The sequence below is a fragment of the Aureimonas sp. SA4125 genome, from assembly GCF_019973775.1.
Classification (GTDB): domain Bacteria; phylum Pseudomonadota; class Alphaproteobacteria; order Rhizobiales; family Rhizobiaceae; genus Plantimonas.
Map to the genome: position 1 here is coordinate 507,283 of NZ_AP025032.1, position 229,474 is coordinate 736,756.

A 229,474-nucleotide genomic window follows, 5' to 3' on the forward strand; every position below is an offset into this window, starting at 1 on the left:
GCCGAAGAGATCGGCCAGAGCTTTCTGAAGCCGTTCATAGGACAGGGCCTGGAAGGTCTTAAGATAGGTCGCCACCGCATGCAGCCGCGGCCCGAACGGCGTCCCCCTTGCCGCATCGGGCAATCCCGCTGAGACAAGCGTGCCGCAGGAAGGACAACAAACCGAAAGCCGGCGATGACGCGTCACGAACGGCTTGATCTCCGGCAGATCGACCGTCTCGTACGTGCCGCCGATCTCCGCGGGAAGGCTATCGGCCAGGGCTGCCTGGCAGCAGGAGCATTGCTCGGGACGGTGATCGACGAGCCGATCGAAATCCTCACCCATCGCTCGGCTGTGGCCTTCGTGACCGGGCTTGGCGCCGCCAGGTCTTGCCTGCTCACGGCGCTCCTTGCGGTCACTAGACGGAGGCTTCGAGGATGTGCGTGACGTCTTCTCCGGACGCTGAATCTTCAGCACCAGATCGATCAACTCTTCCTTCGTCAGACGCTGCAAATCACCGCGATCCATCCGTCCATGGATTCAGGGAATTCGGCCCGTGACAAGGGGGTGGGTAATTACAGCTCGGAGGTCGTGAGACCGCGAAGCGACTTGCTGCGGGAGTCAGATCCAGTTCCGGCTACCATTTTTCAAAAATCCGGAATTTTGATTTCGGCGCAAGACCTCAAAGGTAGTAGTCAAACCAGCGGCAATTGGCGAAGTCGTCGAGAGTAGCCCGTCGTGATTTTGTATCCATCGCCCCGGGGCTATGTCGCGCGCCCATGTGGGGGGTTACCCCATGCGACCCGCGTCGGGGATAAAGCTCTACAGCGCATGGGTATTCGGGGCGGCAGTCAATGAAATCATGGCATCCTACGTTCGGCCGCCCGTGCAAGAACGGCTTTGCCAGCGAGAGTGGGGATGCAGCGCCACGTTCCGTCCGGGGCGAGGACGAATTCAGCTAACTTGCGAACCAGTAGAACTTTGAAATACGCGCGCTGTGGTCTTTCCAGCCCGCTTAACGTTGCACCACCGGAGCTGCTCATTTGGAACGAATGAAGAAGCGCAAGTGTTCTCAGCTCGGAGGTCGTGAGGCCTCGGAGCGTCCTATGGTGAGTGTCGATCTCTGCGTCCATGCCACGATATTGAGGGCGCCCTCAATTCTCTACAATGCACACATAAGTAGTACGACACAATTCAACGATCAGCGACTTTACAGATCGACAGTGCCCTGGTGTCATGCCGCTGCGGCATCCACAAGCAATGCCGCGCCCACGACGCCGTGTCGCCCCACGAGACACGGCGTCGTGGTTTAGTTCTCCACTCGTATCTGCGAACAGGCGCACCAGCAGCTCAACGAGGAGTTTGACCTAAGAGCCCGTTTGGAAATTCACGGATGAGCGTTTCGCCGGAGAAGATTGCTGCCCATTCCGACGAGGATCATGGCCTTTGAGACGTCGATGCGGGCTTCGTAGTCACGGATCAGTCGCCGCCATCGGATCATCCAGCCGATACTGCGCTCGACGACCCAGCGGCGCGGCAGGACTTCGAAACCCTTCTGGCCATCGGATCTGCGGATGATCTCGAGCGTGAAGTCGAGCCTAGGTGCCCGTCGAACCGAGGAGGCCGATGGAGTCATCGCTCGCTTTACACAGCCGATCCAGCAGCCTCGCGAGCATCTCGACATCGACGCGACCGTGCTCGTCGGCAGGCGTAATCGGGAAAGCGGACAGACCGTGGAAGGGCGAGGTAGAGGTCATGGTCGGCTCCTGGGGGACGTGGAGTGGACCCCATTTCGCCGGACAGGCGGCGGTTGGGTTTAGGCGCAGGACCTGTTAAATCCGAATGAGATGTGATTCAGGATCTCCGAGGGAGGAGCTTCTGATGGGTGATCTGTTCTTGCTGAGCGAGCGCCAGATGGCGCGGATATCGCCGCACTTTCCTTTGGCGCACGGGGTGCCGCGGGTGGATGACCAGCGGGTGGTGAGCGGGATCGTCTACGTCATCGGCAACGGCCTTCAGTGGAAGGATGCACCGAAGGCCTATGGTCCGCACAAGACGCTGTACAACCGCTTCATCCGCTGGAGCCGGCTTGGTGTGTTCACGGATTTTCGCCGCCCTTGCCGGTGAAGGCCCGAGACCTGAACGCATCATGATCGATGCGACACACCTGAAGGCCCACCGCACGGCGGCGAGCCTTCTAAAAAAGGGGATGTTCCCCGACGCATCGGACGCACCAAAGGCGGCTTGAACTCCAAGCTGCACGCCGTCTGCGACGGTGAGGGAAGACCGCTCGTCCTGTGTCTGTCGGAAGGCCAGATGAGCGACTACAACGGCGCCGCCATGATGCTGGACTGCCTGCCGAAGGCCAAGGTCATGCTGGCCGACAAGGGATACGATGCCGACTGGTTCCGCCAGGCGCTCGCCCTGCGCGGCATCGCCGCCTGCATTCCCGCCCGTGCCAAGCGCAAGGCCCCGGTGGCCCATGATGCGCTGCTCTATCGTCAGCGCCACAAGATCGAGATCATGTTCGGCAGGCTGAAGGACTGGCGCCGCATCCACACCAGCTACGACCGTTGCGCCCACACCTTCTTCTCCGCCATCTGCATCGCCGCAGCCGTCATCTTCTGGCTTTGATCAATGAGTCCTGAGCCTAGCACTACTTTGGCAGGTTGATTGTCGAAGGCGAAGCGAGCGGTTCATTGCAATGAGGGCAACGTGCCGGCGGCGGTCTTGCGAAGACGTTGAGGATCGCCTGTCGGACAGCGGGCATGCTCGGTTGCGGCGGCGGACCCGAGACTCTTTTTTTTCCGTCCCGCTGCGGTGAGGCGGCGGGACTGGAGGAAGGCGTAGGCGATCATCGTCATCAGCGCGTGTCGGTGCAGTCCGGTCCATGATCGCCCTTCGAAGTGGTCGAGGCCGAGCTCCTCTTTGAGCTGCTGATGTGCCTGCTCACAGATCCACCGCGCCTTGATAGCTCCCGCAAGCGTTTTGATCGTCGCGTCGGCTGGCAAGTTCGAGAGGTAGTATTTGCGTTCGCCGGTCGAGCGATGCTCACCGACCAGCCAAACTTCTTCGCCCGGCAGATGCTGGTTGCCCATGTCGCGGATCCGCTGGGTCGGACCGTCGGCCACGCGCACTCGCAAAGCTGCGAAACGCGCGGTAGTGTCCGCGCTCGTGGTGGAAATTCCGACATTGAAAGGTGTGGCTGAGGCGGTCACCGGATAGGGCGGCTAAGGTGGAGTTGCGAGACTTCAACCTGACCGGAGAACCCGATGACCGAGGACAGACTACCGCTTGCCGAGCTTTTTGCGAAAGCCGGGGACGGCGATTTCCTGAGAACGATAGCCGAGAGCGTGATGCAGCTCCTTATGGAGGTCGACGTTGAAGGCATGATCGGCGCCGGGCGCCACGAACGGACGCAGGAACGGGCGACTTATCGCAATGGCTACCGCGACCGCTCGCTCGACACGCGGCTCGGCTCGTTGCAGCTTCGGATACCCAAGCTTCGGCAGGGCAGCTACTTCCCGCCGTTCCTGGAGCCGAGAAAGCTCTCGGAGAAGGCCTTGGTTGCCGTCATTCAGGAAGCTTGGATCAGCGGCGTTTCCACCCGGCGGGTCGACGATCTGGTACAGGCCATGGGGCTGTCGGGGATCGGCAAGAGCACCGTATCGAAGCTGTGCAAAGACATCGACGAACGCGTCGGCGGCTTCCTCGACCGTCCTCTCACTGGCGACTGGCCCTACCTCTGGCTGGATGCGACCTACCTGAAGCAGCGCGAGGGTGGACGCATCGTTTCGGTCGCCGCCATAATCGCCGTGGCCGTGAACACGGACGGCAAGCGCGAGATCGTCGGCCTTCACATCGGCCCCTCGGAAGCGGAGACGTTTTGGTCGAGCTTCCTCAAGAGCCTCGTGCGCCGCGGCCTGTCCGGCGTGAAGCTCGTGATCTCGGATGCTCACGAAGGGCTGAAAGCCGCCATTCGCCGGGTGTTCAGCGCCTCCTGGCAGCGCTGCCGGGTGCATTGGATGCGCAACGCCCTGTCGTATGTCCCGAAGGCGCAGCAGAGCATGGCGGCGGCCGCGCTGCGCCAAGCCTTCGCCCAGCCCGATCGTGCTAGCGCCAGCCAGGCGCTGCGCCACGTCGCCGACCAGCTTCGGGGAAAGTGTCCAAAGCTCGGGGCCTTCATCGACAACAGCGAGACCGACGTGCTGGCGCACATGGATTTTCCCAGTCAGCACCGGACCCGGATCCATTCGACGAATTCCCTGGAGCGCCTGAACAAGGAGGTGAAGCGGCGTGCCGACGTCAGAGGTGGTCCCGGAAAACCGGACCAGCATTTAGGGTGGATCGCCTGATGAGAAGGACGATCCGAGCATGTCGAAGAGGGCGCGGTATTCCGCGGAATTCAAAGCCAAGGTCGCGCTGGATGCGATCCGAGGCGAGCTGACGCTGGCCGAATTGGCGAAGAAGCACGGGGTGCATCCGAATGTAGTCGGCCAGTGGAAGCGCCTGGCCATCGAGAACATGGCGACAGCGTTCGGGGGCGGCGTTGCCGAGACGGCCCAAGATCGCGATGCGGAATTCGAGAAGCTCCACGCCAAGATCGGGCAACTCGTTGTGGAACGGGATTTTTTGCAGAAGGCCTTCGGTCGATGAGCCGGGATCGAAGGCAGGCAGGCATCGAGAAGGACCATCCTCGTCTCAGCGTCCGGCGCCAATGCCGTCTTTTGTCGTTGACGCGCTCGACGCTGTACGCCACGCCCGCGGGCGAGAGCGCCGAGAACCTCGCTTTGATGCGACGGATCGACGAGCAGTTCCTGGAGACGCCATGGTATGGCTCTCGGCAGATGGCGCGCTGGCTGCGTCGGCAGGGTTATCTCGTCGGGCGTCATCGCGTTCGGCGGCTGATGCGCAAGATGGGCCTGTCGCCGATCTACCAGGCGCCGCGAACCAGCCAGCCGCACCCGCAGCACCGGATCTATCCCTATCTCCTGCGGGAACTGACGATCGAGCGGCCGAACCACGTCTGGTGCACAGACATCACCTACATCCCGATGCGGCGAGGCTTTCTGTATCTCGTGGCGATTATGGACTGGGCGACAAGGAAGGTGCTGGCCTGGCGGCTGTCGAATACGATGGACGTCGGCTTCTGCATCGAGGCGCTGGAGGAGGCCATGGCCCGCTTCGGCAGACCGGAGATCTTCAACTCCGACCAAGGCTCGCAGTTTACCAGCGCCGACTTCACCGACAAGCTGAAGGCGGCCGGGATCAGGATCTCGATGGATGGCAGAGGTCGCTGGATCGACAATCGGTTCATCGAGAGGCTCTGGCGGTCGTTGAAATACGAATGCGTCTACCTGAATGCGTTCGAGACGGGCTCCGAAGCCCGGCATGGGATCGGCTCGTGGATCAGCTACTATAATGCCGAGAGGCCGCATTCGAGCCTACATGACGCGACACCGAACGAAGCCTATGCGATGAGCTGGGCCGATGAGAAACTGGCGGCATAACCACAACCGCGTTCCACTCTAAATCCGCCGCTGGATGGTCTGAAAACCGGGACCACCTCTGTCGTCGGAATCTTCCCGAACGAGGGATCCATCATCCGGCTCATCGGCGCCGTCCTTCTCGAGGCCAACGACGAATGGCAGATCCAGAACCGCTACATGCAGACCGAACCCATGGCCGACCTCATGGCCATGGGCAACACTGCAAAACCCGAACAGATTTCCACCGAAGTCGCCTGAAACGGAGCCGCTTCAGCTACACTCAATTTCCACCACGTTGACGGACACGACCAAACGCGCCGCCAGCCGCCCTTTCGTGCCGCGCCGCCAACTGACCCTTTTCCATTGCTGCCCGGCCAGCAGCTTCTCGGCGGCGACGGATGCGCTGTCGGGGATGTGGTGCTGCCGAGGCCGGCCATGTCCCGAGATTGGGAAGATCATCGCGACGTCAGCTGGATACACCTTCTGACGGCCGGGTATGCCGACCGCCCAGGATAGGCCGCGCTCGCTCAGCGCCTGGCGGAACGGCGCGCTCATGCCGTAGCCGGCATCAGCCAACACGCAGCCGAAGCGCACACCGGCGGCCCTTACCCTGTCGATTTCCTCGATAGCGATCTCCGGCTTGGTCAGGACGACCTGCCTCTCGACGGGCACCTTCGCCCGCGTCATGCGCTCCGGATCGCCGGTCCAGCTCTCAGGCAGGAATAGGCGCAGGCCAACCATCACCGGCACTTCACGCGACGCCAGCGTCACCGACACCAACGTCTGACAGTTCGCATTCTTACCCAGTGACGAGGCATATTGGGGCGCGACGCCGACCGAATGATAGCCCTTCTTCGGCATCGCCGTGTCGTCAATGACGAGGAAGGCACAGGCACCACCCACCAGCCGGTCGGCCTCGTTCAGCAGCGCCGACTCGAGCGGTGCGCTGTCCCATATCCCTGCCGCAACGAAATGGTGAAGCTGGTCATAGCCGGCTTCACCCGCACGAGCAGCCATCGGCTGCACGCTCTTGCGGTCACCGGGGCCGATCAAGCCAGCGATGTATTGCGGACACATCCTGTGTCAAACGGCGTTCAAATCTGACCCCGGATCGGCGTCCAATTTTGACCCCCTTGGCGTAAGGGCTGCGGTCGACCTGAGCGATTAAACCCGGTTCTTGAAGCGCCAGCTCTCGTTGCCGGTCTCCACGATATCGCAGTGATGCGTCAGGCGGTCGAGGAGCGCGGTGGTCATCTTGGCGTCGCCAAAGACCGAGGGCCACTCGCCGAAGGCCAGGTTGGTGGTAACGATCACCGAGGTTTGCTCGTAGAGCCGGCTCACCAGATGGAAGAGAAGTTGCCCTCCCGACTGGGCGAAGGGCAGATAGCCGAGTTCGTCGAGCACGATGAAGTCCATGCGGGTGAGGTAATCGGCCATTCGGCCCTGGCGGCCGGACCGCCCCTCCGCCTCGAGCTTGTTCACGAGATCGACGACGTTGAAGAACCGGCCGCGGGCGCCACCCCGGATGCAGGCCCTTGCGATCGCGATCGCCAAATGGGTCTTGCCCGTTCCGGTTCCGCCGATCAGCACGGCGTTGCGCTGATGGGCGATGAAGTTGCCGGAGGCGAGATCGCGCACCAGCGTCTCGTTGATCGGCGTCTCGTCGAAGACGAAGTCGTCGATGTCCCGGGCGAGAGGCAGCTTGGCAATGGTGATCTGGTACTTGATCGAGCGTGCCTGCTTCTCGGAGATCTCCGCCGACAGGAGATCGCCAACGACCCGCTGCGGTTCGTGCTGGCGCTTCACGGCGGTGGCGATGATCTCGTCGAAGGCGGCCTTCATGCCGTAGAGCTTGAGCTCGCCCATGGTGGCGAGGATCTCGGACCTTTCCATCACACTGCCCTCCTGAGGTTGTCGTAACGGGCGCAGTCGGCCGCTGGCTCATGGCGAAGGCGCAGCGCATCCGGCGTCATAATGGTGATCGTGCGCGTCGGCTCCCGGGCCCGCGCCAGGATGTTGAGAATGACATCGGCGGAGTGAACGCCTTCGCCGAGCGCTTCGGCACAGGCGGCCTCGACGGCGGGCAGTCCGTCACTCAATACCGCAGCGAGGATGCTGACCATTTGGCGGCCGCCGTCGGGCGTGGTGCCAAGCTTGCGACGCACACGCTCGAGATGGGCTGGCAGGATCCAGTCCTTGAACGGGGCACCGTTGCGAAGCGCGCCGGGCTTCCTCGCCAGCACCGGGACATAATGCCAGGGATCGTAGACCGTCTGATCACGGCCGAAGCAGCGGGGATGCTCTCCGACAATGCGCCCGTCCTGGCGCAGCTCGATCCGATCGGCATAGGCCCGGACCTCGGCAGGGCGTCCGACGGCGCTGGCGGCAACGGAGTAGCGGTTGTTGTCGAAGCGCACGAGGCAGGTCTTCGACACCGAGGCCGGCACGGCATGGAAGCCATCGAAGCGGCCGCGATAGGGCACAAGGCTTGGACGCTCTTGCTCGAACATCTCCCAGACCGTCCGGTCGCGGAACTCGGGATGGCGGTGTGCCTTGGCGAAGGCGATGGTGCGATCGAGCAGCCAGGCGTTCAGCTCCTCGTAGCTCTTGACCCGCAGCCGTGGCGTGAAGAAGCGCTCGCGTACCAGACCGACCTGGTTCTCAACCTGTCCCTTCTCCCAGCCCGACGCCGGCGTGCAGGCTACCGGGTCGACGAGGTAGTGGCCGCACATCTGGAGGAAACGCCTGTTATAGGCGCGCTCACGGCCAACGAAGATCGTCTCCACCGCCGTCTTCATGTTGTCGTAGATGCCCCGCGTGCAGGCGCCCTTGAAGAAAGCGAACGCCCGGTCGTGGGAGTCGAACACCATCTCCTGGCTCTCTCGCGGATAGGCTCGGACGAACAGCATGCGGGAATGGCAGAGCCGCACGTGGGCGACCTTCACCGTCACCGTCGTGCCATTGATCAGCACGACCTCGTGGCTCCAGTCGAACTGGTAGGCTTCGCCCGGATCGAAGCTCAGCGGCACGAAGGCCGATGCCGACAGCGAGGACTGATCGCGTTGCCAGCCCCGAGCATAGCGGCGTACGGCATCATAGCCGCCCTCGTAGCCCAGCCTACGCAACTCCTCGAACACCCGGATCAGTGTCAGGCGTTCCCGGGCCGGTCGGGCATTGTTCGTTGCCAGCATCCGGTCAAGCTCAGGCTTCCAGGCACCGAGCTTGGGTCTTGGCTGAACGGAGCGCTCATAGTCGAAGGCCGTCTCGTTCGAGCGGAGAACCTTCCGGACCGTGTTGCGAGAGACATGGAGCTCGCGGACAATCTCCTTGATCGTCCGGCCACGCACGAAAAACTCGCGCCGGATGCGCGCAACTGTATCCACGCCCTTCATCCCCCGCCCGCCCGTCTTCCAGAGGAAAACGCGGACTCTTCAGATCCATCGGATGGGGGTCAATTTTGGACGCCTATGACCCCGCCTAGGGGGTCAAAATTGCACGCCGAATGACATCAAGGGCCGCAAGCGCTACATAATCACCGAGACTCTCGGCTTAATGGTCGGGCTCGTCGTGCACGGTGCCGACATCCAGGATCGGGACGGTGCCGTCCCTGTCCTCGCCTTGATCCGCCATCGCTATCCCTGGCTGCGCCATGTCTTTGCCGACGGCGGATATGCCGGCGAGAAACTGAAGAGGCAGTTGCGCAAGATTGGTCAGTGGACGATCCAGATCATCAAGCGCTCCGATCGCGCCAAGGGCTTCGAGATCCTGCCGCGCTGATGGGTGGTGGAGCGGACCTTCGCTTGGCTCGGCCGCTGCCACAGGCTGGCCAAGGACTTCGAGAAAACCATCGCCAGTGCAGAGGCCTGGATCCTCGTCGCCAACCTTCGCCTCCTCACCCGACGCATCGCAAGGTATTGCTATTCCTCATAGAGTTTTGAGTCGGTCTCTAAGCCCGATCGCGGCGCGTCATGCGAGCGCTCACTCGGCCGCGACGGAGAGTGTCCGTTCATCGCCACAGACGCCGTCTCCGAGATTGGCATAGGTGAAGCCGTGCTTAACTACCTCGTCGCGGCGATAGACGTTACGCAGGTCGACCATCACGGGCGTCGCCATCTGCCGGGCAATCTGTGCGAGATCAAGCGCCCTGAACACGTCCCATTCGGTAATGATTACTACGGCGTGCGCGCCCTCCACGCAGTTGTAGGGATCCCTGGCCAGCACGACCGTTTCGTTCAATACCGCGACCGCCTGCTCGTGACCTGCAGGGTCAAAGGCCCGAACCCGGGCGCCGAGATCGACAAGGGCTTGAATGATCGAGATTGAGGGTGCCTCGCGCATATCGTCGGTGTTCGGCTTGAAGGTCAGGCCGAGCACCGCGACGGTTTTGCCCCTTAAACTGCCGCCACAGGCGGACACGACCTTTCTCGCCATGGCACGCTTTCGCTGGTCGTTGACGGCGACGGTCGTCTCGATCAGGCGCAGCGGCGCGCCGTTGTCCTGGGCCGTCTTCATCAAGGCAACGGTGTCCTTAGGAAAACAGGATCCGCCGTAGCCTGGGCCGGCATTTAGGAACTTCGCACCGATCCGGTTGTCCAGCCCGATGCCGCGAGCGACTTCCTGGACATGGGCGCCGACCTGCTCGCAGAGATCGGCGATCTCGTTGATGAAGGTGATCTTCATCGCCAGGAAAGCATTGGCCGAATACTTGATCAGTTCCGACGTCCGACGGTCCGTGAACAGGATCGGCGACTGGTTGAGAAACAGCGGGCGGTAGACCTGCGCCATCACATCGCGCGCTCGTTGGTCGTCGAGGGTGCCGACGACGATGCGGTCGGGACGTTTGAAGTCCTCGATCGCCGCTCCCTCGCGTAGGAATTCGGGATTGGACACAACCGCGACGTGGGCCTGCGGATTGGCTTTGCGAATGACGCGCTCCACCTCGTCGCACGTTCCGACGGGAACGGTGGACTTCGTGGCGACGACGGTAAAGCCTCGGACTGCCCGTGCCACGTCGCGCGCTGCAGCGTAGACAAAGGTAAGGTCGGCGTGCCCGTCGCCGCGCCGAGATGGCGTTCCGACGGCAATGAAGACGACGTCGGCTTCGCCGACCGGCCCGGCCAAACCGGTGGTGAAGGAGAGGCGCTCGGATTGGCTGTTGGTCCGCACCAGGGATGCCAGTCCCGGTTCGAAGATCGGGATTTCGCCCGACTGCAGAAGCGCGATCTTCTTCGGATTGCTGTCGATGCAGGTCACGTGATGCCCGAAATCGGCAAGGCATGCTCCTGTGACGAGGCCGACATAGCCTGAACCGATGATGGCGATGCGCATGGTGCTTCCGCTTTTCCAATTGAGATGAGCACCACATACGTTGAGATGAAGTCGACACGTAGCTCGCTTTTTTCGGCAGCGCCGGAATCGAAAGTTCGACTTGTGCCATAGGTATTTTAATCATCCGGTTTTTGGTCTAAGCCTTTTTCGCGTCACCGGCTGTGCGACGTTGTCGATTAGGCAGATCGCATGACCGAATAGCCGGCCTTTCCAGGGCATGTGGCATCCTATGTTTTGTTGATCAGAGCGTTCTTTCGAGGGGCAAGCATGGGGCCCCAACTGCGTCGTTTCGTCGTTAAGGCCCTCGTGGGGGCATCTGGAGGCGGGTCATGGTAGAGAAGGACAACCGCTATTTGACTGAGCTGCAGGCTGAGGCTTGGGAGCTCAACCGGACGCACGGCCGGAGCGACACGCCAGGTGAAAAGGAGGTCCTGTTCGGACTGACCGGCATTTCGTCGCTGCTGATTATCCTGCTGTTCGGCTGGATCGTCTTCAAGCTGATATGGTTCAACTGGATGGGGATGCCCGGCTGGTGGTAAGCGGTCTGTGGGAAGGATTTAATTTTCGACAGAGTCATCTTGGGGTGGGCGATGAGGGGGCGGACCGTCGTTCTGGTCGTGGCGGCGGCAACGAGACGGCAAGGAACCGAGGCATTGTATGCCCATCCGCGCACGCGGATTGTCGCGCTCATCGTCTACAATTCCGCCAATTCCCGGTTGATCGCCGACGCTCACAACATCCCGCTTAAAGATGCCTTGGTCGTTCAGGCGGAACTCGAGCACGTACTCCAGCCACGGCGTGTGGTAGCCGAAATCTGGCGGGTCCTGCGTCCGGGCGGCATCGTCTACGTCGAGACGCCCTTTATGCACCATGTGCACGAGGGGCCGTTCGATTTTACCCGATTCACCGAAAGCGGTCACCGATATCTGTTTTCGCCGGTTCTCCCTGATGCGTTCGGGGACGAGCGGAGGGCCCGGGACGCAGCTCGCTTGGTCGATCGACTATTTGCCCGCGGCCTCTTCCGCTCGCGGCGCGTGGCTTCACCTATTCGATCATGTGATCCCACCGCAATACGTATCTGATGCAGCGAGTGGCACTTTCTTCCTAGGAAGAAAGGCGAACGAAGCAATCAGTCCACGTGATATTGTGGCCTTATATCCTGGAGCACAGACCTGATCGAACGATATTATAAATTTTGTTTCGAAATGACGTGATCCCGCTTATCGCCCATAGGGAGGAAACCGACATGGCGAATTTCTATAATCAATTCGGGATTCAAACCTGGGCGGGTGGTGTCGGTGCCGACCTTTTCTACTTGTTTAACAAGAGTACCAATCCGAACGACCTGCGCGTCGACGCTCAAATTGCGAATTTCGCGTGGACCACTTCGCTGCACAATGCCGACGGCACCAGCTACGTTCTCACCGCGGCGCTGATCAATACATCGACGGATCTCGTCATCGGCGACAAGAACGACGCTATCTACGGATCGAGTTCCGCCGATGTCGTCGTCTACAACAATGGCGGCTTCGGCGATGGACTCGGCGGCTTTCGCGACATCCAACTGATGTACCTGGGCGCTGGCGACGACATCGTGGACTTGACGGCGCATGGACCGGGCGGGGTGGCCTATGCGAAGGACATGAAAATCTATGCAGGCGACGGCAACGACACGTTGATCGGCGGAGCCGGCGGCGACGTGCTCTACGGCGAAGCTGGAAACGACCTGATCGTCGGCTTTGCCGGCGCGGACGTGATCTACGGCGGCGATGGCGACGATCGCCTGTATGGCGAGGATTTCGGCGCCGACGGCAGCTCGAGCTTCGATACCCTTTTCGGCCAGCGCGGCAACGACATTCTCTATGGCGGCGGGCGCGCCGACAAACTAGACGGCGGCGACGACGACGACCTGCTCTACGGCGGGGCCGACGACGACGCCTTGAAGGGCGGCTCCGGCAACGACATTTTGTGGGGCGACGACGCGGGCAACACCGGCAACGACAAGCTCTACGGCGACGCCGGAAACGACACCGTGTATGGCATGGCGGGTAACGACGAGATCGGCGGCGGCGGCGGCAACGATCTGATGATTGGTGGCGCCGGGCAGGATTACATCGACGGTGGCGCGGACATCGATACCGCGGCGTTCTCGGGCAATCGCGCGGACTATCTGCTGACGAGCAGCGCCAATGGCAGCGTCACTCTCCAGGATCTGCGCGTCGGTTCTCCCGACGGTATCGACACGGTCCTCAACGTGGAATTTTATACCTTCGCCGACGGGACGATCGACGCGACGGCGCTCAGTACGCCGCCGACGATCACCTCCAATGGCGGCGGCGCGACCGCCTCCATTGCGTTTAACGAGAACGGCCTCGGCCCCGTCACCACCGTGGTCGCCGTCGATCCCGATGTCGGTCAGACGATCCGCTATCGTATCGTCGGCGGGGTCGACGCAGCTCTCTTCGCGATCGATTCGGCGACAGGTGTCCTGACATTCGCCGCGAAGCCGGATTTCGAGGATCCGATCGATGCAGACGGCGACAACGTCTACCAGATGATCGTCGCCGCCGACGATGGTGCGGGGGGAGTCGGTCGTCAGACGCTCGCCGTCACGGTCAGCAACCTCGCTGATGGCGCGGCGCCCGTCATCTCGTCGAATGGCGGAGGGCGGTCGGCGAACATCACGCTGTCCGAGAACGTCCAGTCCGTTACAACGGTCGCGGCGAGCGATCCCGACGGTGGAGTATTGAGGTACTCGATCCTCGGGGGTGCGGACGCGGCACAGTTCTCGATCGACACGGCGACCGGCGCGTTGTCGTTCATCACCGCGCCTGACTACGAGAATCCCACGGACGCAGACCGGAACGGCATCTATCAGGTCACGGTCGGCGCAAGCGACGGCACGAACGGCGTGCGGCAGACCCTCTCCGTCACGATCGGCAACGTCAACGACAACGTTCCGGTCTTCACGTCCTTCGGCGGGGCAGCGAGCGTGTCGGCAACGACCGACGAGAACGCCGCGGCAGGGCCGACATTCGTCGCCGTGGATGCGGACGGGAGCCCGCTCGTCTACCGGATCGTCGGTGGCGCGGATGGTGCCCGCTTCGCCATTGACGCGACGACGGGCGCGTTGAACTTCCTCGTGGCGCCTGATTTCGAGGCGCCGACGGACGTCGGCGCCGACAACGTCTACGATGTCATCGTCGAAGCCCAGGACGGCGTGTTCGCCGTCCGGCAGACATTGGCCCTGCACGTCAACAACCTCAACGACAACGCACCCGTGATCGTCTCGAACGGCGGCGCTGCGACGGCGTCCTTGTCCCTGTCGGAAAACAACCGCGCGATCACGACGGTCGTTGCCACCGATGCCGACAACTCCGCGATCGAGTATCGCATCACCGGCGGCGCCGACGCGGCGTTGTTTGCGCTGAACTCCGCCACCGGAGCGCTGTCGCTGATCCCCAACCCAAATTTCGAAAATCCGATCGATCAGAACGGGGACAATGTCTATGAAGTGATCGTCAGTGCCTTGGACGGCGGATTTGCGGCGTCGCAGGCGATCGCCGTCCGCATTCTCAATGTCAACGAGATTGGGCGCACGCTCACCGGAAACGGCGCGGCGAATGTTTTCTCGCCGACCGCGGCCCTTGCGCTTCAGACCACCGCGCTCGAGGACACGATTTACGGCCTGGGCGGCAACGATTCCATCGACGGCGGCGGTGGCGCCGACAGAATGGAAGGCGGCATCGGCAACGACACCTACTACGTCGAGACCTGGTCGGACAACGGATTTGCTGCCGACGACGATCGCGCGATCGAAGCTGTCAGCGCCGGGGTCGATCAAGTCTTCGCGTCAGTCAGTTATCGTCTCGACGAGAATGTTGAGAACCTCACGCTTACCGGAGCCGCCCGCGAGGGATGGGGCAACACGCTCAGTAACATTCTAACCGGCAACGCGCTCGCCAACAGTCTCGATGGGGGCGATGGCAACGATCAGCTCTTCGGCGGGGACGGCGCGGACACACTGTTCGGGGGGGCGGGCACCGACCTTCTCTACGGCCAGGCCGGGACCGACCTCCTGTTCGGCGGCTTCGGAGGAGACGTACTCGACGGAGGTGCGGATGCCGACCGAATGACGGGCGGTGATGGCAACGATAGCTATTACGTCGAAACTTGGTCCAACGACGGCATTTCGACGAACGACGACGAGGTCGTCGAGGCCCCGAACGGGGGTATCGATCTTGTGTCGACGTCCGTCACCTATGTCTTGGCGAGTGAGGTCGAGCGGTTGCTTTTAACCGGCACCGCGGCCATCGACGGATCCGGGAACGAACTGGCCAATACCATCACTGGCAACGGGGGCGCCAACCGACTCTTCGGTCTGGACGGCAATGACACCATCGACGGAGCGGCAGGGAACGACATCATCGATGGCGGCAACGGCAACGATGTCCTCGGCGGCGGCGATGGCGACGACGAGATTTTCGGCGGCGCCGCTCCGGACACGCTGAATGGCGGCGCAGGAGCTGATCGTCTCTACGGCGGCGATTCTAACGACACGATCCTCGGCGCAGCGGGCGACGATCTCGTCGTCGGCGGGAAGGGCAAGGATATTCTGACGGGCGGACTCGATGCGGATACTTTCGTGTTTGCTTTCGGGGATACCTCCACCAATCCCGGTTTCTCAGACATTATCACCGATTTCTCGGGTGGCTTCGATATGATCGATATCGACACGTTCGCAGGCCCGCTGATGTCGTCGCAATACGCCGAGACGGCGTTGCAGACGACAGACCAAGGCTTGGCGCTGTCTACCGCATCGACTCTCGCCACCGGCGGCGTCAGCGCCGTTTTCGTGGCGGGGACGGGAACTGGGTGGCTATTTTGGGACGGGACAGGCGACGGGACGCTCGATCAGGCCATTGTTCTGTCAGGTCTGTCCAGCACGAGCAGCTTCTCCGAAGAGTATTTCGTCTAGGAGCCTCGGCCTGAACCCGGCCCATGATGTGGCGGACCGAAGTCCGCCCCGTCTCCAGGTCAAACTGCCGCGTCCTTTGGTCACCCACCTCTGCCTCGCCGGACGTCACTCCTCGATGGGTGAAGGTGGCGCAAACGTCGTCCTCGTGGCCGGCCAGAGTTCATGACGCGAGTCGCTGTGGCGCCGAGCGTATCCGGCCGCAAGCGGGTTATGCCTGGCAGGCCCAGCGCATGCGTTGGAGAAGGCGCGGTCGCTGGCCAGAGCCACGGGGAAAATTGCTGAGCTGAATGGGATATCGAAAATTGTCGATGGCGCGACGGATCATCGTATCAGCATATCGGGACGGGTTGAAACCATCTGCGACGCAAACAGTTTTCCGCCGTCTCGCTATGGCGCCCTGCTTCCGTCCGGATGTACAAGGGTCGCTCTCGCGCTTCGGCTCCTGGCATCAAAACTCACGTGGATCGATCCCGATCGTAGGGCCGATGCGATTGGCTCGCTTACCACCAGCCGGCATCCTCATCCAGCCGAAATATACCGTCCTGGAGATTTCCCATCCGACGAGAAGATGGGTCAGGGACAATCCCGCGCCGATCATAGCGAAGGCGACCTCCTTATTATACCGCCTATTTCCCTTGCCGTCGCTAAACTCGTATTCGAGAAACTCCGCCTCCTCCTCCGTCAATTCCGTGATCGTCCTCGGAGGCGCTCGCTTCTTCGACGAGCCGCTCTGCGTTCGTTTGGCAAGCAATCTCTGCGACCTCCCTTTGCGTTCCGCGTCCAGCCCTTCTCATGCATCGAACATCGACCATGGCTCGCCGCGTTGCAGGGTCCAGAAGGCGTAGAGCTGCTTGTACATTCGGGTAAGGCGTACGATCGGAGGGGCAGCGCAGGATTATCGTCCGGAAACGAGGGTTCACGGCAGGGCACGGTGAGTTTTCGATGCCGTGGCGAGCGCCGCGGCGTGTATTGGACCAACTACTCCATCCCGCCGTTGGAACGTCCATGCTTTCGTCGGACCTGCGTGCCGCGGCGCTCTCGGCAAAAAGACTTATCCGGTCGGTCCCTCGATGGCAGTGGGAATGCGGTCGTGCCCCAAACGATGGGACCTACTGCCCGATTGATCCTTTGGCATCTCATGTCCGACGGTGAGAGGATGGAGCCTCTTCACTTCTTGAGGATGAGCACGTCATGCAAATCGCGATGATGGGTTCGGGCTGCGTCGGCCCGGTGATGAAGACATGCCAGGCGAATTGCGGGCATGCTGTACCCTGCCGCGAGGAAAACGAAGATGTCGCTGCGATGCGCGCCGGCCGGATGCCTGTCCTCCCGGCCTCCCCGGGGGCGGCCGAGTGACGGCTCGCCTGGCCAGTGCGCCGTTGGCGGTGCGAAGACAGCGCTCGCGCCGCGTTAGAACGGAGCCTGCGGTCAGAATGGAAGCCAAGGACAGCCCGAAACCGATGAGATTCTTCGTCACCGGAACCGCCGGCTTCATCGGATTCCACTTGGCTCAGCGCTTGCTGGCGGACGGTCACACCGTCGTCGGCTTTGATGCCATGACGTCCTACTACGACGTGCGCCTGAAACAGGCGCGGCACGCCCTGCTTGAGCGGTCCAGCCGCTTCCATGCCCATATCGGATGGCTCGAGGACCTCGAGGAACTGCGCAATGCGGCCGAGGCCGCCGAGCCCGACGTGATCGTGCATCTGGCGGCGCAAGCGGGAGTGCGCTACTCGATCGACTCTCCCCGAACCTACGTCGACAGCAATCTCGTCGGCTCCTTCAACGTTCTCGAACTCGCGCGGACCATGAAGCCGCAGCACCTCCTGCTCGCGTCGACGAGTTCGGTCTACGGCGGCAACGTGTCGACGCCCTTCCGCGAGGTCGACGAGGCGGACCGTCCGCTCAGCTTCTACGCGGCCACCAAGAAGGCGATGGAGGCGATGTCGCACTCCTACGCGCATCTCTTCAACGTGCCGACGACATGCTTTCGTTTCTTCACCGTCTATGGCCCGTGGGGCAGGCCCGACATGGCGCTGTTCCGCTTCGTCGATGCGATCGAGAACGGTCGCCCGATCGACGTCTACGGGGAGGGGATGATGCTTCGCGACTTCACCTATGTCGGTGATCTCGTGGAGGCAGTCGTGCGTCTAGTCGACCGGGCGCCGACCGAGGTTCAGGCCGCGATGGGCGATGGCGTCGCCGATACGCTTTCGCCCGTTGCGCCCTGGCGCGTGATCAATATCGGCGGCGGCGTGCCGGTCGATCTCCTGTCCTTCATCGAGACGATCGAGCGCTGCCTCGGCAAGGCGGCCGTTCGCAATATGCTGCCGATGCAGCCCGGCGATGTCCCGGTCACGTGCTGCGATCCTCGTCTGCTCGAAGCGTTGACCGGTTATCGCCCGGCGACAAGCGTGGCGGAGGGGGTGGAGCACTTTGTACGCTGGTATACCGAGGAGCGCCTCATGCTGTCCTCGCCCGAGGAGGCGCAGTTGAGCCGGGCGTGAATGCGCGGCCGTCGGCCGTCGCTAGGTTGCCACCGTGTGATCTCGACCGTTTCGCCGTCGCCGCACAGAACGGTGAACCCCGTCGACGTGTAGGTCTGGACCTGCCCGGCGAAGCCGATGTGACGGCCTTTCGGCCTGTGGCTCCGGGCCGCCTCGACGACGATCCTGGTGTCTCCCGCGAATGTGAAGGCGCCGGGATAGGGATCGCCCACAGCTCGCACCAGGCGCAGAATCGCGTCTGCGGGCTCGCCCCAGTCGATCACCCCGTCTTCCATGGTTCGTTTGGCGCAGTAGCTCGCGCGCGCCTCGTCCTGCGGGGTGCCGCCCGCGTTGCCGGCGGCGATGCGGGCCACCACGCGCGGCGTCATCTCGGCGAGCGCCATCACGTGCCGGTCGTAAAGCGAGCGCGCCGTTTCATCTGGATCGATCGGGAAGAGCTGCTGCATCACGATGGGGCCGCTGTCGACGCCGTCGTCCAGCCAGAAGAAGGTCGAGCCGGTGGTCGCCTCCCCGCTGAGGATCGTCCAGGGAATCACCGCTCGGCCGCGGTAGCGCGGAAGCGGGGCGGGGTGGAAGCCGAGTGTGCCGAGCGGGGCGACGGACCGGAACGCGCGGCGGCAGATCTGGGACCAGCCGACGACCAGGGTGAGGTCGGGCGCAGCCTCGGCGAGCGCCGCGATCGTCGCCGGTGCATTGATGTCCGTGGTCAGGTGAACCGCCGTGCCGGCGGCGCGCGCCGGTAGGCCGAGATCGGCGAAATCGGAGTGGCGATGCGACACCTCCGGCGGAAGCGTCACGAGGAGCACGGGAGCCATGCCCGCGGCCACGAGGGCATTGAACGCGGTGAGCGACCCTTCGACGGCGCCGACGAAGGCGATTCGCGGACATCCGGCCGAATTCGGCTTCAGCAGTGTCGTCGGCACGTCCCCTCCGATCCTCGTCTTCAAGAGCCCTGTATGTTCGCCAGGGAGGGGTCTTCTCCAACCTATCCATTAGCAGTAGGCCCACCGCGGCCCTTCCTCCAATGACCATCTACCGTGCGCGCGTGGATCGGCGATCCTCGACGCGACGGCGCCGCGTGACCGCTCGAATCCACAAGGATCGCTCGAGCAGGTGGGGGCCGCAGATGCGGGCTCGGCCTTCGCCATCGCTCCTGTCGGAAGAGGCTTGATGAAGCGGATCTGCGTCCTCGTGACCTCGGCCGGCCGGCGAGTCGGCCTTCTCCAGTGCTTCCGGCAATCGGCGCATGACCTCGGCATCGATCTCAGGATCGTGGCGTGCGACGTCGAGCCCGAGGCAAGCGCGGCCTGCCGCATGGCCGACGAGGCCGTCAAGGTGCCGGCCTGCGACGACCCGCACTACATCGACGCGCTGCTCGCGATCGTTCGCCGGGAGGGCGTCTGTCTCGTCGTTCCGACCATCGATCCGGAACTCGGTCCGCTGTCCGAGTCGCTGGACCGCTTCGCCGCGCTGGGTGCGCGGGTTCATGTCAGCGCGTCGGATGTCGTCGCGGTCTGCCGCGACAAGCTGCAGACCGCGCGCGTCCTCGAGCGGGCCGGCGTGCCCGTGCCTTTGACGGTCGCCCTCGCCGAGGCGGACGACACCCTTCCATGGCCGATGATGATGAAGCCAGTCGGCGGCAGCGCCAGCCGAGGGATCCGCGTCGTCGCCGGTAGAAGCGAGGTGCCGGAAAGCACGAGCGAGCCGATGGTGCTCCAGCAACTTCTGGCCGGACCCGAATTCACGATCAACATCTTCGTCGATCGGACCGGTCGCCTGCGCGCCGTCGTCCCGCACCGGCGCCTGAGGGTGAGGGCCGGGGAAGTCGAGAAGGGACGGACGGAGCGTGATGCAGCGTTCGGCGTCCTCGCCGAGGGGCTGCTTCGCGCGTTTCCGTCGGCCCGCGGCGCCCTCTGCTTCCAAGCCATACTCGACGAGACCGTCGGCCTTCGGGTCTTCGAGATCAACGCCCGTTTCGGCGGCGGCTATCCGCTCGCCCACCATGCCGGAGCGGAATTCACGCGCTGGCTGATCGAGGAAGTCGCCGACCTTGCCGACTCCGCGAATGACGGCTGGCGGGAGGGCGTGACCATGTTGCGCTACGACGCCGCCGTTTTCCATGGCTGAAGGGGAGTGGCAGGGATGGCAAGGCCGCTGGTCGTCTTCGATCTCGACGACACGCTGTATCTCGAGCGCGACTTCGCCAGGAGCGGCTACAAGGCCGTCGAGCGCGTGCTGGGTGACCGCTGCCTGTCGGAGGGCTTCGCCGAACTCTGCCTCGACCTCTTCGACGCCGGCGAGCGCGGCCGCATCTTCGACAGGGCGCTGGAGCGGATCAGGCTCGATCCCGAACCTCTCCTCGTCGCGGAACTCGTGAAGGCCTATCGCGGCCATCGGCCGGACATCGCGCTCGCGCCCGACGCCGAACGCTATCTCGCCGCCCGGTCGGGCGGCATCAAGGGCGCGCTGATCACCGACGGTCCGGCGGCGACGCAGGAGGCGAAGATCAGCGCGCTCGGTCTCGGCAATCACTTCGGGTGCATCGTCTGCACGGGTCGTCTCGGCACGCGTTTCGGCAAGCCGCATCCGCGCGCCTTCGAGATCGTCGAACGCTGGGCAGGTCCGATCGGACTGCCGCTCGTCTACGTGGCGGACAATCCGCGGAAGGACTTCGTCACGCCGAACATCCGCGGCTGGGCGACGATTCAGATCGAAAGGCCGCAGCGCGTGCATCGTCACCGCGCGGCGGAGCCCAGCTACCAGGCGCACGCGTCTATCGAGAGTCTCGATGAACTCGACGCCTGTCTCGACGCGATGCGAGATGATTTCCGAGCGTCCCCAGGACGCCTGTGGCGGGAGACGACCGCGTGAAAGAGATCGACGCAGACCGGTGGACCGCGAGGCGAATGGGCCGACACAGGTCCAGGAAGCAGGGCGGCCGGCCGACGCGCGCGGTATTCGTGCTCGCGGGCCTCGATGCCGGCGGGACGGAAAAGATCGTCAATATGCTGGCCCATCACCGCGTTGCCCGTGGCGATACGGTCGACGTCGTCGCGCTGAACGCAGAGAGCGCCGGCTCCTTCTTCCCCTATCAGGAAGGAATCGCCATTCATGCCCTCGGCGACCGGACCGGTCCAAGGTTCCTGCGCAGTCTCGTTCGCTTCTGGCGCCTGCGGCGGCTCCTCCATCGGCTCCAGCCGGACGTCGCCCTTTCCTTTCTCACCAAGGTCAACGTCATAACGGCGATCGCCGCAACCGGCCTCGGCATTTCCCTCATCCTGTCGGAGCGCAACAACTTCCTGATCCAGAAGATGCATCCGCTCTGGCCCGCGCTCTTCGCACGGGTGGCGCAGGGGCGGCGTCTCGTCATGCAGACTGCACAGGCACGGTCCGCCTTGCCGGCAGCGCTCCAGTCCGATGCCGTGGTGATCCCGAACCCCATCTCGCCGCCGCCTCCGATATGGGAGCTGCCGGACTATCGGCCGGCCTTCGTCGCGGTCGGCCGCCTCGACCGGCAGAAGGGCTTCGATCTCCTCATCGACGCGTTCGCAAGCGCGCTGCCGCGACTGCCTTCGGCATCTCTCGCGATTTTTGGAGAAGGACCGGAACGCCGATCGCTCGAAGAGCAGATGCGGGCGCTGGGGCTCGGAGAACGCGCCGTCCTGCCGGGGGTGGCGAAGTCGCCGGACGACTGGATGGCGGCGGGCAGCGTCTTCGTTCTGAGTTCCCGGTTCGAGGGCTTCCCGAACGTGCTGTTGGAAGCTCTCGCGAGGGGTGCGCCGGTCGTCGCCTTCGACTGCCCCTGGGGCCCGTCCGAGATCCTTCGCGCGTCGGGTGGCTACCCTCTCGTGCCGCCCGGCGACACCGATGCGCTCGCCGAAGCGCTCGTCCGGGTCGACCGGGACCCGGAACTGCGTCGGCGCATGGCGGATGCGGGCCCCGCCATCGCGGCCGGATACACTCCTGCCGTTGTCTTCGCGAAATGGGACGCTCTGATCGACGACGCGATGCGGGAACGGACCGTTCGCGTGGCCGATCCTGCTGCCGAGAGGACAGGACCCGTATGCGGCGGGGCCTGACTGTCGTCGGTTCCCTGCGCCCGGAGGGATCACCCGGAAATCGTATGACGACCCGGCCCCGTCATGCCCCCGGTTTCAGATAGAGAAGCCCCGTCCCGTAACGGTCCCGAAGATCGAAGTCCGGAACCGGGCGGTAGCCGTGCGACAGGGCGTAGTCCAGGAACGGCTTCTCGAGCGTCTGCTCGAAGCCGAGCAGGAAGGCGGCCGGGGGTTCGGCGTCCAAGATCGCGGGAATGCCGGCGGGAGAAACCATCCGGTAGTATTTCGCCAGTGTCGGCGGTGTGATCGCGGCGGTGCGGTAGGCGAAGATGCCGGTGGCGAGCTCGGGATAGACCGGTAGGCCGCCTTCCAGCGGATAAAGCGGCGCGAGCGTCGCAACCCGGCCCTGCAATCCGGCGTCCCGCAGCCGCTGGGCGATGTCGTCTCCGGCAGCGTGCACCTTCGCCACCGCCCATCGATCCGGCCGCACCAGCGTGCCGACATGCTGGACGAGACGGGGCGCCTGCGCGAGGAACGCGACCGCGCTGGCCGCGAGCAGGACCGCCGCCGCCCGGTCCCGGCCCTCCGGCGAAAGCTCGGCGGCCAAGAGGGCGAGCGCCAGCGGCAGACAGACGAAGAGCGGCGCGAAATATTGCGGAAAGCTCGGGGTTGGCATCAGGCTGAGGACCGCGCTCACGCAGAAGGCGCAGGCGACGAGCATCAAGCCGGCGCCCGACCCGCTGCGGCGCCCGCGAGGGTCGTGCCACCGCACGATCGCGAGCAGCATCAGCGCGACGAGCGCGACGCCGTTCACGCCGCCGATCCAGATGTCGTGTGCGAACAGCAGCTTGTCGAGGGTCGACGTCACCGCGCCCTCGTCCGGCGCCCCCGCCGACAGCCAATATTGCGCATGCGGGCCGAGATGATAGCCGAGGACGTGGGCGATGAACCGGACGGGATCGGACGCAAGATAGTAGAGGACGGGAACGGCTCCCACGATGCCGCCGGCCGCGAGGGGCAGCGTGACGCGCTTCAGGCGCTCGGGCAGCGCGATCGCGCGCGGCAGCAGGAGCGAGGCGATCGCGACAGGCAGGATGAACGCGACGCCGCTGATCTTGAAGACGGTGGCGAGGGAGAGACAGACGCCGGCAAAGGCCGCCATCCCGCTTCGGGCCGGCGTCGAGGAGACGGCCAGAACGAACAGGCCGAGCCCGAGAAGGGAGAAGGGGAGAGGGAGGAGATTGTTGGTTGCCGTCATCCCGGTCTGCGAGAGAAGCAGTTCGTTGCAGAGCGACACGACGACGATGCTCCAACTGATCCAGAGCGAACGGGTCAGGGCGTAGCTGAGGACGGCGATCCCGGCGATCAGAAGCAGCCACCCCGCGAAGACGCCGAGGCGGGCATCGAACAGCAGGTGGTCGGAACCGAGCAAGCGGCGCACCGCGTGGAACAGCCAGGCGGAACCCGGCGTGTGATTGTAGAAGAAGTCGCCGTACAGCGTCTGGTCGTCCAGCAGGCGCGTCGGCGGCACATAGAGTTGCTCGTCGCGCCGCGGCTCGAAATTCATGAGACGAAGGAAGAGGCAGAGCACCAGCGCGCCGGAGAGGAGCGGCATCACGGCGGTCGTCGTCAGCGGGCGAAAACCCACGCGTCGCTCGGCTTCGATGAACATGTTCCCGCTCCCTGCCGGCGCAACGGACGCGGCGTTCGGCGCCCTGACTTTTCCTAATGGAAGCGCATGCGCGGCGCGCCTTGTCGCGGCTAGGCCTTTCAGCCTCTGCGCCGTGCGGCCGATCCGCCGAAGTGACAGCTTTTGCGCCCGTACCTCGTTCCGACCCTTCGTCCGGACGGTCGAACCTGTCGCCGGCCCACCCTTGCCTAAGCCTTTCGGTCACAGAGGCTGCGCCACGATCCCTCGAAGAGACAAACATCCGACGGCACGATTACCTGTAACACTGCCGTATCAATTCTCACGGCAGACGAGGCAGTCATGAAGGTGGTTCTTTTGGCCGGCGGTCTCGGATCCAGGCTCGCTGAAGAAACGAAACGCGTGCCGAAGCCGATGGTCGAGATCGGCGGCCGGCCGATCATCATGCATGTCATGGATATCTACAGCCATTGGGGCTTCCACGACTTCATCGTCGCGGGCGGATACAAATGCATGTCGATCAAGGCCTTCTTCCACAACTTCCATCTATCGACGGCGGACTTCACCGTTTCTCTCGGAAGCGGCGCGATGACGCTGCTCCAGACGCGCCCGCTCGACTGGAACGTGTCCGTGGTCGACACCGGACTTGCCACCATGACCGGCGGCCGGCTCCTCCTCCTCCGGGACTGGATCGGCCGCGACACGTTCATGGTCACGTATTCGGACGGTGTCGGCAACATCGATCTCAATGCCCTTCTGGCCTTCCATCGCTCCCACGGTCGCCTTGCGACGGTCACCGCCGTGCGCCCGCCCGCCCGCTTCGGCGCCTTGGACATCGAGAACGGTCGGGTCGTCGACTTCAGCGAGAAGGTGCGCCAGCGCGAAGCCTGGATCAACGGCGGCTTCTTCGTGTTCGAGCCGGGGGTCCTCGACTACATCCCGGCGCTGTCGGAACCGCTCGAGCTGTCGCCCCTTGCGCGCCTCGCCAGCGACGGCGAGCTCTACGCGTTCCAGCACGATGGCTTCTGGCACCCGATGGACACGATCCGCGACCGTGACCATCTCGACGGTCTTTGTTGCGACGGCACGCCGCCTTGGCTGAATTTCATGCCGGACTACCCGGTCTCGCTGTCGCAGTCTGCAGCCGGGCTGCCTGCGCGCGAGCACGTCCATGGGTGAGGCCGCTCTTCGCAAGGCTCTCTCCGGGCGCCGCGTGCTCGTCACCGGCCATACCGGCTTCAAGGGCGGATGGCTCGCCCTCTGGCTGCGTCGGCTGGGTGCCGACGTCACGGGGGTCTCGCTGGCGCCCGAGACGCGGTCCTTCTGCAACGCGGTTCGCCTCGAAGAACTGGTCGACGGACGCAGAGGCGACATCCGGTCCGCCGAGAGCTTCGAGGCCGCGATCGACGGACGCAATTTCGACCTCGTGTTCCACATGGCCGCGCAGGCCATCGTGCGCGACTGCTATCGCGATCCCGTCGGCACCTACATGACCAACGTCCTCGGCACTGCCGTGGTCCTGCAGACGGCGCGCCGGATGTCCGGCCTCAAGGCCGTGGTCGTCGTCACCAGCGACAAGTGCTACGAGAATCTCGAGTGGACCTGGGGCTACCGCGAGGGCGACGCGCTCGGCGGACACGATCCCTACAGTTCCTCCAAGGCCTGCGCCGAACTCGTCGCGGCCGCCTATCGCGCCTCCTTCTTCAACGATCCGCAGGGACCGCAACTGGCGACCGTGAGGGCCGGCAACGTGATCGGCGGCGGCGACTGGAGCACCGACCGGCTCCTGCCCGATCTCATTCGAGCCATGGAAGAGGGGCGGCCGGCGCGCCTGCGCAATCCGCGGAGCGTCCGCCCCTGGCAGCATGTGCTGGAACCCCTGCGCGGCTATCTCATGCTGGCGGCCGGTCTCGTCGAGGAGGGCCCGCGCTTCACCGGGGCCTGGAATTTCGGCTGCGACCGCGACGCAGCGGTCGATGTCGTGACGCTCGCTCGCCTTGCCGCCCGCGAGATGAAGGGCAAAGGGCCGGGCTTCGTCATCGAGAACGACGGCGGCCCGCCGGAATCGACGCTCCTGCGGCTCGACAGCACGAAGGCCTACGTCGAGCTCGGATGGAAATCCGTGCTGTCGGTCAAGGAAGCGGTGACGGACACGGTGGCCTGGCATCGGACCTTCGCCCGCGAACCCGCTTCCATCGCGGAATTCAGCCTTCGGCAGATCGCCGCCTACGTCCAGCGGTGGGAGAAAGTATCCGCCCTGGATTTCGCCTCGCCGCGAACAGGGACCTCCCCGAGATCCGGGACGGTGCCGAGAACTCGAGCTCCTTCAAAAACAAGGGTTGCAGCATGCGTGTAAACTATGGGCAGGCGGTGTTCGGCGAAGACGAGATCGCTGCCGTGATCGAAGCGTTGCGCAGCTCGACGCAGATGGGGCCGCGGGTGCGCGCCATGCAGGAACGGGTCGCCGCGCTCTTCGCCAAGCGCCACGGCATCATGGTCAATTCCGGGTCCTCCGCGAACTACCTCGCGATCGAGCTTCTGAACCTGCCGGAGGGTTCGGAAGTCGTCACCCCCGCCTTGACCTTCGCCACCACCGTGGCGCCGATCGTGCGCGCCGGCCTCGTGCCCGTCTTCGTCGATGCGGTCGAGGGAACCTACAACATCGACGTCGACGCCATCGAGGCCAGCCTGTCGGCGAAGACCCGGGCCCTCATGATCCCCTCGCTCATCGGCAACCTGCCGGACTGGGACAAGATCCGCGCCATCGCCGACCGCCACGGGCTGATCGTCATCGAGGACAGCGCCGACACGCTCGGCGCGACGCTGCGCGGCGTCAGCACGGGCTCGCGCTCCGACATCAGCACGACGAGCTTCTACGGCTCGCACGTCGTGACGGCGGGCGGCAACGGCGGCATGCTCTGCCTCAACGACGAGGCGCTGGCGCGGCGTGCCTTGCTCCTGCGCTCCTGGGGACGGACGTCGTCTCTGTTCGCGAATTCCGAGACTATCGAGAACCGATTCAACGTCGAGCTCGACGGTTTCGAATACGACGCCAAGTTCGTCTTCGAAGAACTCGGCTTCAACATCGAGCCATCGGAAATCGGCGCCGCCTTCGGTCTCGTTCAGCTCGACAAGCTCCAGCGGAATATCGAAGCGCGCGAAGCCAACTTCGCCGCGCAGCTCGCCTTCTTCCGCGCCTACGAGGACTGGTTCGTGCTGCCGAAGCAACTTCCCGCGGCGCGTACGGGCTGGCTTGCGTTTCCCCTCACGCTACGCGCTTCGGCGCCCTTCACCCGGCGCGAGATGCAGGTCTTTCTGGAAGAACGCGACATCCAGACCCGGCCCGTCTTCACCGGAAACATCCTGCGCCAGCCGGCCATGGCCAAGGTGCGCTGCCGCACCGATCCCGCCGGCTATCGCGTCGCCGACGACGTCATGCGCGGCGGCATCCTGCTCGCCTGCCACCACGGACTTTCCGACGTGCACCTCACCTATCTCCGCGAGTGCTTTGCGGAATTTGCGGAAGGGGTCGGTTTTGCCCGCCACCGCACCGCAGCAGCCTCGGCTCGCCCTTTCATCCCTCACGCCCGCCTTGGAGCCTGACATGGCCCTTCTCACGCGTTGCCGCGCCTGCCTCGCACCCGATCCTCACCTGTTCCTGCCGATGGGCGACCACCCGCCCGCCAACAGCTTCGTGCTGCCCGAGGACGTCGGCAAGAGCCAGCCGGTCTATCCACTGGAGACGCAGGTCTGCCTCGAATGCGGGTTGATCGAGGTGGACGACCAGGTGCCGGAGGGATTCTTTGAGCACTATGTCTACGTTCCCTCCGGCGCGACGCAGATGCACGAGCATTTCGCCGGGCTGGCCGAAGTCCTCCGAAAAGCCGCGGGCGAGGGGCTCGTCGTCGATATCGGCTGCAACGACGGACTTCTCCTCTCAGCTTGCAACGGGCTCGGTTGCCGCACCATCGGCGTCGATCCCGCTGCGAACCTTGCCGAAATCGCGCGGGAACGGGGCGTCGCGGTCGACGTCGGCTACTTCACCGCGCGCTCGTCCGAAGCTCTGGTCGAACGCCACGGGGCGGCGTCTGCCATCGTCACCACCAACACCTTCAATCACATCGGCGACCTTCACGACTTCATGGCGGGCGTCGCGCGATGGCTGGCGCCGGACGGGGTCTTCGTGATCGAGGTTCCCTGGGCGAAGGATCTCCTCGAGCGCAACGAGTTCGACACGATCTACCACGAGCATGTCTCGGAGTTCAGCCTGCTCTCGCTCGCCCGGCTGGCGGCGTTCTTCAAGCTCGCCCTCGTCGACGTCCATCGCCTGAGCGTCCACGGCGGCTCCATGCGCGTCTTCATGAAGCACGCCGACGCCGGGACGCGATCGAGCGCCGCCGTCGCAGAGATGCTGGCGGAGGAGCGCGACGCCGGAATGCTCCGGCCCGAGACCTACGACGACTTCGCCGCGCGCATCGAGACGGTGCGGCTGGAGTTGAAGGCGATGCTGAAGAGCCTCAAGGCACAGGGCTTGCGGATCGCGGGCTACGGCGCGCCTGCCAAGGGCAACACGCTCCTCAACTACTTCGACATCGGACCCGAGACGCTCGACTACCTCGTCGATCGCAACCCGTTGAAGCACGGCCTCTATTCGCCCGGCATGAAAATTCCGGTCCGTTCCACCGAGGCGTTGAAGGAGGACAGGCCAGACGTGCTGCTCGTGCTCGCCTGGAACTTCTTCGACGAGATCCGGCTGCAGCAGAAGGATTTCTCGGCGGCGGGAGGGCGTTTCCTCGTTCCGCTCGCGACGCCGGTGCTCATGAACTGAACGGCCGTGTGAGGTCTGCGGCGGATCGCAGCCGCAGCGCGGCGGGGCGTCGAAGGGGGAAGCTGGCAATGGGACCGAAGTCGCGGATCATGATCACGGGTGCGGCAGGATTCATCGGTGCGCATCTTGCCCGAACCTGCGTCGCCCGCGGCCATGCGGTGCATGGCATCGTGCGTCCCTCGTCCGACACGAGCGGGCTCGACGACGCCGTCACGCTGCATCGGTTCGACATCCGCGACGAGACCGCCTTCCGGGCCTGCCTGGAGGACGTTCGTCCGGACGTCGTGTTCCACCTCGCCGGTTCGCCGCGGCGTCCATATCGGGCCGATCTCGAGGACATGCGCGCGTTCCTTCGTGAGGATCTCGATGGCCTCGTCACCCTCTTGAAACTCTGCGTGGAAGCGCGTCGACCACCGCGTGCGATCGTGCGCGCCGGCTCGTTGGCGGAATACGGCGCGGCGCCGGTTCCCTATCGCGAGACCGTGCGCGAGGTGCCGCTGACGGCCTACGGCGCGCATCTCGTCGCCGCCACTCACCTCGTCGCGACGCTCCAGCCGCGACTCTCCTTTCCCGTGTCCACGGCGCGCCTCGCTCTGGTCTTCGGTCCCGGCCAGTCGGAGGACTATCTGGTTCCGCTTCTCGTTTCTCGGTGTCTCGCCGGCGAGGAGTTGTTCGTGCATCGGCCCGACGACCGGCGCGATCTCATCTACGTGGACGAGGCGGTCGCCGGTCTCCTGCGCATCGGCGAAGTGCCGGCCTCGGCGGGACGGATCGTCAATCTGTGCAGCGGATCGGCCCCGTCCATGCGCGACGTCGCAAGGATGGTGGCGGCAACGACCGGAGCCGATCCGCGCCTCGTCGTCTTCAACGAGAACAAGACGCGGACGAGATCCAGCGATCTCAGGGGCTCTCCGGTGCTCGCCTACGAGCTTCTCGGCTGGCGGACACGCATTTCGGCGGCCGAGGGGCTGCGGCGGATGGTCTCCTTCCAGCGGGACCATGCAAGCGCCGACTTCGCCACCGCCGTCATGACGCCGCCCGGCCGCGGCGTGCAGCACGCAGGAGTCTAGGCCATGCTCGGCGCCAAACCGTTCAAGGTGTCCGTGCTTGTCCCGGTCTTCAACGAAGAGGGCAACGTCAACCGCGCCTATCAGGCGATCACCGAGGTGTTCGACCGCCTGCCGGGATACGAGCTTCAGATCCTCTTCACCGACAATCATTCCACCGACCTCACCTTCGAGCTCCTCAAGGAGATCGCGCGAGACGACGAGCGGGTTTGCGTCATCCGCTTCAGCCGCAACGTCGGCTACGAGCGCTCTCTCCTTGCTGCTTACAAGGCGGCTAGTGGCGACTGCTCGGTGCAGATCGATTGCGATCTGCAGGACCCTCCAAGCCACATCCCGGAGATGCTTCGCCTCTGGCGAAACGGCTATCACGTGGTCTACGGCGTCCGCCGCTCGCTTCAGGACCCCTGGCATGTCGCCTTGATGCGGCGCCTCTTCTATCGGCTCCTCGACGCCCTCAGCCAAGACGACCTGCCGCCCAACGCGGGCGAGTTCAGGCTCGTGGACCGTCGCATTCTCGACGAGCTGCGACATGTCGAGGATACGACGCCCTATCTGCGCGGCCTCATCAGCACGATGGGCTTCCGTCAGATCGGCTTCGAGTACGACCGGCAGCAGCGAGTGGCAGGGGAGAGCAAGTTTCGGTATGGCGCGATGGTGGGACTTGGGGTCGATGCGCTGCTGAACCATTCGCTGGTGCCGCTGCGTTTGGCCTCCTGGATCAGCCTCGTAGCGGGAAGCGTCACCTCGTGCTTCATCCTGTTCTATCTCGCCGGCTTCCTGCTGTTCGGCCAGGCCTGGCCTCGGGGCTTTGCCACGACCACCATGCTCCTCCTCCTGTCGATGACGCTGAACGCCCTGTTCCTCGGTGTCCTCGGCGAATATATCGGGCGGCTGTTCATGCAATCGAAGCGCCGGCCGATCGTCCTCTTCGAGGAGGTGCTGAACGAAGGACATCTCGGCGACAAGCCGGCAGACCGTCAAAAGCGGGTGGCCGCCTGATGGGACGTCGTGACAGCGAGGCGGCGTGAGCGCGGCTGCCGCCATGAACACGATGCTTCGCTTCGCAGGCGTCGGGCTCGTCACCACCCTTCTCGACCTTGCCCTGTTCGGCGGTCTCGTGGCAGCCGGAACGATGCCCGGTCTTGCAAATCTGATATCCTATTCCTGCGGCATCGCTCTCAGCTACTCGCTAAATTCGCGCTGGACGTTCGAGTCTCCCAGCTCGCGACGGAAGGCTGCGAAATTTGTCGTGTCCACCCTTGCAGGGCTCGCGATCAGCATGGCGCTTCTTGCCGCCTTTTCCACGGTCTTGGCCCCGGTGGCCGCAAAGATCGCGACCGTGCCGTTGGTCTTCCTCTGGAACTTCGGAGCGGCGCGGCTTTGGGTCTTCCCTCGCGGATCCGACACGCTTCCCCCGCCGGGATAAGCGCCGTATTTCGCGAGACAGACCCCTCTGCTTTCCAACGACTTCCGGCGCAGCGGACACACCGAACGGTGGTCCCTTGCGCTTCCGGGCACGCGGCGCTGCCGTTCCGCCCGAACGCCCCCCCCAGGCCGCCAGGGTTGGCCGCAACGGCCTTTCGTCCACGCCCATGTTGGTAGGCCGGAACGGCGCCATACCCCGAATGTACAGCTTGCCTGCGCCGACACACCATCGAAGGCTCCTGAAGGTTCCGTGAGCACTTGGAACCCAAGGGGAGGTCGATCTGAAATCGGAGTCGTTCGAAGCGGCCGCGCACGTCGTCGCGGCTCGCGTGTCCCGGCGCATCTGCATCGTGCTGACAGGCCTTCAGGCCGGCGGTACGGAGCGTGTCGTCAATGTTCTGGCCAACGAGTGGGTCCCGCGCGGCTGGGCGGTGACGGTGGTGACGTTCGAGCCGGCTTCGGCCGCGCCCTACTACCGTTTCCATCCGAGCGTCGAGATCCGCAACCTCGCCCTGCCGCCGAGTCGGCAATCGGCGCTTTGGGCGGTTCTGGCGACGGCTCGGCGCGTCCGCCACCTGCGTCGAGCGTTTCAGGACATCCGGCCCGACATCGTCTTCAGCTTCCTGACCCGAACCAACGTGACGTCGCTCATCGCCGCGAGCGGCCTCGGCATGAAGGTCGTCGTCTCCGAGCGCAACAATTCCGCCCTCCAGGACGTCGGCTATATCTGGAACTGGATGCGCGCCAGGCTTTATCCCCGCGCCTTCGGCCTCGTCACCATGACACGGGAATCGCTCGCTCTTTTCCCCGCCGGGACGTTCCGACGCAGTTGGGTTATCGCCAATGCGGTCGAGCTGCCGACGGACGGCGAGAGGCGGCGTGGCGCCAACATCCTGACGGCGGTCGGACGGCTCGTACCGCAAAAGGGCTTCGACATGCTGCTCCGGGCTTTCGCCGAGATCAGCGCCGATTTTCCGGAATGGCGACTGGTGATCTGGGGGGAGGGCGAGGAGCGCGCCGCGCTTGAGGCCGAGCGGAGCCGCCTCGGGCTCGACTGCCGGGTGGAATTTCCGGGCGTCACGCCGAGGCCCGGGGCCTGGGTCGAGACGGCCGACGTCTTCGTCCTGTCCTCGCGCTTCGAGGGCTGGGGCATCGTCCTCCTCGAGGCCATGGCGGCCGATCTCCCAGTCGTCTCCTTCGACTGCGACTTCGGCCCGCGCGAGATGATCGAGGACCAGAAAAACGGCCTCCTCGTCGCGCCGAACGACGTCAGCGCCCTGGCCAAAGCGCTGGCACGCGTGCTGGGCGACGAGCACTTGCGTGCCCGGCTCGGGCAAGCCGCCGGCACGACCGCCCGCCAGTTCACCCCGCGCCGCATGGTAGACCAGTGGGACGCCGTCGCCTACGAGGCGCTCGATCACAGTCCACATTCGCGGTGACTATACCGGTGCCTGCCGCACCGCTGCCCGCCGGAACGTGTCGCCTCCGCCCGAGCTTGTCGCAGCTCGGAATCGGCACGAGGCCGCACCACTGCAGGCGAGCGAACGCCGCAGACGGCGCAACCATTCCGACCATCGTTCTCAGAAACTCCGGCGTCGTGAGGCGTAAACGGTTCCCCGAATGTCGGTCCTCTACCGCCAACGGGGTAGGGTCACTCCCCCTCCAGGGTGCGAATGGCCCCACCGGATGCAATTTTGGCGCAGCGAGCGCCGAACGGGCGTCTGGCGGCTCCCTCGCCGTCACGGGACAGTGATCTTCCAATCTGCTGGTTCCGTGAGAAGCGACCACCTTGCCCGATAAAAACCTTGCCATGACGCTGCTGCGCCGTGCGTTCCGCCCCTTGCGCCACATCGGGGGTCATCGGGCGCGCCTTGGCAGCGTCGCCCATCTGCTCACCGGCAATCTCCTCGGCTCGCTTCTCGGGCTCGCCGGCTTCGCGCTCACGGCCCGTTCCCTCGGCCCCGACCAATTCGGCCGTCTCGTCCTCGTCTACACCTTCGTCGCCGCCGTGGAACGGATCGTCAGCTTCCAGTCCTGGCAGCCCATTATCCGCTACGGGGCGGAGCTGCAGGGCCCGGAGCATCGCGACGACCTGCGCATGCTCCTGAAGTTCGGACTGCTGCTCGATCTCGGCGCCGCGGTCTGCGCCTTCGCGGTGGCGGTCGTATGCGGTCTTCTCGCCTCCAGCCTCTTCGGATGGTCCGCCGATACGACGTCGCTGCTGGTGCTCTATTCCGGCGTTCTCCTGTTCCAGCTCTCCGGCACCCCGACCGCGGTGCAGCGCATGGCCGGGAAATTCCGGCTGCTCGCCTATGGGCAGCTCGTCAATCTCGCCCTGCGCGTGACGCTCTGCCTCGTCGGCTTCTTCTATTCGGCCGGCCTCGGCTACTTCGCTGCGGTTTGGGCGGGCACGCAGATCCTGGGAGCCTTGACGACGCAGGTCCTGGCGTTCCGCACCCTCCGGGGAATGGGCATCGAGGGGCTCCTGTCCGCCCCTGTCCGTGGCGTGACGACGCGGTTTCCCGGGATCTGGGGCTTCGCGTGGTCTGCCAATCTCTCCCTCACGCTCTGGTCGAGTTCCCAGCACTTCGACACGCTCTTGGTGGGTGCGCTCACCGACCCCGCTTCGGCCGGTCTCTACCACCTCGCCAAGCGCATCGGTTCGCTCGGCCACAAAGCGGGATCGCAGGTCCAGGCGGTGCTCTATCCGGACGTCACGCGGCTCTGGGCAAAGGGGGACGTCGGCGAATTCCGGCGGGTCGTCGTCCAGGTCGAGGCCTTCCTCATGGTGTTCGGGCTCTTCGCCCTCGGCGCCGTCGCGATGCTCGTCCAGCCCCTGCTGCTCTGGACGGCGGGACCCGACTTCCTGGCCGCCGGCCCGCTGATCCTCGTGCAGATGGTGGCGGTGGTCTTCGTGCTTTCGGGTTCGGCGGCGCGCGTCGCGCTCCTGGCGATGGGTCGCCAGCGCGAGGTGCTGGTTTCGGTCGTGGTCGCCACCGCGACCTTCCATGCCTTCCTCGTCCTGTCCGTTCCGGTCCTCGGACCGATCGGGGGCAACATCGCCCATGTCCTTTTCGGTCTGCTGTGGACCGCCGGTCTCGCCGTCTCGCTCCGACGGGCGTTGCGCAGCCACCGGCCTCCTTCCAATCCGCCCTTCGCCTCCCTTCGCCGGGTCGACGATGACCTCCTTCCGTCCAAGAGCTTCTAGCCGCGAGGTGCCCCGATGCAACACGCCAATCTGACGGCCGTCTCCGAACGCGATCGGCTGCAGACCCGCGTCGCGACCCTGTCTCCGCACCTGCGGAGGCTCGAGGCCGAAGCGATCCACGTGATGCGAGAGGTCGTCGCCGAGTGCCGTCGCCCGGTGATGCTCTATTCGATCGGCAAGGATTCCTCGGTGATGCTGCATCTGGCGCGGAAGGCGTTCCATCCCTCGCCGCTGCCGTTTCCGCTGCTTCACATCGATACGAGCTGGAAATTTTCCGAAATGATCCGTTTCCGCGACGAAACGGCGGCCAGGCTCGGTCTCGACCTCATCGTCCACCGCAACGAGGAGGCGCTGCGCCAGGGCGTCGGTCCCTTCAGCCACGGCATATCGCTCTACACGCAGATCATGAAGACCGAGCCTTTGAAGGCCGCGCTCACCGCTCATGGTTTCGACGCGGCCTTCGGCGGCGCCCGGCGGGACGAGGAAAAGAGCAGGGCGAAAGAGCGTGTCTTCTCGTTCCGCTCCACCAGCCATGGCTGGGACCCCAAGAGCCAGCGGCCGGAACTGTGGAACCTCTACAACGCGCGCGTGAAACCCGAGGAGTCCATGCGCGTCTTTCCGTTGTCCAACTGGACCGAGGGCGACGTCTGGCAATACATCCTGGCCGAGCGCATCCCGATCGTTTCGCTCTATCTGGCGGCCCGGCGTCCGGTCGTCGAGCGCGGCGGACAGTGGATCATGGCGGACGACGAGCGCTTGCCCCTTCGCCCCGGCGAGAGGCCGAAGCTGCGGAGCGTGCGGTTCCGCACGCTCGGCTGCTACCCGCTCTCGGCCGCGGTCGAGAGCGCCGCGAGGAGCGTGCGGGCCGTCGTCGAGGAGACCGCGCGCGCCGGCACGTCCGAGCGCGTCGGCCGCCTGATCGACCATGACGAGTCCGTCTCCATGGAGGCCAAAAAGCGCGAGGGATATTTCTGATGAGCGCTCTCAGCGAGATCGCCCCCCCGGTGCGGCGGGCCAAATCCGGCCGCCGCGGGCGCCGAAACATGCTGCGTTTCCTGACCTGCGGCAGCGTGGACGACGGAAAGTCGACGCTGATCGGGCGGCTGATCTACGACGCCGGGCTGGTGGCGAGCGACCACCTCGCAAAGCTCGGGCGGGACAGTCGCCAGCGCGGCCGGGAGGCGAGCGATCTCGACTTCGCCCTTCTCGTCGACGGCCTTGCCGCCGAGCGCGAGCAGGGCATCACGATCGACGTCGCCTACCGCTTCTTCGCGACGCCGGGACGCAAGTTCATCGTCGCGGACACGCCCGGCCACGAACAGTACACGCGCAACATGGCGACGGGCGCCTCGACGGCGGATCTTGCCGTCCTCGTCATCGACGCGCGCAAGGGCATCCTCACCCAGACGCGCCGCCATTCCTTCATCGCCTCGCTGCTCGGCATTCGCCATCTGGTGCTCGCGGTCAACAAGATCGATCTCGTCGGATTCGAGGAGGAGCGGTTCGAGGCGATCGCCACCGAGTATCGCGAATTCGCGGCGGAGTTCGGATTCGCCTCGCTTCAGCCAATCCCCTTGTCGGCGCGCCTCGGCGACAACGTCATGACCCGAAGCGACCATACGCCCTGGTATGCCGGGCCGACGCTGCTCGAGCATCTCGAAGCGGTGGACACCGAGGTCGGCGAGGACACGCGGCCGTTCCGCATGCCGGTGCAACGGGTCAACCGGCCCGATCAGTCGTTCCGGGGGCTGTGCGGAACGATCGCCGCCGGCACGCTCCATCCGGGCGATCGCCTGGTGGTCGCCCGCTCGGGCGTGACGAGCCGCGTGCGCTCGATCCTCACCTATGACGGAGCTCTCTCTTCCGCCGGCGCCGGCGACGCGGTGACGCTGACGCTGGAAGACGAGATCGACGCGTCGCGGGGCGACGTGCTCGCCGCCGCGGCGGAACGGCCGGACGTCTCCGATCAGTTCGCCGCCCATGTCATCTGGATGAACGCCGATGCGCTGATTCCCGGACGACCCTATCTCATCAAGCTCGGAGCCCAGACGGTCGCCGCCACCGTCACCGAGATCAAGCACAGGGTCGACGTGGACACGCTGAAGCACCTCGCGACGAAGACGCTGGGGCTGAACGAAATCGGTTTCGTCAACGTGAAGACCCAGGAGCCGGTCGCCTTCGATCCCTACGACGTCATCCGACAGACCGGGGCCTTCATCGTTATCGACCGCCTGAGCAACCTGACCGTCGGCGCCGGGATGATCGCCTTCGGGCTCCGGCGCGCCAACAACATCCACTGGCAGGCCCTCGACGTCGACAAGACGTCGCGCGCAGCGCTGAAGGGACAGAAGCCGGTGGCGCTGTGGTTCACCGGCCTGTCCGGCGCGGGGAAGTCCACCATCGCCAACCTCACGGAAAAGCGCCTCAACGCGCTCGGCCACCACACCTACATCCTCGACGGCGACAACGTCCGGCACGGGCTCAACCGCGACCTCGGTTTCACCGAGGTGGACCGGGTCGAGAACATCCGCCGCGTCGCCGAGACGGCAAAGCTGTTTCTCGATGCCGGGCTCATCACGATGGTCTCCTTCATCTCGCCGTTTCGTGCGGAACGGAGGATGGCCCGCGACCTCCTGGGGAACCGCGAGTTCGTCGAGATCTTCGTCGACACGCCGCTCGCCGTCGCCGAAAAGCGTGATCCCAAAGGCCTCTACCGGCGCGCGCGCAGCGGCCAGATCCTCAACTTCACCGGTATCGACAGTCCCTACGAGCCGCCTTTGGACCCCGACATCCGCCTCACGCCCAGGTTGAGCGCCGAGGAGGCGGTCGACAGGGTGGTGCGATATCTGAAGGACGGCGGCTACCTCGCGCCGGCGTCGGCGTGATGGCAGTGGGGGGAAATGCTCCGATCAAGGTCTGCTTTCCCTTTGCCGGGCGCGATCTTGGCGGCAGTCACATCTCGGCGCTCAGGCTCGTGGCGGGATTCGATCGCGCCCGCGTGTCGCCCGTCGTCGTCGTTCAACACAATGACGGCCCGCTCGCCGCCCTCCTGGCACGCGAGCACGTGCCGTTCGTTCACCTGCCGATACCCGAACCGCTGCCGCGGAACGCTTCCCCGGTGGCGGCCTTTCGACATTACCTGACGCGCGTCCTGCCGCATCTGCGCCGTTTCCTTAAGCGCGAACGGTTTGACGTCGTCCACACCAATGACGGGCACACCCATGCGACCTGGGGACCGGCCGCTCGCCTCGTCGGCGCGAAGCTGGTCTGGCACCACCGCGGCGATCCGGAGGCGAGAGGCGCCAACCGCCTCGCGCCCTTGATCGCCCACCACATGGTCACGGTGTCGCATTTTTCTCGCCCGAGGCGGCCGTGGCTCCCCATGGCGCGGCGCCTCAGCGTGATCCGGAGCCCTTTCGAGGAGATGGCGAGCCCGCCCGACAGGACGGCCGCGAAAGCCGCGCTGCTGCAGGAGCTCGGCCTCGCCCCGGACACGCGCGTGCTCGGCTATTTCGGCGTGTTCGTCGATCGAAAGCGCCCGCTGCTGTTCGTCGACATCGTCCACCGACTGCGTTGCGATCGTCCGGAAATCCCCGTGGTCGGATGCCTCTTCGGGGCCTCGGCACTCGGCGGGCCCGACTTCGAGGAGGCGGTGCGGGCGCGGGCGGCGGCGCTCGGCATCGGTTCGGCGATCCGCCTCATGGGGTTCCGCCGACCGGTCGAGCCGTTCATGGCCGCCACCGACATCCTCATCGTTCCCGCCATCGCCGAGCCGTTCGGCCGCACGCTCATCGAGGCGATGTTCCTTGGAACACCCGTGGTCGCGACCGCCAATGGGGGAAATCCCGAGGCGATCGACGACGGACGGACGGGCTTTCTCGTCGAACCCGAAAACCCGGCGGCCTTCGTTCCCGCGATCGCCGGCCTGCTCTCCGACCCCGCTTTGTTCTCGAGGATCGCGGACACCGCGCGAGACGAAGCACGACGCAGCTTCGACGCCGACGACCATGTTCGCGAGGTGGCCGGTCTCTACGAGCGGATTCTCGGCGGCGGCAAGGTCCCGGCGCCGATCCACACCAATCCCAGTTTTCCCTAACGGCCGATGGAGCCAACATGATGCATGCGCAAGACATCGATTTCGTGATCATTGGCGCAGCCAAATGCGCGACGACCTGGCTACAGAAGTCGCTGCAGAGCGATCCCGCGGTCTCCATGCCGAACCCGGAACTCCATTATTTCAGTCGCAACTACGAGATGGGCGATCGCTGGTACCTCGAACAGTTCCCCGACCGCGAGAGCGTCGAGATCGTCGGCGAGAAGTCGAACTCCTACCTCGACACGCCAGCGGCCCCGATGCGGCTCTACCAGTTGCTGCCTCATGCCAAGCTCGTGGTGCAGCTCCGCAATCCCGTCGAGCGGGCCTATTCCGACTATTGCATGCTGTATCGGCGAGGCGACGTCGACGGCGACATCGAGGCGCATCTCGACCCTCGGCGAGGCCCGGGCCGGCGTCCTCTTGTCGGCGGGCTCTATCACCGCCAGCTCCAGGCCTATCTCGATCTCTTCCCGAAGGAGCGGCTCCTGGTTCTCTTCTACGAGGACATGCTCGCGGCGCCGACCGAACAGATCGGACGCTTGCGCGAGTTTCTCGGACTTCCCGTCACCAGCCCGGCGCTTACGCTACCACAAAAGGTCAAGGATCGTACCGAACCGATGATGCCTCCCCACCTTCGCAAGTGGGTCCGGCCGCTAAAGCCCTTGATGCGCTCGCTTCGAGGCACCCGGTTGTTCAACGCGGCGCGAGGGGCGGTCGTCCGCGAGATCGCCTATCCGCCCATGACGCAGACCATGCGCCAGCGCCTCGCGGGCTTCTACGAAGAGGATGTCACCGACCTCGGCAATTTCGTCCAACGGGATCTGTCGCAATGGCTTAGTCCCGAACAGGCTTATACGCATTTAAAATTAAATCGGCGTGCAAATTGATTTCATCACTACGATCGACTCTTTCCAGCCTACGTACCCAAGATCGTTAGTGATATACTTATAATGGCGTGGTGGATATATTGGTGCCAATCGATTTAATCGGCTCATTCACCTTCACCGGAGCGTCGATCCGGTGACATGTTTTTGCATGTCATCTGCTAGACGACTTCTCACCTGCATCGCCGCGTCCATGGCATGGCGAACTTCAGAGGTGCTGCGATGACCATTCGACTGGACGAACCGCCCCGGACGCGGCCCTCCCTTGGACTGCAGGCCGTTCTCCTCTATGCCGCCGTCGCGGTCGGGCGGTTGCTCGCAGGACCGTCGTCCCGTCCATGGCCGAAACATCTCGACCGCGACAAACTCTACGTGGCCGTCAGTCGGCGCCTGCGCGGCCGGTTCACGGCCGTCTTGAACCAGCGCTTCCTCTATGCCGGCGACCTCGGCATGGCGGCTCTCGCGGTGCTCGTCGCCGTTCTCATCCGTCTCGGCATCGACAGCGATACCTCGGACACCGAGAGCGTTCACGCCGTGTTCGTCGCCGCGCCATGGTTTCTGGTAACCTGCGCCGTCACCTTTCCCTTCACCCGCCTCTATGTGCGCAACTGGAAATACGCGTCCGTCGCCGACCTTCTCGGCATAGCGCGGGCCGTCTTCGTCGCCGCACTCGTCTTCGTGGTCTGGATGTTCGCGACCCGCCAGGCCGACGCGTTTCCGCGCTCGGTCATGGTAATCGCAGTTTTGCTTCTCGTGCCGCTTCTGACGACCGTTCGCCTCGCCATGTCGTCGCCGGAACTCTATCGCTTCGGCCGCTGGAGCCGTGCGCAGGCCGAAGGTCTCGGCGACCGGGTGCCCGTTCTTCTTATCGGGGCGGGAGACGAAGCCGATCTCTACCTGCGCGCTGTTCAGCGTGATGCGACCGCCCCGCATTCGCCCGTCGGCATTCTCGAGAGATCGCCGGTCTCCGAAGGCTATTGCCTGCGGGGCGTGCCGATTCTCGGAACCATGAGTGAGCTCGAGTCCGTCATCGCCGATCTGGAAACGCGCGCGCTGCGGCCGCGGCACCTCATCCTCACCGACAAGGCCGGCGGTTTCAACGATCCGGTCATGGAGACCCTCATCAACCAGGCGGAGCGGCTGGGCATCGCCATCTCCCGGCCGGCACCCGTGCTGGAGCTTCGAGATCCCAAGGCGGCCGGCCGGTTCGACCTGCGCCCGATCGAGTTGACGGACCTTTTGGAGCGCCCGCAGACCGCGCTCGACAAGGCTGTGCTACGCCGGATGGTGGAGAATCGTCGCATCGTCGTGACGGGTGCGGGCGGTTCGATCGGAGGCGAGCTGGCCTTGCAACTCGCCGCGCTCTCGCCGTCCAAGATCGTGTTGATCGAAAGCAGCGAATTCAACCTCTACGCGATTGACCTCGAACTGTCCGAGAAGCATCCGAACGTACCGCGCGCGCCCTACCTCTGCGATGTGCGCGATGCCGGCCGCCTCGCCGAAATCTTCGATCGGCACCAGCCGGAACTGGTGTTCCACGCGGCGGCCCTGAAGCACGTGCCGATGGTCGAACTCAACCCTTGCGAAGGCATTCTCACCAACGTCGTCGGGACCATGAACGTCGCCGAGGCGACACGTCGGTGCGGCGCGCAGGCGATGGTCCAGATATCCACCGACAAGGTGGTGAACGCCACGAGCGTGATGGGTGCCACCAAGCGGCTGGGCGAGCTCTATTGCCAGGCGCTCGACCTGGCGGGTGGGACCGAGGAGAGACGCACGCGCTTCATGACGGTCCGGTTCGGAAACGTGCTGGGGTCGAGCGGGTCTCTGGTGCCGCTGTTCAAGCGCCAACTGGCGCGGGGCGGGCCGCTGACCGTGACGGACACGGAGATGAAGCGGTTCTTCATGACGCTGAGGGAAGCGGTGGAGCTGACGCTTCAGGCGTCCACCTCCGGCCTGGAGAAGCAGTTCGGACGGGGCGAGATCTTTGTTCTCGACATGGGCGAGCCGATCAAGATCATCGATATGGCGCGGCGCATGATCAAGCTTGCGGGCTACAGGCCGGATACCGACATCAAGATCGAGATCGTCGGCTGCCGTCCGGGCGAGAAACTGTTCGAGGAGCTCTTCGATCCCAGCGAACAGCGGATGGGATCGCCGGTGCCAGGCGTGCTGAGGGCAGTTCCCGCTCCGGTCCCGCTGGGTGTGCTGCGCGGCGCCTTCGCCCAGCTTGCCCACCTGGCACGGGCCGGCGATGCCGACGGCGTGATGGCGCTGCTGGCGGATGTTCTTCCGAGCTACCGTCGGCGCGACGGCGAGGGCTCGGCGTCCGTGGTCCCGCTCGAAGCGGCGGCGGCCTGAGCCGCGACATGGGAACGCGGTCCGCCATCCGCGGCGTCGCCGCCGCCGTCCTCCTCTCGGCATCCGTCGGTGCCGGCATGGCCCAGGGCAAGCCGGCCCCCTCGACGGCGCGCGAGACGCTGGAGAAGGCCGGTGCCTACTTCCGTGACCATCTCGGAGTGGGCGGCACCTATGTCTGGAAATACGGTGTCGACGGCAACATCCGGCGCGGCGAGGGCGGCGAGGTTTCGCCCACTCTCGGCTGGGTACAGCCGCCGGGCACCCCGGCGGTGGGTGCAGCCTTCCTGCGCATCTACGACGTCACGGGCGACACGCAGTGGCTCGACGCCGCGCGAATCGTGGCGCGAGCCCTCGTTCGCACGCAGCTTCTGTCCGGCGGCTGGTTCCAGGCCATCGAGACCGACCCCGAGCGTTCCCAGCGGTGGTGTTACCGGTTGGAAATCGCCGCGGGGCAGCGCTGCAAGGAAGGCGAGCCGGATCGCAACAAAAGCATTCTCGACGACAACAACACGCAGAGCGTGATGAACTTCCTCATGTGGTTCGATCGTGCGGCGGGAGCGACCGAGCCGGACGTGCGGGCCGCCATCGATTACGGCCTGAAACGGCTGATGGCGGCCCAGTACCGGAACGGCGCCTTTCCCGCCGCCTATTCGGAGAAGGCCCCCGGCGCCGAGCAGGACGTGGCGCCGCGCGCGAGCCTTCCGGCCGAGTGGCCGCGCGTCTGGCAGAAGCCGGACTCGCCGCCCTACTTCATCACCAACGACAATCTCCAGCGCGACATGGGGCGCCTGTTCCTCAACGCCTTTCGCACCTATCGCAATCCGGCCTACCTGCAGACCGCGATGAAGATCGGCGATTTCCTCGTCGCCGCCCAACTGCCCGCTCCCCAGCAGGGCTGGGCCCAAACCTACGATCAGTCCCTTCAGCCGGTCTGGGGGAGAAAGTTCGAGCCTCCGGCCCTGGCGTCCTCCGAGACGGCCGGCAATATCGAATATCTCGTCGAGCTTCACGAACAGACCAGCAAGGCGCGTTACCTGGAAACCGCGGCCGCTGCCGCGGAATGGCTGGATTCCGTGCGCCTTCCCGACGGCCCTTGGGCACGGTTCTACGAGCTGAGGTCCGACCGGCCGCTTTACGTCGATCCCGACTACAAGATCACGTACGACGATCAGAAACTTCCGGATCACTACACGCTGCGGAGCGACTTCGGCATCCCGCGCGTGTTCGACCGGCTTCGCACCTCCCGGCGCGGCGGCAACCCTGCGCCCACCGGCTTCTGGGTCAACCGGGCGGACGCGATGGACCGCGAGGAGTTGGCCGCCGAGGCGCAGCGCCTGTCCGACCAGCTGGACGGGGAGGGCCGCTGGGTCGATGCGGGCTGGATCGACGGCGCGGCCTTCGTCGACGGCGTCTTCGTGCTGGCACGCTTGATGACGCTGTCCAGCGAGGCGGACAATTGAAACATCCTCCGTGCGACGCCCGTATGACCGAAACACCGCACGCTCGGATCCGCGTGCGGCTCGATCGCCGCACTTGCGCGGCACGTGTAGCGGAAACACCGGGGGCACGGGCGCTCGACGGTCGCTCCGACGTTTCGATGGCGGCGCCGATCGACGGTGCCGACCTGCGTCGCGTCGACGGGGCGACGCGCATGCGGCCTTCGGCGGCTTCGGCGTCCCGCGAGCCGAAGCTTCGGCATTCCTACATTCTGTCCTTGCTCCGGGCGGCCGTCATCGTCGCCGCGCTCCCGGTGCACGCCCACGCCCTCGGCGCCTTTCCCGGTGCGGAGGGCTTCGGTCGAGGCGCGACGGGCGGCCGCGACGGCCGGATCATCGACGTCGTCAATCTCGACGATTCCGGTCCGGGGAGCCTGCGAGCCTGCGTGCTCGAGACGGGCCCGCGAAGCTGCATCTTCCGGGTGGCCGGGGTCATCGTGCTCGAGCGGGCTCTTCTCGTCGACGGCCCCGCCGCGGCCAATCTGTCCATTCTCGGGCAGACCGCTCCAGGCGGCGGCATCACGCTCACCGTCTCGCCCGACTCCGAAAATCTATACCGCACGCCGCTGGTCATCCGACGCACGAGCGACGTGGTCGTTCGCCATTTGCGTCTGCGCTCGCGTTTCGCGAATTCGGTCCGCAACGTCGATGCCGTGACGGTGGAGGCAAGCCGGCGCGTCTACCTCGATCATGTCTCGGGGTCGTGGGCCACCGACGAGAACTTCAACACCCATGGCCAGACGAGCGAGCTCACGGTCGCCTATTCCATCTTTGGAGAGGGGCTGCGCAAGCACAGCAAATGCGCACTCATCGGGTCCGATCCTTCAGCCCCCCAAAGCATCAGCTTCTGGCGAAATCTCTGTATTTCCAACAACGATCGCAATCCCGACGTCAACCATTTTCAAAAATCGTGCGTCGAGATCACGGACAACCTGTTTTACAATGCCCGGTCGGAGTGGATGGAGGTCTTCAGCCAGTTTCCAGGTGGTACGACGACATCGGTCGTCGGCAACTACTTCAAGGCCGGTCCATCGACACTGGTTGCGACCTTCGCCTTGAAGTGGCAGGACGTCGAGAGTGCGGCGCAGCCTCAGATCTACATGAGCGACAATGCCGTCTGGTCTCCTCTGGGCAAGACAATCGGCATGGTTGCGCAGGACACCGCCCGCGTCCTTGTCGCCGAGCCGGCCTGTCCCCTAGAGTCCCCGACCTTTGCCGATCCCGCAAGGACCTACGGCGAAGTCCTCGCCTATGCCGGCGCTTTCCCACGCGACACTGTCGACGCGCGCTTCGTGAAGGAGGTTGGTGCACTCGGTTCTCCCGGCTCGGGGAAACTGCGCAACCGCGCTGGCGATCTCGACGTGGAGGTGCCCGCGACCCCCTATGCCGACCGCGATCTCGACGGGATGGCGGATTCCGTCGAAACACGCATGGGTGCAAATCCGGCGATTTTCGATGCATGGGACGGGGTGGACGACGACGGCTGGTCAAGCTTCGACCGTTTCATGCAGTGGTTGTCGCAGGAGAGACTGGCGAATCGCTATCCCGAATGATGCGGGTTTGGTCGATCGGATCTGAAGCTACTTCGAGCCGGCGCGGCGATGGCCCTTGTGTCGACGCTCGCCAAGACATTGTCCGGAAAGGCCTACGACTTTCATCGCGAGTTTCGCCGCCCCGCCGGCGGCGCGATGCGTTCAGCGCCGAGCGCCCGGGGACGCAAGGCGGTCGGTCTGGATCTGGGTCGCCATGATACTGGGGGCCAGGCCGAGCAGCAGGGATACGACGAGAAAGCGCCCGTAGACATGCGGCGTCGCGTTCACCAGAAGCGCGAAAAGCGTCACGGAGGTGAAGGTACATGCGGCGGCCGGGCGATGGCCGGGGACCCTAAACGCCATGGCGGCGGTGACGAGGGCCCCGACCATCATCAGGCCGAACCCGATCATTCCCAAAAAGCCCGCTTCGACCCAGACGAGCAGATACATGTTGTGGACAGGCGCACCGTAGTCGCTGATCTCCCGATACTGGTCGGCGCCGACGCCAAGAAACATCGAGTTCTTCGTCATGGACAGTGCATCGAGAACCAGTTCGAAGCGACCGGTAAAGGTGCCGGCCTGATCGATGCTGCCGGTTTCGAGCGCGCCGAGGACGCGGCGCTGGAAGACGATCGGCAAAAATACTGTGCCCCATGTCAGGACCGCGCCGTAGAGGACTGCGACCGCACCGGTCGAAAACCAGATCTGACGCCACGATCCTGAAACGAGAACCGAGGCGGCGACCGCGTAAAGGAGGCCGAAAAGCCCCGTGTTGGAGCCAGTTAGCATGATGGCGTAGGCGAAAAGCGGAATAATGAGCAGCAGCCAGACTGGCTTCATGTTGCCGGTGACCGCGAGCCAGAGCGCCAGGGGAACCGTCAGCGCGATGAGCGCGGCACATTCGTTCTCGCGCTCGACGAAGCCTTGCAGTCTGCCGCTGCCGCTGACGAAGGCGGTGTATCTTTCAAGGGAGATGTCGACGGCGTAGATGCCGTGAACGCACATGAGTGTGACCGACGCAACGAACACCCTCAGAAGGAAGACAGTTTCACGCAGAGTGCGAGAGAGGAGCACGTGGCTCATCAAGAGGTAGGCGAAGAGATACTGACCCGACAGCACCACGCCGCGCGTCGGATCGCCGAAAACCAGGCTGCTCGCGAAGAGCATTCCCGCCATCAACACAAGGCCGGTGTTCCAGAGGAACGTTCCCGCACCGAGCGAGGCGAAAGTGAGCGTGCGGTTCATCACGAGGGCGAGAAGCGCGACGGTCGCGAAGACGTCGCTGGCAGTGAGGTAGAACGCGTCGGTTCGCAGGATATTGACTGGGGCCAGGAACACGGCGGCCGCGGCGAGGGCCAGCTCGATACGATTCGAATCGTTGGTCTGCTCGACGGCGACGGGGGAAGCACGGTAATCCTCGTACCGGCCGTCGAATCTCGGGGTCTGGTCCATTGCCGGCCCTGCAATCGCCGCCTGGGGGTCGTCGATGGGTCGATGCCGGGGGCAATCGACCCATCGATCCGCGCATGACGACTTTGCACAACGAATCGGGCACCCGGTCTAGGTACGCCGTCGGTCATGCCACTCGTCCATTCGGATGAGGCCCGCACCCCCGAACGTCTCCCTTTGGAGCCGTTTGGCCGATCCCCGCTGATGATAGGCTGCCTGCGCCGATGTGGGCAACGGATCGCATGTGGCGAACGGCGCATACCTTCCGTCCAAACCAAGGTGATCCATGCGTGCGAGCGTGCTGAACGAGGGAAGAACGGCGAAACATCCGACGGCGCACTACGCCGCGCCGCGGCGGGCCGAAACGAGAGGCGTCGGACCGCGCGAACTGTATGGCCTCTTTCGACGCCACAAGGCCTTGATGTCGATGCTCGCCGTGGCCGGTACGCTCGTATCCGCGGCCGCCGCCTATTTCATTCCCCAGAGCTTTACCGCCAGTTCGATGATCGTGCTCGCGCCGGAGGACCCCAACCTCCTGGAGGATCGATCCGATCAGACCGCGCAGCCTGCCAACCAGTTCAAGACGAAGATGGACACAGAGACTGATCTCATGCAGTCGCGCGGCTTCACCGGCCGGGTGGTCGACGAGCTGAACCTGATCGCCGATCCGACCTTCAACACCTACCTCACCCCTTTCGCCATCAGCGACGGGGGAGCGCCTACCGTCTTCCCCGCCCAGGTCCTCCAGTCTGCGTCGGCGGTATTAACAAATGCGTGGGCGGCGCTTCCTGAACATCGCGTTCCGCTTCCGCCGAGCTCCGTCCAGCGCGATAGGGCCATCTCGATGTTTCTGATGCGGCTCTCGATCACGCGCAAAGGCGAGAGCCTCGCCATGACGGTCTCAGTCTCGGGCCACGAGCCGGAGCGGACGGCGACGCTGGCCAACGCGGTCACGCGACTCTACGTGTCGTGGTCCCGCGACCAGAAACGCGACACCGCGCGGGGCGCCGTCGAGTTCTTGCGACAGCAAGCCGGCGAACTCGCCGTCCGGATTTCCAACCTTGAAGGCGAGATCGCCTCCTACAGTGGCATGGAAAACGTTTCGAGCGATCCTCGCGACGACCTTCTGCGCGCGGCGCTGCAGCAGGCGAACGAGCAACTCGGCGCCGCGCGCGAGGAAATGACGAAGGCCCAGTCGCGTCTTGCAGAGGTGAACCTGCTGCATGTCGAGGCGAGCGCGGTCGGAAACGACCCGCTGCCGGCATCGCCGTTCCTGACGACGCTGCGCAGCGAGGAGGCGGTTGCACTGAAGGATCAGGCGCAACTCGCCGGCAATTTCGGAGCCAACCATCCGCTCATTCGGGCAAACGAGGCACGAGTCGCCAGCGTGCGCGCCCAGATTTCGCAGGAGATGCGCCGGATCGTTTCGATTCTCGAGAACGACGTCCGCGTCGCGCAGGGGCGCATCGCCCGGATCGAGGCGGAGATCGACGCCGCCAGCCAGCGGCTTCGTCACCGCAGTCATGCCGAAATCCGCCTGCGCGAACTTGATCGCGACCTCCTCACCGAGCAGAAGCTCTACGATGTCGTTTCGGCCCGACTCGGCAAGCTGGACCCCTATTCGGAGATCGCCGAGCCCGGCGCGCGCGTCGTCTCGTTGGCCGAGGTTCCGTCCAGCCCGTCCTCGCCCGATCCCCGGGTCGTGATCGGCAGCGGATTTGCGGGCTCGCTCGTGGTGGCCTTCATTGCGGCGATGACCCTTGAAGGTATGGACAACAGGGTGCGCGACCCGAAGCGAGTGGCCGAAATCCTCGATGCTCCAATCCTGGCTTTCGTGCCGTATTTCCCCTGCCGGTTGTGGGGCGGCAGTACGAAAATCCTGCGGTATCTGTGCAAGCATCCCAACTCGGCCATCGCCGAGCGGTATCGCTCGGTATACAATCTTATTCAACGGCGAAATCCGGGCGTCCGGGAACAGGTGATCATGGTCACATCCGGTCTTCCCCGCGAGGGCAAGACGACGACGGCGTTGGGGCTCGCGGTCACCGCCGCCCTAGAGGGGTCCTGGACGGTTCTCGTCGATCTCGATCTGCGCACCGGCGGACTTCGGCGCGCGATGGGATTGCCGCGCGACACGACGTCCCTCGAGGCCTATCTTAGGACCCACGCGGAGCTGCGCGACGTAATCCACACCGTTCCCGGCCTGACGGGCCTTGACGTGATCGTCTCCGCCGCGATCGGCGATAGGGTCTCCGGCCACGTCAATGCCGAACATCTCGCACGCCTTTTCGAGGAGCTTCGGGCGACCTACGACGTGGTGATCGTCGATACGCCGCCCTTGATGATCGTCGACGACGCTGCGGTTCTGTCGGTCCTCGCCGACTGCGTCGTCCTGACGGCGGCATTGCCTCTCGGGACGGAAGACGAACTCTGCGATATCGGCGAACAGCTTCGCACCACCGGAATGCGCGTGGCCGGGATCGTCATCAACGAGGTCGACGGCACCTCCGGCAACGGCGCATCCCCCAGCAGGCGTGTTCGGCTGAGGGACGCGAAAAGCTATTTCGGCGGCTGACTTCCAAAAAGCCGAAAGCGATTGCTCGCGCGCCGATCGTCTGCGCCGGCAGCGCGTGACGGTCGCATCCGCAGCGGACGATCGAGGTTGTAGAGCGAGATTTGCGCCTCCGAACGGACGTACGGCGCTTGAGGAGACGGCGGGATGATCATGCACGTCATCACCAACTTCTCGGCAAATGCCGGCGCTGAGGCGATGCTGTCCCGCCTCATCCGCGAGCCCAGCAACGCCCTCGTCGTTCCGCTCATCGACGTCTCCGACCGCTATCGGGAATCGTGCGGCCCCTCGGTCCGGTTCATGCCCCTGCATGCCGGTTCGGTGGCGCGGATGATGGGCGCCGTGCCCCGCCTCGCCCGCATCATCAAGGCGGAGAAGCCTGAGGCGATCGTCTGCTGGATGTATCACGCGATGGTGGTCGGAGCGCTGGCCCACAGGATGTCGGGCGGCGAGGCGCCGCTATTCTGGAACGTCCGCCAGTCGCTCGACGACCCTAGGACGCTGACGCGAAGCGTGCGGCTGACCTTGCGTCTGTGCAGGGCGCTGTCTCGCTATCCCGGCGGTATCGTCTTCAACTCTGCACGTGCCGCCGAGCTGCACCGGCGCTTCGGTTTCCGAAACGCGCGCATGACGGTCATCCCGAACGGCTTCGACTTCGTCGACGCGGACCTGCCTAGCGCTCGGACGCCGCGCGTGTTCGGGATCGCCGCGCGATTGCATCCCCAGAAGGACCATCGGACTTTCTTCAGGGCCGCGGCGCTGCTGTCGCGGCGTCATGCGCACGCGCGCTTTGTGGCTGCGGGCGCCGGCCTGGAGGACTGCGAGGGCGCCGCCGCCCGCCTCGTCGCGGAGAGCGGGGTGCCGGCGGAGGCCGTGAGCCTTTGCGGCGAGGTCGCGGACATGGAGAGCTTCTACCGAAGCATCGATGTGTTGGTGCTCTCGTCGTTGACGGAGGGCTTTCCGAACGTCGTCGCCGAGGCGATGAGTTACGGCGTGCCGGTCGTCACCACCGATGTCGGCGATGCCGCGGCGATCGTGGGCGATACGGGAATGGTGGTGCCCGCAGGGGACGACCAGGCGCTCGCCGCGGCGATGGAGCGGATGCTGCGTCTTTCCCCGGCCGAATATCGCGAGCGGTCGGCGGCGGCGCGGCGGCGCGTCGTCGAGCATTACTCGCTCCCCCGCGTGGCCGGCCAGTACGAGGCGCTGGTCGGGGCGATCTGACTGTCCGAAAAGCGATTCCGATTTGCCGGTGGATGCTTCGGCCACCGTCGCGCAATCGGCCGGCACGCCTCGCGGCCGAGCGTCTTGGCTCCGCGCCTATGCAATCGTCGCCGCCAGAACTTGCGGTTCGATTTCCGAGCCTCCACCCAGACGCTTCAACGGGCGAAAGTCGCAGTCTGGCCCAAGCTCAAAGAGCGTGGCCGCGTTGCCGCCGGCACGGTTGGTGCGGGTGGCGAGGAAGAGGGAGCCCGGCCCCCGCAGATAGACGCGGATGTTGGTGATAGCGCTCTCCAGCTCGCCGGCCGTGAAATAGCCGAGGTTCAGGATGTTGGCCGCCCGGACGACGTCGAACCTTCCCGCGAAGGCCGGACGCCGGATCAGGATGTCGTCCTCCATCACCTCGACGTCGCGTCGATGCAGAAGCCTCGGGCTGGCGAGGTGAACCGGTCTGCTGCGCCCCTGCGCGATGAGGGTTCGAACGCGACGGCCGAGCCCGTGCCGGGCGATCATTAGCGGCGCAAAGGCGAGCGTGGCGTAATCGAGACGCCGCACCCAGGCCCGGATCGCGGTCCCCGCCACGTCGTACTGCAGCGGGAACCCTTCCGGATCCGCCAGCACCCGCAGGCCCGGGGCCACTCCGACGATATGGGCCCGGAGAAAGAGGTCCGTCGCGGTGAGCGAGACCGTAGATCCCTGCGCTCCGAGGAAGTCGAGAAACTCCAGCGACGTTACGCCGGACGAAACACCGATGTCGAGAGCGGACCGGATCGTGTCGGCGCGCTCCCGAAAGACCGGCCCGAACGCCTTTTCGATCTCCGTGAAGCGTGACGGCCGCGTCCGCTTGAACGTGCCGTTCCGCATCTTGAGATTTTCGAAAAATGCGGCTTCCGCGCCGGGGTCCCGTGCGGTGTCGTTCCGGGCGTAGAAGCGGTGGGCGGTCAGGCTCATGACGGACCTTCTCAAAAAATCGGCCCATGCAGGGCAACGATCGGATGCGATTTGCTGATTCTCTAGACGGCAGGCCTCAGACCGAGCGATTCGAGGAGAATCGCGTTCACGGCCCGAACGTCGAAGCGCTCCATCGCCAACGTTCGCGATCGAACCGCCATCCGCGGCGCAAGCCTTTCATCGTCGAGAAAGGCCCGCATGGCGTTCGCGAGATCCGCGGCGCTCCGCGGCGCGATGCGAAAGCCGTTCTCGCCGTCGATCACGGTCTCTCTGCAACCGGGCATGTCGGTTGTGATGATGGGACGGCCCGTCGCCAGAGCCTCCAGGGCGCTGCGCGGGATGCCTTCGCGATAGTAGGAGGGCAGCACGAAGACCGTTGATGCCGAAAGATACGGCCTGACGTCGGTCGTCTCTCCGAGATATTCCACGCCGGAATCCGCGGTCCATTGGGCCACCTCGGCCTGCGACAAGGCGGCGGGATTGGGGTCGAATGGCCCGAGGATCTGAAAGCGCGTCTGCGGGAACTGCGGCTTAAGAAGACGCGCGGCGGCGGCGAACTCGGCAATCCCCTTTTCCCGAAGCAGCCGTGCGACGAGCAGGAAGACAAACGGCCCGGCTGGGAGGGCGGTCTGGGCGTGATGGTCGAGATCCACACCGGAACCCGGCACCGAGACGAGCGCCGTGCGCTTTCCGATTAGCGCATGTCGCCTGATTTCCGCGGCGTCGTTCTCATTGTAGACGAAGGCGGCCTCGGTGCCCGCCAGCGCCCGGCGGTAGAGCCAGATGCTCAGCCTTCGCAGAGCCGCGAGCCGGAGGCCCCGGCGCTCACCGCCAAACATGTAGCCGAAGCCCGTGAACATCGAGAACCGCCGCCCGACACCCGACAGCCGCGCGGCGAGACCGCCGTATATGATGGGTTTCATCGTGTAGGTCAGAACGATGTCCGGCCGGATGCCGCGCATCAGCCGGTAAAGCGCCGCCAATGTGCGTATATCGGCGAGAGGGTCGGTGCCCGTGCGCGCCATCGGAATGCGGCGAAACGTGACGCCGATCCGGTTGAGCGCCGCGATCGCTTCGCTGTCCTCGTCCGGCGCGACGGCCGTGACCTCGTGGCCCGCGGCGACCATCGCCTCGAGCAACGCGTAGCGGAAGTTGACGAGGGAGCGCGTCAGGCTCGCGACCACGACGATGCGCTGCGGACCGGCGCCGTCGAGGCGATCGGAGATCGCTGTGTCTGAAACGGCCATCGCACCGCACTCCAAGGCCAAGGCGTCGGTTCACTGTGGCGCCATGCGGGGCACGCCCGGGGCACGTCTCGGCACGATCACCATGCAGCCGAACGTACAGTGCTTCCCGCGCGCATCCAGCTACCCGAATTGCGGGGGGCGAGTCGCGGGAGGCGTAGCACGCCTCACCAAAGGGATAGCTCATTGTCGACCCGCGATCGGCGCTAGCCTCGGCGTAAGCGTATTTCCAAACAGGGACGTCCGATGACGATTGCCGCAGCGCGGACAGGAACGAGGGCGATGCTCCTGGGCATCGCCGTGATGGCGGCGTTGCCGGGCATGCTCGCTTGCCGCCCCGCGCACGCGGCGCCCGCGGACGGCTACAGGCTGGCGCCCGGAGACGTGACGTCCTTCGACTTCCTCGACGATGCGCTGCCGGCCGAGCAGCTCACGGTGTCGAGCGAGGGAGAGGTCAGCATCCCGCTGATCGGAAGCTTCGCGGTCGCCGGGTTGACGGTGCCCGAGGCCGTCGATGCTATGCGACGCAGCTTCGTGGAGCGCCGGTTCTTCGTCGATCCCCAAATTTCACTGGCCGTCGCGAGCTTCCGGCCGATCTTCGTACTCGGCGAGGTGAGGGTTCCGGGATCATTTCCGTTTCAGCCCATGCTGACCGTGGAGCAGGCCGTCGCCCTGGCGGGCGGACAGTCGACGGGTGCCGGCGCTACCGAAGACCGGGTGGTGGCGCAGGCGCGCCTGCACGGCGAGATCGATGGCATGTCGGTGGACTTCGCGCGCGCCGCGCTCGGCGTGGCGAGGATGTCCGCTCAGTTGGACGACCGCGCCGTGATCACGACCGACGATCTGCCGGCCAACGCGCGCCCGTTCCTCGGCGACACGATGGTGGCCGCCCTGATGCCGACCGAGCAGAGGATTCTCGAGACCGAACGGGGCGCTTTCGAGACACGGCGCGATCAGTTGACGGCCGCCGTCAGCGAAGTCGACGGCGCGCTCGGCAATCTCGGACAGCTTATCGAGAACCAGAAGGGCGCGATCCTGTCGGCTCGCGAGGATCGCGACCGCGTGAAGAAACTCTATGCCGGCGGCATCAAGACGGTGACCGATGTCCGCAACGCGGACCGCGAGCTGACCGCGCAAGAATCCCATCTCCTCGAGATCTACAACCAGATGTCCTCCACCCGGCGGGAGCTCGGCGAGCTCCAGCGTCAGCTCGTCGACACCACGGACAATCGGACGCAGACCGCGTTGACGGGGTTGCAGAAACATCAGACCGAGATCGAGCAGCTCATCGCGGCGAGGCGTTCCGCCGAAGAGCAGAGCCTCCTGCTCGGCTCTCTCTCCCTCCAGAAAGAGCAACAGGTCGCGACGACGAAGTTCGTCTACGCCATCCGGCGCAGGGTCGGCTCCACGACGATGAGCCAACCGTCCATGCTCGACGACGAGGTGGCGCCCGGCGACACGATCGTCGTGTCGATCGAACGCTCGGCCGGCAGCGGCCCCCTGACGCTCACCAGCGCCGCGACCGGACGGATGCGGTGATGAAGCAAGCCGCGGATGCCGGCAATACCTCGGCGCTGGACGGGAGGGCGAGAGCGTCGGCGTTGGTCCGGTTCGCCGGCTCGGTCGCGCTCCTCGCGACGCTGCCGATCTGGCCGCTCGTGGCGGCCATGGTCTGGGCCAGCGTCGGCCGTCCCCTTCTGTTCCGCCAGACTCGCAGCGGGCGCGGCATGAGGCCCTTCACCATCTGCAAGTTCCGCACGATGCACGACGCGCGCGACGCGGCGGGTGCGCTTCTCCCCGACGCGCTGCGCGAGACGCCCGCGATGCGGCTGCTTCGTCGCTGGAGGCTCGACGAATTGCCGCAGCTTCTCGCGATCGCGCGGGGGGAGATGAGCTTCGTCGGCCCCCGGCCGCTGCTTCCCGACACGATCCAGGGCTTCGGCGAGTTCGGCCGGCTTCGCTGCGCGGTATCGCCGGGCTTGACCGGATGGGCGCAGGTCAACGGCAACACGCGCCTCACGGACCGGCAGAAGCTCGCGCTCGATCTCTGGTACATCCACCATCGCAGCCTCTATCTGGATCTCAAGATCCTCGCCATGACGGCCATCACGATTGTTCGTGGGGAACGGCTGGGGGAGGCGAATGTTGGCCGCGCCACGGCGGACATGGAGGCTCCCTATCCTCGCTCGGTACAAGGGGCGGGGCGATGATCCAAGGTCTTGCTGGGTTCGGCCGCGTGCTCGTCGTCGCTCCGCATCCGGACGACGAGGTTCTGGGATGCGGCGGGACCATCGCCCGGATCGCCGCCGACGACGGCGAGGTCCACGTCGCCGTCGTCACGCGCGGTCAGCCGCCGGCCTTCAGCGAGGAGGCCGCGGCAAGGGTCCGCGCCGAGGCCGAGGCGGCCCATCGCCATCTTGGCGTCAGGCGGACGCACTGGCTCGATCAGCCGGCCGGGCGGCTTTCCGAAACGCCGCATTCGACCCTGAACTCCGCACTTCAGGACCTTTTCGTCGCGATCCGGCCCGACACCGTATTCATCCCCTTCGTCGGGGACGTCCACCTGGATCACCAACTGATCTTCCTGTCGTCCATGGTGGCGGCCCGTCCCCACCAGGCCGAGTACCCGCCGACCATCCTCGCCTACGAAACGGTGTCGGAGACCAACTGGAACGCGCCCTACGTCACGGCCGCGTTCATCCCGCAGGTCTTCATCGACATCGAGAGGTCACTCGAGCGCAAGCTCGAGGCCATGGCGATGTTCGCATCCCAACTGCGTGCGTTACCGCACGAGCGTTCCCTCGAGACCTTGCGGGCCCTCGCGATCCTCAGGGGCGCCACCGTTCACCGACGTGCCGCGGAGGCCTTCGTCCTCGTGCGCACCGTTATCTGATCACCTGTCGGAAGGAAGAGCCCCCATGAAGCGCTGGCCGATCTATGATGAGGAGCAGATCTCGGACGTCGTCGACATCCTGCGCTCCAGCCAGGTCAATGCCTGGACCGGCGACTACGTCGCCCGTTTCGAGGACGCCTATGCCAGACATCTCGGCCGGCGGCATGCCGTCGCCCTCGCCAACGGCTCCGTCGCGCTCGATCTGGCGCTTAAGGTCCTTGGGATCGGCGCCGGCGACGAGGTGATCGTGACGAGCCGCAGCTTCATCGCCTCGGCCGCCTGCGTGCCGTTCGCCGGAGCCAAGCCGGTCTTTGCCGACGTGGATCCGGTGTCCGGCAATCTTTCCGCCGAGACGATCGCAGCCCGGATCACGCCGCGAACGAAGGCGGTTATAATCGTCCATCTCGGCGGCTGGCCGTGCGACATGGAGGCTATCATGGCTCTGGCCGAAAAGGCCGACCTTAAGGTTATCGAGGACTGCGCGCAGGCGCACGGCGCCAGATACGGCGGCAGGCCCGTCGGCTCCTTCGGGCATATCGCCGCCTTCTCGTTTTGTCAGGATAAGATAATCACGACGGGCGGCGAGGGCGGTCTCGTCGCGATGGATGACGAGGCTCTTTGGTCCACCGCCTGGAGTCTCAAGGATCACGGCAAGTCCTACGACCTTTCCCACCGGAAGGACTTTCCGCCGGGCTTTCGCTGGCTGCACGAATCTTTCGGAACCAACTGGCGGATGATGTCGATTCAGGCCGCCCTCGGTCTCAGGCAGCTCGAGCATCTGGAAGAGTGGCGCGCTCAAAGGCAGCGCAACGCCGACATCTGGACGGCGGCGCTGAAGGATCTTCCGGCGATCGCGATCCCGCGACTCACTCGCGAACATACGCATGCCTGGTATCGGTTCTACTGCCACGTTCGACCTGAGGAACTGACAGCAGGCTGGACGCGGGACGACCTCATGCTCGCCGTCACGGCGGCGGGAGTGCCCTGTTTCTCGGGCACCTGCTCGGAGATCTATATCGAGCACGCCTTCAGTGGATCGGGGCTCGCGCCGGCGGAACGCCTGCCCGTCGCCAAACAGCTCGGCGAAACCAGCCTTGCCTTTCTCGTCGATCCGTCCTGGAGCGCGGAGGAAACCGAAGCCGCAGCGGTGACGGCGTCCACCATCATCACCAATGCCTCGCGTATGGGCGAGACGCGGCATCGCGACCTCGAAAACTCTGATTATCCCTTGCTCTTACCGATGGATGCCGGGACGTCCGGGAAGGTTCCGATGGGGTTCGCACCCGTGACGAGCGCCGAAGACGATGGCCGGGACAGTTCGTGGACTCGGCGACAGGGGGCGCCTGCCGCCGTTTCCGGCCGCGTCGGGCCCGACGCGGATCTCGCCGCGCCCTCGTGAGAGACCGGGCGGGCGGCAAGATGCCCGCCTCTGTCTTCCCATCTCTTTCTCCGCCGAACCGGGTCGGCGCTGATCTCGATGTGTTTCGCTGGAATTCCGTGTTTTGTCGGTATCGCTTTGTGGCCGGCTCCGCAGTAGAGACGCTGCGCGTCGAGCGCTCGGCCCGACGTCTGCCGCATTTGTAGGCCGTCTGGCTTGCCAATAGCGGATGAAGCTAAGTTACGATGGGCTTTCAAAGCATTAACGCTGCGGCAGATGCGCCTTCGCCAATCCGACATTCAAGCCCTGGCGGCCGGTTTATCTGTCGGATACAGCCCATCTGACATCCAGATTCTACCAAGGATTCTAAAAATTCGTATAATCTGTGAGCTTTATCACATCGGGCTCCGTCAAAACGCGTAATCATTCTTACGAGGGATTTAGCGGGCACTTAAGAATTTAGTATGGCTCTATCGGCGCCGCTTACATTATGGATCTATAGCTCGCGCTGTATTGCGTGGCATATTTACTAGTAAAAGTGATAATTATGATTAGGAAGGCGCAAAATCGTCAAAAAATAATCAGAATGGTTGCAAATCGTAAATCGGAGTTAATGAATTGAATATATCTTTTGGTAACTCACACTCGAAGTCGGCCCTACAGCCGTACAGTTCGATCGCGACGCACGACATATCTTCGGCTTTCTTGCCGGAGCCTTGGGCGGAAATAAGCCGTACCCGAGTGGACGCGAGCGATCAGATCGACGTCGCGATCATCGACGATCGCCCGCTGATCAGGGACTGCTTTGGCAGGGGTCTGGAAGTCACCGATCCGACGCTGTCGTTGCGATATTTTTCCGGCGTGGACGAACTTCGAAACGCCGATGCCCAGGAAACGGAGTGCATCGGGGTGGTTCTGATCTGTACTTCGTGGTCCCAGTCGCAATCGGAATCCTGTTTTGTGGAGATCTCGCGTCTTAAGGCCGAGATGCCGTCCGTCAGCATCATCATGTTGTCCGACATCGAAAAGGTCGATGACATCCTTCGGCTGATCAAAATGGGCGCACGGGGCTACATACCCACTAGCGTCAGTCTCAGGGTTGCGGTCAAGGCCATCCAACTGGTTGCTGCGGGGGGTGTGTATGTTCCCGCGAGTATTCTCTTTCTGGCCGACCGCATCGCCAGGCAGACATCGGAAATCGAGAAGCAGCCGCAACCTGATAGTATGTTTACCTTACGACAAATGTCGGTTATCGAAGCCTTGCGCCGCGGCAAGCCAAATAAAATTATCGCTTATGACCTTAATATGTGCGAGAGTACTGTGAAGGTTCATATTAGAAATATCATGAAGAAAATGAAGGCCAGAAATCGGACTGAGGTAGCCTATCTTTTGAACAACATGATGAGTGCTGAAGGCGTCTGTTTGCGCGATTGAGAGGTCGTATTGCGTCTATTTCGTCGACGTAGGTTGGAGCCGTCGAAAGGTGAGAGTTGCAGTACCAGAGGCATGTCGGACATGGAAATTGCCGGTGTAAGGGGTACGGCAGGTTTGCTCGGTGAGCGGCGTATCAGCGGTGGGGAGGTTTTTGCCGGCGTGTCGGCTGAAACACTTCATGAGTTGAATCGTCGATGTCGTTGGATCGAGCTCAACGAAGGGGTCGTCCTGGTCCCAGCAGGCGATCCACTCGATCGTGTGTTTGTCGTCGTGCGCGGGGAGCTGCGCTTCTCGCTCTACACGTCCAGGGGGAGTGTCGTCTGGCTGCGGGGAGCCGATCAAGGCTCGCTCGTTAGCGAGGCCGCCTTCATCGATACGGCCGCGACTCGATATTCGATCGAGGCCGGCAGGCCGTCCACCGTTGCTTCTATTAGTGCCTGGGCATTCATCGAGCTGATCGAGCGCGATCGCAATCTTCTTAACTGCGCCATCAGGAGCCTGGTCGCCCGGCAGGAAATGCTGGCCGATCAGATTGTCGAGCTGACCACGCTCAACGTCGAGGCGCGCATCCACAACGAACTGCTCCGGCTCGCGCGCGACAACATCGCAGAGGACGGGTCCGCGACAATATCGCCGTTTCCCACCCATGCGGACTTCGCCAGGCGGATTGGCACACACAGGGAGGCCGTGTCGCGCGAGTTAAGCCATCTCCAGCACATTGGCGCTGTAGTGCGGGGTGACAAACGCCTCACAATTCCGGACGTCACGCGTCTTGGACTTGCCCCCTTTTAGTGGAGAGCGTTTTGATTACGCGGCGGCCAGTCGTTCGAACTGGACGGGGCTGATGAAGTCGAGCGCGGAATGGCGCCGGACGGGGTTGTAGAAGCTGTCGATGTAGCGGCCGATGGCCGCCTTCGCCTCGGTCCTGGTCTGGAAGACGGTGCGCCAGACCAGCTCGGATTTCAACGTCTTGAAGAAGGTCTCGACCATCGCATTATCATAGCAGTTGCCCTTGCCGGACATCGAGATCAGCACGTCGTACCTGCGTAGCTCGGCCTGATAGTCGATCGAGCAATATTGGCTGCCGCGGTCAGAATGATGGATCAGGCCGGTTTTCGGGCGGCGCAGGACGAGGGCCTTGCGGAGCGCCTCGAGAGCCAACTCCTTGTGTAGACGATCGCTGACGGCCCAGCCGACGACGCGCCGGGCGAACAGGTCGATGACGACGGCGAGATACAGCCAGCCCTCTCGCGTCCAAACATAGGAGATGTCGGCTCCCCACTTCTCGTCCCGGCGTTCGGTCGCGAAGTCCTGATCAAGGAGGTTCGGCGCGATCGGGAAGGCGTGCAGGCTGTCCGTCGTTCGCTTGAACCGCCGCTTCTGCCGGGCCTTGAGGCCGTTCTCGCGCATCAGGCGCGCTGTCCGACGGCGCCCGATAGCGATCCCCTCGGCCTGGAGTTCATGCCGCATGCGAGGACTCCCATAGGTGCCGTTCGACAACCGAAACGCCGAGCGGACATGCGCCAGAAGCACCATGTCGCGCTGCTGCCGGCGGCAGGCCGGTCGATCCTTCCATGCAAAATAGCCGCTCGAGCTGACGCCGAGGACCTTGCAGAGACGCTGGACGGGGAATTCTTCTTTCGCCGCATCGATGAGTTCGAACCTCACCGACTTCCCTCCCGGGCGAAAAAAGCCATCGCCTTCTTCAGGATGCCACGCTCCTGACGAAGGATCTCATTCTCCCGCCGCAGCCGCTTCATCTCCGCAGCCATGTCCTCGACGCGGTCGGGAGGCGGGCTTTCTATCAAGGCGTCGCGCCGCTTGTCGATCCAGCGCCGCAGTGTCGATAGCCCAACGCCAAGGTCCTCCGCGATCTCGCGCTGCGTCCGGCCGCTCGTCTCAACCAGACGGACGGCTTCCTCCTCGAATTCCTTCGTAAATCGTCGCTGTGTCTTCGCCATGGAGTTCCTCATGCCTCATTGAGAACTCTCCACTTTTCCGGGGCAAGTCCACCCTGGGGCAGTATCTGCGCGGGAAATACTGATCGTTCAAATTGCAAACCGCCTAATCAGCACCGGGCCACAGCTTGATTTCATTGACGTTCCCGATACCCTCGGCTGGTACACGAGACCCGGAGTGCGACATGAAAACGATCAAGTCATGCGCCGGGCTCTAATTTCGACCGTGCTAGCGGCGTCGGTGGCGGGACCGGCCTGTCCGACTGAGCTTTCCATATTCTGGCCGGTTCGCATGGTAGTCTCTCGCGACCCTGACCCAGAACGCTTCGTCGGCATCACTCTCGGAAACCTGTCCGCCATTGTTTTCGTCGACGACTGTAAGGAGTGCGCTGACGAGTTCCGGAAGGACGGGGTGGTACTATGGTCCGACGCCGCCGGGAGCAAGTGGACGATCCTGCCGCCGCGCCGCATCGGTATACTGGCTGATGCTCAGTGAATTAACGAGACCTCCTGCCTACTGATTAGGAGCTACTGACAGGTTGTCCGTATCCTTGACCCGGTACCCGTTTCGGCAACGGTGCACTGGGAGTTTTGTCGAAGATTGATTACCGCTTTGGGCCGGTTAAAGTTCACCCTTATGGGCTTTGCCCTTGGCGCTGTCGGTGCTGTCATGATTGACGCTGGCGGGGGAGGTGCCGGAGGTGGCGGAAGCCGCGTCTCGACCGTCCGGTCCGGCGCCAATCCAGGAATGGGCGAGGTTGCGCACCCAGTGAAAAGAAACCCAACCATCGCGATTATTAGAAACTTGAGTTGCATGCTCTCTATCCGTCTGCCTCTGATGCGGCATAAGGGTGTGAACCATGCGTCGATCAATTCGGCAACTCGTGCTCTTCGCGTGCGACTTCCACCGATCATGTTCACCGGGAGTAGAACCCCGGCGCCACGTCGCGTGGGGTGACCCGGCGCCGGGGCGCGGCACTGCTTGGGGGATGCCGCAAAGACATGAAGCCACAATATTTATGTAATGTGAAGGGTGCCGTTTATTGATCATCGAGATACCACTTTTGAGTTCTTGCGCAAAATTGGAAATTGGGGATCATCTGCGGATGATTGATGGAAGCAGATCCGTCTCCCGTGACAAGGCGCTTCGCGGTCTCACGACCTCTGAGCTACAAACCCTTGAGACTATCCACGCACATCAACTGGGCATTTTGGAGGGCGTTCGGTTAGGCGAGCTGAACGAAGATCAGCGTGCTAATTTCAAAGTACTGCTCGTCAAAAGATTAGTTGAGTTCGAACTTGCAGCGGAGGGCACATTCCGCTGCATACCGACACGAATGGGGCGCGGAGTTCTATTAACTTGGGAGATTAAGAAGCTTTTTGAGCAGCCATCGGCACCCGATGAGCAAACCCGGTGACTTTCGCAGTGCCCCCGAATGGCACGGTGCACTGAGAAATTTAGGCGCCTCACAGTCTATCTATTTAGGCTCAGGACCTGTTAAATCCGAATGAGATGTGATTCAGGATCTCCGAGGGAGGAGCTTCTGATGGGTGATCTGTTCTTGCTGAGCGAGCGCCAGATGGCGCGGATATCGCCGCACTTTCCTTTGGCGCACGGGGTGCCGCGGGTGGATGACCAGCGGGTGGTGAGCGGGATCGTCTACGTCATCGGCAACGGCCTTCAGTGGAAGGATGCACCGAAGGCCTATGGTCCGCACAAGACGCTGTACAACCGCTTCATCCGCTGGAGCCGGCTTGGTGTGTTCACGGATTTTCGCCGCCCTTGCCGGTGAAGGCCCGAGACCTGAACGCATCATGATCGATGCGACACACCTGAAGGCCCACCGCACGGCGGCGAGCCTTCTAAAAAAGGGGATGTTCCCCGACGCATCGGACGCACCAAAGGCGGCTTGAACTCCAAGCTGCACGCCGTCTGCGACGGTGAGGGAAGACCGCTCGTCCTGTGTCTGTCGGAAGGCCAGATGAGCGACTACAACGGCGCCGCCATGATGCTGGACTGCCTGCCGAAGGCCAAGGTCATGCTGGCCGACAAGGGATACGATGCCGACTGGTTCCGCCAGGCGCTCGCCCTGCGCGGCATCGCCGCCTGCATTCCCGCCCGTGCCAAGCGCAAGGCCCCGGTGGCCCATGATGCGCTGCTCTATCGTCAGCGCCACAAGATCGAGATCATGTTCGGCAGGCTGAAGGACTGGCGCCGCATCCACACCAGCTACGACCGTTGCGCCCACACCTTCTTCTCCGCTATCTGCATCGCCGCGGTCGTGTCCCCGCCCGTGGTGTAGCTCGACGGTAGCGTCGCCGATCTCGCCCGCGCCTTTGATTGCGCTGTAGGACGAGATTGGCGACGCGGTGGTCACCAGCGGTTTCCGGTTAGGCTTGGGTTGCGAGACCTAACCGCAACCGGAGATCCCCTGATGACCGACGACATGATGAGCCTGCGCAGCCTTCTGGAGAAGACCCCGGACGCCGATCTGTTGCGCGAGATGATCGGCTTTGCCGCCGAGCGGCTGATGGAACTGGAGGTCGGCAATGCGACCGGCGCCGGCTATGGCGAGAAGAGCGCCGAGCGCCTCGCCCAGCGCAACGGCTATCGCGACAGGGACTGGCATACCCGTGCCGGCACCGTCGAGCTGCGCATTCCCAGGCTGCGCAAGGGCAGCTACTTTCCCGGCTTCCTCGAGCCGCGGCGCATGGCCGAGAAGGCCCTGACGGCCGTGATCCAGGAAGCCTATGTCCAGGGCATCTCGACCCGTTCGGTCGACGACCTGGTCAAGGCGATGGGCATGGACGGCATCTCCAAGAGCCAGGTGTCGAGGCTTTGCGAAGAGATCGACGGCAAGGTGAAGGTCTTCCTCGAACGGCCGATCGAGGGCGACTGGCCCTATCTCTGGATCGACGCGACCTACCTGAAGGTCCGCCGCGGCGGGCGCATCGTCTCGGTCGCCGTGATCATCGCCGTCGGCGTCAACGCCGATGGCCGGCGCGAGGTGCTCGGCATGGAGGTCGGCACCTCGGAAGCCGAGCCGATCTGGACCGAATTCCTGCGCAAGCTGACCCGGCGCGGCCTGCGCGGCGTGAAGCTCGTCGTGTCCGATGCGCACGAGGGCATCAAGGCGGCCGTCACCAAGGTCCTGACGGCGACATGGCAGCGATGCCGGGTGCACTTCATGCGCAACGTGCTGGCCCATGCCGGCAAGAGCGGACGCCGGGTGGTGTCGGCCTTCATCGCCACCGCCTTCGCCCAGGAGACGCCCGAGGCCGCAAGCCTGCAATGGCGCTCCGTCGCCGACCAGATCCGGCCGAAGGTGCCCAAGCTCGCCGCCATCCTCGACGGCGCCGAAGAGGATGTCTTGGCCTACATGACCTTCCCCAGGGAGCATCGCGCCAAGCTGCACAGCATCAACCCCATCGAGCGGCTGAACGGGGAGATCAAGCGGCGCACCGACGTCGTCGGCATCTTTCCGAACGACGAGGCCATCCTGCGTCTCGTCGGCGCTCTGCTGCTCGAGCAGAATGACGAGTGGGCCGTGCAGCGGGCGAGGTACATGACGCTGGAATCCGTTGCACCCTTGAGCGATGATCCTCTCGTCAGCCTGCCAGCAATGACGCGCTGATCAACCCGGCCTGGCCGGAACCGACGTGTGACGCCGTCAGCTACACCACGCTAGGGGACACGATCATCGCCGCCGCAGTCATCTTCTGGCTTTGATCAATGAGTCCTGAGCCTAGCACTACTTTGGCAGGTTGGAGGAACCGAGTGGCATCATCGTTGATTCGGATGTCATGATGGGCTGACCGGAATGACGCGCGATGACGGTGGACGATGGCTGGCGAAGCGATTTGGAGCGGTGGCTCGAACCGTTTTTGGCGGGGCTGTCGCATCCCTCTCGGCGCAGGATGTGTCCGCAATACATCGCTGGCTTGATCGGCCCCGGTGACCGCAAGAGCGTGCAGCCGATGGCTGCTCGTGCGGGTGAAGCCGGCTATGACCAGCTTCACCATTTCGTTGCGGCAGGGATATGGGACAGCGCACCGCTCGAGTCGGCGCTGCTGAACGAGGCCGACCGGCTGGTGGGTGGTGCCTGTGCCTTCCTCGTCATTGACGACACGGCGATGCCGAAGAAGGGCTATCATTCGGTCGGCGTCGCGCCCCAATATGCCTCGTCACTGGGTAAGAATGCGAACTGTCAGACGTTGGTGTCGGTGACGCTGGCGTCGCGTGAAGTGCCGGTGATGGTTGGCCTGCGCCTATTCCTGCCTGAGAGCTGGACCGGCGATCCGGAGCGCATGACGCGGGCGAAGGTGCCCGTCGAGAGGCAGGTCGTCCTGACCAAGCCGGAGATCGCTATCGAGGAAATCGACAGGGTAAGGGCCGCCGGTGTGCGCTTCGGCTGCGTGTTGGCTGATGCCGGCTACGGCATGAGCGCGCCGTTCCGCCAGGCGCTGAGCGAGCGCGGCCTATCCTGGGCGGTCGGCATACCCGGCCGTCAGAAGGTGTATCCAGCTGACGTCGCGATGATCTTCCCAATCTCGGGACATGGCCGGCCTCGGCAGCACCACATCCCCGATGCGAAGTCCGTCGCCGCCGAGAAGCTGCTGGCCGGGCAGCAATGGAAAAGGGTCAGTTGGCGGCGCGGCACGAAAGGGCGGCTGGCGGCGCGTTTCGCAGCTTTGCGAGTGCGCGTGGCCGACGGTCCGACCCAGCGGATCCGCGACATGGGCAACCAGCATCTGCCGGGCGAAGAAGTTTGGCTGGTCGGTGAGCATCGCTCGACCGGCGAACGCAAATACTACCTCTCGAACTTGCCAGCCGACGCGACGATCAAAACGCTTGCGGGAGCTATCAAGGCGCGGTGGATCTGTGAGCAGGCACATCAGCAGCTCAAAGAGGAGCTCGGCCTCGACCACTTTGTTGATTTCCACCCGGAACTGACCCGGGACAGCGCCTGATTTCCACTGAGATTTGACCCATGTGACCTTTCCCCGAGCGCGGCGAGCGAGGGGACAATGGAGTGATCTACATGGGACTTTTGAACGTCATCCGCCGCTTGGCTTTGCGAGAGAAGCTACCGATCCGAGAGATAGCCAGGCGGACCGGGCTCTCGCGGAACACCATCAAGAAGTATCTGAAGGCCGGCACGATCGAGCCGAAGTTCTCGGTGCCGGAGCGGCCGAGCAAGCTCGACCCGTTCTCCGACAAGCTTGCAGCCTGGCTGAAGGCCGAAGCATCAAAGTCACGTAAGCAGCGCCGGCCTTTGACGCACTTGCATGCAGATCTCGTCGCTCTCGGGTTCACCGGTTCCTACAACCGTGTGGCCGCGTTCGCCCGCGAATGGCTTGCGGAGCGGCAGCGCGAGCAGCAAACGACAGGGCGCGGCATCTTCGTTCCCCTGTCTTTCCGCCCCGGCGAAGCCTTCCAGTTCGACTGGAGCGAGGACCATGCGGTGATCGGCGGCGACCGCACCAGGCTTCAGGTCGCGCATATCAAGCTGGCGCACAGCCGAGTGTTCCTCGTCCGTGCCTATCTGCTCCAGACCCACGAGATGCTGTTTGACGCTCATTGGCACGCCTTCCGCGTCTTCGGCGGCGTGCCTGAGCGCGGCATCTACGACAACATGAGAACGGCGGTAGACCGCGTCGGACGCGGCAAGGAACGCCAGATCAACCTGCGTTTCCTCGCCATGACAAACCACTATGTCTTCAAGCCGGAGTTCTGCAATCCGGCCTCTGGTTGGGAGAAAGGGCAAGTCGAGAAGAACGTGCAGGATGCGCGGCCGCGTCTGTGGCAGCCGATGCCGAACTTTCCCGATCTCGCCACGCTGAATGCCTGGCTCGAGCAGCGTTGTCTGGAGCTCTGGCGGGAGATCCCACATGGCCGTCTTGCCGGGACCGTCGCCGATGTCTGGGCCGAAGAGCAGCCCACCTTGATGTCGCTACCGCCTGCCTTCGACGGGTTCGTCGAGCAGAGCAAGCGCGTCTCGCCTACTTGCCTGATCAGCTTCGAACGCAACCGCTACAGCGTGCCGGCTTCTTTTGCGAACAGGCCCGTCAGCCTCCGTGTCTACCCGGATCGTCTGGTCATTGCGGCCGAGGGGCAAATCTTGTGCGAGCATGAACGGCGGATCGAGCGATCGCATCATCTGCCGCCGCGAACGATCTACGACTGGCATCATTATCTGGCGGTGATCCAGCGCAAGCCCGGCGCGCTGCGCAACGGTGCTCCTTTCGCTGAACTGCCGTCAGGCTTCCGGCGATTGCAGGATCAGATGTTGCGACGGCCCGGTGGCGATCGCGAGATGGTCGATATCCTTGCCCTGGTCCTGCACCATGATGAGCAGGCGGTGCTGGCCGCAGTGGAGCTGGCACTGTCAGAGGGGGTCGCCACCAAGACCCACGTGCTCAACATCCTGCACCGTCTGATCGACGGAAAGACGATCGACGGCCCGGCCATCGACACGCCGCAAACGCTGCTGCTGCGCCGTGGACTTGCCCCGGAAAAGTGGAGAGTTCTCAATGAGGCATGAGGAACTCCATGGCGAAGACACAGCGACGATTTACGAAGGAATTCGAGGAGGAAGCCGTCCGTCTGGTTGAGACGAGCGGCCGGACGCAGCGCGAGATCGCGGAGGACCTTGGCGTTGGGCTATCGACACTGCGGCGCTGGATCGACAAGCGGCGCGACGCCTTGATAGAAAGCCCGCCTCCCGACCGCGTCGAGGACATGGCTGCGGAGATGAAGCGGCTGCGGCGGGAGAATGAGATCCTTCGTCAGGAGCGTGGCATCCTGAAGAAGGCGATGGCTTTTTTCGCCCGGGAGGGAAGTCGGTGAGGTTCGAACTCATCGATGCGGCGAAAGAAGAATTCCCCGTCCAGCGTCTCTGCAAGGTCCTCGGCGTCAGCTCGAGCGGCTATTTTGCATGGAAGGATCGACCGGCCTGCCGCCGGCAGCAGCGCGACATGGTGCTTCTGGCGCATGTCCGCTCGGCGTTTCGGTTGTCGAACGGCACCTATGGGAGTCCTCGCATGCGGCATGAACTCCAGGCCGAGGGGATCGCTATCGGGCGCCGTCGGACAGCGCGCCTGATGCGCGAGAACGGCCTCAAGGCCCGGCAGAAGCGGCGGTTCAAGCGAACGACGGACAGCCTGCACGCCTTCCCGATCGCGCCGAACCTCCTTGATCAGGACTTCGCGACCGAACGCCGGGACGAGAAGTGGGGAGCCGACATCTCCTATGTTTGGACGCGAGAGGGCTGGCTGTATCTCGCCGTCGTCATCGACCTGTTCGCCCGGCGCGTCGTCGGCTGGGCCGTCAGCGATCGTCTACACAAGGAGTTGGCTCTCGAGGCGCTCCGCAAGGCCCTCGTCCTGCGCCGCCCGAAAACCGGCCTGATCCATCATTCTGACCGCGGCAGCCAATATTGCTCGATCGACTATCAGGCCGAGCTACGCAGGTACGACGTGCTGATCTCGATGTCCGGCAAGGGCAACTGCTATGATAATGCGATGGTCGAGACCTTCTTCAAGACGTTGAAATCCGAGCTGGTCTGGCGCACCGTCTTCCAGACCAGGACCGAGGCGAAGGCGGCCATCGGCCGCTACATCGACAGCTTCTACAACCCCGTCCGGCGCCATTCCGCGCTCGACTTCATCAGCCCCGTCCAGTTCGAACGACTGGCCGCCGCGTAATCAAAACGCTCTCCACTAAAAGGGGGCAAGTCCACCGAGAGCCCAAGGCCAATGTCGAGCGCTACGACGATTTGCGCGCCCGCAGGAGTGGAGGCCGCCATGCGTCATGATCCCGCCAGCGGCGCCGTCGTCATCATGCTGCGCAGCCTCAAGATGTATGGCATGGCCCAGGCCGTCACCGACCTGATTGAGCAAGGCGCGCCTGCCTTCGAAGCCGCCGTGCCGATCCTGACGCAGCTCCTCAAGGCCGAGATGGCGGAACGCGAGGTGCGCTCGATCGCCTATCACATGAAGGCAGCACGCTTCCCGGCCTACAAGGATCTGGCGGGCTTCGACTTCTCAGCCAGCGAGATCAACGAGGCCACGGTGCGCCAGCTCCATCGCTGCGAGTTCATCGAAGGAATGGAGAATGTCGTGCTGATCGGCGGGCCGGGCACGGGCAAAACCCATGTCGCGACCGCCCTTGGCGTTCAGGCCGTCGAGCATTATCGCCGGAAAGTTCGGTTCTTCTCGACCATCGAACTCGTCAACATGCTCGAACAGGAGAAAGCCAAGGGCAAAGCCGGCCAACTGGCCGAGACCCTCGTCCGTCTCGATCTCGTGATCCTGGACGAGCTTGGATACCTGCCATTCAGTGCCTCAGGCGGTGCGCTGCTCTTCCACCTGCTGAGCAAGCTCTACGAGCGCACCAGCGTCGTCATCACGACCAATCTGAGCTTCAGCGAATGGGCCACCGTCTTCGGCGATGCCAAGATGACCACCGCGCTGCTCGATCGCCTCACACATCGTTGCCACATCCTGGAGACTGGAAATGACAGCTTCCGCTTCAGAGCCAGCACCGACGCCGCCACCCGCAAGAGGAAGGAAAGCGCACATGCCTTGACCCACACATGACCCACTCAGCATAACTCAGAGCCGGGTCAATTCTCGATGGAAAACCCGGGTCAGTTCCGGGTGGAAATCAACACTTCCTCGCCTATATCGCGCTGCATGCCGGCATCGGCGCGATCCTGTCGGCACTCCACGCCTGGCGCTGCCTCGCCGGCTACGTCTCCGCCCGTCGAGCGGCCGACCTCCGCATCGGAATCCTGTGGCAGGACTACACCGCCGTCACGGCCCTTGGCGCTCTCGCCTTCCTCTCCGCCTTGCCGTGGCTCGTCCCCTTTCGGGAGCTCGCGCGCCCATGACCGCGAACCGCTCGGTGGCCTATCTTCTCCTCCTCGTCGCAGGTCTCCTGATCTGGAGTTCCGCCTTCATCTGGCTCTACGGCGCGTTGTCGGTAGGCTGCGCCTTCGGGTGGGAGCGGGTCGCCGTCGGTCCCGTCAGCCTGCAGCGTGCGGTGTTGCTCGGTCTGTGGATGACGCATCTCGCCGTCATCGCCGCTCTGCTTGCCTTTACCCATGGTCGGTTGAAGCAGCATCCCGGACTGGCGTCCCTTGATGGGTTCTTTGCCGGAGCAACCTTCTGGGCAAGCGTCGTCGCTTTGGGCGTCACCTTCGTGAACTACGCGCCCATCCTCGCCCTTTCGACCTGTCTCTAAGGCGGGATGGCTTTTCTTCGAATCGCCGTCCCGCTTTGGTTCTTTGTTTCCGCATGATCTCTTTCCGAAAGCCGGAAGCCACCTTTCGGGATCATGCGCTCCAGCGCGCGGTGGTCTTCGGAGAGAGCGCCGAGAGGAAATCGCGGGCCGTCTGGGCAGAGCGAAGAGCGCCCCTCACAGTCCAATCCCCATGATCGACAGCAAGAGGGAAGGTGCCGCAAGGCGAGGGGCGGCCACGCCACGCGCGCGATCGGAAGCCCCGCACCCGTCAGCGGATATAGGGGCGCCACCGCCAGACCGAGGCTCTGTGGCGCCGTCAGGGCAAGTCGGGACCTGTCATGCGGAAGCGATCGGCAACACCGAGATGTGGGAGGATCGCAGCAGGCCGGCGTCAGCACCACATGACTCGGCGCCCGCATTCCTCGCTCGGCTACCGCCCGGCGGCACCCAACACTGTGCCGTGTCCGGCTGCGCCATCCCAACGCGCTGCGCCGGCCACCTCGAACGCCGCCACCAGGACAAGCATGCATTCGGCTCGAACCGGACCACCTGTTGGGCGCGCTCCCATCGACCTGACGCACAGGGGCGCATTTCGCACTATCAGCAGATGCGTTGCCGAGCGCGTCATCTCGTCGAACCCGGATCTCATGCCACCTGCCCATGCTCGGCGAGGAAGTCGAGCAGCGCCCGGGCACGTGCCGGCAGGCTGGCGGACTGGCCGATGAAGACGGCGTGGAAGGCCTCCTCGTCGCCGGGATTGGCGTCTTCGAGCAGCGGCACCAGCCGCCCTTCGGCGAGGTCGTCGCGGATGGTGAAGGCGGCGAGGCGCGCCGGGCCGACGCCGGCGAGCGCCAGGCGCCGGATGCCTTCGCCGTCGCTCATCCGAACGCGACCCACCGTCGGGAGCACGATGTCCTCGCCGTCGGTTGTCCGCAGCGGCCAACCCTTCACGGCACGGGCATAGCCGAAGCCGAGGCGGTCCTGCCGGTCGAGATCCTCGATCGTGCGGGGCAGGCCATGCCGCGCGATCCAGGTCGGCGCGGCGACGATCGTCATGCGCGTGCTTCCAAGTTTTCGCGCCATCAGGGCCGAGTTCGGCATCGGGCCGGCGCGGATGGCGATGTCGGTCCGGTCGCTGAGGAGATCCACGACGCGGTCGGTCTGGACGATGTCGAGTTCGATCTCGGGATGGAGCTCGAGGAAGCGCGGCAGGAGGGGCGCCAGGATGTGGCTGATATAGGAAGTGCTGGAATTGAGGCGCACGCGGCCCGCCGGGCGCTCGCCGGCGCCGGCCGAGCGCTCGGCATCGCCGAGATCGGCGAGGATCGCGACGGAGCGCTCGTAGAAGGCCTGGCCCTCCGGCGTGAGCTGGAAGCGCCGCGTCGTGCGGTGGACGAGCCGCGTGCCGAGCCGTGCCTCCAGACGGGCCACGAGCTTCGACACCGCCGAGGCCGAGACGTTCGAGGCGCGGGCGGCTGCGGAAAAGCCGCCGCGCTCCACCACGCGGGCAAAGACCTCCATCTCGGCAAAACGGTTGACGTCGGTACGCGGCATTGGTGACGTGAACTCCAAAGTGATGTTCCCACAGGCAGTCTACTTCATCGCGCCGCGATCCGTCATCTCAGGAGCCTGTTCCCACCGGAAGGCTCTTTCCATGCCCCTTGCTCTCTACGCCCTCACCGCCGGCGCCTTCGGCATCGGCGTCACCGAATTCGTCATCATGGGCCTGCTGCTCGATGTCGGCGCCGATCTCGGCGTCTCGACGAGCGCAGCCGGCTTCCTCATTTCCGGCTATGCCATCGGCGTCGTGATCGGCGCGCCGCTCCTCACCGTGCTGACGTCGCGCTGGCCGCGGAAGACCGTGCTGCTGGCGCTGATGGGCATCTTCATCGCCGGCAATCTCGCCTGCGCGCTCGCCCCGACCTATGGCTTGCTGATGGCGGCCCGCGTGCTGACCGCCTTTGCCCACGGCACCTTCTTCGGCGTCGGCGCGGTGGTCGCGACGCGCCTCGTGCCCGCGGACAAAAAGGCGTCCGCCATCGCGCTGATGTTCACCGGCCTCACCGTCGCCAACATCCTCGGCGTGCCGCTCGGCACCTGGCTCGGCCAGAGTGCCGGCTGGCGCTCGACCTTCTGGGCGGTGACTGTCGTCGGCGTCGCGGCGCTCGCCGTCGTCGCCTGGGCCGTGCCGCGGGACGGCAAGCCCGAGCAGGCCGACGACTGGCGCGCCGACCTCAGGGCGCTCGGCCGCCGCCCGGTGCTGCTCGGCCTCCTCACCACCGTGCTCGGCTATGCCGGTGTCTTTGCCGTCTTCACCTACATCGCGCCGCTGTTGACCCAAATCACCGGCCTCAGTGAGGCGGCGATCTCGCCGATCCTGCTTCTGTTCGGCGGTGGGCTCGTCGTCGGCAATCTCCTCGGCGGCAGGCTCGCCGACCGGGCGCTGGTGCCGGCGATGATCGGCAGCCTCGTCGCGCTCACCCTGGTGCTCATCGTCATGGGTCCGGCGCTGCACGGCACCTGGACGGCGCTCGTGGCCGTGGCGCTTCTCGGCGCCGCCGCCTTCTCCACCGTGCCGCCGCTCCAGGTGTGGGTGCTGTCCAAGGCCGAGGGCGCCGGCGAGAGCCTTGCCTCCTCCTTCAACATCGCCGCCTTCAACCTCGGCAATGCGCTGGGGGCGCTCGCCGGCGGTCTCGTGATCGACCGCGGGCCGGGCTTGGCTTTCGTGACCTGGACCGCCGCGCTGTTCCCGCTCGCCGCGCTGGCGGTGGCGATCCTCGCCGTGCGGCTCGACCGCCAGAGGCCCGCCGACAGTGCGGCTGCACTCGATCGCCGCTCTGGTGCCGCCGTTGCTTGCGCCGCTAACTTGGAGGCCGCCCGATGACGACGCCTCCCACCCCGAGCGCCGCTGCCGCCGGCCTTGCCGCCGCCATCCTCCTCGCCAGCCCCCTGCCGTCGTCGGCCGGCGACTGGGTCCCCGCCTGGATGGCGAGCCCGCAGCCGGTCTGGAGCAGCGACTTTCTGTTCCCGACCGACGTGCCGGCGACGCTGAAGAACCGCACCCTCCGGCAGGTCGCCCGGATCGGCATCGGCGGCAGCGCCGTCCGCATCCGCCTGTCCAACGATGATGGGCGCAGCGCCGTGCGGATCGCTGCGGCGCATCTCGCCCGGTCGACGGGCGGGATGGCGATCGAGGCCGCCAGCGACCGTGCGCTGACCTTCGACGGAGCGAGAGAGGGGACGATCCTGCCGGGCGCGTCGCTCCTCAGCGATCCCGTCGACATGGCGGTTTCGGCCGGCGAAGACCTGGCGGTCAGCCTGTACTTCGCCGAGGAGACGTCGATCGAGACGTTCCACTGGGACGGCAGGGCCGAGTCCCGGCTGGTCGACGGCCCTCATGTCTCCGACGCCGAGCTTCCGCCGGGCGAGACGGTGACGCAGCGCCTTTTCCTGTCGGACATCCTCGTCGATACGCCGGAGGCAAAGGGCACGGTCGTCGTCCTCGGCGATTCGATCACCGACGGCGCCGGCGCGACGCTCGGCGCCGACACCCGCTGGCCGGACTTTCTCGCCACCCGCGCCGCCCCCCGCGGCATCGCCGTCGTCAATGCCGGCATTTCCGGTGCGCGCCTCCTCTCCGACCGCATGGGCACCAACGCGCTCGCCCGCCTCGACCGCGACGTCCTCGCCCAGCCCAAAATCGGCGCGTTGATCCTGATGCTCGGGATCAACGACATCGCCTGGCCCGGCACGCCCTTCGCGCCGGACGAGCCGCCGATGACGTTCGAGCGCCTCACCGCCGGCTACCGCCAGATCACCGCCCGGGCCCGCGCCAATGGCATCAGGATCGTCGGCGCGACGCTGACGCCGTTTGCCGGCGCCCTTCCCGGAACGCCGCTGGAGGCCACCTATCACAGCGCGGCGAAGGATTTTCTTCGCCAACGCATCAACGACTGGATCCGCACGAGCCGAACCTTCGACGCCGTCATCGACGTCGATCGTCTGCTCGTCGACCCGGCCGACCCGATGCGGCTTCGGCCGGCCTATGACAGCGGCGACCGCCTGCATCCCGGCGACGCCGGCAACAAGGCGATGGCGGACGCCGTCGACCTCGACACGATTTTTGGAGACTTGCCATGAAGATCGACCTCTCGGCCAAGACCGCCCTCGTCACCGGCTCCACCGCCGGCATCGGCTACGCCATCGCGCTCGGCCTCGCCAGAGCCGGCGCCGCCGTCTCCCTCAACGGCCGCGACCTGGGTCGCACGGAGGCCGCCGTCGCGAAGCTGAAGGGCGAGGCGCCCGGCGCGGACGTCCGCGGCGTCGCCGGCGACGTCGGCACGGCCGAGGGCTGCGAGGCCATCGTCGCTGCGCTGCCGGCGGTGGACATCCTCGTCAACAATGCCGGCATCTTCAACCCGCAGGATTTCTTCGACGTCCCCGATGCCGAGTGGGAGCGCTTCTTCGCGGTCAACGTCATGTCGGGCGTCCGGCTGTCGCGCGCCTATCTCAAGGGCATGCAGGCCAAGGGCTGGGGGAGGGTGCTGTTCCTGTCGTCAGAGTCCGGGCTCAACATTCCCGTCGAGATGATCCACTACGGTATGACCAAGACCGCCGACCTCGCGCTGTCCCGCGGCCTTGCCAAGCGCATGGCCGGCACGGGCGTCACGGTGAACGCCATCCTGCCGGGACCGACGCTGTCGGAGGGCGTCGCCGGGATGCTGGCGGGCGAGGTCGAGAAATCAGGCAAGCCGCTGGAGGAGGTCGCCGCCGACTTCGTCAAGGCGCACCGCTCGACCTCGATCATCCAGCGTGCCGCGACGGTCGAGGAGGTTGCCAACCTCTGCGTCTACGTCGCCTCACCCCAGGCATCGGCGACGACCGGCGCGGCGCTCAGGGTCGACGGCGGCGTGGTCGACACCATCGCCTGACCCGGATGCGACGGGCCGATCAGGCGGGGCGCACGCGCCGTCCCGCCTGCGATCTCGCGGCCGATTTCGGCAAAGGACGAAGCGACCGTGGCAAAAAGCCCGTCCGAGACGGCCCCGAGCCCAACGACGGGTCTGGCATCGACCGTTCGCGGCGGCGTCTCCGTGGGATTGGCCCTCAGGGCAGCCTCGATCCGCCGCCGCCAGGACGATCCGGCGGCGACAGGGCCAAAAGCGCGCGGACATCCTCGGGCATAGTGCCGGGAGCGTCTCGCTTTGGCATGCCGGCGACGAAGGGGGCGAGCTGGGCTGACGCAATGGTGGCAACTCGCCGCAGCTCGGCGACCGGTGCCGCATGGTCATCGACCCTCAGATCGACACGCCGGTAGTCTTCCGCGCCTTGCACGACGATGCCGGCCGACTGGCGTCCCCGCTTGTCGCCGCCGGCCGCCTGAGCCGCTTCGAGGGCAAGGAGCAGCCGCTCCTCGAGTGGCGCGTCGAGGCTTTTCGTGAAGGCGCCTGCCATCGCCGCAAGAACCGCCTCGCCCGTCAGCATGTTGCCTTGAACGGCGTAGTTCTCGCCGAGGATCTGCCCGTGCCACGGCGTGCAGGCCGTGCCGGTGGCGGCTGCGGACCGCCCATGCGCGTCGACCACCCCGACCTGCCGCAGATGCGCCTCGGGGTCGTCCGCGAGCGCATCCGCCAGGGCCTGCTCGGCGTCAGCCCCGGATTTCAGTGCGGCGAGGACGGCGACGGCAATAGCCGGATTGACCCAGGATTGGGTGGAGACAGCGCCAACGCCCGGCGCGACATAAGGGCAGATTGCCCCCACGGCAGGAACGGCGGAGGCCACCCCGACGCCGAGGTCGCCGCTGCGCGCGCAGCGTGCCACGATCGAAAACGTATTGACTTCGACAGACATCGGCACGTCCCGCTTCATATCTGGAGATGCTGGATGAGGTCGGCAGCGGAGCCTTCGTCGGTCCGTCCGCTCGCCACGATCGCACCGATCTTGAGGATCGCGTAGCGGTCGGCGACGCGCAGGGCGAAGGGCAGGTTCTGTTCGACAATCAGTATCGACATTGCGTGGCGCTCCTTGGTGCGCTTCAGCACCTCGGCCATCTTCGAAACCATGGTCGGCTGTAGCCCCTCGGAGATTTCGTCGATCAGCATGATCTTCGGCCGCGCGACGAGGGCGCGCGACAGGAGCAGCATCTTCTGTTCGCCGCCGCTCAACGTTCCCGCGCGCTGCTGGAACCGCTTGGTGATGACGGGAAACGCCTCCTCGATTTCGGAGACGCGCTCGTCCAGCATGCGGTCGACAGGCACTCCGAGGCGAAGATTGTCCGCGACTGTCAGATCCTGAAAGATCGTGAATTCCTGCGGGGTGTGCGAGATCGAGGCGCGTGCGTTGAGATGCGGGGCGCGATTGGTGATGTCTGCGCCTTCGTAGATCACCTTCCCCGCGCGCGCGCGCACGAAGCCCATGATGGTCCGCAGCAAGGTCGACTTGCCCATGCCGTTCTTGCCCAGCACCGCGACGATCTCCCCGGCATCGATCCGGATCGAAACGTCGCGCACCACCATTGCCGCGCCGTAGCCGCTGGTCAGGGCCTCAACGGCAAGTCGCGGCGTCTGGGATGGGGGCGCCGGCGATCTCGGCCCTGGTGGCATCGCGGCATGGGCGGTCACGACGCGGGCTCCAACTCATGCCCGGCATAGACGGACTTTACGAGATCTGACGAGACAACCTCTTCCACCGTGCCGTCGAGCAGCATTCGGCCCTGATGAAGAACAACGACGCGCTCACTGATGTCGCGCACGAAATCGAGATCGTGCTCGATCAGGAAGATGCAGAGGCCGAACTCGCTGGAAAGCCGGGTAAGGACTGCGCCGATCGCGGTGCGCTCGCTCTTCGTCAGCCCCGCGGTTGGCTCGTCGAGGAGAAGAACCGTCGGCTCCGTCGCCAGCACCATGGCCAATTCCAGGCCGCGTTTCATGCCGTGGGACAAATAGCGCGTCTCGGTCTCCAGAATCGCGTCGAGTCCGGTCGCCCGAAGGATGTCCAGGGCCGGGGCCGGCAGGCGAAGCTCAGAGCGCCGGGTGAAGAGACTCGCGCCGTCGACGCGGTAGCGGGCGAGCATCAGGCAATCGGCGATCGTCAACGTGTCGAACAGGCTTGTGTTCTGGAAGCTTCGCCCGACGCCGAGTGCAACAATCCGCTGCGGCGACAGGCGGCCGATGTCCACGCCGTCGATCTCGATCGTCCCTCCGCTCCGCTCCATGCCGTTGCTGATGCAGCGCATCAGGGTCGTCTTGCCGGCCCCGTTCGGTCCCACGACGCTGAGGAGCTGGTGGCGTTGCCCCACGACGTCGATTCCGTCGAGGACCTTCAGGCTGCCGTAGCGGCGCGTCAGTCCGGCGATGCGGATCGGCGGCGCGGCGGTCTGCGCGTTCGCGCTGTCGCGGGAGCGCGGCGTCGGCGCGGCGACAAGGCGAAGCGTTTCGCCAGTCCGCTCTGCCTCACCGATCTTGCGCCCCGTCAGTCTGTGCCAAGCCTTCGAAACCAGCGGCGCAAGGCCGTTCGGCAGGAAGATGATGACAGCGACAAAGGCCATTCCGACCAAGAGCTTCCACAGGAACGGCAGGCTTCCGGAAAGATAGGACGTCGTCACGTCGATGCCGAGGGTGCCAAGCACTGGGCCCAGTATCGTCGCGCGACCGCCGAGGGCGACCCAGATCAGGAGTTCGGTACCCAGAAGAAAGCCCGCGAGCTCCGGCGCGACCACGTTGGTGAAGGCGGCGTAGCCGAAGCCGGCGACGGCCGCGACGGCCGCGCAAGCCATCGTCAGAACGATCTTCACCCGCGAAACGGGAATGCCGAGATAGGCCGCACGGTCCTCGTTTTCCCGAATGGCGATCAGGATGCGCCCGAAATCGCTGCGCACGAACAGCCAGCCCAGGAATGTCACCACGACCAGGAAGACGCCGGCGATCCAGAACCAGATGTCGATGGTCCAGTAGTAGGTGGGAAAGCCGGAAAGGCCGCTGCTCGAGCCCGTATAGCGACCGCCGGAGAAGATCACCTGCACGATCACGATCGGCAGCGCCAGCGTCATGATGGAGGAATAGAGCGGCGAGGCCCCGTGATAGAAGGAGAGCCAGCCGACGAGGCCGGCCACAGCCAAGGCGGCAACGACGGCGACGACAAGCGCGACGATCGCCCAGCCCGGACCGAAGCCGTAATGGGTGAAGACGAGCGCGCAGGCATAGGCCCCGATGCCGAAGAAGGCGGACTGGCCGAAGGTGAGGATGCCGGTATAGCCCCAAAGGAGATCGACCGTCATGGCCAGCGCGGCAAGGAAAAGCGCCCGGATGAGGATGTTGGTCGCGTAGGTGTCGAGAAAGATCGGAGCGAGGGCGACGAGCAAGAGGGCTGCGCCAGAACCCATCGCGGCACGGCGCAGAGGTGTCGCAAAGGGTCCCTTTCGGATCGAGGGCGCGGGCGTCGGCTTAGCCACGGGACAGACCCCTCGGATTGATCCGCAAGATGAGCGCGGCCAGAACGACGATCGTCAGTCCGCCGATGATCGGGCTGACATAGGTGCTGACGATCACCTGAGCCCCGCCAAGCAGCAGCGAGGCGACCATCAGGCCGGGAATGGCGACGCCCGAGACCAGGACGAGCATGAAGGAATTGATGAGCCAGGGCAGGCCCATGTTGGGGTCGACCGACAAGAGCGGCGTGATGAGGGCACCGGCCGCGCAGGCAAGGCCCGCGCCAAGGCCAAACGTCACCGCCCGGACCCGCACGCTGTCTATGCCGAGACCACAGGCAAGATCCTCGTTCATAATCACGGCGCGGGCGTTGAGCCCGAAGCGCGTGAGATAGAGAAGCGCCGTGAGGGCTCCGCCGAGGACAAGCGACAAAGCCAGGAGCACGAGTCGCCACGCCGAATAGGACACGTCGAAAAATGCGACCGCTCCACTGACGGGACTGTCGGCGAACTGCACCTCGCGGCCGAAGGCGAGGGTGATGAGCTGGCCGATGACGATGCCGAGTCCCCACGTGGCCAGAATGGCATCAAGCGGGCGCGAGTAGAGCGGGCGCACGAAAAGGCGCTCGACGACGAGGCCGAGCAGAACGCCGACGACCAATGCTGCCGGCGCTGCGAACCAGGGACTGAGACCCGCATCGGTCACGAGAAAGGCGGTGTAGCCGCCGACGGTCAGGAACGCGCCATGCGCGAAGTTGATCAGCTTCATAACGCCAAGGATCAGCATTAGGCCCGCCGACACCGTGAACAGCATCGCCGCGGTCGTGACGACGTCGAGCAGGAGCGTGGTCATGGTCAGCCTTCGCGGGAAGAGGGAGGACTTCGAGGCCAGGGGAGGTCTGGATCGAACATCGAGGCGCATCCGGATCGGAAACGGCCCCGATCCGAACGCATGGCCGAAAGCTTGGTGTCAGCCTTCCGGCGGCAGGCAGGTCACAGGTTGGGGCACTGCTCGCCTGGATCGACGTTGTCGAAGCTTTGAATGACGTTGACCGTGCCGTCGGCGACAACCTGTCCGAGATACATCGTCAGCGGAGCGTGACGTTGCTTGTTCATCTGAATGACGCCACGTGGCCCCTTGTAGCTAACCTCGCCGAGCGCCTCGATCACGGCATCCGGCTCCGCCGAGCCGGCCTTCTCGACAGCCGCCTTGTAGAGATAGATCGCCTCGTATTGCGGCACCGACAGATCGTTCGGCGTCTTGAGATCAGCGCCGAACTTTTTCTCCATCGCCGCAAGGAAGGTCTTGTTCTCTTCGCTCGGGATGCTGGAGATGTAAGACGCTGCGATGAAGATGCCGGTCGCGTCGGCGCCCATGCTCTGGGCGGTTCCCTCGTCGACGGCAAGATTGCCATAGGGGATCTCGACGCCTGCGGCCCGGAGCTGCTTGGTCAGCGTCACGTTCGGTGCGCCGCCAGCCGTCGAGGTGATGAGAGCGTCCGGAGCCGCGGTCCGCATCTTGCTGATGATGGCGGTCCAGTCCGAGCCGTCCATCGGCAGATAGTCTTCGCCGACGACCGTGCCGCCATTTGCCTCGACATAGCTGCGGGTGAACTCCAGCATTCCGCGTCCGAAAGCGTAGTCGCTGCCGACGAGATAGAAGGACTTGGCGGAAAAGTCCTTCATGAAATGATCGACGATCGGCGCGACCTGCTGCTCGGGAACCCACGCATTGATGTACATCCAGGGGCTGCAAGACTTACCCTCGTAGAACGAGGTGTAGATATACGGCTTGCCGCCGCGATTCACGATCGGCAGTCCAGCGTTCCGGGCCGCGCTCGTCTCCATGGAAATCAGCACGTCAACATCGCTCTGAAAGACGAGGGCGTCGAAGGCGCGCTGGGCACCTTGAGCACCACTGCCGTCATCGGCGACCACGAGCTCCAGCGGTCGTCCAAGGATGCCGCCCGCCGCGTTGATCTCCTCGACGGCCAGTTCGCTCGACTGGACCACGGATGGAGCGACGACGCTGTTGGCTCCGCTGAGGCCCACCGGCACGCCGATCTTGATGGCCTCCTGAGCCCCGGCAGTCGCCGTGCCGAGGAGCAGGGTGAATGCCAGTCCCTTGAGGATGGTTGTAGCGTGCATGGCAGCTTCTCTTTCATCATGCGGCCCGCTTCGCATCATGCTGGGAGCGGTCGAGATCCCACCTATCGGTTTCGCGCTCAGGCTAAGCGCCGGCACCACAGCTGCGCTCCGCACTGTCGATGGAGTGACCGGCGGCAGCTCCATCGACGAATGGCAGCCGGCAGATCTGTCGGCGGATGGAGCCTAACCAACGATAATCGCCGCGGTATTGTCGCCTCCATCGATTTGTCGATGCCTTCAAAAAACTCCGCCGACGGAATTCTTGACATCAACTTGAACCGCTTTCAACTCTCTGAATGGCAATTTCTGTCCATATTTTCAGCGAGCCTGTAATTTAGGCAGAATGACTATTTTTTGGATTGCCGTGCTGATAGCGGCGGTCGCCCGACGCAGGGATGGACTGGCTTTCGGCCTGTCCGGAGTCTACGCGATGCAACGCCTGCGTGCTTCATGGCTGCAATTGCGGTTCGGTCGTTTCGGCAGGGAGCGCCGGCCTATCGTCCGCGAGCCGGCGGCTTCCCAGGCCGTTTAACCCGCATTCGGCCGGCCTGAAATTCCAATGCCCGCTTCGCCGATGGCGGCGGGCCTTGATCCATCCGCCGATTTTCGGTGGCTTCGCGCCTACTCCGTCGAAGAACCCGCATTGGGCCCGGAGCCATCATCCCAGTCGAGCATGGACGACATCATGGGGGCTTCACGCGGGAGCAGAGGCTCGGCGCCATCCATCGAGCGATGCAGCAGCGGCTTCGCGCCGCCGAAGCCCGGGCTCGATCTCCCTCGACAATGGCGATGCCGACCGCGTCGCCCGCCCGCCCGTGTTTTTGCAGAGCCAGCCCGGCAGGATCTGCGACGTCGCCAGAAGCTGTCCGGCCTCTTCTGGGAGGAGCGGCCGGCGGTACACCGCCGCGGGGAACGCGAAGACCGACGTCTCGCGCCCACGGGCGCGGTCCAGCACGAACCGATGGCGGCCTTCCGGTTCGTCAGATATCGACCTTGTCGCCGCCCTTCAGCTCCAGGATGCCGCGGGCTTCGTCCGGGGTCGCCACTTCGAGGCCGAGCCCTTCGATGATCGAGCGCGCGAGGCGGACCTGGTCGGCATTCGAGGTCGCGAGCTTTCCGGCTCCGGCCCACAGGGAATCCTCGAGGCCGACGCGGATGTTGCCCCCCATGGATGCGGCCTGGGCCGCGATCGCCAGCTGATGGCGTCCCGCGCCGAGAACCGACCAGCGATACTGGTCGCCGAACAGCCTGTCGGCGGTGCGCTTCATGTGCATCACGTCTTCCGGATGCGGCCCGATGCCGCCGAGCAGGCCGAAGACCGACTGGACGAACAAGGGTGGCTTGACGAGCCCCCGCTCCAGGAAGTGCTTCAGGTTGTAGAGATGACCGATATCGTAGCACTCGAACTCGAAGCGCGTGCCGTTGTCGTAGCAGGTGTCGAGAATGTACTCGATGTCCTTGAAGGTGTTGCGGAACACGAGGTCCTTCGTATTGGCCAGATGCTCCTTCTCCCAGGGGTGCTGGAACTCCTTGTACTTGTCGAGGAGATGGAAGAGGCCGAAATTCATCGATCCCATGTTGAGCGAGGCAACTTCCGGCTTGAAGTGGGCGGCCGGGCGCACGCGCTCTTCGACCTTCATGTAGGGGCTGCCGCCGGAGGTGATGTTGATGACGGCGTCGGTCTGCTGCTTGATGCGCGACAGGAAGCGCTCGAAGGCCGCGATCGTCTGGTCGGGCTGCCCGGTTTCGGGGTTGCGGGCGTGCAGATGCAGGATCGCGGCGCCGGCCTCCGCCGCCGCGACGGCGTCGGTGACGATCTGGTCCGGCGTGATCGGCAGATGCGGCGACATCGTCGGCGTGTGGATCGCGCCCGTCACGGCGCAGGTGATGATGACTTTGCGTGGGGCCATGTCGGTCTCCTTCAGGAATTCGTGTCGTGGCCGCTCTGGCGCTTGTGCGCCGCGAGCGCCATCAGGCGTCGGTCGCGCCATGCCTGGCGGTCGCCAAGCTGGTCGGCGGGCAATCGGGCGCGGCGGTCGGCCTCGATGGTGTCGAGCACCGGTCCGTTCCAGTCGACCCGCCGCTGCTGGGACGGCCCGATCGTCTCGTAGATGCCCTTGTAGCGCTGGACGTAGTCGCGCACCCCCTGCGGTGCATTGAGATCGATCGTCTCGAACGGCCCCATGAAGCTCCAGCGAAGCGCCAGCCCCTCGCGGATGCCGATATCGACGTCCTCGGGCGAGGCGTAGCCGTCACTGACCAGCCGGAATGCCTCGTCGAGGAGCGCGCCCTGCATGCGGTTCATGACGAAGCCGTCGATCTCGTTCTTCATGACGATGGGCGACTGCCCGGCGTCGCGCATCAGCGTCGCGGTCCGCTGGCTCGCCTCGGCGCTTGTCCAGGGCGACGGGACGATCTCGACGGCCGGAACGAGATACGGCGGATTGATCGGGTGGGCGACCAGGCAGCGCTCTCGGGTCTTCAGATGCTCGCTGAAGGCCGAGGGCAGGATCGCCGAGGTCGAGGAGGCCAGGATCGTGTCGGGGCCGGCAAGGCGCTCGAGCTCGGAAAATACACCGCGCTTGATCTCCAGATTCTCCGGCGTGTTCTCCTGGACGTGGGTGGCACCGTCGAGCGCCTCGGCGAGCGATGCGGCGATCGCGATGCGGCCGAGGACGCTGCCCGGCTGGTCGCCGCCGAGAAGGTCGAATTCGGCCAGCGAAGGCAGAACGCCGGCGATGTATTGCCTGGCGGCTGCCGGCGCGCCGTCCTCGCGGTCGTAGAGCGCGACCTCGTATCCGCCGCGGGCGAAGGTGATCGCCCAGGCACGTCCGATCAATCCGGACCCGATGACTGCAATCTTGGTCAAGCGATCTTCCTCTTCAGATCAAAGCCAGAGCACTTCGCGGCGCAGGTCCAGGTCCCGCGCCAGCGGCCGGGCAGCGCCTTCGTGGACGACGCTGCCGCGCTCGAGGACCGTGACACGGTCGGCGAGATTCAGCACCAGATCCAGATGGTGGTCGACGATGAGGATCGACACCTCGGCGCGCAGCCGGTCGAAGGCGTTGAACAATTCCTCGGTGATGGCCGGGGAAAGACCCTCGAAGGGCTCGTCCAGCAGCAGAAGCCGGGTATCGCCCACGAGCGCCCGGGCGACCGCGACCATCTGCTGCTCGCCGCCCGACAGACGGTCGGCGTCGATGTCCAGTCGCTCGGCAAGGCGCGGGAAGAATTCCAGCACGCGTTCCTCGCTCCAGTGCTGGCCGGCACCGGTGAGGCGCTTCAGGCGGCCGAGTTCGAGGTTCTGGCGCACCGTCATGCCGGAAAACAGGCCGCGGCCCTGCGGCACGTAGCCGACGCCCCGGCGTGCGATCTCGGCGGAGGGCAGGCCTGCGATCGGTTCGCCGGCGAGCGTGGCCGATCCCGACGCGGGTGGCGCGATGCCGATGAGCGTCTTCAGGAGGGTCGTCTTGCCGGCGCCGTTGCGGCCGAGCAGCGCGACGATCTCGCCCTGATGGACCTCCAGCGAGACGTCGCTGAGGATCTGGCTCTTGCCGTAGAAGGTGTCGATGTTCTGCATCGACAGCAGCACTTCCGGCCGTGCGGCCGAGACGAGATCGCGGGCAGCCAGTGCCGCGACGCCGGACCCGATGTAGATGTCCTGGACACGCTTGTCATTGCGCGTCTCCTCGACCGTTCCGTCGACCAGAACCTCGCCGCCGTTCATGACGGTCACCGCGTCTGCCATGTCGAAGACCCGGTCAATGTCGTGTTCCACCAGAAGCACCGGGATGTCGTCGGCGATCTTGCGGATGAGATTGCCGATGCGCTCGCGCTCGGCTGCCGCCAGACCCGCCAGCGGCTCGTCGAGGAGCAGGATCCGGGGCTTGGAGGAGATGGCAAGACCCATGTCGAGGACCCGCTGGCCACCATAGGAGAGCGCGCCTGCTTCCGCGTCTTCCATGCCGCGCACACCCAGAAATCGGACGATATCGGCGGTTTCGGCATTGATGCGCGCGATCGAGCCGGCCTCGATCCAGGGGTTGAAGCGGCTCTTGTGGGTCGCCTGAACACCGAGGCGCAGGTTTTCACCGACGCTGAGCGTGGGAAACAGATTGGTGATCTGGAACGAGCGCGCCAGTCCCCGCCGGCAGACCGCCTCGGGCGGCAGCCCCGCAATGTTCTCGTCTCCCAGCATCACCGTACCCCGGCTTGGCGTCGCCATGCCGGAGATCAGGTTGAAGGCGCTGGTCTTGCCGGCGCCGTTCGGACCGATGAGCGCGTGCAGCGTGCGCCTGCGCACCGAGAAGCTGGCGTCCTTCACGGCCTGGACAGAGCCGTAGTTCTTGGCGAGCGAGCGCACGTCGAGCAGCGTCTCGCGGCTGTCGTCGGCCGGACGCAGGAAGTCGGGCAGGGGTTCGGCTTCGGCGATGGACCGGTTGGCCATGGCGCCGGCCGTCGTGCGCTTCGGCAGGAACGGGGCGAGCAGCCGCCCCGCGACGCCGACGAGGCCAGTCGGCGAGAACATGATGAAACCAACGAACAGAAGGCCGAAATAGAACAGCCAGTCGCCGGTCCACTGCGACAGGAATTCGCGGAACAGGACGTAGAAGAGGGCGCCCAGCGCCGGACCGAGGAAGCTGCGCGAGCCGCCGATCAGCACCATGGCGAGGAGTTCGCCGGAGAACGCCGGCGACAGCGGATCGGCCGAGGCAAAGCGGTGATGGAAGACGAAGAGGGTTCCGGCAAGCCCGGTCACGCTCGCCGAGACCACGAAGCAGATCAGCTTGTAGGTGGGCGTCGCATAGCCGAGGAACCGCGCCCGCTCCTCGTTTTCGCGGATGGCGACGAGGACCGTGCCGATCGGCGAGCGCACGAAGCGCTGGATGGCGAAGATCAGGACGAAGACCACGATCGCGGCCAGCACGTAGTAGCTGGCACTGGTCGTCGTCGCAATGCCGAAGGGTGACGGACGCGCGATGCCGCCCAGGCCGTTCTCGCCGCCGGTGACTTCCGTCCAGCGGAAGGCGATGGCGTAGAATAGTGCCGTCAAGGCGAGAGTCATCAGCGAGAAATAGACGCCGGTGCGGCGCAGGATGAGGAATCCCAACACCAGCGACAGCGCCGCCACGACCAGGATCGCAAACAGCACCGGCAGCAGCATTTGCCCGGGAAACCAGTGCAGATGCGCCAGAGCGGCGGCATAGATGCCGAGGCCGAACCACAGGCCGTTGCCGAAGGAGACGAGGCCGGTGTAGCCGAACAGCAGATTGAGGGCGAGCGCCGCCATTCCAAGGACGATCACGTCGATGGCCGAGTCGATCGTCAGGCCGATCGCCTGCATGAAGAACGGCAGCACGACGAGCGCGACGGCAGCGATGGCGATGTTGAGATATCTGGACAGCATGAGAATCCGCCTACTCGAACCGTGCGATCCGCTCGCCGAACAGGCCGCGTGGCCGGAAGAGCAGGACGAGGAGCATCAGGAGATACATCGAGGCTTCGGCGGCCGGCGGGTAGAAATAGACGGTCAGACCGCGCACGACGCCGACGAGAAGGGCGGCGAAGATCACGCCCCAGAACGACCCCAGCCCGCCGATGACGACCACGACGAAGGCCGGGATCAGGACCTCCGCGCCCATGGCGGGATGGACGCCGGTGATCGGCGCCATCATCGCGCCGGCCAGCCCCGCAAGGCCGAGACCCAGGGCGGCGACGATCGTCAGATAGGGCCTGAGCGAGATGCCCAGTGCGCCGACCATGTCCGGTGCCTGGATTCCGGCCCGCACGATCCGTCCGAAAGGGGTGCGCTGCAGGAGCCACCAGAGCCCGGCGACGGCGAGCGTCGCCACCAGCAGGATGGCAAAGCGGTAGCGTGAATAGATGAAGTCGCCGATGAAGATCTGGCCGCGGAAGAATTCCGGGATCGAGAAGGGTCGCGGCGTCGCGCCGAAGATCATCCGCAGTGCCTGCTCGATCACCATGGCCAGGCCGAAGGTCAGCAGCAGGCTGAGCGCCGGATCGGCCTTGTAGAACGGCCGAAGGAACACCCGCTCGACACCGACCCCGATGACGGCAACCAGAAGCGGCGCCGCGGCGAAGGCCGGGTAGCCGATCCGGTCGAACAGCAGAACGACCAGATAGGCGCCGATCGCGTAGAAGCCGCCATGGGCCAGATTGACGATCCCGCCGAGCGAGAAGATCAGCGACAGGCCGAGGGCGATCAGCAGGTAATTGACACCGACGAACAGGCCGTTGACGACCTGCTCGGTGATGAAGATGAGCTCGAGCGGCACGGGGGCGACCCTTCAGGACGATCGGATGCGGGAAGCGAACAGGTGTGGGGACAGGGTCCCGCGCGACATCAAGCGATGGCACGCGGGACCAAGAGGCGCCGCCCTCAGGCTGCGCTGAGCGTGCAGGCGTTCTCTTCCTCGGTCGGCGCGATCGCCTCCAGATCCCCGCCATCGCCAGGCACGGCATTGCCGAGCAGCATCAGGTCCCATTCGTCTTCGAGCTGATCCAGCGGCTTCGCCGTCATGGTGTACATCTCCTGGATCAACTGGTGGTCCCGCTTGCGGAAATAGCCCTGCCGCGCCTTGAGGATGTCGAGCTTGGGCTCATCGTCGAAATACTCGATCAACGCTTCGGCATCGGTCGCCTTGGTGGCCGTCATGGCCTGCGCCACGAGCTTCGTCGCCAGATAGTCACCCCAAGCCTGGTTCTCGGGTGGCTTGCCGTATTTCTGGGTGAAGGCCGCGACGAATTCCTTCGCGCCCGGCGCGGTCAGGTTGTGGTGCCAGACCACCGGCCATTCGCCGCCGAAATTGCCCTTGCCCGCGCCCCAGGCGACAGCCGTGTCGAAGCCGAAGCCGCCATAGGGGAAGTCGAGCCCGTATTCGGTGTACTGCTTGACGAAATTGGTGATCTGGTTGCCGGCGAGGTTGGAGATGATCAGGTCCGGCCGGGCCTGGCGGATCTTCAGGATATAGGCGCTGAAGTCGGTGGAATCGGTTGGAACAAGATCCTCCCAGGCGACGTCGCCGCCATTGGCCTCGATGTATTTCTTGCCGACCCGCGACAGGTCCTGGCCGTAGGCGTAATCGGCCGTGAGGAAGTAGATCTTCTTGCCGTCGACGAGGCCATCGCGCAGGAACGCCGAACCGACACCCTTCACATACTGCGAATTGGACGCCTCCACGTGATACATGAAGCGGCTGCAGTCGCTGCCGCGCAGGGCGTCTGAATTGCACCCGGTGTTGAAGAACAGCTTGTTGTTGCGCTCGACGACCTGGGCGATCGCCAGGCCCGAGGCCGAGCTGATCTCGCCGATGATGCAGGCGACATTGTCCCGCTTGATGTAGCGCTCGGCCTTGGTCGAGGCGGTCGCCGGGTTGACGCTGTCCTCCATCAGGAGCTCGATCTGCCGCCCGTTGACGCCGCCGGCGGCATTGAGCTGTTCCACCGCCAGCTGGACGCCGAGCTGGGCATATTCGCCGAGCGGTCCGAGAAAGCCGGTGAGCGGGGTCAGGTGACCGATCTTCACGGTCTCGCTCTGGGCACGAGCGACGTAGGGGGCGCCGAGACCTGCAAGCAGCGCCGTTGTGCCGATACCTTTGATGAGCTGCCTGCGATCGGGTCGAATGATCGAATGTGCCATGCCGTTTCCTCCCGTGGATTCGCGGTGAGTGCGGCTATTGATGTGTGCCGTCCGGCTCCTCCCGAGCCGCCTGCCAGTCGCCTCACACGACAATTATTGTCATCTGTGATCACACATGTCAAAGCTGTTCAAACCGGTTGTGGTCGCCATATCCCGCGCGACGAGCGGCTGATGAAGGTTCCAATATGCGCAGTGTGGAGACAGGGTTGGCGGAGAAGGTGACGCGGGTTTCCCGCGTGACCCTCAGCGAGGTCGTCTATCGCGATATTCGCGAATTGCTGCTGGCCGGTCAGGTCGCGCCGGGGGAGAAGTTCACGCTGCGCGGCCTTGCGGAAGCGGTGGGGACCAGTCCGATGCCCGTGCGCGAGGCGGTCGGCCGACTATCGGCGGAAGGCGGGCTCGAGATCCTGCCGAACCGGGCCATCCGCGTGCCGATTATGACGCGCGAGCGGTTTGCCGAACTGACGATCATCCGGGCCGAAATCGAAGGGCTGGCGGCCCAATACGCCGCCGAACGCGCGGCGCCGCACGAGATCGCGGCGGCATGTGGCTTCCACATGCAGTTCGCCGCCGTGAGCGCCGAGGCCGACCCGGACGGCGCCGCCGCGCTGAAGCTGAATAAGGATATGCATTTCGCCGTCTACCGGGCGGCGCACATGCCGAACCTTCTTCAGATCATCGACGGCCTCTGGCTGCAGGTCGGGCCCGTCATCAATCTCGACCTGCGGGCCAGCGGGAGGCGCCTGAAGGAAGTCGAGGCGCACAAGCATCATGCGAGGCTAGTCGCCGCGCTGAAGGACGGCGACGGAGCGGCCGCGCGCCAGGCACTGGCCGACGACATCAGGACCGCGGCTGATTTCATTTTGGCGACTGGCGACCTGCCGTCCGCCACACGGAAAGGATGATGGGCAAGATGGTTTCGGGAATCGACGGCTTGCGGGTGCTGGTGACGGCGGGCGGCTCGGGCATCGGCCTGGAAATGGTGCGAGCCTTCCACGCCGCCGGCGCCAAAGTGCACTATTGCGATATCCGCGAGGATGAGGGGGCGACCGCCGATCTCCACGGCGTGACCTTCAGCCTCGCCGACGTCTCCGACCGCCTCGACGTCGAGCGCCTGTTTTCCGAAACGATCGACAGGCTGGGCGGCCTCGACGTGCTGGTCAACAATGCCGGCATCGCCGGACCGACCGGGCGGGTGGAGGATATCGACCCGGCGGAGTGGGACCGCACTTTGGCAGTCAATATAACCGGCCAGTACAATTGCACCCGGCTCGCCGTACCGCATCTCAAGCAGAGTCAGAATGCCAGCATCGTCAATCTGTCGTCGCTCGCGGGGCGGCTCGGATTTTCCATGCGCACGCCCTATGCGGCCGCGAAATGGGCCGTCGTCGGCTTCACCAAGTCGCTGGCCATCGAACTTGGCGGTTTCGCCATCCGTGTGAACGCCATCCTGCCGGGATCCGTCGACGGGCCGCGCATCCAGTCGGTCTTCGCCAACAAGGCTGCGGCGCTCGGCCAGAGCGTCGATGCCGTCCAGGAGGCCGCGCTCTCGGCCACCTCGCTGCATCGCCTGATCCCGCCGCAGCATCTGGCGGCCATGGCCGTGTTCCTGGCATCGCAGGAGGGCTCCAGCATCTCCGGTCAGGCGATCAGCATCGACGGCGATGCGCAGGTCATGGTGTGAGACAGCAGGGTCGGTTCGCCTGTGTCTGCTTTGGGCTTGCAGGATGGCTGCAACCGTCATCGATCTCCCCCGCCGGCGGGTAGCGGAGGCCAACCCATCGTTATCCCAAGGGCAAGGCACCCGGCGGGGCCAGTGGGATCAAGTCTGCAGATCGAGCGGCTGGTCCGGATCTGCGCCGCCGGGCCGACGCCACCGCGCAAAGCGCTGCAGCGTCCGGCAACCGACGGTCTCGTCATCGCCAACGGCAAGCGCGGATTGCCACTCGATGCCGGGTTGAGCTGCGTCTCACTGTCAAGAAGGCCGCGGTCCCCAATCATCGCGCGCGCGGGGGCCCTCTGGAGATGCGGCCCTGAAGGCAAGGAAAAGAAGAAACGCAGGCACGACGCGAGTTTCTGCTGAATTCGCATCTCCGCGGGGAACCATAGCGGGACGGCCCGATTTCGGTCCCGGTACCTCGGCGCGAGAAGGAGACATTCATGACCACGGCCGAAACCATCCACGCCCTCGAGTGTGATCTGATCACCGAGGCCGAGGCCGTCGAGCAGGCCATGTGCGAGAGCATCGGCGAGGTGTACCGGAAGGTCGCCACCGATCATCCGTCAGGTTCGCGACCGACGCCTGGAAGTGGCGGTCGGCGGTCCGGTAACGGGAATGCTGATGGGCGGCAGGACGGGTGATCACGCCGCGGCGTGACCCGGCTGAGGAAGGTCGAGCGCGGCCCCTTTGATCGGCAGAACGTCTTCAAGCCCAACCGGGCGACACGGAAGGTGCCCCCGAATCTTGAAGGCGGGTCCGCCTGTCCGAAGGTTCAGCCAGCCGCCATCGTCAGGTAGCCGAGGTAGCCCGAACCGTCCCCCCGCCAGGAAAGATGCGGCACGCGCTCTGCCGCCGACGGCCGTCCGAACAGGTAGCCCTGCCCGATGTCGCAGCCACGGGCCTTCAGGTACTCCGCCTGGTGATGCGTCTCCACGCCCTCCGCCACGGCGGTGATGCCGAGGCTGCGCGCCATCTGCAGCACCGCGTCGACCACGGCCGTGCTCGGGTTCGCCTCGGCGCCGATCGGCGTCACGAAAGACCTGTCGACTTTCAGCACGTCGACGGGGAACTGCTGGAGATGGGTCAGCGAGGCATAGCCGGTCCCGAAGTCGTCGAGGGCGACGGTCATGCCGGCGGCCCGCAGGTTGTCCAAGGTGCTAACGATCCGTTCGGCGTTTCGCCCGATGAAGACCGTTTCCGTCACCTCCAGCTCGAAGCAGCGGGGCGACAGGCCGAACTCGCCGAGGGCACGCAGGACACGCTCCGAGAAGTCTCCTTGAGCGAAGTCCGCGGCTGCCGCGTTGAAGGCGATCCGACCGAAGTCGACGCCCGCCTCCGTCCACCGCGCGCAATCACGAAAGACGCGGTCCAGCATGCGGTCCGTGATTCGCGTCGAGACGGTGGTGTCCTCGAAGGCGGCGGCGATGCTGCCTGGCGACTGAAGCACGCCGCCTTCATCGTGCCAGCGAAGGAGCGCCTCGAACCCGACGACGGTTCCGGTCCTGAGGCAGAGCTTGGGCTGGTAGAATGGCACCACGCGATCGTCGTCGAGGGCCTGACGGGCTTTTGAGAGCATCGTGCCTCTGACGGCGGAGGCCTGCCGCATGTCCGGCGTGAAGAGGCGAATCGCACCTGGATGATCGGCTTTCGCGGCGTAGAGCGCGAGGTCGGAACACTTCATCAGCTCCCCGACCGTCTGGGCATCCTGCGGCCAGATTGCGGCGCCCGCGCACACGCTGATACTCGTGCGGAAGCCATCGATGAGCACCGGATCGTCGAGGGCGACGAGAAGGTCGCGCACCGTTTCCCTGCGTGCGTCCGCCATTGTGAGGTCGGGTAGGATGACCGCGAACTCGTCGCCTCCCAGTCGTGCGACGGTCGCGCCCGTCGGAGCCGACGCGGCCAGCCGATCCGCCGCCTCGCGGAGCAGCGCGTCGCCGGCGGCGTGCCCGAGGCTGTCGTTGAGGGCCTTGAAGTTGTTGAGGTCGATCACGACGAGACCGACGCAGCGACCCGTCGCTGCTGCGCGCGCGACGGCTTCGTCGGCCCTCAGGCCGAACAGGCGACGGTTTGCGAGCTTGGTGAGATTGTCTTCGTGGGCCGCGCGATGAAGGTCGTCCTCGATGCGTCTTTGCTCCGTCACGTTGAGCATGGATCCGACGAGCCGGACAGGAACACCGCCATCATCCCGAACGATCAGGCAGCGCGAGACCATGTTGAGGTACTCGCCGTCGCTCCGTCGGAACCTGTACTCGTAACACCACTGGTCGCCGCCCCCATCCAAGACGGAGTCCTGAAGCCGCAGGATCCGTTCGACGTCGTCCGGGTGAATGCGTTCAATCCACCACTCGCGGCTCGTTCCGGCTCTGGCCTCAGGGTATCCGAGGACCTTCTCTATGGCGCCGGCCCAGGTGATTATCTGATCTTCGTAGGACCAGTCCCAGATGACGTCGTTCGTCGCGCTCGAAGCCAGCCGGTAGCGCTCCTCGCTGCTGCGAAGCTCTAGCTCGCCCCTCACTTGCTCGTCGATATCCTCCAGGCTTCCATACCATGCGATGATCTCGCCGGAGTGGGAACGGCGCGGAAGCGCACGCGAGCGAAACCACCGATATTGTCCGTCCTGCAAGCGCACGCGGTAACGGGAGTCGGCGATGGTGCCGTCCCCGGTCTGGATGACCCGTCCCCACAATTCCGTCACGCCGGGAAGGTCGTCCGGGTGTACCGCCGCCGCCCACCCGTCACCGAAAGCCTCTTCCACCGGAACGCCGACGAGCTCTGCCCAGCGCGGAGAAATCTCGATCACCTCGCCCATGGCATTGGCCAGCCAGAGGATCTGCGGGTTGAGCTCGATCGAGGCGCGGTGATGAGCCTCGCTTGCCCGGAGATAGGAAAGTGTCTTGAGCAGTCGTTCCTGATCCTCGCGCGCGAGCTGGGCGAGCTTCTGGCTGTGGAACGCCAAGGCGAGCGCAACCGCGATGATAAGGATGCTGGCACCGACGACGATGGAGCCGACGGTGTTGAGATCGACACCTTGCGGGCTCATCCTGGCGGGGTCCTGGACGATCGTGATGCCCGCCATCGCCACGAAGTGGAGGAACAGGATCCCCGTCATCAGGGCGACTGCCGAAGGCCATGCCAATGGCAGCCGGGAAAATCGCTGGAGAAGCCAGCCCGCGAATGCGCAGAGTGTCACCCCACCCAACTGCGAGGCCACTACGAACGCAACATCATACTGGACGGCACCGGGAATCTGGAGGGCGGCCATGCCCAGGAAGTGCGAGATGGAAAGCGCGGCGCCCACCACGGCGCCGCCCAGAACGCCGCGCAACCGCGAAGGGTCCGACCCGATCACCCAGCCGAGCGCCGACAGGCCGACGCAGCACGCACCAGAGGCGACGGCCACGCCGACGTTGGTCCGCAGGTCGACTTCCCATGGGAAACCAAGCATGGCGGTGAAGTGGGTCGTCCAGATGGTGGTCCCTGTCACGCCGCCGGCGACGACCAGCCAGTGCCTGCGATGGACTCCTTCGGCTGCGATGGCCCGCTGGAGCACGAACGCACCGGAGAAGCACCCGAGCACGCACACAGCCACGGCAAGCGCCACGAGGCGAAGGTCGTGCTCGTCGGCAAGGCAGGAATTGATACACCACATAAAGAGAGGACCGTCAGAGTGCCACGCCGACAGGCTAAAGGCATCTGGTTCGCAAGACATGAACGGCCGCGCCCCAGTATCTGATGTACCCTTGGAGCTACGGGACTTTCGTTCCCTGCGTCAGCTCGGATCCAGTCGGGCGTCGAGGGAAATCTTCTTGCGCGGCCGGGACAGGTTGGCCACGGACCGTGTCCGAAAAGCTTGTCACGCCAAGTGAATCCGGTGGGCGGGTAATTGACCTTGCTGAAGGCGATGTCTCGCCTCCATGGCAAACGTTCACGCAAGGTGACCAAGGCCGACATACAAGATCACGAGTGATTGCGTACCGAAGCGAGCCGCAGGGACGATCATCTCAGCTCGGCATGGCCGTACCGACGGCAAGGAGGGGTGGTTTGCCGTCGGTCAGCTTTCGGACGGCACGTGACGATCGCAGCCTTTGCCGACTTTGCTTGAGACCGCAGCCGCAGTCCGCTCCTCCCTCCCTATTGCGAGGGCATCGTGCCGGGACGCAGGTGGGCGAACATGTGGGCGACATAGTCGGCTTTGCCCAGCTCGACGCCTTGGCTGCGCAGGATCGCATAGGCGGTCATCACATGGAAATAGAACTGCGGCAGCGCCCAGTCGCGGGCATACTGCTCGGCAGTGAGATCAAACACCATGCCTTGAGGCAGCGCATGAGCGATCGGGGTCGCCGGGTCTATGGGGTGGGTATCCCCCATGGCAGCCTCTACCACGGCGATGGTCTCGGCGATCCGGGCACGCGCGTCCGCGATGGTACCAGGATGGTCGGCAGCGTTTCGCCCCTCGTCCAGAAGCACCCCCACGGAAACCGGGAAGGCCTCATTGCGGAGCCGGAACAAACCCTCCTGCGCCTGTACACAGGCGAAGCGGACCTGCGTGGCCAACGGGAACATGTCGGGAGCAAGACGCGCCGCGAGCAAGAGTTCAGCCCCGCCCTCCGGCCTCTGCGTCTCCGCTTTGCCGAGCCAAGCCGAAAGCGCCTTCAGCATCTGCACGTAGGTTGGTATCAGGAGGTCAGGCAGGGTCATCAGGTTCTCGCTTCCAGAATCCTGGCTCGATGACGGGTCGAGCACTCGTCGCTCGTCTATCGCAGGTCAAGCGTCAGTGCCACCTCCGCCAAACCTGAGCCTTCGTTTGCGCTGCCGCGCCAGCCCGCAGCGGGGCAAGGATACGATGCCGACGCATCCACGGCAGCCTGAAACGCCTTGCGATGCGGGAGCGGATGTCTCGGGAACGTCGCAAGTGGTCTGTCCGTCGCTCCAGCGATTGCGCATATCGATGCCGTCCCGACCACGCGCCCACCCGAAACTCGGCCTTACGCGCACCAACCATGTTGGCGCCTGCGCCCATTCGGGCCTCGGCTCGCCGGCCCAGACGGTCCAAGAGTGATCTCGCCGTTTTGAACAAGCAAAGCGTGAGCTATGTCTCGGCCTTCGCCGGGAACGCCCCATCCTGGAGACGGCGGAGGGCGAGGAGTTCCGAGCTCTCGGGCATGGCGATGTCTCCCAGGCGAATGACCTGCCCCATCGCGACCGGCCGGGCGAGCCGCTTGTCGGCGACGAGATAATAGGGCGCGGCGCGATCGGCCGACAGCGGCCCGGCAGGGTGCAGGGCCGCGCCGACGTCGGCGATCGTGTGATGATGGCCGAGCGCCGACAGCATCGTGCCGGCCGCAAGATCGGCCTCGGCCACGGCGACCAGATCGAGGCGCGGCAGCGGGCGCTCGGCGCCGCTCGACGTGCCGCGCAGCGCGACTTCCAGGATGCTCGTCGCCGCTTCCAGGCCGAGCAGGTGGCGCGGGATGTAGAGCATGGCCGTGCGGCCGTTGCGCGACAGGATGTGGCCCTTGTCGCGCAGCATGTCCCAACTTGCGCCGTCGCGGCAGCGGACGACGACGAAGACGCCGCCGGCAAAGCTGATCTCGCCGGGAAGGCGCAGGCAGTGGAAGACGTCGATCCGCCGCTCGCCCGAAAGGATGCCGCCGTCCGCGACCGTCGAGAAGACGCTGGCGACCTCGCTGGTGCGCAGGATCGGGCAGTGCAGCGCCGGCACGTCCGGCACGAGATCGACGGCGTTGGCCGCGACGCCGAGTTCGCACAGGTCGGGAACGGCCCGCTGCGGCAGCGCGGCGGCCGCTTGCGACCGCGCGGCGACCCGCTCGCCCACGGGATGGTCGCCGAGTTCCAGGAGGCCGGAAAAGGCGGGGGCGTCGACCGTCGTGCCGTTGCTGCTGAGCCTGCCCGTCGCCGGGTCGTAACAGAAATCGTATTCGCTGGATTTGCCGGCGGCGACGATGTCGAAGCCGAGCACCTCGGCCCAGGTGACGAGGCCGATCAGGAGGCTCGGCTGGTCGCCGTCGACCGGCGTGACGATGACGCCCTGGGCGGCAGCCAAATGCGCAAGGCCCGGTCCGACGACGCTGTCGACTTCCTTCGACACCAGCGCGACGTGGCGTTTCGCCTCGATCGCCAGGCGCGCGTGCCGGGCGCCGGCCTCGGGATGGCCGGTGGCCTCGACGACGACGTCGATCGGCAGATGCAGAACCACTGCCAGATCGCCGGCGGCGATGAAATGCCCGGCCGCCCAGGCGGCCGTCGCCTCCGCCGCATCGCCGCATTCGGCGATCGAGGCCGGCGCGATCCCGACGGCGCGAAGCGCCGCCGCCGCCGCGGCCGCGGTGACGTCGACGGCGACGCGGACATTCATCAGGGGAACGTGCAGTCCCTGGGCGATGAAGGACCGGCCAAAACCGCCGGTGCCGACGACGCAAGTCTCGACGATGCGCCCGTCCGCCCGGAAATAGCTGTGATGGTTCATCGGGTTCTCAGCTCTCGAGGGGGGCGCGGGAACGGCGCAGGCCGATAGCCTTGGAGACGAGGGGCCAGACCAGCATGATCATGCCGAGGCTCATGATCGTGGCGACCAGGGGATTGGACCAGAACACCAGGAGCGAGCCTTCCGACATCAGCAGCGACTGGCGGAAGGCGGCCTCCGCCTTCGAGCCCAGCACCATGGCGAGAACCAGCGGCGCGATCGGGTATTCCAGCTTCTTGAAGAGGTAGCCGAGCACGCCGAAGCCGAGCAGCAGCCAGAAGTCGAAGGTGGAATTGGCCACCTGGTAGACACCCGTCATGATCACGGCGACGATGATCGGGCCGATGATGGCGAAGGGCACGCGCAGGATCGAGGCATAGAGCGGCACGGTGGCGAGCACCACGATGACGGCGACGACATTGCCGAGATACATCGAGGCGACGAGGCTCCAGACGAAATCCGGGCGGTTGATGAACAGCATCGGGCCGGGCGTCAGCCCCCAGATCATCAGGCCGCCCATCATCACCGCGGCGGTGGCGGAACCGGGAATGCCGAGCGCCAGCATCGGCAGCAGCGCCGAGGTACCGGCCGAGTGGTCGGCGGTTTCCGGCGCGACGATGCCGCGCGGATCGCCCTTGCCGAACTGCGACTGGTCGCGGGCGAAGCGCCGGGCAAAGCCATAGCTCATGAAGGAGGCCGCCGTCGGTCCGCCCGGGGTGATGCCCATCCAGATGCCGATGACGGTCGAGCGGATCATCAGCGCCCAGTAGCGGGGCATTTCCTTCAGCGTCTTGAACACGTCCGCCGCGCGGACGCGGGCGGAAATGCCCTTGAAGGATAGACCTTCCTCCATCGTCAGCATCAGCTCGCCGATGCCGAACAGGCCCATGACGGCGATCAGGAAGCTGATGCCCTTGATAAGGTCGGTGATGCCGAAGGTCAGCCGCATGCCGCCCGACATGGTGTCCATGCCGACGGTGGCGAAAGCAAAGCCCAGCATCATCGACACCAGGGTCTTGAACGGCGAGTTCGCGCTCATGCCGATGAAGCTGGCGAAGGCGAGGAAGTAGACGCCGAAGAATTCCGGCGAGGAGAAGCGCAGCGCGAAGCTTGCGACCCAGCCGGAGAGGAGCGTGATCATCACCACGCCGGCAAGGGCGCCGATGCCGGCGGAGACGAAGGCGAGCGTCAGCGCCCGCGTCGCCTGGCCCTGCCGCGCCATCGGGTAGCCGTCGAAGGTGGTGGCCACCGACGACGGCTCGCCGGGAATGTTGAACAGGATGGAGGTGGTCGAGCCGCCAAACAGCGCCCCCCAGTACATGCAGGAGAGAAGGATGATCGCCGAGATCGGATCCATGGTGAAGGTGAGCGGCAAGAGCAGCGAGACGCCGTTCGGGGCGCCGAGCCCCGGCAGCACGCCGACCAGCACGCCCAGCATGACCCCGACCATCATGATCATCAGGTGATAGGTGCTGAGGACGGTGGCGAAGCCGTCCATCAGGTGGCCGAGATTGTCTGTCATGTCATCTCCTCCTGGGAGCCGGACTCGGTAGCGGCAGTCGGCGCACGGCGCCGGCGGACGGGCCGCGTCAGTAGATGCCGAACATCGCCTCGACAGGACCCTTGAGCAGGGGAACCTGGAAGCCGATCTCGAAGATCAGATAGAAGGCGACGGCGACGCCGAGGCCCGACAGGAGTGAGATCCACCAGGCATATTTGCCCTGGAAGATCATCGCCGCGGTGATGTAGAGCAACGTCCCGACATACAGGCCGACAAAGACCGACAGCACGGCGAAGGCGATGACCGGCAGGAAGAAGGAGGCGACGAGGTTGAGACGCCGGCGATCGAGGAAGACCTCGCCCGCATGGTGTTTCAGGATCACCGCCCGCCCGAGATTGCCAAGGCTCCCCAGCAGGATCAGGATGCCGATCCAGAACGGGAAATAGCCCGACGCCGGGCCGGTCTCCTCCCAGGCGATGCCGAGCTGCCACGAGCCGTAGCAGACGACGAGGCCGATGCCGCCAGTCAGGCACGCCGTGGCGATCTCCATCGCATGCCGCGACAGTCCCCTGCCGTGATCCGAATTATCCATGACCGCCCCGCTGAAGATGGGAAGGGCCGGGCGGCGGATGCCGCCCGGCCGCAGGAAGCCTTACTTGACGAGCCAGCCTTCGCGCTCGAGCACCTCGACGACCCGCTTGGTGTCCTTCTCGGCATAGTCGGCAAAGTCCTTGCCGGCGATGAACTCGCTGCTCTGGGCGGTCTTGGCGATGTAGTCCGCCCATTCCGGTGTCTCGGTCACCTTCTTCAGGACGTCCTGGTAGTAGGTCACCACCGCGTCGTCGACACCGGCCGCCAGCCAGACGGTGCGCGGCATGCGGTAGGTGTCGAGCGCTATTCCGGCTTCCTTGCAGGTCTCAATGTCGTGCCAGCCCTTGCCGTCATGGACCGGCTCGCTTTTCGGCAGCCGCTCGGTGCGGAAAACACACAGCGGCTTGACGAGGCCGGCTTCCCACTGACCGCGGTTCTCGTTGGGATTGTTGACATTGGCGTCGATATGGCCGCCGGCAAGCTGGGTCAGCGCCTCGCCACCACCGTTGAAGGGAATGTAACGCAATTTGGCGCCGGTCGCTTCCGACAGCATCGAGACCAGGATCTGGTCCGTGTCCTTGGACTGGCTGCCGCCGAACTGCATGTTGCCGGTCTTGGCCGCGGCGATGAAGGCGCCGGCATCGTTGTATTCGGACTTGCCGTTCACCCAGATCAGGAACTCGTCGATGGCCAGGGCCGCCACCGGGACAAGATCGGCCGCCTTGTACGGCATCGCCGCTACGTTCGGCAGCAGGTACTCGTTGTTGGTGCCGAAAGTGAGCTTGTGGACGTCGCCCGCATGCGCGGCGCTGTAGGCGAAACCTTCTGCGCCGGAGCCACCGCCCTTGTTGGTGACGATCACCGAGGCCTTCATCAGATCGTGCTTGCCGATGATCATCTGGATCGTGCGGGCAAAAGTGTCGGTGCCGCCGCCCGGACCCGAGGTGACGACGAACTCGACCGGACGGCTGGGCTCGAAGGCGTGAGCCGGCAGCGCGACGCCGATCGCAAGGGTCGCCGCAAGTGTCATGGATTTCAGCATTGTCATTCCTCCCTGGTGAAATGTGAGGCCGCCCGGGTTATCCGCAGGTCGACCGGCAGGTGTCGGCCGTCAGCGCGGCGCAGACCTCTCCTCGCTGGCGCGGCGCGCCATCCGCGCGGCCAGCAGCACCGCTTCACGCGAGGCGCCGACATCGGCGACGCCCTTGCCGGCGATGTCGTAGGCGGTGCCGTGCGCGGGCGTGCACAGTGGGAAGGGCAGCCCGCCCATCATCGTCACGCCCTTGTCGAAACCCATCATCTTCATCGCGATCTGGCCCTGGTCGTGGTACATGGTCAGCACCGCGTGAAAGCCTTCCTTGACCGCGCGAAGGAACACCGTGTCGGCGGGAAAAGGCCCTTCGACATCGAAGCCCATCGCCTTGGCGCGCTCGACGGCCGGCTCGATCACCTCGATCTCTTCCATGCCGAAACTGCCGCCGTCGCCGGCATGCGGGTTGAGACCGGCCACGGCGATCCGGGGATTCTCGATTCCCGCCTGCCTGAGGCAGGCCGCCGTGAGATCCAGCTCCGCGATGATGGCGTCTTCGGTAATGGCGGCCGATACGGCCGAGAGAGGGATGTGCGAGGTGACGCGGGCGTTCCAGATCTGCTGCAGAACATTGAACTCGCGCGCCTTGCCGGTGAAGGACAGGACGTCCGACACGAAGCGCAGCTCGTCGTCATAGCCGGGATAGGCGTAGCGCATCGCCTTCTTGTTGAAGGGCGTGAAGCAGACCGCCGCCACCTCGCCCCGCTGCGCCATTTCCAGGCCGAAACGGAAATTCTGGGTGGCGAAGGCGCCGCCGGCCAGCGTCGCCTCGCCGCGGGTCACATCCTCGGGCGAGAGGTTCTGCAGGTCCACGAACAGCGGCTTTTCGGAGCGCGGGACGAGGTCTTCGGCGTCCCTCGTATAGTCGAGATCGAGATCGACGCCGGCGATGCGGGCACCATCCTCGATCAGGCGCCGATCGCCGACGACGACGAAATGCACCGATTGCGCAAGGTCGGTCTCGGCGAGAAGGCGGGCGGCAAGTTCGGAACTGACGCCCGAGGGATCGCCCATGACGAGCGCCATCACCGTCCGGTCGGACCGAGTCTCAAGATTTGCCATCGGCGCCATCCCAGCGTCCTCCCAGATGCCATTGATTGACGGCGACGCTAGCGACGAAGGATCGCAGTGGCAAGCATTTTGTATTTGGTATACAAAATTATCATTGCGCAGAACGTGGCGACGGGATGTTCCAGGCCCGGCCGCGTGGTAGTTCAGATGACCCTCACGCCTAAGGTTCGGACTTATGGATACCGACAGCCCGACATTCGCCGCCGACTTGAAGCCTTCGGGGACGATTTCCCGCCAGTCCCTGCACGGCGAGATCGTCAACCGCCTGCGCGACATGATCATCGAGGGCGAGCTCCTTCCGGGGGCGCGCGTGCATGAGGCGCAGATGGGCACCCAGCTCGGCGTCTCCCGCACGCCCCTGCGCGAGGCGCTGAAGTATCTGGCCAGCGAGGGGCTGGTGGAGCTGGTGCCGAGCAAGGGTGCAGTGGTCAAGCGCTTCGGCGCCAAGGAAGTCCAGGACATGCTCCTCGTCATCAGGGCGATGGAGGAACTCGCCGGCGCGCTGGCCTGCCAGAACGGCAGCGACGCCGACATCGCCGAGGTGCGCCGCCTGCACGACGCGATGATGCGCGCCTATGCGCAGGGTGATCGGCTTGAATATTTCAAGCTGAACCAGAGCATCCATTCGGCCATTGTCGCGGCGTCGAACAATCTGGCGCTGATCAATCTGCACGCGCTGCTGCAGTCCCGGCTGAAGCGGGTCCGGTTCATCGGCCATGAAGGGCCGGAGAAGTGGGCGGCGGCTGTCGCCGAGCATGAGGACATGATCAGGGCGCTTGAAGCGCGGGACGCGGTTGCGCTTCCCAGCGTGCTCGGCGCGCATCTCGCCAACGCCTGGTTCCGCGTCAAGGATCAGTGGGATGAGACGCCGACCTAGCCTGCCCGAAACCTCGCCGACTTCCGCAGCGCCCGGACGAACGGGCGAGGTCGCCAGGACCGGCAAGCCACAGGCGGAGGTCCCGAACCTCCGCGCCTCCGTCGCATCAGGGAGGTCTCCGCCACGACGGGTGCGGCGCTGCGGTTGATGGCGGCGTCGTCGACACCACCGGCTGAGGCGTCGCGTGCGGCGGATCAGGCGGGTCGCACGCGCCGTCCCGCCGGCAGCGTCATCGCGATCACGCTGACGACGACGAAGCCGAGGCCGAGCCAGGCGGACGGCTGCGGCGTCTCGCCGAGAAACAGGATGCCGATGCCGACGCCGATCGGCACGCGCAGGTACGCCTGCGCCGTGGTGCCGACCGAGCCGAGGCGCTGGAGCAGGGTGAAGTAGATGACGAAGGCGAGCGCCGTCGAGAACACCGACAGGGCGAGCAGCGCCAGAAGAGAGGCTTGCGAGGGCTGGAGCGTCCAGGGCTGGTCGACGACGAGGCTGACGGGAATGAGGATCACGGCCCCCCAGATCAGCGAACCCGCCGCCGGCATCATCGGATCGAGATCGCGGAACGTCCGGCCGAACGTGACGGCGGCGCCATAGGCGACGGCGGCGAAGACGATGGCAAGCTGCGCCGTCAGCGCCGTGCCGAAGCCGGCGAGTGCCGAGGGACCGACGACGAGGCAGATGCCGGCGAGGCCGGCGACGACGCCGAAGATCTTGGGCCCCGTCACGACCTCGTGGCGCGTCACGCCAGCGTTGATGAGGAAGGCGAAGACCGGTGTCAGCGAGTTGAGGATCACCGCAAGCCCGGCATCGACATGCTGCTCCCCCCAGGCGACGAGGGTGAAGGGCAGGACCGAGTTGAGGCAGGCCTGGATCAGGAAGCGCTTGGTATTGCGCCCGTCCGTCGGCAGGCGAAGCCCGCGCATGCGCAGGATCACCAGCAGCAGGCCGCCGGCGATCAGCGTGCGCGCGGCGATCAGCGTGATCGGCGGAATGGTGGATACGCCGATCTTGATAAAACTGTAGGAGGCGCCCCAGAGGGTGGCGAGGGCGAGCAGCATCAGGAGGCTGACGGCAAGGCGCGGGGGATGGTCCGCCATATCCGGGTCTTTCGGGTCGTGAGGGGCATAGGTGCCGGCGGACGCTAGCCGGGCTGGCCTGCGAGATGCTTCGGTCTTCGCCGAAGCGTCGGCTCCTGACAAGCCGCGCGGCGCCGCCTATTCTCTTGGGATGATCGACCTCCCGACGGGCAGCACGATTGCCGAGACCGCCTTCCTGATGGGCGACCCTGCCCGCGCCAACATGCTGGCGGCGCTGATGTCCGGCACGGCACTGACGGCAGGAGAACTCGCTGCCCATGCCGGCGTCACGCCGCAGACCGCGAGCGGTCACCTCACGCGGCTGACCGAGGGCCGCCTCGTCACCGTCGAAAGGCAGGGCCGCCACCGTTATTTTCGCCTGGCGTCGCCCGAGGTGGCGCGCGCGTTGGAAGGGCTGATGGCGCTGTCCGGCAGTTCCGGCATGAAGCCCTCGCGCCCCCGTGGCCCGCGCGATGCGGCGATGCGGCTGGCGCGGTCCTGCTACGACCATCTGGCCGGCCGCCTCGGCGTCGCCATCGCCGATGCGCTCGAGCGCCGGGGCTTCGTCGATCTCGACGACGGCATCGGCATCGTCTCGGGCGAGGGCCGGCGCTTTCTCTGCGATTTCGGCATCGACGTCGACGCGCTTTCTGGGGCCAAGCGTCCGCTCTGCCGGACCTGCCTCGACTGGAGCGAACGCCGTCCGCATCTTTCGGGCAGGCTGGGCGCCGCCATTCTCGAGCGCACGGTCGAACTCGGCTGGCTCGCGCGCGTGCCGAAGAGCCGGACGCTGCGAATCAGCGGGGCGGGCGAAAAGGGCTTTGCCGAGACGTTCCGATGCGAGCCGGTTTGGCTGGAGACCGCGTCAAAATCGCTCTCTGCCATCGCTCCGGCCGAGCCAGGAAATGATGTCTGCGCGCCCGCCCGTTCCAATCGGCGAGCAGCCCTCCTGTCTGGATGATCGTTGCACGGGCAGAAGGAGTTTCTGCTGCAGTCATGATCGGTGGGGGACGGCACCAGGCCAATCGGATCACCATCGATCCTGACAACAGCAGAATGAGCCTTGGACGATTCGTGGGCCGAGATGGCCTGGCACCCTTCGGCGTCTCAGAAGGCGAGGCGACCGCGCGACATCACGAGCGCCCGCCTCTGTCGGGGTTCGCCCACTGGTGCGCCGTCGCCTGGAAGGTCCAGCTGTCCCCTGATGGGCGGACCCCAACGCCTGATGGAGAAGAAAAGCGGTCACATCAGCCTCATGCAATCGTCCCGGACGTGCAGATCGACAGCATTGCCGCCTCTGCCATGCCGGTATGGGAGCCGCCGAGACAGCACCCGTTGGCGCCGCGCGCCTTGATGGCGAGGAGCTGGCGCTGGTAGTTCCACTCGTAGAGCGCCGAACTCTGATCGAGCCCCTCGTAACACTGCAGCCGGATCAGCTTGGTGTCGTAAGCGAGAGCCAGCGTGCGCGCCACCTCGGTCTTGCCGACGCCCGCCTCGCCCTCGAGCAGAAGCGGGCGCGACAGGCTCTCCATCAGCCAGAGCGCGGTCGCGAGGTCCCTGTCCGGCACGTAGCCGGCGGCGACGAAGCGAGCGGCAATGCCGAAAGGCCTGGGAGTTCGATGCCTCTACGAGCACCGATCCCGCCATGCCTGTCAAATAGCGCCGAAGCCAAGCGGCGGTCTTGCGCCCCCGCGCGTGTCCAGACGATTGTGTCCCTTACGTCGCCGAAGCGCGTGCAGAGCGAGGGCCGCGGGGCGCAAGACCATGCCCAGGAGAGGGGGGAAGCCTTCCCCGGAATGCGGTGGACATGGCCTATCCACCAAAGCCGCCCCATTCTGCCGGTGGGGATGAAGGTCGGCCCTGTCGCAGGATTCTACTCCCGAATTATGGGAGCGTTTTCTGTCCCGTCCACTGACGCTGGGTTCGAAAACCCGTCACCGGAGGTCACGACGCGATCTTCAGCCGTCCGCAATTGATCGCTCTCAGCGTCTCATCGACGGGAAGCGGACGATGGAACAGGAAGCCCTGCATGTTGTGACATCCGGCACTCTGCAGGACCTGATGTTGGGCCGCATGTTCCACCCCCTCCGCCGTGATCGACAGACCGAGTGCCAGCCCGAGGCCGACGATGGAGCGAATGACACCCTCCGCACCCTCGGCCACACCGACGTTGAAGACGAATGAGCGATCGATCTTCATTTTGTCGAAGGGTATCCGGCTGAGATAGGCAAGACCGGCGTACCCGCTGCCGAAGTCGTCCAGCGAGATCTTGAATCCCATGTCCTTCAGAGATCGGATCTGTCTTGCCGCCGTCTCGACATCGTCGATCAGCACGCTCTCCGTGACTTCGAACTCGAACATGGTCGGGTCGACCGACATCTCCGCGACGAGCTTTGCAAGCTCGTCGATGAAGTCGGGCGCGCGCAGTTGCGACGGCGACAGGTTGATCGAGGTGACGAGGTCGGGCCAGTGCCGGGCGTCTCGGAAGGCCCGCCGGATGACCCAGGCCCCGAGTTCCCGAATGAGGTCGGCTTTCTCGGCCGCCTCGATGAACACCATTGGCGCAATGAAGCCCCGTTCTGGGTGGTTCCAGCGGAGCAGCGCCTCGACGCTGGAGATGGGAATCCCGTCGGCACCGACGAGCGGTTGGTAATACAGCTCCAACCTGTCCGACCGGATCGCCTCGGCGAGGTCGCCGGCAAGTCGCTGCGCCCCGAGGATGTCGCGTTCCATCGACGGGACGAACTCGAGGGCGACGCCGCGTCCTGCCGCCTTGGCGGCATAGAGGGCGATGTCTGCCTGGCGCATGGCTTCCACCAGATGCGGTCTTCCGGGAGCAGAATGCGCGATGCCGATCGAGACGCTGGTCAAAACGACGTGCCCTCCCATCGTGTAGGGCTCCGTTGCACCGGCGAGGAGACGCTTGACCACGCCCTCGATCGCCCCGCGGTCCAGCGAGATCACCGCGAACTCGTCCCCTCCGAGGCGCGCGGCAAACCCATCATCGCCGACGGCCTCCCTGATGCGCGCGGCGAACTGGCAGATGAGTTCGTCGCCCACGGGGTGCCCGAGCGAGTCGTTCACATCCTTGAAGCGGTCGAGGTCGAGGTAGAGGACCGAGAGTTGTCTGTCGGTCCCTTCCACGGCATGCGTGTCATTCTGGAGGCGCTCACTGAGCCCCATCCTGTTGGGAAGCCCGGTCAGCGCGTCCATGCGTGCGAATTCCTGCGCCTTGGCCTCGCTTGCCTTCAGTTGCGCATTCAGCCTCTCGAGCTCGGCGACGCGAAGCGCGAGTTCATCGGTGACGGCATTGTCGCAGGACCAGCGATGGGCAAGGGCGGTGGCAAGCTGCCGCAACTCGCTGACGTCGAACGGCTTCAGGAGATAGAACAGCTTCTCCGGGCGACCGATGGCGAGCGCTATCTCCGACGGTTTGTGATCGGAGTAACCCGTGACGATCACGAGGTTCACATTGGGATCCAGGGCTCGAATGCGGCGGGCCGTTTCGAGGCCGTCGATGCCCGGAGGCATTCGCATGTCGATGAAGGCGATCGCGAAGGGCTCTCCGCGCGCCAGTGCATTCTCGACCTGGGAAACCGCCTGCTCACCTTGGCGGCAGTACACCACGTCGCCGATCAGGGCTTCACTGTCGGGCGTTGCCGCTCCCTCACCGAAGAGCTCGGCTGAAAGGGCATCGAAATCCTCGCCGTTTCCTGCGGTCGACGCGACGAGGTCGGCAAACACGCGGCCGTAGGCGTCGAGAACCTGCGCATCGTCATCCGCCACGAGGAATCGCCGAGTCTTGGCCGGGGAGGTCATGCTGCGTCCTTCAGTCTGGCCTGGGCGCGAGGCAGGACAAGATGCAAGGCCGCCCCGCACCCGACGCCCGGGCTCGTGGCGAAGAGCCTGCCGTTCATTGCGTTCACGGCGTTGGCGGACCAGTGAAGGCCGGTGCCCCCCGAGCGGTCCCGCCGGGTGGAAAACCCCTTCTCGAAGATCGTCTCCAGCCGGTCCGGGTCTATGCCCTCGCCATCGTCCCGAAGAGTCACGTCGAGGCAGGCAACCCCGCCGACGTCGATTTCCGCGGCGGTGATCTCGATGCGGCCATGGCCCCGGCCCGTAGCCTCGATGGCTTCCGCAGCATTTACGAGCAGATTGCCGAGGACCTGTTCGAGGGCGATCCGGTGTCCCAGCAAGACGGCGCCCGCCTCGACATCGGCCGTCACCACGATGCCAGCCTTTCCGCCGATCAGCCTCGCGGCTTTCCCGACGGAGGAGGCAAGGTCGATCGGCTCGGCCACCCTCTCGCCCTGGGACATGCCGTCCGCCTCCTTTAGGATCTCATCGACGTGACGAACCATGGAGGCAAGCGTCTCCAGGTCTGCCCGACGCTCTTTCGCCTCATCGAGAAGCTTGGCGGTGGACATGGCGACGAACTGCTGCAACTTGGCGATCCGTTCCGGGGGCAGGGCTGGATCGGCAACCTGCTCCAGGGCCGTCTCCAGATTCCGCTTCCATGGCGCCTCCTCCCGGCGCGCAAGGTCCCAGGAGATGGCGCCGATCGGGCTGATCGCGTTGCGCACATTGTGGAGGATGCCGGCGGCCTGATCGGCGGCGCCGTGACGGTAGTCCCTCTCGCGCAGTCTGTCGCGGAGGTCGGCGAGCTGTATCGCCATGGCATTGAACGAGGAAATCGTCTCGCTCAGTTCGTCGTCCCTCTTATCCTCCGCGATCGGCTCGAGGTGCCCCGTCATGCCCACCTGCCTGAGGTGGTCCCTTATGGCTTCAACCCGCCCGATCGCGATGTGGCGCAGAGCGAGGCCAAGGGTTGCAATGAGCAGGAACCCGCCGAGGATCAGCAACGCCATGGCCGCCCAGACGGCTTGACGACCAGCCGCGGATATGGACCGTCCGGTCTTCGAAACCACCGTCAGGAGCGGAGCGCCATCCAACCCGGTGACGGTCGAGCGAACCTCGATGACGTCGCCGTTCCGGATGATCTCTTCGGTCGTCGCGGCGTCCGTTCCGGCGGGCAGCAATTCGAAGTCGACCTTCGTCTGGTCCCGCAGGGCCGCGGTGTCGAGGATACGCCCGAAAAGCAGCGTTCCCGCCGCCGGGCCGGTTCTCTCGGAGGTGAGGATCGGTGCATATCCGACGGCGACGATTCCCCTGTCGGTCCTGATGAAGCCCGAACGTGAACCCGGCTCCCTGAAGGGAACGCGCAGCGGGTGACGGGCGGGCAGGGTTTCGGACGGCAAGAGCTTCACGCCCTCGGTTTCTTCTTCGGAGAAGTCGTACCCGTCGTCGAGAATGACCTTCCCCGTCGTATCCAGCGTCAGGAAGTAGTTGAGGCTGAGAGCCTTGATCGAGTCCGCATTGACGTTCTTGGCCAGGTAGTCGGCCTTTTCCCCGGCCATGAACGCGTAGCTGTCGTCCCAGAACGCATAGTCGCGGGCTGAAGCCGAGACCTGCGCTTCCTGACTTTGCAGGGCCTGCAGCACCCGGCTCTGATTGCGCGACGCCACCTCGCCCTCGAGATCGAGGAAGCTCGGCATGACGGTCAATTCCAGCGCGGCGAGGTTCAGAAGTGCTGAAACGCCGACCACGGCACCGAGAGCGAGATTGATTTTACTGACGATGCGCATGAGGCCCTCCGCCTCGGACCCTATGGCTCATCACTTAACGAATGGCTTGATGTCACGTCCAGAATTTTGGTGGCCGCGACCCGGGAGCTGGGGGAGGGGTTGCAAGCCTGCACAGCGGGGTGAGGAAACTGTTCGCCTGAAGGCGCCGGACCCGTGGCGGAACCTGATGGCTCCGCAGCGACATTCCCGGCATGCGAAGGTCAAGCAACTGTTGGATGCCCGTGACGTTACAGCCTTATCGAGATCGATGGAGGCCGATATGGCAGAGAAGCATACACCCCAGGGGCGAGCGCAGGATCGTGCGAAGGTCGCCGGCGGACAGACGCACGAAGTCGCGTACGAAGCCCAGAAGAAGGGCGTCAGCCGGGAGGATGTTCGCGAGGCGGTGAAGGACGTCGGCAACAGCCGCAAGAAGGTCGAGGAGCAGCTCGACAAGGGCAAATAGTCTGTCTCTGCACCCTCGGCCCTCCGGTCCGAGGGTGGGGTCGCCCAAGGGGTGGCCGACGCCCGCCGAGGCCGCTGACTTTCGGCAACAGGAACGTCGATCGGCAGCAAGCGGAGCGCGAGAACCGCCGCGAGATCAAAGGCGATACGGCGAGATTTCTCACCCCGATCGCTGTCCTCCATCGCTGCGGCTACTTCGGCAGATCGAAGAGGTCGGCGAGAAAGGTGGCAGGCCCCTCTTCGAAGCGAGCCGGAGCCGGGCTGTCGCAAAGAACGAGGATTTTGTCGCGTCCGCCAGCCCCATCCCAGAGCGCCAGACCCTCCGGATGATCGACGCCGCGACCAACCGGCAAATAGAACAGGCGCTCGGGTCGGTGGAGCGCGACCACATCCTGCCCTGACGCCGGTTCGTTCGCCCAGTCTCGCCAGACATAGAGCGCGCACGGGCCAGAAAGGCTCGATGTCGGACCCGCCAGGATCAGGAGGTCGTCGCCGCACCGCTTGAGATCGCGGATACCGAGCCCCTCGAGATCCAGAAGCCGCTTCAGGGGCGGCAGACCGAGCTTCAGCCTGCCGCTCGCTCCCACCTGGATCTCCAGCTCCAGGAGGACGGCGAAATCGCGGATCACCGGTCCGCGCATGCCGAGCGCGACGCGGGGGGCCGCGACCGCGATGCCCTCGATATCGACGCCGCCTTCCTTGGCCGGAATGGCCGTGAAGGGCGCAATCAGCGGATCGGCCCGCAGCATCTCGGCAAGCTTGTTGCCGCGCTTGGTCTGGCGGAGAAGTCCCGCGCGGCGATCCCCGTCCGACCGGGTGGGGCGAAACACACCCGGCGCCTGCGGGTCCTCGACCAGCGGAATTCGCGCCAGCACGCAGCGGGGCCGCGTGTCCTTGAGGTCGGCGAGCTTGCCGAGATCGATGCGAAGGCCGGGCGACTTATCGGGCTTGTTGCGGGTGCGGGCATGGCTGCCGACGACCCACAGCCACCCGTCCTCGGCCGACAGGCCTTCGATGTCGACTTCCGCGTCGGGCTCCAGGAGATCGAGCAGATCCGCCAGCCTGTAGCGGTCATGCGCGACGCTGAGACCCGCTGTGTCGAGGGTCAGGACCTCGAGAACCGCCATCTCGTCGCCTGCGAGAAAGAGACTTCTTCCGACCCGGGTTCCCGCCGACAAGTTGTGCTTGGGATCCTCGCCATCGGCGTTGGCGAGCTTCAGCAAAACCTGGGCTACGGGTTTGGCGGGAAGGAGCGGAGATTTCATGGCGTCTGCTTTCACTCTATCGACTATCCCAGGACCAACTGTCCCCCCATCGCCCCGTTCCCGGTGCCGGCAAATTTCAGGGCCCGCACACTCCCTGGCGTCGTCGGCCGGACTTTCCCTGCGTTGCCGAAGGACGACGTCGACACTATTTCCGGACTTCCCCTGTCCGGGCCCCTCTGGCGAGACTTTTCTCGCGATGTCGGACACATCCAGAAGGTCCAAACATGCAGGAATTTTTCTTCGCAGTGATCTCGTTCTTCCTCATCGAGCCCTTGCAGTCCGCCATGACTGATCGCTTCGGCAACATCTCTCGCGAGCAGTTTGCTGGCGTGACCTCCTGTATCCGGGAGGCAACGCCGGTCCTCGTCGGCCAGGTAACCAACGATCCCTGGCAGACAGCCACGCATGTTTTCGGAATCTGGAGCGGGACGACCCCGCCTGAGGACATCCTCGCTGCGACCACCCCTGGCTGCGCCGAGACCGTTCGATCCCTGGAGGGGGCGGGTGCACAGGCGGAGAGCTGAGCCCGCTCGCAAGGTTGCATGCACCGGCACGATGGGGACTGACGCCAGCCTCTCCTTACCTATTGGCGACCCGCGGGCTGCGTCGCGTACCAGGCGGAGACGGCGGCGATCTGCTCGTCGGTGAGGTGGATCGCGATCTTGTCCATCACATGCGACCGGCTGGTGCCGCCGCGCTTTCCGTCCCGCCAGAGCTTGAGGTGCGTCGCGAGATACCAGTCCGGCTGTCCCGCGAGAAAGGGATAAAGGGCCCGCTCCGCCGAGGCGGTCTGGCTCGGCGCGGTGCCGTGGCAGCTGTCGCAGGCCGGCAGCTTGCGATCGGGCAATCCCTGCGTCGCCAGTCTCCGCCCGAGATCGACGAGACCCGCCTGGTCGTAGGGAGCTCCATAGGCCGCCGTATCGGGGACGACGCGGGCGAGCGCCATCCGGCTTCTTGTGAGGTCGGAGCCGGCAGCGGCCGTCACGGCCGTGTCGATGGCAGCGGCTGGCCCTGAAGGAGGAGTCGGCGCAATTGCCGGGTTCCGTGCCGGCTCGGACGCGTAGTGGCGGGCCAGATCCTTCAGGACGGCGTCCTCGTAGCGCCGCGCCGGTCCCTGCATGTAGCCGCTCTGGCGGGTGCCGGCGGCATAGGCGCGAAGCGTCTCCAGAAGGTAGCCTTCGGGCTGCCCGGCGATGATCGGGATGGCACCGATTCTCGCGCCACCCGGCGTGACGACGCCGCGCCCGTCGCGGCCGTGGCAGCGCGCGCAGTCCTGGAGCGCGATGTCCCCGACGGCGCTGAGCGCCGTGCTGACGCCGGTCGGCGGCAGCAGCGTCGTCCCGGTGCCGCCGAGCGCCATGTCGGCATAGTCGGCTGGCGACAGGGAGGGCAGGGCCCGCAGAAACGCCGCCATCGCCCAGGCCTCGTCGGGGCGCTCCTGGCTGACCCAGGCGGGCATTCCGGAATATTTGATGCCATGCTGGACGATCCAGAACAGCTCGGGGTCGCTCCAGCGTCCGACCTGGCCCTCCAGCCGCGGCGGCGGCGGCATCATCGCCGCCGTCGTCGGCGATTGGGCAATGCCGGGCGCGCCGTGGCAGAAGGCGCATTCGGTGGCAAAGTGCCCGGCCGCGCGGCGCACAAGCGTGGGGTCGGCAAGGTCGAGCCCTTCCGGCACCTCGACCGACAGGGCCTGCGTCGCCACGGCATTGCGCATCGTCCAGTGCAGGAACCAGCTGACCGGCGAGTAGTGGCCCGAAGAGGCCGAGATCGAGACGAGGCCCGACCAGCCGACGACAAGCGCCATCAGGACACCGGCGGCGACAAGGGCGAGTCCCGTCTTCCAGGTGAGGATGAAGCCGATCTTCATGGCGAGACTCCCGGCCGGGCGGGGCGCGTGGCGAAGGAGGCTTCGGGCTCGGTCCCATCGGGACCCCTGAGGACGGAGGCAAGCAGCATGAGGCCGCCGGCAAGATAGCTGGCGCCGCCGACGATCAGCATGATGACGCCGCCCAGCGCCTGGTCCTCCACCGGCGTCATCGCCGCCGCCGGCGCGCAGAGATCGGCGCAGGCATAGAGCGGGCGCGGCGAGAACAGGAGCAGCGCGCCGAGGAGCGTCATGTGCATGGACGTCACCAGCAGGGCTCCGACGCCGGCTGCCCGTGTCGCCAGCCGGTCGCTGCCCGCCGCCGCGCCGAGCGCGCTCGCCCAGACGAGGACGCCGGCAAAGAGGAACGAGCCCTGTTCGGCGAGGAAGATCGGCGCCGAGAGGCGGGCGGCGTCATGCAGTGCCGGCGCGTGCCAGCCCCAGACCACCGCGAACTCGGCGAAGGTGGCGGCGAGCGCCAGCTGCGGCGGGATGCCTCGAAAAATGCCCGGCTGCAGGCGCGTGAGGCCGAGCACCAGGAGGGGCGAAGCGATCGCGACGATGCCCATGTGCATCACCATATGCGCCGCGAACGAGCCACGCGCGCGCTCCGGCAGCGGCCCGAGCCAGAGAAACGCGAGGAGGGCGAGGCCTGCCAGCAGCGGCCACAGCCGGAGCTTGCCGGGCAAGGCGGCGGAGGGATGAGCCGTGGTCATCGGCAATCCACGAAGACAAGCGCCGGCATCGCGCCGAAGGTCACCGCCACGAAGGACAGAGCGGCGAGGAGCAGGCTGGAGAATTCCATGAAGCGCTCGCGATCCTCGGCCGTGTCCGCGCTGTGGGGAGACTTGCCCTCGCCCGCCCGCCACTCGCGAAAGGCGCGCCAGCCGATCGCCGCGATCGCGGCAAGGGAGACGATCGTGGCGACCGCGATCGCGATACGCGTGCCCTCGATGGTCTGGAAGATCCGCGCATTCGGCGCGCAGTCATAGGCGGCGACGACATAGCAGAAGAGGAAATGCAGCGCCCAGATCGTCGGCGTCGCGATCAGCGTCCAGAGCGTGTCGCGGGTCTGGTTCGGAAGTTCCATCAGGAGCCTCCCGAAGCCAGCGGGAACAGTGCGACGGTCGCGACGGTCACGAGGGCCATCACGGCCATGAAGTGCCAGTAGAGCGCGACGTTGCGGATATCGATGTCGTGCGTCGGCGTCAGCAGGCCGCACAGCGACCGCGCCAGGCAGTAGAACAGCATCAGCGCGCCGACCGCGGCGTGCAGCGCCGTCCAGATGCACAGCGTCCAGACGATGGCGGGATAGACGTGAACGGTCGGCTCGAGGCCGGTCGCATGGGGTCCCCAGAGAAGCGCGCCACCGGCACCCAGCGCGAGCACGCCGCCGAGGCCCATGCAGGCGCGCGCGGCACCCAGCCGCCCGGCGCTGTTCAGCGACTGGATGAGGCGCGCGGCGGCCCAGGCGAGCGCGAAGAGGACGACCGAGACCCCCGGCCAGAAAAGGCCGGGGCCGTCGACGCCCGGCGGCGGGAAGTCGCCATGGATGGTGAAGAAGAAGAAATAGCCGAACACCAGGCTGAAGAAGGCGGTGGCATCGCCCGTCATGGTGATGAACATCGCCCACCACGACACCGACGCCGGACCCGACGTATAGAGCGGCAGGACGAGACCGAGGCCGACATCCTTCCTCGGCTTTTCCGGGATGAAGGACGTTCCGCGCCAGAGCCAGACGAGGATCGAGGCGATCGTCAGGCCGAGCGCGACGAGGGTCGCCATCCAGTAGTGGAAGGTGGCGAGAATGAACATCGCGCCGGTCACGACCGCGGCGATCATCGGCATGAAGCTCGGGCCGGGAACCCTCAGCACCTGGATCGGCTCGGCGTCGAGCACGCCCGTCACCATGGTCTCGCGCTTCATCTCCTCGGCGTCCGGCATGTAGAAGCGGCCGGCATCGTAGTCGGCGATGAAGTTCTTCTGCTCCCAGATCGGATAGCGGCTGGTGATGATCGGCACCGAGCGCACGCCCCAGGTCTTGCCCGGCATCTCCGCCAGCCATTCCAGCGTGCCGGCATTCCAGGGATTGCGCTCGGCATAGGGCTGCCGCCCGCGCGGCCTCAGCACGTCGAAGACGACGACGAGGAAGCCGGTCGCAAAGATGAAGGCGCCGACCGAGGAGATCATGTTGGCGGTGCCGAGGCCGAGCGCTTCCGGATAGGTCCAGACCCTTCGCGGCATGCCGACGAGGCCCGACCAGTGCATCGGCAGGAAGGCCGTGTTGAAGCCGACGAACATCAGCCAGAACGCCCAGCGTCCGAGCCGCGCCGAGAGCTGCCGGGCGAAGGCGAGCGGGAAATAGTAGTAGGCGCCGGCAACGAGCGGAAACAGCATGCCGCCGATCAGGACATAGTGGAGATGCGCGACGACGAAGTAGGTGTCGTGCGCCTGCCAGTCGAAGGGCGCCATCGCCACCATGACCCCGGTGAGCCCGCCGAGCACGAAGATCGCCAGCGCCCCCGAGACGAACAGCATCGGGATCGAATAGATCACCCGGCCGGTCATCAGCGTGGCGAGAAACACGAAGATCTGCACGCCGGTCGGGATCGCCACAGCCTCCGACGCGGCCGAGAAGAAGCCGAGCGAGATCGCCGGCAGGCCGGTGGAGAACATGTGGTGGGCCCAGAGGCCGAAGGACAGGAAGCCCGTGCCGACGGCGGCCAGCACGATCCAGGAATAGCCGAGAAGCGAGCGCTGCGCGAAGGTCGGCACGATCATCGCGAGCAGCGCGATCGCCGGCAGGAAGACGATGTAGACTTCCGGGTGGCCAAAAATCCAGAACAGGTGCTGCCACAGCATCGGATCGCCGCCTCGGGTCGGATCGAAGAACGGCCAGTCGAACAGGCGCTCCAGCTCGAACAGGATGTCGCCGGCGATGAGAGGCGGGAAGGCGAAGAGGATCATGGTCGCCACGACCAGCACATACCAGGCGTAGAGCGGCATGAGGTTCAGCCGCATGCCCGGCGGCCGGCACTTCAGCGTGCCGACGATCAATTCGACGGCCGCGGCGATCGAGGCGACTTCGATGAAGGAAAGGCCGAGCAGCCAGATGTCGGCGCCGTAGCCGGGGGTAAAGCGCTCCTCGGTGGTCAGCGGCGGGTACATGAACCAGCCGGAATTGGGCGCGGCGTTGAAGAACAGCGAGCCGCAGACGAAGATGCCGCCGATCAGGAAGCACCAGTAACCGAAGGCGGAAAGCCGGGGGAAGGGCAGGTCGCGGGCGCCGAGCATCTGCGGCAGGATGATGATCGCCACCGCCTCGAAGACCGGAACGGCGAACAGGAACATCATCGCCGTACCGTGCAGCGTATAGACCTGATTGTAGAAATTGGCGGTGAGGAAATCGTTGTCGGGCACGGCGAGCTGCACCCGGATCATCAGCCCGAGCACGCCCGCAAACAGCATGAAGGCGAACGAGGTCGCGGTGTACCAGATGCCGATGGAGGTGTTGTTGACGTCGGACCAGTAGCGCCAGCCTTTCGGCGAGGCCCAGACCGCCTCCAGGCGCTCCTCCTGCGCCTTCTGGACGAGGGTCTCCTCCGCATCCGTCATCGAACCCGCCCCGACGGTGGCAAGGGCGGCCACCTTCGCCTTCGAGTCGCTCATCTGAGGTCTCCGAGCCAGGCGGCGATCGCCGCGGCATCCGCCTCGGACAAAGTGGAAAAGGCCGGCATTTCGACGCCCGGCTTGGTGTGGTCGGTCTCCCGGACGAAGCGGGAGATGTTTTCGGCCGTCACCGGCAGCAGCCCGGCCCCGAGCGTCTTGCGGCTGCCGAGATGGGTGAGGTCGGGCCCGACGCGCCCCGACGCCCCGGTGCCGCGCACCGCATGGCAGGCGTCGCAGCCATTGGCCATGAACAGGGAGCGGCCGGGATGATCGAGGATGGCGGCCGGCTGCGCTTCGGCCGCCACCCGGGCGGCATAGTCCGTTTCGGAGACGACGACCACGCGAAATCCCATCTGCGCATGGGCCTCGCCGCAGAATTCGGCGCAGACGCCGTTGTAGACACCAAGCCGCGTCGGCTCCATCACCAGCCGGTTCACCCGGCCCGGGATCGCATCCATCTTGCCGGCGATCGACGGCACCCAGAAGGAATGGATGACGTCCGGGCTGCCGATGAGGATTTCCGAGCGCCGGCCGATCGGCAGATAGAGCTCGTTGGCGCTTTCGACGCCGCCCTGCGGCAGCGCCTTGGCAACGCCGGGCGTGCCTTCGACGCCATAGTTCACGCGCCACCAGAACCGCTCGCCGGAGACGGCGATGACCGGGCCGTCGGCGGCGGCGCGAAGGCCCGGCATCATCGTCAGGCCGTGCATCAGGAGGGCGCCCAGAACGACGACGGGAAAGATGCAGCCGCCCCAGACGATCATGCGCAGGCCGGCACGCTCGCCATGAGCGCCGGGTCTGACCTTCGTGACATAGACCGAAATACCGATGACGATCAGCCAGATGACGGCTGCCCCTGCCGCCATGATCCAGAAAAGCGTCAGAACCTTTGCCGACTCGCCTCCCGCCGGCACGAACGTGGACTGGGGACCGGTGCAGCCGGCAAGAAAGGCGACACCGGCGGCAAGGCCGAGGATCGGACGCAGCGTCTGCCACGCGCGGCCCTGCGCGCCACCCGAGTTTCGCAGAGAGGTGTCGATGGTCAGCAGAATCCGTTCCGATCAGACATTCGATGGCGCGGCCAGCCCGCGCGCGCCTCCAGTGCAATACTAACCTTTGTCAATGTTTCGAAAAGGCCAGCGCCGCGTGACGGAAGGCACTCGCGGAATTTCAGGGCCGGGTGGTGCCCGGACGAAGGATGTCTTCGAGATCGAGCGCGTTCTGCGTGGCTGCGCCATGCATGGTATTGTCGTAGATGATCCACACCTCGGCACCCGTTCCCGCGAGCAGTGCGGCATCAACGGACTGCCGTCGGATCGCGTCCGGGCTGTAGGGAGAATCGTAGATCCTTGGCGATCCGTGCAGCCGGAAGTAGGCGGTCCGGTTCCAGCCGCCGGGAACGGCGGCGGCAGGGATGCGCGCTGGATCTGCGGCGACGCGCGAAACGCGCTGACGGTCCAGCACGAGATCGACGTCGGCGGAAAACCAGCTGGCGTGCCGGGGCTCCAGGACCAGTTCCGCGCGAAGGACGCGGCTTGCCGCCTCGAAGACCCCCTCCGCAATGTCGCCGGGGAAGGCAAAGCTCGGGGGAAGCTGGACGAGGACCGGACCGAGCTTTTGTCCGAGACCGGCGATCTCATCGCCGAAACGCTCGACGAGCGGCATGCAGTCCCGCAGCCGACATTCGTGGGTAATCGCTTTCGGCAGCTTGACGCTGAAGCGGAAATCCGCCGGCACGCTGGCTGCCCATCGCTCATAGGTCGTGCGCCGATGCGGGCGGTAGAAGCTGCTGTTGATCTCCACGACAGGCAGCTGCGCGGCATACCGTTGGAGGTGCGTTCCGCCGGACGCGAGCCGCTCCGCGACCGCTGCAGGGAGCGACCAGCCGGCTGTACCCACGCGGATGATCGTCAACGGATACTCCTGACGGGTGATCCATGCCTCGGCAGTGGCCTTGCTCGCCCCGCACCAAAGCTGCCTACCACGGCCTGCAGATTTCGAGATGACGGGTCGCCCAGTCTCCAGGCTCCTTTGCCGCCGTGAGGGCGGCGGGGCTCCGTCAGGACTGCCGTGCCTGCGTGCCGTCGAACTCGCCGAAGGCGTCGCGGACGGTCTGAGCCAGCCCCTCGTCCTCCAGGTCGACCGAAACCTCGATCATACCGTTGAGGGCAGCATCGTCGCGGTCTTCCCGCGTCGGTTCCGCCGAGGCGTTGTCGGATCCTGATTCCTGCGTGCCGGCGGTATTCTGCGACCCTGCGGCCGTCACGAAAATATCCGTGCGTTCAATGCCGTGTTCCTGGACGAGCCGTTCGATCGCCATCTCGGCGTCGCGACGCGTCTCGAATTTCGCCTTCAGTGTCGTTCCCATCGCTGTCTCCTTCATGGGCTTCGGGTCGGCAACGGCCTTGGCCATGAATGGTTCAGGCGGGGATGACGTCGCGGCCAACCCATTGCCGGCCTCGTAGTCTCATCCGGCTGGATCCCTGTTCTGAGAAAGGCGGCAAAGCACCGGCGGCGACGCGGGTTGTCGCCCTTGTGCGTTCGAGGACCTTCTTGATACAGTCGGTTCAACAACGGAACCAAGGCGCAAGAGCCAGCCTCCACGGCCGTTCGGCGCCGGAGAGAAATAGTGAGCATCGATGAACGTCAGGGGAGACTGAATTCACCTTCGACCATGATCCCGGAAGATGCGGGATCCGATCGTTCCTCGGGGGGCGAACGGGGTGACCCCAGGGTGGAGCCACCGGCGATCACGCGACCGGCATCGCGTCCGGCCGATGCCGAGTCGGCGCGCGTGGCGGCCGCCGAGTCGGGCGAGCGGGCGGCGATGACGAAGCGGCAGCGCCGTCGTCGCCGCAAGGCCTCGGGCGGGCCGTTGCCGGCGGCGAGCGGAGCCTTGTCCGCAACGCCGCGTCCCGGCACGGCCGCCAAGCCGCCGCGGCGACGTCGCCGCAAGACGAGTGGCGAGAGCGTGCCCGTGGAAGCGGCAAGCGACCCGAAACGGGCCGCGATGGCGGAGGCGGAGGCCAGAACGGCGCCGCCCGCAGCGCAGCGCCTCGAGCCGTCCCCGCGGCCGATCGATCCGAGCGGCGATGGCGGGCGGCCACCGGTCTATGCCGCGCTCGACCTCGGCACCAACAACTGCCGCCTTCTCATTGCGGTGCCGACGCGGCCCGGACAGTTCCGGGTCATCGACGCGTTCTCGCGTATTGTCCGGCTCGGGGAGGGACTCGGACGCACCGGTCGGCTGGCCGGCCCGGCGATGGACAGGGCGATGGGCGCCCTGGCGATCTGCAGCCAGAAGCTCGCCGCCCGCCAGGTTGCCGGCGCTCGGCTGATCGCAACCGAGGCGTGCCGGGCGGCGGCGAACGGGGAGGAGTTCATCGAGCGCGTCGAGCGCGAGACGGGACTTGTTCTTGAGATCGTCAGCCGCGAATCCGAGGCGCGTCTGGCTGTCTCGGGCTGCGGCTCGCTGGTCGAGCGCACGGCCAAGGGCGCGGTGCTGTTCGATATCGGCGGGGGGTCGTCGGAGATCGCGCTGCTCGATCTCAGGGACGGCTATTCGCGCCGCCTGTCGAGCCACATCGTGGCCTGGACCTCGCTGCCGGTCGGCGTCGTTTCGCTGGCCGAGCGGCATGGCGGACGCGACGTGTCCCCAGCCTTGTTCGAGACGATGATCGGCGAGGTGATCGAGGGCATCGATGGCTTCAAGGGACGGCACGCGCTCGACGAACTCGTCGGCGGCGACAATTTTCACCTGCTCGGCACCTCCGGCACGGTGACGACGCTTGCCGGCGTGCATCTCGGGCTCGAGCGCTACGATCGTCGCCAGGTCGACGGTCTCTGGCTGGAAGATGCCGATGTGACCGAACTGGTGGGGCGCATCGCCGGCTGGAGTTTCGAGGAACGCGTCGCCAACCCTTGCATCGGCAGCGACCGTGCCGATCTGGTGCTGGCGGGTTGCGCCATCCTCGAGGCGATTCGCCGGGTCTGGCCGTCCAAGCGCCTGCGCGTTGCCGATCGCGGCCTGCGCGAGGGCCTACTCACCGAAATGATGGTCGCCGACGGGGTCTGGCGCAAAGGCGCGGCCGTGCGCCAGAAGGCAATGGCATGACGATGGATGTGACAATAGCGGGCAGGGCCTCGTGACCGGCGGCAGGGGCGACGACCGCGGCCTGACCGTTCGCGTCAAGAAGGGCAAGCTGAAGGCCTCCTCGCGCGCCTGGCTCGAGCGCCATCTCAACGACCCCTATGTCCGGCGGTCGAAGGCCGACGGCTATCGTTCGCGCGCCGCCTACAAGCTCACCGAGATCGACGACCGCTACAAGATCCTGAAGCGCGGCATGCGCGTCGTTGATCTGGGTGCCGCGCCCGGCGGCTGGACGCAGATCGCGGTGGAGCGCTGCGCCTCGGTGACGGCGGACTCGCGGGTCGCCGCCATCGACTATCTGCCGGTCGACCCGATCCCCGGCGCGACGCTCCTCCTCCTCGACTTCCTCGACGAGAGCGCCCCGCAAAAGCTCCTGGATTCGCTCGACGGGGCGCCCGACATCGTTCTCTCCGACATGGCCGCGCCGACGACCGGCCACCGCCGCACCGACCATTTGAAGACCATGTATCTCTGCGAGGTCGCCGCCGACTTCGCGATCCGCGTCCTGAAGCCGGGCGGCCATTTCCTGACCAAGACGTTCCAGGGCGGGACCGAGAACCAACTGCTGGCCATGCTGAAGCGGCATTTCACCAGCGTCCACCACGTCAAGCCGCCGGCAAGCCGCGAGGATTCGGTCGAGCTCTATCTCCTGGCCAAGGGCTTCAAGGGACGCCGGGACGAGGAAGCCGAAGGCGACGCCGCAACCGTGGCATTGGCCCCTTCCGAATAGACTTCGGCTGCGAGAGCGGACCCTCGCAGCTATTCCGCCGGAACGCGCTGGCCGGAGACTTCCGATCCCGCCATCTTGGGCAGGCGGATGAAGGCCAGCACCGCCATCATGGTGACGACGCCGACGATGAGAAACGCCAGCGAAAAGTCGGCGATCGTCGGCAGGCCCGTGCCGCCGAGCGCGATGCCGACCTCGAGAATGCCGCCGGCCAGCGCGACGCCCGTGGCGACCGACACCTGCTGGAAGGCCGCCAGCATCGAGGTCGCGTCACCGGCCCGGTTCGAGGGCACGTCGGCGAAGGCCAGCGTGTTGATCGACGTGAAGAACAGCGAGCGGAAGAAGCCGCCGACGAGGAGGAGCACGATCAGGACCGCGATCGGCGTGTCCGGCCGGTAGAAGGCCAGCATCGCCATGAGAGCGCCGCCGAGGAGCCCCGTCCCGATCAACGTGGCGCGGAAGCCGAAGCGGCGCAGGATCGGCTTGGCCAGGAACTTCATCATCATCGCGCCGCCGATCGAGACGGCGCTGATCATGCCGGATTCGAACGGCGTGTAGCCGAAGCCGAGCTGCAGCATCAGCGGAAACAGGAAGGGCACCGCGCCCGAGCCGACGCGGAAGATCGCCCCGCCGACGATGGCGGCCCTCAGCGTCTCGATCCGCAGCAGGCGCAACTCGACCACGGGCCTCTCGTGACGGGCCGCATGGCGGACATAGGCGAAGGCCGCCAAGCCGCCGAGCGCCGCCATGACGAGGCCGAAGGCCGGCGGCAGGGCCGGGAGCGAGATCACCGAAAAGCCGAAGACGACACCGGCGCAGGCAAGGCCGGAAAGGCCAAAACCCTTCCAGTCGAAGGTGATGCCCGGGATGCGTTCGACGAAGGGCAGGTACTTCGTCGCCAACAGGATTCCGGCGATGCCGATCGGCAGATTGATGATGAAGATCCAGCGCCAGTCGGCATAGGTCGCGATGGCGCCGCCGATCGGCGGCCCGACCAGCGGCCCGATGAGGGCGGGAATGGTGAACCAGGCCATGGCCGAGACGAGATCGGATTTCGGCACGGCGCGCACGAGAAGCAGCCGCCCGACGGGCGTCATCATCGCGCCGCCCATCCCCTGCAGGAAGCGCGCGGCGACGAAGGCCTCGAGCGAGCCGGCAAGCGCGCAGGCCAGCGACCCGACGACGAAGATGGCAATGGCGCAACGGAAGACCGTCTTCGCGCCGAAACGGTCGGCCATCCGCCCGGAGATCGGGATGAACACCGCCAGCGCGACATAGTAGCTCGTCAGCGCCAGCTTCAGCGCGATCGGGCTGGTCCCGATGTCGCGCGCGATGGTCGCAAGCGAGGTGGCAATGACCGTCGAATCCATGTTTTCCATGAAAAGCGCGACGGCAAGCACGATGGGCACGATGCGTTTCAAGGGGATCCGGCTGCGGCTGAAGACTTGCTAAGTTGGGCTTATCGCCGGGTTGGCGTCGCGCTGGAGATAGACCCTTTTCCTGAGCTTGGAAATCGTCCGGCGTCACTTCCCCGTGTTCGCGCTTGCCCATGAGCTGCAGCGGCACACCTCGGGATCTCGACAACCGCCCATCGCGATCCCTTCCCAGCCGACCGGACGCCGCCCTTTGCAACGCTCCGCCAGATCGGAACGATCGCGGGCACAATCGTGGAGACCAGGAATGACCGACACCCTTGCTGCCAGAGCGACCAACGGCCCGACGCGCCGCGCCGCGATGAAGCTCGCTGCCGGCACGGCCGCTGCGGGCATCATGTTGCCGACCCTTGCGCAAGCCCAGGAGTCCAAGCCGGCCGCTCCGGCGGCGAGTGCCGACGCTGTCCCTTCGGCCGCGACCGCTCTGACACCCGGCTGGCGCAGCGTGATGATCGGCGAGGCGCGCGTGACCACGGTGCTGGACGGCCTGCGCCCCGGCGACGGCCCCCATCCGATCTTCGGCGAGAACCAGAGCGCCGAGACCGTCGCCGCCCTCATGCGCGAGAATCTCCTGCCGGAGACCCGCTTTGCCAACGGCTTCATTCCCGTCGTCGTCGAGATCGCGGGATCGCGGGTGCTGTTCGACACGGGCTTCGGTGCCGGCGGGAGAGAGAACGGCATGGGACGCCTGACCGAGCGGTTGGCCGGGGCGGGCTATGCACCAGAGGATATCGACGTCGTCGTCCTGACGCACATGCACGGCGATCATATCGGCGGTCTGATGGAAGCGAATGCTCCCACCTTTGCCAATGCGCGCTATGTCGCCGGCCAGGTCGAGTACGATTTCTGGACCTCGGATGAAGCCAAGAACGGCCCCCGCGCCGCAAATGCCGAGATGGTCGCCAAGAACGTCGTGCCCCTGAAGGACAAGATGACATTCGTCGGCGAGGGCGCGGAAGTCGTGCCGGGAATCGTGGCGCACGAGGCCTTCGGCCATTCGCCGGGCCACCTCGTCTTCACGGTCGTCTCGTCAGGGCAGACCCTCTGGCTGACCGCCGACACCGCCAACCATTTCGTGGCGTCGCTGCAAAAGCCGGATTGGGAGGTGCGCTTCGACATGGACAAGGCCGCCGCCATCGCCACGCGACGGAAGATCTTCGACAAGATCGCGGCCGATCGCGTGCCCTTCATCGGCTACCACATGCCGTTCCCCGGCATCGGCTATGTCGAGACGATCGACGGCGGCTATCGCTTCGTTCCGCTGACCTATCAGCTCGACGTCTGAACTGCGCCCTAACGGGAGCACCCGATCTCGGACATGATGGCGAGAACGTCGGCGCGCGAGCGGCAGACGTTCTCGCAAGAAATACCGTCCCTGTCGCCAACGGCGCGGGGATGGCTCCCCGCGCACCATGCGATGACCGCCTCGCGGCCGTTTGCATGGCTCTTGCAACCCTGCGACGCCTTGCGACGTGGCGGCGAGGACGCCGATGGCCAGAAGGCATCGGGCAGGGGCTGCGAGGCTCACCACAGGGATGCTTTCCAGAATTCACACTGCGAATTGCCTAGGCCGCCATCCCGGAGCGCCGCAAGTTTGAGTTCCCGTTGATAAGCCGGGCTCGGCTTCCCTCCTAGGCGCTGCCGTGCTAGCAGCCCTTGCCAATCCTTCACCGCGGGCGGTCCTGACCGGACCCGGCGGTTTCTTTATTTTTGAGGACTGGCAAATGGCGCGCATCATCGAGACCGCCACCGGCGCAACGGCTCTCACCTTCGACGACGTGCTTCTCCTGCCCGGACACTCCGAGGTCATGCCCGGGCAGGCCGACGTGCGCACCCGCATCACCAAGACGCTGAAGCTGAACCTGCCGATCATCTCGGCGGCGATGGATACGGTGACCGAGGCCCAACTCGCCATCGCCATGGCGCAGGCCGGCGGCATCGGCGTCATCCATCGCAATCTGAGCCCCGAGGAGCAGGCCGAGGCCGTGCGGCAGGTGAAGAAGTTCGAGAGCGGCATGGTGGTCAATCCCGTCACCATCCACCCGAACGCGACGCTCGGCGACGCGCGGGCGCTGATGAACCTTCACCACATTTCGGGCATCCCCGTCGTCGCCAATGACGGCCCGATCCGCGGCCTCCTCGTCGGCATTCTGACGAATCGCGACGTGCGCTTTGCCACCGACGACAGCCAGCCGATCCATGAGCTGATGACCAGGGACAACCTGATCACCGTTCGCGAGAGCGTCGACCAGGCCGAGGCCAAGCGCCTCCTGCATCATCACCGCATCGAGAAGCTCGTCGTCGTCGACGATTCCAACCGCTGCATCGGCCTCATCACCGTCAAGGACATGGAGAAGACGCAGCTCAACCCCAACGCCTCCAAGGATGCGCAGGGGCGGCTCTTGGCGGCGGCGGCGACGAGCGTCGGGGACGACGGCTTCGAGCGGGCCGAGCGGCTGATCGATGCCGGCATCGATCTCATCGTCGTCGACACCGCGCACGGCCATTCGCAGCGCGTACTCGACGCGGTGGCACGGGTGAAGCGGATGTCGAACGAGGTCCAGGTGATCGCCGGCAATGTCGCGACCCCGTCCGGCACCAAGGCGCTCATCGACGCCGGCGCCGACGGCATCAAGGTCGGCATCGGTCCGGGATCGATCTGCACGACGCGGATCGTCGCCGGCGTCGGCATGCCGCAGCTCTCGGCCATCATGGGCGCCTGCGAGGAGGCGGACAAGGCAGGCATTCCGGTGATCGCCGACGGCGGCATCAAGTATTCCGGCGATCTCGCCAAGGCACTCGCGGCCGGCGCCTCGGCCGCGATGATCGGCTCGCTTCTCGCCGGTACCGACGAGAGCCCCGGCGAAGTCTATCTCTACCAGGGCCGCTCGTTCAAATCCTATCGCGGCATGGGCTCCGTCGGTGCCATGGCGCGCGGCTCGGCCGACCGCTATTTCCAGGCCGAGGTGCGCGACACGCTGAAGCTCGTGCCGGAAGGCATCGAGGGCCAGGTGCCCTTCAAGGGCCCGGTCTCCGCCGTCCTGCACCAGCTCGCCGGCGGCCTGCGCGCCGCCATGGGCTATGTCGGCGCGGCCAGCCTCGAGGATTTCCGCAACAAGGCGGAGTTCGTGCGCATCTCCAATGCCGGCCTGCGCGAAAGCCATGCGCATGACGTGACCATTACCCGGGAAAGCCCGAACTATCCGGGCTCCGGCCTCTAAAGCGGGATGGCTTTTCTTCGAATCGCCATCCCGCTTAAGTTCTTTGTTTCCGCATGATCTCTTTCCGAAAGCCGGAAGTCGCCTTTCGGGAGCATGCTCTAGGGAGCGCCGAGCGATGAACGGCAATATCGCCATCTTCTGGCCGGTGATCGTCCAGGCATTCCTGACGCTCGTCGTCTATGGCGTCGTGATCGTCCGCCGCCGCGCAGCCGTCGCGGCAGGCGAGACGCGGGTCGACGGCTTCCGCGTCCCGGCGGGGGAGCCGGCGAAGAGCGCGACCGCCGTGCGCAACCTGTCGAACCAGTTCGAACTTCCCGTGCTGTTCTTCGTCGTCTGCCTCGCGCTCTACATCACCAACGGCGCATCCTGGCTCGCCGTGGTCGCCGCCTGGGTGTTCGCCATCTCGCGCCTCGTCCACGCCGCGATCGATCTCGGGCCGAACACGATCGCACTGCGGATGCCGGCATTCGTCGTCGGCGTCGTGGCGGTCGCGGTGTTGTGGATCATCCTCGCGGTCCATGTCGCCAATGTCGGCGCAGTGATCCACAACGGTGTGTAAGCGCGCCGGCCGGGTCTATCGTCGGCTGTCCAGCCCTCCAGGATCAGCCGGCGCGCTGCAGAGCCGGGTTCATGCAGTCGCGGATGATGAGGGCGAGCGCCTCGAAATCCCGCCGGCGAGCCGTCGTCGGGCGGAAGGCGAGGGCGAGCGTGCGCGAGGGCGCGGGCTCCTCGAAGGGCAGGATGCGGATGCCGCCGCCCCGGCTCTCGGCTTCGACCGCCATCTCGGGAATGAGCGTCGCGCCGAGGCCGCCCGCCACCATGCGCAGGATCGTCGTCAGGCTCGTCGCGCCGAGGCTGGCGAGCTGGCTCGCCTCCACGAGTTCGCAGATCTTCAGCGCCTGGTCGCGCAGGCAATGGCCTTCCTCGAGCAGAATCAGTCTTTCTGCCGCCAGGGTCCCGATCGACACCGTGCCCACGAAACGGGCGCTGCCGATCGCTGGCACCGCCAGATGAAAGCGGTCTTCGAAGAGCTCTATCGATTCCAGCCCCGGCTCCTCCAGCGGCAGCGCCACGACGACGCCGTCGAGATCGCCCTGCAGCACGTCGCGCACCAGCGAGGCGGTGACGCTTTCGCGGATCTCGCAGTCGAGCCGCGGGTGATCGAGCGCCAGCCGCGGCAGCAGCGGCGGCAGGAGATAGGGGGCGACGGTGGCGATCAGGCCGAGCCGCAGTCTGCCGCCGAGCACCTCGCCATGGGCCGTGCCCAGTCCCTCGATGTCGCGAAAATCCGTCAGCAGTCGGCGCACCCGTCCGCGCAGCATCTCGCCGTCGGCGGTCAGCATCACGCCGGACGGCCGGCGCTCGAACAGGGGACCGCCGAATCCCTCCTCCATCGCCGCGATCTGTGCCGACAGCGCGGGTTGGCTGATGTTCATCTGGCGTGCCGCGCGCCCGAAATGCAGCGTGTCGGCAAGGGCCTCGAAATAGCGGAGCTGGCGAATGGTGAGCATCCCCATCACATAAACTGATCGGACGCCCTAGCAAATACGATTTGCGATTATCTCTCGCTTGGCCCATTTAGCTTGGAAACATTCCAGAGCGAGGTTACCCCCATGAGCGACAAGATTCTGACGACGACGGCCGGCGCGCCGGTTCCCGACAACCAGAATTCCTGGACCGCGGGCGAGCGTGGCCCGCTGCTCGTCCAAGACTACCAGCTCCTCGAGAAGCTGGCGCACCAGAACCGCGAGCGCCTTCCAGAGCGCGTCGTCCATGCCAAGGGCTGGGGCGCGCACGGCACGCTGAAGATCACCGGCGACATCTCGAAATACACCAAGGCCAAGGTCTTCCAGCCCGGCACCGAGACGCCGATGCTCGCACGATTCTCGACCGTCGCCGGCGAGATGGGCGCGGCCGACGCCGAGCGGGACGTGCGCGGCTTCGCGCTGAAGTTCTACACCGAGGAAGGCAACTGGGATCTCGTCGGCAACAACACCCCGGTGTTCTTCGTCCGCGACGCCTACAAGTTTCCCGACTTCATCCACACGCAGAAGCGCCACCCGAAGACCAACATGCGCTCGCCGACGGCGATGTGGGATTTCTGGTCGCTGAGCCCCGAGAGCCTGCACCAGGTGACGATCCTGATGTCGGACCGCGGCCTGCCGCAGACACCGATGAACATGAACGGCTACGGCAGCCACACCTTCTCGTTCTGGAACGATGCCGGCGAGCGCTACTGGGTGAAGTTCCACTTCAAGACCATGCAGGGCCACAAGCACTACACCAACGAGGAAGCCGACCAGATCATCGGCAAGACCCGCGAAAGCTATCAGGAAGCACTCTTCGGCGGCATCGAGAAGGGCGAATTCCCGCGCTGGAAGGTGCAGGTCCAGATCATGCCCGAAATGGACGCGGAGAAGACCTCCTACAATCCGTTCGACCTCACCAAGGTCTGGCCGCATTCGGACTATCCGCCGATCGACGTCGGCGTGATGGAATTGAACCGCAATGCCGACAACTATTTCGCCGAAATCGAGAACGCCGCCTTCTCGCCGTCGAACATTGTGCCCGGCATCGGTTTCTCGCCGGACAAGATGCTGCAGGCCCGCGTCTTCGCCTATGCCGACGCGCACCGCCACCGGCTCGGCACGCACTATGAGTCGATCCCGATCAACCGGCCGAAGAACGAGGTGCACCACTATCACCGCGACGGCCAGATGAACGTCTATGGCGGCATCAAGACCGGCAATCCGGACGCCTATTACGAGCCGAACTCGATGAACGGCCCGGTCGAGCAGCCCTCGGCCAAGGAGCCGCCGCTACGCATCCATGGCGACGCCGACCGCTACAACCACCGCATCGGCAATGACGATTACAGCCAGGTGACGGCCCTGTTCAATCTGTTCGACGATGGCCAGAAGGCGCGTCTCTTCGCCAACATCGCCGCGGCCATGTCCGGCATTCCGCAGGAGATCGCCGACCGCCAGCTGGCGCATTTCGACAAGGTCGATCCGGCCTATGGCGCCGGCGTGCGCATGGCGCGCCAGACCATGACCGGCCGCGAGCCGGCGATCTCGGTCACCCCACAGACGCCGCAGCAGGCCGCCGAATAGGCTTTACCTGCAATTGACAGAGTGAGCGAAGGCCGGGAGCGATCCCGGCCTTCGTCGTTTGCGCAGCGATTGTCGCGCCGACTGTCTGGACGTATGATCGGCGCGCCGACGACGGAGACCGCCGATGGGATCGAACTGGACGCTGAAGGACGCAGAAACCGAATTCGTGACGATCGCCGAGGCCGCGAAGGCCGGTGATCCGCAGCGTGTGACCATGCCGGGCGACGGCGCGGTCGTCGTCGTCTCGGCCGCCGACTACGACCGCCTGTCGAAACGCCCGAAGACGCTCGTCGAACACATCCTGGATTTTCCGAAACTGCCGGAGGACTCGCAGGACATGTTCGACAAGACCGAACCCTTTTTGATGGATATTCGCGAGATTGATTTCGACGAGTAAACGATGTTTCCGCTCGACACGATGGTCCTCTCCGAGACGGGAAAGCGGCGGCCGGAGCCTATGATCCGAGCGTGGCTGGATGTGACCGATCCTGTCTTGTTGCATGTGGGAGTCATCATGCGGCGAGAGGTCGCGGCGGGGATCGAAAAGAAGCGCCTCTTCGATCCGGTTTCTCCACACGCCTCGAGCGCTGGGCGGTCGATCTGCGCGAAGAGTTCCGCCACAGGACCTTTTTCATCACGACCGAGATCGCTTTGCGATGGGGCCGGCTTCTTGTGCTATTGAAGCGGCGTGACATGGATCTCCTCATTGCCGCGACCGCGCTGGAGCACGACCTCATCGTCGTCACGCGCAACACCCGTCACTTCGAGCCGACCGGCGCGAAGCTTCCGAACCCTTACGAAACGTGATTCTCTTGACCTTTGATCTGACGACGCCGACCTTGACCGGGAGTGTTTCCGCATGAGGCTCGGTGGACGCATCGCTGCAGCGATTGAAATTCTGACCGATACCGCCACGCGCCGTCGTCCCGTGGCCGACGCGCTGAAGGACTGGGGACTCGCGCACCGCTTCGCCGGCTCCGGCGACCGCGCCGCCATCGGCAATATCGTCTACGACGTCCTGCGCCGCCGCCGCTCCTATGGCTGGCGCATGGGCAATGACAGCCCGCGCGCGCTCGTCTTCGCAGCGCTCATGGACAGCGAAAACCTCGATGCCGAGGCGATGCTGGCCGCTCTCGAGGGCGATCGCTTCGCGCCGGAAATGCCGTCGGCCGCCGATCTGCAGCGCTTCGCTTCGAGCGACATCACCGCGGCTCCCGCCGCCGTCCGCGCCGACTTGCCGGATTGGCTGGCGAAAGCCTTCGAGACGTCGTTCGGCGAGGACTGGATCGCCGAGGCGGAGGCCCTGTCCGCCCGCCCGCCGCTCGACATGCGCGTCAACACGCAGTTGTCGACGCGCGATCAGGTCGCCGAGGCGCTATCGCCCTACCACGCGACGCCGGCGGCGCTGTCGCCGCAAGGCCTGCGCATTGCGCCGATCGTCGGCGGTGGGCGCCATCCCAATGTCCAGGCCGAGGGCGCCTTCCAGAAGGGCTGGTTCGAGATTCAGGACGAGGGCTCGCAGATCGCCGCAGCTCTTGTCGGCGCCAAGCCCGGCGAAAAAGTACTCGATTTCTGCGCCGGTGCCGGCGGCAAGACGCTGGCACTCGCCGCCGGCATGGCGGGCGAGGGCATGGTCCATGCCTACGACGCCGACAAGCAGCGCCTGGCGCCGATCTACGAGCGGGTGAAACGGGCGGAAGCGTCGAACGTCACCGTGCATGGGCCACGAGAGGACCTGTTCGAGCTTGACGCCGCGATGGACCACGTCGTCGTCGATGCGCCCTGCACCGGGACCGGCACCTGGCGCCGCCGCCCCGACGCCAAATGGCGGCTGTCGGCCTCGGCGGTCGACAAACGCACGGCCGAGCAGGATGCGGCGCTCGACGCCGCCGCCCGCTTCGTCAAGCCGGGCGGCACGCTCGCCTACATCACCTGTTCGCTCCTGAGGGCGGAAAATGTCGACCGCATCGAGGCCTTCCTGATGCGCCACCGCGACTTTTCCGTGGGCGACAGCCCGGCAGCCTGGGCCGAAGCCCTGCCCGATGCGCCGAAATCCTATCGGGCCGAGACCGTCGGCTGGGGAACGGCGCTGACGCTGACGCCGCGCCTCACCGGCACCGACGGCTTCTTTTTCGCCAAGCTCGTGCGCCAGTGAAAAACGTCGCGGTGCTCGCCCTGTTCCTCGCCGTATCGATCGGCGGGGGATTCTTCATGGGCATCTCGAACCCGCCGGGCGCCTGGTACGCCGGGCTGAACCAGCCCTGGTTCCAGCCGCCGAACTGGCTGTTCGGGCCAGCCTGGACGATCCTCTACGTCTGCATCGGCTTTGCCGGGTGGCGTGTGTGGCGGGCCGGCCTCAAGCCGGCACTGCTTCTATGGACGCTTCAGATGGCGTTCAATCTCTCCTGGTCGCTCGTGTTCTTCGGCTTGCATTTCATCCTCGCCGGATTGCTCGTCCTCATCGGCATGCTGGCGGCGATCCTCGCCTTCATCACCGTGACCTGGCGCGGCGACCGTCCGGCGGCGCTCCTGTTCCTGCCCTATGCCGCCTGGGTCAGCTTTGCCGGACTTCTCAATGGCGCGATATGGTGGTTGAACTGACACAGGGGCCCGGCAGACGAAAAGCCGGAGGCCATGCCGTTGTCGCGGTCGCGACCCGTGCCGAGAGAGCGTGATGACCGATTTCGATCCGACGAGAGCCGACCTCTCGACCAATCTCATCGCCGGCCGGCGCGTGCTCTTCATCATTGCGGCGCTGCCGGAATACGGACCGCATCTGCGCCGCCGGATCCGGCCTTTGATGACCGGCGTCGGGCCGATCGAGGCGGGGGTCGCGACGGCCATCGCACTGCAGGTGCTCGATCATGCCGGCCATCCGCCCGATCTCGTCGTCTCGCTCGGCTCGGCCGGCTCGCGGACGCTGGAGCAGGGGAGCGTCTACCAAGCGTCATCGGTCTCCTGGCGCGACATCGATGCCTCGCCGCTCGGCTTCACGAAGGGCGTGACGCCCTATCTCGACCACCCTGTCGACACGCCGCTGCCGACGCCGATTCCGAGCCTTCCCGCCGTCCGCCTGTCGAGCGGTGCCGACATCGTCTCGGGCGCGGCCTATGACCGGATCGATGCCGACATGGTCGACATGGAGACCTTTGCCATCCTGCGCGCCTGCCAGCGGTTCGATCTGCCCTTGATCGGCCTGCGCGGCATTTCCGACGGCGCCGCCGACCTCCACCATTACGATGACTGGACGAGCCTCCTCCATGTCGTCGACGAAAATCTCGCCGACGCCGTCGACCGGCTGGCCATCGCCATGGAAGCCGGCCTGATCTGAACCTTTGCCGCAAGCCGGCGCATCCCGTCGCGTTCTGCGCGGCGACGATCGGCGGGTTGCGGGCGGCGCGAGGCGGCGATTCAAACGGCGCGCTCTGTGCGGTGCGTCAATCATCTTGCCTTCGGCGCTGCGCTTGCTTAAAGCCTCGCAATGACCGCACATCCCGATACTGTCCTCATCATCGACTTCGGCTCCCAGGTGACGCAGCTGATCGCGCGCCGCGTGCGCGAGGCCGGCGTCTATTCCGAGATCGTCCCCTTCCAGCTGGCCGAGGAGGGGTTCCAGCGGCTGAAGCCGAAGGCGGTGATCCTCTCGGGTTCGCCCGCCTCGACCGGCGACATCGATTCGCCCCGCGCCCCGCAGGCGGTGTTTGACGCCGGCATCCCGGTTCTCGGCATCTGCTACGGCCAGATGACGATGTGCGTGCAGCTCGGCGGCCGGGCGGAAAGTTCTTCGCACCGCGAGTTCGGCCGTGCCTTCGTCGAGATCCAGAAGGATTGCCCGCTGTTTTCAGGCGTCTGGTCCGAAGGCACCCGCCATCAGGTCTGGATGAGCCATGGCGACCGCGTCATGGACATGCCGCCCGGTTTCGAGATCTTCGCCAAATCCCCGGGCGCGCCCTACGCCGTCTTCGGCGACATCGCCCGCAATTTCTACGGCCTGATGTTCCACCCCGAAGTCGTCCACACCACGGACGGCGCGCGGCTGATCCACAATTTCGTCCACAAGGTCGCGGGTCTGGGCGGCGACTGGACCATGGCCGCCTTCCGCGAGAAGGCGATCGCCGAGATCCGCGCCAAGGTCGGTGACGGCCGCGTCATCTGCGGCCTCTCCGGCGGCGTCGATTCCTCGGTCGCGGCCGTCCTCATCCACGAGGCGATCGGCGAGCAGCTGACCTGCATCTTCGTCGACCACGGCCTCCTCCGGCTGAACGAGGCCGAGCAGGTCGTCTCGATGTTCCGCGACCACTACAACATCCCACTCGTCCATGTGGAGGCGCAGGACCTCTTCATCGACGCGCTCGAGGGCGAGATCGACCCGGAGGTCAAGCGCAAGACCATCGGCCGCCTGTTCATCGAGACCTTCGAGGCCGAGGCCAAGAAGCTCGGCGGCGCCGATTTCCTGGCGCAAGGGACGCTCTATCCCGACGTGATCGAATCGGTCTCCTTTTCCGGCGGTCCCTCGGTGACGATCAAGTCGCACCACAATGTCGGGGGCCTGCCCGAGCGCATGAACATGCAGCTGGTCGAGCCGCTGCGCGAGCTGTTCAAGGATGAGGTCCGTGTTCTCGGCCGCGAGCTTGGTCTGCCCGACCACTTCGTCGGCCGCCACCCCTTCCCGGGGCCAGGTCTTGCCATCCGGTGCCCCGGCGGCGTCACCCGCGAGAAGCTCGAAATCCTGCGCCAGGCCGACGCGGTCTATCTTGACGAGATCCGCAAGGCCGGCCTCTACGACGCCATCTGGCAGGCCTTCGCCGTACTCCTGCCGGTCCAGACCGTCGGCGTCATGGGCGACGGGCGCACCTACGAATTCGTCTGCGCCCTGCGCGCCGTCACCTCCGTCGACGGCATGACCGCCGATTTCTACCCCTATGATATGGAATTCCTCGGCAACACCGCGACCCGCATCATCAACGAGGTCCGCGGCATCAACCGGGTCGTCTACGACGTGACGTCGAAGCCACCAGGCACGATCGAGTGGGAATGATTTTAGCCTGAGGGCGCCTTCCTGGAAAGAACGGCGCGAGCGCGGCTATTGGTCGGTCGCGATCTCGAGTTCCGGAACTCCGGTGTAATTGTAGCTTTCATGGAGTACAGTCAGGATCGCGGCGGCGACTTGGTTATCGTCGAAGGTGTTGGAAGGGTAGCTGCGCGAATAGTTCGCGGAATATCCGGGATTTGCGTAGCCCGCGGCGTGCAGCCGGGCGATGCGATCGGGTGTCAGCAGCGCGATCAGGGCGGGCCAGCTTTCCTCCGACTGGGCCTCGCAATACAGCGCGTCGGGCGATTCCGGCTGGCATTGGACATAGCCGATTCCCGCGCAGAACGCGGCGAAGACCTCGCCATCCCTGCTGGACCGAAGACGGCGGATCTCGGCTGCGACCTCAGCGCCATAGGTTGCTACCAGATCGCTGGCCGACGTCGCCAGCGACGGTGACGGCGGTGGCGGCGTGAATGAGCACTCGACCACAGCGGTCGCCTGCATCGACATCGCCTCGCTGACTCGACCGGCAAGATTTTGTGAGAAGCCGTTGCGTGGTGGGCAGGGCGTCTCCGCGACCCATTCCGTGCTGATTTCTATCCGCCACGGCTCTGCAGCGTAAGATGCCTTGAGAACGCCGAGAATCTCCGCCGCGATCCAAGCGATTGGCGCACTGCGCTCGAAGGTGTGGACATAGTTGCCGAAGCTCGGGTCGACGGTCCAGCCCCGGGCGGCAAGCTCGCTGCGCCGCTCCGGCGTCAGGACCCGCGCCAGCGACGGCTGCATCGCCGACCCTGCCGCTTCACAACCGAGTTCGCCGGCGCCCAGTCTTCGGCACTGGACATAGGCATTGCCGTAGAAAATCGTCGCATACCCGGCATGGCCCGGCCGTAAAGTGCTGCCGACCTCGGTCAGCGCCGCCTCGATGCGCCGACTGAGGACGGGCTTTTCCGCAGCCGTCGCTGTACCTGAAAAGGGCGAAGACAGTCCTGCGGGCGGCAAGAACGCCAGCAGAACGATCAGCAGACGAACCAGCCATACACGCGCCAGACGCTCATCGGATAACCGGAAGAACATCGCAGTCTCCCTGATTCAGCATGACCTTTGGCATCCGACACTGATCGGGCCCAGCGGTCCGCAACGTCAGATACCAGAACAAATAAAGAACATTAACTTGACCTAAAGTCAAGTCCTACCCTTCGGCCGCGTGTCCCGCATCGCGCGGCGCGGACCGTGATCCTTGGCTGAGCGGACTTTCGTTGCGGCCGCTTCGCAGCACAGCCGGCACCCTTGCGCTTGCCTCAGAAAGCCTGCGCAAATCCCGCGACGATCGCCCAGGCCCCGCCGGCGACCAGGAGGATAGCCGAGGACAGGGCGCCGGCCGCGCGCTGCCAGCGCGGCGCGTCCGCGGCGATGAAGTGCATGGCGTGAAACAGGCGCCCGAGCGTCAGGATCAGGCCGAGGCCGTGGATCGCCCAGGCCGGCGTGCCGAGGAGGGCCAGCGTCAGGAGAAGGATCAGCGCCACCGGCACGATCTCGATGGCGTTGGCATGGCCGCGCATCACCCGGATCAGCCGGAGATTGCCGCCGTCGCCCATCGGCACCTTTTCGCGCATCCGCGTTCGACCCGTCTCGACCATCAGCCAGAACAGAACGAGCGCATTCAGCCCGGCATAGAGCGCGACGGCGGCGATCGCAGGAGATGTCATGAGGGTGTCCTTGGTGACCGGGCGATACGGATCGCGATTGCGCCAGGGAACCACGAACGGGCCGCAAAGAACAAGATTTCCCTCGGCGCCTGCGATAGCCTGCAGGCGCCATCGATCTGCATGCTGCCAAGGTCGAGGCGAAGGGGATGCCTGCCATGACGGTGATGATCGCGGGATTGCTTCTGTTCCTCGGCCTGCATTCGGTCCGCATCTTCGGCGAAGGCCTGCGGACCGCTTCCATCGCCCGGTTTGGCGAGACGGCCTACAAGGCGGTCTATTCGCTCGTGTCGCTCGCCGGCCTCGTTTTGGTCGGCCAGGGCTACGGCGAGGCTCTGGCCGATGGCGGCATGGTTTGGGACCCGCCGGCGGCGACGCGGCATCTCTCGCTGCTGCTGGTTCCCGCGGCCTTCGTGCTGGTGGTGGCGGCCTATGTTCCGACCGGCCGGATCAAGGCCTTCGTCGGCCATCCCATGGTGCTCGGCATCGGGCTGTGGGCGCTGGGGCATCTCCTGGCCAATGGCGAAACCGCCAATGTCGTCCTGTTCGGTGCCTTCCTCGTCTGGGCAGCGTTCGACTATGCCGCCTCGCTCGCCCGCGACCGGCGCATGGGAACGGTCCGCCGCAGCCTTGGCGCCCGGGGCGACATCCTCGCCATCACCGTCGGCCTCGGCGCGGCGCTCGTCTTCATCTGGAGGCTGCATCTCTGGCTGATCGGCGTCACGCCGCTCGGCTGAGCCCTGCGCACGAACTCCGGCTTTCGGGCCGGGGCCTTTCGCTTCCGGCAAAAATCGTTAGAACGCGACACCACAGCTGTTTTTGCGAAGGTGCCTGCCCTTGAGCGCCCGATCGCACGCCAAGGTGATGCCAGGGATGAGTGACGAGAGTTTCTTTCGTGAAGTGAACGAAGAGATCCGCCAGGATCGCACCCGGCAGATCTGGGCGCGCTATGGCCGCGTCATCATGGCGCTCGCCGTCCTCGCCGTCCTCGTCACCGCCGGTTACGTCGCCTGGCGGGAATATTCCATCGGTCAGGCCAATGAGTCCGGCGACCGTTATCTCGCCGCTCTCGACCTTGCCGCGACGGGCGATCCGACGGAAGCGTCGGCGGCGCTCGATCAGCTCTCCGAGGACGGCTATGGCGCCTATCGCGATCTCGCCCGCATGCGGGCGGCGACGCTGAAGGAGAGCCAGGGCGCCGACGCCGACGCCGTCGCGGCCTTCGACGCCGTCGCCGGCGACGCCGCTGCGCCCAAGCCGATCCGCGACATGGCCGCAATCCGCGCCGCCTACATCCTGGTCGATGCGGGCAGCCTCGACGATGTCAGCCAGCGCGTCGTGCAACTGTCCGGCGAGGACCAGCCCCTGCGCTACCCCGCGCGCGAGGCCCTTGGCCTCGCCGCCTGGAAGGCCGGCAACTTCGACGATGCCAAGCGCTATTTCGAGCAGCTGCGCGACGACCAGGGTACGCCAAGCGGCATCGCCGTCCGCACCCGCCTGTTGTTGGAACTGATTGCGGCAGGCACCCGTCCGGTGGCTGTCGACGCGGCGGCGAGCGCGCCCGAAGCCCCTGCAGCTGCTGCACCCGTTGAACCGGCTGCGCCGGCTGCCGGCGCGCCTGCGGAAACCACCGCGCCTGCGGAAATCGGCGCGCCTGCGGCTTCACCGACGCCCGTTGTACCTTCCGCCCCGGCCGCACCAGCCGCGCCGGCCGCCGAGACCTCTCCTCCGGCTGCCGACCTCGCGCCGGCTCCTCCGGCGGAGCCAGCAGCCGCGCCCGCCGAGCCGGCGGCGCCGGTTGCCGGGGAAACCAATCCGGCGGCTCCCGCAACCGAAGCCGCCCCGGAAGCGGCGACGCCGACGGCGCCTGCCGCGCCCGGGACAACCGCCCCCGCGAACTGATCATGCCCTCTCCGTCGGCGACCCAGCCGACGGAGAGGGTGTCGGTTTGCAGCGAAAAATGCCGTATGATGACGGCGTAGAGCCTTCGGCGCCGGTCCGAAGGCCTTGTCATTTCAAGTCCGGACCGGATTTTCGTTTCCATGGTCACCATCGCCATCATCGGCCGCCCCAATGTCGGCAAGTCGACGCTGTTCAACAGGCTGGTCGGCAAGAAGCTCGCCCTCGTCGACGATCGCCCGGGCGTCACCCGCGACCGCCGCAACGGCGACGCGCGCCTCCTCGACATCGAGTTCGAGATCATCGATACCGCCGGCCTCGAGGAGGCCGCGGCCGACAGTCTGGAAGGGCGCATGCGCCAGCAGACCGAGACGGCGATCGACGAGGCCGACCTGTCGCTGTTCATGGTCGACGCCAAATCCGGCCTGACGCCGCAGGACAGCTTCTTCTGCGAGGTTCTCCGGCGCAAGAACAAGCCGGTCGTGCTCGTCTCCAACAAGGCCGAGGCGAAGAACTCGTCGGCCGGCTTCTACGACGCCTACACGCTCGGCCTCGGCGAACCCGTGCCGATCTCGGCCGAGCATGGCGAGGGCATGGGAGACCTGCGTGACGCCATCGTCGCCGCCCTTGGCGAGGCCGCCTTCGCCGATCCGGACGAGGACGCGGCGGTGGCGCCCGAACGCGATCCCGACGTCACCATTCTGGCGCCGGGCGAGGGCGACGAGGAGGAGCCGATCGAGGTCTACGACGACACCAAGCCGCTGCGCATCGCCATCGTCGGCCGGCCGAATGCCGGCAAGTCGACCCTCATCAACCGATTTCTCGGCGAGGAACGCCTCCTCACCGGGCCCGAAGCGGGCATCACGCGCGATTCCATCTCGGTCGAATGGGAATGGCGCGGCCGTCGCATCAAGATGTTCGACACCGCCGGCATGCGCCGCAAGGCCAAGGTGCAGGAGAAGCTCGAGCGCCTGTCGGTCGCCGACGCGCTGCGCGCCATCCGCTTTGCCGAAGTCGTCGTCGTGGTCTTCGATTCGACCATTCCCTTCGAGCGCCAGGATCTGTCGCTTGCCGACCTCATCATGCGCGAGGGCCGCGCGCCGGTGATCGCCTTCAACAAGTGGGATCTCATCGAGGACCGGCAGGCTGTGCTCGCCGATCTGCGCGAGAAGACCGAGCGGCTCCTGCCGCAGGCCCGCGGCATCCGCGCCGTGCCGGTATCCGGCGAGACCGGCGACGGCCTCGACCGGCTGATGCAGGCGATCACCGAGACGCACGAGATCTGGAACAAGCGCATCTCGACCGCCAAGCTGAATCAGTGGCTGGAGAAGGTCACCGGGCACCATCCGCCGCCGGCCGTCGCCGGCCGCCGCGTCAACATCAAATACATGACGCAGGTGAAGAGCCGACCGCCGACCTTCGTCCTGTCGGTCTCGCGCCCCGAGGCGCTTGGCGCCTCCTACACCCGCTACCTCACCAACGGCCTGCGCGAAGCCTTCAAGCTCGGCGGCGTCCCGATCCGGCTGAACCTGCGCAAGACCGATAATCCCTTCGCCGGCCGGGCCAAGAAATACACCTGACATTGCCGGCGACAGGCCGGTCCTGCCGGCAGTTTGCGCTCTTCGCCCGAATTGGTGAATGGATTCAAGGCTCGTTAACCAAGAAACAAGGTTAATGATCGATGATCCGTCTCATCAGTAATCGAGGCGGGTATCGAGTATGACCGGAAGGACGAGACGCGGCGCCGCGAAGGCCACATCACGCAGTCGGTTTCGGCACCTGTCGCTCGTCTGTCTCACTGGCCTCTGCCTGGTGCCCGCGCTGTCGACGCAGGCCGCCTTCCAGGACATGACCAGCCTCATCGAAGGCGGCCGCGCCGGGGCGCGCTGGCAGGCCTTCTTCATCCCGTCGCCGGCCGGCGCGATCGAAAAGGCCGGGCTTGCCTTCGGCAACGAGGCCGACCGGTCGAGGATGCCGCGCGGCGCCGGCCTGCACGGCGGCGACGGCACGGTCTACACCATGGACACCGCCCGCCCGCTCGTCGACAGCCCGGACGAGGCACGCGTGACCCGCGGCCAGAAGGGCGGTCGCGTCATCGCCGTCGCGCCGCAGGCGCCGCCCAAGGCGTTCAGCGCCGGCTCGATCCTCGAACGCCAAAGCCTTCTGCGGCCGGGCGCCAATATCGGCGGCGCCGACGTTCGCTCGGCCTTCGCGCGCCAGGCAGCGCCGGAAAAGTCGATCGAAGTGGCGATGCTGTTTGCCCCGAAGCGGCCCGATATCCTCGACGTCGCGCCGACCCCGGGCGTCATGATGGCATCGCTTGCGCCGCCCAGTGCGCCCCCGTCGACGGCCCTCGGCTACGCGCCGGCGCAGAGCGGCATCGAGAGCCGCGCAGCGACGCTGTTCGGGAAGATCCTGAAATCCGTCCCGAAGAGCTTCATCCCGCCGCTCGGCGAGGGCGATCATGCCTGGGCGGCGACGCCGCTGCCGATCTCGGCCTATTCGGCCAAAGAACAGACCTGCCTCGCCAATGGCATCTATTTCGAGGCCCGCGGCGAATCGGAGCTCGGCCAGGCGGCCGTGGCCCAGGTCATGCTCAACCGCGTGCGTAATCCGAGCTATCCCAAGTCGATCTGCGGCGTCGTCTACCAGAACAAGCACTGGCGCAACCGCTGCCAGTTCTCCTTCGCCTGCGACGGCATCAAGGACAAGATCACCAACAAGCGTTCCTATTCCGAGGCGCTGCGGATCGCCGGCGAGGTGACGCGGGGCGATACCTGGATAGCCGAGGTGGGCTCGTCGACGCATTATCACGCGACCTACGTTGCGCCGCGCTGGGCGAACGCGATGAAGAAGGTCGACAAGATCGGCCGCCACATCTTCTACCGCACGTTCGGCGGCGGCTGGAACTAAGGGTCCGGCGCGCCTCTCCCTCGCCATCTTGTTGCAACCCGGATGCACATCGGCTCTTGATGCGCCGAAGCGAACGCGGGGAGTGGGCATGGCGGATATGGACCGGCAGGAGGAGCGCGAAGCAGACGCATCCGGCGCCCCCGAGGAATGGCAGCGTCGCCGCGAGCAACTGGCCGAAAAGCTGGCGGCGCAGCGTGCACGGTCCGGTCCGGCCGTGGCCGCCGGCAGTTCGGCCGGTGGCATGAAGGGCGCTGCCGACGGCATGAAGCTTGCCAGCGAATTTGTCGCAGGCATCCTTGCCGGCGCCGGAATCGGCTACCTCTTCGACCGCATCGTCGGCACCAGCCCCTTCGGTCTCATCGTCTTCCTCATTCTCGGCTTCGTCGCGGGCGTCCTCAACGTGCTCCGTTCTGTCGGCAAGACCGGGTCTGCGGCCACCCAGCCACCAAAAGAAGCCGCAATGAGCAAGAATCCGCCCCCGGATTGATCGAACAGCTGTTGCGATCCGCATTTCCAGCCGCTATGGCAAAGCGGCCTCAACAAAAGGGGCATGGGATGTTGAAGGGCTTCAGAGTTTGGCGAACGATCCGCTGCACCAATTCGTAATCCAGCCGCTGGTCCCGATCCAGGTCGGCGGGCTGCATTTCGATTTCACCAATTCGGCGGCCTTCATGCTGCTGACGGTCGCGGTCGCGTCGGCCTTCCTGTACTGGACGACGAGCTCGCGCAGCCTGGTGCCGGGGCGCCTGCAGTCGGTCTCGGAGATGTCCTACGAGTTCATCGCGAACATGTTGCGCGATTCGGCCGGAACGAGCGGCATGCGCTTCTTTCCGCTCGTGTTCTCGCTCTTCATGTTCGTGCTGGTCGCCAACCTTCTCGGCATGTTCCCCTACTTCTTCACCGTGACGAGCCACATCATCGTCACCTTCGCGCTGGCCATCGTCGTCATCGCGACCGTGGTCATCTACGGCATTTCCAAGCACGGCCTGTCCTGGTTCAAGCTGTTCGTGCCGACGGGCGTGCCGATGGTCATCCTGCCCTTCGTGGTGTTGATCGAGGTGATCTCGTTCCTGTCGCGGCCGATCTCGCTGTCGGTGCGTCTCTTCGCCAACATGCTGGCCGGCCATATCACGCTGAAGGTCTTTTCGGGCTTCGTCGTGTCGCTGAGCGCCCTTGGCGCCATCGGCATCGGCGGCGCGATCCTGCCGCTGATCATGACCGTCGCCCTGACCGGGCTTGAATTCCTGGTCGCCTTCCTGCAGGCCTACGTCTTCGCGGTCTTGACCTGCATGTATCTCAACGATGCGGTCCATCCCCATCATTGAACCCCCACGACGTCGCGTCCCCCAGGGGTCGTGAGTTCCCACCGCACGTTCCACCAAAGGAGATTACCATGGACGCGGAAGCTGCAAAGTACATCGGTGCCGGCCTCGCATGCTTCGGCATGGCCGGAACGGCCCTCGGTCTCGGCAACATGTTCGCCGCCTACCTCTCGGGCGCGCTGCGCAATCCCTCGGCTGCCGACGGCCAGTTCGGCCGCCTGATCTTCGGCTTCGCCGTCACGGAAGCGCTCGGCATCTTCTCGCTGCTCGTCGCGCTGCTCCTCCTCTTCGCGGTCTAAGACCTGCGTCGATGATCCTGTCGCCGGTCGCCCTCGCTCGAGGGCGGCCGGTTCCTTCTGCCGGAGAGAGCGATGTTCGTCACTGAAGCCCATGCCCAGACCGAGACCCCGGCAACGGACGTGGCCCCGGTTGCGGGCGAGCATGCACCCGTAAACGGCGAAGCCGCCCACGGCACCGCCGTCGGCGCCCCCGGCGAAAGCCATTCCGGCGTCTTCCCGCCGATGGATACCCAGTTTTTCCCCTCGCAGCTCCTGTGGCTGGCGATCAGTTTCGGCGTCTTCTACCTCGTTCTGCAGAAGGTTATCCTGCCGCGCATCGGCGGGATCCTCGAGAACCGTCGCGATCGTGTCGCGCTGGACCTCGATGCGGCCGAGCGCATGAAGAGTGACGCCGACGAGGCGCTGGCCGCCTACGAGCAGGACCTTGCGGCCGCCCGCGCGCGCTCGCACCAGATCGCCGCCGACGCGCGCGACGCCGCCAAGGCCGATGCCGACGCCGAGCGCGCCGAGGTCGAGGCCGAACTCGATCGCAATCTCGAGGCGGCGCAGGCGCGCATCGCCACCATCAAGCAGGCAGCTCTTGCCGATGTCGGCCAGATCGCGGAGGCCGCGACCGCCGAGATGCTGTCCGCCGTCGCCGGGCTCGATCTTCCGGGCGAGAAAATCGCCGGCGCCGTGCGCGCCGTGCGCAGCTGAGGACGACCGCCATGGACAATACATTCTGGGCTCTTGTCGGCCTTCTGATCTTCTTTGCCGTCGTCGCCTATTTCAAGGTGCCGGCGATGATCAACAAGGCGCTCGACGCCCGGAGCGCGCGGATCCGCCAGGAGATCGAAGAGGCGCGCGCGCTGAAGGACGAGGCCAAGCGGCAGCTGGCCGAGTACCAGCGCCGCCGCCGCGAGGCCGAGGTCGAGGCGAGGGACATCGTCGCCGGCGCCGAACGCGAGGCGGCCTCGCTCCTCCAGGAAGCGAAGCTCAAGAGCGAGGAATACGTCGCCCGGCGCACCGCCATGGCCGAGCAGAAGATCGCTCAGGCCGAAAACGACGCGATCGCCGCGGTGCGGTCCTCGGCGGTCGATATCGCCGTCGCCGCCGCTGCCAAAATCCTGGGTGAGCGCAATGCGGCCGGTGCCAATGCCGGACTCGTCGACCAGTCCATCACCGAAGTGCGCAAGCTGCTGAACTGATCCGCTTCGACCAAACGATAAAGGACGCCGCCCGGAAACGAGGCGGCGTTTTTTATTGCACGGTCCTCCCGGCGCCGTGGCCCTGTGGCCACCCTGTCCTGCAATTATCTGTGTCCTGAAACACAAGGTCCGCGACCGGCTGTGGTCGCCCGGCTCAGGCGAACAGCAGTTCGCCCTGGCGCAGGGGACTGAAACTCAGGCGGTGATGGGGGCAGGGGCCGTGCTGCGTGATGGCGGCCAGATGCCGGCGCGTCGCATAGCCCATGTGCTGGCTGAAGCCGTAATGCGGGTGGACCTGGCAGAGCCGCGTCATCATCCGGTCGCGCGTCACCTTGGCGACGATCGACGCCGCGGCGATCGACAGCGAGCGCGCGTCGCCCTGCACCACGGCGGTCGCCCGGTCGCGGAGAAGGGGCGGGACGTCGTTGCCGTCGATCAGGAGGTGACAAGGGGGATGGGATAGTCCGTGTGCGGCCCGGCGCATGGCCAGCAGTGTCGCCTGGCGGATATTGATCCGGTCGATCTCGGCAGCACTGGCGGATGCGAGCGAAACCGTGGCGAAGGCCAGGATCTCCAGGAACAACCGCTCGCGATCTTCGGGGGTCAGCTTCTTGGAATCATTCAGCCCGTCCGGGATGCAGGCGGGATCGAGAATCACCGCGGCCGCCACGACGGGGCCGGCCAGGGGGCCACGCCCGGCCTCGTCGATCCCCGCGACAAGAAGCGCCCCGCGTGCGAAGCGCTCGGTCTCGATGCGGAAGTCCGGCACGGAGACGATGCTTGCCTCTGCTGCTGCAGGCGGGAGAGAAGACGGAGAATCGGAGGAATGACGAGCCATGGTGCGGCCAGACTCGCGCATTCTCCGATTCTCCACAAGGCGCGTCCCATCCCGGGGGAGGAGAGACGCGCCACGCCGGGCTGCTGGGCAGAGCCGGCGATCGAAATTTTGCCGCCGACCTCAGGCCGTGCGATCCGGAGCCTCGGATACCGCTCAGAGGAGCGAAAGCTGCACCCCCTCCTGCCGGGGAGGCGTGAACAGGTCGGTGCGCAGCACGGCCCTCTCGGTGTTCAGCCCGAGGCGCTTGGCCGCCAGCTCGAAACGCTTGCGGATCTGAAAGGCATAGGGGCCCGTGCCGCGCATGCGCTTCCCCCATTCGGCGTCGTAGTCCTTGCCGTCGCGCATCGAGCGCAGGAGCGACAGGACGTGGCGGTAGCGGCCAGGATAATGCCGGAGCAGCCATTCCTTGAAGATCGGGCTGACCTCCAGCGGCAGGCGCAAGAGCACCCATCCGGCCTCGCGAGCCCCGGCGGCATGCGCCGCATCGAGCAGTCGCTCGATCTCGTGGTCGGTGAGACCCGGGATGATCGGCGCCGTCATCACCATGGTCGGGATGCCGGCCTCGCTGAGCGCCTTCACCGCGTCGAGGCGTTTTGCCGGCGTTGCCGCACGGGGCTCCATCGCCCGCGCCAGCGTCCGGTCGAGCGTCGTCACCGACAGCGCCACCTTGGCCAGACCCTTGGCCGCCATGCGCGAGAGAATGTCGATGTCACGCGTGACCAGCGCCGACTTGGTGACGATTCCCACCGGATGGTTCGCCGCCTCCAGCACTTCCAGCACTTCGCGCATGATCCGCCAGCTCTTTTCGATCGGCTGGTAGGGATCGGTGTTCGTGCCGATGGCGATCGATTTCGGGACATAGCCGGGCTTCGACAGCTCGCGTTCGAGAAGCTCGGCGGCGTTGGGCTTGGCGAAGAGCTTGGTCTCGAAGTCGAGGCCCGGCGACATTCCCATATAGGCATGGCTCGGACGGGCGAAGCAGTAGACGCAGCCGTGCTCGCAGCCGCGATAGGGATTGACCGAGCGGTCGAAGGAGATGTCGGGCGAGGTATTGCGCGAGATGATCGTCTTCGGCTTCTCGACCTGCACGTCCGTCGTGAACGCCGGCAGCTCGTCGAGCGAGTTCCAGCCGTCGTCATAGGCGCTGCGCGCAAACGGCTCGAACCGTCCCGTCGGGTTCACACCCGAGCCGCGGCCGCGCCGCCGCTCGAAACCGATGCGCAGGCCCGACTCGGCGATGACGTGCTGGGCAATGTCGATGCCGTTGGGTCCGGAAAACGCTGCCCGGTCGGCGACTCTGACGTCCTGCATGGCAATCCCTTCCGATCCCGGTGATCCGTGTGTGAATGAAAACCTAATACCGAGAAGAGAACATTACAAGAACAAATAGGGCGGAACTTTGGTTGCACTGGCGGTATCGGCCGGTATCGGCTAGAGCCAGACCATGGTGTCGGTGATGATCGAAGCTGGGGAAGACCCGCATGCGCTGGCGGCGAGCCTGTCGACGCTGGTTGCGGGCGCCGTCGAGGGCATGGTGCGGGAGGTCGTCGTGATCGACCGGGGCCTCGACGCCGCGACGCGCGAGATTGCCGATCATGCCGGCTGCCGGATCGTGCCCGGTAGCGACCTTGCCGGCACCGTCTCGGCGTCGCGCGGCGACTGGGTGCTGCTGCTGGAAGCCGGCGCACGGCTGTCGCTCGACTGGGTCGAGGCGGTGGCGACCCATATCGGCGATGTCGAGAAGCGGGGGCTGACGCCCCGCGCCGCGCGCTTCTCGCGTGCCAAGCGCGACCGTCCCGGTCTTCTGGCGCGCCTCACGGGGCGACGGACGGCCCTCGTCGAAGGCCTGCTCGTGCCTAAACCCCAGGCGATCGGGCTGGCGAAGCGGGCGGCGACGCTGGAGGCGATGGGCCGCGGCGTCGCGACGACGCGGCTGGTGGCCTCGCTGCGGCCGCGGCTCGCACCCTCCCGCCGCTGATCCTGCTCAGACCGGTTTGCCGCCGCGCCGCAGGTGCTCGTCCAGCCGCGGCATGATCTCGACGAAATTGCAGGGGCGGTGGCGGTAGTCGAGCTGTGCCGAAAGGATGAGGTCCCAGCCATCGCGGCAGGCCCCGGGCGAGCCCGGCAGGACGAAGACGAAGGTGGCGTTGATGACGCCGCCGGTCGCCCGCGACTGGATCGTCGAGACCCCGATCTTGTCGAAGGACACGCGATGGAAGACCGCGGAGAACCCGTCCATGCGCTTGTCGAAGATCGGCTCGAGCGCCTCGGGCGTCACGTCGCGGCCGGTGAAGCCGGTGCCGCCGGTCGTGATCACCACGTCGATTGCGCGATCCTGCGCCCAGGCGACAACCTGCGCACGAATGGCCTCGATCTCGTCGGGGACGATCGCCCGGTCGGCGAGGCTGTGGCCTGCCGCGGTCAGCCGCTCGGCGAGCGTGTCGCCCGACTTGTCGTCGGCGGGAGTCCGGGTGTCGGAGACGGTCAGCACCGCGATCGACAGGGGGATGAAGGCGCGGTCGGTCATCTCAATTCGTCCTGTCCAACGGTTGGCGGTGCGGGCTGGGCATCAGCCGGGTCGGGAATATCCAGTAGCTGGGATAATGGCGGGCAAGGGTCCGGGCGGCGTCATTCGCCGCGGCGGGCGAATCGAACAGCGCGAAGACCGTCGCGCCCGAACCCGACATCCGCGCGAAGGCGGCCCCGGCCTGTCGGAGCGATGCCTCGAGCCTCGCGATCTCCGGGGCGAGGAGCCCCGCTGGAGCGGCCAGGTCGTTACGGGTGTCGCTGAGATAGCCGACAAGGTCCGTGAGTGAGGCAAAGCCCGCCGACGGGATCGACGGCATCGGCGGATTACTGCGGCTGGCGAGCTGGCGGAAGACCGCCGGCGTCGAGACTTCCATGCCGGGATTGACGAGAAGGCAGGCGACGGAGGGAAAGCGGGCGAGCGGCGCGGCGATCTCGCCGAGACCCTCGACCTGCGCCGGCACGCCGTCGAAGCACATCGGGACATCGGCGCCGAGCGTGAGTGCCGCCTCGCGCAATGCCGCGGCGCGTGCCGGAAACATCTGGGCGACGATCCGCAGGAGCGCCGCCGCGTCCGCCGAGCCGCCTCCGATGCCCGACGCGACCGGCAGGCGCTTGTCCAACGCCAGCGCGAGCGGGGGAAGCTCGCTGCCTCCTCCCGAGAGCACGGAACGCGCAGCGCAAAGCGCCTTGACGAGAATGTTGCCCTCGACCGGGCCTGCACCCAGCGCCGCCGCGAACGGGCCCGACAGGGTCAGGCGATCTTCCGTGGATGGCGACGCGGTGAGGCTGTCGCCCATTTCGGTGAAGGCGACGAGGCTCGACAGCGTGTGGTAGCCGTCGGCGCGCTGCCCGGTCACGTGCAGCGCGAGATTGACCTTGGCCGGCGCTGGCTCCCGCCATTCCGGCCGTGCGACCGGAACGCTTCCCCGGGCACCCGTCATCGTCAGTTCGGGGTGACGGCCGGGGCGGCGGCCGGCGATGCCGGCATGTCGTTGCCGGCCGAGGCTGTTCCGACGGCCCCGGCCTTTGTCGGCTCGCCGTCCATCTCGACCTTCCGGTCGTCGGCCGGCAGTCCGTCCTTCAGCTTCGCCTCGATCTTCGTGATTTCGGCGGCCTCCGGCTTCGGGATGCCCACCAGCGCACGGCTCCACTGGAATTCGGCCTCGCGGGTGCGGCCGACACGCCAGTAGGCGTCGCCGAGATGGTCGTTGATCGTCGGATCGACGGGATTGATCAGAACCGCCCGCTCCAGCTGCTCGACGGCGTCATCGTAGCGCGCCAGGCGATAATAGGCCCAGCCGAGCGAGTCGATGATGTAGCCGTCGTTCGGCCGGAGTTCGACCGCCGTCTTGATCATGTCGAGACCCTTTTCGAGGTTCCGATTCATGTCGACCCAGGAATAGCCGAGATAGTTGAGGACCTGCGGCTGGTTGGGCGAAAGCGCCAGCGCGCGGTTGAAGTCGGGTTCGGCCTTGTCCCACTGCTTCAGCCGCTCATGCGCGATGCCACGCTGATAGTAGAGGTTCCAGGTCTCCTGCTTCGCGGGCACGGCGATCTCGACGGCCCGGTCGAGTGCCTTGGCAGCTTCGGCGTAATCCTTGTCCGCCGACAGGACGTCCGCGAGCGCAAGGTAGGACTGCAGGTCGTCCGGGCGCTCGGCGACGGCCCGGCGCAGGTGGCGCTTGGCCTCGTCCTTCTGCTCGGAATACCAGAGATCGAGACCGATCTGCAGGTCGGCGCTGCGCCTGAGGGCGGAATCCTCGGGGATCTGCCGGTAGTAGGCGATGGCATCGTCGAGCCGCTTGTTGCGCTCGGCAATGCCGGCAAGCGCGGTCAGAAGGCTCGGATCCTTGGGGGCGAGCGCCCGCGCCAGCTGGAAATACAGCATGGCCACCTGCTGCCCCTCGCCGCGGTTGATCGCCTGGCCGAGGATGTAGAGCGTCTCCGCCGCGCCCTCGCGCACGTCCGTGATCGCGGGCGTCAGCGTTTCGCCCTTTTCGATCTTCGCTTTCAGGAAGGTCAGCGGATCGTAGTTGGCGGCGAGATCGAGGCCGGTGGCCAGGGCTGCAAGGGCAGCCTCCTTCTTGCCGGCCTGCGATTCCAGGCGCGCGAGCGCCTCGGATGCAGCGAGATAGGCATCGGGCGACGTCTGGGCGTTGGCCTTGTCGGCGAGAATATTGGCGAAGAAACCGCGCGCTGTGTCGGTTCGGCCTGCAAAGCCGGCGATGAGGCCGGCCTGCAGGTTGTTGAAGATCGGGTACCATTCGGCCCCGTCAAGCTCGGCGATCCGCGACAGGGCGTCGTCGACCTTCTTGTCGCCCGCATCGGCCCAGGCGGAGAGATGCGAAAGCAGAAGTCCGTCGAGATCGCTCGGATTGACGATATCGAATTCGGCGATCGCCGGCTCGAAGCGACCCGCGCGCATCATGTCGATCCCAAGCGCGATGCGCGCCACCTTGCCGGAATCGGACGAGTCCCGAAGCTTGGCGGCAAGCTCGACGCCCTCGGTGAAACGACCCGCCGCCAGATAGGCGAACATTGCCTCCTGCTGCAGCATTTCCGAGGTCGGATCGATGTCGAGCGCCTGGCTGAAATAGCTGGTCGAGGCCTTCAGGTCGCCGTCGAGCTGCGCGGACTTGGCGGCGAGATAGGCACCCGACAGGGACTGGATCAACGGCGGCACCGACGGCGGCGTGGCAGTCTCGCCAGCTGCGAAGGCATCGACGGGCATGACCGCGACGCTGGACATCGCCAGGAGAAACGCCAATCGGAAAATTCGCTGGGTCTGCACGATGAAATCCTCTTCTCTGCGGCCGCCGTGCCTGTCCTGGGATTGGTCCGCAGGATAGTGGGGGCTTCCCGACGGTGGTGGCGGCGGGCTGCCGCGAGCGGCGTCGCCCCTTGCGTCTCAATGTCTTGCCAGAATGACCACAATGCGACCGCCGCGCCAGATGGCGGCCCGCACCCTGGCGCTGGCGTCAGTTCACCCTGTCGATGCAGAAGGCGACGACGTCGAGAAGCGCCTTGCGGCCCTGCGAGGCGGGAAGGGTGCTTGCCGCCGTGAAGGCCTTGTCGCCGAAGGCGCGCGCCCTGGCGACCGTCGCCTCCAGCGCACCATGCCGCTCGAGAAGGCGCTTGGCCTCGGCAAGCGCCGCCTCGTCGTTCTCGCCGCCCTCGAGCGCCGAGCGCCAGAAGGCTTTCTCGGCCTCGGTGCCGCGATGGTTCGCCAGGATGATCGGGAGAGTGATCTTGCCCTCGCGAAAATCATCGCCGGTGTTCTTGCCGAGCGCCTCGGCGGTTCCACGATAGTCGAGGACGTCGTCGACGAGCTGGAAGGCGAGGCCGAGATTGAGGCCATAGGCGCGCATCTGTGCCCGCGCCTCTGGTCCGGCGTCGGCGATGATCGGCCCGACCTCCGTCGCCGCGGCGAAGAGCGCGGCGGTCTTCGCCTCGACCACCTTGAGATAGTCCGCCTCGGTCGTCGTCATGTGCTTGGCCGCCGAAAGCTGCCAGACCTCGCCCTCGGCGATGACGACCGATGCCGTCGACAGCACCCGCAGGGCCGGGAGCGACCCGACGTCGACCATCATCTTGAAGGCCTGGCCGAGCAGGAAATCGCCGACGAGGACGCTCGCCTGGTTGCCCCAGATCATCCGGGCCGACTGCTTGCCGCGCCTCAGATCGCTCTCGTCGACGACGTCGTCGTGGAGGAGCGTGGCGGTGTGCATGAATTCGACGCTGGCGGCGAGGGTCACATGGTCGCTGCCCGAATAGCCGTGGGCCAGCGCCGAGGCGATCGTGAGCATCGGCCTCAGACGTTTGCCACCCGAGGAGATGAGGTGCTCGGCGATCTCCGGGATCAGCGCCACGTTCGATCCGGCCATCGCCATGATCATCGCATTGACTTCGCCCATGGCGGGCGCCGTCAGTGCGACGATGGCTTCGACCGACGCCTTCGAGGAAGTCTCCCGGACGGGACTGGCAACACTCACGAGATTCACTCCGTTCAATGGTCGGGACTAAACACGGGGACGCGTGGGCGGCAAGCCGGAAGATGGCGCGGCAGGCGACGAGTGGAAGGCCTGGACGACCCATCGCCGGGCGAAGGGGACCCCTGCCGCGCCGGATCTGCCAAGTCGCGAACGCCGCGGGGATTGCTGCAGCACATGCCGGGGTGCGATGATCGCGGCAGAGCGGCGCGTCCCTGCGCGCCGTCACCGGCCGTGCCGTCTGGCGCTCCGGGCGGTAGACGCAAAAGGTGATGCCCGATGATCGAACTGATGCGCTCGAATGACGCGGTGTTGATCTCCTTCGTCGACTCCCTCTTGAAGGACGCGGACATCGTCCACTTTGTCGCGGATGCGCATATGAGCATTCTCGACGGCTCGATCGGCGTCCTGCCGCGCCGGATCATGGTCGACGCCGAGCGGCTCGACCAGGCGCGGCGCCTTCTGCGCGACGCCGAGCTCGGCCACGAACTGTCGCGCTAGGCGCGGGCATGGACGAGACGGACCCGTCGACGGGCGATCCGGGTCATGCTCCCGCTGTAGCGCTCGGCGGGGAGCCAGGTACGCCGGGGGCGCCCGACGCCATGATCGAGCCGTGGATGACGGAGACGTCGATCGACAGCTTCCAGGGGGGGCGGTTTCATCTGGCGCAGCCGAAGGGGCGGGGTTTTCGCGCCGGTCTCGATGCCCTTCTCCTCGCCGCAAGCCTACCCGCCCATCGCAGCGGTACTGCTCTGGATCTGGGATCGGGCGCCGGCGCCGTCGCATTCGCGGTTGCTGCCCGGTGCGAGGTGCTGCACGTGACCCTCGTCGAGAACGACAAAGTGATGGCCGGCTTTGCCCGCCACTCTCTGGCGCTCGCCGAGAACGCGGCCCTGGCGCCGAGGATCGGCGTCGTCGAGGCAAACGTTCTCGGACGGCGCGCCGAGCGGGAGGCGGCTGGCCTTGCCGATGGCGCCTTTCAGACCGTCATGACCAATCCGCCGTTTCACCCTGCCGGCGGCAGGGCCTCTCCCGACCCGCTGCGCCATGCGGCGCGGGCGACGACCGACGCGGATTTCCTCGGCCGCTGGATCCGGTCCGGCGCCGCGCTTCTGGGCAAAGGCGGCCTCTTTGCGATGATCGCCCGGCCGGACAGTCTGGAGGAGATCCTCGTCGCGACGGACCGGCGGCTCGGCGATATCCGGATACTGCCCGTCCATTCCCATGCCGGAATGCCGGCAATGCGCATTCTCGTCCATGCCCGCAAGGGCTCGCGGGCGCCGCTGTCGCTGTTGCCGGGCATCGTGCTGCATCATTCCGGCGGCGGCCTCACAGATCTCGGCCAGGGCATCGGCACGGGCGAAGCGACGCTCGATCTCGGCCTGCGCTGACCGGAAAGAGAAGCGGCGACTGTCCGTCTTCCGAGCCCCGCCACCGTCCAGCCGCATGAAAGGAGCGCTGCAGGGCTCGGCCTGCGGCTCATCGCCTCGATCGTCCCGATGGAACAGGACAGGCAGGCGCCAGCAGCGAGATCGAAGCGGCCCGCGGCTTTTCCCGGCGATCGCGGCATCCTACATGCAAGCCCTGATCTCTGACGAAAAGGCCGACCGCTTGTCATTCCCGCTGCAGAAATACCTTCCAAAACGCTTCCGTTCGGATGCGATCGTCGTTCCCGTCGTGCGGCTGAGCGGCACGATCATGGCGTCGTCTGGCCCGCTGCGGCAGAGCCTCTCGCTCGCCGGCGTCGCCGGGGTCCTGGACAAGGCCTTCGCGATGAAGAAGGCGCCGGCGGTGGCCATCCTCGTCAACTCGCCGGGCGGCTCGCCGGTGCAGTCGCGCCTGATCCACCAGCGCATCCGCGATCTCGCCGCCGAGAAGAAGAAGACCGTCCTCGTCTTCGTCGAGGATGTCGCGGCATCCGGCGGCTATATGATCGCCTGCGCCGGCGACGAGATCATCGCCGACCCCTCCTCGATCGTCGGCTCGATCGGCGTCGTTTCCGGCGGTTTCGGCTTCGTCGACATGATCCACAAGCTCGGCATCGAACGCCGCGTGCATTCGACCGGCGAGAACAAGGCGCGGCTGGATCCCTTCCAGCCGGAGCGGCCGGAGGACATCGCCCATCTCCTCGCCTTGCAGGCGGAGGTCCACGCGACCTTCATCGACCTCGTCAAGGAGAGCCGCGGGACGCGCCTTGCCGACGATCCCGATCTCTTCACCGGCCAGTTCTGGTCGGGCAAGCGCGGCCTGACGCTCGGCCTCGTCGACAGCCTCGGCGACCTGCGCTCGGTTCTCCGCGAGCGTTTTGGCCAGAAGGTCAAGCTGGTCCTCATCCAGTCGAGCCGCGGCCTGCTGGGGCGGCGGCCCGCGACCGGCATCGGCATGGCCGATCCCGCAAGGCTCGGCGCCGGCGCTGCCGAGCAACTCGCCGTCATGGCCGAGGACAGGCTCGTCTGGGCCCGCTACGGTCTTTGATCCGTCGGCCGATGGCCGCCGACGCAACCGGCGGCTTGCCCGCAAGCCGCCGGTGGGTGCACGCTGTTCCGGAGCCGTTGACACGACGTCGCGCCGGGAACCGACGCACCCGCCCGGCGTATCAAGGAGACGCAGCCCGTGCTTTACTCTCCGTGTCTCCCGGCTCCTATGAGTGCAACCCGTCACGATGGTCGATCTGATGCCTCAATTCTTTCTTCTCGGTCTTGTCGGGGCCGCCGCCTATTATGGCTTCAAGCGACTGAAGGGCGACGCGCTTCGCCTCTCCGAGCGCTCGCGCCGCGCCGAGGCCGAGCAGCGGACGGGCGCGCAGGGGACACTCGTGCGCGGCGATGACGGCATCTACCGGCTGCAGAAGGACTGAGGCCAGGGTACCGGCAGTCCTGAATCGGCCGCTGCCACGCGGCTTGACGCTTCAGGCCCGGCATGGCACCTCGCCTTCATCCGTCGCGCCGGCCGGCGCCCGCACCGAGAGCCCTGACATGTCCGATCTGCCGCCGCATATGCGCCCGGAGCGCTCCTTCCAGGCACTGATCCTGACATTGCACCGCTACTGGGCCGATTATGGCTGCATCATCCTGCAGCCCTACGACATGGAGGTCGGCGCCGGCACCTTCCATCCCGGCACGACGCTGCGCGCGCTCGGGCCAAAGCCCTGGAACGCCGCCTATGCCCAGCCCTCGCGCCGCCCCAAGGACGGGCGCTATGGCGAGAACCCGAACCGCCTGCAGCACTACTACCAGTACCAGGTGATCCTGAAGCCGAACCCGCCCAATCTGCAGGAACTCTATCTCGGCTCGCTGAAGGCGATCGGCATCGACACCGCGCTGCACGACATCCGCTTCGTCGAGGACGACTGGGAAAGCCCGACGCTCGGCGCCTGGGGCCTGGGCTGGGAGTGCTGGTGCGACGGCATGGAAGTCTCGCAGTTCACCTATTTCCAGCAGATCTGCGGCATCGAATGCGCCCCGGTCGCGGGCGAGCTGACCTACGGCCTCGAGCGCCTGGCAATGTATGTCCAGAACGTCGATTCCATCTACGACCTCAATTTCAACGGCCGCGAGGGCGAGGAGAAGGTCACCTATGGCGACGTCTTCCTGCAGGCCGAGCAGGAATATTCCCGCTATAATTTCGAGCATGCAGACGCGGTCGTGCTGCTGCGCCATTTCGACGAGGCCGAGGCCGAATGCCGGGCGCTGCTCGCCGCCGGCGCGGCCAAGCCCGACGCGAGAGAGGGGCGTCACCTGATGGCGCAGCCTGCCTACGACCAGGCGATCAAGGCGAGCCACGTCTTCAACCTGCTCGACGCGCGCGGCGTCATCTCGGTCACCGAGCGCCAGAGCTACATATTTCGCGTGAGGACGTTGGCCAAGGCCTGCGGCGAGGCGTTCCTCGTCACGGAAGGCGGCGGCTTCAATTACCGCATGGCGCCCGTGCAGGCGGCCTGACGCGGCACCTCGCGCTTATTCCTGCCGTGACGGCACGAAAACCGCGCTGCAGCGTTGCCGTGCGGGACACTATGAGGAGCACGCATTCATGCGTTGGACAGGTCGGCGGCAGAGCAACAATATCGAGGATCGCCGCGGCGGTGGTGGCGGGCTTGGCGGCGGCGGCATGCGTGTCCCCATCCGGGCGGGACGCGGCGGCGGCATGGGTCTTATCGGCCTCGTCATCGTCGGCGCGGTCCTTTGGTTCGGCTTCGGCGTCAACCCGATGTTTCTCTTCGGCATGGATGGCGGCAGCCAGACCCAGCAGACGCAGACCGCGAACGGCCCGGGCGTGCAGGGAACCTCCGACTCGACCGACGATTTCGTCGCGACCGTTTTGGCCGACACCGAGGACGTCTGGACAAAGCGCTTCGCCGATGCCGGCCAGCAGTATCCGGCGCCGACGCTGGTCCTGTTCAACAATTCGATTGCCTCGGCCTGCGGCAATGCCAGTTCCGCGAGCGGTCCCTTCTACTGCCCCTCCGACCAGAAGCTCTACATCGACCTGTCGTTCTTCCGGCAGCTGAAGGAACAGTTGAATGCCGGCGGCGATTTCGCACAGGCCTATGTCGTGGCGCACGAGGTCGGCCACCACATCCAGAACATCACCGGTGTCCTGCCGGCCTTCGATCAGGCGCGTCGCGGCGTCAGCGAGAGCGAGGCGAACGCCATGTCGGTGCGCATCGAACTCCAGGCCGACTGCTATGCCGGCATCTGGGCGCACGACACGCAGGCTGCCGGCTATGTCGAGCCGGGCGACATTGACGAGGCCCTGAACGCTGCCCAGCAGATCGGCGACGACACGCTGCAGAAGCAGAGCCAGGGCTATGTCGTCCCGGACAGCTTCAACCACGGCACCGCCGCGCAGCGCCAGACCTGGTTCAGACGCGGCTACGAAGAAGGCAATGTCGCCGCCTGCGATACGTCGAAAGGCCAGATCTGAGCTCACAGCGCCATGGCCCACAAGCCGATGACACGACGCCAGCGCGCTGAAACCTCAGCGCGCCGGCGGGTAGAGGCCGAAGGCACAGCGGAGGAGGCCGTTGTCTGGCAGGGCCTGCGACTTCTCCCCGACGAGGGGCGGCATTTCCTACGGCAGCAGACCCTCGGCCCCTATCTCACAGACTTCGTCTCGCACCGGCTGCGCCTCATCGTCGAAATCGACGGCGACCAGCATGGTTTTGCCGACAAGCGCCGGAAAGACTCCGTGCGCGATGCTTGGCTTGCCGGCGAGGGCTACAGGGTCCTGCGGTTCTGGAACCGAGAGGTCCGCGCCGATCCCGCCGCGGTTCTTGACAGCATCAGTCGCGTGGTCGAAGAGCGGCGGACATTGCCGCCAGCCGATCCGCAGCGTCTCTCTCCACCTGTCCAGGGCAAGCCGCGCCCGCGTCCGGGGTGAGGCCCAGCGGGCCACGATGTGACCGACACGGCGCTCCGGCGCCAGCCCTTCCCCCGGGAAGGGGGGAGATTGCCAGATGCCCGACCTTCTGATCGAACTTCGCTCCGAGGAGATCCCCGCCCGCATGCAGCGCAAGGCGGCAGGCGACCTGAAGAAGCTCGTCACCGACGGCCTTGTGGCGGCCGGACTCACCTATGAGGGCGCGCGAGAATACTGGACGCCGCGCCGTCTCGCGCTCGACATCCGCGGCGTCGATGCCCGTTCGAAGGACCAGGTCGAGGACCGCAAGGGACCGCGCACCGACGCGCCGGCGAAAGCCATCGAAGGGTTCCTGAAGGGCGCGGGCCTCTCTTCGATCGAGGAGGCCCATGTCCATTCCGACCCGAAGAAGGGCGATTTCTACGTCGCGCATTTGCGCAAGCCCGGGCAGGCGGCCGAGGACATCGTCGCCGAACTGATGCCGAAAATCATCCGCGAGTTTCCCTGGCCGAAATCCATGCGCTGGGGCAAGGCCTCGCGCGAGCCGGGATCCCTTCGCTGGGTGCGCCCGCTGCAGTCGATCCTCTGCACTTTCGGACCGGAGACGTCCGAGCCCGTCGTCGTCGATTTCGAGGTCGGCGGCATCCGCTCGGGCAACCTCACCTACGGCCACCGATTCCATGCCCCGGACGCCATCAAGGTCCGGCGCTTCGACGACTATGTCACGAGCCTCGAGCGCGCTTTCGTCGTCCTCGACGCCGATCGCCGCAAGGACATCATCCGCACCGATGCCGAGCACCTCGCCTTCGCGCAGGGGCTGGAAGTGGTTCCCGACGAGGCCCTGCTGGAGGAGGTCTCCGGCCTCGTCGAATGGCCGGTGACCCTGATGGGGACGTTCGAGGAAGCCTTTCTCGCCATCCCGCCGGAAGTCGTGCGCCTCACCATCAAGACCAACCAGAAATGCTTCGTCACCCGCGCGCCCGGCGCCGCCGGCCTGTCGAACAGGTTCGTGCTCGTGGCCAATATCGAGGCCTCCGACGGCGGCGCCGAGATCGCCCGCGGCAATGGCAAAGTGGTGCGCGCCCGCCTCTCCGACGCGCTGTATTTCTGGCAGACCGACCAGGCGGACCTGCCCGATCTCGCCGGCCTGCAGGCCTCCGCGGACAAGCTCGGCCTCGACCTGTCGAAGCCGCTCGACCAGCGCATGGCCAAGCTCGACGCCCTCGGCGTGACCTTCCACGCCAAGCTCGGCACGCAAGGCGCGCGCGTTCAGCGCATCGCCGCCTTGGCCGAGACGATCGCGCCGATGGTCGGCGCCGACCCGGCGCTGGCAAAGCGCGCCGCGCTGCTGGCCAAGGCCGACCTCACCAGCGAGGCCGTCGGCGAGTTTCCCGAATTGCAGGGCCTGATGGGCCGTTACTACGCGGCGCTGCAGGGCGAGCATCCCTCGGTGCAGGCCGCGATCGAGGAGCACTATCGCCCTCAGGGCCCGGGCGACGCCGTGCCGACCGATCCGGTGGCGATCACGGTGGCGCTTGCCGACAAGCTCGATACGCTGGTTGGCTTCTGGGCGATCGACGAGAAGCCGACCGGCTCGAAGGATCCCTACGCGCTGCGGCGGGCGGCCTTGGGCGTGATCCGGATCGTGCTGGAGCGGGGGCTCGAGCTGCCGCTTCACCGTGTTGGCGCTGATGCCGACCTCATCGGCTTCTTCCACGACCGCCTGAAGGGACAGCTCCGCGACCAGGGCGCGCGGCACGATCTTGTCGATGCGGTGCTGTCGAGCGCGCAGGACGGTAATGCATCGATCTCCCCCCTTGAGGGGGAGATGCCTGGCAAGGCAGAGGGGGGGGGTGGCGCTCCCGTCTCTTCCGCGATGCTCGATGCCAAGACACCCCCCTCTGGTCTGCCGACCATCTCCCCCTCAAGGGGGGAGATCGGCCAGTCTGATGGCCTCAACGACGACCTCTTCGACATCACTCGCCGCGTCGAAGCCCTCGGCAGCTTTCTGGCGACGGAAGATGGCACCAACCTCCTCGCCGGCACGCGCCGCGCCGCGAACATTCTCGCCGCCGAGGAGAAGAAGGGCACGCGCATCGCCGACACCGTCGACCTCGCGCTGCTCGCCGAGCCGGAGGAGAAGCTTCTGGCCGGCGCCATCGACCGCGCCGAGATGGAACTGGCGGCAGCGCTTCGGGCCGAGCACTACGGGCAGGCAATGGCTGCGCTCGCGACCTTGCGCATCCCGGTCGACGCCTTCTTCGAAAAGGTGCTGGTCAATGCCGAGGATGCGGCGGTGCGCGCCAACCGGCTGGCGCTGCTGGCCCGGATCCGCGCCGCGACCCGTCAGGTGGCCGATTTTTCCAAGATCGCCGGCTGACTTCAGCCGGCCGAGACGCTCCGGGCGGCGGTGGCGGGTCCGCCTCGGTCCCTGGATGCCGGCCGCTCCGCCGACTTTCTGCCCCAATTCGGCAAAGATCCGCTGATGCGGCGCGGCCAGCCCGCGAAATATGCCCAGCCAAATGTTTTGCGGGCGGCGGGACAGTTTCACGCAAGGTCGAAAACGGGCAGTCGTTTCAGTAAATTAACCAATGGATCGATCGATTTATCACGTAATATATCGAATTGTTACGTGATGTGATCGGCTCTGCCCGGAACCTGCCCGATTGCGCCGTCATGAAGTCTCCAGCCGCCAAGGGGTAACGGGTTGCAAAGCCCGCCAGACGATAGCGACGAGGGGAAGTTCCGAATGCAGGCCATGCGCGCCGCCTTTGCGGCAGCCATCACTCTTGCCTGTGCGATGACCGCCGGGCTGGTCTCGGCCAATCCGGCGCAGGCCGCCTGGGACAAGCCGTGGACCGACGAGAACCGGGCCCTCGTCATCGACGCCTACGAGTTCAATCCGATCGACTGGAAGGAACTGACCTCCGACAAGCGCATCGCCGGCTTCATCAACAAGGCATCGGACGGCATGCCGCCGGAATGGAACTGCAGCGGCAAGTCGGGCGACGAGGAACTCCTCTGCAAGAACCGCTGGTGGAAATACTCCGTCACCAAGGAGCTCTACCTCACCCGCCGCGCCATGGCGAAGACGCTCGGCCTGAAATGGGGCGCCTATCACCTGGCCCGTCCCGGCAATCCGCGCCAGCAGGCCGACCATTTTATCGATTTCGCCGAGCCGGAAGCCGACGATCTGATCGCCATCGACATCGAGGACAACACCGAGGAGTGGATGTCGCTGTCGGACGCGGAGATCTTCTCCAACCAGATCTTCATCCGCACCGGGCGCTATCCCGTTCTCTACACCAACGGCTCCACCGCGAAATGGATCTCCGACTATAAGGAGACCTACCCGCTGCTCTCGCGTCTGCCGCTCTGGTACGCCCGCTACCGCGAGGACATCACCGGCCTCTTCCCCGAGACCACCTGGCCGACCTACGCGCTCTGGCAGTTCTCCTCGATGCACAATTGCTCGAAATCCGAATGCCCCTACCGGGTCAAGGGCGCCAAGACCGATATCGACGTGAACGTCGCCTCGATGGACGTCCCCAGCCTGCGCGCCGCCTGGCCGTTCGACACGCTGGTGAGGCCCATGGACGAGCCGGAGGCGCCGACGCTTCTGGCCGATCTCAAGCAGAAGGCCGGCAAGGCCATCGGCTCCATCGTCGGCGATCTCGCGCTGATCGGCGAGGAGCGCACGGTCAAGGTGGCGGCTCCCGTTCCCACCGCGCCGACGGCGAAGGACGATGCTCTCCCGGTCCAGACCGCGAGCATGCCCGCCCCGGTTTCACCGACGGCCGCGTCCTCTGCGACGGCGTCGAACGATGCGACGTTTCTGGCCGCCTACGGCCCGGCCGACCGTCATTCCGCCCGGATCGACCCGCTGCAACTCCTGACCGATCTCGTCCGTCATCCCGATCCTGCACCGGGTCAGGCCAAGTCCGGCAAGGCGGCGCTTCGCACCATCGCTCCTGGCCTGCCCGGACAGAAAGCTGCTCTCGGTGTGTTCGGGGAACTGGCCGGCGATATGGAAAAGGTAGCCGCGATCGTACCGAAGGCAGGCAGTGCGGCGGTCATGCTTCCCGCCTCGGCCGCATCGGCGCTCGGCGAGGCCGAAAAGTCGCGGTTTCGCCTCTGGCTCCGCCAGGCCAATGACGATCTGAAAGCGTCGCTCCCGGAAAAGGACGAGGCGACGTCGGTCGACACTGGCGGCCGTGGCCCGCGCCTGTCCGCCTCGCTGCGCGACCTTGCCGCCGTCGCGCCGGCTCTCGAACAGCGGATCGCCACGGCCTTTCTGTCGACCCGTTGATCCGCAACCAAAGAGGTGAAACTTTTTTCGTCGGATGTCGGAACCAAAGCGTCTGGTCACTGTTTTCTCGATGAACGCCAAGCATTCAGTGCCGCACCTGCGATCTGCCCCCTCGGATCCCTTGTGCGCTGGCGTCGCCAGGAACGTCCGGCTCCCCCTCTGGACGTGACATCATAGAGAGCAGCGGCCGCCCCCTCGAGCCGCTGCTCTTTTTGCTTTTGCGCTGATATCGCGGCACAAGGCGCCATGGCCAGACATATCCTTTCGACCGATCCCGATGCCGTTCGCGAGACAGTCGCCGTCCTTCTGGCCGGAGGGCTGGCGGCGCTTCCGACCGAAACCGTCTACGGTCTGGGCGCCGACGCGGCCAATGGCGCGGCTGTTGCGGGCATTTTCGAAGCGAAGGGCCGGCCGCGCTTCAATCCGCTGATCTGCCACGTCTCCGACAGACCCATGGCCGAGGAGACCGGCATCTTCGACGACACCGGGCGACGGTTGGTCGATGCCTTCTGGCCGGGGCCCCTCACCGTCGTCCTGCCGCTTGCCGATGGGGCGGACGTCCATCCTCTGACGCTCGGTGGCCTGTCGACCGTCGCCCTGCGCATGCCGCAAGGGATCGCCCGCGACGTCATCGCCGGCGTCGGCCGGCCGATCGCCGCTCCCAGCGCCAACCGCTCCGGCAAGGTCAGCCCGACGACGTCGGCCCATGTCGAGCGAAGCCTCGGCGACCGGATCGACCTCATCCTCGATGCGGGACCGGCGATTCTCGGGCTGGAGTCGACGATCGTCATGCCGCGGGAAGGAGAGATCGTGCTCCTACGCGCCGGCGGGATAACGGCCGCCGACATCGAGACCGCGACCGGCCTGCGGGTCGTTCGCCCGGCGGACGGCGCTCCCGTCCAGTCGCCCGGCCAGCTCGTCTCCCACTATGCCCCGCACGGGACGGTCCGCCTCGATGCGCTTTCGGTCCTTCCCGGCGAATGGCTCCTGAGGTTCGGAAGCCTTCCCGTCGCGGGCGAGGACCGCGCCGCCGGCGTGATCGACCTCAGCCCGCGGGGCGATCTGCGTGAAACGGCCTCGAAACTCTTCGCGGCGCTGACGGAGCTCGATCGGCCTGATGTCGCCGCGATCGCCGTGATGCCGATCCCCATGACGGGCCTTGGCGAAGCGATCAACGATCGCCTGCGCCGGGCTGCAGCGCCGCGCGGCTGAAGCATCGTCTCGACGGCGCCGGGCGCCGGGACTATCCTCGGCGCATGACCATGAACCAGCCTCCCGCCATTTCGGACGCCACCATCGCGCGCTTCGCCGCCCTCGTGGGCGAGGGCAATGCCCTGCGGTCGCCAGATCTCCTCGCCCCCTACCTCACCGAGCCGCGCGACCTCTACAAGGGGCGCACGCGGCTCGTGCTGCGGCCGGGCTCGACGGCCGAGGTCGCCGCGATCATGCGGCTCGCCACCGAAACCCGCACGCCGATCGTGCCGCAGGGCGGCAATACCGGGCTCGTCGGCGGCCAGTCGCCGCGCTCCGAGGCGGAAGTCGTGCTGTCGCTGTCGCGCATGAACCGGGTTCGCGACGTCGACCCCGTCGGTCGGACCATGGTCGTGGAGGCGGGGGTCATCCTCGCCAATGTCCAGGCTGCGGCGGACGGTGCCGGCCTCTTCTTTCCGCTGTCGCTCGGCTCGGAAGGTTCCTGCGAGATCGGCGGCAATCTCTCTTCCAATGCCGGCGGCACGGCGGTGCTGGCCTACGGCAATGCCCGCGATCTCTGCCTCGGGCTCGAGGCGGTGTTGCCCTCGGGCGAGATCCTTCCCGGCCTCCGGCGCCTGAAGAAGGACAACCGCGGCTATGACTGGAAGGATCTCCTGATCGGCGCCGAGGGCACGCTCGCCGTCATCACCGCGGCGGTGCTGAAACTGTTTCCAAAGCCCGCCGGGCGGGAGGTCGCCTATGTCGGACTGGCTTCACCCGAAAAGGCACTGCGCCTTCTCGGCCGTGCCGAGGCACGTGCCGGGCGCCAGCTGACGGCCTTCGAGCTGATGGGCCGGCGCGGCATGGAATTCACCCTCCGCCATACCGAGGGCGCACGCGATCCGCTTGCCGCCGCCCACGCCTGGTATCTGCTCGTCGAGATCTCCTCGCAGCGCTCGGCCGAGGATGCCCGCGAGACCCTGGAGGCGATCCTCGGCTCGGCGCTCGAGGACGATGTGATCGAGGACGCGGCGATCGCCCAGTCGCTCGGCGATGCCGCGACCTTCTGGAAGATGCGCGAGGCGATGAGCTGGGCGCAGAAGCCGGAAGGCGGCTCGATCAAGCACGACGTCGCCGTTCCCGTCGCCCGGGTCGCCGAGTTCATCGCCGCGGCCGACAAGGCCGTCCTTGCCGCCATTCCGGATGCGCGGATCGTCGCCTTCGGCCATCTCGGCGACGGCAACATCCACTACAACGTCTCCCAGCCCGTCGGCGCCGACAAGGCCGGCTTTCTCGACCGCTGGACCGAGGTCAACGCCATCGTCCACGGCATCGTCGACGCCATGGACGGCACCTTCTCCGCCGAACACGGGATCGGCCAGTTGAAGCGGCTCGAACTCGCCCGCACCAAGAACGCGGCGGAGATGGCTTTGATGCGCAGCATCAAGCAGACGCTGGATCCTTACCAGATTCTCAATCCCGGAAAAGTCGTTTAAAGATCTATTCAATTCTGCTTTCAATAACCCTGAGAATAGTGAGATTCACTTAACTGCCTTTCTTAGCCTGCCTGCAAGAACGGCTCGCTAGTGTCAGCTTATCAAAGGCCGGGAGACACCGGCCACGGCGACCCGGTTCCGGTCGCGACAGGCACACAGAGGCGTCCATCATGAACACCGCAACGAAGACCGTTTCTTCCCGGCCAGAATGGGCCACGATGCCGATCCGCCTCGATCCGGCAGCGGCGGACCGCAAGCAGAGCTTCGAGCTGGTCGAGGCCGGCGAGCGCGTCAGCTACCGTGTCGATCGCCGCGGCGCCGTGATTTCACGGGTTCTGCACAAGTCGGGCCTGCCGATGTCGATCGCGCTGCCGCCCCGCGCGTTCAAGGGCATCGCCGCCCGGGCGATGGAGGATGGCGCCGGCGAGGTGACCGTCACGCTCGAGCTGTTCCACGAGGACGCCAAACTCTGCGTGCCGCTGCTCGTCGCCTCCGACCTCTTCGACGTCGCCGCCGACTGGCGCGGCTGGGCCGAGCTCTTCAACCTGCCGATGCTGATGGTCGAGGCCGATGGTGCGGTCAGGCCGCTGGAAGAGACGCTCGGCCAGCTCCGCGCTGCGCGCACCGCGCCGCGCCGGGCGAACGCCAGCGCCCACCGGGCACGCCGCCCGCGCTTCCTCGCCCGCCGCAAGCCGGGTGGCCTCGGCGTGCGCATGGTGATTTCGGGCACCGAGATCATCGCTCGCAACTGATTGATGCTGGCGGGCCACCGGTCCTTGGCGGTCAGGCCGCGATCGGGAACATCAGCGACCAGAGGCCGGAAAAGACCAGCCCGAAGAACAGGATCCAGCCGAACAGGTTGTTCGACTTGAAAAGCGACAGGCACTGGTCGGGATCGTCGATGTCGAGGACGACGATCTGCCAGAGCATGTGGGCCGCGCCGATGGCGAGCCCGAGATAGGCCGGCCAATGCGGGCCGGTGACGGTGCCGGTACTGTGATAGGCGAGGGCGAAGCAGACGAGCGCCGCGCCATAGAGGACGACAAGCGCCGGCTTCGTGCGCCGGCCGAACAGGCGCGCGGTCGAGCGGACCCCGACCAGCGCGTCGTCGTCCTTGTCCTGATGCGCGTAGATCGTGTCGTAGCCGATCGTCCAGAGCACGCTGCCGGCGTAGAGAAGCACGGGCGCCAGCGCCAGCGACCCCCAGTGCGCGGCCCAGCCCATCAGCGCCCCCCAGGAGAAGGCGAAGCCGAGGCCGAGCTGCGGCCAGTCGGTGACCCGCTTCAGGAAGGGGTAGACGACGACGACGCCGAGCGAGGCCATGCCGAGCACGATCGCGAAGACGTTGAACTGGACAAGCACCAGCAGACCGACAAGCGCCTGCACGACGAGGAACAGCCAGGCGCTCTTTCGGCCGATGCGCCCGGAGGGCAGCGGCCGCGAGCGCGTGCGGGTCACCTTCGCGTCGATCCTCTCGTCGACGAGGTCGTTGTAGGTGCAGCCGGCACCGCGCATCGCCACGGCGCCGACGAGGAACAGGACGAGGTGCCAGAGGTTCGGCAGGCTTGTGGTCGCCGCACCCGGAAACATGGCCTGGGGCGCCAGCGCAGCCGACCACCAGCAGGGCCAGAGCAGCAGCTGCCAGCCGATCGGCCGGTCCCAGCGCGCCAGCTGTGCATGCGGCCACAGCCGCGCGGGCAGGATCCTGTAGACCCAGTTGTCGGATGGGGCATCCGAAACGCGGCCCTCGGGGGGGGCGCCGGCAAGGCTGTCTCTCGAATTCGACATGCTGCCAAGTTGACGCGAAAGCCGGCGCCGTCAAGATGATTCCGCCGGCATTGCGGGCTGTCGCCCTTGACCTTCTCCCTCCGGTCCCCTTAAGCGCGACGGCAATGGAAATGGACGGGCGCCCGATGACGACGAATGTTCTCCTGATCGGTTCCGGCGGCCGCGAACACGCACTGGCCTGGAAGATCGCCCGGTCGCCCGTGCTTGGAACGCTCTACGCCGCGCCGGGCAATCCCGGCATCGCGACAAATGCCACGATCGCCGCGCTCGACATCACCGACCACGCGGCGGTTGCGGCCTTCTGCGCGGACAAGCGCATCGACCTCGTCGTCGTCGGACCGGAGGCGCCCCTCGTCGCCGGCATCGCCGATGCATTGCGCGCGGAAGGCATCGCCGTCTTCGGCCCTTCCGCCGAAGCGGCGCAGCTCGAAGGATCCAAGGGCTTCACCAAGGATCTTTGCCGGCGCATGGGCATTCCGACCGCCGACTATGCTCGATTTTCCGATGCCGAGGCGGCGCGGGACCATGTGCGCCGGGAGGGGGCTCCGATCGTCGTGAAGGCCGACGGACTTGCTGCCGGCAAGGGCGTCACGGTCGCCGAGACGGTCGAGCAGGCGCTGGCCGCCGTCGACGACTGCTTTGCCGGGGCGCCCGACGGGACCGAGGTGGTGATCGAGGCCTTCATGGAGGGCGAGGAGGCCAGCCTTTTCTGCCTCGCCGATGGCGAGCGCGCCGTCTTCTTTGGCACCGCGCAGGATCACAAGCGGGCCTTCGACGGGGATGTCGGCCCCAATACCGGCGGCATGGGCGCCTATTCGCCGGCGACGGTGATGACCGGGGAACTGATCGATCGGGCCATGCGCGAGATCATCGAACCGACGCTCGCCGGCATGCGCGCGGCCGGCACTCCCTTCCAGGGCGTGCTCTACGCCGGGCTGATCCTGATGACGACCGGCCCGAAGCTGATCGAATACAATGCCCGCTTCGGCGATCCGGAATGCCAGGTGCTGATGCTGCGCCTGAAGAGCGATCTCCTGCCGATCCTTCTCCAGGCGGCGAAGGGCGACCTCGCATCCTGCCGGCCGGAATGGCACGACGACCCGGCCCTCTGCGTCGTCGTCGCGACATCAGGCTATCCCGGCAGCTACGTGAAGGGCAGCGAGATCGTGTCGCTGCCCGAGGACGACGACCGCGCCATCGTCTTCCATGCCGGAACGCGGCGCGATGGCGCGCGGCTCCTCGCCGATGGCGGACGTGTTCTCGGCGTCACCGCCTCGGGAGCCACAGTGAGCGAAGCGGCCGTCAAGGCCTACGCGGCGACCGCGGAGATCGACTGGCCGCAAGGTTTTTGGCGCACCGATATCGGCCGCCGCGCCATCGACCGCGAGGACGGCTGACCGCTTCTGCGCGCACGGGGACGATCCTGCCGTCGCCGGTGGCAGGACATTGCCGATTTCTGCCATAGATACTGATCCATGGGACGGATGGGAGAAAACGCATGTCTTTTCGCCGGGAGAAACTGACGCGGCCGATCTTCAAATGGGCCAAGGGCGTCCTGCCGCAGCTGTCGTCGACGGAGTCCGAGGCGATCGGCGCCGGCACCGTCTGGTGGGATGGGGAACTGTTCTCCGGCAGCCCCGACTGGGACAAGCTGCTCGCGATGAAGCCGGCGCGGCTGTCGCCGGACGAACAGGCCTTCATGGACGGCCCGGTCAACGCGCTCTGCGCCATGATCGACGACTGGCAGATCTCCGCCAGGGATCATGACCTCCCGCCGGAGGTCTGGGATTTCATGCGGCGGGAGAAATTCTTCGGCATGATCATCCCGAAGGAATACGGCGGCCTCGGCTTCTCGCACACCGCGCACTCCGAAGTCGTGCGCAAGGTCTCCTCCGCGAGCGTCGCCGCCGGCGTCACCGTCATGGTGCCGAACTCGCTCGGGCCGGGCGAACTGATGGTGCATTTCGGCACGCAGGCACAACGCGACCACTGGTTGCCGCGTCTGGCCGACGGCCGCGAGATCCCCTGTTTCGGACTGACCTCGGCGGAGGCGGGATCGGACGCTGCGGCGATGACCGACCGCGGCGTCATCGCCCATGGCGAGCACGAGGGCAGGGAGGTCCTCGGTGTCCGCCTGAATTTTGCCAAGCGCTACATCACGCTCGGGCCGGTCGCCACTGTCATGGGCCTCGCCTTCAAGCTGTTCGACCCTGAGGGCCATCTGAAGCGCGGCGAGGCGCTGGGCATCACCGTGGCGCTGATTCCCACGACGACGCCTGGCGTCACCGTCGGCGACCGGCATGTTCCGTTCTCCTCTTTCCAGAACGGTCCGCTCGTCGGCGAGGACGTGTTCATCCCGATGGACTGGATCCTCGGCGGCGAGGCCCAGATCGGTCAGGGCTGGACCATGCTGATGACGGCGCTCGCCGCCGGTCGCTCGATCTCGCTGCCCTCGCAGTCGGCAGCGGGAGCCGCATATTGCGCCCGCGTCTCCGGCGCCTACGCGCGGGTTCGCCAGCAGTTCAACCTGCCGATCGGAATGTTCGAGGGTATCCAGGAGCCGCTGGCCGAACTCGCGGCCAACGCCTACCAGATCGACGCCGCGCGGCGGCTGACGATCGCCGCGCTCGACGAGGGCCACCGTCCCTCGGTGATCTCGGCGATCATGAAGGCGCATTCGACCTACCGTATGCGCGAATCGGTCGACCTCGCCATGGATATCCATGGCGGCAAGGCGATCATGGACGGGCCGAAGAACTACCTCGCCAATCTCTACAAGTCGGTGCCGATCGGCATCACCGTGGAGGGAGCGAACATCCTGACGCGCAACCTGATGATCTATGGACAGGGGGCGATCCGGGCCCATCCCTACATGCTGAAGGAGATGCGGGCGCTCGCCGATCCGGATTCGGAAAAGGGACTCGCGGCGTTCGACACGCATTTCTGGGCACATGCGGGCCATGCGGCGATGAATGCCTTGAGTGCGACCCTTCGAGGGTGGACGGGCGGGCTCGCCGCGCCGGCCCCTTCGGGCGCCGCCTTCACCGGACACTGGCGACAGCTGTCGCGCTATTCCGCTGCCTTCGCACTCCTGTCCGATCTGTCGCTCTTGACGCTGGGCGGAGGGCTGAAGCGCCGCGAAATGCTGTCGGCACGGCTCGGCGACATCCTCTCCGAGCTTTACCTCACCGCCGCCGCCCTGAAGCGCTTCGAGGACGAAGGCCGGCCGGAGGCCGACAAGCCCGTCATCGAGTACATCTTCGCCAAGGGCACCTACCGGATGGGCGTCGCCTTCAACGGCGTTCTCGAAAACCTGCCGGCCCGCTGGGCGGCACTTCTGGTGCGCCTCCTCTGCTTCCCCTTCGGCATTCCGCTGCCGGCACCGACCGACGAGATCGTCACCGAGCTTGCCGAGATCCTGATGCGGCCATCGAGCCAGCGCGACCGGCTGACGCCGGACCTCTATCTCGGCGAAGGCCGGGAGGGCCATCCGGTGCGCGACCTCGAGGAGGCTTTCGAGCGTGTGGCCGCGGTGGCGCCGATCGACAGGAAGATGCGCGAGGCGAAGATCCGCCAGCCGCAGCAGGCGCTCGACGAGGGAATCGTCACCCCGGCCGAGTTCCAGGAACTGGCCGGTGCGCGTGAAGCGGTGGCAAGGGTCGTCGCCGTCGACGCTTTCCCGATGGCCGACGTCTCGCCGATCGCCAGCCAGCACGCCCGGACTGCAGAAAAGGACGAGGACGCGCGCCGCGCGGCCGCAGCCGAATAGTGCGAGAATGTAGCTGGGCAGGGTGTTCGGGGTCGGCCGTTTCCGCGAGCCGCAGAACCGGATAGGGCAGATCTGCGCGGCTCCACGCGGATCGTCATCAATCTTCGGTGAGCATGCTCGCCTTATCGGCGAACATGCTCGTCAAGGTCGTTGCCGGTTCGAACGCCGGTCGTGTTGAGCGACCAGAGTGCCCGCACCCAGCGCCGACCAGCGGCTTGATTCTCGGTGCCTGGCGAAGCGCATCGCGACCGCAACGCATCGCTGATCGTTTGCTGGGATCAGCAGTTCACGCAGACATATTCCTGGACGCCGAGCCCGTCGCCGCCGACGCGCATGCGGTCGCCGACGGCAAGGAAGCGCGGCGGGTCGTAGGAGAGACCGACGCCGCCGGGCGTTCCCGTCAAAATGACGTCGCCCGGCTCGAGCCGGGCAAAGCGCGAGATGTAGGAGACGAGGTAGGGCACCTTGAAGATCATCTCGGCGGTGCTGCCTTCCTGCTGGCGCACGCCATTGACCTCGAGCCAAAGCATCAGGTCGTCGTAGTTCCCGAGCTCGTCCGGTGTCACCAGCCAGGGACCGAGTGGCGCGAAGGTGTCGTGGGACTTGCCCTTGAACCACTGCCCGCCACGCTGAAGCTGAAGCGCGCGCTCGGTGATGTCGTTGGCGAGGGTAAAGCCGGCGACGTGATCCATCGCATCCTCGACCCTGACGTACTTTGCCGTGCGGCCGATGACGACGGCAAGCTCGACGCCCCAATCGGTGCGCGTCGCAAGCCTCGGGATTTCGATCGGGTCGTTCGGGCCGCTGACCGCGGAAGGGGCCTTCATGAAGACGGTCGGTTCGGGATTGATCTTGAACCCGGCAAGCGCCGCGCTTTCCTGGAAATTCGGGCCGACGCCGATGATCTTGCTGATGCGGGCGACGGGCGAGCAGAGACGCGCGCCCTGCGGCGCGTGTGGCAAAGCGTCGATATCCAGATTGAGCAATTCTGCCAGGCGCTCCGGATCGAGTGCCGCGCCGGACAGGCTCTGGACATGCTGCGACAGATCTCTGATCGCGCCATGCGGGTCGACAATCCCGGGCTTTTCCGTGCCGCGGTCACCAAAGCGCACCAGGCGCATGCTGAACTCCTCCTGAACAGATACTCAGAAAATGCCCGGATCTTGAAATCGTTCCTGATACTGGAAGCTTGCCGGACGATCCCGGAGACGCGGAGCGGTCGTGGCCATATCCACGGCGCAGATTTCATGCGTCGATGCATCCGCTCGACCAGTCGCGATTGACGATTACGTAAATAGCTCGTAGCCGTCCTTGCCGTACGCTTCGCGTATGGACGGTTCGATATCGGGGAGGATGGTCGAATGTATGCAGCACCGGTTGAAGACATCGCCTTTGCGCTGACCGCCGTCGCGGACCTCGGCGACGCGATGCGGGAGGGCCGCGTCGGCGACCTCACTCCCGATCTCCTGGACGCCATCCTGACGGAGGCCGGGCGCTTTGCGACCGACGAGATCGCGCCGCTTTCCGCGCGCGGCGATACCCAGGGGGCCAGCGTGAGAGAGGGCGTCGTCACCACGCCGGAGGGCTGGCGCGACCTCTATGCCAACTGGATCGACGGTGGCTGGAACGCGTTGACGGGTCCGGTCGACTTTGGCGGCCAGGGCCTGCCGGTGGCGCTGTCGGCGGCGGTGTTCGAGATCTGGAACGGCGCATCCATGGCTTTCGCGCTCGGCCCCATGCTGACCGTCGGCGCCGTCGAGGCGATCGCTGCGCACGGTTCGGACGCCATGAAGCGCATCTATCTCGAAAAGCTCGTCTCCGGTGCCTGGATGGGGACGATGAACCTCACCGAGCCGCAGGCCGGCTCCGACCTCTCGGCGCTGGCGACCCGCGCCGAGCGCCGCGACGACGGCAGCTACCGCATCTTCGGCACCAAGATCTACATCACCTATGGCGAGCACGATTTCACCGACAACATCGTCCACCTCGTCCTCGCCCGCTTGCCCGACGCGCCGGCCGGGGTGAAGGGCATTTCGCTCTTTCTCGTGCCGAAGTTCCTGGTCGGACCGGACGGAAGCCTCGGGCTCCGCAACGATGTGAAATGCCATGCGCTCGAGCACAAGCTCGGCATCCACGGCTCGCCGACCTGCACCATGATCTATGGCGACGGCACCGGCGAGACGGGCGAGGCCGGCGCCGTCGGCTGGGTCGTCGGCGAGGAGAACAAGGGCCTCGCCTGCATGTTCACGATGATGAACAACGCCCGGCTGCATGTCGGCACGCAGGGCGTCGGCGTCGCCGAGGCGGCCTACCAGAAGGCGCTCGCCTATGCCCGCGACCGCCGCCAGGGCCGTGCGACGCGGCTCGGACAGGGTGGGGAAGCGCCGCGGGGCATGAGCCCGATCGTCGAGCACCCGGATGTCGCCCGCACGCTTCTGACCATGAAGGCCCTGACGGGTGCCGCCCGCGCCATCACCTTCGCCTGCGGCCACGCCATCGACCGCGCGCATGGCGAAACCGACGCCGAGGCCAAGCCTTCATGGAGCGACCGGGCGCATCTCCTGACGCCGATCGCCAAGGCGTTTGCCACAGATGTCGGCGTCGACGTCGCCTCGCTCGGCATCCAGGTGCATGGCGGCATGGGCTTCATCGAGGAGACCGGCGCCGCGCAGCTTCTGCGCGACGCGCGCATCGCGCCGATCTACGAGGGCACCAACGGCATCCAGGCGATCGACCTCGTCCTGCGCAAGCTGCCGCTTGGCGGCGGGACAGCGATGGCCCGCTATGTCGCGGAGCTGAGCGACGTGGTGGATGCCGTGCGCGGCGCCAACCATCCGGGCTTCGGCCGCACCGCGGAGGCGCTCGCCGCCGCGCTCGCCGATCTCGGCGCCGCCACCGACTTCCTGCTGCAGTCCCTCGCCGACAAGGACACCGAGACCGCCTTGGCCGGCGCGACGCCCTATCTCCGGCTCGCCGGCCTTGCCGCCGGGGCCGTCTATCTCGCCAAGGGCGCGCTCGCCGATCCCGCCCGCGAGGACCGCATGGCGCTCGCCCGCTTCATGGCGGAAAATCTGCTGGGAGAGAGCGCGGCGCTGCGAAACCGCGTGACCGAGGGTGCTGCGAGCCTTGCCGCGGCGCGGATCGTGCTGGCATGACGGCGTCTTTGCCGCTGCCGGTGGCTTTCGTGCCGGAACGTCCTGTCTCCAGGGAAAGGCAATCGACATGAGCGACTTCATCGACACGTCCATTGCCGACGGTGTCCTGACCGTGAGGATGAACCGCCCGCAGAAGAAGAACGCCATCGACCGGCCGATGTACAAGGCCCTGACCGCCGCCCTAGAGCAGGCGGACGGCGACGAGGCGATCGGCGCGACGCTGATCCTCGGCGTCCCCGGGGCGTTTTCCGCCGGCAACGACATCGCCGACTTCATCGCGTTTGCCGCCAGCGGCGGGGAGGGCGACGAGGTGGAATCCTTCCTCTATGCGCTGGCAGGGTCGCGCAAGCCGCTCGTCGCCGCCGTCGACGGCCTTGCCATCGGCATCGGCACGACGCTGCTGATGCATTGCGACCTCGTCTTCGCCGCGCCCGGCTCGACCTTTCGCACGCCCTTCCTCGACCTCGGCCTGGTGCCGGAGGCCGGATCCAGCCTGCTCGCGCCGCAGCTGATGGGGCAGCAGCGGGCCTTTGCGCTGCTGGCGATGGGGGAAAGCTTCGATGCCGAGGCGGCGCGCGCCGCCAACCTCGTCTACCGCATCGTGGACAGCGCCGATTTGGAAGCGACGGCGACCAATGCGGCGAAAATCCTGGCGGCCAAGCCGCGGGAGGCAATGGCGATCGCCCGCGACTTCGTCCGCGGCCCGCGCGAGCCGGTGATCGAGCGGATCGAGGCGGAACTGCGCCAGTTCAAGCAGCGGCTGTCGTCGGCGGAAGCGCGCGCCGCCTTCCAGGCATTCATGTCGCGCTGAAACGGATCAGCGTGGTGGAAGCTCTGCATCCTCGCCACCCTCGCCGTCGCGGCGGGCCTCGCGGATGAAGCCGAGAATCGTCGTTGCGCTGGCGATGACGAAGACCAGCGCCACGGCGCCGAACACCCAGCGTCCGGCCGAGAGATAGCGTTCGACCGCCGTTCCCAGCAGATAGGCGCCGCCGCTGTAGGCGCCGGTCCAGAGGGCAGCGCCCAAGACGTTGTAGAACGAGAACTTCAGCCAGGGCATGCGCGTCGTGCCGGCGATGAAGCCACAGAGCTGGCGCAGGATAAGAATGAAGCGGGCGATGAGGACGATCGGCGGGCCGCGGTCGAGGAACCGCTGCTCCATTCGCGCGATCTGCTGGCGCGACAGGCCCATCTTCATGCCCCAGCGATAGACGAAGCCGCGGCCGTAGCGATAGCCGACGACATAGCCGACATTGTCGCCGAGAACGCCGCCCGCCCAGGCCGCCAGGAAGACCTCGAGAAAGCCCAGCCGCCCCTGGCTCGCGAGGACGCCCGCTGCGACGAGCAGGCTTTCCCCCGGCACCGGCAGACCCGATGATTCGATGAATATCCCCAGAAACACGACGATGACGCCGTAATCGGCGAGAAAGGTCATGATCTGGTCGAGCATCGGGGCTTTCGGGAGGAACTGCGGCCGGCCCTTCTAGCAATGCGGCCTGCGACCCGCAATGCGGGGGAAGTGACCGATTCCCCATAGTCCGCGGTATCAAGACGAAGCCTCACATTGTCCTCGTCATCCTCGGGGCCTTGGCCCCGGGGATCCATGCCCCGGCACAAGGGAATGCAGTCCGGTTCAGGATTGACCGGCGCCAGTTCGCCGCCGCCGTCGAACCGTTTCGGCAATTCCAGCAGGTTGCGCCAGCATGCAGACCTTCAATATTGGGGTCGCTACGGGCAGCAAAAGCCTATCGCTGGAACAGTGCCACGGCCTCGACATGGTGCGACCAGAGGAACTGGTCGATCGGGGTAACGGACAGGAGCTTGTAGCCGCCGTCGACGAGGATGCGGGCATCGCGCGCCAGGGTTGCGGGATTGCAGGAGACGGCGGCGATGCGCTTGACCTTCGATGCCGCCAGTTCGCGCACCTGCGTCTCCGCGCCGGCGCGCGGCGGATCGAAGACGACGCCGGCGAATTTGCTCAAGTCCTTCGCCATCACGGGACGGCGGAAGAGGTCGCGCTTTTCCATCGTGATCGGCTTCAAGCCGCTGACGCCGCGCCGTGCGAGATCGAGCGCGGCGAGCGCCGAGGCTTCCGTCTCGACGGCATGGACCGCGCCCGTCGACGCCAGCCGCAGGGCGAAGGTGCCGATGCCGGAGAAGAGGTCCATCGTCGCCTTGCAGGGGGCAAGATGCTCCACCACCAGCGCCGCCATCGCCTCCTCGGCGGAAGCGACCGCCTGGAGAAAGGCGCCGGGCGGCGGACCGACCGAGATGCCGCCGACCTGGATCGTCGGATGGCGGGATTCCAGCACGATCTCGCCGTCGAGGGTCAGCCGCGCGATGTCGCGCCGGAGTGCGAAGGCGGTCAGCGACTGGCGCAGGCTGTCGGTGAGCTTGGCGGTCTCCGACAGTGCGATGTCGAGCCCGGCATCGGTCGCCGTCACGCTCATGCGCATCGGCCGCTTGCGGTCGGCGACGATCAGCGCCAGCGCCTTCAGATCGGCGAGGCGGCTCGCGATGGCCGGGACCACGATCAGGCAGACGTCGATGTCGGCGATGCGGTTCGTCTGGCTCTCGAAGAAGCCGAAGACGACGCGGTTGCCCTCTCGCAGGCCGGAGAACACCGCACGGCGGCGCGAATGCGGCGCGCAGGGCACGAGATCGGCGACCTCGGGCTCCAGCCCCGCATGGGCAAAGGCCTCGACGACGAGATTGCGCTTGAAGCTGCGATAGAGCCCATCGCTCGCATGCTGCAGGTCGCAGCCGCCACAGACGCCGAAATGCGGGCAGGGCGGCACCTGGCGCTCGGCCGAGGCGATGAGGATCTCCTCGAGCGCATAGTGCGAGCCGATACGCTCCACCGCCACGCGCTCCCCGGGAAGCGTGAAGGGCACGAACAAGGGAGCGCCATGGTCCGGCCGGGCAACGCCGTCGCCTTTGGCGCCGAGCGTCTCGATGGTGAGGGAAAGGCTCATGCCTTCTTGCCCGCCATCAGGAATTCATGATTGCCGTCCCCGCCCTCGATCGGCGAGGGGATCGGATCGCGTGCCGTCCAGCCCGGCTGCTCGTTCAGCCAGGCGCAGAGATCGGCCGCGACGGCGGGCGCGGAACCCGGATCGCGCAGGAGGCCGTTCTTGGCGATCGCGAGCCGACCCGCCTCGAACTGCGGCTTGATCAGGAAGATGCCGTCGGTGCCGGGCTCGGCGAGCTCCAGCGCCGGCGGCAGGGCCAGCTTCATCGAGATGAAGCTGACGTCGCAGACCAGCACGTCGAAGGAATGGCCTGCGAGGTTCTCTTCGTCGAGATCGCGAGCGTTCAACCCCTCGATCGAGGTGACGCGCGGATCGGCCTCGATGCGCGGATGGATCTGGCCGTGGCCGACGTCGATGGCGACGACATGCGCCGCGCCGTGCCGCAGCAGCACCTCGGTGAAGCCGCCGGTGGAGGCGCCGACGTCGAGCGCGGTGCGCCCCGTCACGTCGATCCCGAAGGCGTCGAGGGCGGCCTCGAGCTTCAGCCCGGCGCGCGAGACATAGTCGGCGGCGGGATCGTCGAGCGTGATCTCGCACTCCGGCGGCACGTTGAGGCTCGGCTTGGTGACGGTGAGGCCGTCGACCTTGACGTGCCCGCGCATGATCGCGTCACGGGCCCGCGCCCGGCTGGCGGCGAGGCCGCGATCGGCGACGAGAATGTCGAGCCTGATGCGCGACAGGTGTTGTTCTTCGGTAGCGGCCATCGGCAGGTCATGCGGGTAGAGCGGGCAAATGGCAAGCGGGAACGGTGAGAGACGGGACCGGAGAGCGGTCTCTGCAGGTTCAACCTCACAAGATCGTCATCCCGGGCTTGACCCAGGATCCATTCCAAATCGCAGGATACAGTCGAGGACGGCGGACGGTCTTCCTGATCGGATTTGGCAGCGCAGGCGCTTCGGCATGGATCACGGGTCAAGCCCGGGATGACGAAGCCTGCCTTTGAGCCCTGCCGTCAACACACCTCTAAGCCTGCATCACCCGCGACGCGCTCTTGCCCAGTGCCTTGAAGACGGCGTCGACGATGCCGGCCTTGTCGAGACCTGCGGCGCGGATCATGGCGTCGGGGCTGGCATGGTCGACGAAGAGGTCGGGCATCAGCAGCGAGCGGACCTTCAGGCCGTGCTCCATCAGGCCGCGTTCGGAAAGAAGATGCAGGACTTGGCTCGCGAAACCACCTGTCGCGCCTTCTTCCACGAGAAGCAGCACTTCGTGCTCGCGGGCGAGGCGCGTGATCAGTTCGGCGTCGAGCGGCTTGGCAAAGCGCGCGTCGGCGACCGTCGTCGACAGGCCGAAGGTTTCCAGCTCCTCGGCCGCAGCGAGACTGTCGGAAAGACGGGACCCGAAGGAGAGGATCGCAACCTTCGTGCCCTCGACGAGGACGCGGCCCTTGCCGATGGCCAGCGCCTGCCCGCGCGCCGGCATCTCGACGCCGACGCCATTGCCGCGGGGATAGCGGAAGGAGATCGGACCGTCCTCGTAGAGCGCGGCCGTGCGGACCATGTGCCGCAGCTCCGCCTCGTCGGCGGCCGCCATCACCACCATGCCCGGCAGCGGCACGAGGAAGCCGGTGTCGAACGAGCCCGCATGCGTCGGACCGTCGGCGCCGACGAAGCCGGCGCGGTCGATGGCGAATCGCACCGGAAGGTTCTGGATCGCGACGTCGTGGACGATCTGGTCGTAGGCGCGCTGCAGGAAGGTCGAGTAGATCGCGACGAACGGCTTGTAGCCCTCGGAGGCAAGGCCCGCGGCAAAGGTCACGGCGTGCTGCTCGGCGATTCCGACGTCGAAGGTGCGGCTCGGAAAGGCCTCGCCAAAGAGGTCGAGTCCGGTGCCGCTCGGCATGGCGGCGTTAATGGCGACGATCCTGTCGTCGTCCTGCGCCTCCTGGATCAGGCTTTCGGCGAAGACCGCGGTATAGCTCGGGGCGTTGCCCTTGGAGCTTGCCTTGGCCTGCGTGCCGGTGACGACGTCGAACTTGGCGACGCCGTGATACTTGTCGGCAGAGCTTTCGGCCGGGGCGTAGCCCTTGCCCTTGCGGGTGACGACGTGGACGAGGATCGGGCCGTTCTTTGCGTCACGAACATTCTTGAGGACGGGCAGGAGATGGTCGAGATCGTGGCCGTCGATCGGGCCGACATAATAGAAGCCGAGCTCTTCGAACAGCGTGCCGCCGGTGAAGAAGCCGCGGGTGAATTCCTCGGTTTTGCGCGCGCCCTCGCGCATGAAGTCGGGCAGGATCTTCGTCAGGGTCTTCGCCTTGTCGCGCAGGCCCCGATAGGTCTTGCCGGAGACGAGGCGGGCGAGATAGGCGCTCATCGCGCCCGTCGGCGGGGCGATCGACATGTCGTTGTCGTTGAGGATGACGATCAGACGCGCGTCGAGCGCCCCGGCATTGTTCATCGCCTCGTAGGCCATGCCGGCCGACATGGCGCCGTCGCCGATCACCGCGACGATGTTGTTCTTCGCGCCGGAAAGGTCGCGCGCGACCGCCATGCCGAGGCCGGCCGAGATCGAGGTCGAGGAATGGCCGGCGCCGAACGGGTCGAATTCGCTTTCCGTGCGCTTGGCAAAGCCCGAGAGCCCGCCTTCCTGGCGCACGGTGCGCATGCGCTTGCGCCGCCCGGTCAGGATCTTGTGCGGATAGGCCTGGTGTCCGACGTCCCAGATGATGCGGTCGTCGGGCGTGTTGAAGACGTAGTGCAACGCCACCGTCAGTTCGACGACGCCGAGCCCCGCACCGAGATGTCCACCGGTCCGCGACACCGCGTCGATGAGGTCCGTGCGCAATTCGTCCGCCACCTGCCGGAGGTCGGCCTCGCGCATCTGCCGGAGATCGGCGGGCGAGTCGATCAGGTCGAGCAGGGGCGTCTGGGGCTGGTCTGTCACGAAATCCGGCACCTTTCAGGCTGACTTGGCGGCGTGTCCGAAGAACGGATTATGCCGCAGAGCACGTTCGCCAGGCCCCTCCGGACCGGCTCGCATGCCTCTAAGATTGGGAACATCACCGGATCTGCAAGCCTGCGGCGCACGAACGACGAAACGCTCACCATCAAGCGCGACCGTGACGGCGCATCAGGCGGGGTCGAGCGGTTCGGTTCCGATCGGCTTGCCCGACCGTGACAGCTTGATCTTCTCGACCTTGTCTTCCGCCGAGGACAGGAGCCGCTCGCAATGGTTCTTCAGCTTCTCGCCGCGCTCGTAGATGCGGATCGAGACGTCGAGGGCGACGTCGCCATGCTCGAGATCGGAGACGATCTTCTCCAGCGCGCTCAGCGCCTCCTCGAAGCTCATGCGCTTGATGTCGGAATCGTCGGCAGGGGGAGAGTTTGCGGATTCGATGGCCATGCGTTTCCTATAGCCTGTGCCGGTCAGCCGGTCATCAGGCGCTTGACGTGGACCGCGACCGAGGATCCCAGGCCGACAAGGTCGTAGCCGCCTTCCAAGAGGCTGATCAGGCGACCGTTGCCGAAGCGGTCGGCAATGTCCATCAGCTCTCCCGTCGCCCAGTCGAAATCGTCTTCCACCAGCTGCAGGCCGGCAAGCGGATCGCGCCAATGCGCGTCGAAGCCGGCGGAGATGATGACGAGATCGGGACGGAACGCCCGCAGGGCCGGCATGATGCGGGTGGTGAAGGCCTCGCGGAATGCGTCGCTGCCATCGCCCGACGACAGCGGCGCGTTGACGATGTTGCCGGCGCCCGTCTCGTTCTTGGCCCCGGTGCCGGGATAGAGCGGCATCTGGTGGGTCGAGGCGTAGAGGACGCTCGGATCGGCAAGGAAGATGTCCTGGGTCCCGTTGCCGTGATGAACATCCCAGTCGATGATCGCCACCCGCTCCAGTCCGTGCACGGCCTGCGCATGCCGGGCTGCGATGGCGGCGGTGTTGAACAGGCAGAAGCCCATCGCCGTCTCGCGCTCGGCGTGGTGGCCGGGCGGGCGCCCTGCGACGAAGACGTTGGCGGCTTCGCCGGTCACCACATCGTCGACCGCCGCGCAGGCCGCGCCGACGGCATGGAAGGCTGCGGAAAAGCTCCGCGGGCTGATCACCGTGTCGCTTTCGATGCGCACGATGCCGCTCGCCGGAACCGCCTTCGCGATGCGGCGCACATGCTGCTCGGGATGGCACCGGATGATGGCTTCCAGAAGCCCTTCGGGCGCCTCCTGCCGGTCGAGGTGCTGAAAGGCCTCGGCCTCCAGTGCCGACGCCACGGCCTGCATCCGCTCCGGTCGCTCCGGATGGCCCGGGCCGGTCAGGTGCTCGGTGAAGATCGGATGGTGATAGAGGCGCGTCGTCATCAGCGCGCAGCTAGTGTCGCGCGACCGAAGGTCAATTTGAGCCGTCCCGCCATCTCAGACCCGGCCGGTCTGGCCGCGATGGCGCAGGTAGTGGTCGGCGATGGCGCAGGCGACCATCGCCTCGCCGATCGGCACCGCGCGGATGCCGACGCAGGGGTCGTGCCGGCCCTTCGTCATGACGTCGACCTCGTTGCCGTCTGCGTCGACGGAGCGTCTCGGCGTCAGGATGGAGGAGGTCGGCTTGACGGCAAAGCGTGCGACGATCGGCTGCCCGGTCGAGATGCCGCCGAGAATCCCGCCGGCATGGTTCGACAGAAACTCCGGCTCGCCGTCCGCGCCGATGCGGATCTCGTCGGCATTCTCCTCGCCCGAAAGCATCGCGGCGGCAAAGCCGTTGCCGATCTCGACGCCCTTCACCGCATTGATGGACATCAGGTTGGAAGCGATGTCCTGGTCGAGCTTGGCATAGATCGGCGCGCCGAGACCCGCGGGGACGCCCGTCGCGGTGATCTCGATGACGGCGCCGACCGAGGAGCCGCTCTTGCGGATCTTGTCGAGATAGCTCTCCCAGCGCAGGGCCGTCTCGGCATCCGGGCAGAAGAAGGCGTTGTCGTCGATCGCCGCGTCGTCCCAGCGCGACCGGTCGATCTCGATCTCGCCGATCCGCACCAGGGCGCCGCGGATCTTCAGCCCGGGCACGACGAGGCGGGCGAGCGCGCCGGCGGCGACCCGTGTCGCCGTCTCGCGCGCCGAGGAACGGCCGCCGCCGCGATAGTCGCGCACGCCGTATTTTATGTCGTAGGTGATGTCGGCATGGCCCGGGCGATAGCGCCGGGCGATGTCGGAATAGTCCTTCGAGCGCTGGTCGACGTTCTGGATCTCCAGGGCGATCGGCGTGCCGGTGGAGATCAGCTCGCCCTCTCTGTCCCCCGGCATGACGCCGGAGAGGACGCGGACCGCGTCGGGCTCCTGGCGCTGCGTGGTGAAGCGCGACTGGCCGGGCCGCCGCTTGTCGAGGAAGGACTGGATCTCGGCTTCGGAAAAACGGATCCCGGGGGGGAAGCCGTCGACGACGCAGCCGATGGCCGGGCCATGGCTCTCTCCCCAGGTCGTGACACGGTAAAGATGTCCGTAAGTATTATGCGACATTGAAGGGTCCGTGCGACGTCGAAGGGATCTAACCCCTCGCGGTTTATGTCAGTGTGTGGCATCGGGTCAAATGATGTGACATCGGCGGTTTTCGGGCGGGGAATCGGACCGGCGGCGCGCAAAAGACACAATCCGCCTCACTATCGTTCCTCTGGACGGACGGGCGGCGCCTTCCCGAAACGGACCGGTGCTGCAGGTGGCGGGAAACTACTGCCGTGGGCAGCCATGAATTCGAGGACCATATCGTGACCAGACAGATCATCGCCTTTTTCGCCAGTTCCTTCCTCTGTGTCGCGCTGACCATTCCAGCCCGCGCCGAGGAAAAGAGCGGCGTGATCGCCGCGATCGACAGGGAGGGTTCGCTGCTGACATTCGCCGACGGCACGACCTACGTCCTGCCGGGCGAGTTCGATTACGACGCGGTCGCTCCGGGCATGGAAGTCCACGTGATCTTCGACCTCAGCGCCATCTGACGGCGCCAGCGATCCCTCCGGGTGCGACGGGCCGAGGGCGGGCTTCGGCGCAAGGCAACGTCAGATCCAGTCGACTGTTCCGTCCTCGGCCCTGAGGACCTGATCCTGGGGGATCGTCAGGAAGGCGGCGTCGCGCGGGGACGTCCCGCCATAGAGCCACAGGAAAGCCCTGACGATGCCGCCATGCGCGACGACGACCGTCGGCACCGTCAATGCCTCGAAAACGGGGCGGGCGCGTTCGGCCAGCATGGCATAGCTTTCCGCCGTCGGCCCCGGCGGAACATAGTCCCACTTTGCCGCCTCTCGCTCGGCCACGGCCTCCGGGGTCCGGGCTGAAATCTCGTCGAGCGTCGACCCCTCCCAATCGCCGAAATGCAGCTCCTTGAGTCGCGCATCCGTCGCGTAGGCCGTGGAATCGAGACCGAGTTCGCCGCGAATGATTTCCATGGTCTCGCGGGTGCGCAGCATCGGGCTGGCGAGATAATGCAAGGCGCCGGCATCCCTGCCGAGCAGGTCGGCAAGCTTGCGGCCATTGCGTTTGGCCTGTGTCCGGCCGGTCGCGTTGAGGCTGATCTCGGCCTGGCCCTGCAACCGCTCCTCGGCGTTCCAGTCGGTCTGTCCGTGGCGGCAGAGATAGATCAGGGGCAAGGTCATCGCGGTAAAGACTGCAGGCCGATCACTCCTTGACGACCGAGATGTCGGGCGCGTCGACAGCCTTCATGCCCACGGTGTGGTAGCCCGAATCGACGTGGTGGATCTCGCCGGTGACCGCCGTCGACATGTCGGACAGGAGGTAGAGGGCGGACTGGCCGACCTCGTCGATGGTCACGGTGCGCTTCAGCGGCGAGTTGTACTCGTTCCATTTGAGGATGTAGCGGAAGTCGCCGATGCCGGAAGCGGCAAGGGTCTTGATCGGACCGGCGGAGATCGCGTTGACGCGGATCTTCTGCTTGCCGAGGTCGACGGCGAGATAGCGCACCGAGGCCTCGAGCGCGGCCTTGGCGACGCCCATGACGTTGTAGTGCGGCATCACCTTTTCGGCGCCGTAGTAGGTCAGGGTCAGCATCGACCCGCCGTCGGTCATCAACTTCTCGGCGCGCTGCGCGACCGCCGTGAAGGAATAGACCGAAATCAGCATGGTCTTGGAGAAATTGCCCTCGGACGTGTCGACATAGCGGCCTGTCAGTTCGTCCTTGTCGGAAAAGCCGATGGCGTGGACGAGGAAGTCGAGCTTTCCCCATTTCTCCGCGAGCGTATCGAAGACCGCGTCGATGGTCGCGGCATCGGAGACATCGCAATGTCCGGCGACAAAAGCGTTCAGTTCCGCGGCGAGGGGCTCGACGCGCTTCTTCAGAGCATCGCCCTGGTAGGTCAGGGCAACCTCGGCCCCCTGGTCGGCCAGTGCCTTGGCGATTCCCCAGGCGATCGAACGGTTGTTGGCGACGCCCATGACAAGGCCGCGCTTGCCCGACATGAGACCGCGCGGCGCGCCGTTTGATTCCGTCATATTCAGACTTTCCCAGACCACCGCGCCAGATCGGCAGACGCGGCGGCGGTATGGCATAGGCGGGGCCTGCCTTCAAGTTTGCAGCCGGAACGGGGCGTCAGCCGCCCGTCATTCTGCGTCGGGCTGCGACCGCAGGAAATCGGCAAGCGCCTCGTCGCGGTGCTGTGGCAGGACGATCCTGATCGCCACGAGCACGTCGGCGCGAGTACCATCGGCCCGCGTCAGACCCTTGCCCTTGAGCCGGAGCGTCTTGCCGGCATTCGACCAGGGCGGCAGGGTGAGGGATACCCGTCCGTCCAGGGTGTCGACCGGGATCTTGCCGCCGAGGACGGCCGTGCGGATCGGTACGGCCAGGCTGAGCTTCAGGTCGCGGCCGTCGATCTCAAAACGCGGATGCGGGACAAAGTCGATGGTGACGAGCGCGTCGCCCGCGGGCGCCGCGGCGGAAGCGCCGGGTTGCCCCTGGCCCCGCAGCCGTATCGTCTGGCCGTTCTCGACGCCGTCGGGAAGCCGGATTGCGAGCCGCTTGCCCGAGGGAAAGATCGCCTCGACCTTCTCATCCGACACGATATCCTCGAGCCGAACCTTCAGCGTTGCCCGGATGTCCTCGCCTTTGACCGCCCCCTGGCGTGCGCCGGCAAAACCGGCACCGCCCCCGCGCGGCACGCCACGCCCGCCGAAAGCCTGCTCGAAGAAGTCGGAGAACACGCTCTCGGCGCCATCCGCACCGGGGCCCGACCGAAACTCGAAGCCGGGGCTGGCGCCGGGACGGCCGCCGCCGAAGGGACTGCCGCCGCCCGGAAATCCCTGGAACTTCGGCTTGCCGTCGGCATCGATCTCGCCCCGGTCGAACTGTGCTCGTTTGTCCTTGTCGCCGAGGATCTCGTAGGCCTGGTTGGCTTCGTTGAAGCGCGTCGCGGCCGTCGGATCCTGCGTATTGGAATCGGGATGGAAGCGCTTGGCGAGTTTGCGAAAGGCGCCCTTGATCTCTTTTTCGCTGGCAGTCTTGGCAACGCCGAGAATGGCGTAGGGATCGCGCATGAGGTTTGGTCCTAGTGTCCGTCGGAAGAACGGGATCGGCTTTGTCGAAAAAGACAGGTGACGGCAAAAGGCCCGGGAGTCCATTCGGGCTCGGTCCCAGTCGGGTGCCTCCCTGAGAACCTGGCCGGCGCAAGCCGCATCCTTGCGTCTGCGTGGGATATGGCGCCGGCCCTGGCGAAATTTAAGGGCCGAGTCGCAAAGAGGGGGTCAGCTGCCTTCGCTGAAATGCGTCAAGGTCCACTCGCCCCGGCCTTTCGTGCAGGCCTCGCCGTCGTAGACGGCGACGCCGTCATAGCGTTGGCGCGAGGTGCGGAACTGCCGGCAGATCATGTCGCCGGCCTTGACCTCGTGGATCGCGGTGATGACCCCGCTCGCACCCGTATCGGCATTCGCCCAGGCCATCGGCTGCTCCGGCGTCGCCGCAAGATTGGCCGAGGAAACTGCGTTCCGCACGGTATTGCCGTCGGAAGCCTGCTCGGGTGCGATGGCCGGCTCGGCTGGCTTGATGGAATTGGTGACGATGCTCCGGTCGACCATTTCCTCCATGCCGCCGCCGGAGATCACGCAGCCCGAGAGCGACATAATCGGCAGGAGGATGAAAGTTGCTTTGATCAGATCCATCGCGGTCGTATGTCTCGCTGGCCCAGGTCTCGATCGGCTCGGGCAGACCTTTGCAGGGAGCCCCGGCCGATTATGACGAACGATAGCTTAAGCCTTGGTGAAAACCCCGTCGGCGATGATCCATTTGCCCAATTCGGCCAATGGCTCGAGGAAGCCGGTGCAACCGAGATCAACGATCCGAATGCGCTGGCTCTGGCAAGCGTCGATGCCTCGGGCCTCCCGGATGTCCGGATGGTTCTCCTGAAGGACTTCGACGCCCGTGGCTTCGTGTTCTACACGAATTTCGGCAGTGCGAAAGGCAGGCAGATCCTCGGCAGTGGCAAGGCGGCGATGTGCTTCCACTGGAAGAGCCTGCGTCGACAGGTCCGCATCCGCGGAACGACCGAAGTCGTTTCGGACGCCGAGGCCGATGGCTATTACGCGACGCGCCCCCGCCGCAGCAGGCTCGGCGCCTGGGCCTCCGACCAGTCGCAGCCGCTCCGGGACCGGGCCCTTTTGATCGACAAGGTGGCGGCGGTCGACGCGAAATATCCCGGGGACGACATCCCGCGCCCGGCGAACTGGTCCGGCTTTCGCCTCGTGCCAAGCGAGATCGAGTTCTGGCAGGATGGCGAGTTTCGCCTGCACGACCGCATTTTGTTCAAACGTATCGCGGAGGGCGACGCCTGGACGTTGGGGCGGCTCTACCCGTAAGGCGCGTCAGCGGGCCGCTCGATCTCGGTCTCCGTGGCGGCGGGCTGGTTGCGTCGCAACCGGTCAGGCAACGGGGGCAGGCGTAACGGGTGAGCCGGCGGACCAAGTCACGCCGTGCGCCAATTCACAATAGGGGAAGCAAGGACGCGAACAAGATACTTGACGCTAGGGAATATTCCTGAAAACTACGCCCAGCGACAACGCTCAAAGGAGGCCCCGATGCAGTCCTCGACGACCGTTCTTCCTTCGCCGCGCCATGCTGATTTCTACAACGCTTTGCCCGATGTCATGGATGCGGACGCGCATGTGACCCGACTTGGGCGGCATGCCGCGATCGACCATCTGATCGAGGTGATCGTGCGCCATGGAATGGGCGACCTCGTCGGCATTCGGCTCCTGCACAATCACTGCCCCATTTCGCCGGTCGAACTGATGGTCGAGGAGGAGGAAATGGGGGACGGCGGACCGGTTCTGGCGACAGCGCCCCGCCTGACCGATTCGCCGCTGACTGATGGGCTGGCGCCAAACAGCTGGGCACTGGTGGATGGCGCTTGGACGCCAGTCGAGTTCTCGGCGGAGGACGCCGTCCGTCGTGCGGCAGCCCTCGCCATGGGCCAGACCAGCTTTCTCGCCGATTTCGCCACGCGGCTGCAGGAGATGGGGGCTGCGCAAACCCTCGGCCTCTGCGTCTTCGAACGCCAGTTCTTCCGCTTCGCCAACCCGTCTCGGCGTGACGAGATTCTGGTCGAGACGACGGATACCGAGCGGCGCGCCAATATCCTGCGCTTCGACGACGCCACCCATCATGCGCCGGGATCACTGATCGAGACGGTCTGGGTTGCCGGCGTCGGCAGCGATCCGACCGCCAATTGCCCGACGCGCTGCGGCACACGCTGCCAGATCCTGATGTCCTGCCAAGACTATTCGACCGGCCACCAGAAGTTCAAGGTCTCGCACGACAAGCAACACACCGGCCCGGAGCACTGGTCCGGATGATAGTCGCTCCACCTGGCCCCACCAGGACAAAAAGCCAAGTGGAGCGAAATCGCCTCAGGCCTCGGTGCCGCCGACCGTGATCTGGTCCATCCGCAAGTGGGGCTGGCCGACGCCGACCGGAACACCCTGGCCTGCCTTGCCGCACATGCCGATGCCGGTGTCGAGCGCCAGATCGTTGCCGATCATCGACACCCGGTGCATCGCCTCGGGGCCGTTGCCGATCAGCATGGCGCCTTTCAGCGCCTCGCCCACCTTGCCGTCGCGGATGCGGTAGGCCTCGGTGCAGCCGAAGACGAATTTTCCCGAAGTGATGTCCACCTGGCCGCCACCGAAGGCCACGGCGTAGATCCCGTCCTTGACCGAGGCGATGATCTCCTCGGGCGTCTTGTCGCCGGCGAGCATCATGGTGTTCGTCATTCGTGGCATCGGGGCATGCTGGTAGGATTGGCGGCGGCCGTTGCCGGTCGGCGCCATGCCCATCAGTCGCGCATTCTGGCGATCCTGCATGTAGGCGACGAGCTTGCCGTCCTCGATGAGGACGGTGCGGTTCGTGGCCGTTCCCTCGTCGTCGATGGTGAGCGAGCCACGCTTTTCGGCAATCGTGCCGTCGTCGACGACGGTGACGCCCTTCGCAGCGACCTGTGTGCCGAGAAGACCTGAAAAGGCCGAGGTCTTCTTGCGGTTGAAGTCACCTTCGAGCCCGTGTCCGACCGCCTCGTGCAGCATGACGCCGGGCCAGCCGGCACCGAGCACGATGTCGAAGGCGCCCGCCGGTGCCGGGACCGCGTCGAGATTGACCATCGCCTGCCGCAACGCTTCGTCGGCGATCTGCTTCCAGTTCCCGGTCACGAAGAACTCGCCGAAGCCGGTGCGCCCCCCGGCGCCGAAGGAGCCGGACTCCTGCCTGTCGCCGCGGCCGGCGACGACCGAGACATTGATTCGCACGAGGGGGCGGATATCCCGGACGAGTTGTCCGTCCGCTCTCAGAATCTCGACATTCTGCCATTGCGAGCCGAGCGTCACCGAGACCTGGCGCACGCAATCGCCCTTGTCCCGGAGATAGGCGTCGATGTCCTGCAGCAGCTTCACCTTCGCCTCGAAACCGGGCGAGGGAATGGGGTTCTCCTCGCCGTAAAGCTTCTGGTTGGTCCGCTGCGGCGCGTCGGCATAGGTGCCGTGATGGCCTGACTTCACCGCCGTCACGGCCTGGGCCGCGCGCGACAGTGCCGCCTCCGAGAGATCCCCGGCATGGGCGAAGCCCACCGCCTCGCCGGCGACGACCCGGAGACCGAACCCCTGCTCGGTGTTGAAGTTGCCCATCTTCAACCGGCCATTGTCGAAGGTGAGCGATTCCTGCTCGCGGTATTCGAGGAACAATTCCCCGTCGTCGGCGCCCGAGAGCGCGTCGCCCAAAATGCGGTCGATGCCGGCGCGGGAAAGGTCGAAGCGCTCGATCAGCGATGCGGTCATGACGGCTATCCAATCTCAAGGGGACGAGCGTCAGACATAGGCGCTGGCGCGGCCGGTCTCAATGCGCAGGAGACTTCAAGAACCCTGTTCTGGCGTCGCGCCCCGGTGGTGACGGTTCAAGGGAGGGCGGCGAAGCCCGCGCCAAAACCGTTCAGGTCGACGGGAATGCCGATGCCCTCTTCCGGCGTCTGGAAGACGATGAATGTCGCGCTCTTGCCGGTCGACAGCGTCGTCAGCAAGGTCTCTTCCAGGATCACCTCGGCATAGCATCCGTCCGAGAAGCAGCGCACGAACTGCGCCCGGCCGATGTCCTTGCCGTCGACATATAGCCCGAGGCCATTGGGGAGAAGAATTCCGAGCGGCGCCAGGATCCGCAGGATCCGCGCCTTACCGTCGGCGGTCTTCAGCGCCACGACGGAGAGCCCGACCTCGGGCCGGTCTTCCGCCACGACATTCTGCAGGAGGGCGCACTGGTCGCCCGGCGCTCCCGCCGGCCGGTCGCAGACGACGGCCCAGGCACCGTGCTGCGACTTGACCGTGCCGGTCGCCCCCGACTGGGCCAAAGCCGGTGTCGCCGCGCCGGCAAGAATTGCCAGAATGGCTGCGGCCAACGCCGACTTCGTCTTCATGATCATCGTCTCACCCGAATCAGAACGAAGCCACTGTGTGGCAGACATGGAAAACAAATGGTTAAACGACATAAATCGTGGCACAATCGCGGGGTCCTGTCACGAATTCGATCGCGTTGCGGTGATTGGGCCGGTAGCGCTATCCCGCAGAACCTCGCGACCCCCGGCCGGTGACGGACATTAGGACGGCGAGCATAGCGAAAATGTCGCAAGCCGCCTCTAGTTTGGAAATGTTGCAGAACAAGCGTTTTCGTGGTTTGAACCCTCCAAGGTTCAGGCTAGAGACGTCGGTGCATTCCAAGCGCGCGTTGCCATTGCAGCGCTGCGGGAATGTCCGACTGGATTGCCGCAGGCCGGTGCGTCCGCGACAGGGAGAGCAGTGTGAAGAGAACCATGATCGCGGCGGCGGCCGTGTCCGTCAGCGGCCTTGCCGCTTTTGCCCAGGACGGGGTGCGTGCCGGGCAACCGCACGACTGGCACATCGATCTGCAGGAGGCGCTGTCTCCGGTCGAGGCCAATATCCACTGGTTCAGCAACTACGTTCTCGCCTTCATCATCCCGATCACCATCCTCGTCGCGGCTCTGCTGGCCTGGGTCGCCTACCGCTACAACGAGCGGCGCAACCCCGTCGCGTCGCGCACGAGCCACAACACCACGATCGAGGTGATCTGGACCGTGGCGCCGGTGCTGGTGCTGCTCTGCCTCGCCATTCCGTCGTTCCAGCTCCTGACCGAGCAGTACAATCCGCCGAGCCCGCCCGAGTTGACGATCAAGGCCACCGGGTTCCAGTGGTATTGGGGCTATGAATACCAGGAAGGCGACGTCGATCCGTCAGCCCCGCCCGTCGCCGCCGCCGCCGCGACGGAGGCCGCGCCCGCGGCAGAGCCCGTGACGTTTGATTCCTACATGCTGTCGGAAACCGACAGGCCCGGATCGGGCAAGGAAGACATGGGCGAGTATCCCCGTCTTCTGGCCGTCGACAACGAGATGGTCGTCCCCGTCGACACGGTGATCCGCATTCTCGCCACCTCCGGGGACGTGATCCACTCCTTTGCCATTCCCTCGATGGGCGTGAAGGTCGATGCCGTCCCAGGGCGCAACAACGAGTACTGGTTCTCGGCGAACCGCGAGGGTCTTTTCTACGGGCAGTGCTCCGAACTGTGCGGGCTCAACCATGCGTTCATGCCGATCGCCGTCCGCGTCGTCTCGAAGGAGCAGTTCGCCACCTGGCGTGCCGCTGCTGCAGCCGACGTCGCTGCCGCCAACCAGGCGCTTGTCGCTTCCATCCAGTCCGCAGGCGCCGTCGCGGTCGCTGGTCGGTAATCGTCAGGCTTGAAGGAGAATCCAATGGCTTACGAGGCCGCCCACGACGCCCATGACGACCACCGGCCCTCCGGTTGGACGCGCTGGGTCTATTCGACGAACCACAAGGATATCGGGACGCTCTACCTGATCTTCGCGATCTGCTCGGGCATTCTCGGCGGCGCCCTGTCGATCGCGGTGCGCATGGAGCTCCAGGAGCCGGGGATGCAGATCTTCGGCGACCCGGCCATGTACAACGTCTTCGTCACCGGCCACGGCCTGATCATGATCTTCTTCACGGTCATGCCCGCTCTGATCGGCGGCTTCGCCAACTGGATGGTGCCGATCATGATCGGCGCGCCGGACATGGCCTTTCCGCGCCTCAACAACATCTCGTTCTGGCTGCTCGTTCCCGCCCTCCTGCTCCTGATCCTCTCGATGTTCGTCGAGGGCGCTCCGGGCTCGAACGGTGCCGGCACCGGCTGGACGATGTATCCGCCACTCTCGACATCGGGGCATCCCGGCCCGGCCGTCGATCTCGCCATCTTCGCACTGCATATCGCCGGCGCTTCCTCGATCCTCGGCGCGATCAACTTCATCACCACCATCCTCAACATGCGCGCCCCCGGCATGACGCTGCACAAGATGCCGCTCTTTGCCTGGTCGGTGCTCGTCACCGCCTTCCTGCTGCTCCTGTCGCTGCCGGTTCTGGCCGGTGCGATCACCATGCTGCTCACCGACCGCAACTTCGGGACGACGTTCTTCACGGCATCCGGCGGCGGCGACCCGATCCTCTACCAGCACCTCTTCTGGTTCTTCGGCCATCCCGAAGTGTACATCCTGATCCTGCCCGGCTTCGGCATCATCAGCCACATCATCTCGACCTTCTCCAAGAAGCCGATCTTCGGCTATCTCGGCATGGCCTACGCCATGGTCGCCATCGGCGTCGTCGGCTTCGTGGTGTGGGCGCACCACATGTACACCACGGGCATCTCGCTCAACACGCAGCGCTACTTCGTCTTCGCCACCATGGTCATCGCCATCCCGACGGGCATCAAGGTGTTCTCCTGGATCGCGACGATGTGGGGCGGGTCGATCTCCTTCAAGACGCCGATGCTCTGGGCGATTGGCTTCATCTTCCTGTTCACGCTCGGCGGCGTCACCGGCGTGAAGCTCGCCAATGCCGGCATGGACCGCGTCCTGCACGACACCTACTACGTCGTCGCCCACTTCCACTACGTGCTGTCGCTCGGCGCCGTTTTCGCCATCTTTGCCGGCTGGTACTACTGGTTCCCCAAAATGACCGGCTACATGTACAACGAGACGATCGGCAAGATTCATTTCTACGTCACCTTCGTCGGCGTGAACCTCGTCTTCTTTCCGCAGCACTTCCTCGGCGCTCAGGGCATGCCACGCCGGTATGCCGACTATCCCGACGCGTATGCGGGCTGGAACTACGTTTCGTCGATGGGGTCTTACCTGTCGGGCATCGCAGTTCTCATCTTCCTGTTCGGCGTCTACGAAGCCTTCGCCAAAAAGCGGATCGCCGGCAGCAACCCATGGGGTACCGGCGCGACTACTCTCGAGTGGCAGCTGTCGTCGCCGCCGCCGTTCCATCAGTGGGAACAGCTGCCGCGCATCCGCTAGGCCGACGCCAAGCGGACGCCAAACGAAAGGACGATCCCGGCAATCGGGATCGTCTTCCTGAAAAGCGGCCGGCGCCAAGTCGGTCCGATGCCTTACGCCATCCGGGCGGCCTCGACGGGCGCTTGGGAGGTCAGGGCGGGAATGCCCGAGGTTTCAAGTGAGCGCAGTCGACATCACCGAATTGGACGTTTCCGGCGACCGCAGCGGCATCAGCCTCGCCGAGCCCGGCGACTTCTTCGCGCTGTTGAAACCGCGGGTCATGTCGCTGGTCGTTCTCACCGCGATCACCGGATTGGTCCTCGCGCCCGGCCCGATCAATCCCGCGCTCGCCTTCATCGCCATCCTGTCGATCGCACTCGGCGCCGGCGCGTCCGGCGCGCTGAACATGTGGTATGACGCCGATATCGACGCCGTCATGGGGCGCACCGCGACCCGGCCCGTACCGGCGGGGCGCATCGCACCAGAGACGGCACTGGCCTTCGGTCTTGCCATGTCGCTCCTGTCGGTCTGCATGCTGGGCCTGGCGCTGAATTGGTTCGCCGCCGCCTTCCTCGCCTTCACCATCTTCTTCTATGCCGTCGTCTACACGATGGTGCTGAAGCGCTGGACGCCGCAGAACATCGTCATCGGCGGCGCTGCCGGCGCCTTCCCGCCAATGATCGGCTGGGCCTGCGTCACCGGTGGTGTCTCGATGGAGAGCGCCATCCTCTTCCTCATCATTTTCCTCTGGACGCCGCCGCATTTCTGGGCGCTCGCCATGTTCAAGATGAAGGACTATGCGGCGGCGGGCGTACCGATGCTCCCGAACGTTGCGGGCGAGACCGCCACGCGGTTCCAGATCTTCGTCTATTCCCTGATTCTCGTGCCCGTCGGCTTTCTGCCGTTTGCGATGGGCTTTGCCGGCCCCGTCTACGGGATCGCCTCGGTGCTCCTCGGCGCCTATTTCGTCTATCTCGCCTGGCAGACCTACCGCATGGCCGACGGCGACGAGAAGATGCTGCCGGCCAAGCGCCTCTTCGGCTTCTCGATCGCCTATCTGTTCTCGCTTTTCGGCATTCTGCTGGTCGAGGGCCTTGTCGCCCGCCTGACAACGGCCGGAGGGCTTTGACATGAGCAACGAGCGCATCACGCTGACCGAACGCGAGGCGCGGGCCCGGCGCAACCGGTCGATTGCGATCGGCGTGTTTCTGGCCGCCCTCGTCGTCCTCTTCTACGTCGTCACCATTACCAAGATGGGGAGCTGACAATGCCGGACACTCGGCCTCTGCGCAGTGCGCAGGTCCGCCGCCGCGATACCACGATCGCCGTCGCCTGCCTCGCCTTCGCCTGCGGAATGGTCGGGGCAGCCTATGCAGCGGTGCCGCTCTACCAGATGTTCTGCCAGGTGACAGGCTACGGCGGAACGACCCAGCGCGCCGATGCGGCGCCGACGCGCATCATCGACCGCAAGGTCGCGGTGCGATTCGATGCCAATGCCTCGCCGTCGGTTCCCTGGTCCTTCAAGCCGATGGAGCGCGAGGTCGTCGTGCGGCTCGGCGAAGTCCAGCAGACCAGCTATTTCGTCAAGAACCTGTCGAACGAGCGCATCACGGCGCAGGCGACCTACAATGTGACGCCGATCACGGCGGGAAGCTACTTCAACAAGATTTCATGCTTCTGCTTCACCGATCAGACGCTCGAGCCCGGCGAGAGCCGCGAGATGCCGATCGTGTTCTTCGTCGATCCTGCCATGCTGGAGACCGAAGAATTGAAGGACGCGCCGGCGATCACGCTGTCCTACACCTTCTTCCGCGAGGACAAGCCCGCTCCGGTCGCCGAGGCACCTTCGTCCGTGAAGGCGAACGACAAACTGTAAAGCCTCACATTGATGGGGCGAGAATGCTGGAGCTCGGGCGCGAACCCGTATAGACGTCACGAAGGCATGGAAGACCGGGGATAGAACGAATGGCCGACACCACTCACGGCAAGCAGCACGACTACCACATCATCGATCCCAGTCCCTGGCCTTTCCTCGCCTCGCTCGGCTCGCTGATCATGTTCTTTGGCGCCGTCGGTTGGATGCGCCAGCACGCCGATCAGCAGTTCCTGGTTTTCGGCGTCGATCTCGCCACGCCGTGGATCTTCTTCATCGGCTTCGCCCTCGTCCTGTACGTGATGTTTGCATGGTGGTCGGACACGATAAAGGAAGGGCAGGAGGGCGCCCACACCCGCGTCGTGTCGATGCACCTGCGCTACGGCATGATCATGTTCATCGCCTCCGAGGTGATGTTCTTCGTCGCCTGGTTCTGGGCCTTCTTCGACGCCAGCCTCTACCCGAACGAGGCGATCCAGGCGGCGCGTGTGGAAGCGATGGGGGGCCAGTGGCCGCCGGTTGGCATCGAGTCGCTCGACCCGCTTCACCTGCCTCTGTTCAACACGATCACGCTGCTTCTGTCGGGCACCACCGTCACCTGGGCGCACCATGCCCTTCTGCACAACGATCGCAGGGGGCTCATCATGGGCCTCTCCGCAACGGTCGTACTCGGCCTGATCTTCTCCTACGTCCAGTATTATGAATATGCCCACGCACCCTTCGCCTTCGCCGGCTCGATCTACGGCTCGACCTTCTACATGGCGACCGGCTTCCACGGCTTCCACGTCATCGTCGGGACGATCTTCCTGTTGGTCTGTCTGATTCGCGCAGCGTCGGGCCAGTTCACGCCTCAGCGGCATTTCGGCTTCGAGGCGGCCGCCTGGTACTGGCACTTCGTCGATGTGGTCTGGCTGTTCCTCTTCTTCTCCATCTATATCTGGGGCAGCTGGGGCGCGGTGATCCACGTCGAATAGCCCTCGACACCGACATCAGGATTTCGAAGAAGGCGGCGCATCCTGCGGCCGCCTTCTTCATTTGAGGAACCTCTCGTCATGGCCGAAGACGAAACGCTCTCTGCGCCCGTGAGCGCGGCCCGGATGACGATGCGCAATCGCTGCCCGCGCTGCGGCGAAGGAAAGCTTTTCAAGGGCTATCTCTCGCTGCGCCCGGGTTGCCCGGAATGCGGTCTCGACTATGCCTTCATCGATTCCGGCGACGGACCGGCAGTCTTCGTCATCCTCATCATCGGTTTTATCGTCGTCGGACTGGCGCTCTGGGTCGAGGTCAGCTGGACCCCGCCGTTCTGGGTGCATTTTCTGCTCTGGCTACCGCTGACGCTGATCCTCTGCCTGCCGCTCCTGCGCCTCCTGAAAGGACTGATGATCGGCCTGCAGTACCGGAACCGCGCTGCGGAAGGGCGGCTGAGCAATGATGGCGAGAACTGACATGCCGGCAAGGCCGAATAGACGCCTGCGCTTCTGGGTCGCCATCGCAGCTTGCCTCGCCGGCATCGCGGTGCTGTGCACGCTCGGCTCCTGGCAGCTTGAGCGCCTCGTCTGGAAGGAGGCGCTGATCGCCTCCATCGAGGCCCGCCGCCACGCCGAACCACAGTCCCTCGGCGCGGTCGAGAAACGCTATGCCGCATCGAGCGACGTCGAATATGTCCCGATGCGCGTCGAGGGGAGATTCCTGCACGAGGGGGCGCGGTATTTTCTGTCGACCTTCCAGGGCAATGCCGGCTGGAACCTCTACGAGCCGCTGCAGCTCGCCGATGGCCGCCTGCTCTTCGTCAACCGCGGCTTCGTGCCCTATGCCCTGAAGGACCCCGCGCTGCGCGAGGAGAAGGCTTCAGGCCCTGTCAGCGTCACGGGTCTGGCCCGCAATCCGACGGCCGAAAGGCCGGACTCGGCGCCCGACAACGACCCGGTCCAGAACGTCTACTTCTGGAAGAGCCTTCCCGACATGACGACCGGTCTTTCGCTCCCGGCCGGAGCGACGTTCCTGCCCTTCTTCCTCGACGCCGGGCCGAGTCCTGCAGCCGACGGCTATCCCATGGGCGGGACGACGATCATCGAGTTGCCGAACAGCCACCTCTCCTATGCCATCACCTGGTTCGGTCTGGCCTTGACGCTTGCCGTGATGCTCGTCTCCTTCATCGTCCGGTCTCTGCGCGGACCGCGCCCCGAAGGTGAGGAAGAGGCGCCCGTCAAGGGTTGACAGGAGGGGTCCTGATCCCTTCATTCGCCCCGACGACGCAGCCATCCGACGCCCGCGCCGAACGGAGAGCGCCTTGCTCCAGACCAGCCAGCCGTCATCCCTGCCGAAGCTCACCATCCGCCTGTGTGAGCCGCGCGGCTTCTGTGCCGGCGTCGACCGGGCGATCCAGATCGTGGTGCTTGCCCTGAAGAAATACGGCGCGCCGGTCTATGTTCGGCACGAGATCGTCCACAACCGTTACGTCGTCGAAGGACTGGAGACGCTCGGCGCGGTCTTCGTCAAGGAACTCTCCGACGTGCCGCCCGACGGCCAGCCGGTGGTCTTCTCTGCCCATGGCGTGCCGAAATCGGTGCCGGCCGAGGCGACGGAGCGCGAACTCCTCTATCTCGATGCGACCTGTCCGCTCGTGTCGAAGGTTCACAAGCAAGCCATGCTGCACGTCAAGCGCGGCCGTCACGTGCTCCTGATCGGTCACCGCGGTCACCCGGAAGTCATCGGCACCATGGGTCAGCTGCCGCCGGGCGCGGCAACGCTGATCGAAAGCGAGGACGATGTCGCACGGCTGGTCGCGGCCGATCCGGCGATGCTCGGCTTTGTCACGCAGACGACGCTGTCGGTCGACGATACCGCCGGCATCGTCGACGCGCTGATGGCGAGATTTCCCGACATGGCCGCGCCCTCGTCCGAATCGATCTGCTACGCCACGACCAATCGTCAGGAGGCGGTGAAAGCCGCGGCGCCCGGCGCCGACGTCTTCCTCATCGTCGGCGCACCGAACTCGTCGAACTCGATGCGCCTCGTCGAGGTGGCGACGCGCGCGGGTGCACTGGCCGGCCATCTCGTCCAGCGGGCGACCGACATCCCCTGGGCAATCATCGGCGAGGGCTCGACGATCGCCATGTCGGCGGGTGCTTCGGCGCCGGAGATCGTCGTCGACGAGATCATCGATGCCTTTCGCGCGCGCTTCGACGTCCGCATCGAACTGGTGCGCACGGCCGAGGAAAACGAGAACTTCCCGGTCATGCGAAGCCTGCGCGACACTCCTCTCACCAATGCCGACATGGCCTTCGTCAACGGCGACAACCGCCCCCTCGTCGCCTTCGGCGGGGCCTGATCCATGGCCGTCTACACCGATGTCTCGGAAACCGATCTGGCGCGCTTCCTCGCCGACTACGACGTCGGCATGCTCCTCAGCTACAAGGGCATCGCCGAAGGCGTCGAGAACTCGAACTTTTTGATCCACACCGAAGCCGGCAGCTTCATCCTCACGCTCTACGAAAAGCGCGTCGAGCGGGGCGACCTGCCCTTCTTCATCGGCCTGATGGAACACCTCGCCAGCCGCGGTCTTTCCTGTCCGCTGCCGGTGCCGCGCAGCGACGGTGAACGTCTCGGCGAACTTGTCGGTCGCCCAGCGGCGGTGTTCACCTTTCTGGAAGGGATGTGGACGCGCCGACCCGCCGTCTCCCACTGCCGCGCCGTCGGTGTCGCCATGGCAGGGATGCACGCGGCCGCGGCCGATTTCCCCTTGCGCCGCCCCAATGCGCTGACCGTCGACGCCTGGCGCCCGCTTGCCGAGGCCTGCGGCGAGGCGGCAGACCGCGTCGAGCCGGGCCTTGCCGCCGAGATCGCGGCCGAGCTCGCCGTGCTCGAAGCCGGCTGGCCGACGGACCTGCCGACCGGTGTCATCCACGCCGACCTCTTCCCCGACAACGTCTTCTTCCTCGCCGGCGACCTGTCGGGCCTCATCGACTTCTATTTCGCCTGCAACGACATTCTCTCCTACGATCTCGCCATCGGCCTCTGCGCCTGGTGCTTCGAGCCGGACGGCGCCTTCAACGTCACGAAGGGGAGGGCGATGATCGAGGGCTACCGCTCGGTGCGGCAGCTGTCGGACGCGGAGATCGCGGCGCTGCCTATGCTGGCGCGCGGCGCCGCCATGCGCTTTCTGCTGACGCGGCTCTACGACTGGCTGAACACGCCCGAAGGCTCCTTCGTCACGAAGAAGGACCCTAAAGAGTATCTGAAGAAGCTGCGCTTTCACCGGAGCGTGGCGAGCGCTGCCGACTACGGCATCGAAACGGAGACTGCATGACCTTGCCCCGCGTCGAGATCTTCACCGATGGCGCCTGTTCGGGCAATCCGGGGCCGGGCGGCTGGGGCGCGATCCTGCGCTATGACGGGACGACGAAGGAACTCTCGGGCGGCGAAGCGCTGACCACCAACAACCGCATGGAGCTGCTGGCCGCGATCGAGGCGCTGGGCTCGCTGAAGCGCCCCGTGCCGGTCGATCTGCATTCCGACTCGCAATATCTGCGCGACGGCATCACCAAGTGGATTCATGGCTGGAAGCGCAATGGCTGGAAGACGGCCGACAGGAAGCCCGTGAAGAACGCCGAGCTCTGGCAACGCCTCGACGCCGCCCGGGAGATTCACGACGTCGCCTTCCACTGGGTGAAGGGACATGCCGGCCACCCCGAGAACGAGCGCTGTGACGAACTCGCCCGGCTGGCGATGGCGCCGTTCAAGCGGTCCCGGACGAGCCCCGCCGGTTGATTCTTCGCGCGCCGGTCTTCTCCGGTCGCCTGCACCTGGCGCCAGCGGCCGCTCCCGAGGCGGGTCGATCCGGCCCATCAGGGGCGGATACAAAGAGGCCGCCCGGGTTGCCCGAGGCGGCCTCATATCCGTCTATCGCATCGATGTCGGCGCTGCCTGTCAGAGCTGCTCGAGCAGCGCGCCGGCGGCCGATTTGTTGGCCTGGCCCGGCGAATCCTCGACGTTGAGAGCGGTGACGACACCGTTGTCGACGATCATCGAATAGCGCTTGGAGCGAACGCCGAGACCGGCGACAGTCAGGTCCATGTCGAGGCCCACGGCGCGCGTGAATTCGGCGTTGCCGTCGGCGAGGAAGAGGATCTTGCCCTCGGCGTCGTTGGCCTTCGACCATGCGTTCATGACGAACACGTCGTTGACGGCGACGACCGCGATGGTGTCGACGCCCTTGGCGCGGATCTCGTCATTGAGATCGAGAAAACCCGGCAGGTGGTTCATCGAGCAGGTCGGGGTGAAAGCGCCGGGAACCGCGAAGAGGACGACCTTTTTGCCGTCGAAGATCTCTGCGGTCGAGATATCGGTCGGGCCGTCTTCCGTGCGCGTCTTCAGGACGGCGTTGGGAAGCTTGTCGCCAATGGAAATCGTCATGTCGGTCTGTTCCGGTTACTGGCGGTGCGGGGCCGCGCTGAGAAATCTTGCAAGACGAGAGATAGTCAGGAACGTGCGCACGTCGAGGTCTGCAGCGTTTCGGGCGATTTATCGAAATCGCCGGAAATGCTGGGTCCTGCTTTGCCGCGTTGGACCTTGCGAAAGCCGGATCCCACTTTTGCCCGGCGTCTAGGGCAGCCGGCCGGGGATGACGGCGCGTGCCTCCACCGCGCTCGCGCCGGCCGTCATCACCATGTCGAGGGTCGGTGGGGTCGTTGCGGCACGCCGGGGCTTCGAGCGGACGGGCAGCGTGAACGCGATGCGGTTGCCGACGCGCTCGGCGGACGTCGGCGTGCCGAAGGACCAGCCCTGGGGGCCGGCGACGAAGAGGTCGGGCGTGTCCGTTCCACGCCAGTTCGCCGTGACGCTGAGGGTTGCACCATCGGCTGACAGCGCCGCGTCCGTGATACCGGACTGCCCATCGCCGGCGGCCGGCAAGGCGTCGAAGGCGGCAGCAACGACCGACCCGGCATCCGAGCGGGGGACCGTGGCGAGATCGGCCGCGACGGGAATGCAGATGTCGCGGCAGACGCCGATGAACACCTTTGCCCGCACCACCGTTTCCTCTCGGGCTAGGGGGGCGTGCATCCGGATGGCGATCGCCATCGGCTGCACATATCCGTTGGAGCTGCCGGACTCGTCGCCAAATCGGCGCGGCGCGGGAAAAGAAAGCGTGTCGGCGACCGCGTTTTGGCTCTGCGAGACATCCACCATCGGCGCAATGCCGGCATCGCCGGGATCGAGCCAGTAGGTCTTCCAGCCCGGTGCGAGATCGATGCGCAGGGCCGCGCGGACGGCACCGGCGGCATCCGGCTCCTCCGCCACAAGCGTCAGGACGACGGCTTCGCTGGCGAAACGGTCAGACACGCTTTCCTGCGCAGAGGCATGCGCCGCGAGTCCGGCAAGGGCAGCAAACGCCAGCGGGAGATGCTTCAGTCGAAAAGCAGCGAACATGCGTTCCTTCCAGACGGTGCCGGCATTCGCCGATTGCCATCGCCCGGGTCGTTCGGACGGGCGGGCGCCGAGCACCCGGCTGCCGCTAGCCTACCCTTGTAGCCGGCGCTACTCAAAAATGCGCGACAGCACCGACCGGCCCTTGATCTGCCTCATTCGATGCCGCCCAATGGTGCGGCGCCGGTGACAACCGCCCGGTGAAACTCTATCTTTTGGTCATGGACGCGATGAAAGATCGAGCTGACAAGAGCCAACCCTCGCTCGAGGGACATTTTCTCATCGCCATGCCCGGCATGGAGGACGAGCGCTTTGCGCGGAGCGTCGTCTATATCTGCGCGCATTCTCCCAAGGGCGCCATGGGCTTCATCATCAACAAGGCGCAGGAGATCAGCTTCGGCGCCTTGCTGACGCAGCTCGGCATCGTCGCCGACGAGGACGAGATCCGTCTTCCCGCCAAGGGGCGCGAGGTTTCGGTCTGCATGGGCGGGCCGGTCGAACGCGGTCGCGGCTTCGTCCTGCATTCCGACGACTACGATTCCGAATCCACCGTCGCGGTGACCGACCGGGTATCTCTGACCCCGACGCTCGACATCCTCAAAGCGATATCGGCGGGGATCGGCCCGACCTCGGCGATGATGGCCCTCGGCTATGCCGGATGGGGCGAGGGCCAGCTCGAGGCCGAGATCGCCGCCAATGGATGGCTGACCTGCGAGGCCGACTTCGGCGTGATGTTCGCGCCCGAGCTCGACGGCAAATACTCCCGCGCTCTGGCTCTTCTCGGCGTCGATCCGGCCTTCCTCAACAGCGAGGCCGGCCACGCCTGACGCCGCGCGCCGTCGCCTGCCAGCTTGCCCATGCCAGCTTGCCCAGAGGCGCTGTTCTTTCGGCGTGCCTGAACGCTCGTCTTTCCCGTATGCCAGGCCAGCAGGGCGGCATATCAGAAAAACCTCCGGTCAACTCGCCCGCTTTAGTCCCATCTGCCGGTCCTGCAGGCGCCGTCGGGCGGCTTCCGGGCTCATCGGCGGCGCGAACATGTAGCTCTGGGCGAACTCGCACCGGAGCTGACGCAGCCGCACCGTATCCTCCTCGCTTTCGACCCCCTCGGCGACGACCGAGAGGCCGAGATCGTGCGCCATGGTGACGATCGACTGCAGGATGATCGGCCGCTGCGGATGGCCGTCGTCCCTCAGGAACGACTGATCGATCTTCAGCGTGTCGAAGGGAAAGCGCAGGAGGTAGGACAAGGAGGAGTAGCCGGTGCCGAAATCGTCGAGCGACAGGCCGACGCCCATGTCGCGTAGGCGCGCCAGAAGCTTGGCGGAGCGCTCGGGATTGTCCATGACGATCGACTCGGTGATCTCGAGCTTCAGGCAGCGGGCCGGAAACTGATAGCGGTCGAGCGCATTCTTGACGTCCTGGACGAGATCCTGGCGGATCAGCTGCCGGCTGGAGATATTGACCGACATCGTCAGGTCGCCGTCCGGCGTCAGCTTCAGCCAGTCGGAGAGCCGGCGCGAGGCCTCCTCGAGGGCGAACTGTCCGAGCGGAACGATGAGCCCCGAATTTTCGGCGATCGGAATGAACTCCGACGGCGAGATCGAGCCGCGCTTGGGGTGCTCCCAGCGCAGCAGCGCCTCGAAGCCGGCAATCTCGCCATCCTCGAGGCGGATGATGGGCTGGAAGGCGAGCGACAGCTCGTTGCGGTCGAAGGCGCGCCGCAGATCCGATTCCATCTCCAGCCGCCCGGAACCCGATCCCTTGTAGGCCGGCCGGAACGGCTCGATCCGGTCGCCGCCGAAGCGCTTGGACTGGTACATCGCCAGTTCCGCTTCCTTCAGGATTTCTTCCGGCGGGGTGTTGTCGGTCCAGCCGGTGAGGCCGATCGAGCCGGTGAGGACGATCTCGCGGCCGCCGAAGGAAATCGGCGCCTTGATCGCCTCGCGCAGGCTTTCGGCGAAGGCGACGATGGCGGCGACTTCCGTCTCGGAGACGAGGATCAGGCCGAACTGGTCGCCGGAGAGGCGCGCCAAGGAATCCTGCGGTTTCAGGACGCGCTTCAGCCGTCGCCCCACGGTGAGAAGGATCGTGTCGCCGGTCGCGACGCCGAACTCGTCGTTGACCTGCTTGAAGCGGTCGAGGTCGATGAGGAAGATCGACGGCCGCACGCCGGCATGCAGGCCCGCGAGGACGCCGATGGATTCCAGGCGGTCGACGAAGAGCTCGCGGTTGGGAAGACCGGTCAGCTGGTCGTGCAGCGCGTCGTGCAGCAGCCGCTCCTCGGCCTTCTTGCGCTCCGTCACGTCCTTCATCGTCCCGACGCACCGCACCACCTCGCCGTCGCTGCCGAGCACCGGACGGGCCCGGAGCGACACCCAGTGATAGTGTCCCTCATTGCCGCGCACGCGGAAATCCTGCGTGATTTTGCCGCGTCGGTGCTCGATGATGGTGTCGAGTGTCATCTTGAAGCGGTCGCGATCGTCGGCGTGGAGGATGGGCAGCCAGTCGCGGGCGGGGCCGTTCATCGCGATGAAGGGCAGGCCGACGAGGCTGTCGCCGTCGGCGCCGGCAAAGATGCGATCGCGGACGACGTCCCAGTCCCAGATCGCGTCACCCGTTCCGGCGAGCGCCAGCGCGCTGCGCTCCATGTCCGAGATCGAACCGCCGGAAAAGCCGCTGCCGGCAAAGGCGTGCTGCATCACCGTGAAGCCGATGAGGAGCACGATCAGGACAAGGCCACCGCCCAGCGCCGGCTGGATCACGTCGTTGGAGATCTGGCCGGTCACCGTCAGCCAGCCGCCGACGAGCCACACGATCACGAGACACCATGTCGGGATCAGCATGATGGCGCGATCGAATCCAAGCCATGAAAGGTAGAGAATGAGGCAGAGCCCGGCGACCGCCGTCGACACCAGCGACATGCGGGCGAGGCCCGCTGCGACCGACGGGTCGAAGACCGCGGTGGCGCCGAGGCCGGCCAGTACGGCCAGCCAGAGCAGCGTGAAGGCCGAGAGGATGCCGTGCCATCGATTGAGATTGAGATAGGCGTAGAGGAAGACCACGAGCGTGAAGGCCAGCGCCACCTCGGTGCCGGCCCGCCAGATCCGCTCCTGCCCCGGCATGGTCGGAACGAGCTTCTGCCAGAAGTCGAAGTCGATGCAGATATAGGCCAGAACCGCCCAGGCCAGCGCCGCCGTCGCCGGAAACATCGCCGAGCCCTTGACCACGAAAAGGATGGTCAGGAAGACCGCGAGAAGCCCGGCGATGCCAAGGACGATGCCGCGGTAGAGCGTGTAGGCGTTGATCGTGTCCTTGTAGGCGTTCGGTTCCCACAGCCGCATCTCCGGCAGGTCGTTCGAGGCCATTTCCGCCACGAAGGTGATGACCGAGCCGGGGTCGAGGGTGACGAGAAAGACGTCCGCCTCGGAGCTCGGCTGCCGTTCCAGCCCGAACCCCTCCGACGGGGTGATCGAGGCGATGCGTTGCGCGCCGAGATCGGGCCAGACGATGCCCGAGCCCGCCAGCCTGAAGTTCGGCGCCACGATCAGCCGGTCGATCTGGACGTCGGTGTTGTTGGCGAGTGCGAACACTGCCCAGTCGCCGGAGGAGTTCGAAGCATTCGCCTCGACCTCGATGCGCCTGACGATTCCGTCGGCGCCCGGCACGGTCGAGACCTGGAAGCTCGCGCCGCGGTTCCGGTAGATGTCGACCGCCGTCGCGAGATCGATCGCCACGTCTTCGCGTGAGATGCCGACAGGCTCCAGCGCCCGCGAGGGCGACGCCGGGAGCGCCGCTGTCACGAAAGCGACGGCGAAAAAGAGCAGGAGGCGGTGGAAGAAACGCATCGGCAGGCGGTCACCTTGCTTCGGGGCAGCTAGCTTCTCGGCAGCTTGCTTGGGGGCAGCCTGCTTCGGGGCGGCGGACGCCGCTCCCGCGCGGCCTATCTCACTGGGCAACGGCAAACTCAAGGCGGCCGGCAGCCTCCGGTCGCATCCAGTCGTCGGCGAGCAGCGAATAGAGATAGTGATCCTCCCAGGCCCCCGCGATTTTCAGGTACTGTCGCAGATAGCCTTCCCGGCGGAAACCGGATTTTTCGAGAAGGCAGATCGAGCGTTGGTTGCTCGGCAAGCAGGCGGCCTCGACGCGGTGAAGGCCCTCGATGTCGAAGACGAAGGGCTTCAGCGCCTCGATCGCCCGGTGCATGTGGCCCTTGCCGGCATAGGCCTCTCCCATCCAGTAGCCGAGCGTGCAGGACTGCGCCACTCCGCGCCGGACGAGGCCCACGGTGACGCCGCCATGCAATGTCGTCCCAGAGCCATCGAAGAGCAGGAAACTGTAGCTCGCCCGTTCACGTGCGTCGCGGCGATAGCGCAGCATGCGCAGACTGAAAGCTTGGCGCGACAGCTCGTCGCTCGTCCAACTCGGCTCCCACGGCGCCAGGAAGTCGCGGCTCGCCTGTCTGAGCGAGCGCCAGGCCTCGTAGTCGCGGCGGCGTGGCAGACGCAGGAGCACCCCGTCGCCCCTGACCGTGGGGAGGGGGGGGCCGCTGAAGACGTCGAACAGCCGCATGGCGGCGCCTAGCGGCTGGCCGCCGAGCGGACGGTGTCGCTGCCGGATTTTCCGTCCAGCTGCGAGACCATTTCCTCCATGCTCGGCAGCCGGGCGATCGGGCCGATCGCCGCCAGCGTCGGCGCCCTGCCGAGAAAGGTCCGGGCGGCCAGTTCAGACAGGCGGGGCGCGGTGATTGCCGAAAGACGGTCCATCAGCTCGGTGTTGGAGATCGTCGCGCCGTTGAAGAGCAGTTGCCGGGCGATCTGCCCGGCACGCGAGGCCGGGCTCTCTTGGCTCATCATCAGGCTCGAGCGCATCTGCGCCCGGGCTCTCGTGACTTCTTCCTCGCGAATTCCCTCGGCGGCCTTCATCAGTTCGTCGATGATGACGGGCGCCAGCTCCGCCAGTTCCTCCTCGCCTGTCGCTGCATGGACGCCGAAAATGCCGGAATCGGAGAAGCTCCAGTGGAAGGCGTAGATCGCGTAGCACAGACCTCGCGTCTCGCGCACTTCCTGGAACAGCCGCGACGACATTCCGCCGCCGAGAATCAGCGACAGCACCTGGCTGGCGTAGAAGTCGCGGGCGTAATAGGGCCGTCCCTCGAAGCCGAGGACCATCTGCGCGTCCATCAGGTCGCGCTTCTCGCGGAATTCGCCACCGGTATAGGCGGCAAGCGGCCGGGGTGCGTCGGAGATCGCCGGCGGTGCGACCGCCGAAGAGCCGAAGGCCTCGGAAACGCGGCGCACGATGTCCTCATGCGAGACGGCGCCGGCGGCCGAGACGATCATCTTGTCGGGCGAATAGTGCCGGGCGAGATAGGATCTCAGGCCGGCCGGGGTGAAGGACTTCACCGTCTGCCGCGTGCCGAGGATCGGACGGCCGATGATCTGGCTGCGGAAGGCGGTTTCCTGGAAATGGTCGAAGACGATGTCGTCCGGCGTATCCTCGGCCGCGCCGATCTCCTGCAGGATGACCTGCTGCTCGCGCTCGAGTTCGGCTTCGTCGAAATTGGAGTCGATCAGGATGTCGGTGAGGATGTCCATGGCCAGCGGCACGTCGTCCTTGAGGACGCGGGCATAATAGGACGTCGTCTCGACCGATGTCGCCGCGTTCAGCTCGCCGCCGACGTCCTCGATCTGCTCGGCGATCTGCCGGGCGGTGCGCGTCGACGTGCCCTTGAAGGCCATGTGCTCGAGGAGATGGGCAAGTCCATGCTCGTTCTCGGTCTCGTCTCTGGCTCCCGCCTTCACCCAGATGCCGAGCGCCGCGCTTTCGAGATGCGGCATGGTCTCGGTTGCCACGGTAATGCCGTTCGAAAGCTTGGTGATCTCGACGTTTACGCTCATGCGGATGCTCCGGTTCGGACCGCGCGGCTGCGCTCCGCGATGTAGGTCTCGACGGCTGTCAGGTCGTTGGGCAGGCTGTCGAATGTCTCTTGGCGGGCCATCAGGTCGGCATGGCTCGGCGGCAGTTCCGGCGAGACGCCGCAGGCCGCCTTCACCGCCTCCGGAAATTTCGCGGGATGGGCGGTGCCGAGCGTCACCATCGGGCTGTCACCGAGGTGCTTGTCAGCGACGGCGACCCCCACGGCGGTGTGCGGATCGAGCATGTAGGCCGAGGAAACGAGGGAGCCGCGGATGGTCTCGGCCGTTTCGGCTCCGTCGCTGCGTCCCGCATCGAATTCGGCGCGGATGGCGGCGAGCGTGGCTTCCGGCAGGTCGAAGCTTCCCGACTGGGCGAGCTGCTGCATCATCCGCCTGACGCCCTCGGCATCGCGTCCGCCGGCCTCGAACAGGAGACGCTCGAAGTTCGAGGACACCTCGATGTCCATCGACGGCGAGGTCGTGGCATGGACGCCGGTCTTCTCGTAGCGTCCGGTCGTCATCGTCCGCGCCAGAATGTCGTTCTCGTTGGTGGCGATGATCAGCCGGTCGATCGGCAGCCCCATGCGCTTGGCCGCGTAGCCCGCGAAGATGTCGCCGAAATTGCCCGTCGGCACGGTGAAGGACACCGCCTGTGCCGGGCTGCCAAGGCTCGCCGCCGCGGTGAAGTAGTAGACGATCTGGGCCATGATCCGGGCCCAGTTGATGGAGTTGACGCCCGAAAGCGCGGTCTTCTCGCGGAACCGCCGGTCGTTGAACATCGCCTTGATCAGCGCCTGGCAGTCGTCGAACGTGCCTTCGATGGCCACGGCATGGACATTGGCCGCGCCCGACGTGGTCATCTGCCGCTGCTGCACCGGCGATACCCGGCCCTTGGGGAAGAGGATGAAGATGTCCGTCCGCGCGCTTTTCGCAAAGGCGGCAATCGCCGCGCCACCGGTATCGCCCGAGGTGGCGCCGACGATGGTGGCGTTCGAGCCGCGTTCCTTCAGGACATGGTCCATCAGCCGGGACAGGAGCTGCATCGCCACGTCCTTGAAGGCGAGCGTCGGTCCGTGAAAGAGCTCCAGCACGAAATGCGAGGGGCCGATCTGGACGAGCGGCGCCACGGCCGGATGGCGGAAGCTGCCATAGGCCGCGTCGACCATGGCCTTGAGGTCGGCAGGCGCGATGTCCGTGCCGACGAAAGGCGTCAGGATCTTCAGCGCGACGTCCGCATAGGGCTTGCCGCGCATCGCGCCGATGTCCTCGGGCGAGAGGGTCGGCCAGACCTTGGGGACATAGAGGCCTCCGTCGCTGGCAAGGCCGGCCAGGAGGACGTCGGCAAATCCCAGCACGGGAGCCTCGCCCCGTGTACTCACATATTCCACGTCGTATCCTCTCCAGGAGGCCGAAACCCTTCGCCGCGGAGGCATCCGCGATTTTCGCGTCGCCGTCGCCTATTGGCGGAAGGGCTGATATAGAACGGCGCGCCACAATAAGGGAAGAACCGACGGATGGATATGTTCAACGCCGCCCGCACCATGACGCTGATCGGGGCCGTGTCGCTCGTCGCGGCCTGCACCTCCAACGGCGATCGCGCCGTTCAGCTGGACGGGACGCCTCCGAAGATGTCGGCCGAGGCCGAAGGGGTTGTGCCCGACTACTGCCCGCAGATCACGCTGCGCGAAGGCACGGCAATCCTGCGCAAGGGTGAGGGCGACGGCCTGCAATATGTCGCGTCGATCGTTTCGACCAGCCGCGAATGCCGCGTGCTCAATGGCGAACTGCGGATGAAGGTGGGGATCTCGGGAAGGGTCGTACCCGGACCGGCAGCCAAACCTGGCGAACTCGGCCTGCCGATCCGCGTCGTCGTTCTTCGCGGCGCCGACGTTCTCTATTCCGAGATGGGGTCACAGGCGGTCGCCCTGCAGCCTGGGAATTCGCCGACCTTCGTCTATGTCGATTCAACCGTCGTCGTTCCCGAGCCGAGCCGCAAGGATCTCGTGATCTATGCGGGTTTCGACGAGGGCGAGTAGTGCGGCGCTGATTCCGGCCTCGCCGCTAAATCGCCGGGCCTGACCGACGTTTCTCTTGGCCCGTCCGGCGATCAGGTTTTCGCCGGGCGGTCTGGGAGCCTCAGGCGGCGCTCCAGGCGCCGAAAGCCTCGATGACGGCGGGGTAGTCGGCAAGCCGGCTGATCACCGTCTCCGCGCCCGCTTCGCTGAGGGCGTCGGCATGGCCGGGATAGGTGTGCGACCCGCCGGTAAATCCGACGACGCGGCAGCCGGCGGCGACGGCCGCAACCACGCCGTGCACCGAATCCTCGATGACGACCGCCCTCGCGGGCGCTACGCCGAACTGCTCGCAGGCGTAGAGGAACACGTCCGGCGCCGGCTTGCCCCTGCAGCTGCCGACTTCGCGGGCGGCGAAGACATAGGGCCTGAACCGGTCCCACAGCCTGACATGGCCGAGTTCCATCTCCAGCCGCACGGTCGTCGAGTTCGAGCAGATGCACCGCGGCAGGTCGATGCGGTCGAGCATCGCCTCGACGCCGGCGATCGCTTCCACCTCGCGGCCGAGCCGGACATCGGTCTCCTTCTCGACCCGGTCCTCGAAATCGGCCGGGAAGACGATTCCGTTCTCATCGGCCAGAATGTCGAGAATGCGCGGCAGCGTGAGGCCTGCGAAACGCGAGGCGATTTCCTCCGCCTCCATGTCGATGCCGAACTCCTTGAACATCACCGACTCGACCCGCGCCGCGATGATCTCGGAATCGACCAGGACGCCGTCGCAGTCGAAAATGGCAAGGGAAAGCGGGGGCATGGGAACTCCGGGACGATGTGGCAGGAAGCGCCGGAAGGCGGCATGGCGCGGATATAAGCTGAACGGGGCCTCGTCCATAGCCCCGCCGCATGCCGATCGGTCCCTGCCGCAATCGACGGCCGGCTTCATCGATTGTTTACGCTGTTCGGTAACCATGTCGCTGGTGATTTGTTCTGCGTAACCGGTGAGAAAAATGGCAAAACTACGCGTTGCGACGACCTCTGGGCTCGATCCTCAGCCATGCCGGGCAGATTGGCTCGACACGATCATCCGGGGGGATTGCATCGCCAAGATGGAATCGCTGCCAGCCGGCTCGATCGACGTCATCTTCGCCGACCCGCCCTACAATCTCCAGCTCGGCGGCGACCTGCATCGCCCGGACCAGTCCAAGGTCGACGCCGTCGACGACGACTGGGACCGCTTCGAGAGCTTTGCGACCTATGACAATTTCACCCGCGCCTGGCTGCTCGCCGCGCGCCGCCTGTTGAAGCCGAACGGCACGATCTGGGTGATCGGCTCCTATCACAACATCTTCCGCGTCGGTTCGATCGTCCAGGATCTCGGCTTCTGGCTGTTGAACGACATCGTCTGGCGCAAGGCAAATCCGATGCCGAATTTCCGCGGCCGGCGGTTCCAGAACGCGCACGAGACGATGATCTGGGCCTCGCGCGACCAGAATGCCAAGGCCTACACCTTCAACTACGATGCGATGAAGGCCGCGAACGACGACCTGCAGATGCGCTCCGACTGGCTGTTCCCGATCTGCTCGGGCGGCGAGCGGCTGAAGGACGAGGACGGCCGCAAGGCGCATCCGACGCAGAAGCCCGAGGCGCTTCTGGCGCGGGTGCTCCTGTCGTCGACCAAGCCGGGCGACGTGGTGCTCGATCCCTTCTTCGGCACCGGCACGACGGGCGCCGTCGCCAAGCGTCTCGGCCGGCACTTCGTCGGAATCGAGCGGGAAGAAGCCTATATCACGGCGGCCCAGGCACGCATCGACGCCGTCGAGCCCCTCGACCTGCGCACGTTGCAGACCGTCGGCAGCAAGCGCGCCGAGCCGCGCGTCCCCTTCACCAGCCTGATCGAGGCGGGTCTTGTCGCGCCCGGTGCTGAACTGACGGACTCCCGCGGCCGCTGGACGGCGAATGTGCGCGCCGACGGCACCATCGCCATCGGCGACCAGGCCGCCTCGATCCATCGCCTCGGCGCGAAGGTTCAGGGACTCGACGCCTGCAACGGCTGGACCTTCTGGCACCTGCGCTCGCCGAAGGGCCTGCAGGTGATCGACGAACTTCGCCAGGAGATTCGCGACCGCATGGCGGTCACCGGCGCCTGAGGTCAGTCGGACCGGGTCGTGAGACCGCGGGCGGCGAGATCGGCGGCAAGCCTGTCCGCGCCCGTGAAGTGCAGGGCCTGCCAGCCAGCCGCCCTGGCACCGTCGACATTGGCGGGGCTGTCGTCGATGAAGAGGGTGCGCTCTGGAACAAGGCCGAAGCGCTCGGCATGGTGCGCGTAGATGCGCCGATCCGGCTTGACCAGGCCGATCTCGCCGGAGACGGTGACGCCGCGCGTCTCGCCGAGGAAGGGGTAGATCGCCTCGGCCTCGCGAAAGGTGTCGGGCGCGAAATTCGTCAGCATCGTCACGTCGATTCCCCTGGCCATCAGGTCGCGCAGGATGACGACCGTGTCGTCATGGGCATGCGGCACCATGTCCCGCCAGTGGCGGCGGTAGGCCCGGATGAGTTCCGCCATGTCGGGATGGCGCGCAATCGCCTCCGCCTCGGCTTCGGCCCATGGCCGGCCCCGGTCCTGCTCGAGGTTCCAGGCGGGGCTGCACACTTCGGCGAGAAACCTTGCGCGCGCCGGAGCGTCGGCGATGAGCCGGCGATAAGGCGCTTCCGGATCCCAGTGGATGAGGACGCGGCCGATGTCGAAGACGACGTGGTCGATCATGCCTGGCGCTTTCGCTGCGAGGGCGAGGTGGCGAAAGCCGCGGGTTCGGCCAGCTGGATGGCCTTCTTCATGAGGGTCGGCAAGGCGGCAGCCGGGAGTTCGGCCGGCGTCACGAAGCGTCCCGCCGCCCCGGAAGCCGACGCGATCTCGGCGCGCCAGACGTCGAGCGTCAGCGTGAAATGGGTGAAGACATGGACGACCGACCCGGTCTTCGCCCAAGCGGCAGCAAAGGGGGCGGCGTCGGCGCCGGTGGCACCGTCCTGCCCGACGCCCCAGCCCGTCGTCGGCGGCTCGTCCATGCCGCCGAGCATTCCGGTCTCCGTCCGCCGGCGAAGGAAGATCGCGCCGTCGCTCGGCCGGACCGCGACGAACGCGGCACCGCGGCGCGCCGGCTTGGGCTTTTTCGCCGCCTTGACCGGATAGAGTTCCATGGTCCCGTGGATCCGCGCCTCGCACCCCTCGGCCAGCGGGCAGAGCACGCAGGCAGGGCGTCGCGGCGTGCAGATCGTAGCGCCGAGATCCATCATCGCCTGCGCGAAATCGCCTGGCTGCAGCAAGGGCGTCAGCGCCGCGACATGCGTCCGGACCAGGGCCTTTCCGGCGGGAAGTGGCGTGTCGATCGCACGAAGCCGCGTGACGACGCGTTCGATGTTGCCGTCCACGACGGCGGCCGGTTTATTGAAGGCGATGGCCGCGATCGCCGCCGCGGTGTAGTCGCCGATGCCCGGCAGAGTCTTCAGGCCTGCTTCGGTCGCCGGAAAGCGCCCGCCGTGCTCGGCCACCACCGCCTTGGCGCAGGCATGGAGATTGCGGGCGCGGGCGTAGTAGCCAAGCCCTGCCCATGCGCCCATCACCTCTTCCGCGGGAGCTTCCGCCAGCGCCTCGACGACCGGCCACCGCGCCAGGAACTTCAGATAATAGGCCTTGACCGTCGCGACCGTCGTCTGCTGCAGCATCACTTCCGACAGCCAGATACGGTACGGGTCGGCCCGGTTGCCGGCGGCGCGTTCTGCCGGCAGGACGCGCCATGGCAGCGTGCGAGCATGCCGGTCGTACCAGGCGAGAAGCCTGTCGGACGGCGACTCCGTGGCCTTCGGCACGGCTTTTCCCTCGTCCTTCATGTCCGGGCTGTCTCTTGGCAGGGTCGCGGCCAGGCTGGACCCTGCCACGGGGTGCCATCCCGATATCGCCTTGTCATTTCGCTTTCGCCTAACCTGGCAGGACATCGTCGATGGGCCTGTGATAGGGAGCGGCGTGAACAATGGAAAGAGCATCGTGACGAGTGCTGGACAGAGAGGCGTTTGCCCAGCCTCGACAGGCCGGGACAATCTTGGAGTGGGACATTTCATGGGCAGCGGCATGCTAGCACCGGCGCAGCCTGATATCGATGGAACGTCCGCGCGAGGGAAGCGCAATGGATAACTTGGCGGGCGCCGCGCCCACCGCAGATGGCGCCGCTCGGCCTTTGCGCACCGGTGCTGAGTCGTCCTTGGCAGGCGCTTCACCCAGCCTGATCGCGAGCGCCCCGGCGCGTCTAGTGCCGGCCCGCCCCTTCGATCGTCCGGCAGTGCTGACGCTTCTTTTGACACCCGACCAGGACGGGCTGGGTCGCCGCAATCGGCTGTCGACCTTCGCTTTCTATCTGCTGGCCGCGGCCGGGGGGTCGGCAGCGTCCGTTGTCGCCGGCCTGTTGGCAGCCTGGGCGCTCCTGTCGCTCCTCCTCGGTCGCTTTCGCCTGCGTCTGACGGCGTCGGACGGTCCTGTCGTGGCAGCCTCGCTGCTCTTCTTCGCGGTGATGGCATATTCGAACTTCCATCATATGGATCTCGACGCCAGCCTCTTGGGAGTCGGGGCGCTGCTCCCCTTCGTCATGCCGCTCGTGCTCATCCCCCGCATGCGATTGTCGCGTTATGCCGATACGCTCCCGATCGCATTTTTCGCCATCGCTGTCGGCGGCTGCCTCCTCCTCGTCATCGTTCTTGTCGAGTTCTCCTTCTTCTCGACGCGCGTCCAGGGGTTTTCGGGCAATCAGGGGCCGCTCTCCGTGACCGCGCTTCTCTGCGCCGGCTGGTCTCTCCTGCATGTGTCCCGGGACAGCAGCCGCCGGCATCTCGGCCTTGCCGTGATGGGAGCGCTCGGCGGCAGCATTGCGGTGGTCTTGTCGGGAATGCGCGGCACCTGGCCGCTCCTGCCCATCTGCCTCGTCATCGCCCTGTTCACTCAGCGCCGCGAGCTTGCCGCCCTCTGGCGCGCATGGTCGCCCGCAACCCGCTGGTTTCTCGTCGTCCTGTCCGTCGCGGTCCTTGCCGGCGTCTGCGTGCTGGTGGCGCCGATGGTGGCCATGCGGCTCAGCCAGATGTGGGGAGAACTCGCCCTGATCGCGGCCAATGTCGAAAGTCCGACCTCCCTGAACTTGCGCAGGCAAATGTACTCGGCTGCGGTCGAAGCGATCGCCGCACGGCCCTGGTTCGGCTACGGCGCGGAGAACCATTGGACGGCCGTCTCGCCCTACCTCGATCCCGCGGTGCTGCAAGGCCTCTCCTTCACGCATTTCCACAACGTCTTCCTCACCGTCGGCGTCGATGCAGGACTGGTGGGCGTTGCGAGCCTTCTTGCCGTCATCCTCTCGCCCCTGATCGTCGCCTGGCGGGCGCGCCACGCTTTGGGCGGCGGCCGCAGGCTTGGGGCGAGCCTCATCCTGGTCGTCGCCTTTGTCGGCGCCGGGATGACGAACATCATGTTCTTTCATGATATCATCGATGCCGTCTGGGTCTTCTCCGTCTCGCTGCTCGCCGCATCCGTGCCGGCGCCATCATGGCTGGACGGCAAGGCTCCCAAGGCAGGGACGTGACGATCGATGGCCAAGCTTCAACAACGACGCGGCGCGCGACCCGTCGGCGACCTCGTTTCGCAGCTTCTCGATCCCGTGCTGGCGCGGAAGGCCGGGATGACCACGGGCCTGATCGCGGCCTGGTCCGAGCTCGTGGGAACGAAACTGGATGGCGTGTGCCGTCCGGACAAGCTCGTCTGGCCGCCGAGATTGCATGAGGCGGACGCGTTCAAGCCAGCGACGCTCGTCGTCGCCTGCGAGGGAGCGTCGGTATTGCGCCTGCAGCACCAGACGTCGGAAGTGATCGCGCGGGTCAACGCCTTCTTCGGCTATCCCGCCATCGATCGGCTGAAGATCGTTCAGCGTTCGGTGAGGACGCAGCGGCCCGATCGCCGGCCGGTTCTGCGCACTTTGAAGCCGTCGGAGCTGTCCGACATCGCCGAGATGACCGACCGTATCGAGGATCCCAGGCTCAAGGCCGCGCTCGCAGCTTTCGGCGCCGGCATCCTGCAACGCCGGCCGATGACAAAAGCGTAAGGCGGCGCGCCGGCATCGGCCCTTGGCAAGGCCGCAATCTCTTCCTATTCACGCTCGGGACACTGTGTCCCCGACGAAGCCGGCTGCGGCAACAATGGAAGGTGAACCCGATGCACGCGAAGCAAACTCCAGGTCACGCGGCGCGCCGCGCCCGTCTGACGGCGGCGTCCTTGGCCGGCGGCCTCGGCCTCGTGCTCCTGGCCGCTGCCACTGGCCAACAAGCGTCGCTCGGCCTCGTCTCGCCCGCTCAGGCCCAGGAGGCGACCCCGGCACCCGCGGCGGACGCTGCGACACCGGCCGCACCTGCCGCACCGGCCGCCGGCGCGACGACGCCGGTGACGGCGCCCGAAGCACAAGGCAGCGTCGACGTGGCCGATCTGATGGAGCCGGGTCCCTTGCCGGACGTCGTCATCGGTGACGTGAACGCGCCCGTGACCATCGTCGAATACGCCTCGATGACCTGCAGCCACTGCGCCGATTTCCACGCGACGACACTGCCGTTACTGAAGAAGGACTACATCGATACCGGCAAGGCCAAGCTCATCCTGCGCGAGTTCCCGTTCGATCCGCGTGCCGTTGCGGCCTTCATGCTCGCGCGTTGCGCGCCGGACGACAAGCGCAGCGCGATGGTCGACGTCCTGTTCAGCCAGCAGGACCAGTGGGCCCGGGCGGAAAACGCCTCGCAGGCGCTGCTGGGGATCGCCAAGCTCGCCGGCTTCACCCAGGAGAGCTTCACCGCCTGTCTCAGTGACAAGGCGTTGCAGCAGAAGGTCATCGACACGCAGCAGCGCGGCGAGAAGGAATTCGGCGTCGTCGCGACACCGACCTTCTTTGTGAACGGCCAGAAGTACTCGGGTGCAATGAGCCCTGCCGAATTCGGGGCCGTCATCGACGCGGCGAAATAACCGCCGCTCCTTCCGCCTTTTCGCAAGGGCTGGAAGCCGGTTCGGGACATGACGCGAGGCGACCCTCTTTGCCGGGGGGCGCCTCGCTGCATTTTGCAATGCAACAATTGGCTGCGACGCGGATTTACCGTAAGCATTTCAGACCCGCCCGATCCGAAGGCGGTAGAACGCAATGCGGGAAGAGTGCGCGACGTCCGATGGCCAAGCGAATCCAAACCTTCAAGCGGGGATCTGCCGAGCGAACCGCGGACGCCTTCGAGGCACTGGGTGCCAAGGGTGCCAATCTGGCGCTGCTCGCCTCGCTCGATCTGCCGGTCCCGCCGGGCTTCACCGTGACCTCCGCGGCATGGCGTGAAGCGCAGGGGATCGCGGACGGATTGCCGCAATCCCTGCGCGCCGACATCAGCCTGGCGGTGGAGTGGCTGGAGGAGGCGACAGGGCGCAAGTTCGACGGCGCCGAACGCCCCCTGCTTCTCGCCGTCCGCACGAGTTCGCGCACGCCGATCGCGGGGCTTGCCGACACCGTCCTCGACGTCGGCATGAACGATCGCACCGTCGAGACGCTCAGCGCGGAGCTCGAGGACATCGACTTCGCCTTCCGCAGCTATCGCCGCTTCATCGAATCCTTCGCCTTCCTCGTCTACAGCGTCGAGCCCTCGGACTTCGAGGACCTGGCCGACGACGAACGGATGGCCGCCGCCTGGTCGGGTGTCGAGCCGTCGACGGCGGAAGAATGGCGCTCGCTGATCGGGCGCTACCTCGCTTTCATCGAGGACGAGATCGGCGAGACGCTGCCGCAGACGCCGATCGAGCAATTGTTCAAGGTGATCGAGGCGAGCTTCGCCAGCTGGCGCAACCCCGTCGCTCGGGCCTTCCGCGTGCTGCACGGTATCCACGAGAATGCCGGCCTCGCGGTCACGGCCCATGCGATGATCTTCAATGAGCGTGACCAGAATTCCGGCACGGGACGCGCGGTGTCGCGTGACCTCCGCACGGGGGCCGCGCGACTGACCGGCGAGTTCGGCCTCGGCGGCCGCGAGCGCGGCGACATCGGCGAACGGCCCGAGGTCTGGGCGCTGGAAAGCCTGATGGACAGTGCCGGCCAGGGGGGGGCGGCCATCTTCCCCGCCGACCTCTCGGCTCTCGCCGATCACGTCCAACGGCTGGAGCACCATGTCGGCGACGCGGTCGAGGTCGATTTCATGATCGGCGACAACGAGCTATTCCTGCTCCAGTCGCGCATCGCCAAGAGGACGGCAGCGGAGGCCATCCGCATCGCCGTCGAGCTCGTCGAGGAAGGGCTGATCGAGGAGGAGGAGGCGCTCCTGCGCATCGACCCCGCCTCGCTCGACCAACTCTTGCATCCGACCATCGTCCGGCATGCCGATCTCGTCACCATCGCCAAGGGCATGCCGGCGTCGCCGGGGGCCGCCACGGGCGAGATCGTCTTTACGGCCGAGCGGGCGCAGGCGCTCTTCTCGGAAGGCCGCGCGGTCATCCTCGTGCGCAACGAGACACATCCCGAAGACATCCACGGCATGCATGTCGCCGAAGGCGTCCTCACCGTGCGCGGCGGCACGACGAGCCATGCCGCCGTCGTCGCGCGCGGCATCGGCAAGCCCTGCGTCACCGGTGCCGGCTCGCTCAGGATCGACGCCGAGCGCGAGGAGCTGCGCGCGCCGGGCGTGACGCTTCGGGCCGGCGACTCGATCACCATCGACGGCTCGAGCGGCGAAGTGATCCAGGGCACCGCCGAACTGCAGCGCCCCGAACTCACCGGCGATTTCGCCCGGCTGATGACGTTCGCCGACCGCGCGCGGCGCATGGGCGTGCGCACCAATGCCGAAACGCCGATCGAAGCGCGCGCGGCTCGCGCCTTCGGGGCGGAAGGCATCGGCCTCTGCCGTACCGAGCACATGTTCTTCGAGGGCGACCGCGTCCGCGCCATGCGTGAGATGATTCTCGCCCCGGACGAGGCAGGACGCCGCGCCGCGCTGCAGCAGCTGCTGCCGATCCAGCGCTCCGATTTCATCGAGCTGTTCGAGATCATGGCGGGCTTGCCCGTCACCATTCGTCTGCTCGATCCGCCGCTGCATGAATTCCTGCCGAAGGGCGAGGCGGAGATCGCCGAGACGGCGTTGCAGATGGACATTCCCGAGCGCGTGCTGCGCGAGCGCATCGAGAAGCTCGAGGAGTTCAATCCCATGCTCGGCCATCGCGGCTGCCGCCTGGCGATCTCCTATCCCGAGATCGTCGAGGTGCAGGCCCGCGCCATCTTCGAGGCGGCGATCGAGGCCGGCGAGCGCGCCGGCGAGGCGGTGGTTCCGGAAATCATGGTGCCGCTCGTCGGCCTGCGCAAGGAACTCGACTTCGTCAAGGCGCGCATCGACGAGGTCGCCGATCTCGTCGCCGCCGAGCGCGGCAAGCGCGTCACCTACCTCGTCGGCACGATGATCGAACTGCCGCGCGCCATCATCCGGGCCGATACCATTGCCGAGGTCGCCGATTTCTTCTCCTTCGGTACCAACGACCTCACGCAGACGGTGTTCGGCATCTCGCGCGACGATTCGGCGAATTTCCTTTCCACCTACGAGCGCAAGGGCATTCTCGAGCGTGATCCGTTCCAGTCGATCGACGTCGAGGGTGTCGGCGAGCTGATCGCCATGGGCGTGGAAAAGGCGCGCCGCACACGGCCGGACATCTCGCTCGGCGTCTGTGGCGAGCAGGGCGGCGATCCCGCCTCCATCGCCTTCTTCGAGCAGACCGGGCTCGACTACGTCTCCTGTTCGCCCTTCCGCGTGCCGATCGCCCGCCTGGCGGCGGCGCAGTCGGCGATCCGGCTACGCCGTTCCCTGCGCGGGCCGGGCGTGGCGAAGACGCGGATCAAGAGCGACGCGGCGCTGGGAACCGCATGACGGTGCCATTGCCTTCGCGCCTGTAACCGCCGCGTGCCGAATTTGAGGAAAGCCGCAGGCGACGTTTGCGGCGAAGGCGATCAGGCCGTGCCGACGGGGCGCAGCTCCGGAAGATCGTCGCGGATGCGCTCCAGCACGCTGACGAAAGCCCTGGCGAAGCCGTGAAACCGCTCGCCGACCTCGTCGGTCGACGCGATCCGCAGCGTCGAGCCGGCCTCGTCCAGGACGACGAACAGGATGCGGTCGCGCGCCGCACCGGGGATACGCACTGCCGCCATGCGCGTTGCATCTTCGATCGAGTCGTCTGCCGGCATGTCGAACAGGATTTCTCCGCCGACGACCTGCGCGGCATTGGAAACGCAGGTTTCGAAGGCCTGTTCGGTCGGATCCTGCATGTCCAGCGCCAGCTCGAACTCGACCGATTCGAGCGCATCCAAGGCTGGTTCAGCCGCCCTGTCGTCCGCTGTCTGCATCCGCATCGTCTCATTCCTTCCGATGTCGCGCCGCCTCGGGCGGCCCGCTCTCCCTCGGCGCCTTGCGACGTCGCTGGACAAACCTCTGCAGCTTCAGGACACTGGCCCGGCACGTCCGAAGAACGCAGCCTTTGGCAAGGCTCCCGCAGAGGAGCCGATGAAGACCGTAGAATGTGACAAAAGGGAGGACGTTCCGATGCAGGGACTGATGCAGCACTGGCCGTTGTTGTGCTCCAAGGTCATCGACCACGCCGCGACCTATCATGGTGGACGAGCCGTGGTGTCGCGCTCGGTCGAGGGACCGATCCATCGGACGGACTACCGGACGGTGCGCCGGCGCGCGCTGCAGCTCGCCAAGCGGCTCGATCAGGAAGGCGTCGGTCTCGGCGACCGGGTGGCGACGCTCGCCTGGAACACCTGGCGTCACCTTGAATGCTGGTACGGGATCACGGGTATCGGGGCGATCTACCACACGGTCAATCCGCGCCTCTTTCCAGACCAGATCGCGTGGATCATCAACGACGCGGAGGACCGACTGATCTTCGTCGACCTGACCTTCCTGCCGATCCTCGAAGCGTTGGCGCCGCGCCTTCCGAGCCTGCGTCGCTGCATCGTCCTGACCGATGCGGCGCACATGCCCGAGACGGCGCTTCCGGGCGCCGTGGCATACGAGGACTGGCTTGCCGAGGCCGACGAGGATTTCGCCTGGAAGAGCTTCGATGAAACCACGGCGGCGGGCATGTGCTACACCTCGGGCACGACGGGCAATCCGAAGGGCGTCGTCTACTCCCACCGTTCCAACCTCCTGCATTCGATGATCGCGCAGCAGGGCGACGCCATGGGCCTCTCCTCGCGCGACCTCGTGATGCCGGTGGTGCCGCTCTTCCATGCCAATGGCTGGGGTCTGGCCTTCACCTGCCCGATGTCGGGCGCCGGCATGGTCATGCCCGGCCCGAAGATGGACGGCGCGTCGATCTACGAGCTGCTGGTGTCCGAGAAGGTGACCTTCAGTGCCGCGGTGCCGACGGTCTGGCTGATGTTGCTGCAGCATCTGGAGAAGGAAGGCGGCGCCTTGCCTGACCTGAAGAGCGTCGTCATCGGCGGCTCGGCCTGCCCGCGCGCGGTGATCCAGAAGTTCCGGGACGACTACGACGTGAAGGTCATCCACGCCTGGGGCATGACCGAGATGAGCCCGCTCGGCACGCTCTGCTCGATGAAGCCCGAGGTGGCCGATCTCGATGGCGAGGCCTATCTCGATGTGGCGCAGACACAGGGCCATCCGCCTTTCGGCGTCGAGATGAAGATCACCGACGATGACGACGTGACCCTGCCCTGGGACGGCAAGACGTTCGGCCGGCTGAAGGTGCGGGGCCCGGCGGTCGCCAGCAGCTACTACAAGGGCGTCGGCGGCGAGGTCTTCGACGGGGATGGCTGGTTCGACACCGGCGATGTCGCGCACGTCGACCGGCATGGCTACATGCAGATCACCGACCGCTCGAAGGACGTGATCAAGTCGGGCGGCGAGTGGATCTCGACCATCGATCTGGAAAACCTTGCCGTCGGCCATCCCGACGTCGCCGAGGCCGCGGTGATCGGGGTCGCCCATCCCAAATGGGCCGAGCGGCCGCTGCTGGTCGTGGTGCTGAAGGAGGGGCGACAGGCCACGCGCGAGGAGATCCTCGCCTTCATGGAGGGCAAGGTCGCGCGCTGGTGGCTGCCCGACGACGTCGTCTTCGTCGACGCGATCCCGCACACGGCCACGGGCAAGATCCTGAAGATGCGGTTGCGCGAGGATTTCGCAGACTACCGATTGCCGCTCTCCTGATGCGCCATGACACTTCTGCGATGGCGCGATCTGAGGTAGGAGGCAGGCCGGGGTGAATTCATGCAGATGACGGCCGGACGCGCGCACTTGGCGGGACATTATATCAGGAAACGGTTGCGGACCGCGGTTCCGGCCCGGCGTGCCGCGAGCTTTGCCGGCCTCCTCCTGATCGTCGCCATCGCTCTCTATCGCCTGGGCGGCATCGATTTTCCGTCGCTGAAGCTGATGTTCGCGCTCGTCGTCGCGCTTGTGTCGGTTGCGCTGCTGACGGCTTTGGTCGGGCTCGCGCGGGTCTGGCACAGCGGGCGCGAAGGCGGTGGGGCCGCGGTCGGCGCGCTCGCCATCTCCCTCCTCGTCGCCGCGCCTTTCGCTCTCGCGGCAGTTCTCGCCTACCAGTATCCCCGCACCAACAGTGCCGAGACCGACGGAATGCTGGTCAACGACATCGTCGACGGCGCGACGTTGAACGAGGTGCTGGCCGCCGACGCCGATCCGGACGCCGATGCCGGCGACGGGCTTGCCGCGCCGACCGGCCGCCGTTTCCGGGCCAGTGCCGCGCAGGTCTATGACGTGGCGCGCCTCGTCCTGGGCGACGAAGGCTGGACGCTCGTGAACGTCGTGACCGACACCGCCGACAGCGCTGCGGCCAACGTGGCGGATGCCGGTCCCGAAAACGGAGATCTCGGCACGAGCGGCACGGTCGACATTCCGATGCCGACGCCGCGCGGGACGCCCGCCGAGGCCGCGGAGCCCGCAGACCGGTTCGACCTGCCGGAGGCCAAGGACTACGCGCTGGCCGTCGAGGCCCGCGATTTCCTGCTCGGCCTTCCCAGCGACATGACCATCCGCATCGTCGAGGACGGCAACGAGACCTTCGTCGACCTCCGGTCGACCTCGCGCGCCGTCGCCTGGGACCTCGGCCAGAACCGCCGCTTCATCGACGATTTTCTCGCGCGTCTCGACGAGGCGATGACGGGCGTCACCGCGATCGCACCGGCAAAGCCCGGATAGCGGCACGCGCCGATCCGTCCGACGCGGCAGCCCGTCCGCAGACTGAGTTTTAGCCCAAGCCGCATCCGCCGCGCACCAGATCCCGCGCGATCACGCCGGCTCGAAACGCCCACCGGGGAGCGCGGGGCCGTCCGTCACGACGCGCCCTTTGGCGACGAGGTCCTCCAGATGCGCGAGAACCGACAGGCCGGCGGCGCCATGGAGGCGCGGGTCTGTCTGGCGGTAGATCGCGGCGACGATGTCGGGAATGCTTCGGTCGCCCGCCTTGAGTCGCTCGAGGATCGCTGTCTCGCGCATTTTCCGGTGCGACCGCAGACCCCGGAGAAAGGCCTGCGGCTTCAGCACCGGACCGCCATGGCCGGGCAGGTAGAGCGCTTCTTCGCGCCCAATCAGAACCTCCAGCGAATCCATGTAGTCCGCCATCGCCCCGTCGGGCGGTGCGACGATCGTGGTCGACCAGGCCATCACATGGTCGCCACTGAGAAGCGTGTCGCCGATGGAAAAGGCCATGTGGTTGGCGGTGTGGCCGGGCGTCGCCACCGCCTCGATTGCAAGGCCCGCGAGCGTCAGGATCTCGCCATGGGCGATGATGCGATCGGGGACGAGCGCCATGTCACCCGCCGCGTCCATCAGATTGACTTCGCCCTCGTGCAGCGGGCGCGAGACGCGGTGGCGTCCCTCCGCCAGCACCGGGGCGCCGACGGCCTGCTGCAGTCTCGGCACCAGCGCCGTGTGATCGCGGTGGGTATGCGTCAGGAGGATGGCCTCGACCGGCCGACCGGCGATCGCCTGGAGCAGGGCTGCGAGATGCCGGTCGTCGTCGGGACCGGGATCGACGACCACGAGGCTCGCCCCGCCGAGGAGGTAGCTGTTCGTGCCGGTGAAGGTGAAGGGGCTTTGATTGGGCGCCGTGACGCGCAGGATTTGCGGCGCGACGGGCACGCCATCGCCGTGGCGGGGATCGAATATCGTGTCGAAGGCGATGTCCATGCCGCTCCATCTGGGGCCGGGCGTGCTCCCGGCAAAGGCGCCCGAGCCCTGCCGGGCTAGATTTTCGCCGGAACTGCGGCGGGCGGCAGCACCAGCGCCAGGTCTTCCGGCCCGAGCAGGCGGAAGGCGCCGGGCTCGAGATCGCCGAGACCGAGCCCGCCCATCCGGTCGCGGTGCAGCGCGGTGACGTGGTTGCCGACGGCCGCAAACATCCGCCGCACCTGATGATAGCGCCCCTCGGTCAACGTGATCGTGGCCGTCGTCGGCGACGAGACCTCCATCACGGCCGGCAGCAGCGGCTTGTCCTCGCCGTCGAGCATCAGGGTGCCCGCGGCGAAGATCGCCGCCTCGGTGCCGGCGAGCGGCCGGTCGAGCGTCACGACATAGCGCTTGGGCACATGGTTCTTCGGTGAGATCACCTTGTGGAGGAGGGCGCCGTCGTCGGTCATCAGGAGGAGACCCGACGTCTCCTTGTCGAGCCGGCCGATGGTCGAGATCGCCGGATCGCGCCGTCGCCAGCGCGGCGGCAGCAGGCCGTAGACCAGCGGGCCCGCCTCCTTGTGCGAGCAGGTGACGCCGAGCGGCTTGTGCAGGAGCAGCGCCATGCCGGGGATCGGGTCCAGCGCCTCGCTGTCGACGACCATGCGCGCGGCAAGATCGGGCGAGAGTGCGATGCGCTTTTCCGCGTCCTCGACCGGCGCCCCGTCGAGGAGGATGCGTCCGTTGCGCGCCAGCATCTGGATCTCGCGGCGCGAGCCATAGCCCATATTGGCGAGCAGGCGGTCGAGCCGCATGGTCGAGAACTTCACTTGCGCGCCTCGAAGATCTTGTAGCCCCCGTCCTCGGCGCGCTTCGTCACGAGCTTGAACAGCGGCTTCAGGATGTCTTCGTAAGGCAGATGCCGGTTGGCGGTGAGCCAGAGAAAACCGCCCGGCCGCAGCATGGTCGCGGCCTGGCGGATGAAGCCCTGGCCGAGGCCCCGGTCCTCGATGCCGGCGTCATGGAAAGGCGGGTTCATCACCACGAAGTCGAGCCCGGCGAGCCCGAGCTCGGCCGTCCGCACATCGGCCCAGCGCAGGCTCGCCCTCGCATCCCCGACATTGCGCCGGGCCGCTTCCACCGCGCGGCGGTCGATGTCGACGAGCGCCAGCGCGGTGACTTTCGGCGAACGCAGGACGGCAGCCGACAACACGCCGATGCCGCAGCCGAGATCGGCGCCGCGGCCGGAAAACGCCGGCAGATGGTCGAGGAGGAGGGCGCTGCCGGGATCGAGCCGGTCGAAGGAGAAGATGCCGGGCTGCGTCCACAAGCCCAGTTCCGGGACAAGCCGCGGCGCGCCGGCCTCGATGGCTGTCGCGATGAATTCCCGCCCCTCGCGGTCAAAGGTTTCCGGCCGCAGCGTCTCGCAGATCCGGAAATGTTTTCGCGACGTCTCGCCGGCATCGCAGCCGAAGGCCGCGAGCTCCTTGGCGATGCGCGAACCGCCCTTGTCCTTCAGCGCCAGCACCGTCAGGGCCGCGCCGGGGCCGAGCGCCTTCAGCGCCAGCGCGATGACATAGCGCCGCTCGACCGTGCCGGGGGGCGCGAGGATCGTCATCGCGGCAAGGCTGCCGGGCGAAAGCGCCTCCAGCGCCGCAGCGCCCGGCACCAGCGGCGAGAACTGCACGACATCGGGCCCAAGCGCCTCGGCGCCGAGCGCGACAAGGTCCAGCGGCGGGGCGCCATAGACGCCGGTGATCAGTTTTTCAGCCACGAAATCTCCGTCATATCCTGGCGCGTCTCTATATCGCCGCGCGGGCAAAGGCTATGCCGGAGGCGGGACGCGCGGTGATGGGCCCGCGGTCTCGGCTTGCGGCAGGGGCGCGAGGGATGGCGGAGGCAAATGGTAAGCCGACTTCTCAAATCCAATGCGGCCGGTGGCGTGTATGCCGCTGACGCACGAGGTGCTTGCCGGTCGGGCATTTGCGGGCGACCCCCGAGCGCCTTGGACGTAACGAGGCAGTGGCACGTCACGACGGGAAGAGCCGGCGGCACAAACGGGGGCAACGAGCCGGCGATACGCAGAGACGTAGCGAGCGCGGCACGACAAGGCGTCACGACCAGACGTGAAGAGCCGGCGGCACGAAAAGACGAAACGAGCCGGCGGCGCGCCGCGGACACGGGATGTCATTTCGCGCGTCGGGCAAAGACGGAGACGAGAACGATGACGACGCTTCCCCTCTACGCCGCCGCGGCGCTGGCGGAAATCGCCGGCTGCTTCGCCTTCTGGGCGCATGTCCGGCTGGACCGCTCGGCGCTCTGGCTCCTCCCCGGCCTCGCCGCCCTCGCCGCCTTCGCCTGGCTCCTCACCCTCTCCCCCGCCGACCAGGCCGGCCGCGCCTTCGCCGCCTATGGCGGCGTCTACATCGCCGCCTCGCTCGCCTGGCTCTGGGCCGTCGAGGGCTTTCGCCCGGACCGCTGGGATATTTTGGGCGCGGGCGTGTGTCTCGTCGGTGCGGGGATTATCTTGTTCGCGCCGCGGGGGGGCGTGAGGGAGGATTTCGGGCGGAAAAGCGGTCTGTCCGCATTCACGAACGGTATGTCGAAATGTGCCGTTCGGATAGCGGTTCATGGTTGAAACAGAACTGGTAATCCTGCTTCAACCGGATTCCTGCGGGCGAGAAATTATCGTAATGCAGTCTTCGAAAACGGCACCACGACATTTGAATGACGATCGCGACCTGGCGACGCCGTCTTCTGTCCTGTTTGGAACTGCGAGACAAGGAGCCTCAGTTCTTCGGCACCATCCGCAACCTCCTTGTTGGCAGCGCTCGACTGTTCGACCATCGCGGCGTTCTGCTGGGTGACCTGATCCATCTGGTTCACCGCGGTATTGACTTCGTTCAATCCAACCGCCTGTTCCTGGGCGGACACGGCGATACCGGAAATCAGCGTCGTTAACTCTGCAACTTGCTCGACCATCTTCTCCAGCGCAGTTCCGGTCTGGGCAACCAGACTGACGCCCTTGGCGACTTGGGTGGTGGAAGTGGCAATCAGAGTCTTGATCTCCTTGGCGGCTTCCGCGGAGCGCTGAGCAAGGCCACGTACCTCCTGAGCGACGACGGCAAAACCGCGTCCGGCTTCCCCGGCTCTGGCGGCCTCGACGCCGGCGTTGAGGGCAAGAAGGTTAGTTTGAAAGGCAATCTCGTCGATGACTCCGATGATGCTACCGATCTGGTCCGACGACTTCTCGATTTCACCCATGGCAAGAACAGCCTGGCAGACGACTTCGCCGGATTTTTCGGCACCCAGTCGAGTCTGGATCGTGACATCTGCGGCCTGCTTTGCGCTCTCCGCCGTTAAACGGATGGCGCGCGTCACCTCGCTTAGCGCGGCAGCGGTTTCCTCAAGAGAAGCTGCCTGCTGTTCAGTCCGGCGCGCCATGTCATCGGATGCCGTGCTGATCTCGGCGGTTTGGCCTTTAATGCTCTGGACCGAAAGTGCCACTGAGCCCATAGCATCTCGGAGCTTACCAATAGCGGCGTTGAAGTCACTCTGGATCTGTCGATAGTCGTCAGGAAACGGTTTGTCGAGATCGGCCGTAAGATTGCCATTTGCTATCTGGTCGAGACCATAAGCCAGCGATTCGACCACGAACTTCTGCTCTGCTTCCAACTTGCGACGCATGTCTTCGGTCCGTGCCCGTTCTACCTCCGTCTGGGAGCGCGCATCCTTAGCTTCTCCCTCAAGCTCGATGGCTCTTAGCGCGTTATCCTTGAAGACCTGCACAGTTTCGGCCATTCGTCCGATCTCGTCGCCTCGACCAACCCCGGGAATGTCAGTTGCCAGATCGCGATTGGCCAGGCGCCGCATGGCGGCCGTCATGAGGCCAATTGGGCTTGCAATGCTGCGCGCGACAATCCACATAATCGCGATCCCGATAAGACCGACGACTAAAGCCACGATGAACTGAAATAACCGGTCGTCAGCGTTGCGGGATGCCAATGCGGCATCCAGCTTAGCGGCATCTGCTCTAGCAACGGCGGTCGGAAGTTCTATGATCACGGACCAAGGCGTATTCGTGCGGCCGAGCACGACGGGAGTGACAGCCATGGTGGTCTCCGTCCCGGTCGAGACATCGGCCCGTCCGTCGCGAACGATCGGCAGATAACGCTGCGCATCCAGCCCTGCACTATCCATCGACTGGCCAATCGCCTCTGGCTTCTCACTTGATGCCACGACCAATCCGTCATTGCTGACGATCGATACGGAGGCGCTGCCCCCGTAGATCGATTTTTTGACGTCGACAGCGATCTTCTGGACGAATCCTAGATCGAAGTCAGCTCCCGCCACGCCGCGGAATTTGCCGTCGATCATGATCGGCACCGACATGGTGGCAAGGTAGACGTTCTTGCCCTGCACGACATAGGGAAGCGGGGCAAGGATGCTCTCGCCCTTGCCTTCCTGTGGGCCGATGTACCAGCCGCCCTTCATGACGCCGTTCGGATGAAGTTCCTGGCTATCGTACTCGACCAGTGGCTGTACAGCGACTTGCCCTGCTGCATCTCGGGTCCAGTAGGGAAGAAAGCGTCCGGTGACATCTGACCCCACGTCCTGACGGCCTTTATATGCGTCGTCATTGCCGTCGAGCGCGCCTGGTTCCCAGGCGCTGTACGTGCCGTTGAAGCCCGGATTGTCATTCAGAACGCCGAGAAGGATAGAATTGAACTGAGTACGCCTTGCGAACGTTGCCTGCGGATCGGCACCCCTTTCCGCAGCCATCGTCTCAAAGGAGCGGGCCATGATCCGGGCGGCGTCGAATGCATGGTCAAGCGTCGTTCGAATGTTTCCCGCTTGCGTCGCGGCAATGCCAGCGAGACTTTCTCTGGTCTTGACATCGATCAGTCTCCGACGGTCCTGCCGACGAATTCTTGACTCGCTCCGGTAGCGATAATGCCATTGACCATCAGCGCTCCCGTGACACTGAGAACGCATACGCCGGAAAGTACCGCAATTTTCGTTTGCATCGAATGGAAGCGCATCTTCAACCTCTGGGCTGTGCCCATGCTGTCTGTTAATATTTATTTAGAAAAGGGCACGAAATCGAGCAAATTAACACGGCACGAAGACCTATTTTCTTTTAGGTTGGTCTGTAGCGCGACAGTACATTCACTCTGCCTAGATAATAAAGAATTTATTATTTCTGCTACCAAATGCCACGCTATAATACCGCCGAGCTTATGAACTGACCCCTTTGATCCGTGGGTAATTGCAGAGCGAGATGAAGCGTTCGAAGTTTTCGGTGGCAATCCAGCGGCACAGTTCCGGCAAAGTTCAGGTCGAGATGCCGTCCTTCTCGGGATCAGGGCCATAGAAGATGACGTTTGCCAGCGCCGCCAACTCGCCCTCCGTCAGCCGCGGCGCAGGATGACCCTCGGGCCTATCATGCAGCCCGGCAATTCCTTCGGCGCCGCAGCGAACCGCCCAGTCGCGGAGCGTCTGCCGATCCATGCCGGCGGCCCGCGCAGCATCCGCTCGGCTCACCCGGTCCGCCGCGTTGGCGATCGCCAGCATCCGGCTCGCCACACGGCCATTCCTTTCCCCGGCGGGCCATCGCCCGAAGCTCACATGCCGAATGTCTGTCGCTGATCTCCGGAGCCATGAACCTCTCCCTCATCCCGTCCAGGATAAGGGAATCACCGCCGCAAATACCAAGAAAATCACGCCACAGTCAGGTCATCCGCTACGCGCTGCAATAATCATGCCAGTGTATTATCGTTAAATAATTCCACTAAAAATATTTCAAATTTTCGTATCGCGACATGCATAACGTTCGCTTGAAATTAATGGCGTGTAAATGAGATGATGATGGATTTTCAGAAGTAACGCCCAGAACGCAATTGCTCAGAATTGGCTTTCGATCTCGTCAGGCTTAAGAGATGAATGTCATTGAACAGAATTCTGGTATTCTGTTTCATTCCAGGCACGTCCGCTGTAATTACCCACCCCCGCATTCCGTAGAATGTCAGGCGCCTACCGTCTCGAGAATTGTGTTGAAGACGTTGCCCCCTTGGCGCAGCCGGGCGGTATCGACGACGGTTCGGATGTCAGCTTCGCCTTCGGCGGCCCACATGGATCGATAGCCGTTGGTGACCTTGCGCTGGATCACGGCCGGTCGCAGGGCGCGCTCGCAGCCGTTGTTGGTGGCCTCGACCATCCCGGTCCAGAGAGTGAAGGTCAGGAGCTGGTCGCGCGCTCGCCTGAACTTGTGCTGGACCACTCGAGCGAAAGGGCAGGAGGTCGGTGCGGCGAGGATCTCGGAAAGACTTCGCTCCAGTGCACGGCGCTTGGCGACGATGGTCGATGCGGCGAAGGTCGTGATGCCGCTGGCCAAAGCGAAAGCCTTGGACAGCCAGATCCGCAGCCGCGACGGCAGCAGATCCTCGCCCGCCTGTTCGGCGTAGGCGACGTCGCGGGCCAGATGAGCCAGACAGGTCTGATGGGCGTCGGCATGTCCCTGCTGGGCAGAGTAGCGATCGGAACACCAGACCTTTGGCCGGTGCCCGTCCATCAGGGTCCTGACCACGATGGCACCACGGGTCGGAGCGGCACGATGGACGACTGCGTCATCGCAGCGAAACACCCATTGGAAGGCGTTGCTGCCTTCGATGCGAACGCCGGTCTCGTCCGAGGCCACCACCTTGGAGCGGCGCAGGGCGGCAATGGCGAGATCGCGGTCGGCGACGAAGGTGCCCTGCGCCCGGCGCAGCATGTTCATCAGCCCGCCCTGGCTGATCTGCAAGCCGAAGAGATCGGCCAGAGCTTTCTGAAGCCGTTCATAGGACAGGGCCTGGAAGGTCTTAAGATAGGTCGCCACCGCATGCAGCCGCGGCCCGAACGGCGTCCCCCTTGCCGCATCGGGCAATCCCGCTGAGACAAGCGTGCCGCAGGAAGGACAACAAACCGAAAGCCGGCGATGACGCGTCACGAACGGCTTGATCTCCGGCAGATCGACCGTCTCGTACGTGCCGCCGATCTCCGCGGGAAGGCTATCGGCCAGGGCTGCCTGGCAGCAGGAGCATTGCTCGGGACGGTGATCGACGAGCCGATCGAAATCCTCACCCATCGCTCGGCTGTGGCCTTCGTGACCGGGCTTGGCGCCGCCAGGTCTTGCCTGCTCACGGCGCTCCTTGCGGTCACTAGACGGAGGCTTCGAGGATGTGCGTGACGTCTTCTCCGGACGCTGAATCTTCAGCACCAGATCGATCAACTCTTCCTTCGTCAGACGCTGCAAATCACCGCGATCCATCCGTCCATGGATTCAGGGAATTCGGCCCGTGACAAGGGGGTGGGTAATTACCGTCCGCTGTCGGGTGTGATGAACAATGCCCCCAGCGTCTTGAATGGGTCGAAAGCTGCCAGAAGTTTATTGCTGACACCATCGCAACCCCCCTCAATCCAGATGAAACACTTCCTCCAGCATCGCCCACCATTCCCCGGCAGCGCGCCCCTCGCGCGGCACCTGCATCGGGTCGGTGATCTCCCACCAGCGCTGCGTCTCCGGGTCGGCGGCGATGGCGCGCTGGTCGGCGGCGTGGTCGCTGCCGTGGTATTCGTAAGTGCCGAAGAGGCGGTTTTCCGGCTCCTGCAGGAAGATCGAGTAGTTCTTGATGTTGTACTTCGACAGCGTCGCCAGAACGCTCGGCCAGACCGCGGCGTGGATGCGCTTGTACTCGTCGATGCAGTCGGGCTTCAGCCCGATCGTCATGGCGTAGCGTTTCACTCTGCTTCTCCTGCCGTGCGGACGAACCGGTCCATCAGACCTCGATCATGATCTTCAGCACGTCGGCACGGTGCATGTCCCAGTAGGGCAGGGCCTTGTCGGCGTCGGTGAAGGCAAAGGTCCGGGTGATCAGCCGGTCGGCGGTCTCGCCCATGGCTTCGAGGCAGGCGGCGGCGGCGGAAAAGTCGGCGAGGGTCGCGTTGCGCGAGCCTGAAATGTCAAGCTCCTTGAGGTTGAAGAGCTGCGTCTGGTAGCTGACCGGCGCCTTGCAGTAGCCGATGTAGACGACGCGGCCGCAGAAGCAGGCAAAATCGATCGCCTCGGTGAAGGTCTCGGGCACGCCGACGGCCTCGATGACGACGTCGAAACCGTCGCCGCCGGTGATCCGCTGGACCGCTTCGGCCTTGTCCCCGCTGGCGGCGTCGATGCTGTGGGCGGCGCCGAAGTCGCAGGCGAGCGCCAGCTTGTCCGCGGCGATGTCGAGGGCGGTCACTTCCGCTCCCTTGGCGAGCGCGCCGAGAACGGCGCCCATGCCGATCATGCCGCAGCCGATGACGAGCACGCGGTCGTTCGCCGTGATCCTGCCGCGCTCGACGGCGTGAAACCCGACCGACAGCGGCTCGATCAGCGCGAGGTGGCGGGGCGCCAGGCGCTCGTTGACGATGACCTTCTCGAAGGAGAGCGTCAGCCGCTCCTTCAGCCCGCCATCCTGCTGCACGCCGAGCGTGCGGTTGAAGCGGCAGGCGTTCGTGCGGCCCTTGCGGCAGGACGAGCACGTGCCGCAGTTCGTATAGGGCAGGACCGTGACGCGGGCGCCCACGGCATAGCCGGCCGGCACGCCGTCGCCGACGGCGACAATCTCGCCGCCGATCTCGTGGCCGGGAATGCGCGGCAGCTGCACCAGCGGGTTGAGGCCGCGAAAGGTGTTGAGGTCGCTGCCGCAGAGGCCGACATGGCGGATCGCGACGACGATCTCGCCCGGTCCCGGTGCCGGCTCGTCGATGGAGCCGAGCCGGGTCTTTCCGACCGCGTCGATGAAGAGTGCCTGCATGGGGTGCTTTCGAAACTTTCGTGGGACCCGTCCGGCGACCGACGACCGTCAGCGGCCGCTAGCGGCTCCTAGCGGCTGCGGCGGCGCAGCTGGTCGAAGAAGACGATGACGATGATGAGGACGCCGGTGATCACCCGCTGCCAGAACGAATTGACGTTGAGGAGATTGGCGCCGTTGTTGATGGTGGCGAGGATGAAGGAGCCGATCAGCGGTCCGTGCACCGAGCCGACCGCGCCAAAGAGGCTGGTGCCGCCGATCACCGAGGAGGCGATCGCCTGGAGTTCCCAGCCCTCGGCCTGCGTCGCATTGCCGATGCCGATGCGCGCGGCCAGGAGCACGCCGACGAAGGCGGCGCAGACGGCCGAGAGCGAGTAGGCGACGTAGATCATCGTCGACACTTTCACGCCCGACAGGCGCGCGGCTTCCGGGTTCGACCCCACGGCGAAGAGATAGCGGCCCCAGCGGCTCATGTGCAGGAAGATGAAGGCCGGCACGGCGACGAGGACGACCATCCAGAAGAGGTTCGGCAGGCCGAGGAAATCGCCGCGCGAAAAGGCGTTGAAGGCCTCGTTCTTGATGTTGATGGTCGAGCCGTTGGTGATGAGGAGGCCGACGCCGCGCAGCGAGGTCAGCGTCGCCAGCGTGATGATGAAGGGCGGCAGGCCCATGCGCACGATGGCAAAGCCGTGGAAGAGGCCGATGGCAAGACCCAGCAGCAGCGTCGCGCCGACCGCCACCCAGATCGGGAAGCCTGCCTCCAGCATCAAGGCGACGATCACCGTTGAGAAGCCGACGATCGCGCCGACCGAGAGGTCGATGCCGGCGGTGATGATGACGAAGGTCTGGCCGAGCGCCAGGATCGCGATCATCGAGCCCTGGCGCAGCAGGTTAGCGATGTTGTTGGCGGTGGCGAAGTTCGGCGTCGCCACCGTCAGGATCAGGCAGAGCAGCAGGAGGAAGCCGAGCAGGGTCAGCGCGAAGAGAAAGCTGTAGTTCCGTCTCGCGACGGACGGGGCCAGCGTGGCGTCGGTCGTCATGGGCGTTTCCTCAGGCAGAGCGGGCATGCTGCCCTCGTTGTGGCGGGGCAGGGATTTGGGGCGGTCGGCGGAAGGCGGGTGGGGTCACGGGGTCACACGCCGATCGCCTGCGCCAGGACTTCC

Annotated in this window: 194 protein-coding genes and 11 pseudogenes (2 of these 205 running past the window's edge); 116 read left to right on the forward strand and 89 right to left on the reverse strand. The window is 65.8% G+C overall.

The features are described from left to right. The 3 genes and pseudogenes from Sa4125_RS02330 to Sa4125_RS02340 form a co-directional block, all read right to left on the reverse strand. Positions 1-507, reverse strand: the beginning of a protein-coding gene (locus tag Sa4125_RS02330) for an IS66 family transposase (RefSeq protein ID WP_224003274.1). Its footprint begins 783 nt before the window's first position; 507 of the gene's 1,290 nt are visible here — the first part of the coding sequence; the start codon lies at positions 505-507; its stop codon lies off the left edge, out of view. Between the two features lie 859 nt (positions 508-1,366). Next, positions 1,367-1,594, reverse strand: a pseudogene (locus tag Sa4125_RS02335) (transposase); the annotation flags it as partial. Beyond that, a pseudogene (locus Sa4125_RS02340) lies at positions 1,584-1,736 on the reverse strand (dihydrodipicolinate synthase family protein); the annotation flags it as partial. The pseudogenes Sa4125_RS02335 and Sa4125_RS02340, both read right to left, overlap by 11 nt. Positions 1,737-1,860: 124 nt before the next feature. Between Sa4125_RS02340 and Sa4125_RS02345 the strand changes: the two are divergent. Further along, positions 1,861-2,613: pseudogene (locus tag Sa4125_RS02345) on the forward strand (IS5 family transposase). Between the two features lie 62 nt (positions 2,614-2,675). Here Sa4125_RS02345 and Sa4125_RS02350 read toward each other — a convergent pair. Beyond that, a pseudogene (locus Sa4125_RS02350) lies at positions 2,676-3,137 on the reverse strand (transposase); the annotation flags it as partial. 114 nt (positions 3,138-3,251) lie between these two features. Between Sa4125_RS02350 and Sa4125_RS02355 the strand changes: the two are divergent. The 3 genes and pseudogenes from Sa4125_RS02355 to Sa4125_RS02365 all read left to right on the forward strand — a co-directional run. Beyond that, entirely contained in the window at positions 3,252-4,334 is a 1,083-nt protein-coding gene (locus tag Sa4125_RS02355; RefSeq protein ID WP_267461353.1) for an IS256 family transposase, read from the forward strand. 19 nt (positions 4,335-4,353) lie between these two features. After that, a protein-coding gene (locus Sa4125_RS02360) for an IS3 family transposase (RefSeq protein ID WP_223998800.1) occupies positions 4,354-5,489 on the forward strand; the annotation gives its coding sequence in 2 pieces (ribosomal slippage) (positions 4,354-4,621 and positions 4,621-5,489; 1,137 coding nt in all). Between the two features lie 60 nt (positions 5,490-5,549). Further along, positions 5,550-5,726: pseudogene (locus tag Sa4125_RS02365) on the forward strand (transposase); the annotation flags it as partial. A 54-nt stretch (positions 5,727-5,780) separates the two neighbouring features. Here the strand turns inward: Sa4125_RS02365 and Sa4125_RS02370 are convergent. The 3 genes and pseudogenes from Sa4125_RS02370 to istA (Sa4125_RS02380) all read right to left on the reverse strand — a co-directional run. After that, positions 5,781-6,548 (reverse strand): annotated as a pseudogene (locus Sa4125_RS02370) (IS701 family transposase); the annotation flags it as partial. An 84-nt stretch (positions 6,549-6,632) separates the two neighbouring features. After that, positions 6,633-7,361, reverse strand: a complete 729-nt coding sequence (gene istB / locus Sa4125_RS02375) for an IS21-like element helper ATPase IstB (protein WP_223999088.1) — start codon at positions 7,359-7,361, stop codon at positions 6,633-6,635. Further along, entirely contained in the window at positions 7,361-8,860 is a 1,500-nt protein-coding gene (gene istA, locus Sa4125_RS02380) for an IS21 family transposase (RefSeq protein WP_223999090.1), read from the reverse strand. The genes istB (Sa4125_RS02375) and istA (Sa4125_RS02380) overlap by 1 nt, the downstream gene beginning before the upstream one ends. Positions 8,861-8,975: 115 nt before the next feature. Here istA (Sa4125_RS02380) and Sa4125_RS02385 point away from each other — a divergent pair. After that, positions 8,976-9,398 (forward strand): annotated as a pseudogene (locus Sa4125_RS02385) (IS5 family transposase); the annotation flags it as partial. Positions 9,399-9,446: 48 nt separating this feature from the next. Here the strand turns inward: Sa4125_RS02385 and Sa4125_RS02390 are convergent. Further along, positions 9,447-10,796: a UDP-glucose/GDP-mannose dehydrogenase family protein gene (locus Sa4125_RS02390; RefSeq protein WP_224003276.1), complete on the reverse strand. Its 1,350-nt coding sequence runs from the start codon at positions 10,794-10,796 to the stop codon at positions 9,447-9,449. Between the two features lie 329 nt (positions 10,797-11,125). Here Sa4125_RS02390 and Sa4125_RS02395 point away from each other — a divergent pair, with 329 nt between their 5' ends. From Sa4125_RS02395 to Sa4125_RS02410, 4 genes are all read left to right on the forward strand, one after another. Beyond that, entirely contained in the window at positions 11,126-11,335 is a 210-nt protein-coding gene (locus Sa4125_RS02395; protein WP_224003278.1) for a hypothetical protein, read from the forward strand. Between the two features lie 114 nt (positions 11,336-11,449). After that, positions 11,450-11,878 (forward strand): methyltransferase domain-containing protein, encoded by a 429-nt coding sequence (locus tag Sa4125_RS02400; protein WP_224003280.1) that lies wholly within the window; start codon positions 11,450-11,452, stop codon positions 11,876-11,878. Between the two features lie 164 nt (positions 11,879-12,042). Then, positions 12,043-15,774 carry a cadherin domain-containing protein gene (locus Sa4125_RS02405; RefSeq protein ID WP_224003282.1) on the forward strand — a complete coding sequence of 1,244 codons (3,732 nt, stop codon included), beginning with the start codon at positions 12,043-12,045 and terminating at the stop codon, positions 15,772-15,774. 1,460 nt (positions 15,775-17,234) lie between these two features. After that, the gene (locus Sa4125_RS02410) at positions 17,235-18,281 is read left to right on the forward strand and encodes an NAD-dependent epimerase/dehydratase family protein (protein WP_224003284.1); all 1,047 of its coding nucleotides are present in this window, start codon (positions 17,235-17,237) and stop codon (positions 18,279-18,281) included. On the opposite strand, the gene Sa4125_RS02415 is transcribed toward Sa4125_RS02410, so the two are convergent. Next, complete coding sequence (locus tag Sa4125_RS02415; protein ID WP_224003286.1) at positions 18,170-19,204, reverse strand: formyltransferase family protein; 1,035 nt, start codon at positions 19,202-19,204, stop codon at positions 18,170-18,172. The genes Sa4125_RS02410 and Sa4125_RS02415 overlap by 112 nt on opposite strands. Before the next feature lie 247 nt (positions 19,205-19,451). Here Sa4125_RS02415 and Sa4125_RS02420 point away from each other — a divergent pair, with 247 nt between their 5' ends. From Sa4125_RS02420 to Sa4125_RS02430, 3 genes are read left to right on the forward strand one after another with little or no spacing between them, the layout of a single operon-like run. Then, positions 19,452-20,408: an ATP-grasp domain-containing protein gene (locus Sa4125_RS02420; protein WP_224003288.1), complete on the forward strand. Its 957-nt coding sequence runs from the start codon at positions 19,452-19,454 to the stop codon at positions 20,406-20,408. Between the two features lie 15 nt (positions 20,409-20,423). After that, a complete protein-coding gene (locus Sa4125_RS02425) occupies positions 20,424-21,152 on the forward strand; it encodes an HAD family hydrolase (protein WP_224003296.1) in 729 nt (242 codons plus the stop codon). Continuing rightward, on the forward strand, positions 21,149-22,360 hold the full coding sequence (locus Sa4125_RS02430; RefSeq protein WP_224003298.1) for a glycosyltransferase: 1,212 nt from the start codon (positions 21,149-21,151) through the stop codon (positions 22,358-22,360). Before Sa4125_RS02425 ends, Sa4125_RS02430 begins: the two co-directional genes overlap by 4 nt. A 61-nt stretch (positions 22,361-22,421) precedes the next feature. Here Sa4125_RS02430 and Sa4125_RS02435 read toward each other — a convergent pair whose 3' ends face one another. After that, a complete protein-coding gene (locus Sa4125_RS02435) occupies positions 22,422-24,011 on the reverse strand; it encodes a hypothetical protein (RefSeq protein WP_224003300.1) in 1,590 nt (529 codons plus the stop codon). Positions 24,012-24,329: 318 nt separating this feature from the next. Between Sa4125_RS02435 and rfbF the strand changes: the two genes are divergently transcribed. From rfbF to Sa4125_RS02515, 16 genes are all read left to right on the forward strand, one after another. Then, on the forward strand, positions 24,330-25,166 hold the full coding sequence (gene rfbF, locus Sa4125_RS02440) for a glucose-1-phosphate cytidylyltransferase (protein ID WP_224003309.1): 837 nt from the start codon (positions 24,330-24,332) through the stop codon (positions 25,164-25,166). After that, the gene (gene rfbG / locus Sa4125_RS02445) at positions 25,159-26,343 is read left to right on the forward strand and encodes a CDP-glucose 4,6-dehydratase (protein WP_224003311.1); all 1,185 of its coding nucleotides are present in this window, start codon (positions 25,159-25,161) and stop codon (positions 26,341-26,343) included. Before rfbF ends, rfbG begins: the two co-directional genes overlap by 8 nt. Further along, entirely contained in the window at positions 26,334-27,590 is a 1,257-nt protein-coding gene (locus tag Sa4125_RS02450) for an aminotransferase class I/II-fold pyridoxal phosphate-dependent enzyme (RefSeq protein ID WP_224003312.1), read from the forward strand. The genes rfbG and Sa4125_RS02450 overlap by 10 nt, the downstream gene beginning before the upstream one ends. A gap of 1 nt (position 27,591) precedes the next feature. Next, positions 27,592-28,815, forward strand: coding sequence for a class I SAM-dependent methyltransferase (locus tag Sa4125_RS02455; RefSeq protein WP_224003314.1), 1,224 nt, complete (start codon positions 27,592-27,594; stop codon positions 28,813-28,815). 68 nt (positions 28,816-28,883) lie between these two features. Then, positions 28,884-29,885 (forward strand): NAD(P)-dependent oxidoreductase, encoded by a 1,002-nt coding sequence (locus Sa4125_RS02460; protein ID WP_224003316.1) that lies wholly within the window; start codon positions 28,884-28,886, stop codon positions 29,883-29,885. Between the two features lie 3 nt (positions 29,886-29,888). After that, complete coding sequence (locus Sa4125_RS02465) at positions 29,889-30,881, forward strand: glycosyltransferase family 2 protein (RefSeq protein ID WP_224003318.1); 993 nt, start codon at positions 29,889-29,891, stop codon at positions 30,879-30,881. A gap of 43 nt (positions 30,882-30,924) precedes the next feature. After that, positions 30,925-31,308: a GtrA family protein gene (locus Sa4125_RS02470; protein ID WP_224003320.1), complete on the forward strand. Its 384-nt coding sequence runs from the start codon at positions 30,925-30,927 to the stop codon at positions 31,306-31,308. 328 nt (positions 31,309-31,636) lie between these two features. Continuing rightward, on the forward strand, positions 31,637-32,746 hold the full coding sequence (locus Sa4125_RS02475) for a glycosyltransferase family 4 protein (protein ID WP_224003322.1): 1,110 nt from the start codon (positions 31,637-31,639) through the stop codon (positions 32,744-32,746). 350 nt (positions 32,747-33,096) lie between these two features. Beyond that, positions 33,097-34,515, forward strand: a complete 1,419-nt coding sequence (locus tag Sa4125_RS02480) for a lipopolysaccharide biosynthesis protein (RefSeq protein ID WP_224003324.1) — start codon at positions 33,097-33,099, stop codon at positions 34,513-34,515. A 15-nt stretch (positions 34,516-34,530) separates the two neighbouring features. After that, positions 34,531-35,490: a sulfate adenylyltransferase subunit CysD gene (cysD, locus tag Sa4125_RS02485; protein ID WP_224003326.1), complete on the forward strand. Its 960-nt coding sequence runs from the start codon at positions 34,531-34,533 to the stop codon at positions 35,488-35,490. Continuing rightward, entirely contained in the window at positions 35,490-37,400 is a 1,911-nt protein-coding gene (cysN, locus tag Sa4125_RS02490; RefSeq protein WP_224003328.1) for a sulfate adenylyltransferase subunit CysN, read from the forward strand. The genes cysD and cysN overlap by 1 nt, the downstream gene beginning before the upstream one ends. After that, a complete protein-coding gene (locus Sa4125_RS02495; protein WP_224003330.1) occupies positions 37,400-38,611 on the forward strand; it encodes a glycosyltransferase family 4 protein in 1,212 nt (403 codons plus the stop codon). Before cysN ends, Sa4125_RS02495 begins: the two co-directional genes overlap by 1 nt. 17 nt (positions 38,612-38,628) lie before the next feature. Further along, positions 38,629-39,498 (forward strand): sulfotransferase, encoded by an 870-nt coding sequence (locus Sa4125_RS02500; RefSeq protein ID WP_224003332.1) that lies wholly within the window; start codon positions 38,629-38,631, stop codon positions 39,496-39,498. 219 nt (positions 39,499-39,717) lie between these two features. After that, positions 39,718-41,856, forward strand: a complete 2,139-nt coding sequence (locus tag Sa4125_RS02505) for a nucleoside-diphosphate sugar epimerase/dehydratase (RefSeq protein ID WP_224003334.1) — start codon at positions 39,718-39,720, stop codon at positions 41,854-41,856. Positions 41,857-41,864: 8 nt separating this feature from the next. Continuing rightward, positions 41,865-43,316 carry a pectate lyase gene (locus Sa4125_RS02510; RefSeq protein WP_224003336.1) on the forward strand — a complete coding sequence of 484 codons (1,452 nt, stop codon included), beginning with the start codon at positions 41,865-41,867 and terminating at the stop codon, positions 43,314-43,316. Positions 43,317-43,738: 422 nt separating this feature from the next. Beyond that, a complete protein-coding gene (locus Sa4125_RS02515; RefSeq protein ID WP_224003338.1) occupies positions 43,739-44,905 on the forward strand; it encodes a hypothetical protein in 1,167 nt (388 codons plus the stop codon). A gap of 141 nt (positions 44,906-45,046) precedes the next feature. Here Sa4125_RS02515 and Sa4125_RS02520 read toward each other — a convergent pair whose 3' ends face one another. Continuing rightward, a complete protein-coding gene (locus Sa4125_RS02520) occupies positions 45,047-46,336 on the reverse strand; it encodes an O-antigen ligase family protein (RefSeq protein ID WP_224003340.1) in 1,290 nt (429 codons plus the stop codon). A 283-nt stretch (positions 46,337-46,619) separates the two neighbouring features. Here Sa4125_RS02520 and Sa4125_RS02525 point away from each other — a divergent pair, with 283 nt between their 5' ends. Together Sa4125_RS02525 and Sa4125_RS02530 are read left to right on the forward strand one after the other, a co-directional pair. Beyond that, positions 46,620-48,908 carry a Wzz/FepE/Etk N-terminal domain-containing protein gene (locus Sa4125_RS02525; RefSeq protein WP_224003341.1) on the forward strand — a complete coding sequence of 763 codons (2,289 nt, stop codon included), beginning with the start codon at positions 46,620-46,622 and terminating at the stop codon, positions 48,906-48,908. A 144-nt stretch (positions 48,909-49,052) separates the two neighbouring features. Next, entirely contained in the window at positions 49,053-50,129 is a 1,077-nt protein-coding gene (locus Sa4125_RS02530) for a glycosyltransferase (RefSeq protein ID WP_224003350.1), read from the forward strand. A 96-nt stretch (positions 50,130-50,225) separates the two neighbouring features. Here Sa4125_RS02530 and Sa4125_RS02535 read toward each other — a convergent pair whose 3' ends face one another. Both Sa4125_RS02535 and Sa4125_RS02540 read right to left on the reverse strand, forming a co-directional pair. After that, positions 50,226-51,077, reverse strand: coding sequence for an ATP-binding protein (locus Sa4125_RS02535; protein ID WP_224003352.1), 852 nt, complete (start codon positions 51,075-51,077; stop codon positions 50,226-50,228). 62 nt (positions 51,078-51,139) lie between these two features. Continuing rightward, positions 51,140-52,324 carry a glycosyltransferase family 4 protein gene (locus Sa4125_RS02540; RefSeq protein WP_224003354.1) on the reverse strand — a complete coding sequence of 395 codons (1,185 nt, stop codon included), beginning with the start codon at positions 52,322-52,324 and terminating at the stop codon, positions 51,140-51,142. 279 nt (positions 52,325-52,603) lie between these two features. Here Sa4125_RS02540 and Sa4125_RS02545 point away from each other — a divergent pair, with 279 nt between their 5' ends. The 6 genes from Sa4125_RS02545 (at position 52,604) to Sa4125_RS02570 (ending at position 58,818) form a co-directional block, all read left to right on the forward strand. After that, positions 52,604-53,860 carry a polysaccharide biosynthesis/export family protein gene (locus Sa4125_RS02545; RefSeq protein WP_224003356.1) on the forward strand — a complete coding sequence of 419 codons (1,257 nt, stop codon included), beginning with the start codon at positions 52,604-52,606 and terminating at the stop codon, positions 53,858-53,860. Further along, positions 53,860-54,531 (forward strand): sugar transferase, encoded by a 672-nt coding sequence (locus tag Sa4125_RS02550; RefSeq protein ID WP_224003358.1) that lies wholly within the window; start codon positions 53,860-53,862, stop codon positions 54,529-54,531. The genes Sa4125_RS02545 and Sa4125_RS02550 overlap by 1 nt, the downstream gene beginning before the upstream one ends. Continuing rightward, positions 54,528-55,214, forward strand: a complete 687-nt coding sequence (locus Sa4125_RS02555) for a PIG-L deacetylase family protein (RefSeq protein ID WP_224003360.1) — start codon at positions 54,528-54,530, stop codon at positions 55,212-55,214. Before Sa4125_RS02550 ends, Sa4125_RS02555 begins: the two co-directional genes overlap by 4 nt. Positions 55,215-55,239: 25 nt before the next feature. Beyond that, positions 55,240-56,613, forward strand: a complete 1,374-nt coding sequence (locus tag Sa4125_RS02560) for a DegT/DnrJ/EryC1/StrS aminotransferase family protein (RefSeq protein ID WP_224003362.1) — start codon at positions 55,240-55,242, stop codon at positions 56,611-56,613. A 720-nt stretch (positions 56,614-57,333) separates the two neighbouring features. Continuing rightward, positions 57,334-58,026 (forward strand): response regulator transcription factor, encoded by a 693-nt coding sequence (locus tag Sa4125_RS02565; RefSeq protein ID WP_224003364.1) that lies wholly within the window; start codon positions 57,334-57,336, stop codon positions 58,024-58,026. 72 nt (positions 58,027-58,098) lie between these two features. Next, a complete protein-coding gene (locus Sa4125_RS02570; RefSeq protein ID WP_224003366.1) occupies positions 58,099-58,818 on the forward strand; it encodes a helix-turn-helix domain-containing protein in 720 nt (239 codons plus the stop codon). A gap of 15 nt (positions 58,819-58,833) precedes the next feature. Here the strand turns inward: Sa4125_RS02570 and Sa4125_RS02575 are convergent. Then, positions 58,834-59,987 (reverse strand): IS3 family transposase gene (locus Sa4125_RS02575; protein ID WP_223999062.1). Its coding sequence is split into 2 segments (ribosomal slippage): positions 58,834-59,723 and positions 59,723-59,987, totalling 1,155 coding nucleotides; the frame shifts between segments, so codons are not numbered across the junction. Positions 59,988-61,027: 1,040 nt separating this feature from the next. On the opposite strand from Sa4125_RS02575, the gene Sa4125_RS02580 reads away from it, so the two are divergent. From Sa4125_RS02580 to Sa4125_RS02615, 8 genes and pseudogenes are all read left to right on the forward strand, one after another. After that, entirely contained in the window at positions 61,028-61,402 is a 375-nt protein-coding gene (locus Sa4125_RS02580; protein WP_224003368.1) for a hypothetical protein, read from the forward strand. A 129-nt stretch (positions 61,403-61,531) separates the two neighbouring features. Continuing rightward, positions 61,532-62,287 (forward strand): annotated as a pseudogene (locus Sa4125_RS02585) (IS5 family transposase). 132 nt (positions 62,288-62,419) lie between these two features. Further along, positions 62,420-63,619 carry an IS256 family transposase gene (locus Sa4125_RS02590; RefSeq protein WP_224001988.1) on the forward strand — a complete coding sequence of 400 codons (1,200 nt, stop codon included), beginning with the start codon at positions 62,420-62,422 and terminating at the stop codon, positions 63,617-63,619. Positions 63,620-63,815: 196 nt separating this feature from the next. Beyond that, positions 63,816-64,916: pseudogene (locus tag Sa4125_RS02595) on the forward strand (IS701 family transposase); the annotation flags it as partial. 110 nt (positions 64,917-65,026) lie between these two features. Continuing rightward, positions 65,027-66,529: an IS21 family transposase gene (istA, locus tag Sa4125_RS02600; RefSeq protein ID WP_224003370.1), complete on the forward strand. Its 1,503-nt coding sequence runs from the start codon at positions 65,027-65,029 to the stop codon at positions 66,527-66,529. An 8-nt stretch (positions 66,530-66,537) separates the two neighbouring features. Further along, positions 66,538-67,691, forward strand: a protein-coding gene (locus Sa4125_RS02605) for an IS3 family transposase (RefSeq protein ID WP_223999062.1) whose coding sequence is annotated in 2 segments (ribosomal slippage) — positions 66,538-66,802 and positions 66,802-67,691 — 1,155 coding nt in all. Because the reading frame shifts where the segments join, the coding sequence is not laid out codon by codon here. A 99-nt stretch (positions 67,692-67,790) separates the two neighbouring features. Beyond that, the gene (gene istB / locus Sa4125_RS02610; protein ID WP_223998982.1) at positions 67,791-68,585 is read left to right on the forward strand and encodes an IS21-like element helper ATPase IstB; all 795 of its coding nucleotides are present in this window, start codon (positions 67,791-67,793) and stop codon (positions 68,583-68,585) included. Between the two features lie 289 nt (positions 68,586-68,874). Then, positions 68,875-69,231: a hypothetical protein gene (locus Sa4125_RS02615; RefSeq protein ID WP_224003372.1), complete on the forward strand. Its 357-nt coding sequence runs from the start codon at positions 68,875-68,877 to the stop codon at positions 69,229-69,231. Positions 69,232-69,876: 645 nt separating this feature from the next. On the opposite strand, the gene Sa4125_RS02620 is transcribed toward Sa4125_RS02615, so the two are convergent. Continuing rightward, positions 69,877-70,785 (reverse strand): LysR family transcriptional regulator, encoded by a 909-nt coding sequence (locus Sa4125_RS02620; RefSeq protein ID WP_224003374.1) that lies wholly within the window; start codon positions 70,783-70,785, stop codon positions 69,877-69,879. 100 nt (positions 70,786-70,885) lie between these two features. Between Sa4125_RS02620 and Sa4125_RS02625 the strand changes: the two genes are divergently transcribed. From Sa4125_RS02625 to Sa4125_RS02635, 3 genes are read left to right on the forward strand one after another with little or no spacing between them, the layout of a single operon-like run. Next, entirely contained in the window at positions 70,886-72,115 is a 1,230-nt protein-coding gene (locus Sa4125_RS02625) for an MFS transporter (RefSeq protein ID WP_224003376.1), read from the forward strand. Beyond that, entirely contained in the window at positions 72,112-73,371 is a 1,260-nt protein-coding gene (locus Sa4125_RS02630; RefSeq protein ID WP_224003378.1) for an SGNH/GDSL hydrolase family protein, read from the forward strand. The genes Sa4125_RS02625 and Sa4125_RS02630 overlap by 4 nt, the downstream gene beginning before the upstream one ends. Continuing rightward, positions 73,368-74,162: an SDR family oxidoreductase gene (locus Sa4125_RS02635; RefSeq protein ID WP_224003380.1), complete on the forward strand. Its 795-nt coding sequence runs from the start codon at positions 73,368-73,370 to the stop codon at positions 74,160-74,162. Before Sa4125_RS02630 ends, Sa4125_RS02635 begins: the two co-directional genes overlap by 4 nt. A gap of 175 nt (positions 74,163-74,337) precedes the next feature. Here Sa4125_RS02635 and Sa4125_RS02640 read toward each other — a convergent pair whose 3' ends face one another. The 10 genes from Sa4125_RS02640 to Sa4125_RS02685 form a co-directional block, all read right to left on the reverse strand. Further along, a complete protein-coding gene (locus tag Sa4125_RS02640; RefSeq protein WP_224003382.1) occupies positions 74,338-75,081 on the reverse strand; it encodes a DUF1028 domain-containing protein in 744 nt (247 codons plus the stop codon). 14 nt (positions 75,082-75,095) lie between these two features. After that, positions 75,096-75,851 (reverse strand): ABC transporter ATP-binding protein, encoded by a 756-nt coding sequence (locus tag Sa4125_RS02645; protein ID WP_224003384.1) that lies wholly within the window; start codon positions 75,849-75,851, stop codon positions 75,096-75,098. Beyond that, the gene (locus Sa4125_RS02650; RefSeq protein ID WP_224003386.1) at positions 75,848-77,680 is read right to left on the reverse strand and encodes an ATP-binding cassette domain-containing protein; all 1,833 of its coding nucleotides are present in this window, start codon (positions 77,678-77,680) and stop codon (positions 75,848-75,850) included. Before Sa4125_RS02650 ends, Sa4125_RS02645 begins: the two co-directional genes overlap by 4 nt. Then, positions 77,673-78,509 carry a branched-chain amino acid ABC transporter permease gene (locus tag Sa4125_RS02655; RefSeq protein WP_224003388.1) on the reverse strand — a complete coding sequence of 279 codons (837 nt, stop codon included), beginning with the start codon at positions 78,507-78,509 and terminating at the stop codon, positions 77,673-77,675. The genes Sa4125_RS02650 and Sa4125_RS02655 overlap by 8 nt, the downstream gene beginning before the upstream one ends. Positions 78,510-78,649: 140 nt before the next feature. Further along, positions 78,650-79,804, reverse strand: coding sequence for a substrate-binding protein (locus tag Sa4125_RS02660; RefSeq protein ID WP_224007462.1), 1,155 nt, complete (start codon positions 79,802-79,804; stop codon positions 78,650-78,652). A 980-nt stretch (positions 79,805-80,784) separates the two neighbouring features. Continuing rightward, positions 80,785-81,714 (reverse strand): 3-keto-5-aminohexanoate cleavage protein, encoded by a 930-nt coding sequence (locus Sa4125_RS02665; protein ID WP_224003390.1) that lies wholly within the window; start codon positions 81,712-81,714, stop codon positions 80,785-80,787. Between the two features lie 11 nt (positions 81,715-81,725). After that, a complete protein-coding gene (locus Sa4125_RS02670) occupies positions 81,726-82,673 on the reverse strand; it encodes a 3-hydroxyacyl-CoA dehydrogenase (protein ID WP_224003392.1) in 948 nt (315 codons plus the stop codon). A gap of 18 nt (positions 82,674-82,691) precedes the next feature. Next, the gene (locus Sa4125_RS02675) at positions 82,692-85,211 is read right to left on the reverse strand and encodes a branched-chain amino acid ABC transporter ATP-binding protein/permease (protein WP_224003394.1); all 2,520 of its coding nucleotides are present in this window, start codon (positions 85,209-85,211) and stop codon (positions 82,692-82,694) included. A gap of 10 nt (positions 85,212-85,221) precedes the next feature. Further along, positions 85,222-86,100: a branched-chain amino acid ABC transporter permease gene (locus tag Sa4125_RS02680; protein ID WP_224003396.1), complete on the reverse strand. Its 879-nt coding sequence runs from the start codon at positions 86,098-86,100 to the stop codon at positions 85,222-85,224. 104 nt (positions 86,101-86,204) lie between these two features. Further along, positions 86,205-87,464, reverse strand: a complete 1,260-nt coding sequence (locus Sa4125_RS02685) for an ABC transporter substrate-binding protein (protein ID WP_224003398.1) — start codon at positions 87,462-87,464, stop codon at positions 86,205-86,207. 206 nt (positions 87,465-87,670) lie between these two features. Here Sa4125_RS02685 and Sa4125_RS02690 point away from each other — a divergent pair, with 206 nt between their 5' ends. The 3 genes from Sa4125_RS02690 (at position 87,671) to Sa4125_RS02700 (ending at position 89,825) form a co-directional block, all read left to right on the forward strand. Beyond that, positions 87,671-88,369 (forward strand): GntR family transcriptional regulator, encoded by a 699-nt coding sequence (locus Sa4125_RS02690; protein WP_224003400.1) that lies wholly within the window; start codon positions 87,671-87,673, stop codon positions 88,367-88,369. Continuing rightward, on the forward strand, positions 88,369-89,148 hold the full coding sequence (locus Sa4125_RS02695) for an SDR family oxidoreductase (RefSeq protein ID WP_345944311.1): 780 nt from the start codon (positions 88,369-88,371) through the stop codon (positions 89,146-89,148). The genes Sa4125_RS02690 and Sa4125_RS02695 overlap by 1 nt, the downstream gene beginning before the upstream one ends. 476 nt (positions 89,149-89,624) lie before the next feature. Further along, positions 89,625-89,825: a hypothetical protein gene (locus Sa4125_RS02700; RefSeq protein ID WP_224003401.1), complete on the forward strand. Its 201-nt coding sequence runs from the start codon at positions 89,625-89,627 to the stop codon at positions 89,823-89,825. Between the two features lie 131 nt (positions 89,826-89,956). On the opposite strand, the gene Sa4125_RS02705 is transcribed toward Sa4125_RS02700, so the two are convergent. The 7 genes from Sa4125_RS02705 to Sa4125_RS02735 form a co-directional block, all read right to left on the reverse strand. Next, positions 89,957-92,788 (reverse strand): GGDEF domain-containing phosphodiesterase, encoded by a 2,832-nt coding sequence (locus Sa4125_RS02705; RefSeq protein WP_224003403.1) that lies wholly within the window; start codon positions 92,786-92,788, stop codon positions 89,957-89,959. Between the two features lie 530 nt (positions 92,789-93,318). After that, complete coding sequence (locus tag Sa4125_RS02710) at positions 93,319-93,885, reverse strand: DUF1993 domain-containing protein (protein ID WP_224003405.1); 567 nt, start codon at positions 93,883-93,885, stop codon at positions 93,319-93,321. A gap of 391 nt (positions 93,886-94,276) precedes the next feature. Beyond that, positions 94,277-95,674, reverse strand: a complete 1,398-nt coding sequence (locus tag Sa4125_RS02715; RefSeq protein ID WP_224003407.1) for a flagellar biosynthesis protein FlgA — start codon at positions 95,672-95,674, stop codon at positions 94,277-94,279. 7 nt (positions 95,675-95,681) lie between these two features. Further along, entirely contained in the window at positions 95,682-97,193 is a 1,512-nt protein-coding gene (locus Sa4125_RS02720; protein WP_224003409.1) for a tripartite tricarboxylate transporter permease, read from the reverse strand. Between the two features lie 67 nt (positions 97,194-97,260). Further along, positions 97,261-97,764 carry a tripartite tricarboxylate transporter TctB family protein gene (locus tag Sa4125_RS02725; RefSeq protein WP_224003411.1) on the reverse strand — a complete coding sequence of 168 codons (504 nt, stop codon included), beginning with the start codon at positions 97,762-97,764 and terminating at the stop codon, positions 97,261-97,263. 60 nt (positions 97,765-97,824) lie between these two features. Next, positions 97,825-98,805 (reverse strand): tripartite tricarboxylate transporter substrate-binding protein, encoded by a 981-nt coding sequence (locus tag Sa4125_RS02730; RefSeq protein ID WP_224003413.1) that lies wholly within the window; start codon positions 98,803-98,805, stop codon positions 97,825-97,827. A gap of 69 nt (positions 98,806-98,874) precedes the next feature. Further along, positions 98,875-99,924: a 4-hydroxythreonine-4-phosphate dehydrogenase PdxA gene (locus Sa4125_RS02735; protein WP_224003415.1), complete on the reverse strand. Its 1,050-nt coding sequence runs from the start codon at positions 99,922-99,924 to the stop codon at positions 98,875-98,877. Between the two features lie 175 nt (positions 99,925-100,099). Here Sa4125_RS02735 and Sa4125_RS02740 point away from each other — a divergent pair, with 175 nt between their 5' ends. Continuing rightward, entirely contained in the window at positions 100,100-100,801 is a 702-nt protein-coding gene (locus Sa4125_RS02740; RefSeq protein ID WP_224003417.1) for a GntR family transcriptional regulator, read from the forward strand. 194 nt (positions 100,802-100,995) lie between these two features. Here the strand turns inward: Sa4125_RS02740 and Sa4125_RS02745 are convergent, their stop codons facing one another. After that, entirely contained in the window at positions 100,996-101,901 is a 906-nt protein-coding gene (locus tag Sa4125_RS02745; protein WP_224003419.1) for an EamA family transporter, read from the reverse strand. A 130-nt stretch (positions 101,902-102,031) separates the two neighbouring features. Between Sa4125_RS02745 and Sa4125_RS02750 the strand changes: the two genes are divergently transcribed. Continuing rightward, entirely contained in the window at positions 102,032-102,841 is an 810-nt protein-coding gene (locus tag Sa4125_RS02750) for a helix-turn-helix transcriptional regulator (protein ID WP_224003421.1), read from the forward strand. A gap of 385 nt (positions 102,842-103,226) precedes the next feature. Here Sa4125_RS02750 and Sa4125_RS02755 read toward each other — a convergent pair. The 3 genes and pseudogenes from Sa4125_RS02755 to Sa4125_RS02765 all read right to left on the reverse strand — a co-directional run. Then, positions 103,227-103,478, reverse strand: a pseudogene (locus Sa4125_RS02755) (AAA family ATPase); the annotation flags it as partial. A gap of 346 nt (positions 103,479-103,824) precedes the next feature. Beyond that, positions 103,825-105,759, reverse strand: coding sequence for an EAL domain-containing protein (locus Sa4125_RS02760; RefSeq protein WP_224003423.1), 1,935 nt, complete (start codon positions 105,757-105,759; stop codon positions 103,825-103,827). Then, a complete protein-coding gene (locus Sa4125_RS02765; protein WP_224003425.1) occupies positions 105,696-107,525 on the reverse strand; it encodes a CHASE4 domain-containing protein in 1,830 nt (609 codons plus the stop codon). Before Sa4125_RS02765 ends, Sa4125_RS02760 begins: the two co-directional genes overlap by 64 nt. Before the next feature lie 259 nt (positions 107,526-107,784). Between Sa4125_RS02765 and Sa4125_RS02770 the strand changes: the two genes are divergently transcribed. Continuing rightward, positions 107,785-107,970, forward strand: a complete 186-nt coding sequence (locus Sa4125_RS02770; RefSeq protein WP_224003427.1) for a DUF3606 domain-containing protein — start codon at positions 107,785-107,787, stop codon at positions 107,968-107,970. Positions 107,971-108,160: 190 nt separating this feature from the next. On the opposite strand, the gene Sa4125_RS02775 is transcribed toward Sa4125_RS02770, so the two are convergent. Continuing rightward, complete coding sequence (locus tag Sa4125_RS02775; protein ID WP_224003429.1) at positions 108,161-109,234, reverse strand: DUF3616 domain-containing protein; 1,074 nt, start codon at positions 109,232-109,234, stop codon at positions 108,161-108,163. 224 nt (positions 109,235-109,458) lie between these two features. On the opposite strand from Sa4125_RS02775, the gene Sa4125_RS02780 reads away from it, so the two are divergent. Then, positions 109,459-109,758 (forward strand): hypothetical protein, encoded by a 300-nt coding sequence (locus Sa4125_RS02780; RefSeq protein ID WP_224003431.1) that lies wholly within the window; start codon positions 109,459-109,461, stop codon positions 109,756-109,758. Between the two features lie 59 nt (positions 109,759-109,817). Here Sa4125_RS02780 and Sa4125_RS02785 read toward each other — a convergent pair whose 3' ends face one another. From Sa4125_RS02785 to Sa4125_RS02815, 7 genes are all read right to left on the reverse strand, one after another. Continuing rightward, on the reverse strand, positions 109,818-111,104 hold the full coding sequence (locus tag Sa4125_RS02785; RefSeq protein ID WP_224003433.1) for a c-type cytochrome: 1,287 nt from the start codon (positions 111,102-111,104) through the stop codon (positions 109,818-109,820). Then, entirely contained in the window at positions 111,101-111,817 is a 717-nt protein-coding gene (locus Sa4125_RS02790) for a cytochrome c oxidase assembly protein (protein WP_224003435.1), read from the reverse strand. Before Sa4125_RS02790 ends, Sa4125_RS02785 begins: the two co-directional genes overlap by 4 nt. Beyond that, positions 111,814-112,191, reverse strand: coding sequence for a hypothetical protein (locus Sa4125_RS02795; protein WP_224003438.1), 378 nt, complete (start codon positions 112,189-112,191; stop codon positions 111,814-111,816). The genes Sa4125_RS02790 and Sa4125_RS02795 overlap by 4 nt, the downstream gene beginning before the upstream one ends. Continuing rightward, a complete protein-coding gene (gene ctaD / locus Sa4125_RS02800; protein ID WP_224007468.1) occupies positions 112,191-114,716 on the reverse strand; it encodes a cytochrome c oxidase subunit I in 2,526 nt (841 codons plus the stop codon). Before ctaD (Sa4125_RS02800) ends, Sa4125_RS02795 begins: the two co-directional genes overlap by 1 nt. A 50-nt stretch (positions 114,717-114,766) precedes the next feature. Continuing rightward, on the reverse strand, positions 114,767-115,636 hold the full coding sequence (locus Sa4125_RS02805; RefSeq protein WP_224003440.1) for a c-type cytochrome: 870 nt from the start codon (positions 115,634-115,636) through the stop codon (positions 114,767-114,769). 304 nt (positions 115,637-115,940) lie between these two features. Further along, entirely contained in the window at positions 115,941-116,684 is a 744-nt protein-coding gene (locus tag Sa4125_RS02810; RefSeq protein ID WP_224003442.1) for a DUF72 domain-containing protein, read from the reverse strand. Positions 116,685-116,829: 145 nt separating this feature from the next. Beyond that, positions 116,830-117,138, reverse strand: coding sequence for a hypothetical protein (locus tag Sa4125_RS02815; protein WP_224003450.1), 309 nt, complete (start codon positions 117,136-117,138; stop codon positions 116,830-116,832). Positions 117,139-117,597: 459 nt separating this feature from the next. Between Sa4125_RS02815 and Sa4125_RS02820 the strand changes: the two genes are divergently transcribed. Further along, positions 117,598-118,884 carry a Ppx/GppA phosphatase family protein gene (locus Sa4125_RS02820; protein WP_224007471.1) on the forward strand — a complete coding sequence of 429 codons (1,287 nt, stop codon included), beginning with the start codon at positions 117,598-117,600 and terminating at the stop codon, positions 118,882-118,884. Between the two features lie 31 nt (positions 118,885-118,915). Next, on the forward strand, positions 118,916-119,650 hold the full coding sequence (locus Sa4125_RS02825) for an RlmE family RNA methyltransferase (RefSeq protein ID WP_224003451.1): 735 nt from the start codon (positions 118,916-118,918) through the stop codon (positions 119,648-119,650). 29 nt (positions 119,651-119,679) lie between these two features. Here the strand turns inward: Sa4125_RS02825 and Sa4125_RS02830 are convergent, their stop codons facing one another. Beyond that, on the reverse strand, positions 119,680-121,068 hold the full coding sequence (locus tag Sa4125_RS02830; RefSeq protein ID WP_224003453.1) for an MFS transporter: 1,389 nt from the start codon (positions 121,066-121,068) through the stop codon (positions 119,680-119,682). A 313-nt stretch (positions 121,069-121,381) separates the two neighbouring features. On the opposite strand from Sa4125_RS02830, the gene Sa4125_RS02835 reads away from it, so the two are divergent. From Sa4125_RS02835 to Sa4125_RS02845, 3 genes are all read left to right on the forward strand, one after another. After that, positions 121,382-122,365, forward strand: a complete 984-nt coding sequence (locus Sa4125_RS02835) for an MBL fold metallo-hydrolase (RefSeq protein WP_224007474.1) — start codon at positions 121,382-121,384, stop codon at positions 122,363-122,365. A gap of 439 nt (positions 122,366-122,804) precedes the next feature. Next, a complete protein-coding gene (guaB, locus tag Sa4125_RS02840; protein ID WP_224003454.1) occupies positions 122,805-124,301 on the forward strand; it encodes an IMP dehydrogenase in 1,497 nt (498 codons plus the stop codon). A 115-nt stretch (positions 124,302-124,416) separates the two neighbouring features. Further along, positions 124,417-124,860 (forward strand): MAPEG family protein, encoded by a 444-nt coding sequence (locus tag Sa4125_RS02845; RefSeq protein ID WP_224003456.1) that lies wholly within the window; start codon positions 124,417-124,419, stop codon positions 124,858-124,860. Positions 124,861-124,903: 43 nt separating this feature from the next. Here Sa4125_RS02845 and Sa4125_RS02850 read toward each other — a convergent pair whose 3' ends face one another. Further along, positions 124,904-125,812: a hydrogen peroxide-inducible genes activator gene (locus Sa4125_RS02850; protein ID WP_224003459.1), complete on the reverse strand. Its 909-nt coding sequence runs from the start codon at positions 125,810-125,812 to the stop codon at positions 124,904-124,906. A gap of 102 nt (positions 125,813-125,914) precedes the next feature. Here Sa4125_RS02850 and katA point away from each other — a divergent pair, with 102 nt between their 5' ends. The 7 genes from katA (at position 125,915) to guaA (ending at position 132,452) form a co-directional block, all read left to right on the forward strand. Then, positions 125,915-127,414 (forward strand): catalase KatA, encoded by a 1,500-nt coding sequence (gene katA / locus Sa4125_RS02855; protein WP_224003461.1) that lies wholly within the window; start codon positions 125,915-125,917, stop codon positions 127,412-127,414. A 124-nt stretch (positions 127,415-127,538) separates the two neighbouring features. Continuing rightward, the gene (locus Sa4125_RS02860; protein WP_224003463.1) at positions 127,539-127,811 is read left to right on the forward strand and encodes a type II toxin-antitoxin system prevent-host-death family antitoxin; all 273 of its coding nucleotides are present in this window, start codon (positions 127,539-127,541) and stop codon (positions 127,809-127,811) included. 71 nt (positions 127,812-127,882) lie between these two features. Next, on the forward strand, positions 127,883-128,221 hold the full coding sequence (locus tag Sa4125_RS02865) for a PIN domain-containing protein (protein WP_224003465.1): 339 nt from the start codon (positions 127,883-127,885) through the stop codon (positions 128,219-128,221). Between the two features lie 52 nt (positions 128,222-128,273). After that, positions 128,274-129,569, forward strand: a complete 1,296-nt coding sequence (locus Sa4125_RS02870) for an RsmB/NOP family class I SAM-dependent RNA methyltransferase (protein WP_224003467.1) — start codon at positions 128,274-128,276, stop codon at positions 129,567-129,569. Then, the gene (locus tag Sa4125_RS02875) at positions 129,566-130,015 is read left to right on the forward strand and encodes a TspO/MBR family protein (protein WP_224003469.1); all 450 of its coding nucleotides are present in this window, start codon (positions 129,566-129,568) and stop codon (positions 130,013-130,015) included. Before Sa4125_RS02870 ends, Sa4125_RS02875 begins: the two co-directional genes overlap by 4 nt. Before the next feature lie 73 nt (positions 130,016-130,088). Continuing rightward, a complete protein-coding gene (locus Sa4125_RS02880) occupies positions 130,089-130,745 on the forward strand; it encodes a 5'-methylthioadenosine/S-adenosylhomocysteine nucleosidase (protein WP_224003471.1) in 657 nt (218 codons plus the stop codon). A gap of 150 nt (positions 130,746-130,895) precedes the next feature. Next, positions 130,896-132,452, forward strand: coding sequence for a glutamine-hydrolyzing GMP synthase (gene guaA, locus Sa4125_RS02885; protein ID WP_224003473.1), 1,557 nt, complete (start codon positions 130,896-130,898; stop codon positions 132,450-132,452). 45 nt (positions 132,453-132,497) lie between these two features. Here guaA and Sa4125_RS02890 read toward each other — a convergent pair whose 3' ends face one another. Then, positions 132,498-133,523, reverse strand: a complete 1,026-nt coding sequence (locus tag Sa4125_RS02890; RefSeq protein WP_224003475.1) for a hypothetical protein — start codon at positions 133,521-133,523, stop codon at positions 132,498-132,500. A 224-nt stretch (positions 133,524-133,747) separates the two neighbouring features. Beyond that, positions 133,748-134,155, reverse strand: a complete 408-nt coding sequence (locus Sa4125_RS02895; protein WP_224003477.1) for an MAPEG family protein — start codon at positions 134,153-134,155, stop codon at positions 133,748-133,750. A 155-nt stretch (positions 134,156-134,310) separates the two neighbouring features. Between Sa4125_RS02895 and Sa4125_RS02900 the strand changes: the two genes are divergently transcribed. The 9 genes from Sa4125_RS02900 (at position 134,311) to Sa4125_RS02940 (ending at position 141,772) form a co-directional block, all read left to right on the forward strand. After that, the gene (locus Sa4125_RS02900; protein ID WP_224003479.1) at positions 134,311-134,889 is read left to right on the forward strand and encodes an NnrU family protein; all 579 of its coding nucleotides are present in this window, start codon (positions 134,311-134,313) and stop codon (positions 134,887-134,889) included. Positions 134,890-135,025: 136 nt separating this feature from the next. Continuing rightward, on the forward strand, positions 135,026-136,054 hold the full coding sequence (locus tag Sa4125_RS02905) for a tetratricopeptide repeat protein (RefSeq protein ID WP_224003481.1): 1,029 nt from the start codon (positions 135,026-135,028) through the stop codon (positions 136,052-136,054). 140 nt (positions 136,055-136,194) lie between these two features. Next, the gene (gene der, locus Sa4125_RS02910) at positions 136,195-137,631 is read left to right on the forward strand and encodes a ribosome biogenesis GTPase Der (protein ID WP_224003483.1); all 1,437 of its coding nucleotides are present in this window, start codon (positions 136,195-136,197) and stop codon (positions 137,629-137,631) included. Between the two features lie 232 nt (positions 137,632-137,863). Next, positions 137,864-138,964, forward strand: coding sequence for a cell wall hydrolase (locus Sa4125_RS02915; RefSeq protein WP_224003485.1), 1,101 nt, complete (start codon positions 137,864-137,866; stop codon positions 138,962-138,964). Positions 138,965-139,061: 97 nt separating this feature from the next. Then, positions 139,062-139,451 carry an AtpZ/AtpI family protein gene (locus tag Sa4125_RS02920; protein WP_224007477.1) on the forward strand — a complete coding sequence of 130 codons (390 nt, stop codon included), beginning with the start codon at positions 139,062-139,064 and terminating at the stop codon, positions 139,449-139,451. Between the two features lie 88 nt (positions 139,452-139,539). Beyond that, positions 139,540-140,289 (forward strand): F0F1 ATP synthase subunit A, encoded by a 750-nt coding sequence (locus tag Sa4125_RS02925; RefSeq protein WP_224003487.1) that lies wholly within the window; start codon positions 139,540-139,542, stop codon positions 140,287-140,289. A gap of 68 nt (positions 140,290-140,357) precedes the next feature. Continuing rightward, entirely contained in the window at positions 140,358-140,585 is a 228-nt protein-coding gene (locus Sa4125_RS02930; RefSeq protein ID WP_188849331.1) for a F0F1 ATP synthase subunit C, read from the forward strand. A gap of 72 nt (positions 140,586-140,657) precedes the next feature. Beyond that, complete coding sequence (locus Sa4125_RS02935) at positions 140,658-141,281, forward strand: F0F1 ATP synthase subunit B (protein WP_224003489.1); 624 nt, start codon at positions 140,658-140,660, stop codon at positions 141,279-141,281. A gap of 11 nt (positions 141,282-141,292) precedes the next feature. Continuing rightward, complete coding sequence (locus Sa4125_RS02940; RefSeq protein ID WP_224003491.1) at positions 141,293-141,772, forward strand: F0F1 ATP synthase subunit B; 480 nt, start codon at positions 141,293-141,295, stop codon at positions 141,770-141,772. Positions 141,773-141,926: 154 nt separating this feature from the next. Here Sa4125_RS02940 and Sa4125_RS02945 read toward each other — a convergent pair whose 3' ends face one another. Together Sa4125_RS02945 and Sa4125_RS02950 are read right to left on the reverse strand one after the other, a co-directional pair. Continuing rightward, positions 141,927-142,610 (reverse strand): ribonuclease HII, encoded by a 684-nt coding sequence (locus Sa4125_RS02945; RefSeq protein ID WP_224007481.1) that lies wholly within the window; start codon positions 142,608-142,610, stop codon positions 141,927-141,929. Positions 142,611-142,763: 153 nt separating this feature from the next. Continuing rightward, the gene (locus Sa4125_RS02950) at positions 142,764-143,921 is read right to left on the reverse strand and encodes a PA0069 family radical SAM protein (protein WP_224003493.1); all 1,158 of its coding nucleotides are present in this window, start codon (positions 143,919-143,921) and stop codon (positions 142,764-142,766) included. 133 nt (positions 143,922-144,054) lie between these two features. On the opposite strand from Sa4125_RS02950, the gene Sa4125_RS02955 reads away from it, so the two are divergent. After that, positions 144,055-144,588, forward strand: coding sequence for a glycosyl transferase family 2 (locus Sa4125_RS02955; protein ID WP_224003495.1), 534 nt, complete (start codon positions 144,055-144,057; stop codon positions 144,586-144,588). A gap of 6 nt (positions 144,589-144,594) precedes the next feature. Here Sa4125_RS02955 and moaB read toward each other — a convergent pair whose 3' ends face one another. From moaB to Sa4125_RS02975, 4 genes are all read right to left on the reverse strand, one after another. Then, positions 144,595-145,137 (reverse strand): molybdenum cofactor biosynthesis protein B, encoded by a 543-nt coding sequence (gene moaB / locus Sa4125_RS02960; RefSeq protein WP_224003497.1) that lies wholly within the window; start codon positions 145,135-145,137, stop codon positions 144,595-144,597. Position 145,138: 1 nt separating this feature from the next. Beyond that, the gene (locus Sa4125_RS02965) at positions 145,139-146,080 is read right to left on the reverse strand and encodes a 4-(cytidine 5'-diphospho)-2-C-methyl-D-erythritol kinase (RefSeq protein WP_224003499.1); all 942 of its coding nucleotides are present in this window, start codon (positions 146,078-146,080) and stop codon (positions 145,139-145,141) included. A gap of 2 nt (positions 146,081-146,082) precedes the next feature. Continuing rightward, positions 146,083-147,930, reverse strand: coding sequence for a tetratricopeptide repeat protein (locus Sa4125_RS02970; protein WP_224003501.1), 1,848 nt, complete (start codon positions 147,928-147,930; stop codon positions 146,083-146,085). A 187-nt stretch (positions 147,931-148,117) separates the two neighbouring features. Beyond that, entirely contained in the window at positions 148,118-149,131 is a 1,014-nt protein-coding gene (locus tag Sa4125_RS02975) for a polyprenyl synthetase family protein (RefSeq protein WP_224003503.1), read from the reverse strand. 276 nt (positions 149,132-149,407) lie between these two features. On the opposite strand from Sa4125_RS02975, the gene Sa4125_RS02980 reads away from it, so the two are divergent. The 12 genes from Sa4125_RS02980 (at position 149,408) to Sa4125_RS03035 (ending at position 162,234) form a co-directional block, all read left to right on the forward strand. Beyond that, on the forward strand, positions 149,408-149,629 hold the full coding sequence (locus Sa4125_RS02980; RefSeq protein ID WP_224003505.1) for a DUF2007 domain-containing protein: 222 nt from the start codon (positions 149,408-149,410) through the stop codon (positions 149,627-149,629). Between the two features lie 8 nt (positions 149,630-149,637). Beyond that, positions 149,638-150,519 (forward strand): methyltransferase, encoded by an 882-nt coding sequence (locus Sa4125_RS02985; RefSeq protein ID WP_224003507.1) that lies wholly within the window; start codon positions 149,638-149,640, stop codon positions 150,517-150,519. A gap of 220 nt (positions 150,520-150,739) precedes the next feature. Further along, positions 150,740-151,603 carry a S49 family peptidase gene (locus tag Sa4125_RS02990; RefSeq protein ID WP_224003509.1) on the forward strand — a complete coding sequence of 288 codons (864 nt, stop codon included), beginning with the start codon at positions 150,740-150,742 and terminating at the stop codon, positions 151,601-151,603. A gap of 199 nt (positions 151,604-151,802) precedes the next feature. Next, entirely contained in the window at positions 151,803-151,985 is a 183-nt protein-coding gene (locus tag Sa4125_RS02995) for a hypothetical protein (protein WP_224003511.1), read from the forward strand. A gap of 118 nt (positions 151,986-152,103) precedes the next feature. After that, positions 152,104-153,069, forward strand: a complete 966-nt coding sequence (locus Sa4125_RS03000) for a glycine--tRNA ligase subunit alpha (RefSeq protein WP_224003513.1) — start codon at positions 152,104-152,106, stop codon at positions 153,067-153,069. Positions 153,070-153,157: 88 nt separating this feature from the next. Next, positions 153,158-154,051: a neutral zinc metallopeptidase gene (locus Sa4125_RS03005; protein WP_224003515.1), complete on the forward strand. Its 894-nt coding sequence runs from the start codon at positions 153,158-153,160 to the stop codon at positions 154,049-154,051. Positions 154,052-154,063: 12 nt separating this feature from the next. Further along, positions 154,064-154,507, forward strand: coding sequence for a DUF559 domain-containing protein (locus tag Sa4125_RS03010; RefSeq protein ID WP_224003517.1), 444 nt, complete (start codon positions 154,064-154,066; stop codon positions 154,505-154,507). Between the two features lie 76 nt (positions 154,508-154,583). Beyond that, positions 154,584-156,866, forward strand: a complete 2,283-nt coding sequence (gene glyS / locus Sa4125_RS03015; RefSeq protein ID WP_224003525.1) for a glycine--tRNA ligase subunit beta — start codon at positions 154,584-154,586, stop codon at positions 156,864-156,866. Positions 156,867-157,235: 369 nt separating this feature from the next. Next, the gene (locus Sa4125_RS03020; protein ID WP_224003527.1) at positions 157,236-158,795 is read left to right on the forward strand and encodes a glycoside hydrolase family 25 protein; all 1,560 of its coding nucleotides are present in this window, start codon (positions 157,236-157,238) and stop codon (positions 158,793-158,795) included. Positions 158,796-159,041: 246 nt separating this feature from the next. Continuing rightward, on the forward strand, positions 159,042-160,007 hold the full coding sequence (locus tag Sa4125_RS03025) for an L-threonylcarbamoyladenylate synthase (protein ID WP_224003529.1): 966 nt from the start codon (positions 159,042-159,044) through the stop codon (positions 160,005-160,007). A gap of 50 nt (positions 160,008-160,057) precedes the next feature. Further along, on the forward strand, positions 160,058-161,482 hold the full coding sequence (locus tag Sa4125_RS03030) for an FAD-binding oxidoreductase (protein WP_224003531.1): 1,425 nt from the start codon (positions 160,058-160,060) through the stop codon (positions 161,480-161,482). A gap of 170 nt (positions 161,483-161,652) precedes the next feature. Next, positions 161,653-162,234 carry a DUF6101 family protein gene (locus Sa4125_RS03035; protein ID WP_224003533.1) on the forward strand — a complete coding sequence of 194 codons (582 nt, stop codon included), beginning with the start codon at positions 161,653-161,655 and terminating at the stop codon, positions 162,232-162,234. Between the two features lie 31 nt (positions 162,235-162,265). Here the strand turns inward: Sa4125_RS03035 and ubiA are convergent, their stop codons facing one another. Then, positions 162,266-163,270, reverse strand: a complete 1,005-nt coding sequence (gene ubiA / locus Sa4125_RS03040; RefSeq protein ID WP_224003535.1) for a 4-hydroxybenzoate octaprenyltransferase — start codon at positions 163,268-163,270, stop codon at positions 162,266-162,268. A 125-nt stretch (positions 163,271-163,395) separates the two neighbouring features. On the opposite strand from ubiA, the gene purD reads away from it, so the two are divergent. Both purD and Sa4125_RS03050 read left to right on the forward strand, forming a co-directional pair. After that, positions 163,396-164,667 carry a phosphoribosylamine--glycine ligase gene (gene purD, locus Sa4125_RS03045; protein WP_224003538.1) on the forward strand — a complete coding sequence of 424 codons (1,272 nt, stop codon included), beginning with the start codon at positions 163,396-163,398 and terminating at the stop codon, positions 164,665-164,667. Positions 164,668-164,768: 101 nt separating this feature from the next. Then, on the forward strand, positions 164,769-167,039 hold the full coding sequence (locus tag Sa4125_RS03050) for an acyl-CoA dehydrogenase (RefSeq protein WP_224003540.1): 2,271 nt from the start codon (positions 164,769-164,771) through the stop codon (positions 167,037-167,039). Positions 167,040-167,317: 278 nt separating this feature from the next. Here Sa4125_RS03050 and Sa4125_RS03055 read toward each other — a convergent pair whose 3' ends face one another. Beyond that, a complete protein-coding gene (locus tag Sa4125_RS03055) occupies positions 167,318-168,160 on the reverse strand; it encodes a fumarylacetoacetate hydrolase family protein (RefSeq protein ID WP_224003542.1) in 843 nt (280 codons plus the stop codon). Positions 168,161-168,400: 240 nt separating this feature from the next. Here Sa4125_RS03055 and Sa4125_RS03060 point away from each other — a divergent pair, with 240 nt between their 5' ends. Continuing rightward, complete coding sequence (locus Sa4125_RS03060) at positions 168,401-170,194, forward strand: acyl-CoA dehydrogenase (protein WP_224003544.1); 1,794 nt, start codon at positions 168,401-168,403, stop codon at positions 170,192-170,194. A 67-nt stretch (positions 170,195-170,261) separates the two neighbouring features. Beyond that, positions 170,262-171,005: a crotonase/enoyl-CoA hydratase family protein gene (locus Sa4125_RS03065; RefSeq protein WP_224003546.1), complete on the forward strand. Its 744-nt coding sequence runs from the start codon at positions 170,262-170,264 to the stop codon at positions 171,003-171,005. Positions 171,006-171,011: 6 nt separating this feature from the next. On the opposite strand, the gene Sa4125_RS03070 is transcribed toward Sa4125_RS03065, so the two are convergent. From Sa4125_RS03070 to aroC, 7 genes are all read right to left on the reverse strand, one after another. Then, positions 171,012-171,644, reverse strand: coding sequence for a DedA family protein (locus Sa4125_RS03070; protein ID WP_224003548.1), 633 nt, complete (start codon positions 171,642-171,644; stop codon positions 171,012-171,014). A 295-nt stretch (positions 171,645-171,939) separates the two neighbouring features. Continuing rightward, positions 171,940-173,169 (reverse strand): class I SAM-dependent RNA methyltransferase, encoded by a 1,230-nt coding sequence (locus Sa4125_RS03075; RefSeq protein ID WP_224003551.1) that lies wholly within the window; start codon positions 173,167-173,169, stop codon positions 171,940-171,942. Beyond that, on the reverse strand, positions 173,166-173,930 hold the full coding sequence (locus Sa4125_RS03080; protein ID WP_224003553.1) for a TlyA family RNA methyltransferase: 765 nt from the start codon (positions 173,928-173,930) through the stop codon (positions 173,166-173,168). The genes Sa4125_RS03075 and Sa4125_RS03080 overlap by 4 nt, the downstream gene beginning before the upstream one ends. A 259-nt stretch (positions 173,931-174,189) precedes the next feature. Continuing rightward, positions 174,190-176,112 carry a 1-deoxy-D-xylulose-5-phosphate synthase gene (dxs, locus tag Sa4125_RS03085; protein WP_224003555.1) on the reverse strand — a complete coding sequence of 641 codons (1,923 nt, stop codon included), beginning with the start codon at positions 176,110-176,112 and terminating at the stop codon, positions 174,190-174,192. 186 nt (positions 176,113-176,298) lie between these two features. Beyond that, positions 176,299-176,571, reverse strand: coding sequence for an exodeoxyribonuclease VII small subunit (locus Sa4125_RS03090; protein ID WP_224003557.1), 273 nt, complete (start codon positions 176,569-176,571; stop codon positions 176,299-176,301). A 23-nt stretch (positions 176,572-176,594) separates the two neighbouring features. After that, entirely contained in the window at positions 176,595-177,521 is a 927-nt protein-coding gene (locus Sa4125_RS03095; protein WP_224003564.1) for a histone deacetylase family protein, read from the reverse strand. A gap of 54 nt (positions 177,522-177,575) precedes the next feature. Further along, positions 177,576-178,670 carry a chorismate synthase gene (gene aroC / locus Sa4125_RS03100; RefSeq protein ID WP_224003566.1) on the reverse strand — a complete coding sequence of 365 codons (1,095 nt, stop codon included), beginning with the start codon at positions 178,668-178,670 and terminating at the stop codon, positions 177,576-177,578. 245 nt (positions 178,671-178,915) lie between these two features. Here aroC and Sa4125_RS03105 point away from each other — a divergent pair, with 245 nt between their 5' ends. Continuing rightward, positions 178,916-179,143: a DUF1344 domain-containing protein gene (locus Sa4125_RS03105; RefSeq protein ID WP_224003568.1), complete on the forward strand. Its 228-nt coding sequence runs from the start codon at positions 178,916-178,918 to the stop codon at positions 179,141-179,143. A gap of 60 nt (positions 179,144-179,203) precedes the next feature. On the opposite strand, the gene Sa4125_RS03110 is transcribed toward Sa4125_RS03105, so the two are convergent. From Sa4125_RS03110 to Sa4125_RS03125, 4 genes are all read right to left on the reverse strand, one after another. Then, positions 179,204-179,797: a histidine phosphatase family protein gene (locus tag Sa4125_RS03110; RefSeq protein ID WP_224003570.1), complete on the reverse strand. Its 594-nt coding sequence runs from the start codon at positions 179,795-179,797 to the stop codon at positions 179,204-179,206. Positions 179,798-179,819: 22 nt separating this feature from the next. Beyond that, positions 179,820-180,650 carry an enoyl-ACP reductase FabI gene (gene fabI, locus Sa4125_RS03115; protein ID WP_224003572.1) on the reverse strand — a complete coding sequence of 277 codons (831 nt, stop codon included), beginning with the start codon at positions 180,648-180,650 and terminating at the stop codon, positions 179,820-179,822. Positions 180,651-180,758: 108 nt separating this feature from the next. Continuing rightward, positions 180,759-181,691, reverse strand: a complete 933-nt coding sequence (locus Sa4125_RS03120) for a DnaJ C-terminal domain-containing protein (protein WP_224003574.1) — start codon at positions 181,689-181,691, stop codon at positions 180,759-180,761. Between the two features lie 207 nt (positions 181,692-181,898). Then, the gene (locus Sa4125_RS03125; protein ID WP_224003576.1) at positions 181,899-182,312 is read right to left on the reverse strand and encodes an RT0821/Lpp0805 family surface protein; all 414 of its coding nucleotides are present in this window, start codon (positions 182,310-182,312) and stop codon (positions 181,899-181,901) included. Between the two features lie 72 nt (positions 182,313-182,384). Between Sa4125_RS03125 and pdxH the strand changes: the two genes are divergently transcribed. Next, positions 182,385-183,005 (forward strand): pyridoxamine 5'-phosphate oxidase, encoded by a 621-nt coding sequence (gene pdxH, locus Sa4125_RS03130; RefSeq protein ID WP_224003578.1) that lies wholly within the window; start codon positions 182,385-182,387, stop codon positions 183,003-183,005. 219 nt (positions 183,006-183,224) lie between these two features. Next, positions 183,225-184,001 carry a hypothetical protein gene (locus tag Sa4125_RS03135; RefSeq protein ID WP_224003580.1) on the forward strand — a complete coding sequence of 259 codons (777 nt, stop codon included), beginning with the start codon at positions 183,225-183,227 and terminating at the stop codon, positions 183,999-184,001. Between the two features lie 54 nt (positions 184,002-184,055). Here the strand turns inward: Sa4125_RS03135 and tldD are convergent, their stop codons facing one another. Together tldD and Sa4125_RS03145 are read right to left on the reverse strand one after the other, a co-directional pair. Then, on the reverse strand, positions 184,056-185,471 hold the full coding sequence (gene tldD / locus Sa4125_RS03140; RefSeq protein ID WP_224003581.1) for a metalloprotease TldD: 1,416 nt from the start codon (positions 185,469-185,471) through the stop codon (positions 184,056-184,058). A 116-nt stretch (positions 185,472-185,587) separates the two neighbouring features. Further along, positions 185,588-186,100, reverse strand: a complete 513-nt coding sequence (locus Sa4125_RS03145) for an invasion associated locus B family protein (RefSeq protein WP_224007483.1) — start codon at positions 186,098-186,100, stop codon at positions 185,588-185,590. Between the two features lie 381 nt (positions 186,101-186,481). Here Sa4125_RS03145 and coxB point away from each other — a divergent pair, with 381 nt between their 5' ends. From coxB to rnhA, 11 genes are all read left to right on the forward strand, one after another. Continuing rightward, positions 186,482-187,423 carry a cytochrome c oxidase subunit II gene (coxB, locus tag Sa4125_RS03150; RefSeq protein ID WP_224003583.1) on the forward strand — a complete coding sequence of 314 codons (942 nt, stop codon included), beginning with the start codon at positions 186,482-186,484 and terminating at the stop codon, positions 187,421-187,423. A gap of 24 nt (positions 187,424-187,447) precedes the next feature. Then, a complete protein-coding gene (gene ctaD, locus Sa4125_RS03155; RefSeq protein ID WP_224003585.1) occupies positions 187,448-189,049 on the forward strand; it encodes a cytochrome c oxidase subunit I in 1,602 nt (533 codons plus the stop codon). A gap of 157 nt (positions 189,050-189,206) precedes the next feature. Next, positions 189,207-190,157: a heme o synthase gene (gene cyoE, locus Sa4125_RS03160; RefSeq protein WP_224003587.1), complete on the forward strand. Its 951-nt coding sequence runs from the start codon at positions 189,207-189,209 to the stop codon at positions 190,155-190,157. A 1-nt stretch (position 190,158) separates the two neighbouring features. Beyond that, on the forward strand, positions 190,159-190,293 hold the full coding sequence (locus Sa4125_RS24150) for a hypothetical protein (protein WP_267461354.1): 135 nt from the start codon (positions 190,159-190,161) through the stop codon (positions 190,291-190,293). Positions 190,294-190,295: 2 nt separating this feature from the next. Beyond that, positions 190,296-190,904, forward strand: a complete 609-nt coding sequence (locus Sa4125_RS03165; protein ID WP_224003589.1) for a cytochrome c oxidase assembly protein — start codon at positions 190,296-190,298, stop codon at positions 190,902-190,904. 89 nt (positions 190,905-190,993) lie between these two features. After that, positions 190,994-191,875 (forward strand): cytochrome c oxidase subunit 3, encoded by an 882-nt coding sequence (locus Sa4125_RS03170; protein WP_224003591.1) that lies wholly within the window; start codon positions 190,994-190,996, stop codon positions 191,873-191,875. 78 nt (positions 191,876-191,953) lie between these two features. Next, the gene (locus tag Sa4125_RS03175; RefSeq protein ID WP_224003593.1) at positions 191,954-192,346 is read left to right on the forward strand and encodes a DUF983 domain-containing protein; all 393 of its coding nucleotides are present in this window, start codon (positions 191,954-191,956) and stop codon (positions 192,344-192,346) included. Then, positions 192,330-193,118 (forward strand): SURF1 family protein, encoded by a 789-nt coding sequence (locus Sa4125_RS03180; protein WP_224003595.1) that lies wholly within the window; start codon positions 192,330-192,332, stop codon positions 193,116-193,118. Before Sa4125_RS03175 ends, Sa4125_RS03180 begins: the two co-directional genes overlap by 17 nt. Before the next feature lie 73 nt (positions 193,119-193,191). Next, complete coding sequence (gene ispH, locus Sa4125_RS03185) at positions 193,192-194,232, forward strand: 4-hydroxy-3-methylbut-2-enyl diphosphate reductase (RefSeq protein WP_224003596.1); 1,041 nt, start codon at positions 193,192-193,194, stop codon at positions 194,230-194,232. Positions 194,233-194,235: 3 nt separating this feature from the next. After that, positions 194,236-195,210: a homoserine kinase gene (locus Sa4125_RS03190; protein WP_224003598.1), complete on the forward strand. Its 975-nt coding sequence runs from the start codon at positions 194,236-194,238 to the stop codon at positions 195,208-195,210. Continuing rightward, positions 195,207-195,671 carry a ribonuclease HI gene (gene rnhA, locus Sa4125_RS03195; protein ID WP_224003600.1) on the forward strand — a complete coding sequence of 155 codons (465 nt, stop codon included), beginning with the start codon at positions 195,207-195,209 and terminating at the stop codon, positions 195,669-195,671. Before Sa4125_RS03190 ends, rnhA begins: the two co-directional genes overlap by 4 nt. A 159-nt stretch (positions 195,672-195,830) precedes the next feature. Here the strand turns inward: rnhA and Sa4125_RS03200 are convergent, their stop codons facing one another. Together Sa4125_RS03200 and Sa4125_RS03205 are read right to left on the reverse strand one after the other, a co-directional pair. Next, positions 195,831-196,316 (reverse strand): peroxiredoxin, encoded by a 486-nt coding sequence (locus Sa4125_RS03200; RefSeq protein WP_224003609.1) that lies wholly within the window; start codon positions 196,314-196,316, stop codon positions 195,831-195,833. A gap of 189 nt (positions 196,317-196,505) precedes the next feature. Beyond that, positions 196,506-197,330, reverse strand: a complete 825-nt coding sequence (locus Sa4125_RS03205) for a protein-disulfide reductase DsbD domain-containing protein (RefSeq protein WP_224003611.1) — start codon at positions 197,328-197,330, stop codon at positions 196,506-196,508. A 218-nt stretch (positions 197,331-197,548) separates the two neighbouring features. On the opposite strand from Sa4125_RS03205, the gene Sa4125_RS03210 reads away from it, so the two are divergent. Continuing rightward, positions 197,549-198,154 carry a YqgE/AlgH family protein gene (locus tag Sa4125_RS03210; protein ID WP_224003613.1) on the forward strand — a complete coding sequence of 202 codons (606 nt, stop codon included), beginning with the start codon at positions 197,549-197,551 and terminating at the stop codon, positions 198,152-198,154. Positions 198,155-198,283: 129 nt separating this feature from the next. On the opposite strand, the gene Sa4125_RS03215 is transcribed toward Sa4125_RS03210, so the two are convergent. From Sa4125_RS03215 to thrC, 4 genes are all read right to left on the reverse strand, one after another. Next, positions 198,284-201,172, reverse strand: coding sequence for an EAL domain-containing protein (locus tag Sa4125_RS03215; protein WP_224003615.1), 2,889 nt, complete (start codon positions 201,170-201,172; stop codon positions 198,284-198,286). 100 nt (positions 201,173-201,272) lie between these two features. Then, positions 201,273-201,896, reverse strand: coding sequence for a GNAT family protein (locus Sa4125_RS03220; protein WP_224003624.1), 624 nt, complete (start codon positions 201,894-201,896; stop codon positions 201,273-201,275). An 8-nt stretch (positions 201,897-201,904) separates the two neighbouring features. Continuing rightward, a complete protein-coding gene (locus Sa4125_RS03225; RefSeq protein WP_224003626.1) occupies positions 201,905-203,224 on the reverse strand; it encodes a pitrilysin family protein in 1,320 nt (439 codons plus the stop codon). Then, a complete protein-coding gene (gene thrC, locus Sa4125_RS03230) occupies positions 203,221-204,630 on the reverse strand; it encodes a threonine synthase (RefSeq protein ID WP_224003628.1) in 1,410 nt (469 codons plus the stop codon). Before thrC ends, Sa4125_RS03225 begins: the two co-directional genes overlap by 4 nt. Before the next feature lie 126 nt (positions 204,631-204,756). On the opposite strand from thrC, the gene Sa4125_RS03235 reads away from it, so the two are divergent. After that, entirely contained in the window at positions 204,757-205,278 is a 522-nt protein-coding gene (locus Sa4125_RS03235) for a hypothetical protein (RefSeq protein ID WP_224003630.1), read from the forward strand. 100 nt (positions 205,279-205,378) lie between these two features. Here the strand turns inward: Sa4125_RS03235 and Sa4125_RS03240 are convergent, their stop codons facing one another. Then, a complete protein-coding gene (locus Sa4125_RS03240; protein ID WP_224003632.1) occupies positions 205,379-206,065 on the reverse strand; it encodes an HAD family phosphatase in 687 nt (228 codons plus the stop codon). A 193-nt stretch (positions 206,066-206,258) separates the two neighbouring features. Between Sa4125_RS03240 and Sa4125_RS03245 the strand changes: the two genes are divergently transcribed. Next, the gene (locus Sa4125_RS03245; RefSeq protein ID WP_224003634.1) at positions 206,259-207,398 is read left to right on the forward strand and encodes a site-specific DNA-methyltransferase; all 1,140 of its coding nucleotides are present in this window, start codon (positions 206,259-206,261) and stop codon (positions 207,396-207,398) included. A 2-nt stretch (positions 207,399-207,400) separates the two neighbouring features. Here the strand turns inward: Sa4125_RS03245 and Sa4125_RS03250 are convergent, their stop codons facing one another. After that, positions 207,401-208,015: an HAD family phosphatase gene (locus Sa4125_RS03250; protein WP_224003636.1), complete on the reverse strand. Its 615-nt coding sequence runs from the start codon at positions 208,013-208,015 to the stop codon at positions 207,401-207,403. Then, entirely contained in the window at positions 208,012-209,136 is a 1,125-nt protein-coding gene (mutY, locus tag Sa4125_RS03255; protein ID WP_224007485.1) for an A/G-specific adenine glycosylase, read from the reverse strand. Before mutY ends, Sa4125_RS03250 begins: the two co-directional genes overlap by 4 nt. 446 nt (positions 209,137-209,582) lie before the next feature. Here mutY and Sa4125_RS03260 point away from each other — a divergent pair, with 446 nt between their 5' ends. The 4 genes from Sa4125_RS03260 (at position 209,583) to ppdK (ending at position 215,202) form a co-directional block, all read left to right on the forward strand. Then, positions 209,583-210,866 (forward strand): O-antigen ligase family protein, encoded by a 1,284-nt coding sequence (locus Sa4125_RS03260; protein WP_224003638.1) that lies wholly within the window; start codon positions 209,583-209,585, stop codon positions 210,864-210,866. Between the two features lie 6 nt (positions 210,867-210,872). Continuing rightward, complete coding sequence (locus Sa4125_RS03265; RefSeq protein ID WP_224003640.1) at positions 210,873-211,382, forward strand: DciA family protein; 510 nt, start codon at positions 210,873-210,875, stop codon at positions 211,380-211,382. 110 nt (positions 211,383-211,492) lie between these two features. Further along, the gene (locus Sa4125_RS03270) at positions 211,493-212,287 is read left to right on the forward strand and encodes a DsbA family protein (protein ID WP_224003642.1); all 795 of its coding nucleotides are present in this window, start codon (positions 211,493-211,495) and stop codon (positions 212,285-212,287) included. 197 nt (positions 212,288-212,484) lie between these two features. Beyond that, positions 212,485-215,202, forward strand: coding sequence for a pyruvate, phosphate dikinase (gene ppdK / locus Sa4125_RS03275; RefSeq protein ID WP_224003644.1), 2,718 nt, complete (start codon positions 212,485-212,487; stop codon positions 215,200-215,202). Positions 215,203-215,282: 80 nt separating this feature from the next. Here the strand turns inward: ppdK and Sa4125_RS03280 are convergent, their stop codons facing one another. Next, entirely contained in the window at positions 215,283-215,681 is a 399-nt protein-coding gene (locus Sa4125_RS03280; protein ID WP_224003645.1) for a hypothetical protein, read from the reverse strand. A gap of 190 nt (positions 215,682-215,871) precedes the next feature. Here Sa4125_RS03280 and Sa4125_RS03285 point away from each other — a divergent pair, with 190 nt between their 5' ends. Together Sa4125_RS03285 and Sa4125_RS03290 are read left to right on the forward strand one after the other, a co-directional pair. Then, on the forward strand, positions 215,872-217,500 hold the full coding sequence (locus Sa4125_RS03285) for a long-chain-fatty-acid--CoA ligase (RefSeq protein ID WP_224003647.1): 1,629 nt from the start codon (positions 215,872-215,874) through the stop codon (positions 217,498-217,500). Positions 217,501-217,614: 114 nt separating this feature from the next. Continuing rightward, positions 217,615-218,511, forward strand: coding sequence for a DUF1499 domain-containing protein (locus Sa4125_RS03290; protein WP_224003649.1), 897 nt, complete (start codon positions 217,615-217,617; stop codon positions 218,509-218,511). Between the two features lie 90 nt (positions 218,512-218,601). Here the strand turns inward: Sa4125_RS03290 and Sa4125_RS03295 are convergent, their stop codons facing one another. From Sa4125_RS03295 to Sa4125_RS03305, 3 genes are read right to left on the reverse strand one after another with little or no spacing between them, the layout of a single operon-like run. Beyond that, positions 218,602-219,501 (reverse strand): MBL fold metallo-hydrolase, encoded by a 900-nt coding sequence (locus Sa4125_RS03295; RefSeq protein WP_224003651.1) that lies wholly within the window; start codon positions 219,499-219,501, stop codon positions 218,602-218,604. A 56-nt stretch (positions 219,502-219,557) separates the two neighbouring features. Further along, complete coding sequence (locus Sa4125_RS03300) at positions 219,558-220,295, reverse strand: pseudouridine synthase (RefSeq protein ID WP_224007487.1); 738 nt, start codon at positions 220,293-220,295, stop codon at positions 219,558-219,560. A gap of 11 nt (positions 220,296-220,306) precedes the next feature. After that, positions 220,307-221,212 carry a class I SAM-dependent methyltransferase gene (locus Sa4125_RS03305; protein WP_224007489.1) on the reverse strand — a complete coding sequence of 302 codons (906 nt, stop codon included), beginning with the start codon at positions 221,210-221,212 and terminating at the stop codon, positions 220,307-220,309. Between the two features lie 492 nt (positions 221,213-221,704). Between Sa4125_RS03305 and Sa4125_RS03310 the strand changes: the two are divergent. Then, positions 221,705-222,022, forward strand: a pseudogene (locus tag Sa4125_RS03310) (YnfA family protein); the annotation flags it as partial. A gap of 143 nt (positions 222,023-222,165) precedes the next feature. Here Sa4125_RS03310 and Sa4125_RS03315 read toward each other — a convergent pair. The 7 genes from Sa4125_RS03315 to Sa4125_RS03345 form a co-directional block, all read right to left on the reverse strand. Then, on the reverse strand, positions 222,166-224,283 hold the full coding sequence (locus tag Sa4125_RS03315) for a methyl-accepting chemotaxis protein (RefSeq protein ID WP_224003653.1): 2,118 nt from the start codon (positions 224,281-224,283) through the stop codon (positions 222,166-222,168). A 531-nt stretch (positions 224,284-224,814) separates the two neighbouring features. Further along, a complete protein-coding gene (locus Sa4125_RS03320; protein ID WP_224003655.1) occupies positions 224,815-225,054 on the reverse strand; it encodes a helix-turn-helix domain-containing protein in 240 nt (79 codons plus the stop codon). Positions 225,055-225,505: 451 nt separating this feature from the next. Continuing rightward, positions 225,506-226,789: an IS66 family transposase gene (locus tag Sa4125_RS03325; RefSeq protein ID WP_223998294.1), complete on the reverse strand. Its 1,284-nt coding sequence runs from the start codon at positions 226,787-226,789 to the stop codon at positions 225,506-225,508. 144 nt (positions 226,790-226,933) lie between these two features. Beyond that, positions 226,934-227,263: an L-rhamnose mutarotase gene (locus Sa4125_RS03330; protein ID WP_224003657.1), complete on the reverse strand. Its 330-nt coding sequence runs from the start codon at positions 227,261-227,263 to the stop codon at positions 226,934-226,936. Positions 227,264-227,297: 34 nt separating this feature from the next. Continuing rightward, a complete protein-coding gene (locus Sa4125_RS03335) occupies positions 227,298-228,314 on the reverse strand; it encodes a zinc-binding alcohol dehydrogenase family protein (RefSeq protein ID WP_224003659.1) in 1,017 nt (338 codons plus the stop codon). 68 nt (positions 228,315-228,382) lie between these two features. Next, positions 228,383-229,351: an ABC transporter permease gene (locus Sa4125_RS03340; protein WP_224003661.1), complete on the reverse strand. Its 969-nt coding sequence runs from the start codon at positions 229,349-229,351 to the stop codon at positions 228,383-228,385. Between the two features lie 92 nt (positions 229,352-229,443). Next, positions 229,444-229,474: the 3' portion of a sugar ABC transporter ATP-binding protein gene (locus tag Sa4125_RS03345; protein WP_224007491.1), read on the reverse strand. It continues 1,499 nt past the right edge of the window; the window shows 31 of its 1,530 coding nt (coding positions 1,500-1,530); its start codon lies off the right edge, out of view; it ends in the stop codon at positions 229,444-229,446.

What these genes read in the sequence shown, in the direction of transcription:
- Sa4125_RS02355 (WP_267461353.1), top strand. Translation starts at nt 3,252, where the DNA reads ATGACCGAGGACAGACTACCGCTTGCCGAGCTTTTTGCGAAAGCCGGG.
- istB (WP_223999088.1), bottom strand. Translation starts at nt 7,361, where the DNA reads ATGGAAAGGTCCGAGATCCTCGCCACCATGGGCGAGCTCAAGCTCTAC.
- istA (WP_223999090.1), bottom strand. Translation starts at nt 8,860, where the DNA reads ATGAAGGGCGTGGATACAGTTGCGCGCATCCGGCGCGAGTTTTTCGTG.
- Sa4125_RS02390 (WP_224003276.1), bottom strand. Translation starts at nt 10,796, where the DNA reads ATGCGCATCGCCATCATCGGTTCAGGCTATGTCGGCCTCGTCACAGGA.
- Sa4125_RS02395 (WP_224003278.1), top strand. Translation starts at nt 11,126, where the DNA reads ATGGTAGAGAAGGACAACCGCTATTTGACTGAGCTGCAGGCTGAGGCT.
- Sa4125_RS02405 (WP_224003282.1), top strand. Translation starts at nt 12,043, where the DNA reads ATGGCGAATTTCTATAATCAATTCGGGATTCAAACCTGGGCGGGTGGT.
- Sa4125_RS02410 (WP_224003284.1), top strand. Translation starts at nt 17,235, where the DNA reads ATGAGATTCTTCGTCACCGGAACCGCCGGCTTCATCGGATTCCACTTG.
- Sa4125_RS02420 (WP_224003288.1), top strand. Translation starts at nt 19,452, where the DNA reads ATGAAGCGGATCTGCGTCCTCGTGACCTCGGCCGGCCGGCGAGTCGGC.
- Sa4125_RS02425 (WP_224003296.1), top strand. Translation starts at nt 20,424, where the DNA reads ATGGCAAGGCCGCTGGTCGTCTTCGATCTCGACGACACGCTGTATCTC.
- Sa4125_RS02435 (WP_224003300.1), bottom strand. Translation starts at nt 24,011, where the DNA reads ATGTTCATCGAAGCCGAGCGACGCGTGGGTTTTCGCCCGCTGACGACG.
- rfbF (WP_224003309.1), top strand. Translation starts at nt 24,330, where the DNA reads ATGAAGGTGGTTCTTTTGGCCGGCGGTCTCGGATCCAGGCTCGCTGAA.
- rfbG (WP_224003311.1), top strand. Translation starts at nt 25,159, where the DNA reads ATGGGTGAGGCCGCTCTTCGCAAGGCTCTCTCCGGGCGCCGCGTGCTC.
- Sa4125_RS02450 (WP_224003312.1), top strand. Translation starts at nt 26,334, where the DNA reads ATGCGTGTAAACTATGGGCAGGCGGTGTTCGGCGAAGACGAGATCGCT.
- Sa4125_RS02455 (WP_224003314.1), top strand. Translation starts at nt 27,592, where the DNA reads ATGGCCCTTCTCACGCGTTGCCGCGCCTGCCTCGCACCCGATCCTCAC.
- Sa4125_RS02460 (WP_224003316.1), top strand. Translation starts at nt 28,884, where the DNA reads ATGGGACCGAAGTCGCGGATCATGATCACGGGTGCGGCAGGATTCATC.
- Sa4125_RS02465 (WP_224003318.1), top strand. Translation starts at nt 29,889, where the DNA reads ATGCTCGGCGCCAAACCGTTCAAGGTGTCCGTGCTTGTCCCGGTCTTC.
- Sa4125_RS02470 (WP_224003320.1), top strand. Translation starts at nt 30,925, where the DNA reads ATGAACACGATGCTTCGCTTCGCAGGCGTCGGGCTCGTCACCACCCTT.
- cysD (WP_224003326.1), top strand. Translation starts at nt 34,531, where the DNA reads ATGCAACACGCCAATCTGACGGCCGTCTCCGAACGCGATCGGCTGCAG.
- cysN (WP_224003328.1), top strand. Translation starts at nt 35,490, where the DNA reads ATGAGCGCTCTCAGCGAGATCGCCCCCCCGGTGCGGCGGGCCAAATCC.
- Sa4125_RS02495 (WP_224003330.1), top strand. Translation starts at nt 37,400, where the DNA reads ATGGCAGTGGGGGGAAATGCTCCGATCAAGGTCTGCTTTCCCTTTGCC.
- Sa4125_RS02500 (WP_224003332.1), top strand. Translation starts at nt 38,629, where the DNA reads ATGATGCATGCGCAAGACATCGATTTCGTGATCATTGGCGCAGCCAAA.
- Sa4125_RS02505 (WP_224003334.1), top strand. Translation starts at nt 39,718, where the DNA reads ATGACCATTCGACTGGACGAACCGCCCCGGACGCGGCCCTCCCTTGGA.
- Sa4125_RS02510 (WP_224003336.1), top strand. Translation starts at nt 41,865, where the DNA reads ATGGGAACGCGGTCCGCCATCCGCGGCGTCGCCGCCGCCGTCCTCCTC.
- Sa4125_RS02520 (WP_224003340.1), bottom strand. Translation starts at nt 46,336, where the DNA reads ATGGACCAGACCCCGAGATTCGACGGCCGGTACGAGGATTACCGTGCT.
- Sa4125_RS02525 (WP_224003341.1), top strand. Translation starts at nt 46,620, where the DNA reads ATGCGTGCGAGCGTGCTGAACGAGGGAAGAACGGCGAAACATCCGACG.
- Sa4125_RS02530 (WP_224003350.1), top strand. Translation starts at nt 49,053, where the DNA reads ATGATCATGCACGTCATCACCAACTTCTCGGCAAATGCCGGCGCTGAG.
- Sa4125_RS02535 (WP_224003352.1), bottom strand. Translation starts at nt 51,077, where the DNA reads ATGAGCCTGACCGCCCACCGCTTCTACGCCCGGAACGACACCGCACGG.
- Sa4125_RS02540 (WP_224003354.1), bottom strand. Translation starts at nt 52,324, where the DNA reads ATGGCCGTTTCAGACACAGCGATCTCCGATCGCCTCGACGGCGCCGGT.
- Sa4125_RS02545 (WP_224003356.1), top strand. Translation starts at nt 52,604, where the DNA reads ATGCTCCTGGGCATCGCCGTGATGGCGGCGTTGCCGGGCATGCTCGCT.
- Sa4125_RS02550 (WP_224003358.1), top strand. Translation starts at nt 53,860, where the DNA reads ATGAAGCAAGCCGCGGATGCCGGCAATACCTCGGCGCTGGACGGGAGG.
- Sa4125_RS02555 (WP_224003360.1), top strand. Translation starts at nt 54,528, where the DNA reads ATGATCCAAGGTCTTGCTGGGTTCGGCCGCGTGCTCGTCGTCGCTCCG.
- Sa4125_RS02560 (WP_224003362.1), top strand. Translation starts at nt 55,240, where the DNA reads ATGAAGCGCTGGCCGATCTATGATGAGGAGCAGATCTCGGACGTCGTC.
- Sa4125_RS02570 (WP_224003366.1), top strand. Translation starts at nt 58,099, where the DNA reads ATGTCGGACATGGAAATTGCCGGTGTAAGGGGTACGGCAGGTTTGCTC.
- Sa4125_RS02590 (WP_224001988.1), top strand. Translation starts at nt 62,420, where the DNA reads ATGACCGACGACATGATGAGCCTGCGCAGCCTTCTGGAGAAGACCCCG.
- istA (WP_224003370.1), top strand. Translation starts at nt 65,027, where the DNA reads ATGGGACTTTTGAACGTCATCCGCCGCTTGGCTTTGCGAGAGAAGCTA.
- istB (WP_223998982.1), top strand. Translation starts at nt 67,791, where the DNA reads ATGCGTCATGATCCCGCCAGCGGCGCCGTCGTCATCATGCTGCGCAGC.
- Sa4125_RS02615 (WP_224003372.1), top strand. Translation starts at nt 68,875, where the DNA reads ATGACCGCGAACCGCTCGGTGGCCTATCTTCTCCTCCTCGTCGCAGGT.
- Sa4125_RS02620 (WP_224003374.1), bottom strand. Translation starts at nt 70,785, where the DNA reads ATGCCGCGTACCGACGTCAACCGTTTTGCCGAGATGGAGGTCTTTGCC.
- Sa4125_RS02625 (WP_224003376.1), top strand. Translation starts at nt 70,886, where the DNA reads ATGCCCCTTGCTCTCTACGCCCTCACCGCCGGCGCCTTCGGCATCGGC.
- Sa4125_RS02630 (WP_224003378.1), top strand. Translation starts at nt 72,112, where the DNA reads ATGACGACGCCTCCCACCCCGAGCGCCGCTGCCGCCGGCCTTGCCGCC.
- Sa4125_RS02635 (WP_224003380.1), top strand. Translation starts at nt 73,368, where the DNA reads ATGAAGATCGACCTCTCGGCCAAGACCGCCCTCGTCACCGGCTCCACC.
- Sa4125_RS02640 (WP_224003382.1), bottom strand. Translation starts at nt 75,081, where the DNA reads ATGTCTGTCGAAGTCAATACGTTTTCGATCGTGGCACGCTGCGCGCGC.
- Sa4125_RS02655 (WP_224003388.1), bottom strand. Translation starts at nt 78,509, where the DNA reads ATGACCACGCTCCTGCTCGACGTCGTCACGACCGCGGCGATGCTGTTC.
- Sa4125_RS02660 (WP_224007462.1), bottom strand. Translation starts at nt 79,804, where the DNA reads ATGCACGCTACAACCATCCTCAAGGGACTGGCATTCACCCTGCTCCTC.
- Sa4125_RS02665 (WP_224003390.1), bottom strand. Translation starts at nt 81,714, where the DNA reads ATGGCCCCACGCAAAGTCATCATCACCTGCGCCGTGACGGGCGCGATC.
- Sa4125_RS02675 (WP_224003394.1), bottom strand. Translation starts at nt 85,211, where the DNA reads ATGCTGTCCAGATATCTCAACATCGCCATCGCTGCCGTCGCGCTCGTC.
- Sa4125_RS02685 (WP_224003398.1), bottom strand. Translation starts at nt 87,464, where the DNA reads ATGGCACATTCGATCATTCGACCCGATCGCAGGCAGCTCATCAAAGGT.
- Sa4125_RS02695 (WP_345944311.1), top strand. Translation starts at nt 88,369, where the DNA reads ATGGGCAAGATGGTTTCGGGAATCGACGGCTTGCGGGTGCTGGTGACG.
- Sa4125_RS02700 (WP_224003401.1), top strand. Translation starts at nt 89,625, where the DNA reads ATGACCACGGCCGAAACCATCCACGCCCTCGAGTGTGATCTGATCACC.
- Sa4125_RS02710 (WP_224003405.1), bottom strand. Translation starts at nt 93,885, where the DNA reads ATGACCCTGCCTGACCTCCTGATACCAACCTACGTGCAGATGCTGAAG.
- Sa4125_RS02715 (WP_224003407.1), bottom strand. Translation starts at nt 95,674, where the DNA reads ATGAACCATCACAGCTATTTCCGGGCGGACGGGCGCATCGTCGAGACT.
- Sa4125_RS02720 (WP_224003409.1), bottom strand. Translation starts at nt 97,193, where the DNA reads ATGACAGACAATCTCGGCCACCTGATGGACGGCTTCGCCACCGTCCTC.
- Sa4125_RS02725 (WP_224003411.1), bottom strand. Translation starts at nt 97,764, where the DNA reads ATGGATAATTCGGATCACGGCAGGGGACTGTCGCGGCATGCGATGGAG.
- Sa4125_RS02730 (WP_224003413.1), bottom strand. Translation starts at nt 98,805, where the DNA reads ATGCTGAAATCCATGACACTTGCGGCGACCCTTGCGATCGGCGTCGCG.
- Sa4125_RS02735 (WP_224003415.1), bottom strand. Translation starts at nt 99,924, where the DNA reads ATGGCGCCGATGGCAAATCTTGAGACTCGGTCCGACCGGACGGTGATG.
- Sa4125_RS02740 (WP_224003417.1), top strand. Translation starts at nt 100,100, where the DNA reads ATGGATACCGACAGCCCGACATTCGCCGCCGACTTGAAGCCTTCGGGG.
- Sa4125_RS02745 (WP_224003419.1), bottom strand. Translation starts at nt 101,901, where the DNA reads ATGGCGGACCATCCCCCGCGCCTTGCCGTCAGCCTCCTGATGCTGCTC.
- Sa4125_RS02750 (WP_224003421.1), top strand. Translation starts at nt 102,032, where the DNA reads ATGATCGACCTCCCGACGGGCAGCACGATTGCCGAGACCGCCTTCCTG.
- Sa4125_RS02765 (WP_224003425.1), bottom strand. Translation starts at nt 107,525, where the DNA reads ATGCGCATCGTCAGTAAAATCAATCTCGCTCTCGGTGCCGTGGTCGGC.
- Sa4125_RS02770 (WP_224003427.1), top strand. Translation starts at nt 107,785, where the DNA reads ATGGCAGAGAAGCATACACCCCAGGGGCGAGCGCAGGATCGTGCGAAG.
- Sa4125_RS02775 (WP_224003429.1), bottom strand. Translation starts at nt 109,234, where the DNA reads ATGAAATCTCCGCTCCTTCCCGCCAAACCCGTAGCCCAGGTTTTGCTG.
- Sa4125_RS02780 (WP_224003431.1), top strand. Translation starts at nt 109,459, where the DNA reads ATGCAGGAATTTTTCTTCGCAGTGATCTCGTTCTTCCTCATCGAGCCC.
- Sa4125_RS02785 (WP_224003433.1), bottom strand. Translation starts at nt 111,104, where the DNA reads ATGAAGATCGGCTTCATCCTCACCTGGAAGACGGGACTCGCCCTTGTC.
- Sa4125_RS02790 (WP_224003435.1), bottom strand. Translation starts at nt 111,817, where the DNA reads ATGACCACGGCTCATCCCTCCGCCGCCTTGCCCGGCAAGCTCCGGCTG.
- Sa4125_RS02795 (WP_224003438.1), bottom strand. Translation starts at nt 112,191, where the DNA reads ATGGAACTTCCGAACCAGACCCGCGACACGCTCTGGACGCTGATCGCG.
- ctaD (WP_224007468.1), bottom strand. Translation starts at nt 114,716, where the DNA reads ATGACGGATGCGGAGGAGACCCTCGTCCAGAAGGCGCAGGAGGAGCGC.
- Sa4125_RS02805 (WP_224003440.1), bottom strand. Translation starts at nt 115,636, where the DNA reads ATGGCGGCAGGGGCAGCCGTCATCTGGCTGATCGTCATCGGTATTTCG.
- Sa4125_RS02815 (WP_224003450.1), bottom strand. Translation starts at nt 117,138, where the DNA reads ATGGGAACGACACTGAAGGCGAAATTCGAGACGCGTCGCGACGCCGAG.
- Sa4125_RS02820 (WP_224007471.1), top strand. Translation starts at nt 117,598, where the DNA reads ATGACGAAGCGGCAGCGCCGTCGTCGCCGCAAGGCCTCGGGCGGGCCG.
- Sa4125_RS02835 (WP_224007474.1), top strand. Translation starts at nt 121,382, where the DNA reads ATGAAGCTCGCTGCCGGCACGGCCGCTGCGGGCATCATGTTGCCGACC.
- guaB (WP_224003454.1), top strand. Translation starts at nt 122,805, where the DNA reads ATGGCGCGCATCATCGAGACCGCCACCGGCGCAACGGCTCTCACCTTC.
- Sa4125_RS02845 (WP_224003456.1), top strand. Translation starts at nt 124,417, where the DNA reads ATGAACGGCAATATCGCCATCTTCTGGCCGGTGATCGTCCAGGCATTC.
- Sa4125_RS02850 (WP_224003459.1), bottom strand. Translation starts at nt 125,812, where the DNA reads ATGCTCACCATTCGCCAGCTCCGCTATTTCGAGGCCCTTGCCGACACG.
- katA (WP_224003461.1), top strand. Translation starts at nt 125,915, where the DNA reads ATGAGCGACAAGATTCTGACGACGACGGCCGGCGCGCCGGTTCCCGAC.
- Sa4125_RS02860 (WP_224003463.1), top strand. Translation starts at nt 127,539, where the DNA reads ATGGGATCGAACTGGACGCTGAAGGACGCAGAAACCGAATTCGTGACG.
- Sa4125_RS02870 (WP_224003467.1), top strand. Translation starts at nt 128,274, where the DNA reads ATGAGGCTCGGTGGACGCATCGCTGCAGCGATTGAAATTCTGACCGAT.
- Sa4125_RS02880 (WP_224003471.1), top strand. Translation starts at nt 130,089, where the DNA reads ATGACCGATTTCGATCCGACGAGAGCCGACCTCTCGACCAATCTCATC.
- guaA (WP_224003473.1), top strand. Translation starts at nt 130,896, where the DNA reads ATGACCGCACATCCCGATACTGTCCTCATCATCGACTTCGGCTCCCAG.
- Sa4125_RS02890 (WP_224003475.1), bottom strand. Translation starts at nt 133,523, where the DNA reads ATGTTCTTCCGGTTATCCGATGAGCGTCTGGCGCGTGTATGGCTGGTT.
- Sa4125_RS02895 (WP_224003477.1), bottom strand. Translation starts at nt 134,155, where the DNA reads ATGACATCTCCTGCGATCGCCGCCGTCGCGCTCTATGCCGGGCTGAAT.
- Sa4125_RS02900 (WP_224003479.1), top strand. Translation starts at nt 134,311, where the DNA reads ATGACGGTGATGATCGCGGGATTGCTTCTGTTCCTCGGCCTGCATTCG.
- Sa4125_RS02905 (WP_224003481.1), top strand. Translation starts at nt 135,026, where the DNA reads ATGAGTGACGAGAGTTTCTTTCGTGAAGTGAACGAAGAGATCCGCCAG.
- der (WP_224003483.1), top strand. Translation starts at nt 136,195, where the DNA reads ATGGTCACCATCGCCATCATCGGCCGCCCCAATGTCGGCAAGTCGACG.
- Sa4125_RS02920 (WP_224007477.1), top strand. Translation starts at nt 139,062, where the DNA reads ATGGACCGGCAGGAGGAGCGCGAAGCAGACGCATCCGGCGCCCCCGAG.
- Sa4125_RS02930 (WP_188849331.1), top strand. Translation starts at nt 140,358, where the DNA reads ATGGACGCGGAAGCTGCAAAGTACATCGGTGCCGGCCTCGCATGCTTC.
- Sa4125_RS02935 (WP_224003489.1), top strand. Translation starts at nt 140,658, where the DNA reads ATGTTCGTCACTGAAGCCCATGCCCAGACCGAGACCCCGGCAACGGAC.
- Sa4125_RS02940 (WP_224003491.1), top strand. Translation starts at nt 141,293, where the DNA reads ATGGACAATACATTCTGGGCTCTTGTCGGCCTTCTGATCTTCTTTGCC.
- Sa4125_RS02945 (WP_224007481.1), bottom strand. Translation starts at nt 142,610, where the DNA reads ATGGCTCGTCATTCCTCCGATTCTCCGTCTTCTCTCCCGCCTGCAGCA.
- Sa4125_RS02950 (WP_224003493.1), bottom strand. Translation starts at nt 143,921, where the DNA reads ATGCAGGACGTCAGAGTCGCCGACCGGGCAGCGTTTTCCGGACCCAAC.
- Sa4125_RS02955 (WP_224003495.1), top strand. Translation starts at nt 144,055, where the DNA reads ATGGTGTCGGTGATGATCGAAGCTGGGGAAGACCCGCATGCGCTGGCG.
- moaB (WP_224003497.1), bottom strand. Translation starts at nt 145,137, where the DNA reads ATGACCGACCGCGCCTTCATCCCCCTGTCGATCGCGGTGCTGACCGTC.
- Sa4125_RS02965 (WP_224003499.1), bottom strand. Translation starts at nt 146,080, where the DNA reads ATGACGGGTGCCCGGGGAAGCGTTCCGGTCGCACGGCCGGAATGGCGG.
- Sa4125_RS02980 (WP_224003505.1), top strand. Translation starts at nt 149,408, where the DNA reads ATGATCGAACTGATGCGCTCGAATGACGCGGTGTTGATCTCCTTCGTC.
- Sa4125_RS02985 (WP_224003507.1), top strand. Translation starts at nt 149,638, where the DNA reads ATGGACGAGACGGACCCGTCGACGGGCGATCCGGGTCATGCTCCCGCT.
- Sa4125_RS02995 (WP_224003511.1), top strand. Translation starts at nt 151,803, where the DNA reads ATGCCTCAATTCTTTCTTCTCGGTCTTGTCGGGGCCGCCGCCTATTAT.
- Sa4125_RS03000 (WP_224003513.1), top strand. Translation starts at nt 152,104, where the DNA reads ATGTCCGATCTGCCGCCGCATATGCGCCCGGAGCGCTCCTTCCAGGCA.
- Sa4125_RS03005 (WP_224003515.1), top strand. Translation starts at nt 153,158, where the DNA reads ATGCGTTGGACAGGTCGGCGGCAGAGCAACAATATCGAGGATCGCCGC.
- Sa4125_RS03010 (WP_224003517.1), top strand. Translation starts at nt 154,064, where the DNA reads ATGGCCCACAAGCCGATGACACGACGCCAGCGCGCTGAAACCTCAGCG.
- glyS (WP_224003525.1), top strand. Translation starts at nt 154,584, where the DNA reads ATGCCCGACCTTCTGATCGAACTTCGCTCCGAGGAGATCCCCGCCCGC.
- Sa4125_RS03020 (WP_224003527.1), top strand. Translation starts at nt 157,236, where the DNA reads ATGCAGGCCATGCGCGCCGCCTTTGCGGCAGCCATCACTCTTGCCTGT.
- Sa4125_RS03025 (WP_224003529.1), top strand. Translation starts at nt 159,042, where the DNA reads ATGGCCAGACATATCCTTTCGACCGATCCCGATGCCGTTCGCGAGACA.
- Sa4125_RS03030 (WP_224003531.1), top strand. Translation starts at nt 160,058, where the DNA reads ATGAACCAGCCTCCCGCCATTTCGGACGCCACCATCGCGCGCTTCGCC.
- Sa4125_RS03035 (WP_224003533.1), top strand. Translation starts at nt 161,653, where the DNA reads ATGAACACCGCAACGAAGACCGTTTCTTCCCGGCCAGAATGGGCCACG.
- ubiA (WP_224003535.1), bottom strand. Translation starts at nt 163,270, where the DNA reads ATGTCGAATTCGAGAGACAGCCTTGCCGGCGCCCCCCCCGAGGGCCGC.
- purD (WP_224003538.1), top strand. Translation starts at nt 163,396, where the DNA reads ATGACGACGAATGTTCTCCTGATCGGTTCCGGCGGCCGCGAACACGCA.
- Sa4125_RS03050 (WP_224003540.1), top strand. Translation starts at nt 164,769, where the DNA reads ATGTCTTTTCGCCGGGAGAAACTGACGCGGCCGATCTTCAAATGGGCC.
- Sa4125_RS03055 (WP_224003542.1), bottom strand. Translation starts at nt 168,160, where the DNA reads ATGCGCCTGGTGCGCTTTGGTGACCGCGGCACGGAAAAGCCCGGGATT.
- Sa4125_RS03060 (WP_224003544.1), top strand. Translation starts at nt 168,401, where the DNA reads ATGTATGCAGCACCGGTTGAAGACATCGCCTTTGCGCTGACCGCCGTC.
- Sa4125_RS03065 (WP_224003546.1), top strand. Translation starts at nt 170,262, where the DNA reads ATGAGCGACTTCATCGACACGTCCATTGCCGACGGTGTCCTGACCGTG.
- Sa4125_RS03070 (WP_224003548.1), bottom strand. Translation starts at nt 171,644, where the DNA reads ATGCTCGACCAGATCATGACCTTTCTCGCCGATTACGGCGTCATCGTC.
- Sa4125_RS03075 (WP_224003551.1), bottom strand. Translation starts at nt 173,169, where the DNA reads ATGAGCCTTTCCCTCACCATCGAGACGCTCGGCGCCAAAGGCGACGGC.
- Sa4125_RS03080 (WP_224003553.1), bottom strand. Translation starts at nt 173,930, where the DNA reads ATGGCCGCTACCGAAGAACAACACCTGTCGCGCATCAGGCTCGACATT.
- Sa4125_RS03090 (WP_224003557.1), bottom strand. Translation starts at nt 176,571, where the DNA reads ATGGCCATCGAATCCGCAAACTCTCCCCCTGCCGACGATTCCGACATC.
- Sa4125_RS03095 (WP_224003564.1), bottom strand. Translation starts at nt 177,521, where the DNA reads ATGACGACGCGCCTCTATCACCATCCGATCTTCACCGAGCACCTGACC.
- aroC (WP_224003566.1), bottom strand. Translation starts at nt 178,670, where the DNA reads ATGTCGCATAATACTTACGGACATCTTTACCGTGTCACGACCTGGGGA.
- Sa4125_RS03110 (WP_224003570.1), bottom strand. Translation starts at nt 179,797, where the DNA reads ATGACCTTGCCCCTGATCTATCTCTGCCGCCACGGACAGACCGACTGG.
- fabI (WP_224003572.1), bottom strand. Translation starts at nt 180,650, where the DNA reads ATGACGGAATCAAACGGCGCGCCGCGCGGTCTCATGTCGGGCAAGCGC.
- Sa4125_RS03120 (WP_224003574.1), bottom strand. Translation starts at nt 181,691, where the DNA reads ATGCGCGATCCCTACGCCATTCTCGGCGTTGCCAAGACTGCCAGCGAA.
- Sa4125_RS03125 (WP_224003576.1), bottom strand. Translation starts at nt 182,312, where the DNA reads ATGGATCTGATCAAAGCAACTTTCATCCTCCTGCCGATTATGTCGCTC.
- pdxH (WP_224003578.1), top strand. Translation starts at nt 182,385, where the DNA reads ATGACGAACGATAGCTTAAGCCTTGGTGAAAACCCCGTCGGCGATGAT.
- Sa4125_RS03135 (WP_224003580.1), top strand. Translation starts at nt 183,225, where the DNA reads ATGCAGTCCTCGACGACCGTTCTTCCTTCGCCGCGCCATGCTGATTTC.
- tldD (WP_224003581.1), bottom strand. Translation starts at nt 185,471, where the DNA reads ATGACCGCATCGCTGATCGAGCGCTTCGACCTTTCCCGCGCCGGCATC.
- Sa4125_RS03145 (WP_224007483.1), bottom strand. Translation starts at nt 186,100, where the DNA reads ATGAAGACGAAGTCGGCGTTGGCCGCAGCCATTCTGGCAATTCTTGCC.
- ctaD (WP_224003585.1), top strand. Translation starts at nt 187,448, where the DNA reads ATGGCTTACGAGGCCGCCCACGACGCCCATGACGACCACCGGCCCTCC.
- Sa4125_RS24150 (WP_267461354.1), top strand. Translation starts at nt 190,159, where the DNA reads ATGAGCAACGAGCGCATCACGCTGACCGAACGCGAGGCGCGGGCCCGG.
- Sa4125_RS03165 (WP_224003589.1), top strand. Translation starts at nt 190,296, where the DNA reads ATGCCGGACACTCGGCCTCTGCGCAGTGCGCAGGTCCGCCGCCGCGAT.
- Sa4125_RS03170 (WP_224003591.1), top strand. Translation starts at nt 190,994, where the DNA reads ATGGCCGACACCACTCACGGCAAGCAGCACGACTACCACATCATCGAT.
- Sa4125_RS03175 (WP_224003593.1), top strand. Translation starts at nt 191,954, where the DNA reads ATGGCCGAAGACGAAACGCTCTCTGCGCCCGTGAGCGCGGCCCGGATG.
- Sa4125_RS03180 (WP_224003595.1), top strand. Translation starts at nt 192,330, where the DNA reads ATGATGGCGAGAACTGACATGCCGGCAAGGCCGAATAGACGCCTGCGC.
- Sa4125_RS03190 (WP_224003598.1), top strand. Translation starts at nt 194,236, where the DNA reads ATGGCCGTCTACACCGATGTCTCGGAAACCGATCTGGCGCGCTTCCTC.
- rnhA (WP_224003600.1), top strand. Translation starts at nt 195,207, where the DNA reads ATGACCTTGCCCCGCGTCGAGATCTTCACCGATGGCGCCTGTTCGGGC.
- Sa4125_RS03200 (WP_224003609.1), bottom strand. Translation starts at nt 196,316, where the DNA reads ATGACGATTTCCATTGGCGACAAGCTTCCCAACGCCGTCCTGAAGACG.
- Sa4125_RS03205 (WP_224003611.1), bottom strand. Translation starts at nt 197,330, where the DNA reads ATGTTCGCTGCTTTTCGACTGAAGCATCTCCCGCTGGCGTTTGCTGCC.
- Sa4125_RS03210 (WP_224003613.1), top strand. Translation starts at nt 197,549, where the DNA reads ATGGACGCGATGAAAGATCGAGCTGACAAGAGCCAACCCTCGCTCGAG.
- Sa4125_RS03215 (WP_224003615.1), bottom strand. Translation starts at nt 201,172, where the DNA reads ATGCGTTTCTTCCACCGCCTCCTGCTCTTTTTCGCCGTCGCTTTCGTG.
- Sa4125_RS03220 (WP_224003624.1), bottom strand. Translation starts at nt 201,896, where the DNA reads ATGCGGCTGTTCGACGTCTTCAGCGGCCCCCCCCTCCCCACGGTCAGG.
- Sa4125_RS03225 (WP_224003626.1), bottom strand. Translation starts at nt 203,224, where the DNA reads ATGAGCGTAAACGTCGAGATCACCAAGCTTTCGAACGGCATTACCGTG.
- Sa4125_RS03235 (WP_224003630.1), top strand. Translation starts at nt 204,757, where the DNA reads ATGGATATGTTCAACGCCGCCCGCACCATGACGCTGATCGGGGCCGTG.
- Sa4125_RS03240 (WP_224003632.1), bottom strand. Translation starts at nt 206,065, where the DNA reads ATGCCCCCGCTTTCCCTTGCCATTTTCGACTGCGACGGCGTCCTGGTC.
- Sa4125_RS03245 (WP_224003634.1), top strand. Translation starts at nt 206,259, where the DNA reads ATGGCAAAACTACGCGTTGCGACGACCTCTGGGCTCGATCCTCAGCCA.
- Sa4125_RS03250 (WP_224003636.1), bottom strand. Translation starts at nt 208,015, where the DNA reads ATGATCGACCACGTCGTCTTCGACATCGGCCGCGTCCTCATCCACTGG.
- mutY (WP_224007485.1), bottom strand. Translation starts at nt 209,136, where the DNA reads ATGAAGGACGAGGGAAAAGCCGTGCCGAAGGCCACGGAGTCGCCGTCC.
- Sa4125_RS03265 (WP_224003640.1), top strand. Translation starts at nt 210,873, where the DNA reads ATGGCCAAGCTTCAACAACGACGCGGCGCGCGACCCGTCGGCGACCTC.
- Sa4125_RS03270 (WP_224003642.1), top strand. Translation starts at nt 211,493, where the DNA reads ATGCACGCGAAGCAAACTCCAGGTCACGCGGCGCGCCGCGCCCGTCTG.
- ppdK (WP_224003644.1), top strand. Translation starts at nt 212,485, where the DNA reads ATGGCCAAGCGAATCCAAACCTTCAAGCGGGGATCTGCCGAGCGAACC.
- Sa4125_RS03280 (WP_224003645.1), bottom strand. Translation starts at nt 215,681, where the DNA reads ATGCGGATGCAGACAGCGGACGACAGGGCGGCTGAACCAGCCTTGGAT.
- Sa4125_RS03285 (WP_224003647.1), top strand. Translation starts at nt 215,872, where the DNA reads ATGCAGGGACTGATGCAGCACTGGCCGTTGTTGTGCTCCAAGGTCATC.
- Sa4125_RS03295 (WP_224003651.1), bottom strand. Translation starts at nt 219,501, where the DNA reads ATGGACATCGCCTTCGACACGATATTCGATCCCCGCCACGGCGATGGC.
- Sa4125_RS03300 (WP_224007487.1), bottom strand. Translation starts at nt 220,295, where the DNA reads ATGCGGCTCGACCGCCTGCTCGCCAATATGGGCTATGGCTCGCGCCGC.
- Sa4125_RS03315 (WP_224003653.1), bottom strand. Translation starts at nt 224,283, where the DNA reads ATGGCCCGCTCCTTTGAGACGATGGCTGCGGAAAGGGGTGCCGATCCG.
- Sa4125_RS03320 (WP_224003655.1), bottom strand. Translation starts at nt 225,054, where the DNA reads ATGCTGGCGATCGCCAACGCGGCGGACCGGGTGAGCCGAGCGGATGCT.
- Sa4125_RS03325 (WP_223998294.1), bottom strand. Translation starts at nt 226,789, where the DNA reads ATGGATCGCGGTGATTTGCAGCGTCTGACGAAGGAAGAGTTGATCGAT.
- Sa4125_RS03335 (WP_224003659.1), bottom strand. Translation starts at nt 228,314, where the DNA reads ATGCAGGCACTCTTCATCGACGCGGTCGGAAAGACCCGGCTCGGCTCC.
- Sa4125_RS03340 (WP_224003661.1), bottom strand. Translation starts at nt 229,351, where the DNA reads ATGACGACCGACGCCACGCTGGCCCCGTCCGTCGCGAGACGGAACTAC.